General features: G+C 72.0%; 176 protein-coding genes and 2 pseudogenes (1 of these 178 cut by a window edge). 78 read left to right on the top strand and 100 right to left on the bottom strand.

Annotation, left to right across the window (positions count from 1 at the left end; genetic code table 11):
• A protein-coding gene (ligD, locus tag ACIPSJ_RS32005) for a non-homologous end-joining DNA ligase (protein WP_401351157.1) crosses the window boundary here: on the bottom strand, positions 1-243 show its 5' end (the start). It extends 777 nt beyond the left edge of the window; 243 of the gene's 1,020 nt are visible here — the first part of the coding sequence; the start codon lies at positions 241-243; its stop codon lies off the left edge, out of view.
• Between the two features lie 228 nt (positions 244-471).
• Here ligD and ACIPSJ_RS32000 point away from each other — a divergent pair, with 228 nt between their 5' ends.
• Entirely contained in the window at positions 472-759 is a 288-nt protein-coding gene (locus ACIPSJ_RS32000) for a hypothetical protein (RefSeq protein ID WP_401351156.1), read from the top strand.
• 74 nt (positions 760-833) lie between these two features.
• Here the strand turns inward: ACIPSJ_RS32000 and ACIPSJ_RS31995 are convergent, their stop codons facing one another.
• The 15 genes from ACIPSJ_RS31995 to ACIPSJ_RS31925 all read right to left on the bottom strand — a co-directional run bounded on the left by ACIPSJ_RS31995 (position 834) and on the right by ACIPSJ_RS31925 (position 19,517).
• Positions 834-2,954 carry a PQQ-dependent sugar dehydrogenase gene (locus ACIPSJ_RS31995; RefSeq protein WP_401351154.1) on the bottom strand — a complete coding sequence of 707 codons (2,121 nt, stop codon included), beginning with the start codon at positions 2,952-2,954 and terminating at the stop codon, positions 834-836.
• A gap of 205 nt (positions 2,955-3,159) precedes the next feature.
• The gene (locus ACIPSJ_RS31990) at positions 3,160-4,323 is read right to left on the bottom strand and encodes a sugar phosphate isomerase/epimerase family protein (RefSeq protein WP_401351152.1); all 1,164 of its coding nucleotides are present in this window, start codon (positions 4,321-4,323) and stop codon (positions 3,160-3,162) included.
• Positions 4,324-4,376: 53 nt separating this feature from the next.
• Positions 4,377-5,759 (bottom strand): nucleotide pyrophosphatase/phosphodiesterase family protein, encoded by a 1,383-nt coding sequence (locus ACIPSJ_RS31985; protein WP_401351151.1) that lies wholly within the window; start codon positions 5,757-5,759, stop codon positions 4,377-4,379.
• On the bottom strand, positions 5,756-6,925 hold the full coding sequence (gene eboE / locus ACIPSJ_RS31980) for a metabolite traffic protein EboE (RefSeq protein WP_401351149.1): 1,170 nt from the start codon (positions 6,923-6,925) through the stop codon (positions 5,756-5,758). The genes ACIPSJ_RS31985 and eboE overlap by 4 nt, the downstream gene beginning before the upstream one ends.
• 3 nt (positions 6,926-6,928) lie before the next feature.
• Positions 6,929-7,777 (bottom strand): TatD family hydrolase, encoded by an 849-nt coding sequence (locus tag ACIPSJ_RS31975; protein ID WP_401351147.1) that lies wholly within the window; start codon positions 7,775-7,777, stop codon positions 6,929-6,931.
• Positions 7,777-8,415 carry an EboA domain-containing protein gene (locus ACIPSJ_RS31970; protein ID WP_401351146.1) on the bottom strand — a complete coding sequence of 213 codons (639 nt, stop codon included), beginning with the start codon at positions 8,413-8,415 and terminating at the stop codon, positions 7,777-7,779. The genes ACIPSJ_RS31975 and ACIPSJ_RS31970 overlap by 1 nt, the downstream gene beginning before the upstream one ends.
• Entirely contained in the window at positions 8,412-9,290 is an 879-nt protein-coding gene (locus ACIPSJ_RS31965) for a sugar phosphate isomerase/epimerase family protein (protein ID WP_401351145.1), read from the bottom strand. Before ACIPSJ_RS31965 ends, ACIPSJ_RS31970 begins: the two co-directional genes overlap by 4 nt.
• Positions 9,287-10,375 carry an SCO3242 family prenyltransferase gene (locus tag ACIPSJ_RS31960; protein WP_401351143.1) on the bottom strand — a complete coding sequence of 363 codons (1,089 nt, stop codon included), beginning with the start codon at positions 10,373-10,375 and terminating at the stop codon, positions 9,287-9,289. The genes ACIPSJ_RS31965 and ACIPSJ_RS31960 overlap by 4 nt, the downstream gene beginning before the upstream one ends.
• Positions 10,372-11,523, bottom strand: a complete 1,152-nt coding sequence (locus ACIPSJ_RS31955; RefSeq protein ID WP_401351141.1) for an inositol-3-phosphate synthase — start codon at positions 11,521-11,523, stop codon at positions 10,372-10,374. The genes ACIPSJ_RS31960 and ACIPSJ_RS31955 overlap by 4 nt, the downstream gene beginning before the upstream one ends.
• 471 nt (positions 11,524-11,994) lie before the next feature.
• Positions 11,995-13,002: a sugar phosphate isomerase/epimerase family protein gene (locus ACIPSJ_RS31950; RefSeq protein ID WP_401351139.1), complete on the bottom strand. Its 1,008-nt coding sequence runs from the start codon at positions 13,000-13,002 to the stop codon at positions 11,995-11,997.
• 37 nt (positions 13,003-13,039) lie between these two features.
• Positions 13,040-14,254, bottom strand: coding sequence for a Gfo/Idh/MocA family protein (locus ACIPSJ_RS31945; protein ID WP_401351138.1), 1,215 nt, complete (start codon positions 14,252-14,254; stop codon positions 13,040-13,042).
• A 66-nt stretch (positions 14,255-14,320) separates the two neighbouring features.
• Positions 14,321-15,367 (bottom strand): substrate-binding domain-containing protein, encoded by a 1,047-nt coding sequence (locus ACIPSJ_RS31940; protein ID WP_359213695.1) that lies wholly within the window; start codon positions 15,365-15,367, stop codon positions 14,321-14,323.
• A 118-nt stretch (positions 15,368-15,485) separates the two neighbouring features.
• Positions 15,486-16,523 carry an ABC transporter permease gene (locus tag ACIPSJ_RS31935; protein WP_359213698.1) on the bottom strand — a complete coding sequence of 346 codons (1,038 nt, stop codon included), beginning with the start codon at positions 16,521-16,523 and terminating at the stop codon, positions 15,486-15,488.
• Positions 16,520-18,043 carry a sugar ABC transporter ATP-binding protein gene (locus ACIPSJ_RS31930; RefSeq protein ID WP_401351552.1) on the bottom strand — a complete coding sequence of 508 codons (1,524 nt, stop codon included), beginning with the start codon at positions 18,041-18,043 and terminating at the stop codon, positions 16,520-16,522. The genes ACIPSJ_RS31935 and ACIPSJ_RS31930 overlap by 4 nt, the downstream gene beginning before the upstream one ends.
• Before the next feature lie 292 nt (positions 18,044-18,335).
• Entirely contained in the window at positions 18,336-19,517 is a 1,182-nt protein-coding gene (locus tag ACIPSJ_RS31925) for an ROK family transcriptional regulator (RefSeq protein ID WP_359214102.1), read from the bottom strand.
• A 588-nt stretch (positions 19,518-20,105) separates the two neighbouring features.
• Here ACIPSJ_RS31925 and ACIPSJ_RS31920 point away from each other — a divergent pair.
• From ACIPSJ_RS31920 to ACIPSJ_RS31910, 3 genes are all read left to right on the top strand, one after another.
• The gene (locus ACIPSJ_RS31920; RefSeq protein WP_401351135.1) at positions 20,106-21,170 is read left to right on the top strand and encodes an ATP-dependent DNA ligase; all 1,065 of its coding nucleotides are present in this window, start codon (positions 20,106-20,108) and stop codon (positions 21,168-21,170) included.
• 111 nt (positions 21,171-21,281) lie between these two features.
• The gene (locus ACIPSJ_RS31915; RefSeq protein WP_359213704.1) at positions 21,282-22,259 is read left to right on the top strand and encodes a DUF3048 domain-containing protein; all 978 of its coding nucleotides are present in this window, start codon (positions 21,282-21,284) and stop codon (positions 22,257-22,259) included.
• 55 nt (positions 22,260-22,314) lie between these two features.
• On the top strand, positions 22,315-23,055 hold the full coding sequence (locus ACIPSJ_RS31910) for a class I SAM-dependent methyltransferase (RefSeq protein ID WP_401351133.1): 741 nt from the start codon (positions 22,315-22,317) through the stop codon (positions 23,053-23,055).
• On the opposite strand, the gene ACIPSJ_RS31905 is transcribed toward ACIPSJ_RS31910, so the two are convergent.
• Positions 23,039-23,500 (bottom strand): MarR family transcriptional regulator, encoded by a 462-nt coding sequence (locus ACIPSJ_RS31905; protein WP_359213709.1) that lies wholly within the window; start codon positions 23,498-23,500, stop codon positions 23,039-23,041. The two genes, ACIPSJ_RS31910 and ACIPSJ_RS31905, sit on opposite strands and share 17 nt — an antisense overlap.
• Positions 23,501-23,684: 184 nt before the next feature.
• On the opposite strand from ACIPSJ_RS31905, the gene ACIPSJ_RS31900 reads away from it, so the two are divergent.
• From ACIPSJ_RS31900 to ACIPSJ_RS31865, 8 genes are all read left to right on the top strand, one after another.
• On the top strand, positions 23,685-24,440 hold the full coding sequence (locus ACIPSJ_RS31900; RefSeq protein ID WP_359213712.1) for a CoA transferase subunit A: 756 nt from the start codon (positions 23,685-23,687) through the stop codon (positions 24,438-24,440).
• The gene (locus ACIPSJ_RS31895; RefSeq protein WP_359213715.1) at positions 24,440-25,084 is read left to right on the top strand and encodes a CoA transferase subunit B; all 645 of its coding nucleotides are present in this window, start codon (positions 24,440-24,442) and stop codon (positions 25,082-25,084) included. Before ACIPSJ_RS31900 ends, ACIPSJ_RS31895 begins: the two co-directional genes overlap by 1 nt.
• Positions 25,081-26,283 (top strand): thiolase family protein, encoded by a 1,203-nt coding sequence (locus tag ACIPSJ_RS31890; protein ID WP_401351130.1) that lies wholly within the window; start codon positions 25,081-25,083, stop codon positions 26,281-26,283. The genes ACIPSJ_RS31895 and ACIPSJ_RS31890 overlap by 4 nt, the downstream gene beginning before the upstream one ends.
• 87 nt (positions 26,284-26,370) lie before the next feature.
• The gene (gene pcaH, locus ACIPSJ_RS31885; RefSeq protein ID WP_355720577.1) at positions 26,371-27,144 is read left to right on the top strand and encodes a protocatechuate 3,4-dioxygenase subunit beta; all 774 of its coding nucleotides are present in this window, start codon (positions 26,371-26,373) and stop codon (positions 27,142-27,144) included.
• Between the two features lie 6 nt (positions 27,145-27,150).
• On the top strand, positions 27,151-27,753 hold the full coding sequence (pcaG, locus tag ACIPSJ_RS31880; protein WP_401351128.1) for a protocatechuate 3,4-dioxygenase subunit alpha: 603 nt from the start codon (positions 27,151-27,153) through the stop codon (positions 27,751-27,753).
• Entirely contained in the window at positions 27,750-29,090 is a 1,341-nt protein-coding gene (gene pcaB / locus ACIPSJ_RS31875) for a 3-carboxy-cis,cis-muconate cycloisomerase (protein WP_401351126.1), read from the top strand. Before pcaG ends, pcaB begins: the two co-directional genes overlap by 4 nt.
• Positions 29,087-30,205 (top strand): 4-carboxymuconolactone decarboxylase, encoded by a 1,119-nt coding sequence (pcaC, locus tag ACIPSJ_RS31870; RefSeq protein WP_401351125.1) that lies wholly within the window; start codon positions 29,087-29,089, stop codon positions 30,203-30,205. Before pcaB ends, pcaC begins: the two co-directional genes overlap by 4 nt.
• A 49-nt stretch (positions 30,206-30,254) precedes the next feature.
• A complete protein-coding gene (locus ACIPSJ_RS31865) occupies positions 30,255-31,046 on the top strand; it encodes an SDR family NAD(P)-dependent oxidoreductase (RefSeq protein WP_401351123.1) in 792 nt (263 codons plus the stop codon).
• A 93-nt stretch (positions 31,047-31,139) separates the two neighbouring features.
• Here the strand turns inward: ACIPSJ_RS31865 and ACIPSJ_RS31860 are convergent.
• Positions 31,140-33,821, bottom strand: a pseudogene (locus ACIPSJ_RS31860) (ATP-binding protein).
• 181 nt (positions 33,822-34,002) lie between these two features.
• Between ACIPSJ_RS31860 and ACIPSJ_RS31855 the strand changes: the two are divergent.
• From ACIPSJ_RS31855 to ACIPSJ_RS31845, 3 genes are all read left to right on the top strand, one after another.
• Positions 34,003-35,274, top strand: coding sequence for an MFS transporter (locus tag ACIPSJ_RS31855; RefSeq protein WP_401351121.1), 1,272 nt, complete (start codon positions 34,003-34,005; stop codon positions 35,272-35,274).
• 4 nt (positions 35,275-35,278) lie between these two features.
• Positions 35,279-36,421, top strand: coding sequence for an anhydro-N-acetylmuramic acid kinase (locus ACIPSJ_RS31850; protein ID WP_401351120.1), 1,143 nt, complete (start codon positions 35,279-35,281; stop codon positions 36,419-36,421).
• 78 nt (positions 36,422-36,499) lie between these two features.
• A complete protein-coding gene (locus ACIPSJ_RS31845) occupies positions 36,500-37,579 on the top strand; it encodes a DUF2510 domain-containing protein (protein ID WP_401351118.1) in 1,080 nt (359 codons plus the stop codon).
• A gap of 155 nt (positions 37,580-37,734) precedes the next feature.
• Here the strand turns inward: ACIPSJ_RS31845 and ACIPSJ_RS31840 are convergent, their stop codons facing one another.
• Positions 37,735-38,349 carry a TetR/AcrR family transcriptional regulator gene (locus ACIPSJ_RS31840; RefSeq protein ID WP_359213745.1) on the bottom strand — a complete coding sequence of 205 codons (615 nt, stop codon included), beginning with the start codon at positions 38,347-38,349 and terminating at the stop codon, positions 37,735-37,737.
• Between the two features lie 234 nt (positions 38,350-38,583).
• Here ACIPSJ_RS31840 and ACIPSJ_RS31835 point away from each other — a divergent pair, with 234 nt between their 5' ends.
• Both ACIPSJ_RS31835 and ACIPSJ_RS31830 read left to right on the top strand, forming a co-directional pair.
• A complete protein-coding gene (locus tag ACIPSJ_RS31835) occupies positions 38,584-39,378 on the top strand; it encodes a phosphatase PAP2 family protein (protein WP_359213748.1) in 795 nt (264 codons plus the stop codon).
• Positions 39,375-40,328 (top strand): hypothetical protein, encoded by a 954-nt coding sequence (locus ACIPSJ_RS31830; RefSeq protein ID WP_401351117.1) that lies wholly within the window; start codon positions 39,375-39,377, stop codon positions 40,326-40,328. Before ACIPSJ_RS31835 ends, ACIPSJ_RS31830 begins: the two co-directional genes overlap by 4 nt.
• Before the next feature lie 148 nt (positions 40,329-40,476).
• On the opposite strand, the gene ACIPSJ_RS31825 is transcribed toward ACIPSJ_RS31830, so the two are convergent.
• The 4 genes from ACIPSJ_RS31825 to ACIPSJ_RS31810 all read right to left on the bottom strand — a co-directional run bounded on the left by ACIPSJ_RS31825 (position 40,477) and on the right by ACIPSJ_RS31810 (position 45,084).
• A complete protein-coding gene (locus ACIPSJ_RS31825) occupies positions 40,477-41,280 on the bottom strand; it encodes a phospholipid scramblase-related protein (RefSeq protein ID WP_359213754.1) in 804 nt (267 codons plus the stop codon).
• Between the two features lie 66 nt (positions 41,281-41,346).
• Complete coding sequence (locus tag ACIPSJ_RS31820; RefSeq protein WP_359213757.1) at positions 41,347-43,395, bottom strand: phosphocholine-specific phospholipase C; 2,049 nt, start codon at positions 43,393-43,395, stop codon at positions 41,347-41,349.
• A gap of 205 nt (positions 43,396-43,600) precedes the next feature.
• Entirely contained in the window at positions 43,601-44,059 is a 459-nt protein-coding gene (locus ACIPSJ_RS31815; protein ID WP_359213760.1) for a hypothetical protein, read from the bottom strand.
• An 89-nt stretch (positions 44,060-44,148) separates the two neighbouring features.
• Positions 44,149-45,084 carry a hypothetical protein gene (locus ACIPSJ_RS31810; protein WP_401351116.1) on the bottom strand — a complete coding sequence of 312 codons (936 nt, stop codon included), beginning with the start codon at positions 45,082-45,084 and terminating at the stop codon, positions 44,149-44,151.
• Positions 45,085-45,471: 387 nt separating this feature from the next.
• Here ACIPSJ_RS31810 and ACIPSJ_RS31805 point away from each other — a divergent pair, with 387 nt between their 5' ends.
• The 4 genes from ACIPSJ_RS31805 (at position 45,472) to ACIPSJ_RS31790 (ending at position 51,199) form a co-directional block, all read left to right on the top strand.
• A complete protein-coding gene (locus ACIPSJ_RS31805; RefSeq protein WP_401351115.1) occupies positions 45,472-48,591 on the top strand; it encodes an AfsR/SARP family transcriptional regulator in 3,120 nt (1,039 codons plus the stop codon).
• An 85-nt stretch (positions 48,592-48,676) separates the two neighbouring features.
• The gene (locus ACIPSJ_RS31800) at positions 48,677-49,342 is read left to right on the top strand and encodes a M15 family metallopeptidase (RefSeq protein ID WP_401351114.1); all 666 of its coding nucleotides are present in this window, start codon (positions 48,677-48,679) and stop codon (positions 49,340-49,342) included.
• Positions 49,343-49,394: 52 nt separating this feature from the next.
• Positions 49,395-49,934, top strand: coding sequence for an RNA polymerase sigma factor (locus ACIPSJ_RS31795; protein ID WP_359213772.1), 540 nt, complete (start codon positions 49,395-49,397; stop codon positions 49,932-49,934).
• Between the two features lie 95 nt (positions 49,935-50,029).
• Entirely contained in the window at positions 50,030-51,199 is a 1,170-nt protein-coding gene (locus ACIPSJ_RS31790) for a C40 family peptidase (protein WP_401351113.1), read from the top strand.
• A 36-nt stretch (positions 51,200-51,235) separates the two neighbouring features.
• Here the strand turns inward: ACIPSJ_RS31790 and ACIPSJ_RS31785 are convergent, their stop codons facing one another.
• The gene (locus tag ACIPSJ_RS31785) at positions 51,236-51,814 is read right to left on the bottom strand and encodes a PadR family transcriptional regulator (RefSeq protein WP_401351112.1); all 579 of its coding nucleotides are present in this window, start codon (positions 51,812-51,814) and stop codon (positions 51,236-51,238) included.
• Positions 51,815-51,869: 55 nt separating this feature from the next.
• Between ACIPSJ_RS31785 and ACIPSJ_RS31780 the strand changes: the two genes are divergently transcribed.
• Both ACIPSJ_RS31780 and ACIPSJ_RS31775 read left to right on the top strand, forming a co-directional pair.
• Complete coding sequence (locus ACIPSJ_RS31780; protein ID WP_355727472.1) at positions 51,870-52,265, top strand: nuclear transport factor 2 family protein; 396 nt, start codon at positions 51,870-51,872, stop codon at positions 52,263-52,265.
• Between the two features lie 65 nt (positions 52,266-52,330).
• The gene (locus tag ACIPSJ_RS31775; protein WP_359213782.1) at positions 52,331-53,053 is read left to right on the top strand and encodes a class I SAM-dependent methyltransferase; all 723 of its coding nucleotides are present in this window, start codon (positions 52,331-52,333) and stop codon (positions 53,051-53,053) included.
• A 33-nt stretch (positions 53,054-53,086) separates the two neighbouring features.
• On the opposite strand, the gene ACIPSJ_RS31770 is transcribed toward ACIPSJ_RS31775, so the two are convergent.
• Entirely contained in the window at positions 53,087-53,839 is a 753-nt protein-coding gene (locus tag ACIPSJ_RS31770) for a helix-turn-helix domain-containing protein (protein WP_359213786.1), read from the bottom strand.
• A gap of 220 nt (positions 53,840-54,059) precedes the next feature.
• Between ACIPSJ_RS31770 and ACIPSJ_RS31765 the strand changes: the two genes are divergently transcribed.
• The 5 genes from ACIPSJ_RS31765 to ACIPSJ_RS31745 all read left to right on the top strand — a co-directional run bounded on the left by ACIPSJ_RS31765 (position 54,060) and on the right by ACIPSJ_RS31745 (position 60,651).
• Positions 54,060-56,939 carry a BTAD domain-containing putative transcriptional regulator gene (locus ACIPSJ_RS31765; protein WP_401351110.1) on the top strand — a complete coding sequence of 960 codons (2,880 nt, stop codon included), beginning with the start codon at positions 54,060-54,062 and terminating at the stop codon, positions 56,937-56,939.
• A gap of 359 nt (positions 56,940-57,298) precedes the next feature.
• Entirely contained in the window at positions 57,299-58,342 is a 1,044-nt protein-coding gene (locus ACIPSJ_RS31760) for a glycoside hydrolase family 25 protein (RefSeq protein ID WP_401351108.1), read from the top strand.
• Between the two features lie 142 nt (positions 58,343-58,484).
• Positions 58,485-59,549, top strand: a complete 1,065-nt coding sequence (locus ACIPSJ_RS31755; RefSeq protein ID WP_401351106.1) for a Rieske 2Fe-2S domain-containing protein — start codon at positions 58,485-58,487, stop codon at positions 59,547-59,549.
• Positions 59,546-59,716 (top strand): hypothetical protein, encoded by a 171-nt coding sequence (locus ACIPSJ_RS31750; protein ID WP_165939260.1) that lies wholly within the window; start codon positions 59,546-59,548, stop codon positions 59,714-59,716. Before ACIPSJ_RS31755 ends, ACIPSJ_RS31750 begins: the two co-directional genes overlap by 4 nt.
• The gene (locus tag ACIPSJ_RS31745; RefSeq protein WP_401351105.1) at positions 59,713-60,651 is read left to right on the top strand and encodes a PDR/VanB family oxidoreductase; all 939 of its coding nucleotides are present in this window, start codon (positions 59,713-59,715) and stop codon (positions 60,649-60,651) included. Before ACIPSJ_RS31750 ends, ACIPSJ_RS31745 begins: the two co-directional genes overlap by 4 nt.
• Here ACIPSJ_RS31745 and ACIPSJ_RS31740 read toward each other — a convergent pair.
• A complete protein-coding gene (locus tag ACIPSJ_RS31740) occupies positions 60,602-61,306 on the bottom strand; it encodes a helix-turn-helix domain-containing protein (protein ID WP_401351103.1) in 705 nt (234 codons plus the stop codon). The genes ACIPSJ_RS31745 and ACIPSJ_RS31740 overlap by 50 nt on opposite strands.
• Before the next feature lie 199 nt (positions 61,307-61,505).
• Between ACIPSJ_RS31740 and ACIPSJ_RS31735 the strand changes: the two genes are divergently transcribed.
• From ACIPSJ_RS31735 to ACIPSJ_RS31720, 4 genes are read left to right on the top strand one after another with little or no spacing between them, the layout of a single operon-like run.
• A complete protein-coding gene (locus ACIPSJ_RS31735; protein WP_359213807.1) occupies positions 61,506-62,471 on the top strand; it encodes an ABC transporter substrate-binding protein in 966 nt (321 codons plus the stop codon).
• On the top strand, positions 62,468-63,241 hold the full coding sequence (locus ACIPSJ_RS31730) for an ABC transporter permease (RefSeq protein ID WP_355727632.1): 774 nt from the start codon (positions 62,468-62,470) through the stop codon (positions 63,239-63,241). The genes ACIPSJ_RS31735 and ACIPSJ_RS31730 overlap by 4 nt, the downstream gene beginning before the upstream one ends.
• Entirely contained in the window at positions 63,238-64,014 is a 777-nt protein-coding gene (locus tag ACIPSJ_RS31725) for an ABC transporter permease subunit (protein WP_365688061.1), read from the top strand. The genes ACIPSJ_RS31730 and ACIPSJ_RS31725 overlap by 4 nt, the downstream gene beginning before the upstream one ends.
• Positions 64,015-64,038: 24 nt before the next feature.
• Positions 64,039-64,857 (top strand): ABC transporter ATP-binding protein, encoded by an 819-nt coding sequence (locus tag ACIPSJ_RS31720; protein ID WP_359213814.1) that lies wholly within the window; start codon positions 64,039-64,041, stop codon positions 64,855-64,857.
• On the opposite strand, the gene ACIPSJ_RS31715 is transcribed toward ACIPSJ_RS31720, so the two are convergent.
• The 9 genes from ACIPSJ_RS31715 to ACIPSJ_RS31675 form a co-directional block, all read right to left on the bottom strand.
• Entirely contained in the window at positions 64,834-66,477 is a 1,644-nt protein-coding gene (locus ACIPSJ_RS31715) for a glycoside hydrolase family 13 protein (RefSeq protein ID WP_401351101.1), read from the bottom strand. The genes ACIPSJ_RS31720 and ACIPSJ_RS31715 overlap by 24 nt on opposite strands.
• A 31-nt stretch (positions 66,478-66,508) precedes the next feature.
• Positions 66,509-67,390: a carbohydrate ABC transporter permease gene (locus ACIPSJ_RS31710; RefSeq protein WP_401351100.1), complete on the bottom strand. Its 882-nt coding sequence runs from the start codon at positions 67,388-67,390 to the stop codon at positions 66,509-66,511.
• Positions 67,387-68,343: a carbohydrate ABC transporter permease gene (locus ACIPSJ_RS31705; protein ID WP_401351098.1), complete on the bottom strand. Its 957-nt coding sequence runs from the start codon at positions 68,341-68,343 to the stop codon at positions 67,387-67,389. The genes ACIPSJ_RS31710 and ACIPSJ_RS31705 overlap by 4 nt, the downstream gene beginning before the upstream one ends.
• Positions 68,344-68,348: 5 nt before the next feature.
• Positions 68,349-69,698 (bottom strand): ABC transporter substrate-binding protein, encoded by a 1,350-nt coding sequence (locus tag ACIPSJ_RS31700; protein ID WP_401351096.1) that lies wholly within the window; start codon positions 69,696-69,698, stop codon positions 68,349-68,351.
• 149 nt (positions 69,699-69,847) lie between these two features.
• Complete coding sequence (locus tag ACIPSJ_RS31695) at positions 69,848-70,843, bottom strand: LacI family DNA-binding transcriptional regulator (RefSeq protein ID WP_401351094.1); 996 nt, start codon at positions 70,841-70,843, stop codon at positions 69,848-69,850.
• Between the two features lie 76 nt (positions 70,844-70,919).
• Positions 70,920-71,735, bottom strand: coding sequence for an ABC transporter permease (locus ACIPSJ_RS31690; RefSeq protein ID WP_359213832.1), 816 nt, complete (start codon positions 71,733-71,735; stop codon positions 70,920-70,922).
• A gap of 18 nt (positions 71,736-71,753) precedes the next feature.
• Positions 71,754-72,617, bottom strand: coding sequence for an ABC transporter permease (locus ACIPSJ_RS31685; protein WP_393797103.1), 864 nt, complete (start codon positions 72,615-72,617; stop codon positions 71,754-71,756).
• 3 nt (positions 72,618-72,620) lie between these two features.
• Positions 72,621-73,811 carry an ABC transporter substrate-binding protein gene (locus tag ACIPSJ_RS31680; RefSeq protein WP_359213837.1) on the bottom strand — a complete coding sequence of 397 codons (1,191 nt, stop codon included), beginning with the start codon at positions 73,809-73,811 and terminating at the stop codon, positions 72,621-72,623.
• Positions 73,812-73,840: 29 nt separating this feature from the next.
• Positions 73,841-74,872 (bottom strand): ABC transporter ATP-binding protein, encoded by a 1,032-nt coding sequence (locus ACIPSJ_RS31675; RefSeq protein ID WP_401351092.1) that lies wholly within the window; start codon positions 74,870-74,872, stop codon positions 73,841-73,843.
• Between the two features lie 123 nt (positions 74,873-74,995).
• Between ACIPSJ_RS31675 and ACIPSJ_RS31670 the strand changes: the two genes are divergently transcribed.
• Both ACIPSJ_RS31670 and ACIPSJ_RS31665 read left to right on the top strand, forming a co-directional pair.
• Positions 74,996-75,736: a GntR family transcriptional regulator gene (locus tag ACIPSJ_RS31670; RefSeq protein WP_359213843.1), complete on the top strand. Its 741-nt coding sequence runs from the start codon at positions 74,996-74,998 to the stop codon at positions 75,734-75,736.
• A 38-nt stretch (positions 75,737-75,774) separates the two neighbouring features.
• Positions 75,775-76,554: a cache domain-containing protein gene (locus ACIPSJ_RS31665; RefSeq protein WP_401351091.1), complete on the top strand. Its 780-nt coding sequence runs from the start codon at positions 75,775-75,777 to the stop codon at positions 76,552-76,554.
• Positions 76,555-76,628: 74 nt separating this feature from the next.
• Here the strand turns inward: ACIPSJ_RS31665 and ACIPSJ_RS31660 are convergent, their stop codons facing one another.
• Positions 76,629-77,300, bottom strand: a complete 672-nt coding sequence (locus ACIPSJ_RS31660; protein ID WP_401351089.1) for a hypothetical protein — start codon at positions 77,298-77,300, stop codon at positions 76,629-76,631.
• 248 nt (positions 77,301-77,548) lie between these two features.
• Between ACIPSJ_RS31660 and ACIPSJ_RS31655 the strand changes: the two genes are divergently transcribed.
• Both ACIPSJ_RS31655 and ACIPSJ_RS31650 read left to right on the top strand, forming a co-directional pair.
• Positions 77,549-78,205, top strand: a complete 657-nt coding sequence (locus ACIPSJ_RS31655) for a helix-turn-helix transcriptional regulator (RefSeq protein WP_355713835.1) — start codon at positions 77,549-77,551, stop codon at positions 78,203-78,205.
• Between the two features lie 36 nt (positions 78,206-78,241).
• The gene (locus ACIPSJ_RS31650) at positions 78,242-78,832 is read left to right on the top strand and encodes a toxin-antitoxin system, toxin component (RefSeq protein WP_401351550.1); all 591 of its coding nucleotides are present in this window, start codon (positions 78,242-78,244) and stop codon (positions 78,830-78,832) included.
• 35 nt (positions 78,833-78,867) lie between these two features.
• Here the strand turns inward: ACIPSJ_RS31650 and ACIPSJ_RS31645 are convergent, their stop codons facing one another.
• Positions 78,868-79,827: an alpha/beta fold hydrolase gene (locus ACIPSJ_RS31645; protein WP_401351548.1), complete on the bottom strand. Its 960-nt coding sequence runs from the start codon at positions 79,825-79,827 to the stop codon at positions 78,868-78,870.
• 313 nt (positions 79,828-80,140) lie between these two features.
• On the opposite strand from ACIPSJ_RS31645, the gene ACIPSJ_RS31640 reads away from it, so the two are divergent.
• The gene (locus ACIPSJ_RS31640; RefSeq protein ID WP_359213853.1) at positions 80,141-80,368 is read left to right on the top strand and encodes a hypothetical protein; all 228 of its coding nucleotides are present in this window, start codon (positions 80,141-80,143) and stop codon (positions 80,366-80,368) included.
• Positions 80,369-80,384: 16 nt separating this feature from the next.
• Here ACIPSJ_RS31640 and ACIPSJ_RS31635 read toward each other — a convergent pair whose 3' ends face one another.
• Together ACIPSJ_RS31635 and ACIPSJ_RS31630 are read right to left on the bottom strand one after the other, a co-directional pair.
• On the bottom strand, positions 80,385-81,065 hold the full coding sequence (locus ACIPSJ_RS31635; protein WP_355713840.1) for a 4'-phosphopantetheinyl transferase superfamily protein: 681 nt from the start codon (positions 81,063-81,065) through the stop codon (positions 80,385-80,387).
• Complete coding sequence (locus tag ACIPSJ_RS31630; protein WP_359213859.1) at positions 81,013-81,918, bottom strand: metallophosphoesterase; 906 nt, start codon at positions 81,916-81,918, stop codon at positions 81,013-81,015. Before ACIPSJ_RS31630 ends, ACIPSJ_RS31635 begins: the two co-directional genes overlap by 53 nt.
• A gap of 354 nt (positions 81,919-82,272) precedes the next feature.
• On the opposite strand from ACIPSJ_RS31630, the gene ACIPSJ_RS31625 reads away from it, so the two are divergent.
• Positions 82,273-83,394, top strand: a complete 1,122-nt coding sequence (locus ACIPSJ_RS31625) for an ATP-grasp domain-containing protein (protein ID WP_401351087.1) — start codon at positions 82,273-82,275, stop codon at positions 83,392-83,394.
• Between the two features lie 223 nt (positions 83,395-83,617).
• Positions 83,618-85,297: a carbohydrate binding domain-containing protein gene (locus ACIPSJ_RS31620; RefSeq protein WP_359213864.1), complete on the top strand. Its 1,680-nt coding sequence runs from the start codon at positions 83,618-83,620 to the stop codon at positions 85,295-85,297.
• A 30-nt stretch (positions 85,298-85,327) separates the two neighbouring features.
• Here the strand turns inward: ACIPSJ_RS31620 and ACIPSJ_RS31615 are convergent, their stop codons facing one another.
• The 5 genes from ACIPSJ_RS31615 to ACIPSJ_RS31595 form a co-directional block, all read right to left on the bottom strand.
• Positions 85,328-86,203 (bottom strand): sulfotransferase family protein, encoded by an 876-nt coding sequence (locus ACIPSJ_RS31615; RefSeq protein ID WP_401351086.1) that lies wholly within the window; start codon positions 86,201-86,203, stop codon positions 85,328-85,330.
• A gap of 192 nt (positions 86,204-86,395) precedes the next feature.
• Positions 86,396-87,646: an alpha-L-fucosidase gene (locus ACIPSJ_RS31610; protein ID WP_401351085.1), complete on the bottom strand. Its 1,251-nt coding sequence runs from the start codon at positions 87,644-87,646 to the stop codon at positions 86,396-86,398.
• A 4-nt stretch (positions 87,647-87,650) separates the two neighbouring features.
• Complete coding sequence (locus tag ACIPSJ_RS31605; protein ID WP_401351083.1) at positions 87,651-90,695, bottom strand: alpha-mannosidase; 3,045 nt, start codon at positions 90,693-90,695, stop codon at positions 87,651-87,653.
• Positions 90,696-90,740: 45 nt separating this feature from the next.
• Positions 90,741-92,078 (bottom strand): 6-phospho-beta-glucosidase, encoded by a 1,338-nt coding sequence (locus ACIPSJ_RS31600; RefSeq protein WP_355713858.1) that lies wholly within the window; start codon positions 92,076-92,078, stop codon positions 90,741-90,743.
• A 286-nt stretch (positions 92,079-92,364) separates the two neighbouring features.
• Complete coding sequence (locus ACIPSJ_RS31595; RefSeq protein ID WP_359213876.1) at positions 92,365-93,129, bottom strand: DeoR/GlpR family DNA-binding transcription regulator; 765 nt, start codon at positions 93,127-93,129, stop codon at positions 92,365-92,367.
• A gap of 128 nt (positions 93,130-93,257) precedes the next feature.
• On the opposite strand from ACIPSJ_RS31595, the gene ACIPSJ_RS31590 reads away from it, so the two are divergent.
• The 8 genes from ACIPSJ_RS31590 to ACIPSJ_RS31555 all read left to right on the top strand — a co-directional run bounded on the left by ACIPSJ_RS31590 (position 93,258) and on the right by ACIPSJ_RS31555 (position 105,173).
• Complete coding sequence (locus tag ACIPSJ_RS31590; protein ID WP_359213879.1) at positions 93,258-94,277, top strand: carbohydrate kinase family protein; 1,020 nt, start codon at positions 93,258-93,260, stop codon at positions 94,275-94,277.
• Positions 94,278-94,420: 143 nt separating this feature from the next.
• A complete protein-coding gene (locus ACIPSJ_RS31585; protein WP_359213882.1) occupies positions 94,421-95,698 on the top strand; it encodes an extracellular solute-binding protein in 1,278 nt (425 codons plus the stop codon).
• A 2-nt stretch (positions 95,699-95,700) separates the two neighbouring features.
• A complete protein-coding gene (locus ACIPSJ_RS31580) occupies positions 95,701-96,708 on the top strand; it encodes a sugar ABC transporter permease (RefSeq protein WP_359213885.1) in 1,008 nt (335 codons plus the stop codon).
• Positions 96,675-97,598: a carbohydrate ABC transporter permease gene (locus ACIPSJ_RS31575; protein ID WP_401351546.1), complete on the top strand. Its 924-nt coding sequence runs from the start codon at positions 96,675-96,677 to the stop codon at positions 97,596-97,598. The genes ACIPSJ_RS31580 and ACIPSJ_RS31575 overlap by 34 nt, the downstream gene beginning before the upstream one ends.
• A 130-nt stretch (positions 97,599-97,728) precedes the next feature.
• The gene (locus tag ACIPSJ_RS31570) at positions 97,729-98,649 is read left to right on the top strand and encodes an alkaline phosphatase family protein (protein WP_359214111.1); all 921 of its coding nucleotides are present in this window, start codon (positions 97,729-97,731) and stop codon (positions 98,647-98,649) included.
• Entirely contained in the window at positions 98,646-101,588 is a 2,943-nt protein-coding gene (locus ACIPSJ_RS31565; protein WP_401351080.1) for a glycoside hydrolase family 2 TIM barrel-domain containing protein, read from the top strand. The genes ACIPSJ_RS31570 and ACIPSJ_RS31565 overlap by 4 nt, the downstream gene beginning before the upstream one ends.
• Before the next feature lie 49 nt (positions 101,589-101,637).
• The gene (locus ACIPSJ_RS31560; protein WP_359213891.1) at positions 101,638-103,473 is read left to right on the top strand and encodes a LamG-like jellyroll fold domain-containing protein; all 1,836 of its coding nucleotides are present in this window, start codon (positions 101,638-101,640) and stop codon (positions 103,471-103,473) included.
• A 26-nt stretch (positions 103,474-103,499) separates the two neighbouring features.
• Positions 103,500-105,173 (top strand): PHP domain-containing protein, encoded by a 1,674-nt coding sequence (locus ACIPSJ_RS31555; protein WP_401351078.1) that lies wholly within the window; start codon positions 103,500-103,502, stop codon positions 105,171-105,173.
• A 71-nt stretch (positions 105,174-105,244) separates the two neighbouring features.
• Here the strand turns inward: ACIPSJ_RS31555 and ACIPSJ_RS31550 are convergent, their stop codons facing one another.
• Genes ACIPSJ_RS31550 through ACIPSJ_RS31535 form a run of 4 tightly spaced genes read right to left on the bottom strand, consistent with a single transcriptional unit; the run spans position 105,245 to position 109,023 of the window.
• On the bottom strand, positions 105,245-105,700 hold the full coding sequence (locus ACIPSJ_RS31550; RefSeq protein WP_401351077.1) for a MaoC family dehydratase: 456 nt from the start codon (positions 105,698-105,700) through the stop codon (positions 105,245-105,247).
• Positions 105,701-105,714: 14 nt separating this feature from the next.
• The gene (locus ACIPSJ_RS31545) at positions 105,715-107,220 is read right to left on the bottom strand and encodes a long-chain fatty acid--CoA ligase (protein WP_359213900.1); all 1,506 of its coding nucleotides are present in this window, start codon (positions 107,218-107,220) and stop codon (positions 105,715-105,717) included.
• Between the two features lie 10 nt (positions 107,221-107,230).
• Complete coding sequence (locus tag ACIPSJ_RS31540; RefSeq protein WP_355713885.1) at positions 107,231-108,106, bottom strand: amidohydrolase family protein; 876 nt, start codon at positions 108,104-108,106, stop codon at positions 107,231-107,233.
• Positions 108,106-109,023 carry an SDR family oxidoreductase gene (locus ACIPSJ_RS31535; protein WP_359213903.1) on the bottom strand — a complete coding sequence of 306 codons (918 nt, stop codon included), beginning with the start codon at positions 109,021-109,023 and terminating at the stop codon, positions 108,106-108,108. Before ACIPSJ_RS31535 ends, ACIPSJ_RS31540 begins: the two co-directional genes overlap by 1 nt.
• A 98-nt stretch (positions 109,024-109,121) precedes the next feature.
• Here ACIPSJ_RS31535 and ACIPSJ_RS31530 point away from each other — a divergent pair, with 98 nt between their 5' ends.
• From ACIPSJ_RS31530 to ACIPSJ_RS31520, 3 genes are read left to right on the top strand one after another with little or no spacing between them, the layout of a single operon-like run.
• Positions 109,122-109,670: a MarR family transcriptional regulator gene (locus tag ACIPSJ_RS31530; protein ID WP_365688028.1), complete on the top strand. Its 549-nt coding sequence runs from the start codon at positions 109,122-109,124 to the stop codon at positions 109,668-109,670.
• On the top strand, positions 109,667-110,437 hold the full coding sequence (locus ACIPSJ_RS31525; protein WP_401351076.1) for an IclR family transcriptional regulator: 771 nt from the start codon (positions 109,667-109,669) through the stop codon (positions 110,435-110,437). Before ACIPSJ_RS31530 ends, ACIPSJ_RS31525 begins: the two co-directional genes overlap by 4 nt.
• A gap of 9 nt (positions 110,438-110,446) precedes the next feature.
• Entirely contained in the window at positions 110,447-111,778 is a 1,332-nt protein-coding gene (locus ACIPSJ_RS31520; RefSeq protein ID WP_401351074.1) for a lanthionine synthetase LanC family protein, read from the top strand.
• A 7-nt stretch (positions 111,779-111,785) separates the two neighbouring features.
• Here ACIPSJ_RS31520 and ACIPSJ_RS31515 read toward each other — a convergent pair whose 3' ends face one another.
• Together ACIPSJ_RS31515 and ACIPSJ_RS31510 are read right to left on the bottom strand one after the other, a co-directional pair.
• Entirely contained in the window at positions 111,786-113,570 is a 1,785-nt protein-coding gene (locus ACIPSJ_RS31515; protein WP_401351073.1) for a sulfatase-like hydrolase/transferase, read from the bottom strand.
• 202 nt (positions 113,571-113,772) lie between these two features.
• Positions 113,773-116,439: an FAD/NAD(P)-binding protein gene (locus tag ACIPSJ_RS31510; protein WP_401351071.1), complete on the bottom strand. Its 2,667-nt coding sequence runs from the start codon at positions 116,437-116,439 to the stop codon at positions 113,773-113,775.
• A gap of 301 nt (positions 116,440-116,740) precedes the next feature.
• Here ACIPSJ_RS31510 and ACIPSJ_RS31505 point away from each other — a divergent pair, with 301 nt between their 5' ends.
• The 3 genes from ACIPSJ_RS31505 (at position 116,741) to ACIPSJ_RS31495 (ending at position 120,491) form a co-directional block, all read left to right on the top strand.
• The gene (locus ACIPSJ_RS31505; protein ID WP_401351069.1) at positions 116,741-117,988 is read left to right on the top strand and encodes an Ig-like domain-containing protein; all 1,248 of its coding nucleotides are present in this window, start codon (positions 116,741-116,743) and stop codon (positions 117,986-117,988) included.
• A 177-nt stretch (positions 117,989-118,165) separates the two neighbouring features.
• Complete coding sequence (locus ACIPSJ_RS31500; RefSeq protein ID WP_401351067.1) at positions 118,166-119,575, top strand: glycoside hydrolase family 16 protein; 1,410 nt, start codon at positions 118,166-118,168, stop codon at positions 119,573-119,575.
• Positions 119,576-119,969: 394 nt separating this feature from the next.
• Positions 119,970-120,491 (top strand): transglycosylase SLT domain-containing protein, encoded by a 522-nt coding sequence (locus ACIPSJ_RS31495; RefSeq protein WP_359213926.1) that lies wholly within the window; start codon positions 119,970-119,972, stop codon positions 120,489-120,491.
• A 643-nt stretch (positions 120,492-121,134) separates the two neighbouring features.
• On the opposite strand, the gene ACIPSJ_RS31490 is transcribed toward ACIPSJ_RS31495, so the two are convergent.
• Positions 121,135-122,031, bottom strand: a complete 897-nt coding sequence (locus tag ACIPSJ_RS31490) for a helix-turn-helix domain-containing protein (RefSeq protein ID WP_401351065.1) — start codon at positions 122,029-122,031, stop codon at positions 121,135-121,137.
• 145 nt (positions 122,032-122,176) lie between these two features.
• On the opposite strand from ACIPSJ_RS31490, the gene tkt reads away from it, so the two are divergent.
• The 13 genes from tkt (at position 122,177) to ACIPSJ_RS31425 (ending at position 140,634) form a co-directional block, all read left to right on the top strand.
• A complete protein-coding gene (gene tkt / locus ACIPSJ_RS31485; RefSeq protein ID WP_401351064.1) occupies positions 122,177-124,255 on the top strand; it encodes a transketolase in 2,079 nt (692 codons plus the stop codon).
• A gap of 32 nt (positions 124,256-124,287) precedes the next feature.
• Positions 124,288-125,430 carry a transaldolase gene (gene tal / locus ACIPSJ_RS31480; protein ID WP_401351063.1) on the top strand — a complete coding sequence of 381 codons (1,143 nt, stop codon included), beginning with the start codon at positions 124,288-124,290 and terminating at the stop codon, positions 125,428-125,430.
• Entirely contained in the window at positions 125,430-126,998 is a 1,569-nt protein-coding gene (zwf, locus tag ACIPSJ_RS31475) for a glucose-6-phosphate dehydrogenase (RefSeq protein WP_359213938.1), read from the top strand. Before tal ends, zwf begins: the two co-directional genes overlap by 1 nt.
• Positions 126,995-127,930 carry a glucose-6-phosphate dehydrogenase assembly protein OpcA gene (opcA, locus tag ACIPSJ_RS31470; protein WP_355713924.1) on the top strand — a complete coding sequence of 312 codons (936 nt, stop codon included), beginning with the start codon at positions 126,995-126,997 and terminating at the stop codon, positions 127,928-127,930. The genes zwf and opcA overlap by 4 nt, the downstream gene beginning before the upstream one ends.
• Entirely contained in the window at positions 127,923-129,569 is a 1,647-nt protein-coding gene (gene pgi / locus ACIPSJ_RS31465) for a glucose-6-phosphate isomerase (RefSeq protein ID WP_401351062.1), read from the top strand. Before opcA ends, pgi begins: the two co-directional genes overlap by 8 nt.
• A 1-nt stretch (position 129,570) precedes the next feature.
• Positions 129,571-130,449, top strand: coding sequence for a phosphogluconate dehydrogenase (NAD(+)-dependent, decarboxylating) (gnd, locus tag ACIPSJ_RS31460; protein ID WP_359213945.1), 879 nt, complete (start codon positions 129,571-129,573; stop codon positions 130,447-130,449).
• 6 nt (positions 130,450-130,455) lie between these two features.
• On the top strand, positions 130,456-131,049 hold the full coding sequence (locus ACIPSJ_RS31455; RefSeq protein ID WP_359213948.1) for a histidine phosphatase family protein: 594 nt from the start codon (positions 130,456-130,458) through the stop codon (positions 131,047-131,049).
• A 205-nt stretch (positions 131,050-131,254) separates the two neighbouring features.
• Positions 131,255-132,499, top strand: a complete 1,245-nt coding sequence (locus ACIPSJ_RS31450; RefSeq protein ID WP_401351061.1) for an ROK family protein — start codon at positions 131,255-131,257, stop codon at positions 132,497-132,499.
• 19 nt (positions 132,500-132,518) lie between these two features.
• The gene (locus ACIPSJ_RS31445) at positions 132,519-134,366 is read left to right on the top strand and encodes a glycoside hydrolase (protein ID WP_401351060.1); all 1,848 of its coding nucleotides are present in this window, start codon (positions 132,519-132,521) and stop codon (positions 134,364-134,366) included.
• A gap of 262 nt (positions 134,367-134,628) precedes the next feature.
• A complete protein-coding gene (locus tag ACIPSJ_RS31440; protein ID WP_359213957.1) occupies positions 134,629-135,894 on the top strand; it encodes a sugar ABC transporter substrate-binding protein in 1,266 nt (421 codons plus the stop codon).
• A 20-nt stretch (positions 135,895-135,914) separates the two neighbouring features.
• Positions 135,915-136,883: a sugar ABC transporter permease gene (locus ACIPSJ_RS31435; RefSeq protein ID WP_359213960.1), complete on the top strand. Its 969-nt coding sequence runs from the start codon at positions 135,915-135,917 to the stop codon at positions 136,881-136,883.
• A complete protein-coding gene (locus tag ACIPSJ_RS31430; RefSeq protein WP_359213963.1) occupies positions 136,880-137,749 on the top strand; it encodes a carbohydrate ABC transporter permease in 870 nt (289 codons plus the stop codon). Before ACIPSJ_RS31435 ends, ACIPSJ_RS31430 begins: the two co-directional genes overlap by 4 nt.
• Before the next feature lie 26 nt (positions 137,750-137,775).
• Complete coding sequence (locus tag ACIPSJ_RS31425; RefSeq protein WP_401351059.1) at positions 137,776-140,634, top strand: glycoside hydrolase family 2 TIM barrel-domain containing protein; 2,859 nt, start codon at positions 137,776-137,778, stop codon at positions 140,632-140,634.
• A 58-nt stretch (positions 140,635-140,692) separates the two neighbouring features.
• Here ACIPSJ_RS31425 and ACIPSJ_RS31420 read toward each other — a convergent pair whose 3' ends face one another.
• The 3 genes from ACIPSJ_RS31420 to ACIPSJ_RS31410 form a co-directional block, all read right to left on the bottom strand.
• Positions 140,693-142,564 carry an ArnT family glycosyltransferase gene (locus tag ACIPSJ_RS31420; RefSeq protein WP_401351058.1) on the bottom strand — a complete coding sequence of 624 codons (1,872 nt, stop codon included), beginning with the start codon at positions 142,562-142,564 and terminating at the stop codon, positions 140,693-140,695.
• 175 nt (positions 142,565-142,739) lie between these two features.
• Positions 142,740-144,521 carry a TIM barrel protein gene (locus tag ACIPSJ_RS31415; protein WP_401351057.1) on the bottom strand — a complete coding sequence of 594 codons (1,782 nt, stop codon included), beginning with the start codon at positions 144,519-144,521 and terminating at the stop codon, positions 142,740-142,742.
• Positions 144,522-144,606: 85 nt separating this feature from the next.
• Entirely contained in the window at positions 144,607-145,488 is an 882-nt protein-coding gene (locus ACIPSJ_RS31410; protein WP_401351056.1) for a shikimate dehydrogenase, read from the bottom strand.
• A 157-nt stretch (positions 145,489-145,645) separates the two neighbouring features.
• Between ACIPSJ_RS31410 and ACIPSJ_RS31405 the strand changes: the two genes are divergently transcribed.
• The gene (locus tag ACIPSJ_RS31405) at positions 145,646-146,311 is read left to right on the top strand and encodes a TetR/AcrR family transcriptional regulator (protein WP_355713956.1); all 666 of its coding nucleotides are present in this window, start codon (positions 145,646-145,648) and stop codon (positions 146,309-146,311) included.
• A gap of 198 nt (positions 146,312-146,509) precedes the next feature.
• Complete coding sequence (locus ACIPSJ_RS31400) at positions 146,510-147,871, top strand: MFS transporter (protein WP_401351055.1); 1,362 nt, start codon at positions 146,510-146,512, stop codon at positions 147,869-147,871.
• Between the two features lie 72 nt (positions 147,872-147,943).
• Here ACIPSJ_RS31400 and ACIPSJ_RS31395 read toward each other — a convergent pair whose 3' ends face one another.
• From ACIPSJ_RS31395 to wecB, 4 genes are read right to left on the bottom strand one after another with little or no spacing between them, the layout of a single operon-like run.
• A complete protein-coding gene (locus tag ACIPSJ_RS31395) occupies positions 147,944-150,130 on the bottom strand; it encodes a glycosyltransferase (RefSeq protein ID WP_401351054.1) in 2,187 nt (728 codons plus the stop codon).
• The gene (locus ACIPSJ_RS31390) at positions 150,127-151,938 is read right to left on the bottom strand and encodes a hypothetical protein (protein ID WP_401351053.1); all 1,812 of its coding nucleotides are present in this window, start codon (positions 151,936-151,938) and stop codon (positions 150,127-150,129) included. The genes ACIPSJ_RS31395 and ACIPSJ_RS31390 overlap by 4 nt, the downstream gene beginning before the upstream one ends.
• On the bottom strand, positions 151,938-152,693 hold the full coding sequence (locus ACIPSJ_RS31385; protein WP_401351052.1) for a class I SAM-dependent methyltransferase: 756 nt from the start codon (positions 152,691-152,693) through the stop codon (positions 151,938-151,940). The genes ACIPSJ_RS31390 and ACIPSJ_RS31385 overlap by 1 nt, the downstream gene beginning before the upstream one ends.
• Entirely contained in the window at positions 152,686-153,774 is a 1,089-nt protein-coding gene (wecB, locus tag ACIPSJ_RS31380; protein ID WP_401351050.1) for a non-hydrolyzing UDP-N-acetylglucosamine 2-epimerase, read from the bottom strand. The genes ACIPSJ_RS31385 and wecB overlap by 8 nt, the downstream gene beginning before the upstream one ends.
• A 92-nt stretch (positions 153,775-153,866) precedes the next feature.
• Between wecB and ACIPSJ_RS31375 the strand changes: the two genes are divergently transcribed.
• The 3 genes from ACIPSJ_RS31375 to ACIPSJ_RS31365 all read left to right on the top strand — a co-directional run bounded on the left by ACIPSJ_RS31375 (position 153,867) and on the right by ACIPSJ_RS31365 (position 157,932).
• The gene (locus ACIPSJ_RS31375) at positions 153,867-155,288 is read left to right on the top strand and encodes a glycosyltransferase family 4 protein (protein ID WP_359213995.1); all 1,422 of its coding nucleotides are present in this window, start codon (positions 153,867-153,869) and stop codon (positions 155,286-155,288) included.
• A 64-nt stretch (positions 155,289-155,352) separates the two neighbouring features.
• Positions 155,353-156,642, top strand: coding sequence for a nucleotide sugar dehydrogenase (locus ACIPSJ_RS31370; RefSeq protein ID WP_401351049.1), 1,290 nt, complete (start codon positions 155,353-155,355; stop codon positions 156,640-156,642).
• A gap of 75 nt (positions 156,643-156,717) precedes the next feature.
• Positions 156,718-157,932, top strand: coding sequence for a glycosyltransferase family 4 protein (locus ACIPSJ_RS31365; protein WP_401351047.1), 1,215 nt, complete (start codon positions 156,718-156,720; stop codon positions 157,930-157,932).
• Here the strand turns inward: ACIPSJ_RS31365 and ACIPSJ_RS31360 are convergent.
• Together ACIPSJ_RS31360 and ACIPSJ_RS31355 are read right to left on the bottom strand one after the other, a co-directional pair.
• Positions 157,829-158,170 carry a VOC family protein gene (locus ACIPSJ_RS31360; RefSeq protein WP_355713980.1) on the bottom strand — a complete coding sequence of 114 codons (342 nt, stop codon included), beginning with the start codon at positions 158,168-158,170 and terminating at the stop codon, positions 157,829-157,831. The two genes, ACIPSJ_RS31365 and ACIPSJ_RS31360, sit on opposite strands and share 104 nt — an antisense overlap.
• 95 nt (positions 158,171-158,265) lie before the next feature.
• Positions 158,266-158,676, bottom strand: coding sequence for a VOC family protein (locus tag ACIPSJ_RS31355; RefSeq protein WP_401351045.1), 411 nt, complete (start codon positions 158,674-158,676; stop codon positions 158,266-158,268).
• A gap of 318 nt (positions 158,677-158,994) precedes the next feature.
• Between ACIPSJ_RS31355 and ACIPSJ_RS31350 the strand changes: the two genes are divergently transcribed.
• Positions 158,995-160,113, top strand: coding sequence for a ricin-type beta-trefoil lectin domain protein (locus ACIPSJ_RS31350; protein ID WP_401351044.1), 1,119 nt, complete (start codon positions 158,995-158,997; stop codon positions 160,111-160,113).
• 26 nt (positions 160,114-160,139) lie between these two features.
• Here the strand turns inward: ACIPSJ_RS31350 and ACIPSJ_RS31345 are convergent, their stop codons facing one another.
• A complete protein-coding gene (locus ACIPSJ_RS31345; protein ID WP_359214011.1) occupies positions 160,140-160,565 on the bottom strand; it encodes a PPOX class F420-dependent oxidoreductase in 426 nt (141 codons plus the stop codon).
• Positions 160,566-160,663: 98 nt separating this feature from the next.
• On the opposite strand from ACIPSJ_RS31345, the gene ACIPSJ_RS31340 reads away from it, so the two are divergent.
• From ACIPSJ_RS31340 to ACIPSJ_RS31330, 3 genes are read left to right on the top strand one after another with little or no spacing between them, the layout of a single operon-like run.
• Entirely contained in the window at positions 160,664-161,245 is a 582-nt protein-coding gene (locus tag ACIPSJ_RS31340; protein ID WP_401351043.1) for a TetR/AcrR family transcriptional regulator, read from the top strand.
• Positions 161,242-162,582, top strand: a complete 1,341-nt coding sequence (locus tag ACIPSJ_RS31335; protein ID WP_401351042.1) for an MFS transporter — start codon at positions 161,242-161,244, stop codon at positions 162,580-162,582. Before ACIPSJ_RS31340 ends, ACIPSJ_RS31335 begins: the two co-directional genes overlap by 4 nt.
• Positions 162,583-162,629: 47 nt before the next feature.
• A complete protein-coding gene (locus ACIPSJ_RS31330) occupies positions 162,630-163,853 on the top strand; it encodes a serine hydrolase domain-containing protein (RefSeq protein ID WP_359214020.1) in 1,224 nt (407 codons plus the stop codon).
• Positions 163,854-163,866: 13 nt separating this feature from the next.
• On the opposite strand, the gene ACIPSJ_RS31325 is transcribed toward ACIPSJ_RS31330, so the two are convergent.
• Both ACIPSJ_RS31325 and ribA read right to left on the bottom strand, forming a co-directional pair.
• The gene (locus ACIPSJ_RS31325; protein ID WP_359214023.1) at positions 163,867-165,012 is read right to left on the bottom strand and encodes an FAD-binding oxidoreductase; all 1,146 of its coding nucleotides are present in this window, start codon (positions 165,010-165,012) and stop codon (positions 163,867-163,869) included.
• Between the two features lie 55 nt (positions 165,013-165,067).
• Positions 165,068-165,727 carry a GTP cyclohydrolase II gene (ribA, locus tag ACIPSJ_RS31320; protein ID WP_355713997.1) on the bottom strand — a complete coding sequence of 220 codons (660 nt, stop codon included), beginning with the start codon at positions 165,725-165,727 and terminating at the stop codon, positions 165,068-165,070.
• Positions 165,728-165,765: 38 nt separating this feature from the next.
• Here ribA and ACIPSJ_RS31315 point away from each other — a divergent pair, with 38 nt between their 5' ends.
• Positions 165,766-166,524: a creatininase family protein gene (locus ACIPSJ_RS31315; protein ID WP_359214027.1), complete on the top strand. Its 759-nt coding sequence runs from the start codon at positions 165,766-165,768 to the stop codon at positions 166,522-166,524.
• A 98-nt stretch (positions 166,525-166,622) separates the two neighbouring features.
• Here the strand turns inward: ACIPSJ_RS31315 and ACIPSJ_RS31310 are convergent.
• The 5 genes and pseudogenes from ACIPSJ_RS31310 to ACIPSJ_RS31290 all read right to left on the bottom strand — a co-directional run.
• Positions 166,623-167,381: pseudogene (locus tag ACIPSJ_RS31310) on the bottom strand (YbhN family protein); the annotation flags it as partial.
• A gap of 119 nt (positions 167,382-167,500) precedes the next feature.
• Positions 167,501-168,523, bottom strand: coding sequence for a trans-aconitate methyltransferase (locus ACIPSJ_RS31305; protein WP_401351040.1), 1,023 nt, complete (start codon positions 168,521-168,523; stop codon positions 167,501-167,503).
• The gene (locus ACIPSJ_RS31300; protein WP_393546494.1) at positions 168,520-169,713 is read right to left on the bottom strand and encodes a glycosyltransferase family 4 protein; all 1,194 of its coding nucleotides are present in this window, start codon (positions 169,711-169,713) and stop codon (positions 168,520-168,522) included. The genes ACIPSJ_RS31305 and ACIPSJ_RS31300 overlap by 4 nt, the downstream gene beginning before the upstream one ends.
• Positions 169,714-169,718: 5 nt before the next feature.
• Entirely contained in the window at positions 169,719-170,117 is a 399-nt protein-coding gene (locus ACIPSJ_RS31295) for a 6-carboxytetrahydropterin synthase (RefSeq protein ID WP_093497951.1), read from the bottom strand.
• A gap of 149 nt (positions 170,118-170,266) precedes the next feature.
• Entirely contained in the window at positions 170,267-171,247 is a 981-nt protein-coding gene (locus tag ACIPSJ_RS31290; protein ID WP_401351038.1) for a zinc-binding alcohol dehydrogenase, read from the bottom strand.
• Positions 171,248-171,368: 121 nt separating this feature from the next.
• Between ACIPSJ_RS31290 and ACIPSJ_RS31285 the strand changes: the two genes are divergently transcribed.
• Positions 171,369-172,196: a CDP-alcohol phosphatidyltransferase family protein gene (locus ACIPSJ_RS31285; RefSeq protein ID WP_401351037.1), complete on the top strand. Its 828-nt coding sequence runs from the start codon at positions 171,369-171,371 to the stop codon at positions 172,194-172,196.
• Positions 172,197-172,273: 77 nt separating this feature from the next.
• On the opposite strand, the gene ACIPSJ_RS31280 is transcribed toward ACIPSJ_RS31285, so the two are convergent.
• The 14 genes from ACIPSJ_RS31280 to fusA all read right to left on the bottom strand — a co-directional run bounded on the left by ACIPSJ_RS31280 (position 172,274) and on the right by fusA (position 188,789).
• Positions 172,274-172,999: a YcnI family protein gene (locus tag ACIPSJ_RS31280; RefSeq protein ID WP_359214044.1), complete on the bottom strand. Its 726-nt coding sequence runs from the start codon at positions 172,997-172,999 to the stop codon at positions 172,274-172,276.
• 42 nt (positions 173,000-173,041) lie between these two features.
• Complete coding sequence (locus ACIPSJ_RS31275) at positions 173,042-173,644, bottom strand: hypothetical protein (RefSeq protein ID WP_359214047.1); 603 nt, start codon at positions 173,642-173,644, stop codon at positions 173,042-173,044.
• A 51-nt stretch (positions 173,645-173,695) separates the two neighbouring features.
• Complete coding sequence (locus ACIPSJ_RS31270; protein WP_401351036.1) at positions 173,696-174,982, bottom strand: MDR family MFS transporter; 1,287 nt, start codon at positions 174,980-174,982, stop codon at positions 173,696-173,698.
• Positions 174,979-176,682, bottom strand: coding sequence for an ABC transporter permease subunit (locus ACIPSJ_RS31265; RefSeq protein ID WP_401351034.1), 1,704 nt, complete (start codon positions 176,680-176,682; stop codon positions 174,979-174,981). The genes ACIPSJ_RS31270 and ACIPSJ_RS31265 overlap by 4 nt, the downstream gene beginning before the upstream one ends.
• A 3-nt stretch (positions 176,683-176,685) precedes the next feature.
• Entirely contained in the window at positions 176,686-178,194 is a 1,509-nt protein-coding gene (locus tag ACIPSJ_RS31260) for an ABC transporter substrate-binding protein (RefSeq protein ID WP_401351032.1), read from the bottom strand.
• Between the two features lie 69 nt (positions 178,195-178,263).
• Entirely contained in the window at positions 178,264-178,812 is a 549-nt protein-coding gene (locus tag ACIPSJ_RS31255; protein WP_401351030.1) for a GNAT family N-acetyltransferase, read from the bottom strand.
• A 51-nt stretch (positions 178,813-178,863) separates the two neighbouring features.
• Positions 178,864-179,049, bottom strand: coding sequence for a DUF397 domain-containing protein (locus tag ACIPSJ_RS31250; RefSeq protein ID WP_401351028.1), 186 nt, complete (start codon positions 179,047-179,049; stop codon positions 178,864-178,866).
• Positions 179,046-179,915 (bottom strand): helix-turn-helix domain-containing protein, encoded by an 870-nt coding sequence (locus tag ACIPSJ_RS31245; RefSeq protein ID WP_401351026.1) that lies wholly within the window; start codon positions 179,913-179,915, stop codon positions 179,046-179,048. Before ACIPSJ_RS31245 ends, ACIPSJ_RS31250 begins: the two co-directional genes overlap by 4 nt.
• Before the next feature lie 130 nt (positions 179,916-180,045).
• Positions 180,046-181,722 carry a DUF262 domain-containing protein gene (locus ACIPSJ_RS31240; protein WP_401351024.1) on the bottom strand — a complete coding sequence of 559 codons (1,677 nt, stop codon included), beginning with the start codon at positions 181,720-181,722 and terminating at the stop codon, positions 180,046-180,048.
• A gap of 98 nt (positions 181,723-181,820) precedes the next feature.
• Positions 181,821-183,179: a GH1 family beta-glucosidase gene (locus tag ACIPSJ_RS31235; RefSeq protein WP_401351022.1), complete on the bottom strand. Its 1,359-nt coding sequence runs from the start codon at positions 183,177-183,179 to the stop codon at positions 181,821-181,823.
• A gap of 26 nt (positions 183,180-183,205) precedes the next feature.
• On the bottom strand, positions 183,206-184,045 hold the full coding sequence (locus ACIPSJ_RS31230; RefSeq protein ID WP_359214114.1) for a carbohydrate ABC transporter permease: 840 nt from the start codon (positions 184,043-184,045) through the stop codon (positions 183,206-183,208).
• 7 nt (positions 184,046-184,052) lie between these two features.
• Complete coding sequence (locus ACIPSJ_RS31225) at positions 184,053-185,045, bottom strand: carbohydrate ABC transporter permease (protein WP_401351020.1); 993 nt, start codon at positions 185,043-185,045, stop codon at positions 184,053-184,055.
• A gap of 5 nt (positions 185,046-185,050) precedes the next feature.
• The gene (locus ACIPSJ_RS31220) at positions 185,051-186,367 is read right to left on the bottom strand and encodes an ABC transporter substrate-binding protein (protein WP_401351018.1); all 1,317 of its coding nucleotides are present in this window, start codon (positions 186,365-186,367) and stop codon (positions 185,051-185,053) included.
• Positions 186,368-186,716: 349 nt separating this feature from the next.
• The gene (gene fusA / locus ACIPSJ_RS31215) at positions 186,717-188,789 is read right to left on the bottom strand and encodes an elongation factor G (protein WP_401351016.1); all 2,073 of its coding nucleotides are present in this window, start codon (positions 188,787-188,789) and stop codon (positions 186,717-186,719) included.
• 941 nt (positions 188,790-189,730) lie between these two features.
• Between fusA and ACIPSJ_RS31210 the strand changes: the two genes are divergently transcribed.
• Positions 189,731-190,966 carry an MFS transporter gene (locus ACIPSJ_RS31210; protein WP_359214081.1) on the top strand — a complete coding sequence of 412 codons (1,236 nt, stop codon included), beginning with the start codon at positions 189,731-189,733 and terminating at the stop codon, positions 190,964-190,966.
• Positions 190,967-191,012: 46 nt separating this feature from the next.
• Here the strand turns inward: ACIPSJ_RS31210 and ACIPSJ_RS31205 are convergent, their stop codons facing one another.
• The 18 genes from ACIPSJ_RS31205 to ACIPSJ_RS31120 form a co-directional block, all read right to left on the bottom strand.
• The gene (locus tag ACIPSJ_RS31205) at positions 191,013-191,822 is read right to left on the bottom strand and encodes an alpha/beta fold hydrolase (RefSeq protein ID WP_401351014.1); all 810 of its coding nucleotides are present in this window, start codon (positions 191,820-191,822) and stop codon (positions 191,013-191,015) included.
• A gap of 3 nt (positions 191,823-191,825) precedes the next feature.
• On the bottom strand, positions 191,826-193,229 hold the full coding sequence (dpgC, locus tag ACIPSJ_RS31200; RefSeq protein ID WP_401351012.1) for a (3,5-dihydroxyphenyl)acetyl-CoA 1,2-dioxygenase DpgC: 1,404 nt from the start codon (positions 193,227-193,229) through the stop codon (positions 191,826-191,828).
• Positions 193,226-193,891 carry an enoyl-CoA-hydratase DpgB gene (gene dpgB / locus ACIPSJ_RS31195; protein WP_401351010.1) on the bottom strand — a complete coding sequence of 222 codons (666 nt, stop codon included), beginning with the start codon at positions 193,889-193,891 and terminating at the stop codon, positions 193,226-193,228. The genes dpgC and dpgB overlap by 4 nt, the downstream gene beginning before the upstream one ends.
• 32 nt (positions 193,892-193,923) lie before the next feature.
• Positions 193,924-195,027, bottom strand: a complete 1,104-nt coding sequence (dpgA, locus tag ACIPSJ_RS31190; protein ID WP_359214093.1) for a 3,5-dihydroxyphenylacetyl-CoA synthase DpgA — start codon at positions 195,025-195,027, stop codon at positions 193,924-193,926.
• A 138-nt stretch (positions 195,028-195,165) separates the two neighbouring features.
• Positions 195,166-196,443 (bottom strand): PLP-dependent aminotransferase family protein, encoded by a 1,278-nt coding sequence (locus ACIPSJ_RS31185; protein WP_401351543.1) that lies wholly within the window; start codon positions 196,441-196,443, stop codon positions 195,166-195,168.
• Positions 196,444-196,751: 308 nt separating this feature from the next.
• The gene (locus tag ACIPSJ_RS31180; RefSeq protein ID WP_401351008.1) at positions 196,752-199,352 is read right to left on the bottom strand and encodes an AAA family ATPase; all 2,601 of its coding nucleotides are present in this window, start codon (positions 199,350-199,352) and stop codon (positions 196,752-196,754) included.
• A 111-nt stretch (positions 199,353-199,463) separates the two neighbouring features.
• Entirely contained in the window at positions 199,464-200,450 is a 987-nt protein-coding gene (locus tag ACIPSJ_RS31175; protein WP_401351006.1) for a ParB N-terminal domain-containing protein, read from the bottom strand.
• A 391-nt stretch (positions 200,451-200,841) separates the two neighbouring features.
• Positions 200,842-202,986 carry an ABC transporter ATP-binding protein gene (locus ACIPSJ_RS31170; RefSeq protein WP_401351005.1) on the bottom strand — a complete coding sequence of 715 codons (2,145 nt, stop codon included), beginning with the start codon at positions 202,984-202,986 and terminating at the stop codon, positions 200,842-200,844.
• Between the two features lie 70 nt (positions 202,987-203,056).
• Positions 203,057-203,281, bottom strand: coding sequence for an MbtH family protein (locus ACIPSJ_RS31165; protein ID WP_033280615.1), 225 nt, complete (start codon positions 203,279-203,281; stop codon positions 203,057-203,059).
• Between the two features lie 309 nt (positions 203,282-203,590).
• Positions 203,591-204,847 carry an ABC transporter permease gene (locus ACIPSJ_RS31160; RefSeq protein ID WP_401351003.1) on the bottom strand — a complete coding sequence of 419 codons (1,257 nt, stop codon included), beginning with the start codon at positions 204,845-204,847 and terminating at the stop codon, positions 203,591-203,593.
• Complete coding sequence (locus ACIPSJ_RS31155; protein ID WP_352179377.1) at positions 204,844-205,566, bottom strand: ABC transporter ATP-binding protein; 723 nt, start codon at positions 205,564-205,566, stop codon at positions 204,844-204,846. Before ACIPSJ_RS31155 ends, ACIPSJ_RS31160 begins: the two co-directional genes overlap by 4 nt.
• Positions 205,563-206,876 carry a peptidoglycan-binding protein gene (locus ACIPSJ_RS31150; RefSeq protein ID WP_401351001.1) on the bottom strand — a complete coding sequence of 438 codons (1,314 nt, stop codon included), beginning with the start codon at positions 206,874-206,876 and terminating at the stop codon, positions 205,563-205,565. The genes ACIPSJ_RS31155 and ACIPSJ_RS31150 overlap by 4 nt, the downstream gene beginning before the upstream one ends.
• Positions 206,873-207,451: a hypothetical protein gene (locus ACIPSJ_RS31145; protein ID WP_355728541.1), complete on the bottom strand. Its 579-nt coding sequence runs from the start codon at positions 207,449-207,451 to the stop codon at positions 206,873-206,875. Before ACIPSJ_RS31145 ends, ACIPSJ_RS31150 begins: the two co-directional genes overlap by 4 nt.
• Before the next feature lie 62 nt (positions 207,452-207,513).
• Positions 207,514-207,786 carry a ferredoxin gene (locus tag ACIPSJ_RS31140; protein ID WP_390981332.1) on the bottom strand — a complete coding sequence of 91 codons (273 nt, stop codon included), beginning with the start codon at positions 207,784-207,786 and terminating at the stop codon, positions 207,514-207,516.
• On the bottom strand, positions 207,783-208,949 hold the full coding sequence (locus ACIPSJ_RS31135; protein WP_359227055.1) for a cytochrome P450: 1,167 nt from the start codon (positions 208,947-208,949) through the stop codon (positions 207,783-207,785). Before ACIPSJ_RS31135 ends, ACIPSJ_RS31140 begins: the two co-directional genes overlap by 4 nt.
• A gap of 8 nt (positions 208,950-208,957) precedes the next feature.
• Positions 208,958-218,461: an amino acid adenylation domain-containing protein gene (locus tag ACIPSJ_RS31130; RefSeq protein WP_401350998.1), complete on the bottom strand. Its 9,504-nt coding sequence runs from the start codon at positions 218,459-218,461 to the stop codon at positions 208,958-208,960.
• A 187-nt stretch (positions 218,462-218,648) separates the two neighbouring features.
• The gene (locus ACIPSJ_RS31125) at positions 218,649-223,202 is read right to left on the bottom strand and encodes an amino acid adenylation domain-containing protein (protein WP_401351541.1); all 4,554 of its coding nucleotides are present in this window, start codon (positions 223,200-223,202) and stop codon (positions 218,649-218,651) included.
• A gap of 50 nt (positions 223,203-223,252) precedes the next feature.
• The coding region (locus ACIPSJ_RS31120) for an amino acid adenylation domain-containing protein (RefSeq protein WP_401350996.1) at positions 223,253-230,686 on the bottom strand (7,434 nt) is incomplete at its 5' end.

Here is a 230,686-nt window from a genome sequence, read left to right as displayed (position 1 = left end):
GATCCAGTCGGGCATGCCCTTGGGGGCGCGCTTCTGGTAGAACCACTCGCCCTCGACGCCGTCCGGGTAGCGCTGGAGGGTGGTGGGCCGGTCGCGCAGGGCGCGCAGGATGCCGGGGGCCACGGCCGCGTAGTAGCGGGCGACGTCCAGCTTGGTGAAACCGCGCTCCGGGAAGAAGACCTTGTCGGGGCTGGACAGCCGTACGGTCCGGCCGGCCACCTCCAGTTCCACCGCTTTCGCCATGCCGCCACGGTAGGCGCACCACCCCCACCCCGCATATCGGCCCACCGGGTCCGCGTACGGAAGGCGCGCTGCGTGACGAGCGGGGGCCGGGGACCCCTCGTACCGTCGGCGCACGGTTCTGCGTTCTGAGAGAAAATTGCAGGTCAAGTGCTTGATCGAGAGACCGTACGCGTGCTCACGCAGATGCCGGGGGTTTCTCGGATCAGCCGGTCCCGCTCAATTCCGGAGATGGACCGTTGGACCTCGGCCACGGCAGGGCTTGGCCATGGGTCGCTCGCGCTTGTCGGTCGGGGGCAGCGAGGGCAAGTCGTTCTGGACCGGCCCGACCAGGACGTTTCCGGTTGGATCAGGTTCAACCTCACCGCCTACCACCAGCACGCACGGACCGTCCAGGGCCGCCTCACCCGCTCGGGCCGCGTCTGGACCTCCCTCGCCGGCTTCGCCATGTCCGACGCTCTCGGGACGGATCTCGGCAGCGACCGGCACCCCGACGCGGCCCCGGCGCCGAACGCGTAGAACCGGCCGCGGGACGGATGGACGGGGCGCCCCCCCTCTTTGGGTTGACGCCCCGCATCCGTGTCTCGGCCTGGTCAGTCGGCCGGTGTCAGCGCGACCTCGGCACTGCCCGAGAGGGCCGGCAGGCCGGCCGGCGGGGAGTCCGTGTAGGTGGCGTTGAAGACCGCCTTCAGGTTGTCCGCACCGGCATGTCCGCCGTCCACGAACGTTTCGAACGATCCGGAGCAGCCACTGCTCGAAGACAGCGGGTGGCCGTGCGAGTCGTGGCCGAGGATGAACGAGACGGTGACCTTCGAGCAGTCCACCGGCTGGTCGTCGGTGATGGTGACCTGCCAGGTGACCGTGTCACCCCAGTGGAACGCCGTGCCGCCGTGCGGAGCCGGGTCGGTGGTGAGTGAGACGACCGGTGCCTTGTTCCCGACCACGACGGGAACGGATGCGGAGGCCGAACGTCCGGTGCTGTCGGTGACCTTCAGCGTGGCGTCGTAGACGCCGTTCTTGTCGAAGGTGTGCTTCGGGTCGGCCTCCCTGGAGTCCACGGTGCCGTCGGCGTCGAAGTCCCACGCGTAGCGCAGGGCGTCACCGTCGGCGTCCTTCGTGCCGGCGCTGGAGAACTGGACCGTCAGCGGGCTGGTGCCGTTGACCGCGTCCGCGGCGGCCTTGGGCTCCGGGGTGCGGTTCCCGCGGGTGAAGTCGATGCGGGAGAGCTGGGCCTCGGGCAGTTCCGCGAAGTACCCGGTGCCGTACTCCAGGACGTACAGCGCGCCGTCCGGGCCGAACTCGGCGTCGATCGGGCCGTCCGTCGTGATCGCGGGGATCGCGTCCTCGATCTTCTGGACCTCGTTCTTCTTGCCGAGGGTGACGGCCTTCATCTGGTCGCGGGTCCACTCGTAGAAGAGCGGCTTTCCGTCGAAGTACTGGGGCCAGCGGTTCTGGGCCGTGTTCCGCTTGTCGTAGCGGTACGCCGGGCCGCCCATGGGGCCGATGCCGCCCGTGCCGAGCTCGGGGAACGTGTCGGAGGCTCCGTAGCCGTAGACGATCTCCGCGTCCGTGACCGGTGGCAGCTCGCTGCGGCCTGTGTTGTGGCGCGAGTCGTTGACCGGCTTGGCGCAGTCGAACGCGCCGCCCGAGATCTGGGTCGCGAAGTCGTAGTCCTGGTAGGGCTGGTCGCGGGTCACGCAGAACGGCCAGCCGTAGTTGGCGGGGCGGTCGATGACCATCCAGCGGCCCTGGCCGGCGGGGCCGCGGCCGGGGTCGGCCTTGTTGGCGTCGGGTGAGTAGTCGCCGACGTAGAGCTCGCCGGTCCTGTCGTCCACGGCGAAGCGGAACGGGTTGCGCAGACCCATGGCGTAGACCTCGGGACGGGTCTTCGGAGTGCCCGGCGCGAAGAGGTTGCCGTCCGGGACGGTGTAACCGCCGCGGCTCTTGGGCTTGATGCGCAGGACTTTGCCCCGCAGGTCGTTCGTGTTGCCCGCGGTGCGCCGCGCGTCGTAGGCCGGGTTGCGGTCGGGACGGTCGTCGAGGGGGGCGTAGCCGTCGGAGGAGAACGGATTGGAGTCGTCACCGGTCGACAGGAACAGGTTGCCCTTGTGGTCGAAGTCGATCTTGCCTCCGACGTGACAGCAGATGCCGCGATCGGCGGGCACGTCGATGACCTTCTGTTCGGTGGCGAAGTCCAGCTTGTTGCCCTCCAGTTTGAACCGCGACAGCCGTGTGACGCCCTTGTACCGGGCGAAGTCCGCGGCCGTCCCGAACTGCGGCGCGTCCCCCTCGTTGACGCCGGGGGTGGCCGGGTCGTCCATGGGGGTGTCGAGGCGCGGCGAGTAGTAGAGGTAGACCCAGTGGTTCTTGGCGAAGCCCGGGTCGACGGCGATGCCCTGCACGCCCTCCTCGTCGTGCTGGTAGAGCCCGGCGGGGCTCTTCTTCATGTCTGCGGCCAGGAAGTTCACGCCGCTTCGGGGGTCGTGGATCCGGACCTCTCCGGTGCGCGCCGTGTGCAGGACCCGCCGGTCGGGCAGGACGGCCAGGGCCATGGGCTCACCCGGGCGGTCGTTGAGGGTGACCTTCTGGAAGTCCGACGAGGCCGGCGGCGCGGGGTCCGATGTGGTGGCCTGGGCCGGGGAGAGCGGCAGGAGCCCGACGGCTCCGGCCAACGCAGCCGCACCCACGAGGGTGACGATCCGTCTGTTGCGCACTCAGAACTCCTTCGGTCTGGTGATGGCTGATCAAAAACCGCGGAGAGTAGCTGAGTTGGACGCTAGGGCGCCCACTTTCGCCTCGTCAAGGACAAAGTTTTAACTTTTTTGAGGAAAGTTTGTCCAGGTATATCGTGCCTTTTCCGGCATACCTGGGACCCGCCCGGCGTCGATACGCCGGGCGGGACTCCTGGGTGGTTCTCCCTCAGTTACACGCGCGCAGGGCCGCGAGGTTGTCGTAGCCGATCCGGGCGAACTCCAGAGACTGGCCGGGGACGCTCGTGCTCGGCGCGTTGTCCTGCTCGACCATCGGGTTGTGGTAGTTCTTCGCGCCCACCCGGGTGAAGAACCTGCGGTAGTCGATGTCGCCCGTACCGAACGGCACCATGTCGTAGCCCAGGCCGCTCTGGGTGTTCACGACACCGTCCTTGGCATGGAAGAGCGGGAAGCGGTTGGTGTTGCGGACCACGAGTGCGGCCGGGTCGAAGACGTCCTCCCGCTGCGAGCCGTCGTGGGCGGTGTACGTGTGGAACTTGTACTGGGCCACGTGTGCCCAGAAGACGTCCAGTTCCAGGTAGACGTTCTTGCGGTCGGTCGTCTTCAGGAAGTACTCCAGCTTCCGGGTGCCCGAGCTGCGGGTCGGACGGCCCTGGGAGTCGAGCGGGCCGCCGTCGAGCAGGAAGTCGTAGGCGCTGTCGTGGTTGTGGGTGTAGAGCTTGATGCCCTCCCTGCGGGCGATGGCACCCAGGGTGTTCCACTTCTGCGCGGCGACGTCCCAGTCGGCCCGGTAGGGGGTGTTGGTGGGGTCGGCGCCGGTGCCCATGTGCTCCATGCCGAGGATGTTGGCGATCTCCAGCCAGCGCTTGAAGGCGTCCACGTCGGAGGACGTCAGCGGCCAGGACGGCGGGATGAAGCCGTGGCTGCCCTGCGCCCTCAGCCCGTACTCGTCGAGCCAGGAGCGCAGCAGCTTCGCGCCCTGGACGGTGCCCAGATCGGCGCCGCCGGGCGCGTTGGCGTGCTGGCCGAAGCCGGCGAACTCCACCTGGCGGTAGCCGAAGCGCGACAGCTGCCGGAACACCTCGCGGAAACCGGAGGGCAGGTCGGAGGCGAGCGGGTCGCGGCCGGTCGCGTCACGGACGGTGTAGAGGATGATGCCGCGCTTGTCCGGCGGGACCAGGGTGGCACGGCCCCGGTCGTGGCCGGCGGCTTCGGCTCTGCCCTGCGCCAGGGCGGGGGCGGCGCCGAAGACGGGGGCGGCGATCGCCCCGGCGGTGACGGCCGTGCAGGTGCTGAGGAAACGGCGGCGGTTGACGCCGAGGGTGCGGCGCAGGGCGTCGCCGGTGACGGCTTCGTCGTTGAACGCGGTCACAGTGGTTCTCTCTTTCGTCGTCGCGGTGCTGCGGGTGCCTGTCGGCCGCCGTCTCAGGAGAGGCCGGCGAGCCTCAGGAGAAGGGACTTCACTTCGGTGGCCGCTACGCGGCCGGATACTGCGCGGGGGGTGGAGACCAGGACGAGCGGACCTTCTTCGTCGCTCGCGGGGCGGCGGCCGTGGCTGCCGCGGATGGGTGAGGGGTCAAGAGGTACGACCGCGAGCCGGTACCGCATGCCGAGCTTCTTGCGGGCCACCGCCTTGGCGGCTCTGAGCCGCACGTAGGGATCACCGGGGTCCATGAACAGCTCGACGGGGTCGTAGCCGGGTTTGCGGTGGATCTCGACGAGCTGGGCGAAGTCGGGGGCGCGGGCGTCGTCGAGCCAGTAGTAGTACGTGAACCAGGCGTCCGGGGCGGCGACCGCCACCAGTTCGCCGGAGCGCGGGTGGTCGAGTCCGTTCGCCTTCTTGCCGTCGTCGTCGAGGATCTCCTCGATGCCGGGGAGGTCCTGGAGCGCCTCGCGGGTGGCTGCCAGGTCCTCGGGCCGGCGGACGTAGACGTGGGCCAGCTGGTGGTCGGCGACGGCGAAGGCGCGGGAGGCCATCGGGTCGAGGTACTCCATGCCGTGCTGGGTGTGGACCTCCAGCAGCCCGGCGCGCCGCAGGGCGCGGTTGATGTCGACGGGGCGGCTGACCGGCGTGATGCCGTACTCGGACAGGGCGACGACCGTGCGGCCCTCGGCTCGGGCGTCGTCGAGCAAGGGGCCGATGACGGCGTCGAGTTCGGTGGCGGCGCGGTGGGAGCGGGGGTCGTCGGGGCCGAACCGCTGGAGGTCGTAGTCGAGATGGGGCAGGTAGCACAGGGTCAGGTCGGGCCGTCGGGTGCGCATGACGTGGCGGGTCGCGTCGGCGATCCACCGGCTCGAGACGATGTCCGCGCCCGGTCCCCAGAAGTGGAAGAGCGGGAAGGTGCCGAACTTCTCGGTGAGTTCGTCGTGCAGGGCTGCCGGGCGGGTGTAGCAGTCGGGTTCCTTGCGTCCGTCGGAGTAGTAGACGGGACGGGGGGTGACGGTGATGTCGGTGTCGGCGCCCATGGCGTACCACCAGCAGATGTTGGCGACCGTGTAGCCGGGGTGGGCGCGGCGCGCCGCGTCCCAGAGTTTGTCGCCGGCGACCAGTCCGTTGTGCTGACGCCACAGGAGTACGTCGCCGAGCTCGCGGAAGTACCAGCCGTTTCCGACGATCCCGTGCTCGGCGGGAAGCCCGCCGGTGAGGAAGGTGGACTGTGCGGTGCACGTGACGGCCGGGAGCACGGTGGACAGGTTCGCCCGCGAGCCGGAGCCGGCCAGCGCCTTGAGGCGGGGCATGTGGTCGAGGAGACGCGGGGTGAGGCCGACCACGTCGAGGACCAGGAGCGGAGTCGGGTGGATGCTCATGGCAGCTCCTTCAGGCCGAGGCCGGTGAGCAGGTCACGGGCGAGGGCCAGTTCGGCCGCGATGCCCTCCACGAGCTGGGTTCTGGTGCGGGGGCGCAGCTTCGGCGGGAGGGCCTGCCAGGTGTAGGTCTCGACTTCGAGGTGGCGGGTGCGGGGCTCCGTGCCGCCCACCAGCAGGGCCAGGGCGTCCTGGAGCACGTGCAGGGTGGAGGTGAGCGGTGCGGCGGGCGGGGCGTGCAGGGGGACGTGGAAGTGGGCGCGCCAGGGTGTGTCGTCGGGCAGGGCGTCGCCCGCCAGTGCCTCGCCGAGGTCGTCGGTGCCGTGCAGACCGGTCGGCGTGCGGGCGCGGGTCTGGTGCAGGAAGCGCGGTTCGGCGAAGGCCGCGAGGGCGTCGCGGACCTCTGGCAGACGGGGGTCCTCGGCGTGCAGGGCGGCCGACAGCTGCGCCTTGGGGACGCCGATACCCGCTGCGTCGAGCGCGGTCAGTGCGGTGGCCGGGTCCTCGAAGGAGGTGGCGAGATGGCAGGTGTCGACGCACACGCCGATACGGTCGCCGGGCAGGGCGGTGAGCGGTCCGATGGCGTCCGCGGTCGTCTCCACCGTGCAGCCGGGCTCCGGTTCGAGGGCGACGCGGACCGATTTGCCGGTCAGTTCCTCCAGCGCGTCGAGCCGCTCCGCCAAGGTGGTCAGCGCGGCACCGGCGGTGGCGGCGGCGCGTTCGTCGTAGTCGGTCCGCCAGGCCAGCGGCAGGGTGGAGATGGTCCCCTCGCTGACGTCGTCCGGTAGCAGCTCCGTCAGGAGCCGGGCCAGGCCGGTGGTGTACGCGAGGCGTTCGGTGTCGGCCCAGTCGGGCTTGTAGACGCGGTACTTGACCTCGTCCGCGCCGAATCCCTCGTAGGGGAATCCGTTGAGGGTGACGACTTCGAGGCCGCGCCGGTTCAGCTCGGCCCGGAGCCGCCGCAGCGCCGCCGGGTCGGCGATCAGCGCGCGTGCGGCGTCGCCGGCGAGCCACAGGCCGATGCCGAGGCGGTCGCGTCCCAGGGCTCTGCGGACCGGCTCGCAGTGGTCGCGGAGTTGGGCGAGGACACCGTCGAGGGTCTCGGCGGGGTGGACGTTGGTGCAGTAGGCGAGGTGCACCGTCGAGCCGTCGGCATGGCGGAAGCGCATGGCTCACTCCCCGCCGCGCAGGACGGAGTTGCCTTCGTGCAGGCCCTCCGGCTTCGGGACGTCGAGCCGGAGACGGCCGCTGAGTCCGTAGAAGGCCGCCGGGTTGCGCCACAGCACCTGGTCGACGTCGTCCTCGCCGAAGCCGGCCGCGAGCATGGCGTCGGCGACCTTGCGGGTCTTCAGCGGGTCGCTCTTTCCCCAGTCGGCGGCCGAGTTGACGAGGACCTTCCCCGTCCCGTAGGTCTTCAGGATCGCGACCATGCGGTCCTCGTCCATCTTGGTGTCCGGGTAGACGGAGAACCCGAGCCAGCAGCCGCTGTCCTTCGCGTGCTCGACGGTCGTCTCGTTGAGGTGGTCGAGCAGCACCCGCTCCACCGGCAGACTCGACTCGCGCACGACGTCGAGGGTGCGGTGCAGACCGGCGAGCTTGTCCCGGTGGGGCGTGTGGACCAGGGCGGGCAGGCCGTGGGCGGCGGCGAGCTGAAGCTGGGCGGCCACCGCGGTGTCCTCGGCCGGTGTCATGGAGTCGTAGCCGATCTCGCCGACGGCGACGACGCCGTCCTTGGCCAGGTAGCGGGGCAGGGCGTCCAGGACCGGCGTGCAGCGTGGGTCGTTGGCCTCCTTGGGGTTGAGCGCGAGGGTGCAGTGGTGGGCTATGCCGTACTGGGCCGCGCGGAAGGGTTCCCAGCCGAGGAGGGCGTCGAAGTAGTCGTAGAAGCTTGCCGGACCGGTGCGGGGCTGCCCGAGCCAGAAGGACGGTTCGACGACGGCGCGTACACCGGCGGCATACATCGCCTCGTAGTCGTCGGTGGTGCGGGATGTCATGTGGATGTGCGGGTCGAAGATTCGCATCAAAGCTCCCTGGGCTCTTCGCCCGTCAGGGTCAGCACGCGGCCGAGGTCGTCGGGGACCTCGCGGCCGGCGGCCGTCCGCTCGGCGGCGTAGTCGGTGAGCATGCGGGCCAGTTCGCCGTCGCCGGCCGCGCGTTGCGCCAGGCTCGCGACCGCGTCGAGGGTGACGCCGGTGAACAGGCACTTCAGGACGGCGTGACGCCAGGCGTGCGGGTCGAGGTGCGCGGCGGTGTAGGGGCCGACGGCGGCGGCGACGAGCCGGGGGTCGTTGCTGCGCAAGGCGTCCTCGACGAGGTGAAGGGCGTGCGGTCCGTCGACCAGCGCCGGAAGGGCCCGGAGCACGGCGCGGCGTTCGGCGGCACTGCCGTGCCGGTAGAGCCGGGTCAGGGTCTCCGGTCCCGCCTGGGCCTCGGTCAGCAGCAGCGTGCGGACGGCGTCCGCGTTGTCATGGCCGCAGTGCCGTCCCGCGGCGGCGAACCGCAGCTCCCAGGTATCGGCCGCGTACGGGGCCGGCGCCGTCGGGGGTGCTGTCGGTACGCACGCGGCGTCGGCCAGCGCCTCGGTCAACCAGGCGCGCGCCGCGTCGTCGGGCAGCCGGGCCTCGACCTCGGCTCGGGTCCAGGGAAGTGGGTGCGTCATGCTGCGGGCACTCCCTTCGCGGTCGTGGCCGTCGCGGTCCGCAGGAACTCGACGGAGGACCGGGCCAGCTCCGGCCCCGCGTGGGAGTGCCGGGGCAGCTCTACGACGGTGAGGCCCCGGTAGCCGGTGTCGGCGAGTGCGTCCAGCACGGACGGGAAGTCGATCTCGCCGTCGCCCAGGGGCAGATGCTCGTGCACCCCGCGGCGCATGTCCTCGATCTGCACGTGCCGCAGCCAGGGCGCCGCCTCCCGGACGCACTCGGCGGGCGTGGCCGGCTCCAGGCACTGGCAGTGGCCGATGTCGAGGGTCAGGCCGAGCGGAGAAGGGTTGCCGAGCACGGTGCGCAGGTGATGGAAGTCGGCGAGCGTGGCGAGGAGGTGTCCCGGTTCGGGTTCGATCGCGATCGGCACGCCGGCGGCGGCCGCCGCGTCGAGGACGGGAAGCAGTGCCTCTTCCAGGCGCCGCCACGCGGTGTCGTCGTCGGTGCCGGACGGGGTGACGCCGCTGAAGCAGTGCACGGCGTGGGCCCCGAGGTCCGCCGCGACCCGGACCGCCGTGAGCAGCAGCCGGGTGCGGGCGGCACGGCCCTCGGTGTCCGCGTCGAGCAGCGACGGACCGTGCTTGCGGCGCGGGTCGAGCACGTACCGCGCGCCGGTCTCGACGGTGGCGGTGAGGCCGAGTTCGCCGAGCCGCCGGGCGACCCGGGCGGTACGGGCGGCGAGATCGTCCGCGAGCGGGTCGAGATGCATGTGGTCGAGCGTGAGTCCGACGCCGTCGTAGCCCAGGTCCGCGAGCAGGCCGAGGGCGTCGTCGAGACGGAGGTCGGTGAGGCCGTTGGTGCCGTAGCCGAGGCGCAGTCGCTGCCGGCCGCTCATGTGGGGCTCACCTTCCGGGCGAGGGCACGGGCCGCGGGTGCGAGCCCGAGCACGGCGAGTGCGGTGCCGGTCGCCCCGGACCGGGCGGCGAGCGCGGCCTGGAGCGGGATCATGGCGCGGATGCCGCCGCCGACGGCGCGCTGCGTGAGGGGTGGGGACGGGTTGAGGGCGGCGTGCAGGAAAGGACCGGCGGCGGTGCGGACGTACGCGCCGGCCGACAGCGCCGGGACGGGTCCCGCCGTCGTGCGGGTCCGGGACAGCAGCAGACCGAGCGTGGTCGTCAGGCCGAGTGCGGCGAGGGGGGTGAGCGTCGAACCGCCGTGCGCCTCGTGCCGCGATACGGCGGTGACGGCGTAGGTGTGGGCGGCCAGCGCGGCGGCCGGAGCCGCGGCGCGGAGGGCGGTACCGGGCGTGGCAGGAGCTCCCCCGCTCCGCCCTGTCCCGTGCCCTCTCCCCCGGCCGGGCATCGCGGACGGTGATGGGTCGGCGGCTCTGCGGGCGGTCGGCGGCATGGTGGGTGCGGACAGGGTTGCCGTGGCGCCGAGCAGGAGGTCCAGGGCCCGGGCCGCGGCCATCGCCGCCGGGGCGGCGGGGGTGTGCTTCAACCGGAGGTCGTACGCCCAGACCGTGGCGGTCAGGGCCGTCGCCACCGCGAGTGCGGGCCGGCCGGCGCGGGCGGCGGACGTCAGGCCCGCCGCGGTCAGGAGTCCGGCCGCCGCCAGCGCCGCCGTCGGGGAGATACGGCCGGAGGGAACGGGTCGGTGGGGGCGGTCGAGGGCGTCCTCGTCGCGGTCGGCCCAGTCGTTGAGTGCCATGCCCGCCTGGTAGAGGAGGAGCGAGGCGCACGCGGCGTACGCCGTGCCCCGGTTGGGCCGCAGTCCGGTGGCCGCGGCGCCGGCGAGGGCATCGCCCGGCACGGTGAACAGCGCGGAGACACGGAGCAGTTCGGCCCAGTCCCGCAGCCGCGCCCGGGACCCGCGCCGCGGTGCGGTGACCACGGGACCCCGGCCGTTTCCGGCTGCGGTGGACTCCGGAGCGTCGGCGGGCGCGGGTGGGGCCAGACCGGGCGGAGCGGAGCGGATCACTTCGTCCCCCGCAGTCGGTCGGCGAACGACAGCAGGGCGGTGAACTGCTCCGAGAGGCCCGCCGGGCCGCCGTCGGGATCCTTGAAGTAGAAGCCGAGTTCCGGGAGCGGGCCGGACAGGCCCACCTCGTGGGAGCGGGCGACCAGGCGGGCCAGGTCCAGGACGAGCGGTGCCGCCAGGGCCGAGTCGCAGCCCTGCCAGATGGTCTGGAGGATCATGCGCGAGCCGAGGAAGCCTTCGAAGGCGATGTGGTCCCAGGCGGTCTTCCAGTCGCCGAGCACCGGTACGTCGTCGATGTGCACCTCGCCCTGCGGGGGGTGTCCGAGGATGTCGGTCAGGACGCGTTCCTTGCCGGCGTTCTTCGCCGCGGCCGCGCCGGGGTCGGCCAGCGCCGCTCCGTCCCCGCCGCCCAGCAGGTTGGTGCCGGACCAGGCCCGTACCTTCAGGACGCGCTGGACGAACATCGGGGCGAGCACGGCCCGCAGCAGGGTCTGGCCGGTCTTGCCGTCACGGCCCGCGTGCGGAAGTCCGGCGGCCACGGCGGCTGTGGTGAGCGCCGGGGTGTGCAGCCCGGTGGACGGCGTGAAGTTGACGTAGGGGCACCCGGTTCGCAGGGCGGCGGCCGCATAGAGGGAACTGGGCGGTAGCCGCAGGGTTTCGGGTGCGGGCGGCGGTTCCGTGGAGGACACGTTGACGACGACCACCCGGGCCAGTGCGTTGCGCACGCGGAACGAGGTGAGGTCGGCGGCGAAGTCCGCGATGAGTTCCTCGTCGCCGCGCGTGTCGCCCGGGAGCGGGCCACCGGGCCGTATCTCCTCGTCCGCGGACCGGAGTTCGGCGTGCACGGCCGCGGCGAGTCCGTGCGGCAGGACGCCGGCGTCGGTGAGCTGGTCGGCCCGTTTGGGCAGCGGGCTGTGGGCGGTGTCGTGGCCGCCGAAGACGAGCGAGGACAGGGACGGCAGGCCGGTGCCGTCGAACGGTGGTGTCTCGGTGACCATGCCGGTCGGTCGGTGCAGTCCGGCGGCGACCGCCGCGCATCCGGCGACGGCGGTGGTGGCCACCGATCCGCGGGCTCCGACGAACCAGACACCGGTGCGTGTGGTCTGCCCACCGGTCCGGGGCTTCGATGCGTTCCCGTCGTTGTTCACGGGTGCCTCCCTGCCATGTCGATGTTCCGTTGCGGTTGGAGGACGGTGGGCGGGTGCGGGGCCGGTTTCCCCGCCCACCGTCGGCACAGGAGCGGGCCTTGGCCGCTGCCTGGGAGGGCGACTCCCTGGCGGGCGTGGTTACGGCGAAGGCGTCGGCGGTGAGTTGTGCGGGATTCGTGGCGGCGGCCTGCCGTGTGCTCTGCACGGATGTCGTCCGGCGGACGGAGCGGTGAGCAGTGCTGCCGGCGGGGTGTGCGCCGTCGCTGTCGGACCACTGTGTGGCGCCTGTGTCTGAGACGGGACCGTAACCGGGTTCGTCTCCTGCAGAAAGACCTTGCGCAGAAAGAAGTCGAACTTTCTCCAGAGGCAGGACAAAGGGGGGTCCGGGCAGCCCGGACCCGCCCGGCGGCCGTCCGGCGCCGGGCCTTCGTCCGGCTGGATCCAGGGAGCGATCGTCCCGAGCGGAGGTCCCTAGTTGTCGCGGCCTCCGAACGCGGCGTCGAAGGAAGCGGAGGGCGGGTCGAAGTCGAACCGCTTCAGATGGGCGAGCGCTTCCGGCGCGCCGGTGAGGCGGTCCATGCCGGCGTCCTCCCACTCCACGGAGACCGGCCCGTCGTAACCGATCGAACGCAGCATCCGGAAGACGTCCTCCCAGGGGACGTCTCCGTGTCCGGCGGAGACGAAGTCCCAGCCGCGCCGCGGATCGCCCCACGGCAGGTGGGAGCCGAGCCGCCCGTTGCGCCCGTCCAGACGCTTGCGGGCCTCCTTGCAGTCGACGTGGTAGATGCGGTCCCGGAAGTCGTAGAGGAAGCCGACCGGGTCCAGGTCCTGCCAGACGAAGTGGCTGGGGTCGAAGTTGAGCCCGAAGGCCGGCCGGTTGTCCACGGCTTCCAGGGCGCGTCGGGTGGTCCAGTAGTCGTAGGCGATCTCGCTCGGATGGACCTCGTGGGCGAAGCGGACACCCTCGGTGTCGAACACGTCCAGGACCGGATTCCAGCGTTCCGCGAAGTCCTCGTAGCCGCGTTCGATCATCCGTTCCGGCACCGGCGGGAACATCGCCACCAGATGCCAGATCGACGACCCGGTGAATCCGACGACCGTGTCGACGCCGAAGGCCGCCGCGGCACGCGCCGTGTCCTTGATCTCGGCCGCGGCCCGCTGCCGTACGCCCTCCGGCTCCCCGTCGCCCCAGATGCGGGCGGGCAGGATGCCCTGGTGCCGTTCGTCGATGGGGTTGTCGCAGACGGCCTGGCCGACGAGATGGTGGGAGATCACCCAGCATTTCAGACCGTACTTGTCGAGCAGGGCGTGCCGTTCGGCGAGGTAGGACGGATCGGTCAGGGCCTTGTCGACCTCGAAATGGTCTCCCCAGCAAGCGAGTTCGAGGCCGTCGTAGCCGAAGTCGCGGGCCAGCCGGCAGACCTCCGCCAAGGGCAGGTCGGCCCACTGACCGGTGAACAGGGTGAACGGGCGGGGCATGGCGGCTCCAAGAGAGGCGGGGGTTCGTGCCGGATCGCTACCGGACTTCGGCCACGACGGCCTGGACAGGGGTGTACACGGAGTTCTTCCGCGCGCTCTCCTCCACCGCGGCGAGCACCCGCTGCACCTGTAGACCGTCGGCGAACGACGGGATCGGATCGGTGCCGGAGGCGATGGCCTCCACCAGATCACGGGCCTGGTGGGCGAAGGTGTGCTCGTAGCCGAGCGCGTGGCCCGGCGGCCACCAGCCCTCCAGGTACGGGTGCTCGGGCTCGGTGACGACGATCCTGCGGAACCCCGCGGTGGCGGCGGGCTCCCGGTGGTCGTGGAAGGACAGCTCGTTGAGGCGTTCGAGGTCGAAGGCGAGCGAACCGAACTCGCCGTTCACCTCCAGGCTCAGGGCGTTCTTGCGCCCCGATGCCATCCGGGTCGCCTCGAACGAGGCGAGGGCCCCCGAGGCGAGCCGGCCGGTGAACACGGCCGCGTCGTCGACCGTGACCGGCCCGCGCCGGGGGTCGCCGGAAGCCGTGAGACCGGAGGAGACACCGTCGAGACGGGGGCGTTCCTTGACGAAGGTCTCCATCTGGGCGGAGACCCCGACCAGCGGCTCACCCGCCAGGTACTGGGCGAGGTCGACGATGTGCGCGCCGAGGTCGCCCAGCGCCCCCGACCCCGCGTACTCCCGTTGCAGCCGCCATGTCAGGGGGAAGTCGGGGTCGACGAGCCAGTCCTGGAGGTAGCAGACCCGGACGTGGCGCAGCGTGCCCAGCCTGCCGGCCGCGATGAGCCGGCGGGCGTAGGCGAGGGCGGGCACACGCCGGTAGTTGAAGCCCACCATCGCCAACTGCCCGCGCGAGCGGGCCGCTTCGGCCGCCGTCACCATGGCCTCGGCCTCGGCGACCGAATTGGCCAGCGGCTTCTCGCACAGCACGTGCTTGCCCGCCTCCAGCGCCGCGATCGCGATCTCCGCATGGCTGTCGCCCGGTGTGCAGATGTCGACGAGTTGCACGTCGTCGCGGGCCACGAGGGCGCGCCAGTCGGTCTCCGCCGCGGCCCAGCCGTGCTTGTCCGCGGCCGCCCGCACGGCGTGCGCGTCGCGGCCGGCGATCGCGGCCAGCACCGGCCGCAGCGGCAGGTCGAACACGTGCCCCACGGTGCGCCACCCCTGTGAGTGCGCGGCGCCCATGAACGCGTAGCCGACCATCCCCACGCCGAGTGCCGGCGGGGCGGTCCGACTGTCCCTCTGTTCCATACGGATCTCCTCGTCGGAGTGTCACTGACTCGTCGCTGTGTTCGCGGACCCCCAGGCCCGGGCCGGTCAGATGAAGCCGGTCGGCAGGTACTGGTCGACGTTGTCCTTGGTGACCACGGCCGAGTAGAGCGTCACCGAGGACGGGATCTCGAACTCGGCGAGGCCGCCGACGCCCTTGCCCTGGGCGAGCGCCCGGGCCAGGTCGATGGCGGAGGCGGCCATCGTCGGCGGGTACAGGACGGTCGCCTTGAGCACACCCTTTCCGGCCTTGATGGCGTCCATCGCGGACTTGGCCCCCGCGCCGCCGACCATCAGGAAGTCGTCGCGGCCGGCCTGGTCGATGGCCCGCAGCGCGCCCACACCCTGGTCGTCGTCGTGGTTCCACAGGGCGTCGAACTGCGGCTGGGCCTGCAACAGTTGCGCCATCTTGGCCTGGCCGGACTCGACCGTGAAGTCGGCCGCCTGGCGGGCCACCTTGCGGATGTTGGGGTAGTTCTTCAGTGCGTCGTCGAAGCCCTTGGTGCGCTGCTGGGTCAGTTCGAGGTTGTCGAGGCCGGCGAGTTCGACGACCTTGGCGTTCTTCCTGCCCTTGAGCTGCTCGCCGATGTAGTGGCCGGCGTTGAGCCCCATGCCGTAGTTGTCGCCGCCGATCCAGCAGCGGTACGCCTGCGGGGAGGCGAAGACGCGGTCCAGGTTGACGACGGGGATGCCGGCCTTCATGGCCTGGAGACCGACCTGGGTCAGTGCCTTGCCGTCGGCCGGCAGGATCACCAGGACGTCGACCTTCTTGTTGATCAGCGTCTGGATCTGGCCGATCTGCTGGGCGATGTCGTTGGAACCCTCGGTGATCTCCAGCGTGACGTCGGAGTACTTCTTGGCACGGGACTTGGCGTTGTCGTTGATGGCGTTGAGCCAGCCGTGGTCGGCCTGCGGGCCGGCGAAGCCGATGGTGACGGCCTTGCCCGGCTTGTCGTCCGCGACCGGGGCGTTGTCCGCGGCCGCTTCCTTGTTCTTGGGGTCGTTGCTGGTACAGGCCGTCAGCAGCGCACCGGCGGACACGGCCGCGGTGCCGAACAGCAGCGCTCTGCGGCTGGTGGCGGGGGTTCTGGGCATGGCGGATCGACCCTTCGACTGGGCGGTGTGTGTCGGATGGAGGCTGTGGGGGCCGGACGGCGGTGTCAGGGGCCGCCGTCCGGCGGTGTGGGGCAGAGCGTCGGGTGGCGCCGGCGCGTCAGGCGTCGCCGTGCGGCGAGCGGCGCTGGACCAGGACGGCGGCGACGATGATGGCGCCCTTGGCGATCTGCTGGACAGCGGTCTCAAGGTTGTTCAGGGCGAAGATGTTGGTGATGGTGGTGAAGACCAGCACTCCGAGGACGGAGCCGACGATGGTGCCGCGGCCGCCGCTGAGCAGGGTGCCGCCGATGATCGCGGCGGCGATGGCGTCCAGCTCGTAGAGGTTGCCGTTGGTGTTCTGGCCCGACCCGGCGAGCACGATCAGCATGAACGCGGCGATTCCGCAGCACAGTCCGGACAGCAGGTACAGATACAGACGCTGGCGGCGGACGTCGATGCCGGCCAGGCGTGCCGCTTCCGCGTTGCCGCCGACCGCGACGGTACGGCGGCCGAACGTGGTGCGGTTGAGCAGCAGCCAGCCGATGACGGTGACCGCGGCGAATATCAGGACCAGGGGCGGGATGCCGAGGACGTAGGAGTCCCTGGCACCGAGATCGAGCACGGATCCGACGGTCACGATCTGGGTGGTGCCGCCCGTGATCTGCAGCGCCAGGCCCCGGGCGGAGGCGAGCATGGCCAGCGTCGCGATGAACGGCACCATCCTGCCGTAGGCGATCAGCAGACCGTTCACGAGACCGCAGCCCACGCCGACGACCACAGCGGTGAAGAGGATGCCCGCGAAGCCGAAGTCCTGTGTGGCCACCGTCGTCGCCCACACCGAGGCGAGCGCCACCATCGCGCCGACCGACAGGTCGATCCCGCCGCTGGTGATGACGAACGTCATGCCGACGGTGACGACGCCGATCACCGACGCCTGGGTGAGGATGAGTTGCAGATTGCTCGTCTTCAGGAACTCGTCCGGTGCGGTGATCCCACCGACCGCGACGAGCACGGCGAGGACGCCGAGCAGGGACAGGGTACGCACGTCCCCCCACCCGCCCAGTGGCCGGCGCGCTCCCGAACCCTCCTTGTCCGCCGCGGCCTTGGCGGTGGACGTCGGCGCGTCCTTGTGTGCCGATGCGGCCGGCTGCGTCATGACGTCGGGCTCCCTTCCATCACAAGATCGAGTACAAGGTGCTCGTCGAGCTCCCGGGCGTCCGCCGTGTGTACGACGGTGCCTTCACGGAGCACCAGCACCCGGTCGGCGAGCCCCAGGACTTCGGGCACCTCGCTGGACACGAGCAGTACGGCCAGACCCTCGTCGGCCAGGCGGCGGATCACCGTGTAGAGCTCCGCCCGGGCACCGATGTCGACACCCCGGGTGGGCTCGTCCAGCAGCAGCACCTTGCAGCCGCGCAACAGCCAGCGTGCGAGCACCGCCTTCTGCTGGTTGCCGCCGGACAGCGTCCTGATCGCGGCATCGGGATTGTCGGGCCGCAAGGACAGCTCCCGGACCGCCTGGTGCGCCGCTGCTCGCTCGGTACGCCCGTCGAGCCAGCCCGCGCGGGCGAACCGGGACAGGGTGGAGATCGAGACGTTGCTGCTGACGGACTCCAGCATGAGCAGGCCCTGGGCCTTGCGTTCCTCGGGCGCGAGGCCGATGCCGGCCCGCACGGCGGCCCGGACGCTGCCGGGACGCAGCGGCGTGCCGTCGACGAGGACACGACCGCCGTCGGGCTTGCGCGCCCCGTAGACCGTCTCCAGGATCTCGCTGCGCCCGGAGCCGACGAGTCCGGCCAGGCCGACGATCTCACCGGGCCGCAGTTCCAGATCGACGGGCGCGAACTCCCTTCGCCGGGTGAGTCCTTCCACCCTCAGTACCGGCTCCCTCCCCTCGGCGAACCCGGCCTCGGGCCGCTCGGGAAAGACGTACTCCACATTCCGCCCGGTCATCAGGGCCACGACCTCATGGGTCGGAGTCGACTTGGCGGGCAGACCGTCGGCGACCGACCGGCCCTCCTTCAGAACCGTTACCCGGTCTCCGATGCGCCGGATCTCCTCCAGGCGGTGGGAGATGTAGATGACGGCGACACCCTCGGCCGTCAGGTCGCCCACGATCCTGAACAGGTTGTCCACCTCTTCGGGGTCGAGGGCCGCCGACGGCTCGTCCATCACGATCAGCCGCACGTCGTGGGAGAGTGCGCGGGCCATCGAGACGATCTGCTGCTGCGCCGCGGACAGTTCACCGACGAGCCGTGCGGGATCGATCTCCGCGTGCCCGAGGCGCTTCAGGAGTTCCGCGGTCGCCGTGCGGGCGGCCGAGCCGCGCACGACGAACCCGGCGGAGGTCGGTTCGTGTCCGAGGAAGACGTTCTCCGCGACGGACAGCCCCTCGATCAGGTCGAGTTCCTGGTAGATGGTGGCGATGCCGAGACGCATGGCGGCGATCGGCGATCCCAGGGTCACGGGCTCGCCCTGCCAGGTGATCTCACCGCCGTCGGGCTGGTGGGCTCCGGCGAGCACTTTGATCAGGGTGGACTTGCCGGCGCCGTTCTGGCCGAGGAGGCAATGGACTTCGCCGGCCTGGACGTCGAGGTCCACACCGTCCAGGGCGCGGACGCCCGGGAAGGACTTGGTGATGCCGGACATGGTGAGCAGGGGTGGTAGTGGTGCCATGAAGAATCCCCTCGGCGGATGCGGGCCGTGAGTGGGCAGGCTGAACAGGGAGTTCGGGTGTGCGGGCAGCTCCAGGGAGCCCCAGGCGTCGTGCGTGCCGGGGCGTACGGGTGGTGCCGGAGAGGGCCTGACGGCCATGCGGTCGGCGCGGTGGCCGGACCAGGTCACCGAAGCGTCATGGAGTGGTACAGCGCGCTAGGGGGTTGAGGTGGCGGCCCGGGATTGCGGCCATGCCATGGGATTGCGGCGATGCCATCGGATCGCGGTGGCATTCGGGATGATCTGTATCCGGTCAGGCAGGCGAGAAGACGTGATCGCTGATGAGCCGGGCCGCGCCGATGACTCCGGCGTTCGGCCCCAACTCGCCCAGCACGATGGGCAGGTTGCGGGTGGCAAGCGGCAAGGACTGCTGGTACACCTGGGTCCGGACACTGGCGAGCAGCGTGTGGCCGAGCCCGGTCACACCACCGCCGATCACCACCAGGCCGGGGTTGAAGAAACTGACCAGTCCGGCGATGACCTGGCCCAGGCGCTTCCCGCCCTCCCTGATCAGTTCGAGAGCCACCGGGTCGCCCGCCACGGCGGCTGCCGACACGTCCGCGGCGGTCAGCCGCCCGGCCGCCTCCAGCCGGGCGGCAAGCTCCGGCGACCGGCCCGCTCGCGCGGCCTCCTCCGCGTCACCGGCCAGCGCGGCACCGCTGAAATGCGCCTCCAGACAGCCTCGGTTGCCGCACGCACAAGCACGGCCTCCCGGTTCCACCGGAATGTGCCCGATGTCTCCGGCGCTGCCCGTCGTCCCCCGGTAGACCTCGCCACCGACCACGATCCCGCAGCCGATGCCGGTGCCGATCTTGATGCACAGGAAGTCACGCGCGGAACGTGCCACGCCCGCGTGCTGCTCCCCCACGGCCATCAGGTTCACGTCGTTGTCGACCATGACCGGACAGCCGAGTTCCTGGCTGAGCGCCTCCCGCACCGGGAAGCCGTCCCACCCCGGCATGATCGGAGGCGCGACCGGCACACCTTCCGGAAAGCGGACCGGCCCCGGGACCCCGATGCCGGCGCCGTCGAAACCCTCCACGACACCGGATGCTTTGAGCTTGGCCGCCATCGACAGCACTTGCTCGAAGACCGCCACCGGCCCTTCACGGACGTCCATCGGATGGTTCAGGTGCCCCAGGACCTCCAACTCCGCGTTCGTCACGGCCACATCGATCGACGTGGCACCGATGTCGACACCGAGGAAACGCAGCGTCGGCGCGAGCCTGATGTTGTGCGAGCGTCGCCCGCCCCGTGAGGGGGCAAACCCGTCCGCGACAACCAGCCCCGTCTCCAGCAGCCGGTCCACCTCGACAGCCAGCTTCGAACGCGACAGATCCACCAGGTCACCCAGTTGGGCACGGGAGTTGGACCCGCCGTCACGCAGCAGGCGAAGCAGCCGCGCCTGATGCGTGTTCTCAGGTCGAGCAGTCATGCGTCTCACGAACCCCTCCCCTCGTCCCAGGCTGGGGCCCAGGCCTCTGTCTGCGTCGGCAAAGTCCTCTGGCTTCAGGAAGGAACGTAGCAGCGATTTGCCAAACCGTGAAGAACTTAGGAGCGAAACGGATCCGACTTTTTCCACCCGGAGGACAAAGTCTGGGTGGAACTCCCTTCGGAGCCACAGCGCCGCCGGCGCCGGCCGGAACCGATCGACGTGCGTTCTTGAGGCACGAACACACGGTCGGGGTGGCCGAGGACGGAGTACGCCTGGCTTGGTGATCATCCGTACCGCCGCAGTAGGGCGGGAAAGGGGTGTTCGACGGCGGCCCATGCTGTGGCCGGTCAGGTTCCCCGGGCCGGCGAGCGGGACGCGTCACTGGATGGACGGCGACATCGCCGGCGAGGGCGACGGCTCCTGCGCGGGCTCGGAGTCGGTGTTCGCAGTAGCGCTCATGGCAGGTCCGCCGTCTCACGGATCTCTCACACAGTCAGTGCGAAGAGGTGGACCGTACGCCGCTGACCTGGACGGATTGGACTCAGCGGAATCCCGTGGACCCTGAAAGTCGGCCAGTAAACTTGGAGCATGGATCTGCCGGTGATGCCACCCGTGAAGCCGATGCTCGCCAAGTCGGTGGCGACGATCCCGCCGGACATGCAGTACGAGGCGAAGTGGGACGGCTTCCGCGCGATCGTGTTCCGGGACGGCGCCGAGGTGGAGCTCGGCAGCCGCACCGGGAAGCCGTTGACCAGGTACTTTCCCGAGCTGGTGGCGGCGCTGAAGGAGCGGGTGCCCGAGCGGTGCGTGCTGGACGGGGAGATCGTGATCGCGCGGGAGGGCCGGCTGGACTTCGACGCGCTGACCGAGCGGATCCATCCGGCGGACTCCCGGGTCCGCACGCTCGCGGAACGCACGCCCGCCTCCTTCGTCGCCTTCGACCTGCTTGCGCTGCACGACGAGTCCCTCCTCGACGTCCCGCTGACCGACCGCCGCGCGCTGCTCGCCCGGGCGCTGGCCGACGCGACCCCACCGGTGCATCTGGCGCCCGCGACGACCGATGTGGAGGTGGCCCGACAGTGGTTCGACCAGTACGAGGGGGCCGGTCTCGACGGGGTCGTCGCCAAGCCCCTCACGCTGCGCTACCTCCCCGACGAGCGGGCCATGTTCAAGGTCAAGCACGAGCGGACGGCCGATGTCGTGGTGGCGGGCTACCGCCTGCACAAGAGCGGCCCGGTGGTGGGCTCGCTGCTCCTGGGCCTGTACGACGACCGGGGCGCCCTCCAGCATGTGGGCGTCTCCGCCGCGTTCCCCATGAAGCGGCGCGCCGAGCTGATCGAGGAGCTGGAGCCGCTGCGCATGGCGGACGCCTCCGGGCACCCGTGGGCGGCCTGGACGGAGGAGGCCGCCCATGAGTCGGCCCGGCTGCCCGGCGCGCCGAGCCGCTGGTCGGGCAAGAAGGACCTGTCCTGGGTGCCGCTGCGGCCGGAGCGGGTGGCCGAGGTGGCGTACGACCACATGGAGAACGGCGCCCGCTTCCGGCACACGGCCCGCTTCCGCCGCTGGCGCCCGGACCGCACACCGGAGAGCTGCACCTACGCCCAGCTGGACGAACCGGTGCGGTACGACCTCACGGAGATCCTCGGGTCGTAGCACCCGTCCCCGCCCCCGCCCACCCCTGGGCGCGATCGAATTCGACCGGGTATGGCCACCGATGAACCGATGAGCCCACAATCAAGGGGACGAACGGGGGGAACGGTGGGCATGCGACACAGGGCGCCGACGCGCCGGACGGCGCTCACGGCGGCACTCACGGCGGCCGTCCTGACGGCCTCTCTCACAGCGGGCTGCACCCGCCACGGCACGACCGACGACAACCGCGCACCCGCGCCCCGCGGTACCACCCCGGCGCCGAGCGAGCCGAGCGCCGCCGGCTCCGTCCTGGCCGTGAAGATCGACAACGTCTCCGCGGCCCGCCCCCAGACCGGACTGGACTCGGCGGACGTGGTGTACGCGGAGCAGGTGGAGGGCGGCCTCAGCCGGCTGATGGCGGTGTACGCCACCAAGCTGCCCAAGGTCGTCGGCCCGGTGCGCAGCGCCCGCGAGTCCGACCTGGAGCTGCTGCGCCAGTTCGACCACCCGACCCTCGCCTTCTCCGGAGCCCAGCGCAGACTGCTGCCCCTGATCGACAAGGCTCCCCTGCTCCCCGAGACACCCGGCCGGAAGTCCGCCGCCTTCTACCGCGGCACGGACCACCCCGCGCCGCACAACCTCTACCTCCGGCCTGCCGAGCTTCTGCCCGAGACCCCCGGCCGAGCGGCGCTCACCACCGGCTTCCACTACGGCCCGGCCCCGGCCGGCGGCACGGTCACGGCCGCGCGCACGGTGCGCTACCCGGCGGCCCGCTTCACCTTCACCTGGTCCGCCGACCGGCACCGCTGGCTGGTGTCGATGGACGGCACCCCGGCCCGGACCACGGCCGGAACGCGGCTGGCCGCCGCCACGGTCGTGGTGCAGTACGTGCGGGTGACCCCGTCCACGTATCACGACGTGCTCGGCAACTACACGCCGTACACCGAGACCGTGGGAACGGGGAAGGCCGAAGTGCTGCGGGACGGCCGGTCGTTCGAGACCACGTGGTCACGGCCGGCTGCCACGGACGGTACGACGTTCACCGGCGCGGACGGCAGTCCGGTGGACTTCGCCGCCGGCCAGGTGTGGGTGGTGTTCGCGAAGGCCTAGGGCTCGTGCCCTAATCCTGTTGACCGCCCTCGGCGGGCAGTGCTGGAGTCGGCACGTGGACAGCATCCCCGCCAACCGGCGGCTCTGGAACCGGATCAGCAGCGCCTACCAGCACGAGCACGACCCGCAGATCGGCGCCGCGCCCCGGCTGTGGGGCATGTACTCCATCCCCGACGCGCACCTGCACGCCTTGGGCGACGTCACCGGCAAGCGCGTCCTCGAACTCGGCTGCGGCGCCGGCCAGTGGTCCAGGGCGCTCGCCGCCGAGGGCGCCACCGTGGTCGGGCTCGACCTGTCCGAGGCCCAGCTCGCCGCAGCGGCCCACGCGATGGGAGCGGTCCGCTACCCGCTGGTGCAAGGCGCCGCCGAGCGACTCCCCTTCGCCGCCGACAGCTTCGACCTGGTCTTCTGCGACTTCGGCGGGCTCAGCTGGGCGCCCCCGCACCTGGCCGTCCCGCAGGCCGCACGCGTCCTGCGCCGAGGCGGGCGCCTGGTGTTCAACGTCGCCAGCCCCTGGTTCGAAGCCTGCTACGACGAAGCCGCGGGCCGCGTCACCACGACGCTGCGGCAGGACTACTTCGGGCTGAACACCATCGCCGAAGTCGACGGCGCGACCAGCTATCAGCTCACCTACGGCGACTGGGTCAAGGTGCTGCGCGGCGCGGGTCTCGTCATCGACGACCTCATCGAGCCGCGGCCCGAACCCGGAACACCCAACGGCTACAACGAAACCGACCCACCCGACTGGGCACACCGCTGGCCGGCGGAACTGCTCTGGGTCACCCAGAAACCGTAAGTTCCGCCGGATTGCGCAGTCCCTCCGCCGCGTCCGCGACCCGGCGGATCAGATCGAAGAACTGGCTCTGCTCCTCGGCCGAGAGCGGGGCCAGGAAGACCTGGTTCATCCGGGCGGTGCGCACGGTGAGCTTGCGATGGGTGCGCAGCCCGTCGTCGGTGAGACGCAGCAGCGAACGGCGGCCGTCCTGCGGGTCGCGCACCTTGTCGACGAGTCCGCGCCGGCCGAGCCGGCTGATGACCTCCGCGATGGTCGACCGGTCCAGGCCCACCCTCTCCCCCACGGTGCGCTGGTCCAGCCCCGGCTCGGCGACGAGCGCGTTCAGGACGGCGAACTGCGGCGAGGTGATCTCCTCCGAGACCATCGTGTTCCACAGCAGGTAGTGGGCCTGCTGAAGCCGCCGGGCCAGGTGCCCGGGGTGGGTGGTGAGGTCCACCGCCGCCATATGCCCTCCCATGGTCCGAATTCGTTGGTGCACTGAACGATACCCGCAGTCACCCATCCTGTCTGTACACCCGTCTGCCATCACCCGAGGTCTTGACGGGTGGCGACACCAGTGGCAGCGTGGCAGACATCTCGCTGAAATACTCAGTGCCCTGATTAATTCGCTGAGAGATGAGGCTGCACGGATGGACAAGGTGGTCGCCACGGCCGCGGAAGCGGTGGCCGATGTGCCGGAGGGCGCGTCGCTGGCGGTGGGCGGGTTCGGGCTGAGCGGTGTCCCGGGCGTGTTGATCGAGGCGCTGTACCAGCGGGGGGTGGGTGGCCTGGCGGTGGTCTCGAACAACTGCGGGGCGATGGACACGGGGCTTGCCGTGCTGCTCACCGCAGGACGGATCACCCGGGTGACGGGGTCGTACATCGGGGGGAACAAGGAGTTCGCGCGGCAGTATCTGGCGGGTGAGCTGGAGCTGGAGCTGATCCCGCAGGGGACGCTGGCGGAGCGGCTGCGGGCCGGCGGTGCGGGGATCCCGGCCTTCTACACCCCGGCGGGGGTCGGGACGCAGGTCGCGGACGGCGGGCTGCCGTGGCGCTACGACGGCTCCGGCGGGGTGGCTGTGGCCTCGCCCGCGAAGGAGGTGCGGGACTTCGACGGCACCGAGTACGTCCTGGAACGCGGGATCCGCACCGATTTCGCGCTGGTGCGGGCGGCGAAGGGTGACCGGCACGGGAATCTGGTCTTCAACAAGTCCACCCGCAACTTCAACCCGCTCGCGGCGATGGCCGGCAAGGTCACCATCGCGGAGGTGGAGGAGCTGGTGGAACCCGGGGAGATCGATCCGGACGCGGTGCACCTGCCGGGGATCTTCGTGCAGCGGGTGGTGGCCCTCACTCCCGAGCAGGCGGCGGACAAGAAGATCGAGCAGCGGACGGTGAGCAGCTGATGGCCTGGACGCGTCAGGAGATGGCCGCGCGGGCGGCCCGTGAACTGCGGGACGGGCAGTACGTGAATCTGGGGATCGGGTTGCCGACGCTGATCCCGAACTATCTGCCGTCCGGTGTCGAGGTGATCCTCGAATCCGAGAACGGGATCCTGGGCACCGGCCCCTACCCCACCGAGGACGCGGTCGACCCGGACCTGATCAACGCCGGGAAGGAGACCGTCACGGTCCTTCCCGGGGCCTCCTTCTTCGACTCGGCGCTCTCCTTCTCCATGATCCGCGGCGGGCACATCGACGTGGCCGTGCTGGGGGCCATGCAGGTCTCCGCGAACGGGGACCTGGCCAACTGGGCGGTTCCCGGGAAGCTGGTCACCGGGATCGGCGGGGCGATGGACCTGGTCCACGGCGCCCGCACGGTGATCGTGGTGATGACGCACACGGCGAAGGACGGCTCGCCGAAGATCCTCACCGAGTGCGCGCTGCCCCTGACCGGGAAGGCGTGCGTGAACCGGATCATCACGGATCTCGGCGTGATCGACGTGACCGACGCGGGACTCGTCCTCGTCGAGACCGCGCCCGGCGTGGGTGTCGAGGAGATCGTGGCCCGGACCGACGCGAAGCTGACTGTCCCGGAGGCTCTGCTGTGAACACGGTGTACATCGTCGATGCGGTCCGCACGCCGATCGGCCGCTACAACGGCGCTCTGGCGTCGGTGCGTCCCGATGATCTGGCCGCGCACGCGATCCGAGGGCTCCTGGCCCGCACCCCGGCCCTGGACCCGGCCCGGATCGAGGACGTCTACTTCGGCAACGCCAACGGCGCCGGCGAGGAGAACCGCAACGTCGGCCGCATGGCCGCCCTGCTCGCGGGCCTGCCCACCAGCGTGCCGGGCGTCACCGTCAACCGGCTGTGCGCCTCCGGGCTGGAAGCCGTCATCCAGGCCGCCCGCGCGATCGCCGCCGGAGACGCCTCCATCGCCGTAGCCGGCGGTGTCGAGTCCATGACCCGGGCGCCGTACGTCCTGCCGAAGAACGACCGGCCCTTCCCCGCCGGGCACGCCGAGCTGTACTCGACCACGCTGGGCTGGCGGATGGTCAACCCGAAGATGGACCCGCAGTGGACCATCCCCCTCGGAGAGTCCGCCGAACGCATCGCGGACAAGCACAAGATCAGCCGGGAGCAGCAGGACGAGTTCGCCCTCGCCTCCCACCAGAAGGCAGCTGCCGCGCAGGAACAGGGCCTGTTCGACGCCGAACTGGCACCGGTCGCCATCCCCCGGCGCAAGGGCGACCCGGTCGCCTTCGCCGCCGACGAATGCGTACGCCCGGACGCCTCCCTCGCCGCCATGGCCAAGCTCAAGCCGTCCTTCCGCACGGAGGGCGGCACGGTCACCGCGGGCAACGCGTCCCCCCTCAACGACGGCGCGGCCGCGCTGCTCCTCACCGACGAGGACGGCCTCAGGACGCTCGGCCGGGAACCCCTGGCCCGGGTGTCCGCGACCGGTGTGCACGCGCTGGACCCCGACTACTTCGGGCTCGCCCCGGTCGAGGCCGTCAACCGGGCCCTGGCCAAGGCGGGCAAGACCTTCGCCGACCTCGATGTGCTGGAACTCAACGAGGCGTTCGCGGCGCAGGTGCTCGGATGCGTTGCCGAGTGGCCGGAGTTCGATCCTGCGGTGCTCAATCCGCAGGGTGGGGCGATCGCGTTGGGGCATCCGCTCGGTGCGTCGGGGGCGCGGCTGGCGGGGACGGTCGCGCATCAGCTGGCGCGACGTGGCAGCGGGACCGGTGTCGCCAGCCTTTGCATCGGCGTCGGCCAAGGGCTCGCGCTTGTTCTTGAACGGTAGACGGGCCGTGCGCACCTGCGGGTTGCGTCGTGGCTGGTCGCGCAGTTCCCCGCGCCCCTGAAGGGGCGCTCACACCTAGGACTTTCTATGACACTCACCCAGGCAGACATCGACCTCGAAATCGCCGCCGAGCATGCCGCCTACGAGAAGGGCGTCGCCGAGGGTGCCCCCGTCGAGCACCACCCCCGGCGGGACTACGCCCCCTACCGGTCCTCCGTTCTCCGGCATCCGAAGCAGCCCCTGGTCGCCATCGACACGGCCAAGGACCCGGAGCTGGTGGAGCTGCACTCCCCCGCGTTCGGGGAGCGGGACATCACGGGGATAGACAATGACCTGACCGTGCAGCACAGCGGTGAGCCCGTGGGTGAGCGGATCACCGTCTCCGGGCGGCTGCTGGACCGGGACGGGCGGCCGGTCCGGGGGCAGCTGGTCGAGATCTGGCAGGCCAACTCGGCGGGCCGCTACGCCCACCAGCGCGAGCAGCACGACGCCCCGCTGGACCCGAACTTCACGGGTGTCGGCCGGACGATCACCGATGCCGACGGCGGTTACCGCTTCACCACCATCCAGCCGGGCCCCTACCCCTGGCGCAACCACGTCAACGCCTGGCGCCCGGCCCACATCCACTTCTCGATGTTCGGTACGGCGTTCACGCAGCGGCTGGTGACACAGATGTACTTCCCGAGCGACCCGCTGTTCCCGTACGACCCGATCATCCAGTCGGTGACGGACGACGCGGCCCGGCAGCGGCTGGTCGCGACGTACGACCACAGCCTGTCCGTGCCCGAGTTCTCCATGGGCTACCACTGGGACATCGTGCTGGACGGCCCGAACGCCACCTGGATCGAAGAAGGACGCTGACCTGCCATGACGAAGATCGACACGAGCAGCCCGGAGAGCGTGCTGCCCACCCCGTCGCACACGGTCGGCCCGTTCTACGGCTACGCGCTGCCGTTCCGCGGCGGCGAGGAGATCGCGCCCCTCGGGCATCCGGACACGGTCACGGTCCACGGGTACGTCACGGACGGCGAGGGCGACCCGCTGCCGGACGCGCTCGTGGAGCTGTGGGGCGCCGACCCCGACGGGAACCTCCCCACGACCGACGGTTCGATGCGCCGCGATCCGGCGACCGGTGACCACCTCGGCCGCAACGGTGTGGAGTTCACCGGCTGGGGCCGGATCCAGACGGACGCCGACGGGCACTGGTACGCGCGGACGCTGCGGCCCGGCGCCCGGGGCGCCGGGGCGCCGTACATCAGCGTGTGCGTGTTCGCGCGCGGGCTGCTGGTGCACCTGTTCACGCGGATCTACCTGCCGGGCGACGACGCGGCGCTCGCCGCCGACCCGCTGCTCACCCGGGTGGGCGAGCGGCGCGACACGCTGATCGCCGCCGACGAGGGCCGGGGGACCTACCGTTTCGACATCCGCCTTCAGGGCGAGGGCGAGACGGTCTTCCTGGAGTTCCAGTGACACCAGCTACGTACGGCGGCGGTGACGCCGGGCTGCTCGGTCCCGGGTGGTCCGGTTCCGCCGCCGCGACCGCGACGAGCGACGGCGCCTATCTGCGGGCGCTGCTCGACGCGGAGGCGGCCCTCACCCGTGCCCAGGCGGCTCTCGGGCTGGCCCCGGACGCGGCCGCCACGGCCGTGGGCGAGGCGGCCGACCCCGGCCGCTTCGACGTCGGTGCCCTCGCCGAGCGCGCCCGCGCGGGCGGCAACCCGGTCATTCCGCTGGTCGCCGATCTGACGAAGGCGGTCGGCGCGGAGTACGGGCCGTACGTCCACCGGGGTGCGACCAGCCAGGACATCATGGACACGGCGGCGATGCTGGTCGCCGCCCGCACCCTGGACCTGGTGATCGCCGACCTCGATCGCACCGCACGAGGGCTGGCCCGGCTGGCCGCCGAGCATCGCGACACGCCGATGCCGGGACGCACGCTCACCCAGCACGCCGTACCGACGACGTTCGGGCTGAAGGCGGCCGGCTGGCGTTCGCTGGTCCTGGACGCCCGGGACCGGACGGCCCGGGTGCGCGCGTCGCTGCCCGTGCAACTCGCGGGCGCGGCAGGCACGTTGGCCGCCTTCGGAGCGTACGGCGGCACGGACCCCACGGCGCTCCCCGAGGCCTACGCCGGTGAACTCGGCCTGGCCGCCCCGCTCCTGCCCTGGCACACCCTGCGCACGCCGGTCGCCGATCTCGCCGGGTGCCTCGCCTTCACGGCCGGCGCCCTCGGCAAGGTCGCGGTGGACGTGCTGACCCTGTCCCGTACCGAGATCGGCGAGGTCGCCGAGGGCAGCGGGGGCGGTTCGTCGGCGATGCCGCACAAGGCGAACCCGGTGCGGTCCACGCTGGTCGCGGCCGCGGCCCGGCGGGCCCCCCAGCTCGCGGCCGTCCTGTACGGGTCGCTGGTCGCGGAGGACGAGCGGCCGGCCGGTGCCTGGCACGCCGAGTGGGAGCCGTTGCGGGACCTGCTGCGGACGGTCGGGGGCGCGGCCCGGGACGCGGCGGAACTGGCGGAGGGGCTGCGGGTGCACCCGGAGGCGATGCGCCGGCACCTCGGTCTCACCGGCGGACTGATCGTCTCGGAGCGGCTCGCCGCCGAGCTGGCCCCCGTGCTCGGCCGGGCCCGGGCGAAGGAGCTGCTCACCGAGCTCGCCCGCCGCACCCACAGCGAGCACCGCACACTCGGTGAACTCCTCGCCGAGGAACCCGGGTTGAAGGACGTCGACCTCGACGACCTCACCGACCCCGCCCGCTACACCGGCTCCGCCGGTGCCCTCACCGACCGTGCGCTGGAGCGACGTTGACAAGTGAACTGCTCGATCACCGTGCCGAGGGACCGACTTCCGCCTCCCCTCTCCTCCTCGGGCCGTCGCTCGGCACCTCGTACGCCCTGTGGGACGCGGTGGCGCCCGAGCTGTCGATCGGCCATCGGGTGGTGCGCTGGAACCTGCCCGGGCACGGCGGTTCGGCGCCCGGTCCGCTCAAGGCGGGCGCGACGGTCGGTTCCCTCGCCGACCTGGTGCTCGCGCTGGCCGACTCGCTCGGCATCGACCGGTTCGCCTATGCGGGTGTCTCGCTGGGCGGGGCCGTGGGACTGCACCTGGCCGTCCACCACCCGGACCGGCTCGACAGTCTGGCCGTGATCTGCTCCTCGGCCCACTTCAACGGGTCCAGGCCCTGGGAGGAGCGGGCCGAGCGGGTGCGCCGGGAGGGCGTGGAGTGGCTGGCGGAGAACGCGGGCACCCGCTGGTTCACGCCCGGTTTCAGCGTGCCGCGGCTGGTCGAGGACCAGCGGACGGTGGATCCGGAGGCGTACGCCGCCTGCTGCGACGCGCTGGCCGCCTTCGACCTGCGCGACCGGCTCGGCGAGATCGCCGTACGCACCCTGCTGATCGCGGGCCGGCAGGACCCGGCGACCCCGCCGCCGCATCTGCGGGAGATCGCGGACGCGGTGCCCGCGTCGACGCTCGTGGAGCTGCCGAACGCCTCCCACCTGGCGCCCGCGCAGTGCCCGGAAGCCGTTCTCACCGCGCTCCGCTCCCACCTGGACGGGGGCGCCAGGCGAGGCATGGCGGTCCGCCGCGAAGTGCTGGGCGACGCCCACGTCGACCGGGCGCAGGCCCGCCAGACGCCTTTCACGGCCCGCTTCCAGGACTTCATCTCGCGCTACGCCTGGGGCGAGATCTGGACCGACCCCACGCTCTCCCGCCGCGAACGCAGCATGATCACCCTGACCGCGCTGGTCGCCCACGGCCACTACGACGAGCTGGCCATGCATGTGCGGGCGGCCCGGCGCAACGGCCTCACGCCGGAGGAGATCGGCGCGGTGCTGCTGCAGACGGCCGTGTACTGCGGGGTGCCCGCCGCCAACTCGGCGTTCGCGACGGCGCAGCGGGTGCTGGCGGAGGAGGAAGGGTGACACTGCCGGGGACAGGCACAGGAGGGGGCGCTGTGCCTACGGTGGGGGCATGTCGACCATCCTGATCACGGGTGCCACCTCCGGGCTCGGCCGGTACGTCGCCTTCGAACTGGTCCGCTCGGGCCATGTCGTCCTCGCACACGGCCGCGACCCCGACCGTACCGAGCGGCTGGTCGAGGAGCTGCGCACCGAGGGCGACGCCGAGGCGTTCGTCGCGGACCTGGCCTCGCTGGCGCAGGTCCGCGAGCTGGCCGCGCATGTCGCCGACGCGCATCCCGACCTGGACGTGCTGATCAACAACGCGGGCGTGGGCGCCGGTACGCCCGGCTCGGGCCGCGAGTTGAGCGCCGACGGCCACGAACTCCGGCTCGCCGTCAACTACCTGGCCCCGGTCGCCCTGACCCGCGCCCTCCTCCCGGTCCTGCGCGCCGACGCCCCCGCCCGCATCGTCAACGTCGGCTCGGCCGGCCAGGAACCCCTCGACTTCGACGACCCCGAGTTCACCCGCGGCTACCAGGGTTTCGCCGCGTACTGCCGAGCCAAGTTCGCCCTCGCGGCCCATACGTTCACCCTGGCGGAGGAGCTGGCGGGCACGGGCGTGGCCGTGAACGTCCTGCATCCCGCCACTTTCATGGACACGGCTATGGTGAGGGAGGGCGGCGTAGCCCCCTGGAGCACGGTGGCCGACGGCGCCCCTGGCGTACTGGCCCTGGCCACCCAGGACTTGGGAACGGGCGGCTACTTCGACGGCACGAGCCCGGCCCGGGCCCACGAAGCAACGTACGACCGAGAGGTACAGAAACGCCTCTCAGCGGTAACCGATCAACTCCTCGCCCTGTAGCGCGCCCCGAAGGGGCGCGGGGCTGTATCAATGTGCGGCTCCGCCGCGTGGGCGCGACCAGCCCCCACCCACCCGCACCCCGCAACGCACCCGTCAACGCAACCCCCGCCCGGTATCCAGCACCTCCCGAGCCTGAGCGACCAACCCGTCCGCCCCACACGACCGAGCCAACGCAAGCCCCCTGTTCAACTCGGCCACCGACCGCGCGGCGATCCCGTACTCCACCCGAGCCGCCGCGTGCTCGTACTGGCACGGCGAGGCCTCCAGATACGCCACCGCCTGCGAAGCCAGCCGCACCTGCCGCTGCCCGGTCTCCAGCGCGGCAGCGCACCGCAGCGCCTCCCCGATGGCGGTGTCCGTGCCGAACCGCTCCGCCTGCCGCCGCGCGTCCGCCGCCAGCCGGGCCGCCCGGACCGGGTCCTCGCCCGAGAGGGCCCGGGCGAGGTCGAGCGCCCAGGGCACCACCACGGGGTTGAAGTGGCCGCGCGCGGCGGCCGCCTTCTCCGCCGCCTCCAGTTCGTTGACGGCCTCGTCCGTGCGGCCGACGGCGAGCAGCAGCCGGCCGCGTACGGACCGCGGGTCCGGCATCACGATGGTGGAGGGGTACGGCGGTGCGAAGCCGTACTGCTCGGCGGTCTCCCAGGCCTGCGCGACATGGCCGCGGGCGAGCAGCGTGTCGACGAGGTTGCAGGTGGCGGTCCAGTACAGGGGCAGCCGTCGGCCGACCCGCTCGGCGATCCGCAGGGACTCCCGCAGGGAGGTCTCCGCGTCCCGCAGCCGGCCGCGCCTGCGGTGCCCGAGGCCGACGTAGGCATGGGCGAGGGCCAGGTGGCCGCCGCTCCAGCCGGCGGACTCGTAGGCGCGCAGGGCCTCGTTGTACAGGCTCTCCGCGCGGTCGAGGCGGTCGGTGTAGACGTAGGAGTTGGCGAGCATCAGCAGCAGCTCGATGCCCCACTCGGTGTCGGTCCAGCCGAGTCCGGGGGCGAGCCGGCCGTTGACCAGGGCGCGGTCGCAGAGTTCGACGACCTCTTCGGCGCTCTCGCCCTGGATGAGCAGGTCGAAGCCGCGCAGCATCAGCAGGGCGCGCTCGGAGTTGTCCCGGCCGGTGCAGGTGGCGGCGAGGGCGGCGAGGCGTTCGGAGCGGCGGGCGGAGACGGCCTCGCCGGCGATGCCCTCCCACATGAACTGGACGGCCTGGAGCCGGAGTTTCGGGGGTCCGTCCTCGTGCCGGGCGGCCTCCGCCTCGACCGTGCGGACGGCCTCCTCCAGCTGGTCGTTGTGGAGCAGTGCCTGGGAGAGGCGGAAGACGGCGTCGACGCGTTCGGCGCTGTCGAGGCCGGGCATGCCGAGCGCGCTCTGCAGGTGGTCGATGGTGACGGCGGGCTTGGTGAGCAGGGTGGCGCAGCCCAGTTCGTAGAGCACGCGCGCGTGGACCTCGGGTACGGGCGGTTCCAGCAGGGCGCGTTCGAGGCAGCGGCGGGCCGCGTCCGGGGCGCCGACGGCGAGGTGTTCCTTGGCCGCGTCGCGCAGCTGCTGGACGAGTTCCTCGTCGTCGTCCGGGTGCACCTTCAGCAGGTGGCGGGAGGCTTCGGCGATGCCCCGGCCGTCGTCGATGACGATCTGCGCGGCGATGCCGTGCATGGCGGTGCACATCGCGGGCGGGATGGAGTTGTAGACGGCGGTGGCGATCAGCGGGTGGACGAACTCCAGGTCGCCGGCGTGGGGCCGGGAGCCGGCCGGGTCGGGCGCGGTGAGGATGCGGGCGGCGCAGAGCAGTTCGGCGCAGCGCTCCGCGTCCTCGACGGTCATGGTGGCGAGCTGGGCGACGAGGTCGACGGAGATGCCGGTGCCGAGGATGGCGGCGGCCCAGGCGAACCGGGTGGCGTCGATGCCGAGGCCTTCGAGGCGGGTGACGAGTCCGCCGCCGCGCGCCGACCGGTTGAGGGCGCGCAGTTCGCCGGCCCGGGCCTCGACGGGTTCGACCTCGCTGTCCTGGACCTTGGCGAGGAGTTCGACGGTCTCGTAGGGGTTGCCGCCGGTGACGGCCCAGACCTCGCGGCAGAACGGGGCGTCGGCGTGTGCGCCGAGGGTGGCGCGGGTGAGTCCGGCGGTGGCGTCCGGGGTGAGGGCGCTGAGGGTGTGGGCGGGGTGTCCGGCCGCGGCGGCCACGGCGTCGAGGTAGCGGGCGCTGTCGCCGGTGACCTCGCCGGGGCGGCGGGCGACCAGGACCAGGACGGGGAGGTCGTCGAGGCGTTCGACGAAGGCGGCGAGCCAGGCGAGGGTCTCCTGGTCGGCCCAGTGCGCGTCGTCGATCAGCAGGACCAGCGGCCACTCGCGTTTGGCGAGCCGGCGGACGGCGGCGACGAGGCCGTCGCAGACGCCCTGCGGGTCGGCCCGACGGTCGCCGGGGTCCGTGATGCCGAGGGCGGGGCCGGCGATCTCGTACCAGTCGCCCAGGTATTCGCGGGCCTCCTCGGGCATCAGGGAGACCAGGGCGGGCTGGAGCAGCTGCCGTACCACGTTGAAGGGGACGCTGCGCAGGGTCTAGCCGCCGCGGGCGGACCAGACGGTGCAGCGGCGGCGCTCGGCGATCCGCCGGGTCTCGGCCAGCAGCGCGGTCTTCCCGATCCCGGCCTCGCCGCGCAGGACCAGCAGGTTGCCGGCGGTGGAGTGGTCGGCGCACAGGCTGTCGAGCGCCTCGGTGATGGCGGCGAGCTCCGAGTCGCGCTCCCAGAGGGGAGCCGCGGCGCCCCCTGGGGGCTGTTCCTCCGTCATCCCGCTGCCTCCCCAAGTCGCCCGAACGACGTACAGACCACGAGCGTAGCCGTCCTGTTGGCTGTCCGGAGGCGGGTCCGGGCAGCTGTTGCCGTGACGGGTGAAAGTGGGTGCGACGGGGCGACGCGGTACGCCCCCGACCTGCCGGTGTGCAGCGGACGGACCGTCAATGGGCAGGAAAATGGACCTGATTTTCGAAGATCGCGCGGCACCGGAGCGGAACCGGTCGCTCCGGGCGCTGGCGGCCGGAGCGGTGGGCAACTTCATCGAGTGGTACGAGTTCGCCGTCTACGGCTATTTCGCGACGGTCGTCGCCGAGCGGTTCTTCACCCCGGCGGGCGGCAGCGCGGCCGAGGGGCTGGTACGGACGTACGCCTCGTTCGGGCTGGCGTTCTTCTTCCGGCCGCTGGGCGCGGCCCTGTTCGGCCGGCTGGCCGACCGGCTGGGGCGGCGGCCGGTGCTCATCCTGGTGGTCGCGCTGATGACGGGCGCGACCACACTGATCGGCGTGCTGCCGACGTATGCGCAGGCCGGCGCGTTGGCGCCCTGGCTGCTGACGTTCCTGAGGGTGGTTCAGGGGCTCTCGGCGGGCGGGGAGTTCGGAGGCGCGGTGGCGATGCTGACCGAGTTCGCGCCCCCAGGGCGGCGGGGGCTGTACGGGGCGTGGCAGTCGTTCACGGTGGCGCTGGGGCTGCTGGCCGGGGCCGGGCTGGCGGCGGGGCTGGCGACCGCCCTGACGGAGGCCCAGCTCGGCTCCTGGGGCTGGCGGTTGCCGTTCCTGCTGGCGCTGCCCCTGGGGCTGCTCGCGCTGTGGCTGCGGGTGGGGCTGGAGGAGACTCCGGAGTTCCGGGAGCCGGCCGCGGGATCCGCGCGGGTGCCGGCCGGGGCGATCGGGCTGGCCGTCGGACGGGTGATGGGCTGGTCGGCGGCCGGGTACACCTTCCTGGTCGTCCTGCCGTCGTATCTGCAGACCGCGCTGCACACCGGCTTCCGTACGGCGCTGCTGGCGACCGCGGTGGCGAACCTGGGCTTCGCGGCGGCGATCCTCCCGGCGGGGCTGCTCAGCGACCGGGTCGGGCGGCGGCCGGTGATGCTGACGGGCGCCGCCCTGGTGGTCGTGCTGGCCCTGCCGCTGCTCCACCTCCTCCAGGACGCGGGGGTCCCCGCCGGGGTGAAGGGCGCGGCCCTGTGCGGCGCGGGCGCGGTGGTGGGGCTGATGGCGGGGCCGGGGCCCGCGCTGCTCGCCGAGATGTTCCCGGCACGGGCGCGCTGCACGGGCCTCGGACTCGCCTACGCCTTGTCCAATGCGGTGTTCTCGGGCTGCGCGGGCCTCATCATCACGGAGGCGGTGAAGCGGACCGGGAACCTCGACGTCCCCGGCTACTACGCGGCGGCGACCTGCGCGGTCAGCGTGCTGGCGCTGCTCCGGCCGTGGACGCGGAAGGCGGGTTGACGCGGTGCTGGTGATCGGTCTGATGTCCGGGACGTCCTACGACGCGGTCGACGCGGCGGCGGCCGAGCTGCGGCTGCTGGACGGCACGCTGCTGCTGAAGCCGCTGGGCATGGTGAGCACCCCGTACGACGACGAACTGCGGGAGTCGCTCGCCGGAGCGCTGCCTCCGGCGGCCGTACCGCTGGCGCGGGTCTGTCTGCTGGACACCCGGATCGGGCAGGCGTTCGCGGCGGCGGCCGCCCGGGCCGACCGTGAACTGTGCGGCGGACGGGCCGAGTTGGTCGCCTCGCACGGGCAGACGGTCTACCACTGGGCGGAGGGCGGCCGGGTGCACGGCACCCTGCAGCTGGGGCAGCCGGCCTGGATCGCGGAGGCGACCGGCCTGCCGGTGGTCGCCGACTTCCGGCCCCGGGACGTGGCCGCCGGGGGGCAGGGCGCTCCCCTGGTGAGCCTGTTCGACCTGCTGTGGCTGCGCGGCCGGCCGGGCACGCCGGTGGCGCTGAACATCGGCGGGATCGCCAACCTCACGGCACCGGACGGCACCGCCTTCGACACCGGTCCCGGGTGCGCGCTGACGGACGCGGCGGCCCGGGGGTTCACGGGCGGGCGGCTGGCGTACGACGCGGACGGGGCGCTGGCGGCGCGCGGCCGGCCGGACGGGCCCCTGCTGGAGCGGCTCCTGGCGGAGCCGTACTACGCGCTGCCCGCGCCGAAGACCACCGGCAAGGAACTGTTCCACGCGGACTACTGGCGGGCCGTCGAGGAGCTCTCCGCCGAGGACGCGCTGGCGACCCTCACCCTGCTCACCGCCCGGACGGTGGCAACCGCCGTCCGGGACCTCGGCGCCACGGAGGTGATCGCCTCGGGCGGCGGCACCCGCAACCCCGCCCTGATGGCCGTGCTCCGCGCCGAACTGCCCGGCACCCCGGTCCGCGCCTCCGACGAACTCGGCCTGCCCGCGACGGCCAAGGAGGCCTACGCCTTCGCACTCCTCGGCTTCCTCACCGCCCACGGCCTGCCGGGCACCGCCCCGACCGCCACCGGCGCCCGCCACCCGAGCATCCTCGGCTCACTCACCCCGGGCCGCGACGGACTGCGGCTGCCGCCACGGGCACCGGCTCCGCCGGTGCGGCTGCGGATCGAATGACCGCCCGCGCGTCACCTCATCCGAAAGTTGCCGGATCCTCTCATCCGACTTTCACCGATGCCTCATACGGTGGGGGGCATGACGCAGGTGACTCCTCCCGGGTGGTACCCCGATCCCGGGCAGACAAGTGACGGTCCGGCCACCGAACGCTGGTGGGACGGCAAGGCGTGGACCGAGCAGACCCGCCCCGCCGGGTCGGGCGCCGACTGGGGTCCCCCGCCGCAGCCGCCTGCCGACGGGATCCACCCGGGCGACGGCACCGAGCCGGTGTACCCGGCCTATCCGGGGTATCCGGCATACCCCGCCGTGCCGCCGACGCCCCAGAAGCGCGGGCTGCGCACCGGCATAGCCGTCGGTGTGGCCGTGGCGGTGCTCGCCGCCATCGGGGTGGGCGCGTGGGCGCTCACCTCCGACGGCAGCGACAGCGGCGGCCAGGCCTCGCAGCAGGGTTCGGGCGGACAGGGCGGTTTCGGCCAGGGCGGTCCCGAAGGACAGAACGGCGGACAAGGGCAGAACGGCGGGCAGGGCCTCCCGTTCGGCGGGTCGGGCGGCAGCTCGGGGTCGGGCGGCACCGACGGCGGCGCGTCGCCGTCGCCGTCGCCGGACCAGTCCGAGGCGCCGAAGGTCAAGGGCGGCGGCACGGTGTCGGACTCCGTCAACGCCATCAGCATCCCGGTGCCGGACGGCTGGACCGGGCAGGCGATCAGCGTCGGCGCGCAGGTCACCTCCGACAACTCCTACAAGTGCCCCGGCGACACCACGCAGACCTGCACCACCGGCGGCGCCTACTCCGCGCCGGCGCTGGCGCTGGGCACCTCGGGCAGCACCGCCGAGGAGGTCGCCAAGGCGGACATCGCGGCCAACGCCAAGGAGTCGTACGGCGGCAAGACCTACGGCTCGATCACCTCGCACGAGGTGCTGGCCTCCAAGGCGGTCACCGTGGCCGGGCAGAAGGGCTACCTGGTCCGCTGGAAGGCCGTGACCAGCAAGGGCGCCGACGGCTATGTCGAGTCGCTGGCCTTCCCGTCGCCCGGGAACGCCTCGCAGATCGTGGTGGTCCGGTTCGGCGTCGACGTCGGCCAGAAGCAGTCCGTGATCGACACGATCACCGAGGGCATCAAGGTGTCCTCCGGCAGCGGCAGCGGCCAGACCGTCTGAGAACCTCCTGACCCCGGAAGGACTGTCGGCCGGGTGGGATGCCCCTCCGCTCAAAGGGGCACCCCACCCGGCCGGGGGGTGCGCGCCGCCCCCGTCCCCACGGTGCGGCGCGAGCAGGTCGCCGTCCAGTCATCCCGTGGACGGCGGCCTGGGTCTCAGGTCAGTCCGAGTGCGGGCAGCGCGACGGCCTCCACGAAGCGGACCAGGTAGTCGGCGTCGGCGTACTCGCCGGTCAGGATGGGACGGATCCGCAGGACGCCGAACATCATGGCCGGGATGTACTCCAGCGCGGGATGGTCGGCGGGGATCTCGCCGCGTTCGACACCGCGTCGCAGAATCTCCTGGAGCGCGACCATCTCGGGTTCGACCAGCGCCTCGCGCAGGGCCGTCGCCAGCTCGCGGTCCGAGGTGACCGCGTGCCCCAGCGCCTGGAGGAGCTTGGTGTCCTTGCCCGACCAGTCACCCGCGGTCCGCCCGACCTGACGCAGGTCGTCGGCGAGCGACCCGGTGTCGATGCCGACGAAGCGCACCCGGCGGCTGGCGCGCAGCGCCGCCGCGACGAACTGCGGCTTGGTCTTCCACTGCCGGTAGAGCGTGGACTTGCTGCACCGGGTGCTGGCGGCGACGCCGTCCATGGTCACGGAGTCGTAGCCGCACTCGCGGATCTGTTCGAGCACGGCGTCGAAGAACTCCCGCTCACGCTCCGGCGTGATCTTGGAGCGGCGCGAGGCGGCGACCGTGTCCGGTCCGTCCGCGGCCTGCGACGTCATGTGCCCTTCTCCTCACTCGCCGATCACTTACGGATCACTTACGCCCCACCCACCGTTCGGGCCGGGCGGAAACCTACAACCAGTGTGGCCTACGTCTATCGATACGCCACTGTACCGGTACTCGGCCGTATCGGTACAGTGGCGTATCGGTACGCTTCCGTATCGATGAGTTTCGGTGAGTCCGGGCCACCGCCCGGACTCGGCACAGCACCACCGTCAGTGAGGGGGCCTGGGATGAGATCCCAGTCCGAGCCGGCAGCAGCGGAGCCGGGGTCCATAACCCGGCCGCCGCTCGTCCGAGAGCTCCTGCTCGTCGCAGGGCTCTTCCTCGTCTACAAGTTCGGGCGGCAGCTGGCCACCGGCCACACCGCCGAGGCCCTGCACAACGCCCACCGGATCTGGGACCTGGAACGGACGCTGCACCTGCCCTCGGAGGTCGACGTGCAGTCCGCACTGCTGCACGGCGACACCCTCGTCCACCTGGCCAACACCTACTACGCCACCGTTCATTTCCCGGCCACGCTGGCCTTCCTGGTCTGGCTCTACCTGAAGCGGCCCGCGCACTACGTGTGGGCCCGCCGGGTCCTCGCCTTGGTCACCGCCGCCGCCCTGGTGCTGCCCTTCACCTTCCCGCTGGCACCGCCCCGGATGCTGGCCGCGACCGGCCTGATCGACACGGCCCGCGTCTACGGCCCCTCCGTCTACGGCCCGCCCTCCAGCGACCACCTCTCCAACCAGTTCGCGGCGATGCCCTCGCTGCACTTCGGCTGGGCCCTGATGGTGGCGATCGGCCTGATCGTCGCGACGCGCTCGCGATGGCGCTGGCTGTGGCTGCTGCATCCCGCGATCACCCTCCTCGTGATCGTCGGTACCGCGAACCACTACTGGCTGGACGCGATCGTCGCCACCGCCATGCTGGGCGCCGCCCTCGCCCTGACCCACCCGCCGCACCGCACGGCCACCACGGCCGGCCGCGGCACCCGCACCCTCGTTCCGGACGAGCCCGTGCTGGCGGGGGCCGGCCGATGAGCGCCGCGGCCCTGGTCGCCGTCGCCCTCTCCCTGGTCTCGGCCGTCGCCTACGCGGCCGCCGCCGTCGCCCAGGAACGCCTGGCCTCGAAGAACTCCGGAGCGGGTCTGCTACGACTGCTCGGCTCCGGCGCCTGGTGGGCGGCGGTCGGCCTCAACGCCGGCGCGGCCCTGCTCCATGTCGTCGCCCTCAAGTACGGCCCGCTGACCCTCGTCCAGCCCCTGGGGGCGCTCACCCTGGTCGCGGCCGTGCCGATGGGCGCCCGGGTGGCGGGCCGCCGGGTCAGCGCGACGGAGTGGCGGGGCACGGCCCTGACCCTGCTCGGCCTCGGCGCCCTCCTGATCACGGCCTCCGGCCCGGCACCCGACCGCACCCTGAGCCTCACCGAGGCGCTCGCGGTCGCCGGCACGACGGCCGCCCTGATCGGCGTGCTCTCCCGCCCCGGCAGCCGCCCGGGCCTGCGCCACGCCACCGCGTCCGGCTTCGCCTCCGGCGTCGCCTCCGCCCTCACCCAGACGGTGACGGTGGCGGCGACCGACCGCTCGGGCCCCGTCCTCAGCACCGAGGTGATCGTGGTCGCCCTCCTGGTGGCCGCGTTCGCGGTCGGCGGCCTCCTGCTCTCCCAGACCGCCTACCGGGGCGGCCTGGGCGCCCCGCTCGCCGTGGTCACCCTCTCCAACCCCGTGGCCGCGGCGGTCATCGGCCTCACCCTGCTGGGCCAGGGCCTCCGGGACGGCGCGACCGGCATCCTCCTCGCCCTCGCGGGCGCGGTCCTCGCCTCCTGGGGCGTGGTTCTCCTGACCCGCGTGACCCCACCGTCCCCGCTCATCGAACCGGACGACGAACACCCGGTGGCAGCGGTACTCGCCCTGGAGGAAGCAAGGGCAGCCGCCCAACAGGCCCTGCTCCCCCAGCAGAAACCGGAAACCGAACACCTGACGTCGATCTGAGCGCCCCGCCAGGGGCGCGGGGAACTGCGCGCTCAGCCCCCACTCACCCGCAGCCACACAACGACACACACCGACCAAACGAAAACGGCCGGTACATGCGATCTCCGCACGCACCGGCCGCCCAGGCAGTACCCCCGTAGGGGACGACTCAGCCGAGCCCCCGCGAGTCCTGCTTCAGCGCCGTGTCCACGGTCAGCGCCGTCGCCACCACCAGGCTCAGCAGCGGCTCCGGGAGCTGGTAGTGGATCTGCAGGACGTAGTTGTCGGCGGTCGTGAACATGGTCTTGGCGAGGCCTTCCCATGTCTTCGTGATCCGGGCCACCTCGTTGTCGGTGTGGTCCACGACCGCGAAGTTCCACGCCCGCCAGTTCTCCGCCTTGATCGCGCCGACCTTCTGGCCACCCGCGTTCATCGCGAAGTTGATCTTCCCGATCATGTTCTCCTGGACGATCTCACCGACCGGCGACCCGTCCGGACGCGTCACGATCACCCGGGACTTCAGGAACTTGGCCGGCCGGGTCAGCACCAGCTGCGGCTGCCCGTGGGCGTCACGGATCTCCAGCCGGTGGGTCATGAACTGGTCGAGGCTGGAGACGAACCGCAGGACCTTCTTCAGCGCGCTCTGGCCGACCTCGACCACCGAGCCGAGCTCACGGCCCTGCTGGTCCATGACCTTGTACTCGTTGGTCAGCTCGATCAGCTTGGCCTTCTGGTTCACCACCAGCACCGGCTCGGTGAACAGGGTGCCGCCACCGGCGCCCCCGCCCGCGACGCCGGCCTGCTGCTGCACCTGCCGCTGCACCTTGGGGTCGGCGGCCGGGGCCTGCCCCGGCACCGCGCCCTGCTGATTCGTCTGCTCGGTCCACTGGGTGCCGTCCCAGTACCGGAGGGTCTGGGACGCACCGTGCGGATCGGGGTACCAGCCTGCAGGAGTGTTCGATTGCGTGGTCACCGGGGCACACTACCCCGATGTGACCGGTACCTGACCAGCCCGCACGATGCGTCCCTCATCGCCCTGTCACTCGGTGATGATCGCCGGGTCGCTGACGCCCGGAAGACCGTTCTCGACATGTCCGGCGAACCGCCGCACAAAGGTCTTGTCCGCGTCGGAGGTGACCGTCACGTCGTACCAGCGGCGGCTGCGCGCGAGGTCGACGGTGTGCTTCACGGTCGCCCCGGCGCGCACGGTGACCGTGCAGGGCTTGCCGCCGTAGCCGTTGGCCAGCGTCAGCTTCACCGTGCCGGAGCCCTTGTTGGTGAGGGTGAGCTCGATGTCGTCGCCCGCGGGCCGCGCGGTGACCTCGGGGCCCGCCACCTTGCCGGGGCCCTGGAAGGTGCGCAGGAAGCCGTTGGGGCCGTGCACGGTCAGGTCGTAGGAGCCGCCCGAGTACACCGAGTTCCAGGTGTCGGAGACGGACCTGCCGGCCTCGGTGGTGTAGCTCCAGGGGCCGTCGGCGCGGTTGTTGGAGGTGACCAGGAAGGCGGCGCCCGCGTGCGCGCCCGAGGCGAAGGTCAGGGTGAACTTGCCGGCCGTCGCGTCCAGCGAGCCGTCCACCAGCGGGGCGTACTTGAGCGGCCGGGTGGGCCGCGAGCCGCGCTCCTGCCTGGGCAGGGACGGGTTGGCGGGCGGGGTGGGCACGTAGTCGGGGTGGCGGTTGCCGTCCGGCGGCTGGTAGCCGTCGGTGGAAGGCAGCGCGACCGGCTTGGTGTCCTTGCGGGAGAAGTCGAAGGCCCCGGTCAGGTCACCGCTGACGGCCCGGCGCCACGGCGAGATGTTCGGCTCGTGGACGCCGAAGCGGGACTCCATGAAGCGGATGATCGAGGTGTGGTCGAGCGTCTCGGAGCAGACGTAACCGCCCTTGCTCCACGGGGAGACGACCAGCATCGGCACCCGCTGGCCGAGACCGTAGGCGCCGGCCGCGTGGCTCGCGTCGCCCTTGAAGAGGTCCGGGCCCGGGTCGACGGTGGACTTGCCCTGCGCGGCGGAGGCCGGCGGGAACGGCGGGATCAGGTGGTCGAAGAAGCCGTCGTTCTCGTCGTACGTGATGAACACGGCCGTCTTCGCCCACACCTTGGGGTCGGCGGTGAGCGCGTCCAGGACCTGGGAGACGTACCAGGCGCCGTAGTTGGCGGGCCAGTTGGGGTGCTCGGTGAAGGCCTCGGGGGCGACCACCCAGGAGATCTGCGGCAGCTTGCCGGCCTTGACGTCGGCCTTGAGCTGGTCGAAGAAGCCCTCGCCCTTGGTGGCGTCGGTGCCGGTGCGGGCCTTGTCGTACAGCGCGTCGCCGGGCTGGGCGTTCTGGTACTGCTTGAAGTAGAGCAGCGAGTTGTCGCCGTAGTTGCCGCGGTAGGCGTCCTGGATCCAGCCCCAGCCGCCGGCCGCGTCCAGGCCGTCGCCGACGTCCTGGTAGATCTTCCAGGAGACGCCCGCCTTCTCCAGGCGCTCCGGGTAGGTGGTCCAGCTGTAGCCGGCCTCGTCGTTGCCGAGGACCGGGCCGCCGCCCTGGCCGTCGTTGCCCGTGTAACCCGTCCACATGTAGTAGCGGTTCGGGTCGGTGGAGCCCATGAACGAGCAGTGGTAGGCGTCGCAGACGGTGAACGCGTCGGCGAGCGCGTAGTGGAACGGTATGTCGTCCCGGTTCAGGTACGCCATCGTCGTGGAGCCCTTGGCGGGCACCCACTTGTCGTACTTGCCGCCGTTGACGGCGTTGTGGGTGTCGCTCCAGCCGTGCGGGAGGTCCTGGAGGAAGGCGAGGCCCAGGTCGTCGGCGTCCGGGTGGAACGGCAGGATGTCCTTCGTACCGTTCGACTGGTTCCACACGGACTTGTTGTTCTGGGTGACCGAACGCGGGTCGCCGAAGCCGCGGACACCTCTGAGGGTGCCGAAGTAGTGGTCGAACGAACGGTTCTCCTGCATCAGGACGACGATGTGCTCGACGTCCTCGATCGACCCGGTGCGGTGGTTCGCGGGCAGCGCGGCGGCACGCTGGATGCTGCTGGACAGCGCCGTGAACGCTGTAGTGGCGCCCGCGAGTTGGAGGAAGCGGCGCCGGTTTACTTCGGTCATGGGTGAACGACCTCTCATCCTGACGTACGGATGGCCGGAACAGGGCGGAATGTGTGCGGGTGCGAGTGTTCCAAGGGCAGCGAACGTCAGGGAAGGGTCCGATGGCGCCGATGTGAAAGTCGGAGGTACGTGAGGTACGGAGTCGGTAAGGAGACGGCGAACCGGTCACGGCTGGGAGAGCGGCCGTGACCGGTCGGCGGGGGCGTCAGCTGATGAAGGAGCCCGCGGCGCAGGCGCTCTCCGTCACCCACTGGTGGGACAGGATGTTGTCGTTCATGGGGTGGCCGTCGGTGAAGTGGTCGCGGGTGAGGTCGTCCACGTACAGCTCGCCCGGCTTGAGGCAGCCGTAGCCGCCGGAGTAGTTGGAGAAGTAGTAGAAGGCCACGACGTCCTTGCCGCCGACGTACCCGCTGTTCATCACGGAGGAGGCGGCGTTGCCGTCGCTGCCCTGGAAGGCGCCGGCGGCGTCGGACCAGGAGGAGTCGTTGCCCGCGGTGACGCCGAGCAGGCCGCCCGCGCAGTCCCAGTCCTTCCAGGCCCGCACGTTGCCGTCGCGGCCCGGCCACTGCGCGTTGCAGCCGGCCGAGGCCTGGGCGGTGGCCGGCAGGGCGAAGCCGACGGCGGCGAGGGCCAGGGTGGTGAGGGCGAGGGTCATTTTGCGCATGGTGAATTCCCGTTCTGCCTCGTCGGAGGCGGTCGGTGTGGGGAAAGGGCCGCGGCGGGCGCCGCGGAGTCATGGGGTACGGGCAGGTGTCAGGTGCGGGCGGGCACGATCCGCTCGGCGCGTGCCAGCGCCTTCAGGCGCACCTGCCGGTAGGCGTCCAGCCGGGCGCCGTACTCGCCGTCCAGCTGGGCCAGGTAGTGGGCCTCGCGGGCCCGGCCCACGGACCTGAGGGAGACCTCGCGGGCGCAGGTGGCGTCGGCGACCGCGATCCGGGTCTCGGCGGCGAAGCTCCTGGCCTCCTCGGCCCGGGTCTGCACCGCCGGGTGCTCCCGGGTGGCCTGCCGGGCCGCGTCGGGGTCCGGGTAGGGGTGACCGGCCCGCCGCATGCAGGCCGACCACGCGTGCACGGCGGCGGTGAACCGCCGGTCGTGCAGCAGCTTGCCGACGTAGAGCGGACGCAGGTTGCTCGCGGTGGTGTCGAGCCGGAACCAGGTCCGCGGATCGCCGTACAGCGTCCGTTCCGCCTCCCCGTCGCAGCCGCCGGTCCGCTTGCTGACGCTGCCCCCGCCGGGGACGCCGGTGCGCAGTGGCTCGGCCTGCCGGCCGCCGTCGAGCGCGGTGTCGTAGGCGGTCTGCCGGGCGGCCGTGAGGCCCTTGCGGTAGGCGTTGTTGGGGTTGCGCAGCCGGGCGCGGTCCTCCTCGGCGGTGATCCGGCTGCCGTATCCGTAGGCGCGGGCCCAGCGCACGTCGTCCTGGACGTAGCCGAGCGGCCTGCTCTCGGCCAGGCTCAGCGGCCGGTCCGTCCAGTAGCGGAAGCCGTGGCGGGCCATGCACCGGGCGACCAGGCGCTGTTCGGCGTCGGAGATCCGCAGGTCCTCCGCGTACGTCAGGTCACGTGCCCGGGATCCGGCGGGCGGGGCCGGGTCGTCGCCGGACGCCCGGGAGCAGCCGGTGAGAACGAGCGCGGCCACGGCGGCGACGGCGCTCAGCTGCGCGGCCTTGCGGCGGAAGGCGGGGCGCTTCATCGGGTACTCCCTCGGCGTACGGCGAACGGCTCGGTGCTTTCGGGCCGTTGACGCCGCCGGCGGGGCGTTCGTATGACATGCGCGTGCGGAGAATTTCCGCCGCGACGGATTTCGTGGCGCATCCCGGGACGCGCTCATACGGGGGCCGCCCGCCACCCGTCCCACACACAGGGGCCGCTATGGCAACCCACAGGAATCAGCCAACTGCGCCAGGAGGGAGAACCGCCCCCGATCCCGGTCCCGCCCGGCACACCGGGCGTCGTGGACGGTGCCGTCCGCCCTGTCGGGCGGAACGGTTCCGGACACGACGGCCCGGCTTTCGGCCTGCTCTGTCGGTGGCCGCCGATATCGTTGTCGGCATCTGCTGGGGGCAGCGATCGGGGATCGATGTTCGAAGTACGTCTGCTCGGCCCGGTGGAGGTCTGGGAGGGGGGCCGGCGGGCCCCGCTCGGCGGTTCCAGACCCCTCGCCGTCCTCGCCGCACTCGTCGTGCACCTGGGCGAGGTGATCTCCACCGACCGTCTGGTGGACTTCGTCTGGGACGAGGAGGCTCCGGCCACCGCGGGCGCCCTGGTCGCCACCCATGTCTCCGCCGTACGCCGGGCCCTGGCCCGGGTCGGCACCGCCGAGGTGATCCGCACCCGCCCGCCGGGGTATGTCGCCGACCTCGCCCCCGGCCGGGTCGACGCCCGCCGCTTCGAGGAACTCCTCGCGGCCGCGCGGTCCCTGGGGCGTACGGAGGAGGCCGCGGGGGTGCTGGCGGAGGCGCTGGGGCTGTGGCGGGGCCGGGAGGCGCTGGAGGGGCTCGGCCAGTCGTTCGCGCGGATCGAGGCGGCCCGCCTCGCGGAGCTGCGGCTGGTGACGGAGGAGGAGTGCTTCGGGCTGGCCCTGGAGCTGGACCGGGCCGACGAGACGATCGCGCCGCTGCTCGCGCACGTGGCCGCGCATCCGCTGCGGGAGCGGCCGCGCGGCCAGTTGATGACCGCCCTGTTCCGTACCGGCCGGGTCTCCGACGCCCTGCGCGTCTACCAGGAGGGCCGCGCGGCGCTCCGCGACGAGCTGGGCATCGACCCGGGCCCCGAGCTGCGGGCGGTGCACCAGGCCGTGCTGACCCATGACGAGGGTGTGCTGGGAACGGGCCGCACCGCGCGGCCGGTACCGGCCCCCAGAGGCCCGGGAAGTCCCGTCGGCTCCAAGGGCTTTGCCGGCTCCGGAGGCTCCGGAGGCTCCGGAGGCTCCGGAGGTGAGCGGCCTCGCCCCGCGCCCTCCCATCTCCCGCCGGACATCGCCGACTTCGTCGGCCGCGGTGGGCAGGTCAAGTGGGCCACCGAGCTGCTGCGCGGCGTCGGCGACCCCGGCCGGACCGCACCCCCGATCGGGGTGATCTCCGGGCGCTCCGGCATGGGCAAGACGGCGCTCGCCGTGCACGTCGGCCACCGGACCGCCGAACTCTTCCCGGACGGGCGGCTGTTCGTGGACCTGCGGGCCGCCGACACCACCCCGCTGGAACCCGCCGACGCGCTCGCCCGGCTGCTGCGCGCGATGGGCGTCGAACCGGACACCCTGCCCTCCGGCGTCGAGGAGCTGACCGGCCTCTACCGCACCCACATCGGCCACCGGCGGGTCCTGATCGTCCTGGACAACGCGGCCGGTGAGGCGCATGTGCGGCCGCTGCTGCCGCCCGGACCCGGCTCGGCGGTGCTGGTCACCAGCCGACGGCGGCTGGTGGCGCTGGAGGGCGCCGCCCATCTGGACCTCGCCGTGCCGGACGAGGCCGAGGCCCTGGACCTGCTGCGCCGGGTGGCCGGTGAGGGGCGGACGGGGGCGGAGCCGGAGCGGGCCGCCGAGATCGTCGCGCTGTGCGGTCGGCTGCCGCTCGCGGTGCGGATCGCCGGGGCGCGGCTGGCCGCCCGCCCGCACTGGGCGCCGGGCCGGCTCGCCGGACGGCTGCGCGACGAACGGCGCCGGCTCAACGAACTGAGCGCCGGGGACCTGGAGTTGCGCACCAGCCTGGAGCTCGGCTACGCGGACCTCGACCCGCCGGAACGCCGGGCCCTGCGCCGCCTGGCCCTGCTGGACCTGCCCGACTTCGCGGCCTGGATCGCCGCCCCGCTGCTCGGCATCGGGACCGAGGAGGCCGAGGAGGCCGTCGAGCGGCTGGTGGACTGCCACTTCATCGACGTGATCGGGGTGGACGGCACGGGCCTGCCCCGCTACCGCATCCAGGACCTCGCCCGGGAGCACGCCCGCGAGCGCTGTCTCTCCGAGGAGAGCGCCGAGGACCGTGCGGCGGCGGTGCTGCGTCTGGTCGGCTGCTGGCTGGACCTCGCCCGGAAGGCCGCCGCCCGCGGCCCCGGCGGCGCGACCCGGCACTTCCCCGAGCCGGCCGCCGTACGCCCGCTCGACCCGGAGACCGAGGAGGCCCTGCTGGCCCGGCCCGCGGCCTGGTTCGCCGCCGAACAGGCCGGGCTGCTGGCCGCGGTGACGCACTGCGCCGACCACGGCATGGCGCGGGCCGCCCGGGATCTCGCCGGGGCGCTGATAGCGAGTTCGGCCGCGCTGTACAACCAGTTCGACGCCTGGTCCCGCTCGCACACCGCGGCCATGGCGGCGGTCCGCCGCGGCGGGGACGTCGAGGGCGAGGCCTGGCTGCTCGCCGGACTCGGCCAGCTCCGTTACGAGCAGGACCGGTTCGAGGATTCGTACGCCTACTTCTCGGACGCGCTGCGGCTGTTCGGGGAGCAGCTGCCGGACGGGGCGGCCGTGGCGCTGGCCGGGATGGGCACCGCCCGCCGCGAACAGGCCCGGTACGCCGAGGCGCTGGAGCTGCTGGAGGCCGCGCTGGAGCGGTACGGCGACGAGGGGGACGTCGGCGCCCGCGCGGGCGTGCTGTACGGCATCGGGTACGTGCACCGTGAGCAGGGGCGCGGGGCCGCCGCCCGGGAGGCCCTGGACCGCGCCCTCGTGCTGTACCGGGCCGCCGCCGACCGGCACGGCGAGGGGCTCACCCTGCGCTCGCAGGCCCTGTGCGACCGGTCCGAGGGCCGCTACCCGGAGGCCGAGCGGCTGCTGCGCGACGCGCTGGACGTCTTCACCGGCCTGCACGACACCTTCGGCCTGATGTACACCGAACAGTCGCTGGCCAAGGTGGAGTTGCGCACCGGCCGTACGGAGCAGGCGGGCCGGCGGCTGGTGCGCTGTCTGGAGGTGGCCCGGGAGCGGCAGGACCGGTTCGGCGAGGCCCTGGTGCTGCGCACGCTCGGGGAGCAGTTGCTGGCGGCCGGGGACACCGGCGGGGCGCGCCGGCCGCTGGAGCACGCGGCGGCGCTCTGGGCGGAGCTGGGGCTGCCGTTGTGGCGGGCGCGCACGGTGCGGGACCTGGCCGGGGTGTGGTCGGCGGACGGCGAGGAGGAGGCCGCCCGGGCGGCTCGGGCCGAGGCGCTGGAGGTGTTCCGGTCGGTGGGCGTGCGGGAGGCGTGGGAACGCGCGGAGGACGAGCCGTCGTAGCCGGAATCCGGCTACAGAAGCCCTGGTGGCGGGCTTGCAGGGAACCTGCAGAGCAATTGCAGGGGACCCCGGCACTCTGGTGAGCGTGACGGACATCATCACGCTCTCCGACTCCCGGGTCGCCGCGGTCACCGAGCAGGAATGCGGTGAACCGCTGGTCGATCTGCGCGGGACACCCGTGCTGCGGATCGACCCCCGCCAGGCCGACGCCGACGGCAGCTACGCCCATCTGCGGCTGGGGGCGCTGCGCCGGCTGCTGCAGGCACAGGCGCTGCTGCCGGCCGGGATCCGGTTCCTGGTGGTCGAGGGGTACCGGCCGCCCGCGCTCCAGCGCCGCTACTTCGAGCAGTACGCGGCGACCCTGCGCGCGGCCCGCCCCGACGCCTCCCCGGACCTGATCCGCGAACTGGCCAGCGCCTACATCTCCCCGCCGGAGGTGGCCCCCCATGTCAGCGGCGGGGCGGTGGACCTGACCCTGTGCACCGTCGACGGCACGGAGCTGCCGCTGGGCACGGAGGTCAACGCCACCCCGGAGGAGAGCGCGGGCGCCTGCCCGACCGGCGCGGCGAACATCAGCGCCGAGGCACGCGCCCACCGGACCCTGATGGACGAGGCGCTCTCCGCCGCCGGCTTCGTCAACTACCCCACGGAGTGGTGGCACTGGTCCTACGGCGACCGGTACTGGGCCCTGCTGAGCGGCGCGCCGGCCGCCCGCTACGGACCCGCCACCGCCCCTGTCCGGCCCGTCTGACCAACGGACCGGACCTCTCTCTCAGCATCGACGACCATCGGGGGGAACGACCATGGAAAGCCACGGCGGCACCTGTACGCAGGACCCGCGCGAAGCGGCCGCGGAGCGGATGAGCCCGGGCGACTTCGACGCCTCCTTCACCGCCGACATGCCCAGACTCCGCAGACGGCTGCTCGCCCTGACCGGCAATCCGCACGACGCCGACGACCTGCTGCAGGAGACCTATCTGCGGCTCTCCCGGCGGGCCCGCGCCAGCAACCTGGCGCACCAGCAGCATCCGTACGCCTACACCTGCACGGTCGCGCTGAACCTGCTGCGCGACTCCTGGCTGCACCCCTCCCGGCGGGAGCGCACCACCGACCGGCTGCCGGAGGCCGGCTGGGACGGCGGGCTCGGCTCCTACGAGGCCTCGGCCACCGCCCTCGCGCTGCTGAGCATGCTCTCGCCGAAGGAGGCGGCCGCGGTGATCCTCGTCGATCTGGAGGGCCTCACCCACGACACGGCCGGGGAGCGGCTCGGCGCCCATCGCGGCACCGTCCAGCGCAACCGGATGCGGGCGCTGGCCAAGATGCGCGCGGCGCTGGCCGGCTGAGTTCCGGGTGTCGCGTCCCGACGGGGGTGGGACGCGGCACCCGGGCAGTTCGCCCGACCCCCGCACCCGGCCCATGTCGACCAAGGACGTGCATCTTGAGACTCACCACTCCCGGCAGGGCGGTCGTCGTCGCGGCGGCTCTCGCGACGGTCCCGCTCCTGTCCGCCACCGCCCACGCCGCCACCGCCACCGCCCACGCCGCCACCGCCGCCGCCCCGCGCGCCGCCCAGGACGCCACCTGCGGGGTGCTGGCCCCGGGCGCCTCGGCCACCGCGGAGGCCGCCGTGAACGCGGCCTGCTCGCAGATCGGCGTCTGGTACAGCTGGGGCGGCGGCCACGGCGCCACGCCCGGTGCCACGTACGGCTACTACGACGGCTCCGACCCGGACAGCCTGCACGACAACGAGCGCAAGGGCTTCGACTGTTCGGGCCTGACGCGGTATGCCTACTACCGGGCGACCGGCCGGGACCTGCTCAACGGCACGGCCGACGACCAGTACCACAGCCCGCAGGCCGCGGCCCGTTTCTCGGCGGCCCAGGGCACCGCTCCGCTGGTCCCCGGTGACCTGATGTTCTGGGGCAGCGGGCACATCCACCACGTCGCCATGTACCTGGGCGCGGGGCAGATGGTGGAGGCCTACGAGTCGGGCACCCACATCCGGGTGACGCCGGTGCGCACCGGCGGCGACTACGCGGGGGCGATCCGGATCAACCCGTCCGGTACACCGGTCCCGCCGCCGGCCAACGGCGGTACCACGTTCGAGACCTGGGGCACCGGCGTGCGCACGCACTCCACGCCGAGCGTGCGCTCCTCCGTCGTGGACACCTTCGCCGGGCCGACGCAGGTCTCCGTGCAGTGCCAGGAGCACGCGGAGACGGTGACCGCCGAGGGCTACACCAACGACATCTGGTCGAAGCTGGCCGACGGTTCCTGGCTGACCAACATCTACATCAAGGGCCCGGCCTCGCTGCCCGGCATCCCGGACTGCGGCGGGGACAGCGCCCCGCCGCCGAGCGGGGGCAGCACGGCGTTCCAGACCTGGGGCACCGGTGTGCGCACGCACAGCGAGCCGAACGTGAACGCCGGTGTCGTCGACTACTTCCCGCAGCCCACGACGGTCAACGTGGTGTGCCAGGCGCACGCCCAGACGGTCACGGCCGAGGGCTACACCAACGACGCCTGGTCCAAGCTGACCAACGGCGCGTGGATGACCAACATCTACATCAAGGGCCCGGCGTGGCTGCCGGGGGTCGCCACCTGCTGACCCGGGTGCGGCGGACGGGCCCACCCGTCCGCCGGACTAGTCACTTTGTTGACTGACAACATCCATCCGCTGCTCGATCCTGCGCAGCGCCAGCTCCCCCCACCGCAGGTTCTCCCGTTCGAAGGACATCCCGCGCAGCAGGGTGAGGTACGGGCCGATGCGCTCCGCCTCGGCGAAGTACGCCTCCTCCGAGCGGCCGGCGAGCAGGCGCTGCCGGATCCGCTCGTACCGGGCCAGCTTGGCGGCGCCCCACTCGATGCGCCCGGCGACCGCCGTCCGGACCGCCGCCAGGTCACCGGCGTCCGCGCACTGCACCTTGACCAGCAGTTCGTCGCGGACCACGGAGGGCCGGGCGGGCGGTTCGGCGGTATAGGCGCGGACGGCTTCGCGCCCGGCCTCCGTCAACGAGAACAGCCGCTTGTTGGGCCGGCGCTCCTGCTCGACCACGCGGGCGGAGACCAGTCCCGCGGCCTCCATGCGCTCCAGCTCGCGGTAGAGCTGCTGGGGTGTCGCCGTCCAGAAGTTGGCGACCGTCGCGTCGAATCCCTTCGCGAGGTCGTACCCGGAGGCCTCGCCCTCCAGGAGGGCCGCCATCACCGCGTTCCGCAGAGCCATGGGGACACGCTAGCATGCGGATGTAGTCAACTTTTTGAATAGGTAGGTGGACCCCATGCACCCCTTCCGCAAGGCCGTCGAGAACGGCGACATGGACGCCGTGGCCGCCCTGCTGGCCGAGGACGTCGTCTTCACCAGCCCGGTCGCCTTCAAGCCGTACCCGGGCAAGGCGATCACCGCGGCGATCCTGCGCGCGGTGTCCCGGGTCTTCGAGGACTTCGAGTACGTCCGGGAGATCGCCAACCCCGACGGCCGCGACCACGCCCTCGTCTTCACCGCGACCGTCGCCGGGAAGAAGCTCCAGGGCTGCGACTTCCTGCACTTCGACGAGGACGGGAAGATCGACGACTTCACGGTGATGGTGCGCCCGCTCTCGGCCGCCCAGGCGCTGTCCGAGGCGATGGGCGCCCAGTTCGAGCGGATCGCCGAGGAGGCCGCCGCCGCGCGGTGAGCACGGCCGCCGTCCCCCGATCGAGGGACTGGTGGGAGCCCGCCCCGGCCACAAGACTCAAGGCCATGACCGCTTCCGACCCGTCCCGGGCGCTCTCCTGGGACACCCCGGCGGCCGCGGCCGCCTACCGCGACCGGGACATGAGGCTGGCCCGGCAGCTGATCTTCCCGGCGGTGCTGGACCGTGTCGGCACTCCCCCGGCGCCCGGTGCGACCGTCCTCGACATCGGCTGCGGCACCGGCGCGCTCGCCCTGGAACTGGCCCGCACCGGGGGCTGGTCGGTCCAGGGCGTCGACCCCTCCACCCCCATGCTGGACATCGCCCGCGCCGACCGCCCCGATCCGCGCGTCGACTACCGCCGTTTCGACGGCCGTTCGCTGTCCTGGATCCCGGACGGCAGTATCGAGGCGGCCGTCTGCTGCCTGGTCTACTGCACCGACCCCGACGACCGGCGGCTGGCCGCCCTCACCGCCGAGATCCACCGCGTGCTCCGCCCGGGCGCCCCCTATGTCCTCGCGGACCTCAACCCGGCGGCGGTGGGCGCGCAGTTCGCCACCCTCCGGTACGGCGCCCCGGGCGCGTCCTACACCCACGGCGCACCCGTCCCCACCGAGCTGCGCCGACTCGACGGCACCACGGTCACGACGGTCTGCCACTACCGCCCGCTGTCCGCGTACACCGCACTGCTCACCGGCTCCGGCTTCCCCGCCCCGGCCGTGGACGCCCCGACCGTGCCGGAGTCCCAGCACCCGGCCCCCTACCTGGTGCTGACCACCGCGCGCCGCTGACCGGCACGGGTCAGCCGGCCGGGTGTCCGCCGCTCACCGGCCGCGCAGGGCCGCGCCGATCGCCCTTCCCGCGTGCTGCACGGCACCCGCGAGCCGGTCCAGGCTGTGCGCGGGATCGGTCACGGCGCTCAGGGACGCCAGCACCGCGCCGTTCGGGCCGTGCACCGGCACGGCCACACAGCACACGCCGGCCGCCACCTCCTCCCGGTCGAAGGCGACGCCCCGGTCCCGGATCGTCCCGGCCTGCCGGTGCCAGGACCCGGTCAGCGGGTCCAGCGGGAGCCGCGGATCCGCCCCGGCGACCAGCACCTTGCCCGCCGCGGTGAACCAGGGCCACACCCCGGCGTCGAGCGATCGGCCGAGCGCTCCGGCGGTGTCGCCGGGCGTCCAGTCGAGGACGAGGGTCTGCCCCTCCCGCAGTACGTTGAGCCCCACCGTCGCGCCCGTGAGGCGGGCGAGGCGCCGGGCCGGCGCACGGGCGGCCGTGCGCAGGCCGGGGTACGGCTGCCAGCCCTGCCCGAGCCGGAAGATCCGCGACCCCATGCGGTAGCCCTTGCGGCTTCGCTCGACGGCACCCAGGTCGACCAGTTGCTCCAGCAGGCGGTACGTGGTGGTCTTGGGCAGACCGCACTCCGCGGCGAGCCTGGTCAGTCCGGCCTCTCCGGCCCGCTCCACCGCCCCCAGCAGCGCGAAGGCGCCCTCCAGCACGCTGCGCCCGCCGCCGTCCGGCGAGTGCGGTGGTTCCGCCGGTCTGACGGCTGTGGCCGCTCCCCGTTCTTCGTTCACGCGCCTCTCCCCCGGATACCGCCCAACCGGCTCCCCGTACCGCCGTTCCCCGTGTGCGGTGCGCCGCCGTGCGTGGTGGCCCCACGCCCCAGCAGACTGAAGTCCGCGTGTTCAGACTGAAGTTCGAGTGTGGCTGAGAACGTTGTCGATAGATTGTCGCCCAGCGCGAGAATGTGTGCATCGAGTGAAGAGCGGCTGTGCGTGGAGTGTGGAAGTAGTGGTGGAATTACGCCTTCTCGGCCCCGTGGAGCTCTCGGTGCAGGGCCGGACCGCCGAGGTCGGGCCACCTCAGCGGCGGACCGTGCTGGCCGCGCTGGCGGTGGACACCGGCCGGCCCGTCCCGGCCGACGCGCTGATCAGGCGGGTGTGGGGCGACGATCCACCGGACGGGGCCCGGCGCGCGTTGCACGCCCATGTCGCCCGGCTGCGCCGGCTGTGCGAGGAGACCGCGGATCCGGGACATCCCCGGTTACGTCTGGTACGGCGCTCCGGCGGATACCTGCTGGAGGCCCGCCCGGACCAGGTGGACATCCATCGGTTCCGGCAACTGGCGGGCCGGGCCCGGGAGACGGGGCGGACGGACGAGGCCCGGGCGGCGCTGCTGCGCGAGGCGCTCGGGCTGTGGCACGGGGAACCGCTGGCCGGGCTGGGCGGGCAGTGGGCGGCACAGGTGCGCGAGGCCTGGCGACGGCAGCACGTGGACGCCGCGGTCGCCTGGGCCCAGGTCGAGTCGCGGGTCAGCGACCCGGTCGCCGTGATCGGCCCGCTGACCGAACTCCTCGACGCCTACCCGCTCGTGGAACCGCTGACCGAGGCACTGATGCGGGCGCTGCACGCCGCCGGCCGCAGCGCGGAGGCACTGAACTCCTACGCCGCCGTCCGCAAGCGGCTCGCCGAGGAGCTGGGCACCGACCCCGGCGCGGAGCTGCGGAAGGTCCACGAGGCGATCCTCCGGGGCGGCCTGGCCGAGTCCGTCGCACGGCCGGCGTCCCGTACACCGGCCCGGGCGGCCCCCGAGGCGACTCCCTGGCCGGGCGCGGCCCCCGTCCAACTGCCCATGGGCGTAAGGGGGTTCATCGGGCGCGGCGACGAACTCGCCCGGCTGGAGGACATCCTCGCCTCGGCCGCGGACCAGCCGGCGGCGGTGGTGATCACGGCGCTGTCGGGCACGGCCGGGGTGGGCAAGACCGCGCTGGCCGTGCACTGGGCGCGGCGGGCCCAACGGTCCTTCCCCAACGGTCAGTTGTATGTGAACCTGCGCGGATTCGGGCCCAGCGGATCGGTGATGAGCCCCGCCGAGGCGGTACGGGGGTTCCTGGACGCCCTGGGTGTGCCGCCGGCCCGGATCCCGGCGGGTCTGGAGGCGCAGGTCGGCCTGTACCGCAGTCTCCTGGCGGGGCGCCGGGTCCTGGTGGTGCTGGACAACGCCCGCGACGCCGAGCAGGTCCGTCCGCTGCTGCCCGGGGCACCCGGATGTCTGGCGCTGATCACCAGCAGGAGGTCGCTGACCGGTCTCGCGGCCACCGAGGGGGCACAGCTGCTGACCGTCGGCATGCTCGCCGCCGGGGAGGCCCGGGAGCTGCTGGTCCGCCGGCTCGGCGCGGAGCGGGTGGCGGCCGATCCCGATGCCGTCCGCGAGATCGTCGGCCGGTGCGCGGGCCTGCCGCTCGCGCTGGCGATCGTCGCCGCCCGTGCCGCCGCGCAGCCCGCGCTGCCGCTGGCCGCCCTCGCCGAGGAACTGCGGCTGACCGATCGGCGGCTGGACGCCCTGGACAGCGGGGAGGCGAGCAGCGAGGTACGGGCGGTGTTCTCCTGGTCGTACCAGGCGCTCGGCCCGGAGGCCGCCCGGCTCTTCCGATTACTGGGCCTGCATCCGGGCCCGGACGCCGCGCTCCCGGCCGTCGCCGCGCTGGCCGGCGTACCGGCCGACCGCGCCCGCGCGCTGGTGGCCGAACTGGTCCGCGGCCATCTGCTCACCGAACAGCCCGCCGGCCGGTACACCTTCCACGACCTGCTGCGCGCCTACGCGGCCGAGCTGGTCGCCACGCACGAGGGCGACGACTCCCGGCACACCGCGGCGCACCGCATGTTCGACCACTACCTGCACACCGCGCACCGGGCGGACGCCCTGCTGACGCCCCGGCCCACCCCCGCTCCCCTGCCGCCCGCCCAACCGGGGTCCGCGGCAGAGGAGTTGTCGGACCACCGGGAGGCACAGGCCTGGTTCACCGCCGAGCATCCGGTCCTGCTGGCCGCGGTGGGACAGGCGTCCGCGGCCGGTTTCCACCGGCACGCCTGGCGGCTCGCCTCGGCCCTGACGACCTATCTCGACCGGCACGGCAACCGGCGGGCGCTGATCGCCGCGCACACCGCGGCGCTGGACGCCGCCCGGCGCCAGGGCGATGCCCTCGGGCAGGCGGAGGCCCACCGGGGCCTCGGGCTCGCCGAGGACCGGCTGGACCGTCCGGAGGCGGCCCGCACGCACTATCTGCGCGCGCTGGAGCTCTTCGGCGAGACCGGCGACCATGCCGGGCAGGCCCGTATCCATCAGCATCTGTCCCGGATGTCCGAGGCCCAGGGCCGGCATCAGCAGGCGCTCGGCCACGCCCACGACAGCCTCGCGCACCACCGGGCCGTCGACGACCGGGCCGGGCAGTCCGCCGCGCTGAACCACATCGGCTGGATCCTCGCCCAACTCGGCGACCACCAGGAGGCCCTGACGTTCTGCCGTCAGGCGCTGGAGCTGGCCCACGAGAGCGGGGATCTCAACGGGGAGGCCCACATCCAGGACAGCCTCGGCTACATCCTGCACCGGCTCGGTGAGCACGCCGAGGCCGTCGACCGCTACCAGCAGGCCCTCGAACTGTTCCACCAGACCGGGGACCGGCACAGCGAGGCGGCCGGTCTCCTCTGTCTCGGCGACGTCCACGGCGCCACGGACCGCCCGCATCCCGCCCGCACCGCGTGGACCCAGGCGCTGGCCATCACCACCGAACTCGGTCTCCCGGACGCCGATCCGCTGCGTGCCCGGCTCCTCGAACGGCTCGGCCCCGCTGCCGCCGACGCCCTTGCTCCCGCCCCGCGTCAGGCACCGGCCTGAGGCCGGACGCCGGAGTCAAGGCAGGCCGGGCCGGGTCCGGACCACCGACCTGAAACTCCGTCACCACAGGTTCCGCTGAGCGGAGAAGCGCATGACAGCCGCCTTCGGCCTGATCACGCCGGCCGCTTCAGTCACATGGGGAACGGCACGCGGCATACGGCCTCCGGCATGGCGACGGCATGACACGCACACGGTGTGCGGTGGTGACCGTCCATCCGGCCGAGCACAACGTCGTGGAGGCGGTCCGGCGTGATCCCGAGGGAGTTGACGCGGCGGTGACGGCCCGGTCACGGGGTGCCTGCCATCGTCTCCGGTGAGCTTGCTCGACAAGGAGACCGGGGGACGGGGGGACGGCCGCCATGGCCATATGCCGGGGAATCGATCTGTCGGTGTACCAGGGAGCCCAGGAGTGGAGCGCCCGCAAGGCGGAAGGCGTCGTCTTCGCCTTCGCCAAGGCCAGTGAGGGCGAGCACACCCGGGACGCACACTTCGCCCTGCACATCTCGGGTATCGCGCAGGCGGGGCTCGTCCCCGGCGCCTACCACTTCGGCTGGCCCAACCAGAACGCCGGCACCGAGGCGGCCAACTACATCGCCGCCGTGAAACCGTACGCCGGTCCGGGCTTCGTGCACTGGCTGGACCTGGAACGCCGGGCGGACGGCTCCAACTACGCGGGCGTCACGGCCGCCGGGATCAGGGCCTACGCCACCGCCTGGATCGCCGAGGTGGAAGTCGCGTTCCCGCACCAGCGGGTCGGCCTGTACACGTCGGCGAGCGACCTGGCGGCCGGTCACGCGCCCGCCACCGTCCCGCTGTGGTACCCCGCCTACCCCTGGTCCGGTGCGGCGACCTACGCACAGGCCGAGGGGCACCCGAAGCCCAGCCCGTCCGGCAGGTCCCCGTTGTTCTGGCAGTTCACCTCGACCCCCCTCGACCGATCCATCTGCTATCTGAGCGAGTCGGCGCTGCGCGCCTGGGCCGCCGGAGAGGACACCGAAGACATGGCGCTCACCACGGACGACATCGACAAGGTCGCGAGCGCGGTCGTCGCCAGGCTCGTGGCCGGCGGCGGTGTGCTGGAGACGACGGACATCACGGCGGTCGCGTCCGCCGCGGCGCGGGCCGTCCTGACCATGGACGGAGTGATCAAGGCGCCCGCCGATGCCCCGGACGCGAAGACCAACGCCTACTGGGCCCTCCAGTCGTACATCAAGGACACCAACGCCCGGGTGCGCCTCCTGCAGGCCACGGAGGCGGCCCAGAGCGCGGCCATCACCCAACTCGCCTCCGTCATCGCGACGTTCGACAAGAACATCGACCCCGCCGCCCTCGTCGCCTCCATCACCACGGCGATCGAGACGGCCGTCGGCAAGATCGTCGTCCACCTCGACCCCGCGTCCTGACCGGCCCGGGCCGCTCCTCGCCCCGGGAAGTCCTTCCGCCTGGCAGAAGCCGCCTTGCCGAGCCCCCGCGACCGTCACGAACCTGAGTCCAACCACGGCACGCGGGGCGACGGCGCCCCGCTCTCTCAGGGACGGGAACGCCATGCCTCACATCACCGCCTTCGCCAGGAACCAGTGGTACGTCGCCGCCTACAGCGAGGAAGTCGGGCGGGAGCTGCTCGGGCGGACGATTCTCGGGGAGCCCCTGGTGTTCTACCGGGCCGAGGAGGACGGTGCGCCGGTGGCGCTCAGCGACCGCTGTGTGCACCGGCGTTACCCGCTGTCGGAGAGCGGGCTGGACGGGGACCGGATCGTGTGCGGGTACCACGGGTTCACCTACGACCGGACCGGCGCGTGTGTGTACGTGCCGGGGCAGAAACGCATACCGCGCACCGCCCGGGTCGCCTCCTACCCGGTGGTCGAGCAGGACTCGCTGGTGTGGGTGTGGATCGGCGACCCGGCGCTCGCGGACGCGGGGACCATCCCGCGGGCCCGGCACCTGGACTCCCCCGGCTGGACGACCGTGCGGGGCATGGAGCCCATCGACGCCGACTACGGTCTCCTCGTCGACAACCTCCTCGACCTCTCCCACGAGACCTATCTGCACGGCGGCTACATCGGCACCCCCGAGGTCGCCGAGACGCCCATCACGACCGAGGTCGACGAGGGGGCGGGGATCGTGCGGGTGAGCCGGCACATGGACGACGCCGAGTGCCCGCCGTTCTACGCCCGTTCGACCGGGATCGAGGGCCGGATCACCCGCTGGCAGGACATCGAGTACCACGCCCCGTGCCTGTATCTGCTGCACAGCCGGATCGCCCCGGTCGGCGTGGTGCCGGAGGCCGACGGCAGCGACCCGAACGGCTTCCACACCGAGATCACCTACGCGATCACCCCGTCCGGGGACGGCGAGGTGTACGACTTCTGGATGGTCTCCCGGGACTGGGCGACCGACGACGCCGAGGTCACCGAGTTCCTGCGGGGCAACAACCACACGGTGGTCATGCAGGACGTGGACGCGCTGAACCTGCTGCAGCGGACGCTGGGGTCGGAGCGGTCCGGCTACCAGGAGCTGAGCATCAACATCGACACCGGCGGTCTCGCCGCCCGCCGGATCCTCGCCCGGCTGGTCGAGGAGGGCGACAAGCCCGTGGAGAAGGTCCTGTGAGCACGCCGACCGGTGAGGTCTACCGCATCGACTGGCTGCCGGGCACCGACGTGCTGCACGGCACCTGTCACTGCGGGGCCGAGCACACCGCGCAGGACCCGGTCGAGATGTGGGAGTGGATGCTCGGCCACCCCGAAGGCCACCAGCCCCCGGAGCGCACCGCATGAACCTGTACGAGGCCGAACTGGTCGTCAGTGAGCGGGAGTCGGCGGCCGACGGTGTCGTCGCCCTCACGCTGCGGCACCCGCAGGGCGAGGAGCTGCCCGGCTGGGAGCCCGGAGCACATCTCGACGTGGTGCTGGGGCCGGAGCTGGAACGGCAGTTCTCGCTGTGCGGGGACCCCGGGGACCGCTCACGGTGGCGGATCGCGGTGCTGCGGGAGCCGGACGGGCGGGGTGGATCCGCCTTCGTCCACGAGCAGGTGGGCGTCGGCGACAAGGTGCGGGTGCGCGGCCCCCGTAACCACTTCCGGCTGGAACCGGCCCCCCGCTACCGGTTCGTGGCGGGCGGTATCGGCATCACCCCGATCCTGCCGATGCTCGCCGCCGCCGAGGCCGCGGGCGCCGAGTGGACCCTGCTGTACGGCGGGCGGACCCGGCGGTCCATGGCGTTCACCGGGGAGCTGGCCGGGTACGGCGACGGCCGGGTCACCGTCGCCCCGCAGGACGAGACGGGCCTGCTGGACCTGGGCGCGGTGCTGGACGACGTCCCGGAGGACACCCTGGTTTACTGCTGCGGTCCGGGGCCGCTGCTGGACGCGGTGGAGGCGCGCTGTCCGGCGGGGGTGCTGCGGGTGGAGCGGTTCCAGCCCAAGGAGCGACCGGCGGGCGAGGAGCGGGAGTTCGAGGTCGTCCTCGCGCAGAGCGGTCGTACCCTCACGGTCGCGCCCGGTGTCTCCGTGCTGGAGACCGTCCGGGGCGCCGGGGTCGAGGTGCTGTACTCGTGCACCGAGGGCACCTGCGGGACGTGCGAGACGGACGTCCTGGAAGGCGAGCCGGAGCACCGGGACTCGGTGCTGAGCGAGGAGGAACGGGCGGCCGGCGAGACCATGCTCATCTGCGTGTCGCGGTGCCGAGGGGAGCGTCTGGTGCTCGATCTGTGATCCGCAGGTCCGCCTCGATGCGCGCCACCGCCGTCAGCAGGTGGGGCAGCAGTGCGCGGCGGGCCGTCGCGGCGGACGTCCGGCCGCTGTGCGCCACGAGCGCCACCCCGGCCACCACCCGGCCGCCCCGGTCCCGCACCGGGGCGGCCAGTGTGCTGACGCCGTCCTCTGGGTCGTCCTCGCCCAGGGTGTGTCCCGGCGCGTGGGCCAGTAACGCCCGGCCCGCCGCCGTCCCGTACGCCGGGAAGCGTGCCCCCACCGCGATCGCCGCCGCCATGACGCGCCGGGCCGGGGCGGCGGCGACATGTACGACCGTGTCCCCGTCCAGCACGCACAGCGTCGCCGACTCCCCGGTCAGCACGGCGAGTTGCGCCAGATGCGGTCGCGCGAGGTCCGGCAGGTCGAGGCCGGAGAGATAGGCGTAGCCGAGTTCCAGGACGCGTGGGGTGAGGCGGAAGAGCCGGTCGTCCGAGTGGACGTAGCCCAGGTCGGCGAGGGTGAGCAGCAGGCGGCGGGCGGCCGCGCGGGTCAGGTCGCAGGCGCGGGCCACCTCGCTGAGCGTGCGCGCCGGATGGTCGGCGTCGAAGGCGCGGATCACGGCCAGACCACGCTCGAAGGACCTCACGAAGTGCGGTGCGCGGGCATCACTCGGCATGGGCGCCTCCCCGATTCGGCGGTTCGACTCGGAGAACACGGTGAGAGCGCGGTTCGATAACTGTCAACAATTTTGTCAGCTAAAACCATTGACCGGGTTGTCCGGCCGGTTCTACCGTCCCGCTGAGCCCCCCAACCGAGCACCATTGTGCGCACAGCGCACAGCCTGTCGGAACACCGTTGTCTGCACAGGAGGAGCCATGCGTCGTCTGCTCGCCGGTCTCGCGGCCGGCACCTTCATGTTCGCCACGGCGGCCTGCGGCTCCTCCGGGGGCTCGTCGTCCACCTCGCCCTCGTCGGGCGGCACCACCACCGTCAAGGTGGGGATCATCCCCATCGTCGACGTGGCCCCCCTCTACCTCGGGCAGAAGGAGGGCTTCTTCAGCAAGCGCGGCCTGAAGCTGTCCATGACGCTCGCGCAGGGCGGCGCGGCCATCGTGCCCGGCGTGACGAGCGGTCAGTTCCAGTTCGGCTTCAGCAACATGACCTCGCTGATGATCGCCCAGTCCAACGGCGTGCCCGTGCAGGCGATCGCCAACGGCGTGGCCTCGACCGGCGTCGAGGGCAAGGACTTCGGCGGACTCGTGGTGAAGAAGGGCAGCAGCATCACCTCGGCGAAGCAGCTGGAGGGCAAGAAGGTCGCCGTCAACACGCTGAAGAACATCAACGAGACCGCGGTGCGCGAGTCGGTGCGCAAGGCGGGCGGCGACCCGGACAAGGTGAACTTCGTCGAGCTCGCCTTCGACCAGATGCCGGCCGCGCTGGACAAGGGCCAGATCGACGCGGCGATGGCCGTCGAGCCGGCCCTCGCCACCATGAAGGGCCAGGGCGCCACGGAGATCGCCTCGCCGCTGGTCGACGTGGCGAAGAACCTCACCGTGGCGATGTACTTCACGTCGACGTCGTACGCGCAGAAGAACCCGGCCGTCGTCAAGGAGTTCCAGGAGGCCATCGCCGAGTCGCTGACCTACGCCGACGCGCACCCGGACGAGGTCCGGCAGATCGTCACCACCTACACCAAGACCCCGGCCGATGTGCTGGCCCAGGTGACGCTGCCCAAGTGGCCCGCCGACGCGAACCGTTCCTCGATCGAGGCGCTGGAGAAGCTGAGCGAGCAGGACGGCCTCTTCAAGACCGCCCCCGACCTGGACAAGCTGCTGCCGTGAAGGGTCTGAACACCGTGCTCGGTGCGGCCGGGCTCGCGGCCTTCCTCGCCCTCGGCGAGGCGGTGCCGCGGCTCGGCCTGGTCAAGGCGGACTACTTCCCGCCGACCAGCCGCATCGCCCGCGCCCTCGGCACCGAACTCGCCGACCGCGCCTTCTGGTCGGCGCTCGGCGACACCCTCACCGGCTGGGCGGTGGGCCTGGCCGTCGCGGTCGGCGCGGGCATCGCGGCGGGCGTCGTCCTCTCGGTCGTCCCGCACCTGCGCCGGGCCACCGCCTCCACCATCGAGTTCCTCCGCCCGATCCCCTCGGTCGCCCTGATCCCCCTCGCCATCCTCCTCTACGGCACCGAACTCCGCTCCGTCCTGCTGCTCGTCGTGTACGCCTCCTTCTGGCAGGTGCTGATCCAGGTGATGTACGGCGTCCAGGACGTCGACCCGGTCGCCGAGGAGACGGCACGGTCGTACGGTCTCGGCACCTGGGCCCGGGTGCGCCATGTGCTGTGGCCGACCGCGCTGCCGTATGTGATGACCGGCGTCCGGCTGGCCGCCGCGGTCGCGCTGATCCTCACCATCACCGCCGAACTGGTCATCGGCGCACCGGGGCTGGGGCAGCAGATCGCGGTCGCCCAGGCCTCGCAGGCGGTGCCGGACATGTACGCCCTGATCGTGGTCACCGGGCTGCTCGGGCTGGTCATCAACGTGGGCGCCCGCTCGGTGGAACGGCGGGCGCTGGCCTGGCACCAGTCGGTGCGCGGGGAGGTGGCGGTGTGAGGCGGCTGCTGCTCGGCGCGGTGTACGTGCTGGCCCTGCCCGCGGTGCTGGTCGCGCTCTGGTGGGTGGCCTCGGACGGCAGCACGAACGTCTACTGGCCGCCGCTGCGCACGATCCTGAAGACCTTCCCGGACGTCTGGACCGGTCAGCGGCTCCGCGACGACCTGCTGCGCAGTGTGCTGCGGCTGCTCGCCGGGTACGCGACGGCGGCCGTCGCGGGGGTGGCCCTCGGCACGGTCATCGGCTCCTACCGGCGGGTGCGGGCGGTGTGCGAACCGGTCCTGGAGTTCCTGCGGGCGGTGCCGCCACCGGTGCTGGTCCCGGTCATCATGCTGTTCGCGGGCATCGGCGACACCATGAAGATCGTGGTGATCGCCAGCGGCTGCGTCTGGCCGATCCTGCTCAACACGGTCGAGGGCGTACGGGCCGTGGACCCGGTGATGGCGGAGACGGCCCGGTCCTACGGCATCACGGGCGTGGCCCGGCTGCGTACGCTGGTACTGCGTTCGGCGAGCCCGCAGATCTTCGCGGGCCTGCGGCAGGCGCTGTCCATCGGGATCATCCTGATGGTCATCAGCGAGATGTTCGCGGCCAGCAACGGGCTCGGTTTCACCATCGTGCAGTTCCAGCGCGGTTTCGCGATCCCCGACATGTGGACCGGGATCCTGCTGCTGGGTCTGCTCGGCTTCGCGCTGTCGGCGGTCTTCCAGGTGGTCGAGCGGCGGGTGCTCGGCTGGTACCACGGTCTGCGCGCGACAACCCGGCGGCCTTGAATGAACCTCGTGAAGGGGCGGTCCATGCTCGACGTACGCGGCCTGCGGAAGGTCTACGACGGATCCGGCCGCCGTATCGAGGCGGTGCGGGACCTCACCTTCACCGTGGAGGCGGGCGAACTGGTGTGTCTGGTCGGCCCGTCGGGCTGCGGCAAGACCACCCTGCTGAAGTGCATGGGCGGGCTGCTCACCCCGACCGGCGGCGAAGTCCTCCTGGAGGGGCGGAAGGTGACCGGGCCGCCGCCCGGGATGGCCTTCGTCTTCCAGGAGTACGGCCGGAGTCTGTTCCCCTGGATGCGGGTCGCCGCCAACGTCGAACTCCCGCTGAAGCAGAAGAACCTGCCCCGGGAGCGGCGCGGGGAGCTGGTCGCCGACGCGCTGCGCTCGGTCGGCCTCGCGGACGCCGCCGACGCGTACCCCTGGCAGCTCTCGGGCGGTATGCAGCAGCGGGTCGCGATCGCCCGCGCCCTCGCCTACGAACCCCGGGTGCTGCTCATGGACGAGCCGTTCGCGGCCGTCGACGCCCAGACCCGGGCCGATCTGGAGGACCTGGTCCGGGGGCTGTGGCGGGAGCGCGGCATCACCATCCTGTTCGTCACCCACGACATCGACGAGGCGGTCTACCTGGGCCAGCGGGTGATCGTCCTGTCCGCGTCCCCGACCGTCGTCCGGGAGCAGCTGAAGGTCGATCTGCCGGACGAGCGCGACCAGTTGCACACCCGGGTCGCCCCGCGCTTCGCCGAACTGCGGACCCATGTGTACGAGCAGATCCAGGCGGCGAAGCGCGGGGCACCCCGGGGGGAGGACCCGGTCACGACGTCAGACACGCCGCCACTCCACTGAACCCAGCCAGGCCGCCGTGTCCCGCGGCAGTCGGCCCTTGTCGTCCAACGGGCCGCTGGTGAGCAGGAGTTCGGTGTGGGCAGGGAGTTCGGCGGGGGCGGCGCCCAGGTTGACCACGCACGTCACGCCCTCGGCGCGGCTGAAGGCGAGCACGCCCTCGGGGGCGGGCAGCCAGGTCAGCGGGCCGTCGCCGAAGCGCGGGCGCAGCGCGACGGCGCTTCGGTAGAGCGCGAGCATGGAACCGGCGTCGTCCTGCTGCCGGTCGACCGCGTACGACTCCCAGCCGGCCGGCTGCGGCAGCCACGGCTCCTCCCGCGAGCCGAAGCCCGCGTGCGGCGCCCCGGCCGCCCAGGGCAGCGGCACCCGGCAGCCGTCGCGGCCCGGGTCGGTACCGCCGGACCGGAAGTACATCGGGTCCTGGATGCGGTCGCGCGGGATGTCGGCCTCGGGCAACCCCAGTTCCTCGCCCTGGTAGATGTACACCGCGCCGGGCAGGGCCAGGGAGAGCAGGGCGGCGGCGCGGGCCCGGCGCGTCCCCAGTCCCAGGTCGGACGGGACGCCGAAGGCCTTGGCCGCGAAGTCGAAGCCGGTGTCCTCCCGGCCATAGCGGGTGGCCGTGCGGGTCACGTCGTGGTTGCACAGCACCCAGGTGGCGGGGGCGCCGACGGGCGCGTGCTCGGCGAGGGTGGTGTCGATCGAGGTCCGCAGCCGGTCCGCGTCCCAGGGGCAGGACAGGAAGGAGAAGTTGAAGGCGGTGTGGAGTTCGTCGGGGCGCAGGTAGCGGGCGAAGCGTTCGGTGTCGGGCAGCCAGACCTCGCCGACGAAGACACCGCCGTAGGCGTCGGCGACCTCGCGCCAGGAGCGGTAGATGTCGTGGAGTTCGTCGCGGTCCACGAAGGGGTGGGGGTGCGGGCGGGTGGCCAGGTCGGGCAGGGCCGGGTCCTTGGCGAGCAGGGCCGCCGAGTCGATACGGACGCCCGCGACGCCCCGCTCGAACCAGAACCGCAGGATGTCCTCGTGCTCCTGGCGGACGGCCGGGTGCGCCCAGTTGAGGTCGGGCTGCTCGGGGGTGAAGAGGTGCAGGTACCACTCGCCGTCGGGCAGCCGGGTCCAGACCGGTTCGGTGGAGCCGACGAACTGCGAGGGCCAGTCGTTGGGCGGCAGGTCGCCGTCCGGGCCGCGGCCGGGGCGGAAGTGGAACAGGTCGCGTTCCGGGCTGCCGGGACCGGCGGCCAGCGCCGCCCGGAACCAGGGGTGCCGGTCGGAGACGTGGTTGGGGACGATGTCGACGATCGTCCGGATGCCCAGCTCCCGTGCCTCCGCGATCAGTTTCTCGGCCTCGGCGAGGGTGCCGAAGGCCGGGTCGATGGCCCGGTAGTCGGCGACGTCGTAACCGCCGTCCTTCATGGGTGACGGGTACCAGGGGCTGAACCACAGGGCGTCCACGCCGAGTTCGGCGAGGTACGGCAGCCGGGCGCGGACGCCCGCGAGGTCGCCGGTGCCGTCGCCGTCGCTGTCGGCGAAGCTGCGGACGTACACCTGGTAGATGACGGCGGAACGCCACCAGTCGTGGTCCTCATGGTCCTCGTGGTCCTTCGGGGCATGGCTGGGCTGTCCCACTGGGCGAACCTTTCTGTCGGAGGAAGGGCCGTCAGCCCTTGGTGCTGCCCGCGCTGATCCCGGCGATGATGTGCCGCTGGAAGACGAGGAACAGCGCGACCATCGGGATGCTGGCGATCACCATCGCGGCGATGAGCACGGTGAGCTGGATGTTCTGCGACAGCTGGACCAGGGCCACGCTGATGGGCTGCTTGTCGGTGTCGGAGAAGACCATCAGCGGCCACAGGAAGTCCTGCCAGACCGCGACCAGCGCGAAGATCGACACCACCCCGAGCACCGGGCGGGACATGGGCAGGACCACGGACCACAGGATGCGCAGCTTTCCGGCGCCGTCGATCTCGGCGGCCTCCAGCACGTCACGCGGCAGCTGGTCGAAGAACCGCTTCAGCAGATACAGGTTGAAGGCGTTGGCGACGGCCGGCAGCCAGATGCCGAGCGGGTCGTTGAGCAGGCTGGTGTGGAGGAAGGGCAGGTCGGCGACGGTCAGGTACTTGGGGACGACCAGGGCCTGGGCCGGGACCATCAGGGTGGCCAGGATGCCGCCGAGGACCACCTTGCCGAAGGCGGGCCTCAGTTTCGACAGGGCGTAGGCGGCGGCCGTGCAGAACACCAGCTGGAAGGCCCAGGCGCCGGCGGCCTGCACCACCGTGTTCCACAGGTGCTCGGGGAGCTGCATCAGGTCCCAGGCGTCGGTGTAGCCGGACAGGTGCCAGTGGTGCGGGACGAGCGTGGGCGGGGTCCGGGCGACCTCGTCCGGGGACTTCATCGCGCCGGTCACCATCCAGTACACGGGGAAGAGGAAGGCGAGCGCGAAGAGCAGGACGACGCCGGTGAAGACCGTCCAGTAGACGGCCCTGCCGCGCGGGCGGGCCAGGGTCGCGGGCGAGATCAGGGTGCGGGTCGCGCTGCTCATCCGTCCTCCCCGGAGCGGGTCAGCCGCAGGTACACGGCGGAGAAGATGCCGAGCAGCACCAGGAGCATCACGCTGAGCGCGCAGGCGCCGCCGAAGTCGTTGTAGAGGAAGGCGTACTTGTAGATCAGGTAGAGGACCGTGACCGTGGCGTTCTCCGGGCCGCCTCCGGTGATGACGAACGGTTCGGTGAACACCTGCATGGTGGCGATGATCTGAAGGAGCATCAGCATGAGGATGACGAACCGGGTCTGGGGGATCGTCACATGTCTGATGCGCTGGAGGAGGTTCGCGCCGTCGAGTTCGGCGGCCTCGTACAGCTCGCCGGGGATGGACTGGAGGGCGGCCAGGTAGATGAGGACGGTGCCGCCCATGTTCGCCCAGGTGGCGACGATCACCAGGGAGATCAGCGCGGTGTCGGCGCCGTTGGACCAGTTCGAGGTCGGCAGGTGCAGGAAGCGCAGGGTCTCGTTGGCGAGGCCGGCGCCCGGGTCGTAGAACCACTTCCACAGCAGGGCGCTGACCACCGGCGGGATCATCACCGGGAGGTAGACCACGGCCCGGAAGAACGCCTTGGCGTGTCTCAGTTCGTTGAGGACCAGGGCGAGCACGAACGGGATCGCGAAGCCGATGAGCAGGGCGAGCAGGGTGAAGGTGAGGGTGTTGCGCCAGGCCGCCGAGAACTCGGGGTCGTGCAGGACCCGGGTGAAGTTGGCGGTGCCGACCCACTCCGGGGACGAGCCGGGCGTGTACTTCTGGAAGGAGATCACGATCGCGCGGATCGCGGGGTACCAGGAGAACAGGGCGAAGCAGATCAGTCCGCCGAGCAGGAAGCCGTAGGCCCGGGTCTGGTCGATGATCCGGCGCCGCCTCCGGTCCCCTGCCGGGGGCGGCGCCGGGGTCTGTCGGGCGCCGGCCGCCGCGGGGGCGGGCCGGCACTCGGCCGTCTTGGTCATCGTGGTCAGCCCCGGGCCAGGATGCCGTCGATCTTGTCGTTGGCGTCCTTGAGGAGCTGGTCGATGTCGGCGTCCTTCTTGGTGAGGACGGCGGAGACGGCGCCGTCGAGGACGGAGTAGATCTGCTGGGCGTCCGGCGGCTCGATCTTCATCTCCAGGGACTGGTTGCCGTCCAGGAACGCCTGGTAGTTCTCCACCGGCACGTTGGCGTTGGCCTTCTTGACCGCCTGGTCCTTGGCGTCGGCGGCGCCGGTGAACAGACGCGGCTCGGGCAGGCCGACGGGCGCGTTGTTCTTCTTGGCGCGGGCGTAGTCGCCGAGGAAGCCGTCGCCGGGGGTGAGGAACATGGAGTCGAGCCACTTGAGGCCGGCGCGGATCTGGGCCGGGGTGTCCTTCTTGTTGAACATGTAGCCGTCGCCGCCGATGAGCGTGCCCTGGCCGCCGGGCATCGGGCCGAGGGCGAGGTCCTTGTAGTTGCCGCCCTTCTCCTTCACCAGGATCGGGATGTTGTCCGGGGCGGAGAGGTACATGCCGAGCTTGCCCGAACCCATCATCTGCTGGACATCGTTGATGATCAGGAGCTGCTTGCTGCCCATCGAGTTGTCGGTCCAGCGCATGTCGTGCAGGTTCTGCAGGACCGCGTGGCCCTCGGGGGTGTCGACGGTCGCCGACTTGCCGTCGGCGGAGACGACGTCGCCGCCCTGCGCGTACATCTCGGCGGTGAAGTGCCAGCCGCCCTGGTTCTGGGCGCTGTAGTCGGCGTATCCGACGGTTCCGTTGCCGAGCGCGGCGATCTTCTTGGCGTCGGCGCGGACCTCTTCCCAGGTCGTCGGCGGCTTGTCGGGGTCGAGGCCGGCCTGCTGGAAGAGCTTGCGGTTGTAGATCAGGCCCATCGAGTAGCCGGTGCGCGGGATGCCGTAGACCTTGCCGTCGACGGTGTAGATGTCCCGCAGCTGCTGCTGGATGGTGGCGTAGCTCTTCAACTCCTTGAGGTACGGCGTGAGATCGGCCGCCTGGTTGATGTCCACGACGTGCTTGGCGTCCGTGAAGTACGTGTAGAACACGTCCTCCATCTGGCCGCCGGCCAGCTTGGCGTCGAAGGTCTTCGGGTCCTGGCAGGGGAACGCGTCGTGCGCGACGACGTCGATGTCCGGGTTCTGCTTCTCGAAGGCGGCGATGTCCTGGTCGAAGAAGGAGCGGTCGACCTTGGCGCTCTTGGGCGGCTGGCAGTTGACGGTGATGCGCGTCTTGCCGCTGCCCGCGTCGTCGCTCGACCCGCAGGCGGAGGCGGAGAGCGCGAGCGAGGAACAGACGCCTATCGCGACGAGAGCACGGCGGAACCCGGTGCTGGACATCGGTGGACCCCCCAGACAGGAGCGGTGGGCGCCGCACCGGGACCGGTGGGCGCCGCACACTCAAGCACCGGGAGCAAGAGTCCGCAATATGTCGCGCAGAATCTGTAATTATTCGACAGTGGATGGGATCTCCTGGATAACTCCCCGTCTCAGTCGCGAGGTGCTTGCGCGGTGGAACCGCGGACCACCAGCTCGGGCTCGAAGAGCAGTTCCTCGGGGGCCACGGCGCTGCCGTTGACCTGTACGTTCAGCAGCTCCACGGCCGCCCTGCCCATGGCCTCGATGGGCTGGCGGACGGTGGTGAGCGGGGGTTCGGTGCAGTTCATGAACGCGGAGTCGTCGTAGCCGACGACCGAGACCCGGGAGGGGACGTCCAGGCCCTTGCGGCGGGCCGCCCGGATGGCGCCGAGCGCAAGCGGGTCACTGGCGCAGATGATCCCGGTGACGCCCTGGTCGATGAGCCGGGTGGCGGCCGCGTGACCGCCCTCGATGGAGAACATGGCGCGGGCGACACGCTCCTCGGGGAGCTCCCCCAGGGCCCGTGCCGCGGCCAGCTTGCGGGCCGAGGGGACATGGTCGGCCGGGCCGAGGACGAGACCGATCCGCTCGTGGCCGAGGGAGGCCAGGTGCCGCCAGGCCTGCTCCACCGCCACCGCGTCGTCGCAGGACACCGCGGGGAACCCGAGGTGCTCGATGGCCGCGTTGACCAGCACCACCGGAATGTTGCGTTCGGCGAGCAGCCGGTAGTGGTCGTGCGGGGCGTCGGCCTGGGCGTACAGCCCGCCGGCGAACACCACGCCCGAGACCTGCTGTTGCAGCAGCAACTCGACGTAGTCCGCCTCGGAGACCCCGCCCTTGGTCTGGGTGCACAGCACCGGGGTCAGCCCGAGCTGGGCCAGCGCGCCGCCGATGACCTCGGCGAAGGCCGGGAAGATGGGGTTCTGCAGCTCGGGCAGGACCAGGCCGACGAGCCGGGCGCGCTCGCCGCGCAGTTGGGTGGGCCGCTCGTAGCCGAGGACGTCCAGGGCCGAGAGCACCGCCTGCCGGGTGGCCTCGGAGACCCCGGGCTTGCCGTTGAGCACCCGGCTGACCGTGGCCTCGCTGACCCCGACCTTCTTGGCCACTTCCGCAAGTCGTCGCGTCATGCGCGCAAGGGTAGCGCAAGTTACGCAAGCTGCTTGCGTAACCGTCGAAAGTCGGTCCTCCTCGGCCGGCCGGGGATCAGACGCGACTCGCGGTCGCGGTGTCCGCCGACAGCCGCTGTGCGACGTAGATCGGGACGACGGACAGCAGGACGAGGACGGCCGCCACCACGTTCACGACCGGCGCCTGCTGGGGCCGGGTCATGTTGTCGAAGATCCACAGGGGCAGGGTCTGGACGCCCGGACCGGCGGTGAAGGTGGTGACGACGATCTCGTCGAAGGAGAGGGCGAAGGCGAGCAGCCCGCCCGCCAGCAGCGCCGAGCGCACCAGCGGGAAGGTGACGTCGACGAAGGCGCGGAAGGTGTCGGCGCCCAGGTCGGCCGCCGCCTCCTCGTAGCTGCCGGAGGTGCGGCGCAGCCGGGCGACGACGTTGTTGAAGACGATCACCACGCAGAAGGTGGCGTGTCCGACGACCACGGTGAACAGGCCGAGCCCGACGCCGAGCGGCTGGAGGACCGTGCTGAAGGCCGAGTTGAGGGCGATGCCGGTGACGATGCCGGGCAGCGCGATCGGCAGGACGACCACGAAGGACAGGGCGTCCCGGCCGAAGAAGCGGTACCGGGCGACGGCGAAGGCGACGAGCGTGCCGAGCACCAGCGCGATCGCGGTGGCGCCGAGCCCCGCCTTCACCGAGGTCCACAGGGCCTCACGGGCGCCGGAGCTGTGCCAGGCGGCCGACCACCAGCGGGTGGTGAAGCCGGGCGGGGGCCAGCTCGCGCTGCGGTCGGGGTTGAGGGAGTTGACGAGGACGAGCAGCAGCGGCACGTAGATGACCGCGAAGCCGAGACCGGCGGCGACACGGAGGGCGATACGGGCGTTTCGGGAGAGTGGCATGTGACATATCACCCGTCGTCAGAGACTGCTCAGCGCGCCCGTCCGCCGCATCGCCAGCAGATACAGCACGATGACGACGACCGGGACGGTGGCGAGGGCTGCGGCCATGGGCAGGTTGAGTTCGATGTTGGCGTAGACGAGGTTCCCGATGAGCTGGGTCTTGCCGCCGACGATCTGCACGGTGATGTAGTCGCCGAGGCTGAGCGAGAAGGTGAACACCGACCCGGCGGCGACGGACGGCAGCACCATCGGCAGCACCACGGACCGGAAGGTCCGCCCGGCCCGCGCGCCCAGGTCCGCCGAGGCGTCCAGCAGGTTGTCGGGCAGCTGCTCCAGCGCGGTGTGGATCGGCAGGATCATGTACGGCAGCCACAGGTACGTCAGGGTGAGCACGGTGGCCGGCAGGCCGAAGCCGGGACCGCTCAGCCCGAACGGCTTCAGCGCCCAGTCGGCGAGCCCGCCCTCGGAGAGGATCAGCCGCCAGGCGTACACCTTGACCAGGTAACTCGCCCACAGCGGGGTGAGGATGGCGACGACCAGGAGCGGGCGCCGGCTCGGCTTCGCCACCCGCGCCGTGTAGAAGGCGACCGGGAAGGCGATCACCGCGCACAGGGCGGTCACCGCGAGGGCCACGCCGACGCTGCGCAGGATCACCTGCCGGAACACCGGCGTGGTGAACAGCTCGTGGAAGTTGTCGGTCGACCAGACCTTCACCACCTCGGAGGTGAAGGAGTCCGTCGTCCAGAACGCGGAGACGAACAGCACGGCCAGCGAACCGAGATAGAGCACCGCCAGCCACAGCAGCGGGGCGGTCAGCAGCAGGGCCAGGCGGAGCCGGGGGCGCCGGTGCAGCGCCCCCGCGGTCCGGGTGAGCACGGTCATGGCTCAGCCCTTGATCTCGGTCCAGGCCTGCACCCACTTGGCGTACGGCACGCACTTGACGTCGGTGCGGCCGTCCAGGCACTGCTCGATGGGCGTGTTCCAGAAGGCGATGTTCTTCCAGTAGCTCTCGTCGGCCGCGTGGTAGGTCGCGCAGAAGTTCTTGTCGCTGGTCAGGTCGCAGGCCTTGGCGTTGGCCGGGGCCTCGCCGAAGTACTCGGCGACCTCGGCGTTGACCTTCGGGGAGACGATCCAGTCGAGCCACTTGTAGGCGCAGTTGGGGTGCTTGGCCTTGGCGGAGACCATCCAGGTGTCGGACCAGCCGGTGGAACCCTCCTCGGGTACGAAGGCCTTGACCTTCGCACCCTCGTCGGCGGCGAGGTTGGCGATGACCTGCCAGGTCGTACCCACCACCGAGTCGCCGCTCTTGAAGGCGGAGATCTCCTTGAGGTAGTCGCTCCAGTACTCGCCGATGTCCGCGTTCTGCTGCTTCAGCAGGGCGACGGCCGCGTCGAACTGCTTCTGGTCGAGCGCGTAGGGGTCCTTGATCTTCAGCTCGGGCTTGGTCGCCTTGAGGTACAGGGCCGCGTCGGCGATGTAGATCGGCGAGTCGTAGGCCGTCACATGGCCCTTGTACTGGCCCGCGTCGTCGAAGACGGCCGACCAGGAGGTGGGCGCGGGGCTGACCTTCTGGGTGTTGTACATGAGCAGGTTGGCGCCGCGGCCGTGCGGGATGCCGTACATCTGGCCCTTGACGGAGTTCCAGGCACCGTTCTTCAGGCCGCTGAAGATGTCCTGGTAGTTCGGTACGAGCTTGGTGTTGACGGGGGCCGCATCGCCGGAGGCGATCAGCCGCAGCGAGGCGTCGCCGGAGGCGGAGACGGCGTCGTACTCCCCCGTCTTCATCAGTTTGACCATCTCGTCGGAGCTGGCGGCGACCTTGGAGTGGACCTGGCAGCCGGTCTGCTGCTCGAAGTCGGTGACCCAGTCGACCTTGGGGTCGTCGGAGCCGTCCTCGACATAGCCCGCCCAGGCGATCAGGTTCACCTCGCCCTCGGTCTTGCCGAGCTCGGCGAGGGGCTTGAGGTCGGGCGGGTTGAGGCCGGTCGAGGAGCCGGAGCCGGAGGAGCCGCAGGCGGTGGCGGCCAGCAGCAGGGCGGCCACGGCGGCCGAGGCGAGGGGACGGGTGAGGCGCACGACGTACTCCAGACGTGAGGGACGGCGGATCAGTCGGGGACGTGGACGGTGTGCCGGCGCTGCCAGCGCAGCCGGACGCGGGTGCCGCGGTAGGCGGCGACGTCCTCGGCCGAGGTGTCGAGGTTCTGCTGGAGCGCGGTGAGCCGGCCGCCGCCGTCCAGGTCGACCAGGAAGCGGGTGGCGTCGCCGAGGTAGACGACCTCGGCGACGGTGCCGACGGCGGTGGCCTCTTCCGGGGCGTCCGCGTCGTCGGTCTCCTCGATGACCCGGATCTTCTCGGGCCGGATGCTGTGGGTGCCGTCCGCGCCGAGCACCCGCCGGGCGGTGTCGCCGGTGAGCAGGTTGGAGGTGCCGACGAAGGAGGCGACGAACGAGGTGGCGGGGCGTTCGTAGATCTCCGCGGGGGTGCCGACCTGTTCGATACGGCCCTGGTGGAAGACGGCGACGCGGTCGCTCATCGTCAGGGCCTCCTCCTGGTCGTGGGTGACGAAGACGAAGGTGATGCCCACCTCGCGCTGCAGGGCCTTGAGTTCGATCTGCATCTGCTCGCGGAGCTTGAGGTCGAGGGCGCCGAGGGGTTCGTCGAGGAGCAGCACGCGGGGGCGGCCGACGAGGGCGCGGGCGAGGGCCACGCGCTGGCGCTGGCCGCCGGAGAGCTGGGAGGGGCGGCGGCCGCCGTAGCCCTCCAGGCGGACCTCGGTGAGCGCCTTGCGGGCGCGGACCAGGCGCTCGGCCTTGGGGACGCCGCGGACCTTGAGGGAGTAGGTGACGTTCTGCTCGACGGTCATGTGCGGGAACAGGGCGTAGTCCTGGAAGACCGTGTGCACGTCCCGTTCGAAGGGGGCGCGGCGGGTGACGTCCTGGCCGGCGAGTTCGATCACGCCCGCGGTGGGGGTCTCGAACCCGGCGATCAGGCGCAGGACGGTGGTCTTGCCGGAGCCGGAGGGGCCGAGCATCGAGAAGAACTCGCCGTCGCGGATCTCCAGGTCGACCCCGGCCACGGCACTGGTCTCGCCGAACGACTTCCGCAGATCCCGCAACCGGATCGCGCTGGCCTCCATGGGCGGGAACCTTTCTGGCGCTCTCTTGCGTTGGACGTGATGATCGGAAAGATATGAAGTCATAGTTCAAAGCTCAAGACCCTTCTGAGGTAAAGCTTGGGTCAACGCATAGGGTGGTGGGCCGTGGAACAGCAGCAGACGGACGGCGGCGCCCGAAAGGCCGTCTTCGCCCCGGTGGACAGCCGGGCCCGGGTGGACGCCGTGGTGCGCCGGATCGGCGACGCCATCGAACTCGGCCTGCTCGCCGACGGGGAGCAGCTGCCCGGCGAGACGGAGCTGGCCGGACAGCTCGGGGTGTCCACGGTGACCCTGCGGGAGGCGCTGATGGCGCTGCGCCAGCAGGGGCTGGTCGTCACCCGCCGGGGCCGCGGCGGCGGCAGCTTCGTCGCGCTCCCCGACCTGCCCGGCGAGGAGCGGCTCAGGGAACGGCTGCGCGGCTGGAGCCCCGAGGAGCTGCGCGACCTCGGCGACCACTGGGCCGCCCTGTCCGGCACCGCCGCCCACCTCGCCGCGCAGCGCACCGAGGACCACGACCTGGACCAGCTCCGCCGGACCACCGAGGAACTGCGCAAGGCACCGGACGCGCCCGCCCGCAGCCGGGTCTACGGCCGCTTCCACGTCGAGCTGGCCGCCGCCGCCCAGTCCGCCCGGCTCACCCGTGAACAGGTCGCCCTCCAGACGGAGGTGGGGGCGCTGCTCTGCCTTGTGCTCGGTGACGACGAATATCGTGAAGAGGTGGCGGACCGTCACCGGTCCGTAATCTCGGCCGTGCAGGATGGGGCGCACACATCGGCCAGGGAGCTGGCCGAGCGGTGCGTACGGGACTCGACGGCACGGCTCATCGCCCTGCGTCTGACCCTCTAGCCGCGCCGCGCCCGCTCCCCCGTCCGCTGGAGGGCAGCATGAGCCGCAGCACCGCCCCCTCCGGTGCCCCGACCGCCACGCTCGACACGGTGGCCGAGCACATCGCCGCGCGGGTCGGCCACGCCCTGGAGACGGTGTTCGACGCCGTCGCGCAGACCCGCGCCGACACGGCCGCGCTGCTGGCCCGGGTGGCCGCCGAGGGCCGCCGGCCGGTCACCGCGGACCTGGCCGCGCTCCGCCCCGGCCTCCATCTCCGGCTGACCCGGCAGGAGTTGGTCTCCGGTGTCGGCTTCGTGGCTGCGCCCGGACTGCTGGCCGACGTCCCGGCCTGGCTGGAGTGGTGGCAGACCGACGCCCAGGGAGACGTACGGCCGCTCCTGCTCGACCTCGACCCGCGGTCGTCGGCGTACTCGGACTACACGCACTGGGACTGGTTCGCGCTGCCCCGGGACACCGGGCGGCGGGCGGTGGCCGGGCCGTACGTCGACTATCTCTGCTCGGACGAGTACAGCCTCACCCTGTCCGCGCCGGTGGAGCTGGCCGGCCGCTTCCTGGGCGTGGCCGCGGCCGACGTGTATCTACGGCACTTCGAGGCGGCCGCGCTGCCCCTGCTGCGCGAACTGCCCGGGCCCGCCCGGCTGGTCAACGCGCGCGGGCGGGTGGCGGCGTCGGCGGACCCGGCACGGCTGGCCGGCTCGCTGACCAAGGGCCCGGACTTCGCGGCCGTGCTGGAGAGCGGGCGGCCGGGTGTGTTCGACGGGGCCCGGCTGGTGCCGTGCCAGGGGGTGCCGCTCGTGCTGGTGGTGGCCCCGGCCTGAGGCGGTCCCCGGAGCGCACCGGGGCGGACGGCCGGCCCGGCGCCGTCGGCGACCTGAACGCCGGCGGTGCCGGGTCAGGCTTCGGTGACGGGGACCACGGTCAGATGGGCGCCCAGGCCGCCGGGCCGGCGGGAGCGGCGCGGGGTGGTGGCGGGGCGGGGGGAGTCGCGCAGCACCAGGGTGTAACGCGCGTAGCCCATGTCGCAGAGGGTCTTGGGGGTTTCGCCGACGACCCGGCACTCGGTGACGCCGAGCAGCGGATCGGGGTGCAGCAGCAGCCGGACGGCGCCGTCCAGCTGGGCGCCCTGCTCGCCGACCGCGCGCAGCCAGTGCGGCAGACCGTGCCGGAAGGCGGCCTCCATGATGGGGTCCTGGGCGATCTCCCGGCGGATCGACTGGAGTTCGTGGTCGTGGCCGTACCGCTCCAGGGTGGTCTTGAACTGGGCCAGCATCGGCAGGCACCAGCCGGCCTCGTGCGCGCCGAGCACCGAGCCGACTTCCGGATGGAACAGGACGAACCGGAGGAAGTTGTCCCCGGGCATGGCCGTGGGGTGCGGGGCGATCCCGCGGAAAAGTGTCTCGAACGCGCTGTTGGCGAGCACCACGTCCCAGCGATGGTCGACGACCAGGGACGGGAAGGGGACCGCGTCCAGCAGCAACGCGTAGTCCTGGAGATAGGCCTGGGCCTCAAGACTCTCGGGGACGGGCCGCGGCACCGGCCGCCGCCCACCTGCCTGATATGCCATCGGGAGGTCACCCCTCTTGCCTATGCGGCCTTCTCGCGGCGTTGTGATCCTGCTGCCCCACCCGGAGTCATGTCAACTATCGTGGCATTTCATGCCTGTTGACGTCCGAAACTGGCCACAGTTGTGGCGAGACCTGGATGCGAGTTCGAACCACCCGCTAATCTCCGGGAGGTTCACGGCAACGGCTGTTCACGGCAACGGCTTGTGAGAAGCCCCTGATTCCTCTGAGAGACGTAGGAGTTCTGTCGGTGACGGATGGCTACGAGGATCCGGGCGCCTCGGCGACCGCCCAGCTGCCGGCCGTCGTCGCCCGGGTCACCGCGCTCGCCGACCGCCTCGGTGTGCCGCACGCCGAGGTCTTCGACGTCGGCCGGCTCTCCTACGCCTGCGGCGCCCCCGAGTCCGTGGTCAAGGCCCTGCTGAGCGGCCGGCCCGCGGGCGAGCCCGACGTCCAGGCCCGCTTCCTGCAACGCCTCGACCTGCTGCGCCGCACCCGGCTCAAGCCGGGCGGCCGCAAGCACACCCAGCAGGAGATCGCCGACGGCGCCGGCATGTCCCGGCAGCAGGCCGGTGCCCTCATCAACGGCGACCGGCGCCCGACCATGGAGCACTGCGACGCCCTCCAGCGGTTCTTCCGCGTGCACGCCGGTTTCCTGACCGCGGAGGATCCCGAGGCACTCGCCGGGGCCCTGCAGCGCGTCGAGCAGGAGCTGCTGCAGAAGCTGGCCGACCGGGAGCGGGCCGCGGCCGAGGCCGCCGAGGACCCGTTGCAGCGGCTGCTCCAGGACCACGGCGTGCGCGGCATCGCCTGGCGGGCCGCCCAGCTGCCCACGGACCAGCACCGGGACAAGGTCGCGCAGTGGCTGGACATGCTGCTGGAGAGCGTCCGGCGGCCGGAGTCGTGAGCTGAGGGAGCGCGGACAGTGGGCATCGGCAGGGACATGCGCCGGCTCAGCGGTGAGCTGGTCGGGGAACTGACGCTGCCGGCGCCCGCCCCGCCGCACGAGCTGTACCGGGCCCTGTGCGACGCGACGAGCCGCCGCCGCGGCCGCCCCGTCCTGTTCCGTACGGCCGTCTTCCCGCCCGGCACGGCCAGCGGACTCTGGCTCGACCTGACCGACCGCGACCTCGTCGTGGTCGAGGAGGGCACCGCGCCCGACCACCAGTTGGTGATCCTCGGCCACGAACTGTGGCACCTGTACGCCGGGCACCACGGCCAGGACGTCGAGGGGATCGGCGCGGCGGCACGGCTCCTGGACGAGGCCACGGGCAGGGGCAGGGGCGGCGCTACGGGTGGCAGCGGGCCGGACTCCGACCGGGCCGCGGTGCGGGCCGCAGTACGGGCCGCCGTCCAGGGGGTGGCCGCCCGCACCCGCTTCGACCGGGGCGAGGAACGGGACGCGGAGACCTTCGGCCTGCTGCTGGCCAGCAAGTGCCGTACCTGGCTCGCGGGTTCGACCCTGCGCGGGCCGGTACGGCGGCACGACGTGGCCGGGCGCATCGAGGCGTCGCTGGGGTACCCGGGGAAGTGACACGCGGCGGATGAGGCGCGGCAAGGGACGCGCCGTCAGGTGGCGCTGCGCTCGCTGGCCTCGCGCAGGTCGTGGGGTGCGGCGAGACCGGGGGCGGTGCCGGAGTCCGGACGCCCGTCCCGCAGCAGCGCCCGCCAGTGCTCGCGGCTCCAGTGCGCCGGGGCCGTGCCCGCGGTGAACTCCTCCACCAGGGCGACGAACCGGGCCGGGTCGGTGTGGAAGGGGAAGTGGCCGGCGCCCTCGAAGATCTCCAGCCGGGCGCCGGGCATCGCGGCCAGGGCGCGGTGGGCGTGCCGTACCGGGACCACGCTGTCGCGGTCGCCCCACAGCAGCATCGTCGGCATGCCCTCGGTGAGATAGCAGCGGTCGAGCATCGTGACGACCTGGCCGCGCCAGTCGACGACCGCGCGCAGGGTGCGGACGAAGGCGTTGCGGGAGATCTCGTCGGGGAGGGCGTCGACCAGGGTGAGCAGTTCGGGGGCGTCCTGGCCGAGGTCGGTGTCCAGAAGTTTCAGCAGCCGTGCCGCGAGGCCGACCTGGAGCCGCATGCCGGGCAGCCGCAGCGTGGACAGCAGCAGATGGGCGCCGGGCAGCGAGACGAGCCTGAGCACGGGGTTGACCTCACGGCCGACACCGCCCGCGCTGACCAGGACGAGCCGCTCGGTGCGCTCGGGGAACTGGTAGGCGAACTGCATCGCCACGCCCCCGCCCAGCGAGTGCCCGACCAGGGTCGCGGACTCGACGCCCAGCGTGGTCAGCAGGTCCCGCACGCCGTTGGCGTAGGCGGCGACCGAGTAATCGGCGCGGGGCTTGTCGGACTCGCCGTGGCCGAGCAGGTCGGGGGCGATCACGGTGTGGGTGCGGGCGAGGTCGGGGATGAGCTCGGCCCAGGTCGCCGAGGAGTCCCCGATGCCGTGCACCAGCACGAGGGCGGGCCCCTCGCCGGCCATCCGGAAGGCGCGCCGGTAGCCGTGCACGACCCGGTGGTGTGTCATCAGTTCCCGGTCGCCCACCGGCCGCAGCCGCGTGGTGCGTCCCGGGCGGCCCTGCGTCACGTCCTCCACGGCTCGGCCTCCCCCGCTCTCCAGGGCGCGTGTGCCGCCGCCCGATCTCCCTTCCTTCCAGGGTAGGGAGACATTCCCTCAGGGAATTTCGGCGAGGTTTCGCCTCCGCTAAGCGGGCGAACCGGGAGCGGGCTCGGGGGCGTTGTCAGTGGCGGACGGCAAGCTGGGGGGTGCGCACCGCACACGCGGTGTGCCCGCGCCGCGCGGGCGCGTGACCGTGACGACCGACGGGGAGAGCCGACCGATGCCCACCGCCGTACTGACCGACCGTGAGCGCACCGCCGTCCAGGCCTATCTGCGGCTGCTGCACACCGTGCGCGCCGCCTTCGACGGACCACCCGACGGCGGCCGTCCCTTCGTGGTCCCACCGGCCGTGCTCGCCGAGGCCGAGGAGGCCCTGGCCCGGGCCGGGCTCATGGGCAACGAGGAGGCGTTCTTCCGGCTGCTGCACGACTGGTGCCCGCCCACCTGAGCCGGCGCCGGGGCGGTCAGGGGTGCGGCACGACCACGGCCGAGGTCAGCATGGAGTGCCCCACGCTCCAGCGGCCCTCGAAGAGCTGCAGCCGCTCCGCGCCGACCTGCGGGCCGGGGACGAGGAGGCGGGCGCGCAGGGTGCCGTGCGGCCGTGCGCCGGGCTCCGGGACCAGCTCGATGTCGGCCTCCATGAAGTCCAGCCACCTGCCGGTGAGGGGGAACCACGCCTTGTAGACGGACTCCTTGGCGCTGAACAGCAGCCGGTCCCAGTGCACGCCGGGCCGCTCGGCCGCGAGCCGGGCGAGCCGCTCCCGCTCGGAGGGCAGCAGCACGGACTCGCCGACGCCCTCGGGGAGCGCCGCGTGCGGTTCGGCGTCGATGCCGAGGGAGGCCAGGTCGCCGGCGCGGGCCAGGGCGGCGGCGCAGTAGCCCTCGCAGTGGGTCATGCTGCCGACCAGCCCGTCCGGCCAGCGCGGGGCGCCGCGCTCGCCGCTCACGACGGGCTGCGGCTCCACTCCGAGCTTCTCCATGGCGCTCCGGGCGCAGGCGCGCACGGCGGAGAACTCGCGGCGCCGCTTGGGCACGGCGCGGGCCACGAGCGCGGCCTCCTCGGGGTAGAGGGGGGCCTCGCGGACCGCCTCCTCACCGAGCATCTCCACGGCCACCACCGACTCCGGGAGCAGCTCCTCGATCACCGGTTCCGACCTCCATCGGCAGAATGCGGCGCAGCTCGCCCGGCGGACGGGAGCGCTTGCGCCACTCGCGGGGGTATCCCACGGAGACCTCTTCGAAGCGGACGCCGTCCAGCCAGGTGGTCCGGGGGATGTGCAGATGACCGTAGACCATGGTGTCGACGCGGAACCGGCGGTGCCAGTCGGCGGTGCGGGTGGTGCCGCACCACATGGCGAACTCCGGGTACCAGAGCACGTCCGTGGGGTGCCGGTCCAGCGGGTAGTGGCCCGCGAGCACGGTCGGCAGGTCCTCGGGCAGCTCGGCGAGCCGGCGTTCGGTGGCCTCGACCCGGGCCCGGCACCAGGCCTCGCGGGTCGGGTAGGGGTCGGGGTGCAGCAGGTACTCGTCGTTGCAGACGATGCCGGTGCCGTGCGCGTAGGCGAGGCCCTCCTCCTTGGTGGCGGAGCCTGCCGGGAGGAAGGAGTAGTCGTACAGCAGGAACAGCGGGGCCACGACGACGGGGCCGCCCGCGCCCTCCCAGACCGGGTAGGGGTCCTCGGGGCTGACCACGCCCAGCTCGCGGCAGAGGTCGACGAGATGCTCGTAGCGGGCGACTCCGCGCAGGGTGACCGGGTCCTTGGGGTGGGTCCACAGGTCGTGGTTGCCGGGCGCCCACAGCACCTTGCGGAAGCGGTTCGCCAGGGTCTCCAGCGTCCAGCGGATGTCGGCGACGGTCTCCGCGACGTCACCGGCGACGATCAGCCAGTCGTCGTCCGTCTCCGGGCGCATCCTCTCGACGAGCTCGCGGTTCTCCGGGTACGAGATGTGCAGGTCGCTGATGGCCAGCAACCGCCCGGCACCGGCCGTGGACTCCACACCGTACCCCTTCCGATCATGTCGTCGTCCCCCCACCACAACACATGACGGGGGCGCGGAACAAGGGTCCCTGTCGGCCTGTCGCCGACCGGTTGCCGCCATCCGCCGGCCGGCCCGGGGCGATCGGCCGCCGTCAAGGAAACCGGCGCGGACGGTGCAGGAAAACGCGCGTGGACAGCCCGAGGAAATCCGTAACACTCGCGTTGCACGCGGGGCCCCTCGCAAGCCGTATGATCCCTCCAACACCACCGCCACGAACGCCCCTTCGCCCAGGGCGGTTTGGTGTCCCTCCAACCACCCTGCCCGGGCACGGGCCCGCTGAGCCCTGCCCGAAAACCCCGAAAGGCGGCATTAATGCGCTCTCGCGTACGCGTCTGGCTCAACCGCACGTACGCGGAGAACGTGTTCTTCATGGATCAGCTGCGGAGAAATCCCAGCGACCGGGCGGTCGACATCCATGCGACGCACGGTGACGCCGACTCCCCCGTGCTGGCCGCCGCCGACACCGCCGAACTGGAGCCGGAGGGCCTGTCCCCGGCCGCCTACGTCGAGTACGCGCTCGACCAGTGCCAGCGCCGTGGCATCGATGTCTTCGTGCCCCGGCTGCACCAGTCGGCGATCGTCGCCCACCGCGCGGACTTCGAGGCGATCGGTACGGCCCTGCTGGCGCCGACGCCGGAGGGGACCGCGGTCTTCGAGGACAAGGCCACCGCGTACGAGGCGGTGGCCTCGGTCGGGGTCCCGGTGCCGCCGTGGTGGCGGGTCCGCACGGCGGACGAACTGGCCGTCGCGGTCGAGGAGTTGGAGGCCGGCGGGCACAAGGCCTGCTTCAAGCCGGCCGCCGGTGCGGGCGGTGTGGGCTTCCGGGTGATCACACGCGCCCCCTTCTCGCTCTTTCACCTCAACGGGTTCCCGGGGCCCTACGTCCAGTTCGACCTGGTCATGGACGCGCTGCGGCGCGCCGACCAGCCGGTGGACTGGCTGGTGATGCCCCGTCTGGAGGAGCCCGAGGTGTCCGTCGACTGCCTCACCGGGCCCGACAACCTGCTACGGATGGCCGTCGGCCGGACCAAGAAGGGGCGCCGGCGCGGCTTCACGCTCGACGAGCGGTGGCTGAAGCCGGCCCGGATCATCGCCGAGGGCTTCGGGCTGCACTACCTGTCCAACATCCAGTTCCGGATGTACGGCGACGAGCCGGTGCTGCTCGATGTCAACACGCGGCCCGCCGGGGGGCTGCACCAGCTGTCGCTCTGCGGGGTCAACGCGCCTTGGGCGGCTGTGCAGTTGGCGCTGGGCGAGGACCCTGGGGTGATCGAGCCGCCGTTCCTGGGGCAGGACTACGCGGTGGTTTCTGGGCCGAAGCCCGTGTTGCCGTCGGTTCCTGTGCAGCGGGAGGAGACGGAAGAGGTGGTGCTGCCGTCGCCGGAGGCTTCGCCTGTTGCCGTGCGGGCGACGGCTGAGGCGCTGCCGCTTTAGGTACATCGCCGACTGCGGGTCCGGTGGGGGCCGGTCGCGCCCACGCGGCGGAGCCGCATATCGATACAGCCCCGCGCCCCTTACGGGGCACCCAGCTCACCGGTATGGACCAATTCACGTCTCTCTCCTTGACAGGTGGATTGGTCCATACCAACTTGGTTGCGCACTCCCCTTGCACCTTGGTGCAACTCCCCGAACACCCCCATTCCATCAGGGAGATCGTGTGCGTAACTCGCTCAGACGTTCCAGACGTCGCATACTCGCGCTGCTCGGGTCGGCCGCTCTCGCGCTCGCCGGGGCCATCGCGCTGCCCGGTACCGCGCAGGCGGCCAACATTCTGACCAACCCCGGCTTCGAGTCGGGGAGCCTGTCGCCCTGGTCCTGTTCCGGGAACCTCGGCTCGGTCGTGTCGTCGCCCGTGCACGGGGGCTCCAAGGCCCTCGCGGGGGCGGCCAGTTCCAGTGACAACGCCCAGTGCACGCAGACCGTCGCCGTGCGGCCCAACACGACGTACTCGCTCAGCGGCTGGGTCCGCGGCTCGTACGTCTATCTCGGGGTGACCGGCGGCGCCTCGACCTGGACGACGTCGGCGTCCCAGTACAGCCAGCTGACGGTCTCCTTCACCACCGGTGCCACGCAGACCAGCGCGCAGATCTATGTGCACGGGTGGTACGCGCAGGGCACGTACTACGCCGACGACATCAGTCTCGACGGGCCCGGCGGGAGTTCGGACACGCAGGCGCCCAGCGCGCCCTCGAACCTGACCTCCACCGGGAAGACCTCGTCGAGCGTCTCGCTGTCGTGGTCGGCCGCGACGGACAACGTCGGGGTGGCGGCGTACGACATCTACAGCGGGTCGAGCCAGGTGCTGAGCGTCTCGGGGACCTCCGCGACGGTGAGCGGGCTTTCGGCCGGCACGGCGTACACGTTCACCGTGAAGGCCCGGGACGCGGCCGGAAACGTGTCGGCCGCCTCCAACTCGGTGTCGGTGACCACGAACGCGGGCAGCGGCGGCGGGACCGGCTTCAAGCAGGCCGCGCCCTATCTGTACGAGGGCTGGGGCGATCCGCCCAGCCCGACCACGGTGATGAGCGCGACCGGCGTCAAGTGGTTCACGATGGCCTTCATGCTGGACTCGGGCGGCTGCACGCCGGCCTGGGACGGCAGCCGGGCGCTGACCGGCGGGGTCGACCAGACCGCGATCAACCAGATCCGGGCGGCCGGCGGTGACATCGTGCCCTCGTTCGGCGGCTGGCAGGGCAGCAAGCTCGGCGCCAACTGCTCGTCCGCGAGCGCGCTGGCCGGGGCGATCCAGAAGGTGATCGACGCCTACGGCCTCAAGGCCGTCGACATGGACATCGAGAACACGGACGAGTTCGAGAACGAGGCCGTGCAGGCGAGGATCCTGACCGCCCTGAAGACGGTCAAGGCCAACAACCCCGGCCTGAAGACGATCGTCACCTTCGGCACGTCCACCACCGGGCCGACGTACTACGGCAACCGGCTGATCGAGCAGGCTCAGTCGATCGGCGCCGACATCGACGTCTTCACGATCATGCCGTTCGACTTCGGCGGCGGCTCCGACATGTACGGCAACACCGTGAGCGCGGCCGAAGGGCTGAAGACCAAGCTGAAGTCCACCTTCGGCTGGGACGACGCCACGGCCTACGCGCACATCGGGATCTCCGGCATGAACGGTCTCTCGGACCAGCAGGAGACCACCACCCCGGCGATCTGGACGCAGATCCGTGACTGGGCGAACTCGCACCACATCGCCCGGCTCGCCTTCTGGTCCGTCAACCGGGACCGCGGCTGCGCGGGCGGCGGAGTGGTGAGCAACTGCTCCGGCATCAGCCAGAACAACTGGCAGTTCACCGGGATCACGGCCGGCTTCACCGGCTGACCGGGGAGCGGTGGACCGGCGTGGGGGTGCCTAGACCGGGTACCCCCACGCCTTCGCTATCTCGGCGAGGCGGGGCGGGAGTTCGGCGGTGGGGTCGGCCTGCCGGGCGGCCTGGATCCTGCCCGACTTGATCTCCCTGGACCAGTCGCCGAGCTTCGGCTTGAAGGTGCCGTGGTTCTGCTTGCCGTAGTCGAGCATGCCGCTCTCCCACGGGACCCCGATGTACTCGCACAGGCCCCGGGTGACCCGCTCCGGCTCGGCGGTGAGGTCCTCGTAGGTGATCACATGGGCGCCGGGCAGCGACTGCCGGGCCTCTTCCAGCTTCTCGGCGTAGCTCAGCACCTCGGCGCGGATCGCCTCGTGGTTGGGCTCGGCACGGCGGTTGGTCAGGGACTGGATGACGGCGCCGGGGTGGCGCAGCAGCAGGACGAACTTGGCCTCGGGCCAACATCGCTCCAGGCGCGGCCAGATGAGGGTGTTCGGCGGGGTCTTGTCGACGATGACGTCCTTGCCGCTGCGGCTCAGCTCCAGGTGAAGCACCCGGTCCCACAGGACGTGCTCCAGCTCGTCCCGGTCCAGGGCCAGCTCCTTCATGGCGTCGGCCGTGAAGTCGCGGGACATGCGGACGTGGACCGTGCGCAGATGCATCTCGTGCGGGGCGCGGATGCGGGTGTGGCTGTTCAGCAGGACGCGCAGCAGGGTGGAGCCGGAGCGCACCGAGGACAGGACGAAGACCGGGGACGCCACGAGGCGCGGGGCGATCGGGGCCACGTAGTCGCTGGTGGGGGCCGGCTTGCGCGCGACCGGGCGCTGGGTCGGGATCGCGTCCAGGGTCTTGCGCGGCGGACTCACGGCCTGCGCCATGAGCCGTCCCCGGCGCTTCAGCCCCTTGGCGATCGCTGACATTCGCGGGTCTCGCACGGTGATGCCTCTCTCTCGTCCCTGCCGTCACGCATCCCAGGGGTGCCAGGCGAACTCAAGGTGTCCAAGAGGCAAACCACCAGGGTCACGGCGGCCCGAAAAGCCGCCGCGACCAGCCAACTTACCGTTCTCTTAATTCTTCATATGAGAATTCTGGGCTTTTGCCAGCAAACCCGCTCAGAACCGACCGGAGCCCCGGTACAGCTCCAGCTCGCCGTCCAGTTCGACGGCGAGGACGGTGGCGTACGGGTCGAGATCGGCCGCGGCCGGCGGGTCGATCCACAGCACGCCGACCGCCTCGTGCAGCCCGCCGACCACCTGATGGCCGAGTTCGGTGCCGGTTCCGAGGACGGTGACCCTGTTCACCTTGGTCGCCAGGCCCCGGACGCCGATCTCGGCGCGCGGGGCGTCGAACAGGGTGAGGTAGAGGGTGCGCCGGTCCGCGGAGAGGGTGCTGGGCCCGTAGTGGTGCCCGGCCGGCAGGCCGCGCCCGGTGCCGTACACCGCGTCCGCGTGCCTGCGGATCCACTCCCCCAGCCCTTCGAGGCGCTCCACCTGCGGCTGCGGGATGGTGCCGTCCTCCATGGGGCCGACGTCGAGCAGCAGGTTGCCGCCGCCACCGATGGTCTCGGTGAAGTAGCGGATCAGCTGCGCGAGCGACTTGTGGTTGTGGTCCTGGTGCTGGTAGCCCCACGAGTCGTTGATCGTCAGGCACAGCTCCCAGGGGCCGTCCGGGGGCACGACGGGGGCGCCCTGCTCGGGCGTCGCGTAGTCGCCCTCGCCGAGCATGCGCGCGTTGAAGACGACGTCCGGGACGTACGACCGGATCAGCGCGGCGAGTTCGGGGATCCGCCACTGCTCCTCGCTGCGGTCCCACTCCCCGTCGAACCACATCAGGTCCGGCCGGACGCGGGAGGCCAGCTCCCGTATCTGGCCGTCGCGGTAGGCGATGAAGCGTTCCCAGGCGGCCAGGTCCTCGTCCTCCGCCGCCACCTCCGAGTACCGGTTGTCCTCCAGCTCCGGCGGCCGGCCCGGCTTGCGGGTGGAGGCGTAGTCGGGGTGGTTCCAGTCGGAGTGCGAGTAGTAGAGGCCGACCTTCAGCCCCTTCTCCCGCAGGGCCTCGGCGTAGGGGCCGAGGTAGTCCTTGCCGAGGTTGAGGTCGCCGTACGCCGTGTCCCACAGGGCGACACCGTCGTGGTGGCGGCTGGTGAGGACGGCGTACCTGGCGCCGGCGCGGGCGAACAGGTCCGCCCACGCCCTCGGGTCGTACTTCGCGCCGGTGAAGCGGTCCAGCTGGGACATGTACTGGTCGTGCGGCACGATGTCGTCGTAGAAGGACCAGGACTCCTGGACCCCGTCGACGGCGTAGATGCCCCAGTGGACGAAGATCCCCAGTTTGGCGTCGGTGAACCAGGGTTGCATGGCCATCCGGTCAGCTCCTGCGGAGGCGGAGGGTGAGGATCTGGAAGGGGCGCAGTTCGACGAAGACGCTGTCGCCGTCGGTGGCCGCGTCCTCCAGCGGGCGCTCCAGCAGGTCGGTCACCTGGGCGCCGGCCAGCGGGAAGCCGGTGCGCAGGACGCCCCGGGCACGGCCGCCGCGGGACTCGTAGAGGCGGACGACGACATCGCCGGAGGCGTCGTCGGCGAGCTTGACCGCCTCGACGGTCACGCCCGCGCCGTCCACCGAGACCACCGGCTGCGGCTCGCCCGCCGCGTCGGCCACCCGGAGCGGGAGGTTGAGGGCGTAGCCCTCGGCGACGGCGTCCCCGATGGTGGCGCCCGGCAGCAGCGAGTACGTGATGCGGTGACGGCCCTGGTCGGCGCCCGGGTCCGGGATGCGCGGGGCGCGCACCAGGGAGAGGCGGACCGTGGTGGTCGTACCGCCGTCCTCGCGGACCGTGCGGGAGACGTCGTGGCCGTACGTCGAGTCGTTGATCACGGCGACGCCGTAGCCGGGCTCGGCGAGGTGCACCCAGCGGTGGCCGGAGACCTCGAAACGGGCCGCCTCCCAGCTGGTGTTGGTGTGCGTGGGCCGCTGGATGTGGCCGAACTGGATCTCGGCGGAGGAGTGCGCGGCGCGGATGTCCACCGGGAAGCCGGCCTTGAGGAACTTCTCGGCCTCGTGCCAGTCGATGTCGGTCTCGAAGTCGATCCGGGGGCTGCCGGCGCGCACGGTGATCGTCTGCACGATCGTCGAGCCGTTGCCGAACGGGCGGGTGACCCGGATCGAGCCGACCAGCGGGTCCTCGTCGGCGACCGTGATCTGCGAGGGGTCCAGGAGGTCCGTGTAGCGGTTCTTGTAGTGCTTGTCGACGTCCCAGGCGTCCCAGTAGTTGGGGAGGTCGGTGTGCAGGCGCAGCAGGTTGCCCTGGCCGGCGAGGACCTCGCGCCCGGCCCGGTGGTCGTACACGGACGACAGGGTGCCGTCCTCGGCGATCTCCACCCGGACGAGTCCGTTGTCGAGGACCCGGCCCTCGACCGTCACCGGCAGCGGGGCCTCGGCGGCGGCCGTCAGCGGGGCGCTGCCGCTCGCCGGGACCTCGACGTAGACCGGGGTGCCGGCGGCGTCGCGGACGACCTCGGCGCGGTCGTAGGGGCTGGTGTTGAAGACGCGGGCCGTGCCGCCGCCCAGGGCGGTGACCGCCTCGCTGGTGAGCGCCTCCAGTTCCTCGGCGACGCGGGCGTACTCGGCCTCGGCCTCGCGGTGCACCCAGGCGATCGAGGAGCCCGGCAGGATGTCGTGGAACTGGTGGAGCAGGACCGTCTTCCAGAGCCGGTCGAGCTTCTCGTGCGGGTAGCTGTAGCCGGGCACGTGCAGGGCGGCCGTGGTCGCCCACAGCTCGGCCTCGCGCAGCTTGTGCTCGCTGCGCCGGTTGCCCTGCTTGGTGCGGGCCTGCGAGGTGTAGGTGGCGCGGTGCAGTTCCAGGTAGAGCTCGCCGACCCAGACGGGGGCGTCCTCGTACTCGGCGCGGGCCTTGGCGAAGAACGCGTCCGGGTGCTCGACCTCGACCTTCGCGGAGCCCTCCAGGTCCTTCAGGCGGCGGGCCCGCTCCATGATCTCGCGGGTGGGGCCGCCACCGCCGTCGCCCCAGCCGAAGGGGGCCAGCGAGCGGGTGGCGGCGCCCTTCTCGGCGTAGTTGCGGACCGCGCGGGACATCTCCTCGCCGCTGAAGCGGGCGTTGTAGGTGTCGACCGGCGGGAAGTGCGTGAAGATGCGGGTGCCGTCGATGCCCTCCCACCAGAAGGTGTGGTGGGGGAAGGTGTTGGTCTGGTTCCAGGAGATCTTCTGGGTGAGGAACCACTCGTTGCCGGCCAGCTTGGCGAGCTGCGGGTAGGCCGCGTTGTAGCCGAAGGAGTCCGGCAGCCAGACGCCCTTGGTCTCGATCCCGAAGTGCTCGATGAAGAACCGCTTGCCGTGCACGAGCTGGCGGGCGATCGCCTCGCCGCCGGGCAGGTTGCCGTCGGACTCGACCCACATGCCGCCGACCGGCGCCCACTGGCCCTTCTTCACGGACTCCTGGATGCGGGCCCAGACCTGCGGGTAGTTGTCGCGCACCCACTCGTACTGCTGGGCCTGCGAGCAGGCGAAGACGAACTCCTCGTACTCGTCCGCCAACGATGTCACGTTGGAGAAGGTGCGGGAGGTCTTGCGCTTGGTCTCGCGGATCGGCCACAGCCAGGCCGAGTCGATGTGCGCGTGGCCGACACCGGAGACGATGTGGGCGCTGGCGTGCGCGGGCTTGGCGAGGGCCGGCTTCAGGGCCTCGCGGACGGCGGCGGCGGAGCCGGCGATGTCGTCCAGGTCGAGCAGGTCCATCGCGTGGTCGAGGGCGTGCGCGATCTCGTGCCGGCGCGGGTCGTGCTCGCCCAGCTCCAGCATCAGCTCGCGCAGCACCTGGATGTCGAGGTCGAGGTGCCAGACGTTCTCGTCGAGGACGGCGATGTCGGCACGCTTGAAGGTGTAGAGCGGCTTGTCGCCGGCGGTCAGGACGTCGCCGAGGGGCGTGGGCTCACGGAAGTCGTTGGCGAGGATGTCCGGGTTGGAGGCGGCCTCGACCAGGTAGTCGATCACCTCGCCGCCGGTCGCCGGGTTCGCGATCGCCACGTACTGGTTGAGCGGGTTGACCGCCTTCAGCGGGGTCCCGTCGGTGAGGTGGACCAGGGCCTCGGCCTGGTTGCCGGGCCAGTCGCCGACGAAGCCGAGGTCGATGACGGCCTCGACGCGGCGGCCCGCGAACTCGGCGGGCACCTGGCCGCGCATCCGGAACCAGGTGGTGCCCCAGGGCGGGCCCCACGGGGTGTCCATGGCGAAGGGCTCGTACGGGGCCGCCGTGGCCTCCTCGAAGGAGACCGGCTCTCCCGGGGCCTGCCAGGCGGCCACCTCGAAGGGGACGGCGGCCGCGTAGATCGCGGGCTTGATGCGCTGGTTCTGGAGGCGCTCTACGCGCTCCTCGATCCGGCGGCGTTCGTCGTGCATGGAAGTCTCCAGAAGAGGGATGGAAAGCGCTTTCCGGGCGGCTGGCTACTTAAGATACGCGAGGCCCGGGTGGACCTCGGTGTACCCCTCGACCAGCCGGCGGGCCACGTTCACCGAGTCGACCAGCGGGTGCAGGGCGAACGCCTTCACGGCCGTCGTACGGGAGCCGGACTCGGCCGCGGCGAGCACCTCGCGCTCGACCGCCTTGACCGCGCAGACAAGACCGGTGGCGTGGTCGGGCAGCGGGGCGACGGTGACCGGGTGGGCGCCGTTGGCGTCGACCAGGCAGGGCACCTCGATGACGGCGTCGCCGTCGAGGACCGCGAGGGTGTCGCGGTTGCGGACGTTGAGGATCAGGGTGGTGCGCTCGTCGCGGGCGATGGCCCGCATCAGGGCGAGGGCGACCTTCTCGTAGCCGCCGGAGAGGTCGTCGGCGTCGCGCTCGCCGGCGCCGGCCGTCTCCCGGTTCTCCGCCATGTAGGTGGCCTCGCGCTCGGCGCGGGTGCGGTCCCAGACGTCCAGGGCCTTGGAACCGGGGGCGGCGACCGCCTCGTAGAAGTGCGCCTGCTGGTCGCGCAGGAAGGCGCCGCGGGTCTTCTCGGCCTGCTGGTAGGCGCGGACGGCCTCGCGGTTGAAGTAGTAGTAATGCAGGTACTCGTTCGGGATGGCGCCCAGGGACTGGAGCCAGTCGACGCCGAAGAGCTTGCCCTCCTCGAAGGAGCCGAGCAGGTCGGGGTCGGCGAGCAGCCGCGGGAGTTCGTCGCGGCCCGCGATGTGCAGACCGCGTACCCAGCCGAGGTGGTTGAGGCCGACGTAGTCGATCCAGGCCTCCTTCGGGTTCCCGCCGAGCACCCGGGCGATCCGGCGGCCGAGGCCGACCGGGGAGTCGCAGATGCCGATGACGCGGTCGCCGAGGTGCCGGGACATCGCCTCGGTGACCAGTCCCGCGGGGTTGGTGAAGTTGATGACCCAGGCGTCGGGGGCCAGGCGCGCCACCCGCCGGGCGATGTCCACGGCGACCGGGACGGTCCGCAGGCCGTAGGCGATACCGCCCGCGCCGACCGTCTCCTGGCCGAGGACGCCCTCGGCGAGGGCCACCCGTTCGTCGTTCGCCCTGCCTTCGAGGCCGCCGACCCGGATCGCCGAGAAGACGAAGTCGGCGCCGGTGAGGGCCTCGTCCAGGTCGGTCGTGGCGGTCACGGCGGGGGCGTCCGGGACGCCCGCCGCCTGTTCGGCCAGGACCCGGGCGACCGCGGACAGCCGGCCGGCGTCGAGATCGTGCAGCACGACCTCGGTGACCCGCCCCTCGGCCCGGTCCGTCATCAGTGCGCCGTACACGAGCGGCACGCGGAACCCGCCGCCGCCCAGAATCGTCAGTTTCACCGGCTTCCTCCAAGGATGCCCACGCGTTCAGGCCACGAAGCGATCGAGCCTTCACGGAACAGATCTCGGGTCGGAGATTCGCCAGTTCGGCGGATCTCTGCCCATATGAACGGATAAGGTCTGCTTAGTGCGTTGCGAGAACCAAGCACGCACTGTCTCTGTGTACTTGCTCCAAGAACCCGGGCTGGTTTCAACCCGGCTGGTGTTGATCGCGGAAGACTCGATCGCTCGCTGAGCGCTTGAGCAGCGTGAGCCAGGAATCTCCTTCGGCTCCGAGGGAGAGGATTCAAGCTTGAGCCTTTCCTGCCACTACCACCTCGACGCGGGCTTCCATGAAGGAGGCCCGCGTCACTGCGTCCACCGGCGCGTTGGTCACCACCACGTCCAGGTCCTCGGGACCGCAGACCTTCGCCATGCCCGTCCCCGGGAACTTGGCGGTGTCGGCGAGCAGCACGACGTTGTCGCTCGCCTTGATCATGGCGCGCTTGACGGGCACCTCCACGACCGTCGTGTCCATCACCTGTCCGCCCGGGCGGACCCCGCTGGTGCCGAGGAAGAGCCAGTCGGCGTGCAGCTGGCGCAGGTTGTCCTCGGTGAGGAAACCGACCAGGGACCGGTACTCACGGCGGAGCATGCCGCCGAGCAGCACCAGTTCGATGCCCTCGTCGTCGGCGAGCTCCTCGTACACCACCAGGTTGCTGGTGATGACCGTGAGGCGGCGGCCGTGCAGCTGCCGGGCGAGCCGGAAGGCGGTGGTGCCGATGTCGAGCAGCACCGACTGGCCGTCCCTGACCAGCGCCGCGGCACGCTCGGCTATGGCGTCCTTCTCGGCCACCCGCACCTCGGCCACCTCGGCGAAGGGCTGGTCGCCCTCCTCGACGACGGCACCGCCGTGGACACGCGTGAGCAGCCCGTCCTCCTCCAGCTTGACCAGGTCGCGCCTGATCGTGGCCGGGCTCACACCCAGCTGCTCGGAGAGGTCGGTCACAGCCGCGGGGCCGCCGGCACGCAGGGCCCGCAGGATGAGTTGATGTCGTCGTTCTGCCAGCACGCGGCGAACACTACTCGTCATCTTCAATCAAATCCATGCTCAGTTCTGCTCGGGTATTGACCAATCTCGCAGAGCGGCGCACGATTCCGGTCATCGAAATTGACGAGTTTTGACGAGAGGCTGTGCGCGTGGACGACGACAGGCCCGACGTGCTGCTGACCGGGCTGCTCTTCTACGACCTCGTCCTCACGGGGCTGGGAAAGCCGCCGACGGCGGGCGAGGAGATCTGGACGGCGGGCATGGGCTGCGGCCCCGGCGGCATCGCCAACCTCGCGGTGGCCGCGTCCCGCTTCGGCCTGCGCACCTCGCTGGCCACGGTCTTCGGGGACGACTTCTACGGCGAGTACTGCCGGGACGTCCTGTGCGACCAGGAGGAGATCGACCTCTCGCTCTCCCGCACCGCGGACGGCTGGCCCACCCCCGTCACCGTCTCGCTCGCCACCGGTCAGGACCGGGCCCTCGTCACCCACGGCCAGGAGCCCCCGTACTCTCAGGACGTGCTGATGGGCGACCCGCCCGAGGCGCGCACGGCGCTCGTGCACATCGAGGCCGAGCCCCGCGAGTGGATCGCCAAGGCCGCCGCGAACGGCACCCACGTCTACGCCGACGTCGGCTGGGATCCCACCCAGAAGTGGTCCCAGGACCTCCTCGACCAGCTGGCCCTGTGCCACGCCTTCCTCCCCAACGAGACCGAGGCGATGGCCTACACCCGCACCGACACCGCGGTCGCCGCCCTCGGTACGCTCGCGGAGCTGGTGCCGGTGGCGGTGGTCACCCGGGGCGGGGACGGCGCGGTGGCCGTCGACCAGACCACCGGCGAGTACGCGGAGGTCCCGGCACTGGCCGTCGACGTCCTGGACGCCACCGGTGCCGGGGACGTGTTCGGCGCGAGCTTCGTCGCGGCCTCGCTCGGCGGCTGGCCGCTGGCCGAGCGGCTCCGGTTCGCGGTGCTCGCGGCCGGCCTCTCCGTCCAGCGGCACGGCGGGGCGCTCGCCGCCCCCGGCTGGTACGGCGTCGACCGCTGGTGGCGCTCACAGACCGACCCCGAACTGCGCCGCGCGTACGGCTTCCTGGCCGACCGCATCCCTGCCGACGTGGGCCCGCCGGTGCGCCACGCCCCCGTCACCCCGCCCGCCCGGCAGCACTGACCCGGACCCGACCCACAGCCCCACGCCCGATCCGCAGCCCCCACGCCCGACGGCCCCACGCCCGACAGCCCGACGCCCCACAGCACCAAGCCCCTCACTACCACGCCCCTCAGTACCACGAACAGGAACAACAGGAGTGACCCGTGGACCTTTCACGTAGAGGCTTCCTCCAGGCCGCCGCGCTCACCGCGGCCGCGTCCGGCCTGACCGTCGCATGCGGCGGCTCAGGATCGGGCGGCACCAAGAACGGCAAGAACCTCACCCTGTGGTACTGGGGCGGTGCGCTCAGCGAGAAGGTGGTCGCGGAGGCGAAGACCCACTTCAGCGGTTCGGTCAAGCTGACCGCCGCCTCCATCGGCGGCGACTTCAAGCAGAAGCTCACCACCACGCTCGCCGCGGGCGGCTCCTCCGTGCCCGACATCACCGGCATCAAGGGCGAGGACATAGCCTCCTTCCTGCCCAACGCCTCCCGCTTCCTCGACCTGAACGACCTGGGCTTCAAGAAGCTCTCCTCGCAGTACCTGGGCTGGAAGACCAAGCTCGCCCAGACCTCCGACGGCAAGCAGATCGGCTTCCCGATCGACATCGGCCCCACCGCGCTCTTCTACCGCGAGGACCTGTTCGCCAAGGCGGGCGTGGCCACCGACCCCGACAAGGTCGCCGCCCTGGTCACGACCTGGGAGGACTACTTCCAGCTCGGCCTGGAGGTGCAGAAGAAGAACCCCGGCACCTACCTGGTCAACAACCTCGGCTCCATGTTCGACATGACCATCGGCCAGGGCACCCAGCGGTTCATCGACAAGAACAACCACTTCATCGGCGACCAGGACCACATCCGCGCCGCGTGGACCACGTCGGTGCGCCCCTACACCCTGGGCCTCGACGCCAAGATCAACGACAACTCCTGGAACGCCGCCGTCGGCAAGAACCTCCTCACCGAGCTCGGCGCGGCCTGGCACGCGCTGGACATCGAGCAGGCGGCCCCGCAGACCAAGGGCAAGTGGCGGGTGTGCGCGATGCCCGTCGGACCGGCCAACCAGGGCGGCTCCTACCTGGCCCTGCCCAAGCAGTGCCGCAACCCCGAAGAGGCCTTCAAGATCATCAGCTGGATCCTCAGCCCGGCCAACGACGCCCGCGGGTTCACCGACGCCGCCATCTTCCCCGCCGCCCCGGCCGCGTACACCATGCCGGCCATGACGGGCCCCGACGCCTTCTTCGGCGGACAGAAGATCATCGAGGTCTTCGGACCGGCCGCCAAGTCCGTCCCGGCCGCCTACGAGGCCCCGGCCGACGCCGCCGTCATGGCCCCCTACAAGACGGAGCTGACCAACATCGAGGCCAAGGGCAAGAAGCCCGACGACGCCTGGAACGACGCGGTCAGCCAGGCCAAGCAGATCGCCCGGCGGCAGGGGGTGAACTGAGCATGACGTCACCTCCGGTGACCGGTCCCGCCGCGGTGCCCGAACACCGCGGCGGGCCGGGCCCGGCCCGGTTCCGCCCGCGGCGCGCCACGCCCGCGGGCACCGTCCGGCCCAAGCGGCGCGGCCCGCTGGCGTACTGGCGGCAGTACCTGGCGATCTCGCCCTTCTACCTGATCTTCGCCGCGTTCTCGTTCTTCCCGGTCTTCTACTCGCTGTACCTGGCCTTCCAGCGCTGGGACGGCCTCGGCGACATGCAGTTCGTGGGCCTGCAGCAGTTCAAGTTCCTGTGGTCGGACCCGGTCTTCTGGCTGTCGATCCGCAACACCCTGGTGATCTGGGTGCTGTCCACCGTGCCCACCCTGCTGGGCGCCCTGGTGCTGGCGACGCTGCTGCACTCGGTGCGCCGCTTCAAGGGCTTCTACCGGATCGCCCTCTACGTGCCGAACGTCACCTCGATCGTGGCCGTGGCGATCTTCTTCGGCGCGGTGTTCAGCAACAACTTCGGCCTGGTCAACGCGATCCTGGGCACGGTCGGCATCTCGCCGGTGCCGTGGCTGAGCAACCCGTGGCTGATCAAGGTGGTCATCTCGCTGCTGATGACCTGGATGTGGACCGGCTACAACATGATCATCTACCTGGCCGGTCTCCAGGCGATCCCGACCTCGATCTACGAGGCGGCGAAGATGGACGGCGCCGGCCCGGTCCGCACGTTCTTCCAGATCACCGTCCCGATCATGCGGCCGATCATCCTGTTCACCGTCATCATCTCGACGATCAACGGCCTGCAGAGCTTCAGCGAGCCCCAGGTCCTGTTCGCCAGCAACGCCGCGAACGCGAACCTCGGCGGCCCGGGACAGGCCGGTCTGACCACGTTGCTGTACTTCTACCAGTCGGCCTTCCTCAACAACGACTACGGCTACGGCGCCGCCATCGTGTGGGCCTTCTTCCTGCTGATCATCGTCCTCGTCGCCGTCAACTGGCGCATCACCCAACGAGGGAGGAAGCCGTGACCACAGCCGATCCGGCAGCCGCTCCGACGGCCGGCCCGGCGCGGCCGGCCCCGCGCGCGAGGCGGCTGCGCCGCCCCAAGGGCCTGACCGCGCACATCATCCTCATGGCGGCCGTCCTGCTCTCGGTCTTCCCGTTCGTGTGGACGATCGTCATGGCGACCAACACCACCCAGGACATCTACAAGAGCCCGCCGAAGTTCACCTTCGGCTCGCACCTGCTGGAGAACATCCGGCACGTGCTGAACACCATCGACTTCTTCGGGTCGATGCTCAACACGGTCATCGTCGCGACCGTCACCACCGTCCTGGTGCTGTTCATCGACTCGCTGGCGGCCTTCACCTTCGCCAAGTTCGACTTCCCGGGCCGCAAGGTGCTCTTCGGCACGCTGCTGCTGTTCATGATGCTGCCGCTGCAGCTGGCGATCCTGCCGCAGTTCATCCTCATGTCGAACATCGGCTGGGTCGGCATGCTCAAGGCACTGGTCCCGCCCGCCCTGGCCAACGCCTTCGGCATCTTCTGGCTGCGCCAGTACATCGAGAACGGCGTGCCCGACGAACTCCTCGACGCCGCGCGCATCGACGGCGCCGGGTTCTTCCGCCAGTACTGGAACATCGCGCTGCCGATGATCAGGCCCGCGCTGTCCTTCCTCGCCATCTACGCCTTCGTCGGTGCCTGGAACGACTACGTCTGGCCGCTCATCGTGCTCACCAACCCCGACCACGTGACCCTCCAGGTGGAGCTGGCCCAGCTCAACGTCGGCCACACCACCGACTACAGCATGGTCATGGCCGGTGTGCTGATGGCGTCGCTCCCGCTGGTACTGGTCTTCGCCATCTTCGCCCGCGGCTTCATCGCGGGCGCCACCGAGGGCGCGGTGCAGGGCACCTGACCCGCGCCACGTGTGGGACGCGCACGTGAGACAGAGGAGGGATCCGGTGACGGACACCGACGCCGGGCGGACGCGGGCAGCGGAGGGTGCGGGGCCCTCCGCCCGCCTGCCGTTCGCCCGGCGCCGTGCCGTGCCCCCCGGCCGGGACGGCACCGCGCACGGCAGGGTGCTCGTGGTGGGCATGGACGGGCTGCGCCCCGACCGGCTGACTCTCTCGCCCGCCCACGCGCCCGTGCTGCACGGACTGATGGCCGCGGGCGCGTACGGCACCAGCCTGCTGCCCTACGGCGAGACGGACGGCCAGGCCGAGGGCGGGCCGTCCACCAGCATGGCCTACACCGACTCGGGGCCCGGCTGGTCGAGCGTGCTGACCGGGGTCTGGCCCGACCGGCACGGCGTCACCGGCAACGACTTCGTGGGCGCCGACTACACCCGCCACCCCGACTTCCTCAGCCGTGCGGCCGCCGCCCGCCCCGGTCTGCGCACCGCGGCCGCGGTGTCCTGGCCGGAGCTGGTCCACCGCGGTGTCCTCGGCCCCGCCGTCGGCCGCCGGGTGCACCACGACGGCGAGAGCGACGGCTACGCCACCGCGGACGACCTCGTCGCCCGCACCGCCGTCCGCTGGCTCACCGAGCACGACCCGGACCTGCTGTTCGTGTACTTCGGCTCCACCGACGAGGCCGGCCACGCCACCGGCCCCCTCTCCCCCGCCTACGACGCCGCCCTGCTCGCCCAGGACACCCACCTGGGGCGGCTGCTGACGGCGATCGAGGGCCGGGGTCCCGCGGAGCGGTGGACCGTCCTGGTCACCACCGACCACGGCCATCTCGACGCCGGCGGCCACGGTGGCGACACGCACGCCGAACGCGAGGTCTTCGTGATCCTCGCCGAACCCGGCGCGCCCGCCGCGGGCACCCGGCTCGACTCCCCCCGGCTCATCGACATCGCCCCCACCGCCCTGGACCGTCTCGGCATCCCCGTCGACCCCGCGTGGGGCTGGGCGGGACGGGTCCTGCCCAGCCCCGCCCCACCGACTTCGGAATGGTCATGACCGACGAACTTCCCACCGACCGCCTGATCGCCCTGCGCCCCTGGGAGGCACCCGAGGTGACCTCCTGGGGCCGGCTCCCCATGAACGCCGTCGACCGGCGCTCCGGAGCACTCCCCCTGGACGGCGACTGGCGTTTCCAGTTGCTGCCCGCTCCGGACGCGCCGGTCGGCGGTGCCTGGTCCACGGCGTACGTCCCCGGCGCCTGGACCGTGCAGGACACCGACGACCTGCCGCAGTACACGAACGTCACCATGCCGTTTCGCCAGTTCCCGCCGCAGGTGCCGGCCGCCAACCCGACCGGGGTCTACGAGCGGGAGCTGGACGTCCCCGCCGAGTGGGCCGGGCGCCGGATCGTGCTCCAGGTGGGCGCGGCCGAGAGCGTGCTGCTCGTGCACCTCGACGGGCGGCCGGTGGGCGTCTCCAAGGACTCGCACCTGGCGGCCGAGTTCGACCTGACGGGAGTCGTCCGTCCCGGCGAGCGGTCGGTCCTCCGGCTGACCGTCGTCAAGTGGTCGGACGCCACGCACATCGAGGACCAGGACCACTGGTGGCACGGCGGGATCACCCGGTCCGTGCTGCTGTACGCCACCGATCCGCTGTATCTCGCGGACGTGGGCGTGCGGGCGCGGCAGGACGGCGAGCTGCGGGTGGACTGCCTGGTACGGAACGCGGCGGGCGACCGGGCGCTGCCCGGCGGCTGGTACGTCACGGCCGACCTGGACGGTGAACTCCTCGCGCAGGACGCCGAGTTCGACCGGGTCAACATCGAGGACGACCGGGTCTCCGACTTCCTCGGCGAGGCCCGGATCCATGCCGCCGTGCCCGAGGTCCGCACCTGGAACGCCGAACAGCCCGAGCTGTACGGGCTGACCGTCCGGCTGCACCGCGCGGACGGCACGGTCGCCGACAGCTCGTTCCACCGCGTCGGCTTCCGCGACGTCGAGATCGTCGGCCGGGACCTGCTGGTCAACGGCGAGCGGGTGTTCATCCGGGGCGTCAACCGCCATGACTTCCATCCGCTGACCGGGCGGACGGTGTCGTACGACGACATGCGCGCCGACCTGGTGGTGCTGAAGCGGTTCGGGTTCAACGCGATCCGCACCGCGCACTACCCCAACGACCCGGCCCTGTACGACCTCGCGGACGAACTCGGCTTCTACGTCGTGGACGAGGCGGACATCGAGTCCCACGACCACGCGCACGAGATCGCCGACGACCCGCGCTATCTGAACGCCTTCGTGGACCGGGTCTCGCGCATGGTGCTGCGGGACAAGAACCACCCCTCGATCATCATCTGGTCGCTGGGCAACGAGTCCGACTACGGCGCCAACCACGACGCGGCGGCGGGCTGGGTGCGACGGCACGACCCGACCCGGCCGATCCAGTACGAGGGGGCGGCCAAGCTCGGCTGGGCGGACCCGGACGTGGCCTCCGACATCGCCTGCCCGATGTACGCGGCGCTGGAGGACTGCGTCGCCCACGCCCTGTCCGGGGAGCAGACGAAACCGCTGATCCAGTGCGAGTACTCCCATGCGATGGGCAACAGCAACGGCACGCTGGCCGACCACTGGGCCGCCATCGAGTCCACTCCGGGTCTTCAGGGCGGGTTCATCTGGGAGTTCTGGGACCACGGAATTCTCCAGCGGGTGAGCGACGGAAGACCGGTCGGGCGCACGGGCGCCGGACTGTACGACAACGGTGTCACCGCGCCCGGCCACCGCTGGGCGTACGGCGGCGACTTCGGCGAGGCCCTGCACGACGGGGCGTTCGTCGCGGACGGCGTCGTCTTCCCCGACCGCACCCCGAAGCCCGCGATGTACGAGCACCGGGAGATCGCGGCGCCGGTCCGCATCCGCTGCTTCCGGCACGAGGGCATCGTGCTCGCCAACCACCAGCACTTCCGTGGCCTGGAGTGGCTGACCGGCACCTGGGAGCTGGCGCTGGCCGACGGCCGTACGCTGACCGGTCCGGCGAAGCTGCCCGAGCTGCGCCCCGGGGAGACCGCGGCCGTGCCGCTGCCCTTCGAGGTGCCGGCGGACGGCGGCGAGGCCTGGCTGACGCTGCGGGTGACGGTCGGCGAGGACCAGGCGTGGGCACCGGCCGGAACCGAGGTCTGCGCCCCGCAGATCCGGATCCGGGCGGCGGACCCGCTCGGCGAGCCGGTGCAGGCCGGGCCGGCCGTCGAGGTGGACGGCGAGGGGCTGCTGCGCCACCCGCTGCTCACCACCGCGCCGGCGCTGACCCTGTGGCGGGCGCCGACCGACAACGACGAACTCGGCGGAATGGCGCTGCGCTGGCGGACCTGGGGTCTTGACCAGCTGGTGCGCAAGGTGGTGTCCGTGCACCAGAAGGGCGAGCGGGTGGTCGTGCTCGCCGAGTACGCCGGCACGGTCGGCGTGGTACGGCACCGGCAGGAGTTCACGCCGGTCGAGGGCGGGGTCCGGGTCGACGAGTCGGCCGAACTCCCCGAGGAGTTCGACGACGTGGCCCGGGTCGGCTCGGTCTTCGAGACGGTGGCCGGCCTCGACCTGCTGGAGTGGTTCGGTCAGGGTCCCTGGGAGTCGTACCCGGACCGTGCCGCCGGTGCCCCGGTCGGCCACCACTCCCTCCCCGTGGACGAGTTGTTCACGCCGTACCTGCGGCCGCAGGAGAGCGGCGGCCGGCACGGCGTACGGCGGTTCACGCTGTCGGCGCCGGACGCCACCGGACTCGCGGTCGAACTGGACGAGCCCCGCCAGGTCTCCGTCACCCGCCACCGCGCCGAGGACCTCACCGCCGTCACGCACCACGACGAACTCGTGCCGCGTCCGGGCTGTGTGGTCCACATCGACGCCGCACACCGGGGCCTCGGTACGGCCTCGTGCGGTCCTGACACCTTCCCCTCCTACCTCGTCGCACCGGGCGTCCACCGCTGGAGCTGGACCCTGCGCGTCCTCTGAGATCCCCCCACGCCCTCCCTCGTCACTTCTGCTTACTCACGGAGCACACGTGTGTACTTCGCATGACCATCCTCAGGGCGAGGCCGCGCAGGCCGGAGCCGGAAGACGCAGCTTCCTCAGGGCGACCGCGCTGCTCGGCGCCGCCGCCACCGCCGCCACCGCCGGGGTGGCGCTGCCGACCGTCGCCGAGGCGGCTTCGGGGTCCGGCTTCCGGCCCGACACGGAGAGCCGGCGCTTCACCCTCGCGGTGATGCCCGACACCCAGTACCTCTTCGACGGGCCGAGCATCAACCCGGCGCCGATCGAGGCCTCGCTGCGGTATCTGCTGGAGCAGGCCAAGGAGGACAACATCGTCTTCCTGTCCCACCTCGGCGACCTCACCCAGAACGGTGCCGAGGAGGAGTTCGCCGCGATCAGCGACGCGTTCGGGATCCTCGACCGGCGCGGGGTCGGCTACAGCGTGCTGGCCGGCAACCACGACATCCGGTCCTCCACGGACGACCAGCGCGGCTCCACCCCGTACCTGGACGCCTTCGGCCCGCAGCGCTTCGAGGACAAGTCCACCTTCGGCGGCGCCTCCTCGGACGGCTACAACACCTACCACCTGTTCAAGGCGGCCGGGCGCGAGTGGCTCGTCCTCGCGCTGGACTGGCGGCTGTCGGCGAAGGGGTACGCCTGGGCGAAGGACGTCATCGCCCGGCACCCGAAGACGCCGGTCATCCTCACCACGCACGAACTGGTCGTGGACGACGACACGTTGTCGTCGTACGGCCAGCAGCTGTGGGACCAGCTGGTCAACGAGCACGACCAGATCTTCCTCACCCTGAACGGCCACTACTGGCCCGCGGGCCGCGCCACCCGGAAGAACGCGGCGGGCAACGAGGTGCACCTGCACCTGACGAACTACCAGAACCGGTACTTCGGCGGCGCGGCGATGATCCGCCTGTACCACTTCGACCTGGACCGGAACGTCATCGACGTGGAGACGGTCTCGCCGTGGATCCTCGGCCGGGCCAAGAAGGGCCTCAACGAGCTGGAGCGGCAGGAGATGGAGCTGAGCGGCGACGGCGACCGCTTCTCCGTCGACCTCGACTTCGCGGACCGCTTCGAGGGCTTCGACCCGGTGCCGGTCCGCCCGGCGCGGCCCGTCTCGCAGCTGCTGGTCCGGGGCACGGCCGCCTACTGGCGGTTCGACTCGGCCGTCTCCGGTACGGTCCGCGACCTCTCCGGCCACGGCAACGACCTCACCGTGGTCTCGGTGGGCGGCGGCACCCTCGGCTGGTCGGCGGACCACCACCCGGACCAGCCGGGCCACGGCAGCCTGGAGTTCACGGGTTACAAGTCCCCGCTGAAGGGCGCGTACCTCAAGACCGTCGACGGAGCGCCGCTCAACTCGGCCACGTTCAAGGACGGTTACACCATCGAGGCGTTCTACCGGCTGCCCGCCGACTGGGACGCCTCGCACAACGCCTGGTCCGGACTGGTCAGCCGCACCGGCCGCAACGGCTCGGTCGGCACGGTGACCGACGACCCCGACGAGCCGCTCGCGACCCTCTCCCTGTCCGACGGTCCCGGCCCGCAGTGGGCGGCGCACCCGCTCGACCAGCAGCAGCTGGCCACCAACTGGGGCGACGAGACCGACCCCGAGATCTGGTGGCACGTGGCCGTGGTCAACGACGGCCGGCACACGGTCATGTACGTGCAGGGCTGCCCGGTGGCCCGCAACCCGCACGCCCCCGCGATCGGCATCGCCTCCTCCGGCAAGCCCTGGCTGCTCGGCGGCTACGAGTACGCCGACAAGATCGACCAGATCCTGCACGGCCGCCTCGGCGACGTCCGGATCGTCGCGCGGGCGCTGCCCGTCTCCTCCTTCATGACCCACTGACCCCCGTTACGAGGATCACCACTCTCATGACCGAGCAGCAGCTGCCCTCCTGGGCCGATCCCTCCGTCTCCCCCGCCGACCTCGACGCCCAAGGCGTGTCGCGGCGCGGACTCCTGCGCCGCGCGGGCCTGTTCGGCGCCGCGTTCGCCCTCGGCTCGGCGGCCACCCCCGCGTTCGCCGCCTCCCCCGCCCGCCAGGGCCTGGGCGGCGAGGACCCGCGCCTCGCCTACCTGGTCGGCGACCACCACGTGCACTCCGTGTACAGCCACGACGCCAAGTACACGTTCTCCCAGCAGGCGCAGGCCGCCGCGAAGTACGGCCTGGACTGGATGGTGTTCAACGAGCACTCCAACTTCGGGCACGCCTACTACGGCGCCAAGATGGAGCACGCGGAGATCCTCAAGGCGCGCGCCGAGAACCCGCGCCAGCTGATCTTCCAGGGCCTGGAGTGGTACATCCCGGCCGCCGAGCACTGCACGGTCTTCGCCGCGCCCGGCCCCCACGAGACCGACCTGCTCACCCAGTTCGAGCTGGCCTACGACGGCAAGCTCCTCGGCTACACCGAGGGCTCGGCCGGCGCCACGGACACCGCCCGCAACGAGGCGCATGCCGTCAAGGCAATCCAGTGGCTGGCCGAGCAGCGCCGGACCGGCTACGTCGACGACGTCCTGGTCCTCGCCAACCACCCGCTGCGCCTCGGCATCGACTCCCCGCACGAGATGCGCAACTGGCGGGACGCCGCCGCCGAGATCATGATCGGCATGGAGGGCGCGCCCGGCGCCCAGGGTGCCGCGATCCCGGGCTGGGGCGGCACGAACGCGATCCGCGGCGAGTACCAGAACAGCCGGTCGGCCCAGTCCTGGGCGGGCTTCCCCACGGGCGCCTATGTCACGTACGGCGGCTTCGACTGGGCGACCGCGACGGTCGGCGGTCTGTGGGACGCGATGCTGTCGGAGGGCAGGCTCTTCACGATCACCACCAACTCCGACAACCACCGCACGGTCTTCGACACCTGGAAGAACGGCGACTGGCCGGCCGGCCAGAACTTCGACAACACCGGCAAGCTGCCCGACCCGGTCGACACCGACACCACGCAGCCCGGCTCCGACTTCTGGCCCGGCGAGTTCAGCCGGACCCACGTCGGCGTCACCCGCTACGGCTACCGCGCGGTGATGGCGGGCCTGCGCGCGGGCCGGGTCTGGCTGGACCACGGCCACCTGCTCGACGGCCTCGACGTCCGGCTCACCCGGGACTGCGACCACGGCCGGGGCGTCACCCTCGGCGGCCGGCTGCGCGTGCGCAAGGGCGAGCGGATCACCCTGAACGTGACGGTGACGAGCGCGTCCCGTGTCAACCCGCACGGCATCCTGCCCCAGTTGGCGCACGTCGACGTCATCCGGGGCGCGGTGCGCGGCCCGGTCGCCGACCGCGACACCTGGCAGGCGCCCGACACCAAGGTCGTCCAGACCAAGGACGTCTCCGGCCGCAAGGGCACGTACACGCTCCGCTTCCCGATCACCGCGGGCGACGAGTCGTTCTACGTCCGGCTGCGCGGCAGCGACGGCAAGCGGAACGGCACGGGCTACCTGGGCGCGTCCGTCGACCCGCACGGCCCGATCACCCACACGCCGGGCGACGGCGACCCGTGGGCGGACACGTGGTTCTACTCCAACCCGGTCTTCGTGGACGTCGTGAGTTAAGCGCCCCGAAGGGGCGCGGGGAACTGCGCGGCCGGCCCCCACCGGCCCGCAGTTCCCCACCGCGGCAAGCCCTACGCGTAGAACCGCGACAGACTCTGCAGCACCGCGGCCGGCTTGGTCCCGCCCTCGATCTCGATCGTCCCGTCCACGACGATCTGCGCCCCGCCCGCCACGTCCTCGACCTCGACCAGCCGCGCGATCAGCCGGATGCGGGAGCCGACCTTCACCGGCGACGGGAAACGCACCTTGTTCAGGCCGTAGTTGACCTTCGTGGAGACGCCCTGGACGTCCAGCAGCTGGGTGAACAGGGGGATGAACAGCGACAGGGTGAGGTAGCCGTGGGCGATCGGGGCGCCGAAGGGCCCGGCGGCGGCGAGCTCGGGGTCGACGTGGATCCACTGGTGGTCGCCGGTCGCGTCGGCGAAGGTGTCGATGCGGTCCTGGGTGACCTCGATCCAGTCGCTGCTGCCCAGGTCGCTGCCCGCGAGCTTCTTCAGTTGGTCGAGGCCGTTGACGGTGACGGTCATGTGGCTGTCCTTACTCAGGAGTCGGTGCCGTAGCGCTTGCGTACACGGGACTTGAGGAGTTTTCCGGAGGCGGTGCGCGGGAGTTCGTCCGCGAGCACCAGTGTTTTGGGGAGCTTGTACCGGGCGAGCCGGCCGGACAGGGAGGCGAGCACCTCCTCGGGGTCGAGGTCGGCGCCCTCGCGGGGGACGACCACCGCACGCGGTACCTCGCCCCACTTGTCGTCCGCCACCCCGATGACGGCGCACTCGACGATGTCGGGGTGGGCGAGCAGCAGGTCCTCGATCTCGGCGGGGTAGATGTTCTCGCCGCCGGAGATGATCATGTCCTTGAGGCGGTCGACGATGAAGACATAGCCGTCCTCGTCGACCCGGGCCGCGTCCCCGCTGCGGAACCAGCCGTCCGCGAAGGAGGCCGCGGTCTCCTCCGGGAGCCCCCAGTAGCCGGGCATGACGTGGGGGCCGCGGACCAGGATCTCGCCGGTCTCGCCGACGTCGACCGGGGTGAGGTCGGGCCGCAGCACCCTTACGTCGCTGAAGAAGTGCGGTACGCCCGCCGAGCCCGCCTTGTCGATCGCGTGCTCGGCGTCCAGGAAGAGGGTGCCGGGCGAGGCCTCGGTCATGCCGTAGCCCTGGAGGAAGGTCAGGCCCCGCTCCTGGTAGGCGGCGATCAGCGGGGTCGGCACCGGCGAGCCGCCGCAGGTGAGGATGCGCAGCGAGGAGAGGTCCGCCCCGGGCCAGCGCGGGTGGCGGGCCACCTGGTCGAACATCGTCGGCACCCCGAACATGAAGGTGATCCGGTGGCGTTCGATCAGATCGAAGGTGGCTTCCGGGTCGAAGGACTCCACCAGGACGCAGGTGCCGCCCTTCAACAGGACCGGCAGGGTGAGCATGTTCAGGCCCGCCGTGTGGAACAGCGGGGCGGAGACCAGGGCGCGTTCGTCGGCGATCAGGTCGGTGTCGACCAGGACGTTGAGCGCGTTCCAGGTCAGGTTGGCGTGGGTGAGCATGGCGCCCTTGGGGCGGCCGGTCGTCCCCGAGGTGTACATGATGATGCAGGTGTCGTCGGGCAGGACGGGCTCGTCGATCGGGTCATCCGCCGCCGCGGCCAGCAACTGCTCGTACTCGGGGCCGACCTCGACGAACGTCCGCACGTCGATGGTGCCGGGCAGGCCCGCGACGAGTCCGGCGTGCGAGGGGCCGTACAGGAGGGCCTTGGCGCCGGAGTCGGCGAGCTGGTAGGCGATCTCGGGGCCGGCCAGGCGGGTGTTGAGCGGGACGAAGACCGCGCCGAGGGTGCCGGCCGCGAACAGGGTCTCCAGGTAGGCGGGGTGGTTGGGGCCGAGGTAGGCGACGCGGTCGCCGCGGCGGACGCCCAGGGCGCGCAGGGCGTGCGCCAGGCGGGTGGTGCGCGTGTACAGCGTGCGGTAGTCGGTCGACCGTTCACCGAACACCAGGGCCGTGCGGTGCGGGGTCTTGCGGGCCCGGCGTGCGGGCCACGATCCCAGTCCCTCGTTGCGCATCTGCGGCCCCTTATGGCTTGGTCAGCCCGAGCAGGCGGGCGGCGTTCTCCTTGAGGATCTTCGGCCGGACCTCGTCCTTGATCGGGAGCTTCGCGAAGTCGGCGAGCCACCGGTCGGGGGTGAGGACGGGGAAGTCCGAGCCGAACAGGACCTTGTCCTTGAGCAGCGTGTTGGCGTACTGCACCAGCTGCGGCGGGAAGTACTTCGGCGACCAGCCGGACAGGTCGATGTGCACGCCCGGCTTGTGGGTGGCGACGGCCAGGGCCTCGTCCTGCCAGGGGAAGGACGGATGCGCCAGGATGATCTTCAGGTGCGGGAAGTCGGCGGCCACGTCGTCCACGTGCAGGGGGTTCGAGTACTTGAGGCGGATGCCGCCGCCGCCCGGGACCCCGGCGCCGATGCCGGTCTGGCCGGTGTGGAAGAGGGCGATGGCACCGGTCTCCTCGATCACCTCGTAGAGGCCGTAGGCCACCGCGCGGTCGTTCGGGAAGAAGCCCTGGATGCTGGGGTGGAACTTGAAGCCCTTGACCCCGTACTCCTCGACCAGGCGGCGGGCCTGCCGGATGCCGGCCTTGCCGCGGAAGGGGTCGACGGAGGCGAAGGGGATCAGGACGTCGGAGTTGGCGGCGGCGGCCTCCGCGACCTCCTCGTTCGGGACCGGAGCGGTGCCGGTCGCGGACTCGGCGTCCACCGTGAAGATCACGGCGGCCATGTTCCGCTCGCGGTAGTACGCGGCGGTCTCCTCGATGGTCGGCTTCCGCTTGCCCTCGACCTTGAAGTAGGCGGAGGAGGCGTCGTGCAGGTCCTCGTCGAGGGAGGAGTGGCCCTTGGAGGAGACCTCGGCGTGGGTGTGGACGTCGATCGCGGTGAGTGCCTCGATGTCCATCACGCCTCCGGGAGCTTGGGCGCCGGGATGCCGACCGTCTGGAGTTCCGCGCCGACCGAGGTGGGGAAGGCGTCGGCCAGGGTGTCGGGGGTCCAGCCGCCGTCGGCGTAGGCCGCCCGGATCTCCTGGGGGTGCGACCAGAGTGCCACCTTGTCGCCGCCGATGCCGATGGCCTGGCCGGTGATGCCCCGGGCGGCCTCGGAGGCGAGGAAGGGGACGAGGGCCGCGCAGTCCTCGGGGGTGCCGAAGCCCTCGCCCTTGCGCAGGAAGCCGGGGAGCGGGTCGCCGTTCTTCATCGCCTCGATGTAGGGGGCGAAGGCGGGGATGGTCTCGGTCATGGCGGTGGCGGCCACCGGGACGATCGCGTTGACCGTGATGCCGGCCCGGCCCAGCTCCATGGACCAGGTGCGGGCCATGGCGGCGATGCCGGCCTTGGCGGCGGCGTAGTTGGTCTGGCCGAAGTTGCCGCGCTGCCCGGCCGGGGAGCCGACCAGGATGAGGGTGCCGCCCTCGCCCTGCTCACGCATCCGTACGGCGGCGGCGCGGGCGCAGGTGAAGGTGCCCTTGAGGTGGGTGGTGAGCACCGCGTCGAAGTCGTCGTCGGTCATCTTCCACAGCACCTTGTCGCGCAGGATGCCCGCGTTGGTGACCAGGACGTCGAGCCGTCCGAACTCCTCGACGGCCCGGTTGACGAGCCGGTCGGCGGCCTCGGCGGTGCCGACCGGGACCACCTCGGCGACGGCGGTGCCGCCGGCCTCGACGATGGACTTCACGGCCTGCTCGGCGACGGCCTCGTCCACGTCGTTGACGACCACGGAGGCGCCGTGGGCGGCGAGGGCGTGGGCGTAGGCGAGGCCGAGGCCCCGGCCGCTGCCGGTGACGACGGCGGCCTTGCCGGTGAGATCGATGGTGGGCACGGCGGTGTCCCTTCACGGACGACGGTGACGACTGCGAGATCGAAGCTAAGAGCAATAATTGTCGACGTCAATAGTTGTTGCCGACCCACGGGTGCGTCATGCTGGAATCTGTGCCACAGACCGACCGCCGCAGACCGCCCCCGCCGCCCGGGGCCCGGACCAGGGAGACCGCCATCACCCGCCAGCACACCGAGAACCCGCCCTCGATCGACGCGGACGAGCCGTGGATGCGCGGGCTGCACGCGGACGCCGGGTACCTGCTGTACCGGCTGGGACTGCGCTCGGGGCAGCTCTTCAACACGTTCCTGCAGGAGTCCGGGCTGCGGCTGCGCCACTACGCGGTGCTCCGGTTCCTCGCCACCTCGGAGGGCGCCCTCCAGCGCGAGCTGAGCACCCGGCTCGGCTACGACCCGAGCGCGATCGTGGGCCTGGTCGACGACCTGGAGAAGCTGGGCTTCGCCGAGCGGCGCCCCTCCCCCGACGACCGCCGCAGCCGGATCGTCGTCCTCACCGACGCCGGCGGTGCCTTCCTGCGGGACACCGACGCGGCGGGCCGGCGGGTGACGAACGACCTGCTGGGCCCGCTCGACCCCGCCGAGCGCGACACGCTCCACGCGCTCCTGCAGCGCATCGCCGACCGGCCATGACCACCGCCGCGCGCTCCGCGCCCGACCGGCTGCTCGCGGTCCTCGCCGCGTTCGACCACGGGCATCCGGCGCTGAGCCTGACGGACATCAGCCGCCGGGCCGGGCTCACCCTCACCACCGCGCACCGCCTGGTCGGCGCGCTCACCGCCTGGGGCGCGCTGGAACGGGACGCGGACGGCTTCTACCACGTGGGGCTGCGGCTCTGGGAGCTGGCCGCGCTGGCGCCCCGGGGGCTCGCGCTGCGCCAGATCGCGCTGCCGTACCTGGAGGACCTGTACGAGTCGACGCACGAGAACGTGCAGCTGGCGGTGCGGGACGGCGCCGAGGTCGTCTACATCGAGTGGCTGTCCGGGCGCTCGGCGGTGGGTGTGCACATCCGGGTGGGCGCCCGCTGGCCGCTGCACGCCACGGGGGTGGGGCTCGCCCTGCTCGCCCACGAGGCGCCCGGGTTCCAGGAGGAGTACTGCGCCGGGCCGCTGGCCGCCTTCACGCCGTACACCCTCACGGACCCGGCCCGGTTGCGCCGGTCGCTGGCCGAGGTCCGGCGTACCGGGGTCGCGGTGAGCAGCCGTCAGGTCACGGACGACGCGCTGTCGGTGGCGGCCCCGGTGCGCGGGGCGGCGGGGCGGGTGGCCGCCGCCGTGTCGGTGGTGGTGCCGCAGGCGGACGCCGAGGTACCGGCGCTGGTCCCGGCGGTGCGGCTGGCGGCCCGCGGGATCTCCCGGGCCCTGGGCTGGCGGCCGGAGCGGACGGACCAGGCCGTGTAGCGTGACCGGGTGACAGCGAGCGAGGTGTACAGGGAGCTGGGCGAGGCCGCCTGGTCGTGGGTACTGGACCAGATACGGGAGGACGAGGGCCCCTGGCTGCCGGAGGACGTGCGGGAGGAGGACACCGGGGACCCCGCGCCCGCCGAGGACCGGGACTCGCTGTACGCGGGCATCACGGGGCTGGCCCCGGTGCTCGTGGAGATCGCCCGGTACCGGGAACTCGGTGAGCGGGAGCAGACCCTGGCGGCCGGGATCGTGCGCCGCCTGTCGGCACAGGCACCCGTCGTGACGGAACCCTCCCTCTACCTCGGCCTGGCGGGCCACGCCACGGCGCTGCGGCTGCTCGAACCGGGCAGCGAGGCGGTCGTGCTGCGGCGGCTCGCCGAGCTCGCGACCCCCGAGGGCTGGCGGACCACCATCGGATTCGTACCGGACTCCGACGCACCCCTGACCGACATCATCATGGGCGTCGCGGGCGTGGTCCTGACGGCCGTCTGGGCGGGCGGGGAGTACGCGGAACCGATCGCGACGACGGGCGGCGAGGCCCTGCTGCGGATGGCCGACCGCACCGAGGCGGGCCTGGACTGGGGGATCTCGCCGAGCACGGAGTCGCGGAGCCCGAACTACTCGCACGGTGCCGCCGGGGTGGCCTCCGCCCTGGCGGTGGCGGGCGCGGCCCTGCACCGCGAGGACTTCGTCACGGCCGCCGTGGCAGGGGCCCGGCACGTGCTGGCCATGGGCTCGCTGGCCGACGGCGGCTTCATCGTCCCGCACACGATCCCGCCGTCGAAGCGCGAGGTGGAGCCGGTCACCTACACCTGGTGCCACGGGCCGACGGGCACCTCCCACCTGTTCGCGGCGCTGGCGCACGCGGGCGTCACCGAGGTGGCCGGGCACGACGTCGGGGAACTGCGGCAGCGCTGCATGACCTCGATCCTCGACTCGGGACTCCCGGAGCGGCTGCGCCCCGGGTTCTGGGACAACGACGGCCGCTGCTGCGGCACCGCGGGGGTGGGGGACGTCCTCCTGGACGCGGCCCAGGACTGCGCGGGGACACCGCGGGCGACGACGCTGGCGGAGGGCGCGGTACGGATGGGAGACGCCCTGGTGGAGCGGGCGGTCCGGGACGCGGCGGGCGCCCGCTGGCGGTTCGTGGAGTACCGCATCGAGAACCCGCTGCTGCCGCCGGGCACGTCCTGGATGCAGGGCGCGGCGGGCATCGGGGCCTACCTGCTGCGCCTGGCCCGGTACCTCGACACCGGCCCGGACGCCCCGGTCGTGGACCGCCCGGACCAGTGGTGGGCGGTGCCGGCCGGGACCCGGCAGGCGTACGGCAGGTGAGCGCGGATCAGCCGAGCGTCGCCGTCGCCGTGTAGGTGACCTCGTCGTCCGCGTGGTGGGCCGTGCCCCGGCAGGTGAGCGTGGTGGCGGTGGAGACCTGGGGGCGGGTGACCAGCCAGCGGGCCGTGAGGTGGTCGCCCGGGTCCAGCCGGGTCGCGCCGGCCGGGTCCCGGGCGTGCACCAGCCAGCCGCTCGGGGCGTCGAGGGTGAGCCGGGCCGCGTTCCACGGGCGCGCGGAGCCGTTGGCGAGGGTGGCGGTGACCGTGAACTCCCCGCCCTCGCCGGTGACGTCGAGGCTCACGCCGAAGGGCTTGCGCGGGTACACCGGCGCCCAGGACGCGCGCATCAGCTTCACCAGGGCGTCCGCCTGGGCGGGCCGGGCGGCGGCGAGGTCGTGCTCCTCGCCGGGGTCGCGGGCGAGGTCGTACAGCTCCACGTCCCACTGGTCGTCCGGCGCCCGCCGGTTCTGCCCCGGCGCGAACCGGATCGCCTTCAGGTCGCCCCGGCGCAGCGCCTCCGCGAGCCGGTCGCCCCGGCCGTGGTCGACGGCGTTCTGGCGGGCGGTGACGCCCGCGTGGTTGCGGTAGAAGTACAGGCTGTCGTGGCGGGCCGGGTGCGCGGAGCCGCGCAGCAGCGGGGCGAGGGAGAGACCGTCGATGTCGGCCGGGGCGGGCGCGCCCGCGAGCTCGGCGAGGGTGGGCAGCAGGTCGGTGAGCGGGGTGGGCCGGTCCGTGGTGCCGGCCGGGACGTGCCGCGGTGACCAGGCGACGAACGGGACCCGGATGCCGCCCTCGTACAGGTTGCGCTTGAAGCCGCGCAACGGGCCGTTGCCGTCGAAGAGTTCGGGGTCGGTGCCGGCCTCCTCGTGCGGTCCGTTGTCACTGGTGACCAGGACGATGGTGCGGTCCGCGAGACCGAGCGCGGTGAGCTTGTCGGTGACGTCGCCGACCAGGGTGTCGAAGGTGGTCACCTGGGCGGCGTGCCGCTTGTCGGGGCCGGTCCAGGGCCGGTCGGCGTACTCCCCGAGGTGCGGGTCCTTGCTGGGGGCGTGCGGCACGGTCGGGGCGAGGCAGAGGAGGAACGGCTCCCGCTGGTGGGTGTGCAGGAAACCGAGGGCGCGTTCGGAGATCAGGTCGGGGGCGTAGACCCGCTGGGCGCCGTCCTTGTTGGCGGGGATCTCCTCGCGGGTGCCGTTGTGCCACAGGTACTCGGGGAAGTAGTCGTGGGCGTGGTGGTGGGTGAGGTAGCCGTAGAACTCCTCGAAGCCCCGGGCGTTGGGGTGGCTGGGCTGGTCGGGGGCGTTGGGTCCGAAGCCCCACTTGCCGATCAGGCCGGTGCGGTAGCCGAGCGCCCGCAGCGCCTCGGCGAAGGTGAAGTCCTTCTCGGTGAGGGCGCCCTGGCCGCCGGGTCCGAAGGGGTTGTTCCGTACGGTCGCGTGCCCGCTGTGCAGGCCGGTCAGCAGCGAGCAGCGGGAGGGCGCGCAGACCGGGGCGGCCGCGTAGGCCTGGGTGAAGCGCAGGCCCTCGGCGGCGAGGGTGTCCAGCCGGGGCGTGGACATCAGCTTCTGGCCGTAGGAGCCGAGTTCGCCGTAACCGAGGTCGTCGGCGAGGATCACCACGAAGTTGAGCCGGTCCGAGGGGGGCTGCGCGGCCGGTGCCGCCGCGGCGGGCTTGACGGTGTGCTGGGCCTGATGAGCGGGCTGGGCCCGGTCCCCGTCCTCGCACCCCGCGACGGCCGCGAGCGCGACGGGCGCTGCGGCGGCCCCGGTGAGGAAGCGGCGGCGGCTGGACATACGGGTCCCCCGGTGTGACGGCGTGCGTGCTGCTGAACCGATGGTGATCGGTGCCGTCGGTCCAGGACCATGCACACGCTGTGAACGCTCTGTTTCGACTCGTGAGAGGGAATCCGGGGGCCGGAGGTTCCCTCTCCGAGACGTCAGAATGATCACATGATCGGGTCCGGCTCACCGGGCCCGGGGGGGGCGTGCCGTCTGCTCAGGCGGGCAGGGCCGCGCGCAACCGCCGGTCGCGGGGCGCCGGTTTGCGGTCGAGCCGGGCGTCAAGGAGGCGCCGGGCGGCGTCGCAGCGGCCGGCCGCGACGAGCGCGTACAGCAAGGTCTCCTCGACGACCTCGCGTTGGGCCGCGCTGCCGCCGACCCGGCGCAGGACGGGCAGCAGGGCGTCGAGCCCCCTGGCCGCCTCCTGGAAGCGCTCCTCGACGAGCGCGGCGAACGCCTCGCACAGCGGCGCGATGACCTCCCGCTGCACCGGGTCGGCGCCGGCCGCGTGGTCGCGCAGCCGGCGCAGCGCCGGGAGGTCCGCGGCCGCGGTGAGGGCGACGGCCGCGTGCAGGGCGGTGAAGGCCGTGCCGGGCCGCTCCAGGACCTCCCGGGCCACCGAGTCCAGCACGTCCGCCGTGGGCAGGTCGCCGTCCCAGCTGTCGCTGAGCCGCGCCCGCCACAGCAGCGAACCGGAGTCCACCAGCGCCCGCATCCCGCGCACCCGGCCCGGCGCGAGCTGCGCGAACCAGCGCTTGCGGACCGCGGCCGGGTCGTCCAGGGCGAGTTCGTGCAGGGCGATGTGCCAGGAGAAGTGCGCCCGGTGCACCGCGCTGCGCCCGCGCCCGGACACCCATCCGTCCAGCCAGTCCCGGCCCGCCCGGTGCGCCCCGGACTCGTAGTGCACGTGGGCCAGGGCGTGCACCGCGTGCCCGGAGGCCGGCTCGGCGGCCAGCGCCCGGTGGGCCAGCTCCCCCGCCTCGTGCAGCCGGCCCTGCTCCTGGCGCAGGAAGGCCAGCAGCGAGGTGTGGAACCAGTGCCCGTCGTAGGCGGGCGAGGTCAGTTCGAGCAGCCGCAGGGCGTCGTCGTCCTGAAGATCGCTCACCCCGGAGAACGCGATGGTGGGCACGGCGGCCGCGAGCGCCAGCGCGTCTCCCGGGTGCTCCCGCAGATGCCGTACGAGCGCCTCGTCCCCGTCGTCTCCGGTCACCCGGCGGGTCACCACGTCCACGAAGGACCGCTCGCGGGCGTCGGCGCGTTCGCGGGCGCTGCGCTGGGCGTCGGCGAGGGCACGGGGCACGTCGACGGGGGCGGCGCACTCGTGGCCCAGCAGGGCGAGGGCCGCGTGGCCGAGGGCGAAACCGGGGTCGAGGGCGACCGCGCGGGCGAGGGCGTCCTCGGCACCGGAGCGGACCTTGAGGACCCGGTCGAGGCCGCCGCGGTACGCGGCGGCGGCCTCGGCGTGGGTGGAGAGGGGCAGCCCGTGGCCGTCGACGGGCCGCCGGGAGGCCCGCCGGGGCCCCGGCAGCGGCAGCAGCCGCTGGGCCAGCTCGGTGGCCTGGACGCGGATCTCGGGGACGGCGGTGGTCTCCCACAGCTCGCCCCGGCGCGGGGCGCCGAGCGTGAACAGGGGCAGCGCGGCCCGGCCCCGGGCGTCCAGGAGCCGTCCGTCGCGGGTGGCCGCGCCCATGCCGAGCGGTCCGGGGACGGCCGTACCGGAGCCGAACAGGTCCTGCCAGAGCGGGCTGTCGAGACGGCGGCCCGGTCCGGTGCAGTCGACCACCCAGCCGGTGTGCAGCACCTGACCGCCGGACAGCTCGACGGCGAGGGAGCCGTCCGCGCCCTCGGTGACCCGGGCGACCGTGCCGGTGTGGACGTGCAGCCGGCGGGCGGTGCGGGCGCGGGAGACGTGCTCGGCGGTGGCCGGCGCCATCCGGTGGCGGTGGGTGTTCCACAGGGCGCCCTCGCGGGCCAGGAACTCCTCGCGCTCCTCGGGGGTGAGGCTGCGCCACAGCCGGGCGGTGTGCGGGCGGAGGCTGTCCAGCGCGGGGCGCCAGTCGCCGTGGGTGCGCACGGAACGGCTCACGTGGCGCCAGACCGCGCGGCGCAGCCGGCCCAGTGAGGTGTCCTCCAGGCCGTCCGGGGCGGGCATGGCGCCGGCCGGGCCGAGGGCGTGCGGCTGGGGCAGCAGGCCGCTGCGGGAGAGGGCGTGCACGGTGCGGCCGGGACGGTCGAGGGCGAGGGCGAGATCGACGGCGGTGAGACCGGTGCCGACCAGCAGGACGTCGTCGGGGCTGTCCCGTACGGGGTCCAGGGCGCCCGGCACCCAGGGGGAGCCGATGAACCGGGGTGAGGCACGCAGGGCGGGCGGGGCCCAGGCCGCGGTGGCCCCGGCGGGGCCGGTGGCCAGGACGGTGCTGTCCGCCACCAGGGGTCCCCCGTCGGCGAGGTGGAGTTCCACCCGGCCGTCGGGGGTGCCGGTACAGCTCTCCGCGAGGGTGCGCAGCCGGCGTACGGCGACCGTGCCGTGGGCGCGGACGAGGGCCTGGCCGAGGGTGTCGGCGAGGTAGGCGCCGTAGCGGTAGCGGGTGGCGAAGTCGGCGCCGGTGACGGTGGGTTCGCCGTGCCGGCAGAGCCAGCGGACGAAGTGCCCGGGGTCGTCCGGGTAGGCGCTCATGTTGCCCGCGGGGACGTTGAGGCGGTGCCGCGGGTCGCGGGTGGCGTAGGCGGTGCCCCGGCCGGCCTCCGGCGCCGGGTCGATCAGGACGAGGTCGAGCGGAGTCCGGCGGCGGTGCGCCGTCTCGCAGAGCTGGACGGCGGTCAGTGTGCCCGCCGCGCCTGCTCCCACGATGGCCACGCTGTGCCGCTTGCGGACGTCGGTCACGGAATACCTCCGGCGGGGTCGGCGAACTGCTTCTCTACTATTCCGACCGGTCAGGTGGGGAAGCCATCCCGGGAGGGGGATCTCACCGGAAAATCAGGCCGCCGCTCGGCCGTTCATACTCTGTTCACGAACACCCGCGCGGACAACCCGGGTTCCGGCCGACTCGCCCCGGACCGGCGCTCGCGGGCCCGCTGGGCCTCCTCATCGGAATCTCAGGGATCACCCCCGTGATTCAAAGGAGCCACCCATACAACAGGCGCAGGATGCCCAGACACAGGTGGACAAGTCAGGAAGGCGTGTCGTGGGCGTCCAGCACATATCGAACCGGTCCGGGCGGCAGTCGCAGAAGTGGTCCCGGCGCGGGATCCTCGCCGCCCTCGGCGCGGTGCCCGCGGGCGCGGCGCTGGCCGGATGCAGCTCCTCAGCGGACGCCTCCGCCTCGACGGACGACAAGGGCGCCACGGCCTCCGTGAAGTCCGCGACCAAGAAGGCGACGATCACGGTCACTCCCGTGTCCGGCACCAAGAAGGCCGACTTCGCCAGCCCGGTCGAGGTGACCGTGGCCGACGGCACGCTTGCCTCGGTGACCGTCGCGGGCAACGACGGGTCGTCGCTGTCGGGCACCTTCAACGACGCGAAGACGAAGTGGACGTCGGCGAAGAACCCGTACTCGGGCACGAAGTACACGGTGACGGCGAAGGCGCAGGGCGCGACCGACGAGACGGTGGCCACCTTCACCACGAAGTCCCCCGGCGAGACGTTCATCGGCTACTTCACGCCCGAGGCGGACTCCACGTCCGGCGTCGGCATGCCGGTGTCGCTCAACTTCACGCACGCGGTGACGGACCGGGCCGCGGTCCAGAAGGCGATCACCGTGACGGCCGAGCCGGCGGTGGAGATCGTCGGGCACTGGTTCAGCGACACCCGGCTCGACTTCCGCCCGGAGACGTACTGGGCGAAGGGCACCAAGATCACGCTGAGCCTGGCGCTGAAGGACGTCGAGGGCTCGGACGGCGTCTACGGGGTGCAGTCGAAGGAGGTGACCTTCCACATCGGCCGGGAGCAGATCTCCACCGTCGACCTGTCCACGAAGCAGATGGTCGTCAAGCGGGACGGCGCCACCTACGCCTCCTATCCGGTCTCCGGCGGCAACGCCCAGCACACCACCTGGTCCGGGATCATGGTGATCAGCGAGCGGTTCAAGCAGACCCGGATGGAGTCCTCCACGGTCGGCCTCGGCGACGAGTACGACATCTCCGACGTCCCGCACGCCCAGCGCCTGACCACCTCCGGCACCTTCGTGCACGGCAACTACTGGGCGTCCACCTCGGTCTTCGGCAGCCAGAACACCAGCCACGGCTGTGTCGGCCTGCACGACGCCAAGGGCGCGAACGACTCCTCGGTCGCGGGCTACAAGTTCTACGAGAGTTCGATGCTCGGCGACGTGGTGATCGTCAAGAACTCCGGCGAGAAGACCGTCGAGGCCTCCAACGGCCTGAACGGCTGGAACCTGTCCTGGTCGGACTGGAAGGCCGGCAGCGCGGTCTGACCCGGGCCCGCCTTCACCGCCTGAACTCCGTTGGGAAACAAGGAGATTCTTCGTTTTAACTCTTGACGACCGGAGGCACGGAGAGCACATTGGGCCCACTTTGAGAGCGCTCTCAACTCGATCCGGCGCTCCCAGGGACACCCCGCACACCCCCACTCCGTACCCGAGAGGCACCCCATGAGTGAAACCTCCGGTATACCCCCCGCGGATCCCAGACGGCGGCGCTCGTTCCGCCATGCCCTGGTCGCCGTGTTCGCCACCATGGGCCTGGCGGCCGTCGCCGCCACGGCCGCGACCCTCCCCGCCAGCGCCTCGGCGCCCAGCGTGCCGTCCGGCTGGAGCCAGGTCTTCCTCGACGACTTCAACGGCACCGCCGGCACCGGCGTCAACACCTCCGACTGGCAGTACGACACCGGGACCTCGTACCCCGGAGGCGCCGCCAACTGGGGCACCGGCGAGGTCGAGACGATGACCTCGTCCACCACCAACGTCGCCCTGGACGGCAGCGGCAACCTGAAGATCACGCCGATCCGGGACTCGTCCGGCAACTGGACCTCGGGCCGGATCGAGACCACCCGCACCGACTTCCAGCCCCCGGCCGGCGGCAAGCTGCGCGTCGAGGCGCGGATCCAGATGCCGAACGTCACCGGCACCGCCGCGTACGGCTACTGGCCCGCGTTCTGGATGCTGGGCGCACCCTACCGGGGCAACTACCAGAACTGGCCGAGCGTCGGCGAGCTGGACATCATGGAGAACGTGCAGGGCCTGAACACGGTCTGGGCGACCATGCACTGCGGCACCAACCCGGGCGGCCCCTGCAACGAGACCACGGGCCTGGGCAGTTCGACCGCCTGTCCCAACACCACCTGCCAGTCCGGCTTCCACACCTACACGATGGAGTGGGACCGCTCGGTGAGCCCCGAGGCGATCCGCTTCTACGTCGACGGCGTCAACTACCAGACGGTGACCTCCAGCCAGGTCGACGCCACCACCTGGGCGAACGCCACCAACCACGGCTTCTTCGTCATCCTGAACGTGGCCATGGGCGGCGGCTTCCCGGACGCGTTCGGCGGCGGCCCGACCAGCGCCACCGAGTCCGGCCACCCCATGGTCGTGGACTACGTCCAGGTGCTGTCGGCCAGTGGGAGCGGTACCACGACCCCGCCGACCGGCAGCCGGGACGCCTACAGCGCGATCCAGGCCGAGTCGTACGACAGCCAGTCCGGCGTCACGGCCGAGACCACCACGGACACCGGCGGCGGCCAGGACATCGGCTACATCGCCAACGGCGACTGGGCCCTCTACAAGGGCGTGAACTTCGGATCCACGGCGGCCACCCAGTTCTACGCGCGGGTGGCGAGCGGCGCGGCCTCCGGGGTGAGCGGCCTGGTGCAGGTCCGGCTCGACAGCCCCTCCAACTCCCCGATCGGCAGTTTCTCCGTGGCCAGTACCGGCGGCTGGCAGACCTGGACGACGGTCCCGGCCAACATCAGCTCGGTGACCGGCACGCACGACGTCTACCTGACCTTCTCCAGCGGACAGTCGGCGGACTTCGTGAACGTGAACTGGTTCGACTTCGGCCACTGACACCGGCCGGGAAGGCGCCCCGCGAGCAGGGTCCGCGGGGCGCCTTCCGCCGCCGATTCCACCCCTCCGGAGGGCCTGAACGCGTGACGCCACCCATAGGAGCCAGATCACATCCTATGCGGGACCGTAGCCACGAAACGCCCTAAACAGGAGCTAAAGCTCATATAACCTCATATTTCGGTCATTCTCTCCTAAGTTGGGTAGTACGTCACATCATTGCGCGCCGCGCCGCCCGCCGCTAACCATTGCTGTCGTCGCCGGGAGACGGGCGATGGACCGAACGGATCACCCGCCAGGTCCGCCCACTCTCGACCGCGGCCCACAAGCCCGCAGCACGCGGAAGCCGGCCGCAGCCGACACCGACGATGCCCCCCAACCGGAGGATTGCTTTTCCATGACCACGAACACCCGCACCCGCTTCGCCCGCCTGCGCACCCTCGGCCTCACCGGTCTCGCCACCACCGGCGCCGCGGCCGCCGCCCTCACCCTGATGCCGGCGAACGCACAGGCCGCCGAAATGACGCAGGCGCACGTGTCCAGCGCGGTCACCGCCTCCGGCGACAGCAGCCGCTCCACGTCCCAGCAGACCGGCACCGCCAACAACCTCGACGGCTGGATCAAGCAGTCCCTGCAGATCATGAAGTCGAAGGGCATCCCGGGCAGCTACGACGGCCTCAAGCGCAACATCATGCGCGAGTCCGGCGGCAACCCGTCCGCCCAGAACAACTGGGACGTCAACGCCAAGCAGGGCACCCCCTCCAAGGGCCTGCTGCAGGTCATCGACCCCACCTTCAACGCCTACCACGTGGCCGGCACCGCCCACAGCGTGACCGACCCGGTCGCCAACATCACCGCAGCCGCCAACTACGCCGCCCACCGGTACGGCTCGATCGACAACGTCAACTCCGCGTACTGACCCGGATCCGGACGACCGCCGGCACACCGCCGCCCCACGGGGGCGAAGCCGGAGCCGGCACACACCGGGCGGGCCGCGGGCCCCGTGGCCGACCCTGACGAACAGGGTCCGCCGGGCGGGGCCGGACAGCGGGGCGGTCAGACGGACATCAGTCCGGACCGCCCACGCGGCAACTCTCCCCCGCCACACCCGCAGCACCACCCGCACCACCCGTGCCCCACCACCCCGCCGGGCCTCCGAGCGTCGGGGCCTCCGAGCCCCCGACGACCAGCCCCGGCAGCCGGCCACCGGACATCGCGGCGGCGCACACGCATCCACCGGCCCCCGGCGAGAGCCGGAGCGCAGCCGGGGCACCCCCTCGAAGCCGCAGCCGACCGCCCCCGGCGCACCCCTGTATCCCCGCGGCCCTCGCGCCAGCCCCCCGGAACGCCACCGGCGTCTGTCCGGCGCGCAGCTCGAATCCACAGCCGACCGACCCGGCATCCCCCGCGGCCCTCGCGTCACCGCAGCTCCGCCCGGAACGCCACCGGCACCCGTCCGACGCGCAGCCCGATGCCGCAGCCGACCGACCCGGCACACCACCACCGCACCCCACGCGGCCCACGCGGCCCACACCGCCCCCGCACCCCACCCGGCCCCCGCGCTAGCGCAGCTCCGCCCGGAAGGCGACCGGTGTCTGTCCGGTGTGCAGGTGGAAGAACTTCGAGAAGTTCGCGGCGTCGGGGAAGCCGATCGCCGCGCCCACCCGGCCGATCGGGAGGTCGGTGTGGGCCAGGAGGCGTTTGGCCTCCAGGACGACCCGTTTGTCGATGAAGCCCTTGGGGGTCTCCCCCGTCGCCGCGCGGACCGCGCGGACCAGGGTGCGGCGGGAGTAGCCGAGGGCATCGGCGTAGGCGCTGACGCTGTGGTTGGCGGCGAAGTCCTTCTCCACCGCGTCCCTGAAGAGGGTGAACGTGGTGTCGGCCTGGCGGCGGGCCGCCTCCGCCGAGCTGGCCGCGAGATGCGCGAGCCGCAGCAGGAACGCCGTGAGGGAGTGCCGCAGCACCGAGGTGTGCAGGCTCAGGGGAAGGGTCTCGGTGTCCTCGTACTCGCGTCGCAGGTTGGCGAGGGACGCCTGGAGCGCGGCGAGCTGGGGCGGGTCGGGCCGGAGCAGGGGCGGCAGGTCGTAGCGGTAGAGCCCGGTCGCCTCGACGATGGCCCGCGGCAGGAAACCGGGCTGCATGGTCAGGACGCTTCCGCGGTACTCGCAGGTCCGCGAGAAGCGGTGGACCTGCCCGGGGCGGATCCAGAGCAGGTCACCGGCGCGCGCCTCGTACTCGGCGAAGTCGACCATGTGGCGGACCGGGCCCTCGGTGAAGAGCATGACGACGTGGAAGTCGATGCGGTGCACGCGCTCCAGGGGGGCGTCCGCGTGCCACAGGCGCTCGGTGCCCATCGGGCCGACCTGTATGCCGACCCCGCCGACGCTCAGATCCACCGGGAAGGGGAAGGTTCTGATTCCGTCACCGTCGCCTGCCCGGTCGGGCGTTCTGTCCGCCATGTCCTTCTCGTGCCGTCCCTGTCGAAGATCCGTGTCCCACTTTCACCACAGGCTGACACACTCCAACCTTCCTTCTCAAAAGTCAGACTTTTAGTTTTGAACGCGTCAGGCCAGCCAGAACGCTTCGAACGAGGACTTCTTGAAGATGAGCACGGAGACAACAGACGGCTTCGAGTGGACCGACCTCGACCGGCGCGCCGTGGACACCGCACGCCTCCTCGCGGCCGACGCCGTACAGCAGGTCGGCAACGGGCACCCGGGCACCGCGATGAGCCTGGCCCCGGCCGCGTACACGATCTTCCAGAAGATGATGCGCCACGACCCGGCCGACCCGGAGTGGACCGGCCGCGATCGTTTCGTCCTCTCCCCCGGGCACACCTCGCTGACCCTCTACACCCAGCTGTTCCTCGCCGGGTACGAGGTCGAGCTGGACGACCTCAAGGCCTTCCGGACGCACGGCTCGAAGACGCCGGGCCACCCGGAGTACGGCCACACCGCCGGTGTCGAGACCACCACCGGCCCGCTCGGCCAGGGTGTCGCCAACGCCGTCGGCATGGCGATGGCCGCCCGCTACGAGCGCGGCCTCTTCGACCCCGAGGCCCCCGAGGGCACCTCCCCCTTCGACCACACGATCTGGGCGATCGTCTCCGACGGCGACCTGGAGGAGGGCGTCTCCGCCGAGGCCTCCTCGATGGCCGGCCACCAGAGGCTCGGCAACCTGGTCTTCGTCTACGACGACAACCACATCTCCATCGAGGGCGACACCGCGACCGCCTTCTCCGAGGACGTGCTGAAGCGGTACGAGGCCTACGGCTGGCACACCCAGCGCATCGAGCCCACCGCCGAGGGTGATGTCGATGTTCAGGCCTTGTACACAGCTTTGAAGGCCGCCCAGGCCGAGACCGGGCGCCCCTCCATCATCGCCATGCGCACGATCATCGCCTGGCCCGCGCCGAACGCGCGGAACACCGAGGCCTCGCACGGCTCCGCGCTCGGCGCGGACGAGATCGCCGCCACCAAGCGCCTCCTCGGCTTCGACCCGGAGCAGTCCTTCGAGGTGGCCGACGAGGTGCTGGCCCACTCCCGGCGCGCCCTGGACCGGGGCGCCGAGGAGCACGCGGCCTGGGACAAGCGGATCGCCGAGTGGCGCACCGCGCGGCCGGAGCACGCCCGCCTCTTCGACCGGGTCGTCGCCGGTCAGCTCCCCGAGGGCTGGGAGGACGCGCTGCCCGTCTTCGAGGAGGGCACCTCCGTCGCCACCCGGGCCGCCTCCGGCAAGGTGCTGCAGGCGCTCGGCCCGGTGCTGCCCGAGCTGTGGGGCGGCTCCGCCGACCTCGCGGGCTCCAACAACACCACCATCGACAAGACGTCCTCCTTCCTGCCGAAGGGCAACCCGCTGCCCGAGGCGAACCCGTACGGCCGTACCGTCCACTTCGGCATCCGCGAGTTCTCGATGGCCGCCGAGATGAACGGCATCGCCCTGCACGGCAACACCCGGATCTACGGCGGCACCTTCCTGGTGTTCTCCGACTACATGCGCAACGCCGTCCGTATGTCGGCGCTGATGCAGCTGCCCGTGACCTACGTCTGGACGCACGACTCCATCGGGCTCGGCGAGGACGGCCCCACCCACCAGCCGGTCGAGCACCTGGCCGCGCTGCGCGCCATCCCGGGCCTGAACGTCGTCCGCCCGGCCGACGCCAACGAGACCGCGGCCGCCTGGGCCGAGATCCTGAAGAGGCACGCCACGCACCCCGCCCCGCACGGGCTCGCGCTGACCCGCCAGGGCGTGCCGACGTACGCGCCGAACCCGGACGCGGCCAAGGGCGGCTATGTGCTGCGCGAGTCGTCGACCGAGACCCCGGAGGTGGTCCTGATCGCCACCGGTTCCGAGGTGCACCTCGCTGTCGCGGCGCGTGACCTCCTGGAGGCCGAGGGGACCGGCACCCGGGTGGTGTCGATGCCGTCCGTGGAGTGGTTCGAGGAGCAGTCCCGCGAGTACCGCGAGAGCGTTCTGCCGCCGGCCGTGCGGGCGCGGGTCGCCGTGGAGGCCGGGATCGGCCTGACCTGGTACCGCTTCGTGGGCGACGCCGGACGGATCGTCTCCCTGGAGCACTTCGGTGCCTCCGCCGACGCCAGGACCCTGTTCGCCGAGTTCGGCTTCACCGCCGAGAACGTGGCCGACAAGGCCCGCGAGTCCCTCGCCGCCGCCCGTACCGCCTGATCCACCAGCCAGAATCAGTTCAATAGAGGAAGATGATCACTGTGACCGAAGCAACCGCCTCCGCGGGAGCACTGCAGCGCCTCTCCGACGAGGGCGTCTCGATCTGGCTGGACGACCTGTCGCGCAAGCGGATCAGCACCGGCAACCTCGCCGAGCTGGTCGCCTCGAAGAACGTCGTCGGCGTCACCACCAACCCGTCGATCTTCCAGGCCGCGATCGGCTCCGGTGAGGGGTACGAGGAGCAGCTCGCCGACCTCGCCGTGCGGGGTGTCACGGTCGAGGAGGCCGTGCGGATGATGACGACCGCCGATGTGCGGGCCGCGGCCGATGTTCTGCATTCTGTATACGATGTGTCACATGGCGCGGATGGCCGCGTCTCCATCGAGGTCGATCCCCGCCTCGCCCACCGCACCGCCGCCACCGTCGCCGAGGCCAAGCAGCTCGCCTGGCTGGTCGACCGCCCCAACGTGATGATCAAGATCCCGGCGACCAAGGCCGGTCTCCCCGCGATCACCGCGGTCATCGCCGAGGGCATCAGCGTCAACGTCACGCTGATCTTCTCCCTGGAGCGCTACCGCGAGGTCATGGCCGCCTACCTGGCCGGCCTGGAGCAGGCCGCGGCCAAGGGCATCGACCTCTCCACGATCCACTCCGTGGCCTCCTTCTTCGTCTCCCGCGTCGACGCCGAGATCGACAAGCGGCTGACCGTCCTCGGCACCGACGAGGCGCTCGCGCTCAAGGGCCGGGCAGCGCTGGCGAACGCCCGGCTGGCCTACGAGGCGTACGAGGAAGTCTTCTCGTCCGACCGCTGGACCGCGCTCGCCGGCGCCAAGGCCAACAAGCAGCGCCCCCTGTGGGCCTCCACCGGCGTCAAGGACCCGGCGTACAAGGACACCCTCTACGTGGACGAGCTGGTCGCGCCCGGCACCGTCAACACGATGCCGGAGGGGACGCTGAACGCGACCGCCGACCACGGTGACATCCACGGCGACACGGTCACCGGCGGCTACGCCCAGGCCCGCGCGGACCTGGCGGCCGTCGAGAAGCTCGGTATCTCCTACGACGAGGTCGTGGGCAAGCTGGAGGACGAAGGCGTCGCCAAGTTCGAGGTGGCCTGGCAGGAGCTGCTGGACGCCGTCGCGAAGTCCCTGGACAGCAAGGGAGTTGAGGCGTGATGAGCGAGACCGCCAAGGAGGTGCGGGTGCCGGTGGTGCCCGCCGCCGACTGGGACAACCCGTTGCGCGACGCGCGCGACCGGCGACTGCCGAGGGTGGCGGGCCCGTCGGGCCTGGTCATCTTCGGGGTGACCGGTGACCTGTCCCGCAAGAAGCTGATGCCGGCGATCTACGACCTGGCCAACCGCGGCCTGCTGCCGCCAGGCTTCTCGCTCGTCGGCTTCGCCCGCCGGGACTGGGCGGACCAGGACTTCGCACAGGTCGTCCATGACGCGGTGCGCGAGCACTCCCGGACCCCGTTCCAGGAGGAGGTCTGGCAGCAGCTCGCCGAGGGCATGCGGTTCATCCCGGGCGACTTCGACGACGACACGGCGTTCAAGCAGCTCAAGTCGGCCGTGGACGAGCTGGACTCGTCCCGGGGCACCGGCGGCAACTTCGCGTTCTACCTCTCCGTGCCGCCGAAGTTCTTCCCGAAGGTCGTCCAGCAGCTGAAGAAGGTCGGCCTGGCGACCCCGCCCGAGGGCTCCTGGCGGCGGGCGGTCATCGAGAAGCCGTTCGGCCACGACCTGGCCTCCGCGCAGGACCTCAACGCGGTCGTGCACGACGTGTTCGACCCGGACCAGGTGTTCCGCATCGACCACTACCTGGGCAAGGAGACCGTCCAGAACATCCTGGCGCTGCGCTTCGCCAACCAGATGTACGAGCCGATCTGGAACCGGTCGTACGTCGACCACGTGCAGATCACCATGGCCGAGGACATCGGCATCGGCGGCCGTGCGGGGTACTACGACGGCATCGGCTCGGCCCGTGACGTCATCCAGAACCACCTGCTCCAGCTGATGGCGCTCACCGCGATGGAGGAGCCGATCGCGTTCGACGCGGACGCGCTGCTCACCGAGAAGCTCAAGGTGCTGAAGTCGGTGCGGCTGCCGGAGGAGCTGGGCCGGCACACCGTGCGCGGCCAGTACGCCGAGGGCTGGCAGGGCGGCGAGAAGGTGATCGGCTACCTGCGGGAGGACGGTATCGACCCCAAGTCGAAGACCGACACCTACGCGGCCGTCAAGCTGGGCATCGACAACCGCCGCTGGGCGGGCGTCCCCTTCTACCTGCGCACCGGCAAGCGGCTGGGCCGCCGGGTCACCGAGATCGCGGTGGTCTTCAAGCGGGCGCCGCACTCCCCGTTCGACTCGACGGCCACCGAGGAACTCGGCGCGAACGCGATCGTCATCCGCGTCCAGCCCGACGAGGGCATGACGGTCCGGTTCGGCTCCAAGGTGCCGGGTACGTCGATGGAGATCCGGGACGTGACGATGGACTTCGCCTACGGCGAGTCGTTCACGGAGTCCAGCCCGGAGGCGTACGAGCGGCTCATCCTGGATGTGCTGCTCGGCGACGCCAATTTGTTCCCCCGTCACCAGGAAGTGGAAGAGTCCTGGAAGATCCTCGACCCGATCGAGACGTACTGGGCGAAGCATGGCAGGCCCGCCCAGTACGAGTCGGGAAGCTGGGGACCCAAGGAAGCCGACGAGATGCTCGCACGAGACGGACGGAGCTGGCGCAGGCCATGAAGATCGACCTGACCGACACCACGGCAAGCAAGATCAACAAGGCGCTGGTGCAGGGTCGCCGCGCCATCGGAACCCCTGCGGTGGGCATGGTCCTGACGATGGTGATCGTCACGGACGAGGAGAACGCCTACGACTCGATCAAGGCGGCCGAGGAGGCCTCGCACGAGCACCCCTCGCGCACCCTGGTCGTCATCAAGCGGCACGCCCGCACCCTGCGCGACCGCACCACCTCCCGCCTGGACGCGGAGGTCCGGGTCGGTTCCGAGGCCGGCACCGGCGAGACGGTCGTGCTGCGGACGTACGGCGAGGTCTCCGACCACGCCGACTCGGTGGTGCTGCCGCTGCTGCTGCCGGACGCCCCGGTGGTCGTGTGGTGGCCGGTGGAGGCCCCCGAGACTCCCTCCAAGGACCCGCTGGGCGCGCTCGCCCAGCGCCGGATCACCGACCTGTACGCGGTCGAGCGGCCGATGCAGGTCCTGGAGTCCCGTGCCCGCAACTACGCGCCCGGCGACACCGACCTGGCCTGGACCCGGCTGACCCTGTGGCGGTCCATGCTGGCCGCCGCCCTCGACCAGGCCCGGGCCACCGTGACCTCGGCGGCCGTCGAGGCCGAGGCGGACAACCCCAGCGCCGAACTCCTCGCCCGCTGGCTGGAGGCCCGCCTCAAGGTCACGGTGGACCGCGTGGTCTCCCCCGGCCCGGTGGTCACGGCCGTACGGCTCGGGACCGCGAGCGGCGAGATCGTCATCGACCGCCCCGAGGGCCCGCTGGCCACCCTGACCCTGCCGGGTCAGCCGCCGCGCACCCTCGCCCTCAAGGTCCGGGCCACCTCCGAACTGATCGCCGAGGAGCTGCGCCGCCTCGACGCCGACGAGATGTACGCCATCGCCCTGCGCGGCGAGGGCACCAAGGAGACCGTCTCCCATGCCTGACACCCCCGAGCTCACCCGGCGGCCCGAGTGGACCGCCCTGGAGGACCACCGGGCCGCGGGCCGGCCGGTCCTGCGTGAGCTGTTCGCGGCCGACCCGGCGCGCGCCGAGCGGTACGTCGTCCGCGTCGGTGACCTGTACCTCGACTACAGCAAGCACCTGATCACGGACGAGACGCTCGCCCTGCTCCAGGAACTGGCCGCCGCCACCGACGTGTTCGGGCTGCGGGACGCCATGTTCCGCGGCGAGAAGATCAACATCACGGAGCGGCGCGCGGTGCTGCACACGGCGCTGCGCGCCCCGCGCGACGCGGTGGTCGAGGTCGACGGCGAGAACGTGGTGCCGCAGGTGCACGCGGTGCTGGACAAGATGGGCGCCTTCGCCGACCGGGTCCGCTCGGGCGAGTGGACCGGTCACACCGGCAGGCGCATCAGGAACGTCGTCAACATCGGCATCGGCGGCTCCGACCTCGGTCCGGCGATGGCCTACGAGGCCCTGCGTGCCTTCACCGCACGGGAGTTGACCTTCCGTTTCGTGTCCAACGTGGACGGCGCCGACCTGCACGAGGCGACCCGCGACCTGGACCCGGCGGAGACCCTGTTCATCGTCGCCTCGAAGACGTTCACCACCATCGAGACGATCACCAACGCGACCTCCGCGCGCACCTGGCTGCTCGACGGACTGGGCGGCGACGAGAAGGCGGTGGCGAAGCACTTCGTCGCCCTGTCCACGAACGCCGGCAAGGTGACGGAGTTCGGTATCGACCCGGACAACATGTTCGAGTTCTGGGACTGGGTCGGCGGCCGGTACAGCTACGACTCGGCCATCGGCCTCTCCCTGATGATCGCCATCGGCCCGGACCGCTTCCGCGAGATGCTGGACGGCTTCCACCTGGTCGACGAGCACTTCCGCACCGCCCCCGCCGAGGCCAACGCGCCGCTGCTGCTGGGCCTGCTGGGCGTCTGGTACGGCAACTTCTTCGACGCCCAGTCGCACGCGGTGCTGCCGTACAGCCACTACCTCTCCAAGTTCACCGCCTACCTCCAGCAGCTGGACATGGAGTCCAACGGCAAGTCGGTGGACCGGGAGGGCCGGCCGGTGGAGTGGCAGACGGGTCCCGTGGTGTGGGGCACGCCCGGCACCAACGGCCAGCACGCCTACTACCAGTTGATCCACCAGGGCACGAAGCTGATCCCGGCGGACTTCATCGGCTTCGCCGAGCCGGTCGCCGAACTGAGCGGTGAACTCAGGGCCCAGCACGACCTGCTGATGGCGAACTTCTTCGCCCAGACCCAGGCGCTGGCCTTCGGCAAGACCGCCGAGGAGGTCCGCGCGGAGGGCGTCGCCGAGGAGCAGGTGGCCCACCGCACCTTCCAGGGCAACCACCCCACCACCACGATCCTGGCCCGCGAGCTGACCCCCTCGGTCCTCGGCCAGCTGGTCGCCCTCTACGAGCACAAGGTCTTCGTGCAGGGCGCGATCTGGAACATCGACTCCTTCGACCAGTGGGGCGTGGAGCTGGGCAAGGTGCTCGCCAAGCGCATCGAGCCCGCGCTCACCGAGGGCGCGGAGGTTCCCGGCCTCGACCCGTCCACCACCGCTCTCGTCTCGACGTACCGCACGCTCAAGGAAGTGAACTGACATGCAGCTCGGACTCATCGGCCTCGGCAAGATGGGCGGCAACATGCGCGAGCGGATCCGCCGCGCAGGGCACACCGTCATCGGCTACGACCGCAACCCCGACGTCTCCGACGTCAAGTCCCTGGAAGAACTGGTCGAGAAGCTCGACGCCCCGCGCGTGGTGTGGGTGATGGTCCCGGCCGGCCACGCCACCCAGTCCGTCGTCGACGAGCTCAAGGACCTGCTGTCCGAGGGCGACACGGTGGTGGACGGCGGCAACTCCCGCTGGACGGACGACGAGAAGCATGCCGCCGAGCTCGCCATCAAGGGCATCGGCTTCGTCGACGCCGGTGTCTCCGGCGGTGTGTGGGGCCTGCAGAACGGCTACGCCCTGATGGTCGGCGGCGACAAGCAGCACGTCGAGCGGCTCCAGCCGATCTTCGAGGCGCTCAAGCCGGAGGGCCCGTACGGCTATGTCCACGCCGGCAAGGTCGGCGCCGGGCACTTCTCCAAGATGGTCCACAACGGCATCGAGTACGCCATGATGCAGGCGTACGCCGAGGGCTGGGAGCTCCTGGAGAAGGTCAAGTCGGTGGACAACGTCCGCGAGGTCTACCGCTCGTGGCAGGAGGGCACGGTCATCCGTTCCTGGCTGCTCGACCTGGCGGTCAACGCGCTGGACGACGACGAGCACCTGGACAAGCTGAAGGGCTTCGCGCAGGACTCCGGCGAGGGCCGCTGGACCGTCGAGGCGGCCATCGACAACGCGGTGCCGCTCCCGGCGATCACCGCCTCCCTGTTCGCCCGGTTCGCGTCCCGGCAGGACGACTCGCCGCAGATGAAGATGATCGCGGCGCTGCGCAACCAGTTCGGCGGCCACGCCGTCGAGTCGAAGGAGTAGTGCGCCGTGGGGGACCTTCTCCTGGTCCGCCACGGTGAGACGGAGTGGAGCGTGTCGGGCCAGCACACCAGCTGGACCGACCTGCCCCTCACCCAGCACGGCGAGGAACAGGCCAAGTCACTCGCTCCGCTCCTCACCGGCCGGACCTATGCGCTGGTTCTGGCCAGCCCGCTGAGCCGTGCGATACGCACGGCCGAACTGGCCGGACTCACCGGGGCCGAACCCGACCCCGACCTGCGTGAATGGGACTACGGCGGCTACGAGGGCATCACCACGGCGGAGATCCACCGCTCCCGTCCCGACTGGTACCTGTGGACCGACGGCGTGCCCCCGGGCCCGGCGGGCCACCCCGGCGAGTCGCCGGAGCAGATCGGCGCACGGGCCGACCGGGTGCTCCGCAAGGTCGAGACGGCCCTCAACACCGGCACGGGTGACGTGGTCCTGGTGGCCCACGCCCACTTCCTGCGAGTGCTGACCGCCCGCCGCCTGGGGCTGCCGCCCGCCGAGGGCCGGCTGTTCCAGCTGGCGACCGGGACCGTCAGCCGGCTCTCCACGGAGCACGGCTGGCCCGTGATCACCGAGTGGAACAAGACACCCTGAGTGGCTCTGCGACGGCCCGCCAGTGGCAACTGGCGGGCCGTTTCCACGCGTTGGACGCAGGTGGGCGAGGCAGCCTGCTCGGGGAAAGTTTCTACGGCCCCTTTCCTAACCCCTTGTCGAAAGTCCCGATAAGCCCATAGCCTTGCGCCGCGCCGGTGTCGTCGTACGCCCCGGCCGGTCGTGACGGGATGGGAGGGGCAGCCGCGTGAAGCGCACATCGCGCGACATCCGCACCGCGAACCGCTACGAGGTGCTGCGGCAGATCATCGCCCAGTCCCCCACCTCCCGGCAGACGCTGGCGGCCGCCACCGGGCTGAGCGTCGCCACCGTCGCCACGCTCGTCGGGGAGCTGCTCGACCTCCGGATGATCACGGAGGTCGGCTTCGAGGACTCGGCGGGCGGCCGTCCCCGGGGGCTCGTGGCCGTCAACTCCTCGGGCGGCGCGCTGATCGGCGTCGACATGGCGGAGACGTACATCCGGGTGGAGCTGTTCGACCTGGGGCTGAACGTGCTGGCCCGCGCGGTGGAGGACATGCGCCCCGGCGAGAGCAGGCCCGAGCAGGCGGTGGGGCATGTCGCCACGGCCGTCGGCTCGGTGGTCGCGCAGGCGGGCGTGGAGGGCGCGCGGGTGCTCGGCGTCGGGGTCAGCGTGCCGGGGCAGGTGGACCGGGACACCGGGATCGCCGAGTACGCGCCCAACTGGGACTGGCACGACGTGCCGCTGCTCGACCTGCTCTCCGAGCACATCGCCTACCCCCTCTACCTGGACAATCCGTTGCGGGCCAGCGCGGTGGCCGAGCTGTGGTTCGGGGCCGCGCGCGGACGCGAGGACGCCGTGGTGGTGAACCTCGGCACGGGCGTCGGGGCCGGGCTGGTGCTCGGTGGCGGCCTCTACCGGGGCGTCAGCAACAGCGCGGGCGAGTGGGGCCATACGACGCTCGTGCTGGACGGCCGGCTGTGCCACTGCGGCAACCACGGCTGTGTGGAGACGTACGTCGGCGCGCCCGGCATCATGCTCAATGTGCGCGAACTCAGCCCGCGCAGCACCCTGTTGCACCCCGAGGACCAGACGGCCACCGTCGACGCGCTGGCCCGCGGGGTCGCGGCCGGTGACCCGGTGGCGGTCAAGGTCGTCCGCGACACGGCCCGTTACCTGGGCGCGGGCATCGCGGACCTGGTGAACCTCTACAACCCCGAAGTGGTCGTCCTCAGCAGCTGGGTCGCCAAGAAGCTGGGCGCCCCGCTGCTCGACGAGGTGCGCGAGGCCGTCCGCCGGCACGCGCTGCGGCGGCCGTTCGCCGCCACCGAGATCGTCCTCTCCCCCGTGCCCACCGACCCGGTGTGCCTGGGCGCGGCCACCTTCGCGCTGGAGGGCGCCCTGCAGTCCGTGGGCCAGCGGACCGCCAGACGCACCACCCTCGCAAGGAGCCGTACCGCACCGCCTTCATGACGACGGAAGGGATGCCGTTTTGACCCGCACCAGGAGATCCGTCCTCGCCACCGCCGCGGCCGCACTGGCCGTGACCGGGGCCCTGATCAGCTCCCCGCCCGCGAACGCCGCCGGGACCGCCGACACCGCCACCGCGCCCGCCGAGGTCTCTCCGCACGCCGCCCAGACCATCGACGACATCGGCGCCTCGGGTGCCTGGTGGGTCAACGACCTGCGGCACTTCGCCCCCGCGGTCCAGGCCCGGGTGGCGAGGCTGCTGTTCTCGAAGCAGGGCCTGGACCTCAGCTCGTACCGCTACAACATCGGCGGCGGCGGAGCCGCGGTCACCACCCCGGCCCGGGCCGCCGAGGACTTCCTGAACGCCGACGGCTCCTACGACTGGAGCAAGGACAAGGGCGGCCGGACCTTCCTGAAGTACGCCGCCCGGTACGGCGTCCAGGACCTGATCGGCTTCGTCAACAGCGCGCCCGCGCAGTGGACCACCAACGGGCAGAGCTGCGGCGGCCAGTTGAAGACGGAGAACGAGGGCGACTACGCGAAGTACGTCGCCGACGTCACCGACCACTTCGCCCGGCAGGGCGTGAAGCTGGACTACATCAGCCCCTTCAACGAGCCCGACAACGACTTCGGTTCGTGCGGCCAGGAGGGCATGAAGGTCACCGTCGACCAGCGCGACGACATCGTGCGGGCGCTCGGCGCCGAGCAGCGGGCCCGGCACCAGAAGACGTCGATCATCGCGGACGAGTCGAGCCAGACCACCCAGTTCGTCTCCGAACTCCCGCAGTGGATCTCGCAGCCCGACACCGCGCAGTACGTGTCCGCGCTCGCCCACCACACGTACAACAACCCGAGCGACGGCCAGCTGGGCAACGTCTACGAGACGTCGAGGTCGGTCGGCAAGAAGTCCTGGGCCTCGGAGATCTGCTGCTTCGGCAAGGGCTCGACGGGCTGGAACCAGGAGTACGACCCGACCATCGACAACGCCCTGCTGCTGTCGAGGATCATCTACAAGGACTTCGCCAGCGCCCACGACTCCGCCTTCCAGTGGTGGGTGGCGCTGGCCAGCGGGTACGGCAGCGACCCGACCGCGAGGAACGACGAGGGCTGGAACGACGGCCTGATCTACTACGACCCCGACTACGCGACGAACGGCAACCAGACGCTCTACTTCACCAAGCGATACTACGCGCTCGGCCAGTACAGCAAGTTCGTCACCCCGGGCTCGGTCGCGCACAACGTGACCGGGGCGCCGGCCGGGGTCGAGGTGTCGGCCTACGACCGGAAGGGCCAATGGGTGGTCGTGGTCAACAACCACAACACCACGGACACCCCGCTCAGCCTGCACTTCAACAGCGGGACGCCGGTGCGGGCCGCCCAGGCCGTGCGGACGTCGGCCACCGAGGACTGGGCCGGGGTGACCAAGCCGTCGGTGAGTGCGGGGACGGTCTCCGCGACGCTCGCCGCCCGCTCGATCACGACGTACGTCCTCGACGGGAAGGGACACGACAGTTCGGCCGTGACCGGGGCCCTGGTGGGCAAGCAGTCCGGCAAGTGCCTGACCGCCGACGCCTCCGGGGCCGCCCTCGCCACCTGCACGGGCGCCGGGGACCAGTCCTGGTCGTACGACGCGAAGGGCACCCTGAAGGGCGCGAACGGCTATCTGACGGCCTCCGGTTCGGCTCTGACCGCCACCGCCGAACCCACCGGTGACGCGAGCCAGCGCTGGCTGCTGAACGCCAACGGCCAGATCCTCAGCGAGGCGTCCGGCAAGTGTCTGGACGTGAGCGGGCAGGCCACCGCCGACGGGAGCAAGGTGATCCTCTACAGCTGCAACAGCGGCACCAACGAGGCCTGGACCAGGCAGTAACGAACCCCGCATCCCACGATCCGAGGGCCGCCGGCCACTCCCTGACCCGGCGGCCCTCAACTCGCCCTGCTTTCGCACCTGTTCGTCATTCCGAACCGGGTACAACGTTTCGCGCAGACTTCGTCCAACCTCTTGCCGAAGTATTAGCCGAAGGTTAACGTCCCGCTCCGCGAAGCAATTTCAGCCACCTGGCTCACGAGGTTTTCAGGGCCTCACCACGGCCGCGGAGCCGCAGCCGCACTCGACAGACAAGGACGTCAGCATGTCGGCACAGAGCAACAACAACTGGTCCCGCCGCTCGATCTTCCGGGCGGCCGCGGGCATGGCCGCCGCCGGCACGCTGGCCGCGTGCGGCAGCAACAACGGGCGGGGCGGCGGCAGCGGTTCGGGCAAGCAGCTGGTCCAGTACTTCCACGCCTACGGCGAGGCCGGCACCGAGCAGGCCATCAAGCGGTACGCGAAGGCGTACTCGAAGGCCAACGTGACCACGAACTGGATCACGGGCAGCAACTTCGAGTCCAAGCTCTTCGCGGCCCTGCTGACCAAGCAGGCGCCCGACGTCTTCGAGTTCCACCCGCAGATCCAGCTGGTCAAGAGCGGGCAGGTGGCCGACCTGACCGACCTCATCGACCCGGTCAAGGACGACTTCAACCCGGCCGACATCAAGTCCCACACGGTCGACGGCAAGATCTACGGCATCCGGATGATCGACGACCCGCAGTTCTTCTTCTACCGCAAGTCGATGCTGGAGAAGGCGAAGGTCGACGTCCCGACCACCCTCGACGAGCTGATCGAGGCCGCGGCCAAGCTCACCACCAGCAAGGTCAAGGGCCTCTTCCTCGGCAACGACCTCACCCCGGTCATCAACCCGCTGATCTGGTCGGCCGGCGCCGACACCCTCACCGCCGACAACAAGCCCGCCTTCCACACGGACGCCGTGGTCGCCGGCATGAAGCAGCTGCGCCAGCTGTTCACCAGCGGCAACCTGCTGCTGGACGCCCCGGCCGACTACTGGGACCCGTCCGCGCTCGACCAGGGCCTGTGCGCCATCCAGTTCTGCGGTATGTGGGCGATGCCCGTGATGCAGAAGGCGCTCGGCGACGACCTCGGCATCTTCCCGTTCCCGAAGGTCGGCGACAACGGCAAGCAGTCGGTCTACAACGGCGGCTGGTCGATGTTCGTCAACGCCAAGGGCGACAACGTCGAGGCGGCCAAGGAATACGTGAAGTGGCTGTGGATCGACCAGAAGAAGTACCAGGAGGACTGGGCCACCTCGTACGGCTTCCACATCCCGCCGCGCACCTCCATCGCGCAGTCCGCCACCAAGCTGAAGACCGGTCTGCCCGCGGAGGGCGTGAAGCTCTTCAACGACTTCGGGCACTTCGACAACATCGGCTGGACCCAGGCGATGATCACCGCGCTGACCGACGCCTTCGCCAACAGCGTCCGCAAGGACGGCGACCCGGGCGCCGCGCTCACCACCGCGGAGAAGAAGGTCAACACCGAGCTCACGAAGCTCTTCGGCTAGCCCGACGGAGAGACCCGGACATGTCGACCACCACCACGCGCGGGGTCGCCCAGCCCGCCCCGGCCACGGCTCCCCAGGCCCGGCCGCGGCGGGGCCTGCGGGGCAACCCGACCTTCAACTTCTGGCTCTTCACCGGGCCGTTCCTCATCGGCCTGGTGATCTTCGTCTTCGTACCGATCGTCTGGAGCGTCTGGCTCAGCTTCTTCGACGCCCGGTTCACCGTCACACCGAGCAAGTTCGTCGGCCTCGACAACTACAAGGCCATGCTGACGAACTCCAACTTCACCGGTTCGCTGGTGACGTTCACCGTGTTCGCCGCCCTCATCGTGCCGCTCACCTGGGCGCTGTCCCTGGGGCTCGCGCTCCTGGTGCACCGGCTGAGGTTCATGCGGGCGTTCTTCCGCTCGGTGTTCTTCCTGCCCACCGCGTGCAGCTACGTCGCCGCCGCGCTGATCTGGAAGATGTCCATCTTCACCGGCGTCCGCTTCGGCCTGATGAACACGGTCCTCGGCTGGTTCGGCGTCGACAACATCGCCTACCTGTCCGACCCGAGTCCCCCCTGGTACTGGCTGGTCATCCTGACCGTACGGCTGTGGCTCCAGGCCGGCTTCTACATGATCCTGTTCCTCGCCGCGCTCCAGAACATCCCGACGGAGCTGTACGAGGCGGCCGCGATCGACGGCGCCAAGCCCGGCTGGCAGACCTTCCGGTACATCACGCTGCCCCAGCTGCGCGCCACCTCCACCGCGGTGATCCTGCTGCTGCTCATCGCCGCCTACCAGGCCTTCGACGAGTTCTTCAACATCATCACGACCAAGGCGACCTGGGCCCAGACACCCCTCATGATCCTGTACAAGACCGCTCTCGGTGAGAACCAGGACTACGGCGCGGGCAGCGCCGGCGCCGTCATCCTCACGGTGCTGATCTGCGCCGTCACACTCCTGCAGGGCAAGTTCATGGGATTCGGAAGGGGGGACGAGGCCAAGTGACCAGCACCGCACCCGAGGTCCGCAGGCCGCGCCGCGGCAAGCGCGGCAAGGTGATCGGCAACACCGGTCTGTACGTCGCCGTCAGCATCGCCGCCCTGCTCTTCCTGATCCCCTTCTACCTCATCGTCCGCAACGCCCTCTCCACGGACCCGGAGATCACCGGCGAGAACTGGAAGCTGCTCCCCTCCTTCCAGTGGGGCAACATCAGCGAGCTGTTCAGCGACACCACGGTGGACTTCGGCCGGTCCATGTGGAACTCGACGGTGATCGCCGTCGCCATGACCGTCGGCACCCTGCTGGTCTGCTCCCTGGCCGGCTACGGACTCGCCCGGATCCCCTACCGGCACGCGAACAAGGTCTTCTACGTGGTCCTCGCGACCCTGATGGTCCCGACGGCGGTCACCTTCGTGCCCAGCTTCGTGCTGGTCTCGTCCCTCGGCTGGGTGGACACCTATCGCGGTCTGATCATCCCGGGCCTGTTCAGTGGTTTCACCTGCTTCCTGTTCCGGCAGTACTTCCTGGGGTTCCCGAAGGAGCTGGAGGAGGCGGCGCGGGTGGACGGGCTCGGCTACTGGGGCGCGTACTGGCGGGTCGTCGTACCCAACTCGCTGAACTTCTTCGCGGCCATCGCCACGATCACGTTCATCAGCGGCTGGAACGCCTTCCTGTGGCCGCTGGTCATCGGGCAGGACCCCAGCTCCTGGACGGTCCAGGTCGCGCTCTCCTCGTACATGACCAACCAGACCGTCAACTTCCACCTGATCTTCATGGCCACCGCCATCTCCATCCTGCCCCTGGTGTTCGTGTTCCTCTTCCTCCAGCGCTGGCTGGTGCAGGGGATCGCGCAGACCGGCATCAAGGGCTGAGCCGCACTCTCACGACCTGGAGACCGATGTCTTTCCGCAACTCCACGGCCACCGACTACGTCGAGGACGTCTCCCCGGGCTCGGGCGCGCTGCCGCCCCGCGCCTGGTATCCGGCCTCGGACGCCAGGTCACTGTCGCTGAACGGCAGTTGGCGTTTCCGGCTGTCGCCGACGGCGGACGCGCAGGACGACGCGTTCGCCGAGCCGGGGTACGACGCCGGCGGCTGGGCGGAGGTCTCGGTCCCGGGGCACTGGGTGCTCCAGGGCCAGGGCGCGCCGATCTACACCAACCACCTGTACCCGTTCCCGGTGGACCCGCCCAGGGTCCCGACCGAGAACCCCACCGGGGACCATCTGCGGTTCTTCGACCTGCCGGAGGGCTGGGACCCGGCGGACGGCGGGGCGGTGCTGCGCTTCGACGGGGTCGAGTCCTGCGCCCGGGTCTGGCTGAACGGCACGGACATCGGCGAGTTCAAGGGCTCCCGGCTGCCGCACGAGTTCGCGGTCGGCCACCTGCTGAGGCCGGCCGGGAACGTCCTCGCCGTCCGGGTCCACCAGTGGTCGGCCGGCTCCTACCTGGAGGACCAGGACCAGTGGTGGCTGCCCGGCATCTTCCGTGACGTGACCCTGCTGCACCGCCCGGCGGGCGCGGCCCTCGACTTCTTCGTGCACGCCTCCTACGACCACACCGGCGGCGCGGGCACCCTGCGCGTCGACTCCGACGTGGACGGCCGGGTCACCGTGCCGGACCTGGGCATCGACATCGCCACCGGCGAGCCGGTGACCGTACCGGTCCAGGCGTGGACGGCCGAGACCCCGAAGCTGTACGACGGTGTCCTGGCCACCGAGGGCGAGCGGGTGCCCCTGCGGATCGGGTTCCGGACGGTGGAGCTGGCCGACGGGCTGATCAAGGTCAACGGGAAGGCCGTCCTGTTCAAGGGCGTCAACCGGCACGAGTGGCACCCGGAGCGGGGCCGCGCCCTCGACCTGGAGACCATGCGGGCGGACGTGCTGCTGATGAAGCGGCACAACATCAACGCCGTCCGCACCTCCCACTACCCGCCGCACCCGGCCTTCCTCGACCTGTGCGACGAGTACGGCCTGTGGGTGATCGACGAGTGCGACCTGGAGACCCACGGCTTCACCGAGCAGGCCTGGCGGGACAACCCGGTCGACGACGACCGGTGGACCCCGGCCCTGCTCGACCGGGCCGCCCGGATGGTCGAACGCGACAAGAACCACCCGTCGGTCGTCATCTGGTCCCTCGGCAACGAGGCCGGCACCGGCCGGGGCCTGACCGCGATGGCCGAGTGGATCCACGGCCGGGACGCCTCGCGCCTGGTGCACTACGAGGGTGACATCGACTGCCGTGACACCGACGTCTACTCACGGATGTACGCCGACCACGCCGAGGTCGAGCGGATCGGCCGCGGCCTGGACGGCGGCACCCACGGGCGCCGTCGACTCCCCTTCATCCTCTGCGAGTACGGCCACGCCATGGGCAACGGCCCCGGCGGCCTCGCCGACTACCAGCGGATCTTCGAGTCGTACGACCGGCTCCAGGGCGGCTTCATCTGGGAGTGGATCGACCACGGCGTCAAGGACGAGCGGTACGGCTTCGCGTACGGCGGCGACTTCGGCGAGGAGCTGCACGACGGGAACTTCGTCTGCGACGGCCTGGTCTTCCCGGACCGGCGGCCCTCCCCGGGCCTGGTGGAGTTCAAGAAGGTGATCGAGCCGGTCGCCATCGAGGGTGACGGCCCCGCCGTGCGGATCACCAACAAGCAGGACTTCGCGGACCTGTCGGCGCTGGCCTTCGAGTGGTCGTACCAGGTCGACGGCGAGACCGTGGAGTCGGGCAGCCTGGCCGTACCGGCCCTGGCCCCCGGCGAGTCGGCGGACGTCAAGCTGCCGGAGCCGCCCGTCACCACGGGCGGCGGCGAGACCGGGTGGACGGTACGGGCGCTGCTGGCGGCCGACACCGCGTGGGGACCCCGGGGCCATGTCGTCGCCTGGGGCCAAGTGCCCGTGTCGGAGCGGCAGTCGCCGCCCTTCGCGGTGGCCGGCGGGCCGGTCCCCGGCGAGGACGTGATCCGCCTCGGGCCGGCCGTCTTCGACGCCCGCAGCGGCGCGCTGCGGAGCATCGGCGCGGTGGACGTGACCGGACTGCGCCTGGACGTCTGGCGGGCGACGACCGACAACGACGACGGTGCCGCCTGGCAGAGCGACATCCGCTACGCCGCGCTGTGGCGCAAGTTCGGTCTGCACCGGATGCGGCACCGCCTGGACGCGGTCGAACTCGACGGCGACGCCCTGACCGTGCGCTCCCGGGTCGCGCCCGCGGCCTGGGAGTTCGGCCTGCCGACGGTCTACCGCTGGACCACCGACGGCGACCGCCTCCGCCTCACCGTCACCGTCACCCCCGACGGCGACTGGACGGTGCCGCTGCCCCGGCTCGGTATCCGCTTCGGGCTGCCGGCCGCCGACCGGGTGCGGTGGTTCGGCGGCGGGCCCGAGGAGGCGTACCCGGACACCAGGTCGGCCTCCCTGCTCGCCCGTTGGGAGTCGACGGTCGACGATCTCCAGACGCCCTACGTCCGTCCGCAGGAGAACGGCGCCCGCGCGGACGTCCGTTGGGCGGAGATCGGCGGTCTGCGGATCGAGGGCGACCCGGAGTTCTGGTTCACGGCCCGCCGCTGGACCACCGAGCAGTTGGACGCGGCCGCCCACCGCACCGACCTCACCCCGTCCGGCACGGTCTGGGTCAACCTGGACCACGGCCTGCACGGCATCGGCTCGCAGTCCTGCGGCCCGGGCGTCCTGCCGCAGTACCAACTCCACGCCGGACCGGCCGAGTTCTCCTTCGTGTTCGCGAACCTCGGCTGAGCCAGGACCGCTCCGACGGGCCCCGGACCACGCACGGTCCGGGGCCCTTCCGCGCTCGTCACCGCCCGTGGCCCGGCCCGCACCGGTACAGCGTGTAGATCGAGACGCGCACCGGCGCGCAGTGGCCGATGACCCAGCGCAGCAGGGCCCGGCCGGGGGTCTTGGCACCCCGGGCACGGTGGGTGAGGTCGGCGTGGCCCAGCAGGACGTAGCGGAGCCGGCCGGTGTCGATCAGGTGGTGGAAGGTGCTGGGCGCGGGGTACGGCACATGGGCGGTGAAGCCGCCGAGCGGGAGGATGGAGGCGTTGTCGGAGAGGATGTACGGCGCGGCCATCTGCCAGCGGGGCACGGCGGCCAGGTAGCGGGCGCCGTCGCGGTGGGCGGTGAGGTAGGCGAGGACGCGTCGCTGGGGCGGGTCCAGGGCCAGGGCGCCGTTGCGGGTGGCGATGCTGCCGGGGCCGATCCGGCCGAAGCCGCCGGGCTGGTTGTAGCGCAGGGAGGTCGCGGACGCGGACCAGACCGTGGGGACGACCAGGACCGCGGCGAGGGCGACGGCCAGGGCGGCCCGGCGCGGGCGCGATCCGCCGACGGCGAAGAGGACCAGGGCCGGCAGGGCGAGGACCGCGGCGACGGCGACGGACCAGGTGAAGAAGCGCGGGTAGTACAGGGTGAGGGCCGCGCACCAGCCGACGTTGACGGCGAGGACCGCGCAGAGCACGCCCCGGCGCCGCACCCGGGTCACGGCCACGGCGGCCAGCGCCGACAGGCCGACCGCCACCACGCCCATGTAGTAGGTGTGTCCGGTCACGCTGCCGAAGCTGAAGACCAGGAAGAACGTCACCAGCCAGCCGCCCCACAGCAGGTACCCGGCGAGGAAGGGGTCGGTGCGCGGCGGGCGGCGGCGCCACAGGCCGTAGAGTCCGGCTGCCAGGCCCAGCGCCGCCAGCGGGTACAGCCAGCCCGTCTGGCTGGCCAGCCCGGGGCTGAACATCTTCCAGACGCTGTCGCCCATCCCCACCGACGCCCGGCTGTGCGCCCGGTCGGCGACGATGCTGCCGGTGCCGGACGCGTCGATGCCCAGTGCCTGGAAGCGGGTCAGGAAGTTGTAGCCGACGACCAGGGCGAACGGCGAGTTGTCGGTCGTGCCGTCGAGGTAGGGGCGGGCGGTGGCGGGGGTGAGGCCGACGGCCAGCATCCAGGACAGCGACACGGCCAGCATGACCGCGCCGGACACGGCGAGGTCCCGGATCCGGCGGCGCGGCGTGGTCGGCGCGGCCACCAGGTAGGTCACGGCCAGCGCGGGCAGCACCGCCCAGGCCTCCAGCATCTTGCACTGGAAGGCCACCCCGACCCAGACGCCGGCCAGTACGAGGGTGCGCGGCCGGGCGCGGGCGGTGGCCCGCTGGGTGGCCTCGGCGGCCAGCAGCAACAGCAGGACGAACGGGGCGTCCTCGGTGACCGAACGGCCCAGGCCCACGGTCACCGGGGTGAGCGTGAGGAAGGCGGCGGCCAGCAGCCCGGCCGGTACGCCGGCCCAGCGTCGTACCACCACATGCAGCAGGACCACCGAGGCCACGCCCTCCAGGGCCTGCGGGACCACCAGGGACCACGGGTGGAAGCCGAGGACCAGCGCCGACAGGGCCTGCGGCCACAGGAAGCCGGGCAGCTTGTCCAGGGTGATGGAGCCCGCCGGGTCGAAGGAGCCGTAGAGGAACGCGACCGGGTTGTCGGTCATGCTGCGGACCGCGCTCGCGTAGAAGGAGTGGTACGCGCTGTGCCAGATGCCCCAGAAGAAGAGCAGCGCGGCGACGGTGGCGATGCCGGCGAGGATCGGGATCTCGTAGCGCTGGGTGCGGCTGCGTGCCGGGGCCGGCGGGGGCGGCGGCCCCTCGACTCGGACGAGCGGCTCGGCGCTGACAGGGCTCGGCATCGCGGACGGCCTCCAGGACTCCCGGTATCCAGGGATTCCAGAACGCCCTGGACTGCTACGGCCTGTAGGACGACTGGATCTCGCCGAACGTCACGCCCGGAATGTCAAGGAACATTCGGGATTTTCGTGAGTACCGGTCGTGGAAGCTGTAAGAATCCTGAATCCCGCCTGTGTCTCACCGCCGGGTGTGCTGGGCCGCGAGCCGCACCGGCGCGTTCTGTGCCCCGTACCCGCGGTATCCGAGGTCTCGCTCGACCAGTTCGAAGAACACCCGTCCGACGGTCCGCGTGTAGCAGTGCCGGAAGGCACCGCCCGCGTCCCGGTCGTAGAGGATGCCGAGTTCGCGGTACGTCTCCAACTCCCCGTCGGCGAACTCGTACCGGGCGGCGAGGTCGTCGTGGTAGTTGCCGGGGATGGGCAGCAGGGCGCCGCCCGCCGCACGGAAGGCGCGGGCCGCGGCCACCACGTCGTCGACGGCCAGGGCGACGTGCTGGGCGTGCAGGGTGTCGTCGGCCGGTGCCGCGCCGACGCCCAGGGCGATCCGGACGCTGCCGTCGGCGTTGGTGACGGCCCGGGAGCGCAGCAGTCCGTAGGGGTCGGCCACGTCCACGCTCTCCTGGGCGTGCAGACCGAGCACGCTGCGGTGGAAGAGGGTCGCCTCGTCGTACTGGTGCCAGGGCTGGGTGAGCGCGAGGTGGTCGATGCGTGCCGGGGCGGCCGGCGGGGTGTGCGGTACGTCCGTGAAGTCGGCCCGCCAGTCGGGGAGTCCGGGGGCGCCGCCGGTCGCGCAGAAGAACAGTTCCGTGCCGTCGGGTGCGGCGACCGCGTCGAGCGGGGCGTCCTCGGGGGCCCGGCGGCGGGGCAGCACGGGAGCGAGCAGGGCCTCGGCGCGGCGGGCGGCGGCCCGCGGATCCGGTGACTCCAGGCCGATCGCGGCGAGCTGCGTCCCGTCACGGCGGGCCGCGGGACCGGTGTTGACCAGGATCCGGGCCTCGCCCCGCTCCCACAGGTCGACGGGCTTGCTCCGATGACGCGCGGTCCGGGCGAAGCCGAGCGCACCGAGCAGCGCCGACACGGGTTCCCCGTCCGGGGTGACCAGTTCGGCGAACGCGACCCCCGTCGGCACCACCGGCGCGGGCAACTCCCCCGCCCCGACGGCCTCTTGCAGCACCAGCAACGAACGCTGCGCGTCCACGGCGGTCGGCCCGGCCTCGGCCTGCCGGAACACGTCGTTGAAGACTTCGAGGGAGAGCGGCCCGTCGTATCCCGTGCGCAGCACGTGCCGCACCAGCCCGGCGACGTCGAACCCGCCCTGCCCGGGGAAGCACCGGTAGTGCCGGCTCCACTGCAGCACGTCCATGGCCAGCAGCGGGGCGTCGGCCAACTGCAGGAAGAAGATCTTCTCGCCGGGTATGTCCTCGATCCCCTTGGGGTCGGATCCACGGGACAGGATGTGGAAGCTGTCGAGGCAGGTCCCGAGGGCGGGGTGACCGGCCGCCTCGACGATCCGCCAGGCGTGGTCGTACGTGCTGACGTGCCGCCCCCAGGCGAGTGCCTCGTAGGCGACACGGATGCCGAACTCCGATGCCAGCGAGGCAAGTTCCGAAAGCTGCCGCGCGGCCAGATCGTCGTCGTCCACCGCGAGCGGGGAGACCGACGAACAGACGAGCACAGTATCGGCGCCCAACTCCCGCATCAGCTCGAACTTGTGCCGCGCCCGCCGCAGATTCCGACCGAACTCTCCTTCCGGCACGGCCTCGATGTCCCGCATGGGCTGATAGAGGTCGATCGTGAGCCCGAGATCGGCACAGCGGGCCCGGATCTCCCGGGGCGACAGCGGACTGGCCAGCAGATCGTTCTCAAAGATCTCGACCCCGTCGAACCCGGCACGGGAGGCGGCGGTCAGCTTCTCGGTGAGCGACCCACTGAGCGAAACGGTGGCAACAGAAGTACGCATGACCTTTTTCCTCACGTTCACTGCAACCCCCCTGCTTTTAGGGGCGCGGGGAACAGCGCGACCAGCCCCCACCGCCCCGCACCCGTCACACAACCTGCCCCGCCGAGCTCTCAGCCAGCTCCGCGATGTCGGCCAGCATCCGAACCGCGTCCGGCTCCCGCCCCGTGAACAACCGAAACGCGTCCGCCGCCTGGAACACGGCCATACCGCCCCCGTCCAGCACCGCACACCCCAACGCCCGAGCGGTCCTCACCAGTTCCGTCTCCAGCGGCCGGTACACGACCTCGGCCACCCACAACTCGGGGCGCAGCAACTCCGCGGGCAACGGCAGCCCCGGATGCGCGGCCATCCCCGTGGGCGTCGCATGCACCAGCCCGTCCGCACCGGCCAGCAGTTCCGGCAGCCGATCCAAGCCCGCGGCGACCGCGCGCCCCGCGCCGAAGTGCCGGTTCAGCGAGCCCGCGAGATCGACGGCCCGGTCGGCGAGCGCGTCGACCACGGTGACCCGCTCGGCGCCCAACGTGAGCGTCGCGTGCGCGACGGCGGCCCCCGCGCCCCCGGCGCCGAGCTGCACGACGCCCTCCAGCGAAGCGTCCCGCAGCCCGCGCGCGAACGACGCCGCGAACCCGGTCACGTCCGTGTTGTGGCCGACCGCCCGCCCGTCGGCCTCGAACACCACCGTGTTGACCGCGCCGAGCGCCTCGGCCTGCGGGGAGAGCGCGTCCAGGTGCCCGATGACCAGCTGCTTGCAGGGATGCGTGATGTTCAGCCCGTCGAAGCCGAGGTCACGCGCACCCCGCACCAGCTCCCCCACGGCCTCCGGCGGAGCCCCCAGCACATCGATGTCGATCAGCCGGTACAGGTACCGCAGCCCCTGCCGGCCGGCCTCGCGCTCGTGCAGGGCAGGGCTGAGCGACGGACCGATACCGGAACCGATCAGTCCGACGAGATACGAGTCCTTGGCCACGTGGCCCTCCCGAGCGGCATAGCTAATGTACGAACTAGTACGTTAGCTATAACACCGGAGGCCACCGCAGGGGAAGACCTCTCCGACAGCGCCTCCGGTCCGGGCTTCTACAATCTCCGCACCGGCCTCCCCCGCCAAGGCACCCGATAGGAACCCGATGACCAGCGTCGACGAACCGGCAGCCGCCAACGGACGGATCCGTGACGCCGCCCGCACCCAGGCCGAGATCCTCGACGTGGCCACGCGGGAGTTCGCCCGGGCCGGCTACGACGGTGCCCGCGTGGACGAGATCGCGGCCCGCACCCGCACCACGAAGCGGATGATCTACTACTACTTCGGCGGCAAGGAGCAGCTGTTCACGGCGGTCCTGGAGCGGGCGTACGGCGTGATCCGCGAGGCCGAGCAGCAACTGGACGTGGAGCATCTGGACCCGGTCGCGGCGATCCGCAGGCTCGCCGAGCTGACCTTCGACCACCATGAGCAGCACCCGGACTTCATCCGCCTGGTCAGCATCGAGAACATCCACGGCGCCGAGCACATCGCCGCCTCCGAGAAGCTCGGCAGGATCGGCTCGCCGGCCCTGGAGGTGATCCGCCGGATCCTCGCCCAGGGGCAGGAGTCCGGGCTGTTCACGGCCGACGTCGACGCCGTCGACCTGCACGCGATGATCAGCTCGTTCTGCTTCTTCCGGGTGGCGAACCGGGCCACCTTCGGCGCCCTCTTCGGCCGTGACCTGGTGGATCCGGCGCAGCGCGCGCACTACCGGACCATGCTGGGCGACATGGTGATCGCCTACCTGACCGCGGAGCGCGCGGCGGACTGACCGTCGCACCGGGTCGTCCGGCACGACCTCTTGACAGCGGGGAAACGCGAGCGCAACATCCGTACCCATCGCGACTAACTACCCAGTGGGTTAATTAGCACCCGACCCCTGGTCCGCCGACCCCGTCATCCCTGGGATCCGGCCTTCTCCCCCGCCGCTCACTCCGCTTACGTTGGAGTTCCCCGAAGGAGCACCGCCGTGTCCGTCCCCGCACAGCCCGCCGCCACCGAGGCACCACCCGGCGGCCAGCCGAAGAAGGCCGCGCTGGCCGCCTGGATCGGCAGCGCCCTGGAGTACTACGACTTCTTCATCTACGGCAGCGCGGCCGCGCTGATCTTCCCGAAGGTCTTCTTCGACGACTCGGACCCGGCGACCGCGACCCTGCTGTCCCTGGCCACGTTCGGTGTCGCGTACGCGGCCCGGCCGGTGGGCGCGTTGTTCCTCGGGCACTTCGGGGACCGGGTCGGCCGTAAGAAGATCATGGTCTTCACGCTGCTGCTGATGGGCCTGTCGACGTTCCTGATCGGCTGTCTGCCGACCCGTGCCCAGGTGGGCGGACTGGCCCCGGTGCTGCTGGTGCTGTGCCGGGTGCTGCAGGGCATCTCGGCCGCCGGCGAGCAGGCCAGCGCCAGTTCCATGACCCTGGAGCACGCGCCGCCGAAACGGCGCGGCTTCTTCACCAGCTTCACCCTCGGCGGCACCCAGGGCGGGCAGCTGATCGCCACCCTCGTCTTCCTCGCGGTCGCCCAGCTCCCCGAGGACCAGCTGCTGTCCTGGGGCTGGCGGGTGCCGTTCTGGCTGAGTGTCGTGGTGGCCGTGGCCGGCTGGATGATCCGGCGCAGGCTGGAGGAGACCCCGGCCTTCGCCCGGCAGGCGGCGACCGAGGGCGTCGTACGGCTGCCGCTGGTCACGCTGGTGCGGCACCACTGGGCGGATGTGCTGCGGGTGATCGGGGGCGCGCTGATCGCCTCGGTGAGCACGATCTTCACGGTGTGGGCGCTGGCCTACGCGACGAGCGACTCGGTCGGGATGTCCAGGACCTCGATGCTGTGGGTGGGCGCGCTGGCGAACCTGGTGGCGCTGGGCGCGATCCCGGCGTGGGCGACGCTGTCCGACCGGATCGGCCGGCGGCCGGTGTACCTGATCGGGGCGGTGGGCAGCGCGGCGGCGATGTTCGGCTACCTGTGGGCGATCTCCACCGGCTCCTACCCGCTGATCATGCTGCTCGGGGTCGTCGCCTTCGGTGTCGTCTACAGCGCGGCGAACGGGGTGTGGCCGTCCTTCTACGGAGAGATGTTCTCGACCCGGGTGCGCCTGTCCGGGATGGCGATCGGCACCCAGATCGGGTTCGCGGTGGCCGGGTTCGCGGTGACCTTCGCGGCGCAGATCGCGGGTCCGGGCGGCGACGACTGGTCGGCGGTGGCCCTGTTCACGGCCGCCCTGTGCGTGCCGCCGGTGATCGCCGCGCTGTCGGCCCGCGAGACCCACACCGTGCCGACCGAGCTGCTCGGCGAGCGGCCGGGGGCGCAGGCGGCGCGACCGGAGACGGTGACGGCCTGAGCCGTACGCGCGGCCCCCGGAGCGAGGCTCCGGGGGCCGCGCGCGTCAGCCGGGTCAGCCGGGTCAGCCGGGTCAGCCGGAGACCAGCAGCTCCGTCCAGTCCTTCGCCACCCGCTCCAGCGAGAACCCCTCCCGGACCTGGCCCCGGGCCAGCTCCCCGGCCGAGCGCCAGTCCTCGTGCTCGGCGAGCCCGGCGATCGACTCCGCCATCGCCTGCGGGGTGTCGTGGATCCACCGCCGGTCGTAGATCTCGTCGGCGCCCGGCCAGGGCAGCAGTGCGGGCACGGCGCCGGAGGCCATGCCCTCGGCCGGGGCGAGGTGGAAGCTCTCGTCGTCGCTGGTGGACAGGACATGCCCGATCCGGCGCAGCCAGTTGGGCACGTCAGGGCCGAACTGGTCGAAGACGACGGCCCCTTCGAGCAGCGGGGAGGTCTGCATCCGGCGCAGGATCGCGTCGTAGTGGGCGCGTTCCTCGGGCTTGTTCCAGATCCACCAGTACTCCCACGGCGGCTTGGACTTGACCGAGAGGTGCCAGCGCCGGTCGTGGGCGCGGAGCGCTTCGAGGACGTCGAGGCCGAGGTCGAGGCGCTTGCGGCTGGGCGCGATGCCGATCATGCCGAGGCGGTGGCGGGCGCCGGGCGCCTTGGGGCGGTCGAGCTGCGCGACGTCGACCCAGTTGCCGATCGTGGTGATCTTCGCGGCGGGCCAGCCGGTGCGTTCCTCGGTGGCGCGGGCGTAGTACGGGCTGACGCACACCACCCGGTCCACGGCGTCGATGTCGACCTGCCGGGGATATCCGGCGTCGAGTTCGAAGCGGTGCAGCCGGACCACGAGCCGGCTGCCGCGCCGCTTGTGGCGGCTGTACCAGATCGCCGCCGGGCCGCACCACTCGACGACCACCACATCGGCCCAGTCGGCGAGTTCACGGCTGGCGGCCGGGTCGTGCCGGGCCAGCGCCGGCCAGGCGTCGACGCGCACCTCCAGGCCGGGCAGGGAGCGGAAGTGGTCGAGCAGCCGGGTGAGGAACTTCAGGTCGTGGCCGGCCACGCCGATCCGCAGCGGGCGGGCGCGGGTGGCGACGGCCGCGGGTGCGGGCGGGAAGGCCTGCTCCAGGTGGCCGCGCCAGCGGGTGGCCGCGGCCTCCATCGTGTACTGCCGGGCCGCCTGCGTGCACCGTGCGGCGGCGAGCCGCCGGGCCCCGGTGTCGCGGACGGCGAGGGCGACGGCGTCCACCGCGTCCGCGAGGGCCGCGTCGCCGGGGACGAACAGCGGGTAGTCGGGGCCGAGCAGCGCCTCGTGCGCGGGGGTGCGGTTGAGTACGACGGGCAGTCCGAGGGAGCCGAACTCCAGGACCTTGGTGGAGAGTTCGAGGCTGGCGTCGAGGGAGGGGTCGCGCCAGCCGAGGCCCAGGTCGCAGTCGGCGGCGATCCGCATGGCCTCCTCGCGGGGCACGCCGCCGTGGTGGACGACCTCGGGGGTGGTGCGCAGCGCCTCGGCCATGGCGGTGTCGAAACCGGGGTGCCCGGCATCCTTGTGGATCTTGTCGCCGACGGCGTGGAGTTCGGCCCGGATGCCGCGTTCGGCGAGCCGGGCGGGCAGCCGGGTCATGGGCAGGGTGTTCCAGCGGGGCGCGAACTTGCCGGTGTAGACGAGGCGTACCGGATCGTGCACGCCGTCGCGCCCGGGGATCGGGAAGCCCGGTTCGGGCACGGCGGGCGGGCTGAGCACGGCCCGGCCGCAGGCCTCCGGCACCCAGGCCTCCAGGAAGCAGCGCAACTCCTCGGTCTGGCACAGGAGTTGCCGGGAGGCGGTGGCGATGCGGGCCAGGTCGGCGCGGGCCTCCTCGGTCATCTCGGCCGGGGACTGCGGGATGTCGGTGAGGTAGGCCCAGACACGGCCGTCGAAGGCGCCCTCGCCGACGATCTGCTTCACCAGTCGGCGGCCGCGCAGCACCAGCAGGTCGCAGGGCTCCTCCTGGTCGAGGCGGGCGAGCAACTGCGCGGCCTGGAAAGGCGACAGGGGGTGGTTGCCCTGGCCGGGGACGAGGTGTTCCTCGTAGGGGCGCACCACAGTGACGCCGGGCAGTCCGGCCAGCGGGTCGGTCAGCCGGCCGGTCTCCACCGGGGCCTTGAGGACGAGGCGGGTCCGGCAGCCCGCCCGGGACAGCGCCTGGACCGTCGACTGGGCCCAGACGGCGGAGCCGTCGATGAGGTTGAGGTCCACGTCGCCGTAGACGAGCGCCCGGAGGGTGCGGGTCATGACGGCTCCTTTCCACGCACGGCGAACAGGCGGTGCCCCGCGCGCGACCAGGCGTCCGGCGGGGTGCCGGAGTCCAGCAGCGACCGGCGCACGAGCAGCGGCCGCAGGGTCGGTACGAAGGCGTAGTCGTCGGCGGCCGGGGTGTGGCCCACCGCGTCGGCGCCGGAGAACTCCTGCGCGCAGAGCAGGTCGAGCAGCAGGGTGTCCGGGCGGTCCTCGGTCAGGTCCGTCCAGTCGGCGACCCAGGGCGCGGTGGCCGGTCCGCAGTGCACGGTGACCGAGGCGGCGGTGAGTTCGTCGAGGGCGAGGCCCGCCGGGTCGGCGACGACCACCTCGGCCGGCCGGTGCAGCTGGCCGAGCGCCTGGGCGACGAGCCGGGCGACGTCGGTGGCGTCCCGGGGCGCGGCGAGGACGGCGACCCGGCGCTCGTCCAGCGGGTCGGCGGCACCGGCCAGTTCGGCGAGCCGGGCCAGCCGGACCCGGGTGCTGTCCTGCTGGAAGACGTCCCGGAGCCGGTCCCGGCCGTCGGTGACCGGGTCGAGCCGGGCGAGCGCCGTACCGGTGTCGCCGTCCAGGACGGCGTCCCAGGGCAGCTGGGACAGGCCGGGCGCGGAGGAGGCCGGGCCGTCCCGCCACAGCACCGCCGTACGGCCCAGTCCCCTTGCCTGGCCGACCAGTTCGGCAAGCCGGTGGTCGAGGTCGGGGGCGAGGCCGGTGCCAGTGAGCGTCCAGGGTCCGGCCTCGCCGGTGCAGGCGCTGAGCTGGACGAGGAAGACGTCCGGGTCGGTGCGTTCGACCAGCAGCCGGCCGTCGTGCGGCAGCACCCGGCTGACCACCGCGTCCGCCGCGAAGTCGGCGGCGGTGCGGTCGGTGAGCACGCCGGTGATCACCAGCCGGTCGCGGGGCGCCACGGACAGCGCCCGGTGGGAGAGGTAGAAGCGGTCGTCGAGCAGTGTCTCCGGTGCGAGGGCCGGGGTCCGGGAGCCGGCGGCCCGGCCCTTGACGGCCTTGCGCTGCCGCCACAGCCCGTACAGCTCCCCCGGCAGCCGGGCCGCGCGCCGCTTGGGCGAACGGGCTGCCGACACCAGGGCCTTGCCGACCCGCAGCGAGGTGGAGCCCTCCAGCATGGACACCCGGGCCTCCAGGACGCCGACCCGGTCCCGGGCCCCGCGCAGGGCGGCCGTCAGCTGGTCCTTGTCGCGGACGGCCGCGGCCAGGCGCTCGGCGAGGCCGTCCTCGCGGGTGTTCTCCAGGGCGCGGGCACTCTCCTCGGCCGCCCGCTCCAGGTCGATCAGGCGGGCGCGCTGGGAGCGGGAGACGAAGTCGGCGAGGACGTACTCGTCGGCGATCCGGAGGGCCGTGGCGAATCCGTCGGCCGGCAGCGGGCGGCCGAACCAGTCGTGCGGCGGCAGGAGTTCCTCGGTGCACGCGAAGACCGCGCCGGCGTGCAGATGGGTGTAGCCGAGGCTGGCGGCGTGCAGCACCTGGCAGCGGTGGGCGACCAGGGCGTCCAGGAGGCGGTGGTAGGGCAGGTCGGTCCCCGGGTGGCCGAAGACGATCAGGCCGCGGGCGCCGGGCCGCATCCGTTCCAGTGCGGTGAGGCAGTCCGCCTCGTCGCCGTGCAGGGCGGGGTCGGGGCCGTAGCAGAGGAGCATCAGCTCCCCCTCGCCGACGGGCTGTTCGTGGCGGGTCAGGTCGACGCCGGGCGGCAGGTGGAGATAGGGGTCCAGACGCAGGCCGCCGCTCGTCGCGTCCACGACGGAGGTGACCTCGTCCAGGTGCGGGTGGAGCAGATCGGTCAGGCGCATCAGCGGGTCCTTGTGAAGACATGGAAGCCGACCCGGTTCTCGCGGAAGCCGTAGGGCCGGAACAGGGTGTGGCTCAGGCCCAGGGGCTCGAGTTCCTCGCGGTAGGCGGCGAGCGGGCGGTGCAGGATGTAGTCGCCGCGCGGGACGGGTTCGGGGATGTTCTCGTCGGTGACGATCAGCCGGCCGGTGATCCGGACGAGCGAGGCGAGGTTGCGCAGGCCGGCCGCCCACTCGGCGTCGTCCATGACGTGGAAGAGGACGTCCACGCACATCACCACGTCGTAGAGCCAGGGGCTGCGCCACTCGTCGAGGGCGGCGAACGCGTAGCGGGGTCCGCCGCCCTCCTCGCGGGCGTGGGCGACGGCCGCCTCGCTGGCGTCGAAGGCGTCCACGTGGTGGCCGCAGCGGGCCAGGGCGCGGGCGAAGTGCCCCTTGCCGCAGCCCGCGTCGAGGACGAAGAGCGGGGCGGCCGGGCTGGACAGGTCGCCGATCAGGGTGAGCAGCTGGCCGAGCCGGACCGCGTAGAAGATCTCGTTGCCGGGCCGGTCCAGGCCGATGTGGCCGCCGGAGGCGAGGTCGTCGCGTTCACGGTGCCGGGTGTCCCAGTAGGTGAGGGGGGCGCCGGTGTAGGTGAGGGGGGCGTCGGTGGTGGTGCGGGGGCCGTCGGCGTACGTACGGGCGGCGGCGGTGGGGGTGCGGGGGCCGTCGGCGTACGTACGGGCGGCGGCGGTGGGGGTGCGGGTGGCTTCAGTCATGGCGCTCCAGCCACTCGGTGAGGACGCGGGCGATCCGGGGGCCCGCCTTGCCGTCCCACAGCGGCGGCCCTTCCGGGGCGGCCGGGGCCTGCCCGTCCAGGACCTTGCGCAGGGCGGGTACGAGTTCGCCGTGCCGCACCAGGCGGTTGGTGCCGTGGGTGACGGTGACCGGGCGTTCGGTGGTGGTGCGCAGGGTCAGGCAGGGCACGCCCAGCACGGTGGTCTCCTCCTGGACGCCGCCGGAGTCGGTGATCACGGCGGCGGCCCCGCGGACCAGGCCCATGAACTCGACGTAGCCGAGCGGTTCGAGCAGGTGGATGCCGGGGGCGTCGGCGAGGCCCGCCTTGCGCAGGGCCTCCCGGCCGCGCGGGTGCAGCGGCACCGCGAGGTCGAGGTGGGTCGCGGCCTCGGTGAGGGCGCGGGCGGCAGCGGCGGCGGCCTCGGGGTCGTCGACGTTGGCCGGGCGGTGCAGGGTGACCACGCCGTACCGCTCGGGCAGTGCGTGGGCGGTACGGGCGGCGGCCGCGTCGAAATGGTCCAGATGGGTGAGCAGGGTGTCGATCATGGGGTTGCCGACGAGGTGCACCCGACCCGGGTCGACGCCCTCGCGGGCGAGGTGGCCGACGGCCTCCGGGCTGGTCGCGAGGAGCAGCTCGGCGAGCTGGTCGACCAGACGCCGGTTGACCTCCTCCGGCATCCCCATGTCGAAGCTGCGCAGGCCCGCCTCGACATGGGCCACCGGGATGCCGAGCTTGGCGGCGACCAGGGCCGCGGCCAGGGTCGAGTTCACGTCGCCGTAGACGACGACCAGGGCCGGGGCGCGGGCGAGCAGCTCGCTCTCCAGGGCCACCAGCAGGTCGGCGGTCTGCCGGGCGTGGCTGCCGGAGCCGACGCCGAGGTCGGTGTCCGGGGCGGGCAGGCCCAGCTCCCGGAAGAAGATGTGCGACATCCGTTCGTCGTAGTGCTGACCGGTGTGCACCAGGACCTGGTCGTGCCCGCTCGCGCGCAGGGCGGCGACGACGGGCGCGGCCTTCACGAAGTTCGGCCTGGTCCCTACGACATGGAGTACGCGGCCGTTCATGTCGTACGTTCTCCGCTCTGTCGGCCTACCTTGGCGACATGGCCCGACGTCCGTCCCGGCACACGCCGCGTCGAATCCCCCGTGCACTCAGCTTGGCCGCATCCGTCGCATGGGGCGAGTTGCGGCACGACCCCGCCCGGGCCGCGCTGCTCGGCGTCCGGCTGCTGCCGGGGCGGGTGCGGCGCGGGCTGCGGCCGGTCGAGCGGCGGCTGGCCGCCCGGGCCCGTGCGGCCGGTCCCACCGCCGGCCCGTCCGCCGCTCGGGTGGCGGCGCCCGCCGGGCGCGCGGTGCGGCCCGAGCCCGGCCGGGTGCTCCATGTGGTCACCAACGGGCTGCCGTTCAAGCACGCCGGCTACACCGTGCGCACCCAGGCCCTCGCCGAGGCCCAGCGGGCGGCCGGGCTCGACGCGCACGTGGTGACCCGGATCGGGTTCCCGGTGGCGCAGGGCGTTCTCGACGCCCGTCCGCTGCAGATCGTGAACGGGGTGCCGCAGCACCGGCTGCTGCCGCTCGGACTCCCGTACGGGCAGGGGGCGGTCCTCGCCCGCAACGCCGAGTTGGCCGGGCGGCTGGTGGAGCGGCTGCGGCCGGCCGTGCTGCACGCGGCCACCGACCACGGCAACGGGCGGGTGGCGCTGGCGCTGCGCGAGACCTACGGGCTGCCCGTGGTCTACGAGGTGCGGGGCTTCCTGGAGGAGACCTGGCTGACCCAGGCGCCGGGCCGGAGTCCGCGGGACGGGACGTACCGGGCCCGGCGTGCCCTGGAGACGCACTGCATGCGCGAGGCCGATCTGGTCCTGACGCTGGGCTCGGCGATGAAGGCCGAGATCGTGGGCCGCGGGGTGCCCGAGGAGCGGGTGCTGATCGTGCCCAACGCGGTGGACGAGGCCTTCCTCGCGCCGCCGCCGGACGGGGCGGAGCCGCGCGCCCGGCTCGGCATCGCGGCCGACGACTTCGTGGTGGGGACCGTGAGCAGCCTTACTCCACACGAGGGAATCGGCACATTGCTCCATGCGGGTGCCGAGCTGCGCCGCCGGGGCGTCCCGCTGCGGCTGCTGATCGTCGGCGACGGACCCGAACGGGTGGCGCTCCAGGCGCTCGCCCGGCGGCTCGGACTCGACGACGGCACCGCTCTCTTCACCGGCCGGGTGCCGCACCGCCAAGTGCGCTCCTACCACGCCGTTCTGGACGTCTTCGCGGTACCGCGCACCGATGAACGGGTCTGCCATCTGGTCACCCCACTCAAGCCCGTCGAAGCGATGGCGAGCGGTCTTCCCGTGGCGGCCAGTGATCTCACAGCCCTGCGAGAGCTGGTCGAACCAGGGGTTAACGGCCAGCTAATCCCGCCTGAATCTCCGCATGCTTGGGCAGAAGGTCTCGAAGTATTGCTCTACAGTCGAAAACGGCGGCATGAATGGGGAGCTGCGGCCCGCGCGCTGGTGGCGCGTGAACGCACCTGGAACAGGGTCGCTGCCACGACCCGAGAGGCGTATCGCACTCTTGGATGTGTCTGAGGCCCCTCGCTTGAGGGCGGAGTGAATCCCTATGCAGGCTGAAAATGCCGTACCGCTCGGGGAATTGAGCGCATCGCTCGGGGACGAGGAACAGACCGACGGCGTCGAACTGGCCGTCATCGGGCTCGGCTACGTCGGACTTCCGCTCGCGCGGGAGGCATCGCTGGTCGGCCTGAGAGTAGCGGGCCTCGATCTCGACCCACGGGTCGTCGAGGGCCTCAACGCCGGCCACTCCCATGTCGACGACGTCTCCGACGAGGACGTCGCCCGGATGCGGCAGGCCGGGTTCACCGCGTACACGGACGACGCCTGTCTGGCCCGGGCGCAGACGGTCGTGATCTGTGTGCCGACCCCGCTCAGCGAGGACGGCGGACCCGATCTGCGCGCGGTGACCTCGGCCGCGAGCGCGGTGGCGGGCCGGCTGCGCCGGGGACGGCTCGTCGTCCTGGAGTCGACGACCTATCCGGGCACCACCGAGGAGGTCGTCAAGCCGCTCCTGGAGGAGTCCGGGCTGCGGGCCGGCGAGGACTTCGCGCTGGCCTTCTCACCGGAGCGCATCGACCCGGGCAACACCACGCACGGGCTGCGCGAGACACCGAAGGTGGTCGGCGGCCTCACCCCGGCCTGCTCGGCGAAGGCGGCCGCCTTCTACGGCAAGCTCGTCGACACCGTCGTGCAGGCCAAGGGCACCCGGGAAGCCGAGATGGCCAAGCTCCTGGAGAACACCTACCGGCACGTCAACATCGCCCTGGTCAACGAACTGGCCATCCTCTGCCGCGAGCTGAAGGTGGACGTCTGGGACGCGATCCGCTGCGCGGGGACCAAGCCGTTCGGTTTCCAGCCCTTCCGGCCGAGCGCCGGGGTGGGCGGCCACTGCATCCCCATCGACCCCAACTACCTGTCGTACAAGGTGCGTTCGATCGGCTACGAGTTCCGGTTCGTGGAACTCGCCCGGGAGATCAACGCACATATGCCGGAGTACGTCGTCCGGCGCGCCCAGGACCTGCTCAACCACGAGGGCCGCGCCCTGCACGGCTCCCGGGTGCTCCTGCTCGGCGTCACCTACAAGCCGGACGTCGCCGACCAACGGGAGGCGCCCGCGGTGCCGGTGGCCCGGCTGCTGCGGGAGCGGGAGGCGGAGATCGCCTTCCACGACCCCTTCGTACCGGCCTGGTTCGTGGACGGGGAGGCCGTGCCGCGCGTCACCGACGTGGCGGCCGCCGTGCGCTCGCACGACCTGACGATCCTGCTCCAGGACCACTCCGTGTACGACCTCCCGGCCCTCGGCGACGAGGCCCGTCTGCTCTTCGACACCCGGGGGCGGATCTTCCGGCCCGGTGTCGAGGTGCTCTAGGCGATCCCTGCGGCAACTCCCCTTCCGCGGTCCGGAGTCCGAGGACTCCGAGCCGCGGAGTCGAAAGGCGCTCAGATGCGGATACTCGTCGTCACCGTCGTCCACCACCCCGAGGACGCGCGCATCCTGCACCGGCAGATCGGCGCGCTGCGGGAACGGGGTCACCACGTCGTGTACGCGGCACCGTTCTCGGCCTGCGAGGTGCGGCCCCGGGCGGACCTCGAAGGCATCGACCTGCCCCGGGCGTCCGGCCGCGACCGCCGGGCGGCCGTGGGCGCCGCCCGTGCCCTGCTGGCCGCGCGCGGCCACGAGGCGGACGTGGTCCTCCTGCACGACCCGGAGCTGCTGCTGACGCTCCCGGGCACCCTGCGCCGCTGGCGGCGGTCCGGGGCCGGTCCGGTGGTCGTCTGGGACGTCCACGAGGACACCGCGGCGGCGCTCGCCATGAAGCGCTGGGTGCCGAAACCGCTGCGGCCGCCGCTGCGGCTGGGCGTACGGGCGGCCGAGCGGCTCGCGGAGCGCCATCTGCGGCTGCTGCTCGCCGAGGACGCCTACCAGCGGCGGTTCCGCCGCACCCACCCGGTGGTGCCGAACTTCACGACCGCGCCCGTCCACGCCCCCGAAGCGCCGGGCACCGGACACGTCGTCTACGTCGGTCACCTGTCCCGGGCCCGCGGCGCGCTGGACCTGATCGAGACGGCCCGTCAGCTGGGCCCCGGCCTGCGGGTCGAGGTGGCCGGCGCGGCCGACCCCGACGTCCGGGAGGCGCTCACGGCGGCCGACCGGGACGGGGTGCTGCGCTGGCACGGCTTCCTGCCCAACGACCGGGCCCTCGCGCTGCTCTCCGGCGCCCTGGCCGGCCTCTCCCTCCTCCACGACCAGCCCAACTACCGCCACTCACGGCCCACCAAGGTCGTCGAGTACATGGCGCACGGGGTTCCCGTGATCACCACGCCCACCCCGCTGGCGGCGGAGATGGTCGAGCGGCACGGCTGCGGTCTCGTCGTCCCGTACGAGGATCCGCGCGCCGCGGCGGCGGCGATACGACGGCTGGGCGCCGACGCGATCCTGCGGCACACCGCGGCCCAGCGCGGCCGTGAGGCGGCCCTGACCCACTTCAACTGGCCGGACAAGGCAGCGGAGTTCACGCACTGCCTGGAGACCTGGGTGCGGGAGGAGGCCGGAACTAGGCGCGCTCGTGACGGGGCTCGTACAAGGCGACCTCGCCTCCGCCCGGCAACCGGAAGGCCGTCACCCGGCCCCAGGCCGCGACCTGGACGGGTCGGCTGAACTCCACGCCCTTGGCGGTGAGTTCGCTGACCGTGGAGTCCAGGTCGTCGCACATCAGCATCAGTTCGTGGGACGGTTCGCCGTCGGCCGGGTGGCAGGCCACCTCGGCCGGCGGCAGCCGGAAGATCAGCCAGCCGTGCCCCACGTCGACGTGCGGCCAGTCCAGGACGTCCCGGAGGAAGGCGCGGTCCGCCTCGGCGTCGCGCGTGTAGATCACCACATGTGCCCCATTGATCACGCGCGGAGGCTAGTCGCGGGGCGGTCGGTCGGCAAGCACCCGCCGCCGCGCGCCCTCACCCGCGACCACGCGCCATCACTGGCCACCACCCGCCGTCACGCGTTGGACCAGCCCCGCTCGCAGAGCACCAGCCGGTATCCGTCGGGGTCCTCGACCGTGACGCCCCACCGGTTCCAGTACGGGTTGGGCGAGGGCACCCGCTTGCCGCCGTGTTCCTCCAGCCGGGCGACCAGTTCCTCCGGCACCGGTCCGTCGACGTAGACGACCAGCAGGTCCTCCTCGGTGGGCCGGGGTTCGACGGGCCGGGCGGGCTCGTGGACCAGCTCCAGATGCCAGCCGGCGTCCGGCCAGCCCATCATCAGCAGGTCGTGCTCACCGGGTTCCGGCCCGCCCTCGGCCCGCCACACCACGCCCAGTCCGAGGCCCGCCACCCAGAAGCGCTCGGCCGCCGCGAGGTCCCGGGAGGGGCGGGCGATCCGGATGTGACTACGGCCGTCGACGGGCATCGTGACCTCTTCCTGAGCTGCCGTTTCCTCCTCGGCAGCCTAGGTGTCCGCGGCTCCCCAGGCCATCGGCCGATCGCCCTGGACCGCAGGGCCTGGGCCTCCTCCGCACGGCGGCGGTGCCGGGCAACGGGCGTCGCGGTGCGCCGCGTTGCCACGGCACCGCCCCGCCCCGTTCAATGGCGCAACTCACCGGGGGAGATCCGGACGCGGGAGCGCTTGCCGTGCATCGCGCCGGGTCCGGGAACCGTCGTCGTGCGAAGTCACGTCCACGGACGGAAACCGGTTACGCTCCCCCCGACTTCTCACTGCGAGGATGACATGACCGCCTCCCCCGACGATCCGACCGCGGAAGACGTCGCCGCCTCGTCGGAGCCGCCCGCCACCCCACGTCCGCGCGGACCCCTGCCCCGCCGCGAGAGAGGCCCGTCGGCGATAGCCGAGGCAGGCGCCTCGTCCCCCGCGCCGAGACCCGGGGCGGCCCCCGGCGGAGCCGCCCCCGAACCCGAACCCGGTCCCGGGTACGCGCCCGTACCGCCCATGTCCGCCGCCGCGGCGGAGTTCGCGGCCCTCACCACCGAGGCACCCGGCCGGACGGGCCAGGCGGACAGCGCGCCCGGCGCCGACCCGCGCCCCCGTCCTGGGCACCCGGACGCCCCGGTCGTCACCACCGCCACGCCCCCGCGTCGCTCCCGGCGCCCCGGCCCGGCGGTACTGGCCGGTGCCGCCCTCGTGGCCGCCCTCCTGGTCGGCACCGCGTTCCTCCTGAACGGCGGCGACGGCGACGGCACGGACCACACCGACGCGTCCGGATCCGCGGCGGGCTCCCTCCTCGGCGACGGGAAGGACGGTTACGCCCCCGGCTCCTCCGGCTCCTCCGGCGGAGCGACCCCGCAGGCGTCCGTGAAGAGCGCGCCCCAGGGGCGGACGCCCTCGCCCACCCCCTCGTCGACGCCCTCCAAGAAGTCCGGCGGAACCAGGAAGAGCGACGGCAAGAAGGGCAGCGCGGCCACGCCCACCGCATCCGCCGTACCCCACACCCCCTCGGTCACCGTCGCGAACGTCCGGCTGCGGGGCGCGGGATCCGGCCGCTGCATCGACGTGACGGACGGCAGCACGGCGGACCAGACCCCCCTGCAGATCTGGGACTGCAGCGGTGCCGACTGGCAGAAGTGGACGTTCTTCGCCGACGGCACCGTCCGCAGCCTCGGCAAGTGCATGACCGTCGCCGGGGGTTCGCGGGACGACGGCGCGGCGATCCGCCTCACCGGCTGCGACGGCTCCGGGGCCCAGCGGTTCCGGCTCACGGCGGCGGACGACCTGGTCAACGTCCAGGCCGACAAATGCGTCGACGTCACCGACGTCCGGAGCGACAACGGGGCGCGGCTTCAGCTGTGGGGCTGCTCCGGCGGGAGCAACCAGAAGTGGAGCGTCCACTGACGCCACCCCCGCGCACCGGACAGCCCCTAGGCGCGCGGAATACCGTACGCCCGGTCCACGCGCAGCCGCAGCACCAGCCGGCGGTCGCGGACCATCGCGGCGCGGTAGTCGTCCCAGTCGGGGTGCTCGCCCTGGACGTCGCGGTAGAGGCGGACGAGTTCCTCCACGGTCTCGTCGTACGGGTCCTGGGCGACCGGTGACAGCTCGGCGGTGCCCTCGGCGACCGTGTAGGCCCAGCGGTCGGGGCTGGTGACGTGGTAGGAGGCGCGGGGGTCGCGGCGCAGGTTGCGGGTCTTCGCGCGGTCGTCCGTGATCGAGACGCGCACGGTCCGCTCGTCGGGGTAGTACGCGTGGCTGACATTGGACAGCTGGGGGCGGCCGTCGCTCTTGAGGGTGACCAGCACCCCGGCGTGGCCTTCGGAGAGCAGCTTCAGAAGAGCGTCCTGGGTCATACAGGGGACAACCCCGCAGCTGCCGTCCCGCATTCCCTTCCGGCCGTCCCGGACCGAGACGGTAGACACTGTCTACGGCCGCCTGGTAGACAGTGTCTATGACAGAGTCCGGGACAAGCCTGCGCGACCGGCTGGTCGACGTCGGCGTGGAGTTGGTGGCCGCCGAGGGCGCCCAGGCGCTGACCCTGCGGGAGATCGCCCGCCGGGCGGGGGTCTCGCACGGGGCACCCCGCCGCTACTTCCCCACGCATCTCGAACTGCTCTCGGCCATCGCACGCCGGGGCTTCACCGAACTGGCCGCGCGCGGAGCGGCGGCGCTGGGCGGCGGTACGGCGGCACCGGGCGCGCAAGTCGCCGCGCTGGCCCGGGTGTACCTGGAGTTCGCGCGGGACAGTCCGGGCATGTACGAGCTGATGTTCCGTCACGACCTGCTGGAGAGCGGCCATCTGGGGCTGCGGGAGACCAGCCTGCCGCTGTTCGGGCTGCTCGCCGACCTGGTCGGCCGGGCCCGGCCCGGCGCGGACGCACGGCTCGTCGCGGGCGCCCTGTGGGCGAACCTGCACGGCATCGCCCAGCTGTGGAGCTGGGGCAGCCTCCGACTCGCCACCGGTGCGGACGACTTCGGGCCCCTGCTGCGCTCCGCGCTGGACGCGCACCTCGGGCCGGAGGCCGGCCGGTGAACCGGCGGCTGACGCTGGTGAGCAGTGTCGCGGGCGCCGTGGTGGTCGCGCTGGACGGAACTGTCCTGACGGTCGCGCAGCCCACGCTGCAACGGGAGTTGCACGCCTCCTTCGCCGAGGTGCAGTGGACCAGCACCGCCTATCTCATCGCGGTGGCGAGCCTGCTGGTCTTCGCCGGGCGGCTCGCCGACCGGTACGGGCAGCGGCGGATGTTCGGGCTGGGCATGCTCGGCTTCGGCGCCGCCTCGGCCGGTATCGGCTGCGCGCCGGGGATCGGCTGGGTGATCGGACTGCGGGTGGCCCAGGGCGTGTTCGGGGCGCTGTTGCAGCCCGCGACCCTCGGCATGCTGCGGACCGTTTGTCCGCCGGACCGGCTGGCGAAGCCGCTCGCGGTGCGCACGGCCGCCGTCGGACTGGCGGCCGCCGCAGGGCCGTTGGCCGGCGGGGCGCTGGTGACGGGGCTGGGCTGGCGGGCGGTGTTCTTCCTCCATGTGCTGCCGACGGCGGCCTTCGGGGTGCTCGCGCTGGCCGGGCGGGAGCCACGACCGGCGGTCCGGACCCCGCTGGACGGGCCGGGCGCGCTGCTGCTCGCGGTGACCCTGGCCGCTCTGGTGCACGGACTGGTCACCGGTACGGCGGTGAGTCTCGGGGTGGCCGTGGTCACCGGGGCCGTGTTCGTCCGGCACGAGCGGCGGACGGCGAGCCCGCTGGTGCCGCCCGGGGTGATCGGCGTCCCGGCGGTCGGGGCGGCCCTCGGTGTCCTGGTCACCGCGTCGGCGGCGCTGTTCGGCACGCTGTTCGTCGCCGTCTACGTCCTCCAACGCACCCTCGGCCTCGACCCGTTCGCCAGCGCCCTGCGCAGTCTGCCGCTGGCGGTGCTGATGGTGGCTTCCGCCGCCGGGTGCCCCGTACTCCTGCGCCGGTACGGCCCGCGCCGCACCACCGCGGCGGCCATGGCCCTGCTCACCGTCGGTGTCCTGCTGCTGACCCGGCCCTCGGCCGCGCCCGCGCTGTACGGCGGTTTCGCGGCGCTGGGCGCCGGGTTCGGCACGGTGATGGTGGCGGCGACCCAGGTCGTCGTACGGCAGGCGGACGCCGGGTCGGCCGGGGTGGCGGGCGGGTCGCAGCAGACCGCGCTCAACATCGGACCGGTGCTCGGGGTGGCCGTGGCGGGCGCCCTGCTGCCCTCCGGAGCCACGGAACCGCTGCTCGTCCTGGGGTTTCTGGCCGCGCTCGGGGTGGCGGTCGCCCGTCCGCTCCCCGGCGCATCTCCTATAGCGTCCGTCACACCACACGCGGATGGGCGGGACCGTTCCCCCCTTCCTGCGCGACGATGAGATCCGAGGTCGGACCGCACCGCGGACGACGCGACCGGAGGAGAGCGATGGCACAGCTGCGACAGGAAGTCGACCCCAGTGAGGTCGGGCTGGACGTGAAGGCGCTGGACCGCCTCGACCAGCACTTCGCCCACTTCGTCGACGAAGGACGCCTGCCCGGCTACCTGGTGGCCGTGGCGCGCGGCGGCCGGGTCGCCCACCTCACCACGCAGGGCCACCGCGACCGCGCGGCGGGACTGCCGGTCGAACCGGACACCATCTGGCGGGTCTACTCCATGACCAAGCCGGTCACGGCGGTCGCGATCCTGCTGCTGGTGGAGGAGGGCCTGCTGTCGCTGGACGATCCGGTCGACCGCTTCCTGCCCGAGTTCGCCGAACCCCGGGTGTACGTGTCGGGTTCGGGCGAGGACACGGTGACCCGGCCGGCCGACGGACCGATCCTGATCCGCCATCTCCTCACCCACACCGCCGGGTTGACCTTCGCCTTCTACCACACGCACCCCGTGGACGCCCTCTACCGCGAGGCGGGCCTGGAGTTCTCGGTACCGGCGGGCGCGAACCTCGCGGAGACGATGGCGGTGTACGCCCGGATGCCGCTCCAGTTCGAGCCGGGCACGCAGTGGAACTACTCGGTGGGCTTCAACGTGCTCAGCCGCGTCGTCGAGGTGGTCTCCGGGCAGCGGCTCGACGAGTTCTTCGCGGACCGGATCTTCCGCCCGCTCGGCATGCCGGACGCGGGCCTGCACATCGTGCCCGAACAGGCCGACCGGCTCTCCGAGTTGTACGGCGAGACGGACGGCGGCGGCATCGAGGCGATCCCCGGGCTGCCGCTGCGGGGACGCCCCCGCTTCCTGTCCGGCAGCGGCGGCCTGGCGGCGACCGCCTACGACTACCACCGGTTCATGGAGATGCTCCGCCGGGGCGGCGAGCTGGACGGCGTCCGCCTCCTCTCCCCCGCCTCGGTCGGCCTGCTCTCCGGCAACCACCTGCCCGGCGGCGCCGACCTGCGCGCCTTCGGCGCCCCCGTCCACCAGGAACCCGGCAACGACGGCCTCGGCTTCGGCCTGGGCGTCTCGGTGGTGATCGACCCGGCCCGCACCCTCTCGCCGAGCAGCCCCGGCGCCTACGGCTGGACCGGGGCCGCCACCACCGCCTTCTGGGTGGATCCCGCCCACGACCTGACCGTGCAGTTCCACACCCAGCTGCGCCCCAGGAGCCTGAAGATCTTCCCGGAACTGCGCCGGCTCGTCCACGAGACGATCCAGGACTGAGCGGACGCCCGGGTCAGACCAGGTTGGCCTCCGGGCGGGGAGCGTCGGCCGCGAACCGGCCGGCGCTGAGCGGGCGGACGTCCAGGAAGGGTGCCCGGCCCAGATACAGGTCGCGGATCACCTCGCCGACCGCCGGGCCCTGGAGGAAGCCGTGACCGGAGAACCCGGTGGCATACAGGAACCGGGAGACCGAAGGGGCTTCGCCGATCAGGGCGTTGTGGTCCGGGGTGTTCTCGTACAGGCCCGCCCAGCCGCCGGTGCGGCGCAGGTCGAGCAGGGCCGGTGCGCGCAGCCGCATCGTCTCGCACAGGCGCGGGATCCAGCGGTCGTGGGCGTCGGTGGCGAAGCCCGGCCGCTCGTCGGGGTCGGACATGCCGAGCAGCAGTCCGGGGCCCTCGGCGTGGAAGTACAGGCTGCTGCTGAAGTCGATCGTCATCGGGAGCGTCGGCGGCAGCCCCGGGACCGGTTCGGTGACCGCGATCTGGCGGCGCAGGGGCTGCACCGGTAAGTCGACGCCGGCCATCGCGCCGACCGCCCTCGACCAGGGCCCGGCCGCGCAGACCACCGTGTCGGTGGCGATCCGGCCGAGGGTGGTGTGGACGGCGGTGACATAGGGGCCGTCCCGTTCGATGCCGGTGACCTCGGTGTGGCGCAGCACGCGGGCGCCGTGGGCGCGGGCCGCGGCCGCGTAGCCGTGCACGACGGACTCGGGGGTGCAGTGGCCGTCGTCCGGGGAGTACGCGGCGGCCAGCAGCCCGTCCGTGCTGATCAGCGGGGAGAGCCGGGCCGCCTCCTTCGGGGTGAGCATCCGGCTGGGCACGCCGAGGTGGTTCTGGAGCCGGACGCTCGCCTCGAAGGAGGCGACCTCCTCGGGGGTGGAGAGGAGGAAGAGGTAGCCGACCCGGCGCAGCCCGATGTCGTACCCGATCTCCTCCCCGAAGCGGGCGAAGGCCTCTAAGCTGCGCGCGCCCAGCTGGACGTTGAGCTCGTCGGAGAACTGGGCGCGCACTCCGCCCGCGGCCTTCGAGGTGGATCCGGCGGCCAGCTCGTCGCGTTCGACGAGGACGACGTCGCGGACGCCCGCGCTCGCGAGGTGGTAGGCGATGCTGGTGCCCATCACCCCGCCGCCGATGATCACTGCCTGGGCCCGAAGATTCACGCGTGTACCTCCTGTCGGTCTCCCCCGATCCTTCCCCGGGAGGCCGCCCGGTACCTCAGGACCAGTGCGCGACCGCGTCCAGGTGGGGCAGCACATGGTCCAGGCGCTCCCGCTTGGTGCGCAGGTACGTGATGTTGTTCTCGCACGGCTCGATCAGCAGCGGGACCGTTTCGGCCACCTCGATGCCGTGCCGGACCAGAGACTCGCGCTTGCGCGGGTTGTTGGACATCAGGCGCACCGAGCGCACCCCGAGGTCGCTCAGGATGCCGGCGGCGACACCGTAGTCGCGGGCGTCGACGGGCAGGCCGAGCGCGAGGTTGGCCTCGACGGTGTCCAGGCCCTCCGCCTGCAGGGCCATCGCGCGCAGCTTGGCCAGCAGACCGATGCCGCGGCCCTCGTGTCCCCGCAAGTAGACGACGATGCCGCTGCCTTCGGCGACGACCGCGCGCAGCGCCGCGGCCAGCTGGTCGCCGCACTCGCAGTGCTGGGAGCCGAACGCGTCGCCGGTCAGGCACTCCGAGTGCAGCCGGGTCAGCACCCGGTCGCTGTCGATGTCCCCGTAGACCAGGGCGACTTGCTCGTCACCGCGGTCGTGGTCCAGGTAGCCGATCGCCTGGAATTTCCCGTAGACGGTGGGCAGCGGTGCATTCACGACGCGTTCCACGCCCGAACGCCGTGGGGACTTCGTGCCGAGTACGCCGATGTTTTCTGTCATGATCTGATTCCTAAGCAGAGACGAAAGGCCGTGAAAAGATGAGTGGTTCGGGCGCGCGTACGGCGGCATACGGTCTGTTGCCGGCGGACACTACGGAAGAGGTACGGACCAGGGGGGCGGGCGTTTCAACACAGGTCGCCGTCCTTCCCGTGGGGAGCTTCGAACAGCACGGCCCGTACCTGCCGCTGGCCACCGACACCCTCGTCGCCTGTGCCGTCGCCCGGGAGATCGCCGCCACGTTCCCGGTGCACCTCCTTCCTCCGGTGACGGTCTCCTGCTCGCACGAGCACGCCGCCTGGCCGGGGACCGTCAGCATCTCCGCGGTGACCCTGCACGCGGTGGTGAACGACATCGCCGCCTCGCTGCGCCGCTCCGGCGTCGAGGCACTGGTCGTGGTCAACGGCCACGGCGGCAACTACGTGCTGGGCAACGTCGTGCAGGAGGCGTCCGCGCGGGGCGAGCGGATGGCGCTGTACCCGGCCGCCGAGGACTGGGCGGCGGCGCTGGAAAAGGCCGGGGTGGAGACCTCGGCGCTCACCGACATGCATGCCGGGGAAATCGAGACCTCCATTCTGCTGCACGCTCATCCCGAATTGGTCCGCCCTGGTTACGAGTCCGTCGATTTCACCGCTGACGACCGTCGTCATCTCCTCACCCTGGGAATGTCCGCCTATACCGAGTCGGGCGTGATCGGCCGCCCTTCCCTGGGGTCGGCGGAAAAGGGGAAGGAACTGCTGGCGAGCCTGGCGGATTCCTTCGGGGCGGTTTTCGAACTGCTCACCGCCGGGCGGGAGTAGCGCAGTCCGGCGTACCAGCGGACGACCAGGACCACCAGGCCGGGCAGCGCCGCCACGAAGCTGAGCACGCCGTAGACGACGGCGGTGGCGAGCCCGGTGTTCGCGCCGAGGCCCGCCGCGGCGAACGCCCAGGCGGTGACGCCCTCCCGGGGCCCCCAGCCGCCGACGTTCAGCGGCAGGCCCATGGCGACCAGCGCCAGCACCGCGATCGGGGTCACCTCCGCCACCGAGGCGGCGGAACCGGCGACCCGCGCGGACACCACGAACATCCCGACGTGCCCGGCGAGGATGACCGCCGAGGACAGCGCGACGCCCGGACCGTTCTTCCGGGACAGCAGCGCTCGGCGGGCCTCGGCGAGCGTCGAGCGCAGGGCGCCGCCGCGCCTGCCCGGGGCCTTGTTCATCCGGAGGGCGACCACGATCGCGATCGCGCCCGCGACCCCGGCGGCCGCCAGCGGGGCGAAGCTGCGGACGTCCGCGCGGACCGGCGAGGGCAGGATCAGCAGCGCGCCCGCGCCGAACACCGTCAACGCGATCTGGCCGGCGGTCCGTTCGAGGACGACCGCGCGGACCCCGCGCCCGATGTCGCCCTCGCTCTGCCCGTGCCGCACCGCCCGGTGGACGTCGCCGAGTACCCCGCCGGGCAGGGCCGCGTTGAGGAACAGCGCCCGGTAGTAGTCGCCGACGGCGGGCCCGAGCGGCAGCCGCAGGCCGAGGCTGCGGGCCACCAACTGCCAGCGCCAGGCGCTCAGTACGGTGGTGACCGCGCCGATCACCAGGCCGATCACCAGCGTCGGCGTGTCGATCCGGCGCAGTCCGTCGAGGAAGACGCCGGTGCCCAGCCGCCACAGCAGCACGCCGATGATGGCGGCGCCGGCGGCCGTGCCCAGGTGGGGGCGGACGGCACGGAAGGTGAGGCGCCGGCCCACGCCCACCGGGGCGACGGACGCGCTCTCCCGGACCAGGGTGGGCGTGCTCACGAGGTGCCTCCGGTCGGCCGGGCCAGCGCCAGCAGGTCGCTGTGGTGCAGGAGGACCCGCAGTTCGCCGGCCGCGTTGGCGGCGAGCCGCTCGGCCAGGTAGGCCTCGGCGCGCTCGGCCAGTTCGGGGCGCTGCTCGACGGCGGCGCCGACCCAGCCGCGCAGCCACTGCTCGGTGAGCGCCTTCTCGTCGGGGCCGAGCCGCCACGGGCTCGGGTGCACCTTCACGGTGGCGCCCCGGTCGGCGAACGCCTCGCAGGCGGCCGTGATCGCGTCCGGGCCGAGCATGCCGCCGCGCCGCTGGTGGGCGTTGAACGCCTCGGTGATCTCGGCGTCCAGCGGGTGGGACGGGGTGAGGTCGACCCGCCCGGCCACCGACAGGGTCAGCAGCGCGGGGCAGCCGGCCCCGGCGCAGGCCTCGGCGAGTATGTCGACCTCCTCCCGGGTGAGGACGTCGAGCAGGGCGGAGGCGGTGACCAGCGAGGCGCCTATGAGCGCGTCGGGGGTGAGCCGGGCGACGTCGCCGCGCCGGGTCTCCACCGTGACCCGGCTGCCGTCGGCGGCGGCCCGGGGCGAGGCGACGGCGGCGAAGTGCAGCAGGTAGGGGTCGCGGTCGTGCAGGATCCAGTGCTGGGCGCCGTCGAGCCGGGGGGCCAGCCAGCGGCCCATCGAGCCCGTTCCGCAGCCCAGGTCGTGCACGACGGTCCCGCCCGCCTTGCCGGGCAGGTTGGCCAGCCGGATCCGCAGCGGGTCCAGCAGGTCGTGCGCCCGGGCGGCCGCGTCCACGCCCTCCCGCAGCTCCAGCCACTCGGGCGCGTACCGCGGTGGCTCCTCGGGCCCGGCCTCGCGCAGCCGTACGGTGGCCCGCTCGCCGGGCCGCACGACGGGACCGGCCCCGGCGATCACCTCGGAAGACACCTGTTCGCTCTCTCGTCCCACTCCTGCATCCGTAGCATCCCTCGGCCCCGGCTGCGCGGGGATCGCGCCGACCGGAGTAGTGGTCGTGGTCTCGCTGGTCATGCCGCCCTCCTGGGTTCGTCGGGGAGTCGGAGCAGGACTCCGGCCAGGCTGCGGGCGGTGGCCGCCCAGCCGTCGAGTGCCGCCCGCCGGCCGCGCGCGGCGGCCTTGAGACGGCGGCGTACGTCCGCCTCGCCGAACCAGCCGCGCAGTTCGGCGGCGAGCGCGGCGGGGTCCTCCGGCGGCACCAGGATGCCGGGCACCCCGCCGTCGGGGGCGCGGCCGACCGCCTCGGGCAGTCCGCCGACGTCGGTGGCGAGCACCGGGATGCCCCGGGCGAGGGCCTCGGTGACCGCCATGCCGTAGGTCTCGGCGTACGAGGTGAGGACCATCAGGTCGGCGGCCGCGTAGCTGGCGTCGAGCGCGGCGCCGGAGCGCGGGCCGGCCAGGTGCAGCCGGTCGGTCAGCCCGTGCTCGGCGATCAGCGACCGCAGATGGGCGACGTACTCGGGGTCCTGGCCGAGCCCGCCGACGCAGGTGCAGGTCCACGGCAGGTCCCGGACCGCGGCGAGCGCCTCGACCAGCCGGTGCTGGCCCTTGCGCGGGGTGACGGCGGCGACGCACACCAGGTGCGAGACCCCGTCGGTGCCGCCGGCCAGCGGGGCGATGTCCGCGCCCGGGGCGGCGACATGGACCCGTTCGGGTGCCAGGCCGTGGTGCGAGACCAGCCGTCGTACCGCCCAGTCGCTGGTCGCGATCACGGCCGGTACGGCGCGCAGCACCGCGCGCTCACGGGCGTCCAGGTCGGCGGCGACGGCCCGGTCCAGGCCGGTCTCGTCGCCGAGCGGCAGGTGGACGAGGACGGCGAGCCGCAGCCGTTCCGCCTCGGGGACGACGATCTCCGGGACGCCGCAGGCGACCAGGCCGTCGAGCAGGACGGCCGCACCGTCGGGCAGTTCCCGCAGGGTGCGCGCGAGGTTGTCCCGGGCGGCCTGCTCGGGGCGCGGCCAGGATCCGGCCGCCACGTGCCGGGTGACCTGCCAGCCGAAGCCGGGCAGGTCCAGGCAGACCCGCCGGTCGTAGGCGTTGCCGCCGCTCGGCTGGGCCGGGTCGTCGACGCCGCCGGGCATGACGAAGTGCACGGTGCGCAGGGACATGGGCAGGATCCCGAGGTTCGCCGGGGCTTGGATGTCGGCGGTGGCCGCGCGCGGCGCGGGCACGTAGGTGAGGGCCGGGGCGCGGCCGACGGCCATGTCGGTCACAGGGCACGCTCGTAACTCGCCCAGGCGACGTGCGACTCGTGGAGCGTGACGGTCAGTCCGGCGAGGCCCCTGGCACCCTCACCCAGGGCACCCTTCTCGATCCGCTCGGCGAGCCGGTCCGCGATGACCTTCGCGAGGAACTCCGTGGAGGTGTTGATCCCGGCGAAGTCCGGCTCGTTGTCGAGGTTTCTGTAGTTCAGCTCGCTGACCACGGCCCCGAGCTCCTGGGTGGCAAGACCGATGTCGACGACGATGTTGTCGTCGTCCAGCTGCTCGCGGCGGAAGGTGGCGTCCACGAGGAACGTGGCGCCGTGCAGTCGCTGCGCGGGTCCGAACACCTCGCCGCGGAAACTGTGGGCGATCATGATGTGATCGCGGACGGTGATGCTGAACAACGGACGACCCTCCAGGTGCGGCGCGTCTGGTCCCCCGGCTGATCCCTGCCGGGGGATGCCCTTAATACGGCTCTTGGCTTCCCCGTGTTCAGTCCACTCTCACTCTTTTCTCAGGTCAGGCACGCTTGGCGGGCCAATTGGACGTTCCGTCAGCGGTTGTCGCCGTAGCGCACCCGGTGGCAGAGGGCCGGGATCTCCCCGGAGGCGAGCTTCGGGAGCAGCTCCGGGAGCTCCTCGAAGGCGCTCTCGCCCGTGATGAGGGCGTCCAGCGCCGGGTCGGCCAGCAGGTCCAGGGAGAGGGCGAGCCGGTCGGCGTAGGTGCGGCCGGACCGGCGCGGGGAGACGGTGCCGACCTGGCTGCTGCGCACGGTGAGCCGGCGGGAGTGGAAGGCCTCGCCGAGCGGGAGGGCGATCCGCCGGTCGCCGTACCAGCTGAGTTCGAGGACCGTGCCCTCCGGCGCGAGGAGTTCCAGCGCGCGGGTGAGGCCCTGTTCGGTGGCGCTGGCGTGCACGACCAGGTCGCAGCCGTCCAGGGCGTCCTCGGGGGCCGCGAAGTCCACGCCGAGGGCCTCGGCGGTCCTGGCCCGGGCCGGGTCGGCGTCGACCAGCTGGAGCCGTACGCCGGGGAAGCGGGCGAGCAGGGCGGCGACCGAGCAGCCGACCATGCCGCCGCCGATCACCGCGATCCGGTCGCCGATCAGGGGCGCGGCGTCCCAGAGGGCGTTCACGGCGGTCTCCACGGTGCCCGCGAGTACCGCGCGCGCCGGTGGTACCCGCTCGGGTACCACCGTCACCGCGCTCACCGGAACGACGTAACGCGTCTGATGCGGGTACAGGCAGAAGACCGTACGGCCGATCAGCCCATCGGGGCCCTGCTCCACGACGCCGACGTTGAGGTAGCCGTACTTCACCGGCCCGGGGAACTCGCCCTCCTGGAACGGCGCCCGCATCACGGCGTGTTGGCTCTCGGGCACCCCGCCCCGGAACACCAGTGTCTCGGTGCCCCGGCTGACTCCCGAGTACAGGGAACGCACCAGCACCTCGCCCTCGCCGGGCCCCGTGAGGGTGACGTCGCGCAGCTCTCCGTGGCCCGGGGAGCGGAGCCAGAACGCGCGGGCCGAGGAGTTCATCGGCATCCTCCTGAACGATCGGGAAGTGGTTCACGTACGGAGATGTGCACAGCGAGAAGTGCACAGGCCGCGCACAGTACGCGGCGTTGATCGACTCTGTCACTCGGCCGGAGGACGTGCGGTGGCCCTGAACAACACTTACGAAGCCAGGCTGGTCCAGCAGGAGACCGCTGTGGGAGCGGGAGTACAGATCCTGTTGCTGGCGTTGCTCGGCTCGGCGATCGGCATGGGGCCGGCCGGCTGGTTGACGGGTCTCGCGTTCGCGATAGCCACCTGGGCGGTGCTCTCCCGGGCCCTGCACCGGACCCGGCCGCGCTCCTTCGGGCCCGCCAACCGGGTGACCCTGGGCCGCGCGATCCTGGTCGGCGGGGTGACCGCGCTGGTCGCCGACTCCTTCGAGAGCTCGCCGCCGGTCACGCTGCTGGTGGGCCTCACCGCGGTCGCCCTCATCCTCGACGGCGTCGACGGCAAGGTGGCCCGCAGGACCGGGACGTCGACCGCGCTGGGCGCCCGCTTCGACATGGAGGTCGACGCGTTCCTGATCCTGGTGCTCAGCGTGTACGTCTCGACGCAGCTCGGGCCGTGGGTGCTCCTGATCGGCGGCATGCGCTACGCGTTCGTGGCGGCGGCCAGGGTCGCGCCCTGGCTGAACGCCCCGCTGCCGCACTCCATGGCCCGCAAGACGGTCGCCGCGATGCAGGGCGTCTGCCTGCTGGTGGCGGGCGCGGACCTGCTGCCCTACGCGGCCAACCTGGGCGTGGTGCTGCTGGCGCTGGGCTCGCTGCTGTGGTCCTTCGGGCGGGACGTGGTGTGGCTGTGGCGCAACGGGCGGGTGGCCGCGCCGGCGGAGGCGGAGGCCCCGGTGCGGGCCGGTGCCGAGGCGCAGCTCCCGCTGGCGGAGGAGATCGAGGTCGAGCTCGGGCTGCGGGAGCTGGCCGCGGTGCGGTGAACGCTGAACCGACCACGACGAGGGGCCCGGACCGGGGGATGGTCCGGGCCCCTCGTCGTTTGCCTACGGGCGTTTGCCTACGACCGTGCGCCCCGCGTCCGTACGAAGGTGAACGCGGCCGCCGCCAGGCCGATCGCGCCGACGATCAGGCCCGCGATGCCGAGGCCCCGGGCGGTGGAGTCGCTGGAGTCGGCGGACGCGGTGGCCGACTTGGCGCTGCTCTTGGCCGTCGGTGCCGTGGACGCGGCGGCCGTGTCCCCCGCCGCCGTCAGCTTGAGCGTCGGCGCCGGGTTCTCCGGCTCCTCGTCCCCGCTCTGGGCCTCCTCGATCCAGCGGACGACCTTGCCGTCGGAGTAGGTCTGCAGGGTCTTGAAGGCGAGTTCGTCGGTGTCCTCGGGCAGTTGGCCGAAGGCGACGTCGAAGTCCTCGAACTGGCCGGCGCCGATCTTGCCGCCGGTCCAGGTGATCTCGGAGACGGCGTCGGTGATGGTGCCGTCGTCGGTCTTCACGGGCGTCTTGAGCTTGCTGGTGGTGACCTTGGCGGTCCAGCCGTCGCGCGGGCTGACGAGCACGCCCAGGACCGGGTGGTCGGTGGGCAGGTAGACCTGGACCTTGGTGGTGGAGGCGGTGTCCTCCTCGTTGGGCACGCGGAAGGTCAGCACGCCGTCGGTGGCTCCCTTGGCGTAGCTCTCGGGGTGGACGGTGACATGCGCGGCGGCGACTCCGGCGGCGACGAGGACCGACGTGGCGGTGAGCGCGGTGACGGTGGCGGCGCGGCGCAGGGCAAGGCGGGTTGTGGACATGGGTGAACGGATCTCCGTACGGCTGAAGTGTGTAAGAGGCTGTTACCGCTGTTGGGCCGTGTACGGGATCGGGGGGCCGCGTCGGCTCACGGCGTGCCGGAGCGCCAGCAGGCGGGGCCGGACCGGGTGGGCGAGGGCGGGGAGACGGTGGTCGGCCGGGGCGGGCAGCGGGGCGTCGTGCCACCAGGCCGCCAGGCCCGGCACGAGCGCGGCCGCGCGGCGCAGCAGCGACCAGAGCGCGGCCTCGCCGCACCGCAGCCACCAGGAGGCGACGAGCGCGGCGACGACGTGGGCGGCGGTGGCGTGCGCGGTGAGCAGGTGCGGGTGGTGCGCCATGCCGGCCATGGTGTGACCGTGCATGCCGGCCATGCGCATGGGACGCGCGGGGGCGGCCGGGCGGGCCGCGTCGAAGCCGAAGTGCAGTCCGGCCTGGGTCAGGAGCATGCCCGCGCCGATCTCCGGGAGTCCGCGCTCCCGTCCCGCGAGGGCCCGCCCCGCGGCGAACACGGCCAGGAACCCGGCCGCGTCGGCCCAGAGCGGCGGCAGGTCGCCCATGGCGAGGCCGTGACCGGCGGCGGCCAGGAGTACGCACACCGCGGCGAACACCGCGGCACGCAGGCTCCGTACCGCCGGTGACGCACTCATGGTGAGCGATCCTCCCACGGTCGGGTGGTACGCGAGGTATGGACGCCCCGTTCACTCACGGCTGGGGATTTCCCGTGCGGCGGTAGCAGACGGCTGTGCGGACGGGGACCCGGGCGCGGACCCGGGCGCCATTCGTGGCAGGACCGCGAGCGCGGCCACCGGCACCGCGGCCAGGGCCAGCCAGGGGACGGCCGGGGGCAGGTCCGCGTCGAGCAGGGTGCCGGTGGCCGCGCTGCCGAGGAGGACGATCAGGCCGGAGACCGAGGAGAGGGCGCCGGTGTAGAGGCCGAGCCGGCCGTCCTCGGCGAGGTCGGGGACGCGGGCGTGGACGACCGGGGCGACGAGCATCTGGCCGAGGGTGAGCAGGACGACGAGGACGGCGGCGGGCAGCAGTGCGGCGGTGCCGGTCCGGGCGGCGGGCCGGGCCGCCGCGACGGCCGCGAACCCGGCGGCGGTCAGCAGCAGTCCGGCGGCCAGGGAGCGGCGCGGTGCGAGCCGCTTCCCCGCCCAGCGGGTGACGGGCAGCTGTGCGGTGACGACGAGCAGCGAGGACAGCGCGAACAGCCAGGCGAGCGGGGCCTGCGAGCCGGTCGCCCGCTCCACCTCCGCCGGGAGGGCGAGGTAGAGCTGGTTGTAGGCGAGCAGGCAGGCGCCGTAGCCGCAGCACAGGGCGAGGAAGGTCCGGTTGTGCGCCAGGTTCCGCGGGCCGCCGCGGACCCGGACCCGCCGTCGGCCCGGGATGTGCTGCGGCAGGAGCACGGCGTGTCCGGCGAGGACGAGGACGAAGACACCGGCCCCGGCGAGGCACACCGCGCGGAAGTCGACGGCCAGCAGCGCGGCCCCGAGCAGGGGCCCGACGAAGGCGCCCGCCTGTCCGGCGACGGTGAACAGCGCGAGGACCCGGGTGCGCGGTCCGTCGCCCGCCGCCTCCCGGAGCACCGCCTGCCGGGCCACCTCGGACTCCACCGCCGGGGAGAACAGCGCCGCCGCGAACCCGATCAGCAGCACCGCCCCGATCACCGTCCAGGTCCGGTCGGCGTACCCGAGCCAGGCGAACCCGGCGATCCGCAGCGCGCACCCGGTGAGGACGACGGGCCGCACCCCGTACCGGTCGGCCAGTGCCCCGCCCACCACGAACAGCCCCTGCTGGCTGAAGGTCCGCAGCCCGAGGACCAGTCCGACCAGCCAGCCCGCCATGCCGATCGTCCGCCCGAGATGCTCGGCGAGGAAGGGCAGTACGGCGAAGAAGCCGATGTTGAAGGCGAGTTGGGTGAGGATCAGCAGCCGGAGAAGCGGAGTGAGGAAGGGAGAGAGGACGGGAGTGACGAGGGGAGTCATGTCACCTTCCGTCGCCTGACCGGCCGTTCGGCCGCCGCCGTCACGGCCAGCGCCCCGAGCAGGGCGAGTGCGGCGGCGGGGGCGAGGACCGCCCAGGGGGCGCGTTCGGCGTACGGCTGGTTCTCGGCGAGGAGGAGGCCCCATTCCGGGGACGGCGGCTGGGCGCCGAGGCCGAGGAAGCCGAGCGAGGCGAGGGCGAGGGCGACGCCGGGCAGCCGGAGCAGGGCGTGCCGGACGACGGGCGGGAGCACGGCGGGCAGCAGTTCGTGGCGGAGCAGCTGGCGGCGGCCGGCGCCGAGGGCCACGGTGGCGGTGAGGTGGAGGGTGGCGCGTTCCTGCCGTAGCAGCGCGGAGGTGTGGGCGGCGAGCGGCGCCCAGGCCACGGCGGTGACGGCGACCGCGGGGGCGAGCGGTCCGCCGCCCGCGACGGCCGTGACCAACAGGGCCGCCAGGACGGGCGGTACCGCGTTGACGGTGTCGACGAGCGGTCCGGACAGCCGGGGCAGCAGTCCGAGGAGCACCCCGGCGAGAAGGGCGGCGGCGCTGATCGCGAGGGCGAGCAGCAGGGTGTCGAGGGCGCCGTGCGCGACCCGGGCGAGCAGGTCGCGGCCGAGCGCGTCGGTGCCGAACGGATGCCCCGGGGAGGGGGGTCGGAGTCGTTCGGTGGTGTCGAGGGCGAGCGGGTCGCGGGGCAGGCCGGCGGCGACGAGGGCGAGCAGGACGGAGGCGAGGGCGGCCGGGGTGGTGCGGCGGCCGGCCGGGGGCGCACGGTGCGGGGCGGGCAGCGCTCCGTCGCGCAGGGCGGGGCCGATGAGCAGGCGGACCAGGAGCCGGCAGGCGAACGCGGCGGCCGTGGCGAGCAGGAGGAGGGCGAGGGTGCCCGCCTGGAGGACGGGCAGGTCCTGAGCGAGGGCGGCCTGGAGGGTGGTGCGGCCGAGGCCGGGGATGTCGAAGATCTGCTCCACGGCGACGGCGCCGCCGGTCAGCCCGACCACGAACAGCCCGGCGTTGGGCAGGAGTTCGGGGACGCAGCGGCGTACGGCCTGGCGGGCGATGCGCCGGGCGGACACGCCCCGGGCCGCCGCGGCCCGGGCCCATGGCTCGGCGAAGGCGCCGGGCAGCAGGTCGTCGAGGAGCCGCCCGAGGACGGCGCCGGCCGGCAGGCCGAGGGCGAGTGCGGGCAGGACGGTCCAGCGGGGGCCGTACCAGCCGAGGGCGGGCAGCCAGCCCAGCTGGACGCCGACGACGGAGGCGAGGACGGAGGCGGTGAGGAACTCGGGCAGCGCGGCGAGGACGGCGGAACCGGTGCCGGCCGAGCGCCGGCCGCCGCCGGTCCACAGGGTCCGGGCGCACACCGCGCCGGCGGTGCAGACGGCCACTGCGAGGGCGGCCGTCATCAGGAGGAGGGAGGCGCCGAGTGCCGAGAGGACGGCCGGGGTCACCTCCCCGCCGGAGATCCACGACCGTCCGGCGTCCCCGCGCGCCAGCCCGCCGGCCCACTCGGCGAGGAGGTCGAAGGGGCCCTTGTCCAGGCCGAGTTGGGTACGGATGGCGGCGAGCACCTCGGGTGTGGGATCGCGGTCCTGGGCGCGCGCCTTGAGGACGGTGCGGGCCGGGTCGGTGTGGGCGAGCCAGGGCAGCAGGCCGATTCCGCAGACCGGCGCGGCGGCGAGCGCGGCCCGCCACAACAGGGTCCGCATCGGTCAGCGCCGGGTCCCGGTGCCGACGAGGACCCGCTCGTAGGGGTCGAGGCGGACGCCCTTCACCCCGGTGCGGACACCGGTGATCACCCGCTGGTGGACCAGCGGGACGACGGCGTCGGTGCCGAGGATCTCGGCCTCGGCGGCGAGGGCGGCGGCCTGCCGCTTGCCCGTGTCGGTGGCGGCCTCGGCCCGGGCGACGGCCCGGTCGACGTCCGCGTCGCAGAGCTGGGCGAGGTTGTAGCCGCCGTCGCAGGTGTGGTCGCTCGCGAGGACGGCGACCGGGTCGCCGGTGTCGACGAGGGTGTTGCGGGCGAGGACGACGGCGTCGAACTTCCCGGCGAGGGCGTCGCCCTCCAGCCGTGAGTAGTCGCGCACGACGAGCCGGACGGTGAACCCGGCCTTCTCCAGCTGCTGCTTCAGCACCTGGGCGGCTTCCGGGAGTTCGGGCCGGTTGTCGTAGGTGGCGAGGGTGACGGAGGTACCGGCGGGCCGTACCGCCTTCGCACGGCCCGTCACCGGTACGCGCCCGCCCTCGGCCCAGGTCACAGCGGGCCCGTAGATGCCCGCTCCGGCGTCGGCGTGGCCCTCGTAGACACCCTGGGCGAGTGCGGAGGTGTCGACGGCGGCACGGGCGGCGGCGCGGGTTCCGGCGTTCCTGAAGGGCCCCGACCGGGAGTTGAGGAGGAGGCTGGTGGTGCGGGTGGTGGCGGTCTCGTGCCGGGTGTCCTGGTCCAGGGTCGCGGCCTGGGCGACCGGCACCGCCTCGGCGATGTCGACGTCACCGGTGCGCAGGGCGTTGGCGCGGGCGGTGCCGTCGGCGACGAAGCGGACGTCGATTCCGGTGGCCCGGGCGAGTCCGCCCCAGTAGTCGTCGTTCCGGTCGAGGGTGGCGGCGGTGGAGCCGGTGACCTCGGTGAGCGCGAAGGGGCCGGTGGCGGTCCCGACCGGGTCGACGCCGCCCTTCGCGTCGTACGCCTCGGCGGACAGGACGGCGAGGCCGGGGCTGGCCAGCCGCAGCGGGAGCACGGGGTCGGCGGCGCCGGTCGTGACGCGCACCGCGTGGTCGCCCTCGGCCTCGGCCGTCAGGCTGACGCCGGTCAGGGCGGCCGGGGCGGGCTCGGCCCGGGCGGCCCGGCGCAGGGCGCGGACGACGGCGGCCGGGGTGACGTCGGTGCCGTCCTGGAACTCGGCCTCGCGCAGGGTGAACACCCAGGCGCGGTCGCCGTCCTTCCGCCAGGACTCGGCGAGCGCGGGCGCGGCGCCGCCGTTGGCGTCCAGTGCGGTGAGCCCCTCGGTCACGCCGAGCCTGCTGAGGATCGTGGCGTCGGCGCCGTACGGCGAGAGCCGCTCGGCGGGCGGGAAGGCGAGCGCGACGCGGAGCCGGGAGCCGCCCTCGCCCTCGGCGGCCGGGCCGGCGCCGCCGGACTCGGCGAAGCAGCCGGTGAGCAGCGGGGTGAGCAGGAGGGCGGCGAGCAGCCGGGGACGGCGCGTGGGGCGCGGGAGAGACATGTTCCTCGGTTCGGTGCGGGGCGGGCGCGGGCGAAGAGCGATCACCACACTACATGACAATCATTTTCATCAAGCCCGGGTGGCCGCCCGCCCCAGCGGAAGCTCGAAGTGCACGATCCCCTGCTCCCCGCCCGGCTCCCCGCGCTCGTCCAGCACGACCTTCCCGAGCGACCGCCAGAACGCCTCGGCGCCGGGCACGGCGGGGTCGGTGTGCAGGTACACGGCCCGGTACCCGCCGTCCGCGACGGCGAAGTCGACCAGCGCGGCCACCAGTCGCCGGGCGATCCCCCGCCGACGGAACTCCGGCCGCACATACAGCCGCCGCACCTGGGCGGTCTCCCCCGAGGGGTACCGCTCGGCCAGCTCCCGGGGGTTGGGCGGATGGGCGGGCCCTCGCGAGTCGAGCGCCCCGGTCCCGATCACCTGCCCACCCGCGTCGACAGCGACCAGCAGGGTGTGCCGGCGGGAGGCGAGATAGGCCGCGCCGGGGTCGACCATGTCCCCGTGCCAGCGCGGCACGTACCCCGTACCGAAGTCCCGGTAGACGGTGTCGAGCATGACGGCCCGCGCGCCGTCGAGGTCGTCGGGGGTCGCCACCCTGATGCTGTAGTCACGCACTTGCACATCATATGCATTAGCGCGTGACGGCCCACCGGGGCGCCCCGAGGATCAGGCCTCGGCCACGAACGTCACGAACTCCGTCCAACCGTCCCGGCCCACGGCGAAGTCCGGGCGGGACACGTCCTTGGAGTCCCGTATGCGGACGGCCTGTTCGGTGACAGCGACCTCGATGCAGCTGTCTCCCTGGCTTCCGCTGTAGCTCGACTTGAACCAGGCGAGTTCCGTCGTGCTCATAGTTCTCCTCGCAGTCGCTCCAACAAGCCCTGCGATTCTTTGGGGTTGAGGGCCTGCGAGCGCAGTGTGTCATAGCGCTGCTGGAGCAGGCTCACCCCTTTCACGTCACTGATCAGCCGCCCGTTCTGCTGCCCTTCGGAGTACGCGAACCGCCGTCCCTCCGGTGTCTCCAGGAGCTGAACCGGCCCGTCCAGACACGCGTGCAGCCCCGCCTCCAACGGCACGATCTGAAGCGTCACGTTGCGCAGGGCGGCCCGCTCCAGCACATGGTCGTACATCTCGCGCATCTGCTCCGCGTCCCCGAACCGCCGCCGGAACACGTGCTCCTCGACGATGAAGCTGAACGGCACCGTCGGCCGCTCGTACAGGATGCGCTGGCGCTTCATCCGTACGTCGAGCAGGTTCTCCAGGCCCTCGTCCGTGACCACCGGGATGGTGCCGTCGAACACGGCCCGCGCGTACCGGTCCGACTGCAACAGCCCCGGCACCAGCCTGCACTCGTACGTGCACAGGATCACCGCGATCCGCTCCAGCCGGGCCCACTGCCGGAACCAGACCGCCAGCCCCCTCTCCCCGCGCGTCAGAAACTGGGCCGCCTTCCGTAACGCCCCGGTGTTGCCCAGCGCCTCCTCGGCCCGCTCCACGAACGCCCGGTCCGGCATCCGCCTCCCCAACTCCACCGACGCGACCGTGTGTTTGGAGAACCGCACCAGTTCGCCGAAGTCGGCCCTGCCGTACCCGGCATGCTCCCGCAGCGCCTGGACGACGGCCCCGAAGGTCCGCAGGCTGTCGGAGGGGTCGGGCTCCCGCTCCACCTCGCAGCCCGTCGGATCGTCGCCGTCACTCTCGTCCACGCCGTTCGCCATACGCGGCCACCTCCAGGTACGTGCGCGCTCCGCTCCCCGCGATCAACTCACCCAGAGTGACGGAAAGATCCACGTACCGTCTACGGATTGCCCTCGTACGCTGACGCAGCGTACGCGCCGCGTACTGCGGTCACAGAGCCCATTCCGTGGTCAGCAGGTCGACGAGTCTCCGCTGCTGCGCCGCGAGTGCTTCCGGCGTCCAGTCGTCGTGCTGAAGTACCTGGCTGGTCAGGGCGAACGGAACGGAGCCGCCGCGGCCCGTGAAGTACCTGGCCTTCTTGGCGGCGAAGTCGTAGTTCTGGGCGGCGGAGTTCTTCGCCCGGTTGAGCAGGACCAGGTTGCCGAGCCGGTGGGTCCAGTGCTCTCGCTGTGCCCGGTCGAACAGATCCACCCACCGGGAGTCGGCGCTCGGATTCTGCGGGAGTACGTGCTCGACGGTGATGAGCGGCAGGTCGTACTTCACGCCATGGGCCTCGGAGAGCAGTTCGTCCACACGGAGCAGGACGAACTTGCGGGTCTTGGCGACGAGGTACAGCTCGCCTTCGAGTCGGGAGCGCGTCTCCGACTTCTCGGTCTCGGTCAACTCGAACGCGGGAGAGTCCAGGCCCTGGCCCTGGTCGAGTTGGCGGAGGAGCTCGGCATACCGTGTCACGCGTGGCGTGGTGTAGACGCGCCGGATGAACATGCTCGCGGACAGGCGTTCCAGGGCCTTGAGGAAGCGGTCGAGCCAGACCGGGTCGTGTTCGTGGTTGCGCAGGGCCCACAGTGCGGCGGGCCGCCAGTCGTTGTTGTCGGTCTGCTGAAGGCGCTTGAACCAGGCGTTGACCTTCTCCGAGCCGAATGACGCCTCGTACCGCGCGTCGCGGATCTGGGCGTATGCCTCGGCGTACGGTACGACCACGTCGTTGACGAAGACCTCGGCCTTGCCGGGCAGGTACTGGTTGAGAACCTGCGTGGGAAACTCCTTGAGCAGTTCCCGTTCCGCGCGCTTCTTCTCGTAGATCATGCGCAGGTGAAGGAAGAGATCCGCGAAGTCGTCCCGGCCCAGGGTCTCTTCGGCGTCCTCCCACCTGCGTGCGCAGTCCTCCGACTCCTGCGCGTCTTCCAGGGCCCCGATGATCTGCGACTTGAAGATGTCGGTGGGCGACAGGTCCAGCCCCCTGGAATTCATCACGCTGAAGATCCGGTGCGCACTCTCCAGGTCGGGGGTGGCGACCACGACCAGGAAGGTCCGTTCGCCGAGCATGCGGACCAGACCGAGACGGCGTTCCTCCGACCAGCGGGCCAGTTCCCGGTACAGGGCGAGCGCGTTGTCCCGCACCGCTTTCTGCGCGTCCGTCGGCAGCGTGTTCCTGTCGATACCGAGGAGCGTCTCGGTGGCTCCGCCGGTCTGGACGTGTTTACGGAAGAACTCGGCGTCACGTGGGCGGGGTCTGAGTCTTGGCTTGGGCATGAGCCCGAGGATCGGGTCGCCGGGCTGGTTGACCAGCTTGTGCAGGGCGTCGCACAACTCGGGAGTGGTCGTCAGGTCCCGGAGGACCGAGAGCAGGATGGTCAGCGTGGTGAGACGCTGCTGACCGTCGATGACGTCGGACCTCGGTTCTCCGCTCGTTTTGACCAGGACCAGCGAACCCAGGAAGTACGGCTCGTCGGTCCCCCGCTCCAGCGCCTCCGCCAAGTCCGTCAGCAGTTGGACGGCCTGCTCCTCCTGCCAGGCGTACGGGCGCTGGTAGTCCGGTATGCGGAAGTCGTAGTCGCTGCTGAAGACCTTGTGCAGGGGCATCTCATGCGCTTCGAGCTTTTGCATGCGCTCATCATGGCGGGCCCCGCCGACAATCGTTGCCGACCTTCCCGAAGTGCCCGGGCGCTCGCACCGGGCCGGACGTACGCCCGGCCCGGTGGGCGTCAGGCCGCCCTGCGGGCCTGTCCCCGGTGGGCGCGGATGATGCCCGCGTAGCGGTGGCCACTGCCCTTGATCGTGCGGACCTGGGTGTCGTAGTCGACGTGGACCAGGCCGAAGCGCTTGTCGTAGCCGTACGCCCACTCGAAGTTGTCCAGCAGCGACCAGGCGAAGTAGCCGGCCAGCGGGGCACCCTTGCGGGCGGCCGAGGCGCAGGCGGCGAGGTGGGCGGCCAGGTACTCCTGGCGCTCGGGGTCGTCGACCGTGCCGTCGGGGCGGACCACGTCCGGATAGGCGGAGCCGTTCTCCGTGACGTAGAGCTTGCGGGCCCCGTACTCGTCCGTGAGGCGCAGCAGCAGCGCCTCGATGCCGCTCGCGTCGATCTCCCAGTCCATGCCGGTGCGCGGGACGTCCGGGCGGTGGACCGAACGGGCGTAGGGCGCCGGGCCGTTCGGGTCGTCCTCGATGTACGCCGGGAAGTAGTAGTTCAGGCCCAGCCAGTCCAGGGGGGTGGCGATGGTCTCCAGGTCGCCGGGGCGCTCGGGGAGTTCGACGCCGTAGGTCTCGACCATGTCGGCCGGGAAGCCTCGGCCGTGCACCGGGTCCAGCCACCAGCGGTTGACGTGTCCGTCGTGGCGGCGGACGGCGGCCGCGTCCTCGGGCCGGTCGGAGGCGGCGAACACGGTGGAGAGGTTGTTGACGATGCCGACCTGGGCGCCGGGCGCGGCCGCGCGGATCGCCCGGGCGGCCAGACCGTGGCCGAGCAGCAGGTGGTACGAGGCGCGGACGGCGGCCGTCAGGTCGGTCCGGCCGGGGGCCATCGTGCCCTCCAGGTGGCCGATCCAGGCCGAGCAGGAGGGCTCGTTGAGGGTGGTCCAGTGGTGGACGCGGTCGCCGAGGCGTTCGGCGACGACGGAGGCGTACGCGGCGAAGTGCTCGGCGGTCGCCCGCTCGGGCCAGCCGCCCCGGTCCTGGAGCGCCTGCGGCAGGTCCCAGTGGTAGAGGGTGACGGAGGGGGTGATGCCGGCCGCCAGCAGGGCGTCGATCAACCCGTCGTAGAAGTCCAGGCCCTTGGCGTTGACCGGTCCGTCGCCACCGGGCAGCACCCGCGGCCAGGCCACCGACAACCGGTAGGCGTTGGTGCCGAGTTGCCGCATCAGACCGATGTCCTCGCGCCAGCGGTGGTAGTGGTCGCAGGCGACGTCGCCGTTGTCGTCGCCCGCGATCTTCCCCGGGGTGTGCGAGAAGGTGTCCCAGATGGAGGGTGCGCGGCCGTCCTCGGCGACGGCCCCCTCGATCTGGTACGCCGCGGTTGCCGTGCCCCACAGGAAGTCGTGCGGGAGGGCGGCGAGGTCGATGGTCACGTAAGTCCTTTCGGAACCAGGTGGGTTCACTTGACGGCGCCGGCGGTCAGCCCGGCGACGAGGTAGCGCTGGAGCAGCAGGAAGCCGGCCACGACGGGGACGCTCACCACGAGCGAGGCGGCCATGATCTGGTTCCAGTACACGTCGTTGAGCGTGGAGTAGCCCTGGAGACCGACGGCGAGGGTGCGGGTGGTGTCGTTGGTCATGACGGAGGCGAAGAGGACCTCGCCCCAGGCGGTCATGAAGGCGTAGACGGCGACCGCGACGATGCCGGGGATCGCGGCCGGGACCACGATCCGGAAGAGCGCGCCGAGCGGTCCGCAGCCGTCCACCAGGGCCGCCTCGTCCAGGTCGCGCGGGACCGAGTCGAAGTACCCGATCAGCATCCAGATCGAGAACGGCAGCGAGAACGTCAGGTAGGTGAGGATCAGGCCGCCCCGCGAGCCGAACAGGGCGATGCCGGTGGCGTTGCCGATGTTGACGTACAGGAGGAACAGCGGGAGCAGGAAGAGGATGCCCGGGAACATCTGGGTGGACAGCACGGTGACCGTGAAGACGCGCTTGCCGCGGAACTCGTACCGGCTGACCGCGTAGGCGGCGAACACCGCGACCACGACCGAGCAGACGGTCGCCGCGATCGACACGATCAGCGAGTTCACGAAGTACTTGGCCAGCGGGACCGTCGACCAGATGTCGATGTAGGGGCGGACGGTGAGCCCGCTCGGCAGCCAGCGGAACTTGCCGGTGACGTCCGCGAGGGGCTTCAGCGAGCTGGAGATCATCACGTACACGGGGATCAGCACGAACCCGGTGAGCAGCGTGAGGAAGATCCGCCGGGACCAGAGGAAGGAGCGCGGCGGGGCCATGGGCGAGCTAGACATCCGAGGTCCTCCGTCCGCGCGAGGTGAACACCAGGTACACGCCGGTCACCACCAGCAGGAAGAGCAGCAGGAGCACGGACATGGCCGAGCCGGTGCCGAAGTTCCAGGTGACGAAGGAGGCCTGGTAGATGTGGACCGAGATGAGGTCGGCGGCCTCCGGGGCGGACTTGCCGAACAGCACGTACGGCGTGTTGAAGTCGTTGAACGTCCACAGGAACAGCACCAGGATCAGCACCTGGTTGACCGGGCGCAGCGACGGCAGGGTGATCCGGCGGAGCTGCTGCCACAGGCCCGCGCCGTCCAGGGCGGCCGCCTCGTACAGCTCGCGCGGGATGTTCTGGAGTCCGGCCATCACGATCAGGAAGGCGAACGGCCAGCCCTTCCACACCGACACGATGAGCAGCGCCCAGAAGCTGTTGTCGCCGATCAGCCAGAAGGACGGCTTGTCGGTGAGGTGCAGCTGGTCGTGCAGGACGTGGTTCACCAGGCCGTTGTCGTGCTGGAACATGAACACCCAGGTGATGACGGCCGCGTAGACCGGCAGCGCGTACGGCACCAGGAACAGGGCCCGCAGCAGGCCCCGGCCCTTGAAGGTGTCCTGCATGAACACCGCGGCGGCGGTGCCGATCAGCCAGCACAGGCCGACGGAGAGGAGGGTGAAGCCGACGGTGACGGAGAACGAGTGCAACAGGGCTTTGCCGATCGGGGCGTTGAACTCGACCGACAGCTTGTAGTTGTCGAATCCGGCCCACGGGGCGGTGGTCCAGTCTCGGATGTAGAACTGGGTGAGCTCCTTGAAGCTCATCACGACGCCGATGACCATCGGGACGAGATGGACGAGGAGTTCGAGGAGCAGGGCGGGCAGGAGCAGCAGGTAGGGCAGTCCGATGCGGCGGATCCGCCCGGGGCGGCGGCCCGAGCCGCCCGCCGCCCCGGGGGAGTTCACCCGCGCCGGTTCTCGCACAGCGGTGGTGGTGGTCGTCATGTCGTTCAGGCCGCCGGCATCTGCTGCTGGGCCTTCTCCAGTTCTGCCTTCACGGAGTCGGTGGTGATGGCGCGGCCGGCGGCGGCGTCGGCGAACAGGTTCTTCACGGCCGTACCGACGGTCGTCTCGAACTGCGACTCCGAGGCCACCTGGGGCAGGGCCGAGGCGCTGGTGGCGAGGGTGTTCTTCAGGACCGCGTTGGCCGGGGTGTTGAAGGCCGCGTCCTCCTGGGCCGCCTTGACCGGCGGGATGGAGCTGTAGGCGGTGTTGAGGATCTTCTGCTCGTCGTCGCCGGTCATGAACTTCACGAACTTGGTGGCGCCGTCGAGGTTCTTGGTGTTCTTGAAGACGGCCAGGTTGATGCCGGCGACCATCGAGTTGACCTGGGCGCCGGTGCCGGGGGTGCCGGACTGCACGGGCACGGGCGCGATGCCGTAGTCGCTGTCGCTCATGCCCTGCGACTTGAGGTTGGCGGAGGCCGACTGCCACAGCAGCATGGCCTGCTTGCCCTTGGCGAAGTCGCTGACCGACTGGTTCTGCGCGTACTCGGCGTCACCGGTCGGGATGGCCTTGTCCTTGGCCATCAGGTCGACGTACTGCTTGACCCCGGCGACGACCTTGTCGTTGGTGAAGTCCGGCTTGCCGTCGGCGGTGAAGAAGTCGCCGCCGTGCTGCTTGGCGAAGACGAAGGTGTGGTGGATGTTCTCCGAGACGTTGCCGCCCTCGGCGCCGAGCGCCGACTTGCCCTTCGCCGAGATCTTCTTGCCGTCGGCGATCAGCTCGTCCCAGGTGGCCGGGGGCTGGGAGATGCCGGCGTCGGCGAAGATCTTCTTGTTGTAGTAGAGCGCGTACGCCATCGAGTACAGCGGTACGGCCGCCGGGTCCTTGCCCTCGGCACCGGTGGAGCCGAGCGCCGAGTCGACGAAGCGGTCCCTGCCGCCGATCTTGTCGAAGTTCTTGGCGTCCCAGGGCAGCAGCGCGCCGGTCGCCTGCAGCGAGGCGCTCCAGGTGTTGCCGATGTTCAGCACGTCGGGGCCCTGGCCCGAGGTGGTCGCGGTCAGGATCCGGTTGAGCAGGTCCGACCAGGGCACGACCTCCAGCTTGACCTTGATGCCGGTCTGCTTCTGGAACTTGTCCAGCTCGGGCTGGAGGACCTTCTTGTCGACCTCGATGCTGGCGCCCTGGTTGGAGGCCCAGTAGGTGAGCGTCTTCGGGGAGTCGTCGGACCCGCCGCCGGTGGACGAACCGCCACCGCAGGCCGTGGCCGCGAGGGCGAGAGACATGGTGACGGCGCCTACGGCCGCGGCTCGGATGCTGCGCATGGCTCCAGCTGTGCCTTTCCGGGAGTCGAGAACCCCGAGAGGGCTTCGCGCGTTCGGCTCCCGAAGCCCCTCATGGCTTAATTTAGGACGTGAGTTAATCCTCGGAAGGCTGGCTCGTCAAGGGATCCGGCACGGGTATCCGCGCAGGCAGGCCGGGGAGCGGCCGGTTCCGGGACGGTGGCGCGCCCGCGGCCGCCTGTGTGACCTGGGCCGAAGACGGTCGACCTGGGCGGAGAGGGGGCGGCCGCCGTTCCACAACGGTTGTGTTTCGACGGGTCGTTGCCCGCGGCGGTGGGGGTCGGGGGCTTGCCCCGACCCCCACCTGGGGTCACCTCACCCTGCGGTCACCTCACCGGACGGGCGTCGCGGCCGGGGCCGGTGCCGGTGCGTAGCCGGTCGGGCGGGTGGTGAAGGTGCCGCGGCCCTGGGTGCGGCCGCGCAGCCGGGTCGCGTAGCCGAACAGTTCGGCGAGCGGCACGGTGGCCGTCAGGACCGCCGCCCCGGCCCGGGTCTCCGAGCCGGTGACCCGGCCGCGCCGGACGGCCAGGTCGCCGAGGACGCCGCCCACCGCGTCCTCGGGCACGGTGACCGTGACCTCGGCGACCGGCTCCAGGAGCACCATCGCGCAGGCCCGCAGGGCCTGCCTCAGGCCGAGCCGGCCCGCCGTGCGGAACGCCGTGTCGGAGGAGTCCTTCACATGCGTCGACCCGTCGGTGAGGGTGACCCGCAGCCCGGTCACCGGGTGCCCGCCGAGGGGGCCCTCGGCCAGCGCGTCCCGGCAGCCGGCCTCGACCGCGCGGACGTACTCCTGCGGCACCCGGCCGCCGGTGACCGTCGACCGGAACGCGAAGCCGCCCTCGGGCCCGAGGGGCTCGACGTCCAGGACGACCTGGGCGAACTGCCCGGCCCCGCCGGTCTGGTGGACGTGCCGGTACACCAGGCCGGTGACCCCGCGGGACACCGTCTCCCGGTGGGCCACGCGAGGCCGGCCGACGGTGACCTCGGGACCGCCGTCGCGGCGGATCTTCTCCACCGCGACCTCCAGGTGGAGTTCGCCCATCCCGGACAGCACGGTCTGCCCGGTCTCGGCGTCGGTGCGCACCACCAGGGAGGGGTCCTCCTCGGCGAGCCGGGCCAGCGCCTGGGCCAGCCGGCCGGTGTCGGTACGGCGGCGGGCCTCGACGGCGACCGAGACCACCGGTTCCGCGGTGCCGGGCGGTTCCAGCAGCAGCGGGGCGTCGGGGTCGCACAGGGTGGCGCCGGGCCGGGCCGACCTCAGGCCGACGACGGCGACGATGTCACCGGCCACCGCCCGGTCGAGGGGCTGGTGCCGGTCGGCCATGACGCGGAGGATGCGGGCGACGCGTTCGGTGCGGCGGGTGGCCGGGTCCATCACGGTGTCTCCCTTCTCGATCGTGCCGGAGTAGACGCGGACATGGGTGAGGCGTCCGGTGGCGGTCGCGGTCACCTTGAACGCGAGCGCCGCGAACGGCGCTTCGGGGTCGGCGGGCCGTTCCCGCCCGGCACCCTGGTGGGTGCCGCGGACCGCCGGGACGTCGAGCGGTGAGGGCAGATAGGCCACGACCGCGTCCAGGAGCGGTTCGACGCCCCGGTCGCGGTAGGCCGAGCCGCACAGGACGACGACGCCCTCGCCGCTCAGGGTGAGCTCGCGCAGGGCGGTGACCAGCGTGCCGGTCGACAGCCGGCCGGGAGGCGCGCAGAACTCCTCCAGCGCGGCCGGGTGCAGTTCGGCCACCGTCTCCTCCAGCGCGCGCCGCCGCCGGGCCGCCGTCTCCCGCAGTTCCTCGGGGACGGGCCCCTCCGTCGCCGTACCGCCGCCGTCCGCCCAGACCAGCGCGCGCATGCGGACGAGGTCGACCACGCCCGTGAAGCCGTCCTCGGTGCCGATGGGCAGCTGGACGACGAGCGGGGCCGGGTGCAGCCGGGCGCGGATCGACTCGACGGCCCGGTCCAGGTCGGCGCCCGCGCGGTCCAGCTTGTTGACGAAGGCGATCCTGGGGACGCCGTGCCGGTCGGCCTGCCGCCACACCGACTCGCTCTGCGGCTGCACGCCGGCGACCGCGTCGAAGACGGCGATCGCGCCGTCGAGGACGCGCAGCGAGCGCTCGACCTCGTCGGCGAAGTCGACATGGCCGGGGGTGTCGATGAGGTTGACGCGGTGGCCGTCCCAGGCGCAGCTGACGGCCGCGGCGAAGATGGTGATGCCGCGGTCGCGTTCCTGGGGATCGAAATCGGTGACGGTGGTGCCGTCGTGGACCTCGCCGCGTTTGTGGATGGTGCCGGTGGCGAAGAGGATGCGTTCGGTGACGGTGGTCTTTCCGGCGTCGACGTGGGCGAGGATGCCCAGATTGCGGACGACGGCAAGGGGGTTGACGGAGTTCGGGCGGAGTTCGGTGCGCATGGCCCGGTGCCTTTCGAATGCGGGGTCCCGGAATGACTCCCGGAAGGGGCAGCGCAATTTCCCGTGCGGCGAAGTCGCCGAGCCGTGACTGACGGCACGTCAAACATTAGGTATATGCCGGTGGTTGCTCAGATCGGTCGCGTGTCACGGAGTCCGGCGCCGGCCGCGCAGCGGGCACCGGGGGAACGAGGACACGAGGATCACCTCGTAGCGGGAACGGGGAGAGACGGCAGCGGTGCGGTCACGCATGGCCCTCTCCCTCTCATTCGTCGAACCCGTCACGGCAAAGCACGGCGGCCGCGTTCTGCGGCTACGGTGCGTGATACTCGGTGAGTGTAGGCAGGGGCGCGGAGCTGGGCACTTGGTTTTCGGCCGGGCGGGGCGGCCGAACTTCCCGGAGATACCGGTTCGTTCCCTTTTCGCCGCCCGTCGGGGAATGGGACGAGCCGTTGTCCCGACCTTTTCCGGTCATTCATCCGGCCGGCACCGATAACCCCATCGGCCCGGAAGGTTCATTCCGGACCGGCACGCCCGGGCGGAGCGGTTCGCCGGCCGAGACCGCCGCAACTCCAGCGATTGGCCGAAAAACAGGCTTTACGGTTCCCAGCGGGACATCCGTGCGCCCAACATCCGCACCGGCGCGGCAGGTCCGGGAAAGGACGCCCGGAACGCCCCGGATGCACATCTTCCCGGGGTGACGTGCGAAGCGGCCCTTCCGCTAACGGTCCGGTCGGAGTTGGTGTGGAACATGTGTGGATTTTCGGTGAAGCACTCCGCGTGGCTGAGAAATTGGGATCCCGCCCGGGGTTCCGGTGGGGCGCGCAAAGGGCAGGAAGCGGTTCCTCCCGGTGGCCGGTGAACGCTCTAGTACTTCACGAGCAGGCCTAATCTGATGCGCGAGCAGGTCGAATGGGCCCGGCAAGCGGACGGATTGGACAGGATTGGACACGCAAAAGACGCGGAGAGCGCCGTTCGCCGCGCTGCGCCGGGGCACCGCCATGCCGGTCGCCGCGCAGATCCTCATCGCGGGCACGCTGTTCTCCAGTCTCGGCGACACCCTCGCCTCCCTGGGGCTGGTGCTGCACGCGGCGGACCACGACATCCGCTTCGGGGTGACCGAGGTGATGCTGGCCCAGCTCGTCCCCACGGTGGTCGCGGCACCGCTGATCGGTTCGGTGGTGGACCGGTTCAGCGCCCGCGTGGTGTGCCTGTGGGCCCTGCTGCTCCAGGCGCTGTCCCTCGGCGCGGCCACCGCGTTCGGCGGGTTCCATGTGAAGGTGGCGCTGATCGCGCTGGCGGCGCTGGCCGGAGTGGCCTCGGTGGCCGCCGGGTTCAAGATGCTGCCCGTCGCCGCGGGCGAGAGCCACACCGGGCGGGCGAACAGCCTGCTCACGGCGGGCCTGTCGGTGGCCGGGCTGCTCGGGCCGCCGCTGGCCGGCTTCCTGAACTCGCAGTGGGGCACCGGTGTGCTGCTCGCCGCCGACGCGGTCTCCTTCCTCGTCCTCGCGGGCTGCACCATGCTGGCGGTGCCGAGCACCGTGGACGTGGCGATCGGCCGCCGTCCCACGACCCGGCTCGCGGACGGCTACCGGGCGCTCAGGGACGCGCCGGTCGTGGGCGCGCTGATGCCGGCGCTGGCGGCGGCGATGCTGGCCACCAGCATCGAGAGCGTCGCGGGCGTCTTCTATCTGCGGGGCGTCGCCGACGGCAACGACACCGTCTTCGGTCTCTTCCTGGCCACCTGGGCCCTGGGGTCCATCCCCGGCGCGCTGCTCGCGGGCCGCCCCGGCTGGGAGAACCGGCACACCCTGCTGATCATCGGCGGGGTCCTCGCCATCTCGCTGGGGCTGATCCTCGCCGGTCTGCTCCCGGTGGTCTGGGTGATCTTCCCGCTGTTCCTGCTGGCCGGTTTCGGCAACGGCGCCTGCAACGTCGGCCTGCGCAACGCGGTGCACGTGCACGTGCCGGCCGAGGTGCACGGCAGCGCCTGGGCCTGCTTCCAGGCGCTGTCGCGCACCTGCATCGGCCTCGGCTATCTGCTGGGCACCCCCAACAGCCTGGTCTCCAGCCGGGGCCAGGTGATCGTCTCGGGTGTCATCCCGCTGGTGGCCATGGCGTGGGCGGCCCTGGTCATCCTCCGGCGCGGCGAGCGCACCCTGACGGAACCCTCCGCCTGAGCGACCGACCGACTGGTCGGAAAGTAACGGGTCCCGTGGCACGGCCTCACACCCGGGTGCCCGCGAGATGGCCGAGGAGTTCCGCGTTCACCTCGTCGGGCCGCTCCAGATAGCCGAAGTGGCCGCAGCCGGAGATCTCGGTGTACCGGCAGCCGGGGATGGCGTCGGCGAGTTCGCGGGTGAGGCGGGGGCGGACCACCACGTCGTCGGCGAATGCGACGGCCAGACAGGGCCGGGTGATACGGCGGTAGGCGGCCAGCCGGTTCGGGATCAGCTCCAGGCCCAGCTGGGCGCGGACGGCGGCCGGATCGGGAAGGGTGAGCTCGAACAGGCTCAGCCAGTCGGTGAGCCGAGCGTCGTCGTCGAGGGTGCGGGGCGAGAGGTTCTGCAGGGCGTGTCGGTGGGCCGCGACCGCGGGCGGGATCCGGACCCCGCTGTCGGCGAGCGCTAGGTCGGCCGCTGAGGCGGCGGCGATCAGCGCGTCCGTGCGGCCGCCGCTCGCCAGCAGGACGGCCCGGTCGACGAGTTCGGGCCGGGCCAGGACGACCTCCTGCACGATGATCGCGCCCAGCGAGTGCCCGACCAGCCGGCACGGCGCCGCGCCGAGGTGCTCGATCAGCGCGGCGACGTCGGCGGCCAGGTCGGCGAGGGTGAAGGAGCCGGGCGGCTCCGGGCCGAGCCCCCGGTTGTCGAGGGTGACGACCCGCAGGCCGGCCCGGCGCAGCGCCGGCACCTGGTGGGCACGCCACACCCGGCCGGGGGCGCCGGTGCCGGCGACCAGCACCACGGCCGGGGCACCGGCGGCGCCGTACTCCTCGTAGGCGAGGTCCCTGCCGTCGATCCGTGCGTACGGCACCCGTCACCCGCTTCCCGCCGCGAAGCGGCCGACCTTGCCGATGACGTCCTCGCCGTAGATCCGCAGGGCCTGCTGGAGGGCGAACTCGGCCATGTAGGCGCGGAACGCGTCCTCGGGTTCGTCGGCGAGGTTGAGCATCCGGCGGTTGGCGAGCACGGCCTCGCCGTCGAGCCGGTCCAGTCCGCGTTCGACGGCGGCGTCCATCTCCTCGGGCTCGGCGACCTCGTCGACCAGCAGCCGGGCCGCCGGCTCCGCCGCCCTGATCCGGCGGCCGCCGAGGATGACCTGCCGGGCGAGCCGGGGCCCGGTGAAGCGGCCGAGGCGGAAGTTGCCGGCGCCGGGGACGATGCCCTCCTTGGCGGCGGGCAGGCTGAGGTACGCGTCCGAGGCGGCGACCACGTGGTCGAAGACGAACAGCATCTGCATGCCGCCGCCGATGGCGAAGCCGTCGACCGCGGCCAGCCACGGCTTGTCGGCGTACCGGGTGTGCCAGGTCGCGGCATCGCCGAGGGACAGGCCGCGGGCGAGTTTGCGGAGGTAGCCGAGTTCGCGGCGGAGCAGGAAGCCGACCAGCGGGATACCGCCGGAGCTGAGGCTCTTGAGGTTGATGCCCGCGCTGAAGATCCGCCGGCCCCGGTAGCGGGGGTGGGTCATCTCGCCGCCGCGCACCAGGCCGACCCGGACGCCGGGGTCGAGCAGGGCGAGGTCTACGGCGGTCTCCATGTCGTCGACCTGCTGCTCGTCCTCGGCGTTGAGCCGGTCGCCGCGGCAGAGCGTCAGCCGGGCGACGCCGTCCCGGCGTTCGAGCCGTACGGACTCCGTCTCCAGCACCCCCGTGCGCCGGAACTCCGGCAGCAGCGCGATCGCGCGGGCGGTGGGCCGGAGCATCGCGTCGAGCAGGTGCGGGCCCGCGACCGGCGAACGCAGCACGGCCCGCAGCAGGATGCCCTGGTCGATCTCGTGCCCCTCCTTGTCGGCCTGCGGCCGGGCCCGCTCCTCCGCGATCCGCTCCGCACCGGGCACCAGACCGGGAAAGGCGACGGCCGCCGCCTCGACCAGCTCGTCGAGGCGGAGCCACCGGGTACGGCCGTCGGTCAGCCGGTCGTAGACGGCATCGGCGTGCCCGTCGAGAAACCGCGACCGCGCGGCCCTCGCCGCCTCCTTCACCGCCTCGGCGGCCTCACGCGCGGCAACCCCCCGATCCGCCGGCCGCCCCAGCCCGGCCAGCACCCGGTCGACCTCGGCCGACGCCACCACGACCTCCCGCCAGCCGGCCGGCTCCACCCCGGCGACGGCCGCCACGGCGGGCGCCCGGTCCTGGAGATCCGGCTGCCCGGTGGCCCCCACGAGAGGCCCCCGGCCCAAAACGTCCGGTCCCCCGGAGGGGTTCCGTGGGGTGGTGGTCATGCCGGCTCCGCGGTGGGGAGGCGGCGCAGGGCGCGGTCGCAGGCGGCGAGGTGGGAGCCGAGGGCGTCTTCGAAGGGGGTGGTGGCGGCGTCGAGGAGGAGTTGGCGGCGGACGGCGAGTTCGGTGCCGCCGTGGCCGGCGTGGCGGAGGAGCAGGTCGGCAAGGGCGGTGTCCGGGTCGTCCGTGAGGTCGTCGGCGAGGCCGAGGGCGATGGCCTGCTCGGCGTCGATCGGGTCGCCGAAGAGGACGGCGCGGCGGGCGCGGCCGGCGCCGAGGAGGCGGACCAGGCGGAAGACGGCCATGCCGGGCCAGGTGGCCTCGCCGTCGGAGGGCAGTACCAGCCGGGTGCCGGGCGCGGCCAGGCGCAGGTCGGCGGTGAGGAAGGCGTCGAGGGCGGTGCCGCCGGTGTCCCCGGCGGCGACGGCGACGGTCACCGCGGGGAGCCGCTCGAAGCGGCGCAGGGTCCGTTCCCACTTGGTGACCAGGGCGGTGTCGAGACCGTCCGTCCAGTCCGGGTCGGGCGCGCCGGTGACCCGCAGCACGGCGACGGCGGCGCCGCCGTCCTCCACCCGGTCGCAGAGCGCGGCGAGTTCCTTCACGGCCACCGCCGTCGGCGGCCTGCGGCCGTCCACGGTCAGGGCCAGCGTTTCGTCCACAGTCACGTCCACGTCTCCCACGTCTCCCGTGCCTCCCGTCACCACTGCACCAGTACCGTCTCGAGGGTGGATCCCGGCCCCATCGTCATCAGCACGCCGTAGTCGCCGGGTTCGGCGGCCTTCTCGTCGAGCAGCCGCTCGTAGGAGAAGAGGAACGAACCGCTGGACACATTGCCGTAGTCCCGCAGCACGCCGACCGTGTGGCGCAGGTCGTGCCGGGTGAGGCCGAGGTTGACGACGACCGAGTCGATGACCTTCTTGCCGCCGGAGTGCACCAGCCAGTGCCGGATGTCGCTGCGGCGCAGCCCGGTCCCGGCGAGCAGCCGGTCGACGACGATCTCGGCGTGCGCGCCGACCACGTACGGCACCTGCGGGTCGAGGTAGAAGCTGAACCGGCCCAGCTCGCGGTCCCAGTCGTAGCGCATCGCGCCGACCGCCTCGGGGATGATGCAACTGGCGAACTTGAGGAGGGTGGGGCCGTCTTCGGCGCCCGCCGTCTCGTCCGGGCCGGAGAGCAGCGCGATCGCGCCGGCGCCGTCACCGAAGAGGCTGTTGACGACCGCGGTGCGCATGGAGGAGTCCATGGCGTAGGCGGCGGAGCAGGCCTCCGTGCACAGCAGCACGGCCAGCTCTCCGGGGTGCGCGGCCGACCAGCCGGACACCAGGTTCAGGGCGTTGAGGCCGGCGTTGCAGCCCATGCCGACGATGTCGCTGCGCGAGCAGTGCCGGTCGATGCCGAGTTCGCGGATGAGCAGCGCGCTGATGCCGGGGGTGAGGAAGCCGGTGGAGGTGACGCAGCACAGGTGGCGCAGGTCGGACAGGTCGGCGCCGGCCCGCTTGAGGCAGGCACGGAGCGCCTCGGCGCCCATCTCGACGGCCGCCCGCTTGTGTTTGTCGAGGAGGTCGCCCTGGCTCTCGGGGCTGCGCACGCCGTCCGGGCCGGGCTCGGGCAGCTGGAGGTGGCGCCGGTCGATGGCGCTGTTGCGGAAGACCGAGGTGATCTTCGGGTCGCTGATCGCGAAGGCGTCGAGGACGTCCTGCTGGGAGTAGGAGGCCGGGGGCACCGCGGTGCCGACGCCGGTGATGCGCGGCCGGTGCGCCGCGGTGACGACGCCGTCGCCTGCCTCGAGCGTGATGGTCATCGGAAGGTCCACCCCCACATACGGGACTTGCTGCGCGGTATTTGACGTGATCGCGGAGTCGTGCCGAAATCGCGCACGGATTCCACCTTTCGGAAAAGTTCTGGAACGTTCGGGAGCGCTCGGGAGCGCTCGGGAAATTCAGCGCGGCCGGCTGTGCACGGGCTCGGGAACGAGGTCCCGGTCCGCTGCCGTCTCTGCCTCGATGAAATCGACGAGGCGCGCCGTGCCTTCCTCGATCTCGGTCTTCGTCAGATAGCTGGTGGAGAGCCTCAGCGCCTGCTCTCCGCCACCGTCCGGATAGAAGTAGCTGAGGGGTGTCCAGAGGACCCCGAATTTCTCCGCGGAACGGGCGAGTGCCGCGTTGTCGGCCCGGAAAGGGACCTGGACGGAGAGGAAGAAACCACCGGCGGGCCGGTTCCAGCGGACGCCCAGCTCGTCGCGGCGCGCGGCCGGCAGCCTGGCGTCGAGGCAGTGCAGGGTGGTCCGCATGGCGTCGCCGTAGTAGGCGGCGGGCTCGGCGTTGAGCGTGGAGATCCGGCCGTCCGCCGCGAGCAGGGCGCCGGCCACCACGGCCTGGCTCAGCGAGGAGGTGTTGACCGTCACCATGCTCTTGATCCGGGTGAGTTCGTCGGCGAGCAGGCCGGTGTACCCGTCCTCGCCGACGACCTGCTGGTCGGCGACGGCGAAGCCGACGCGGGCCCCGGGGAAGACGGTCTTGGAGTAGGAACCGAGGTGCACGACGGTACGGGACCGGTCGAGCGACTTGAGGGTGGGCAGCGGGGTGCCGGGGCTGACCCGGCGGTAGGGGCTGTCCTCGACGATCAGCAGGCCGTGCCGTTCGGCGGCGGCCAGCAGCCGGTCGCGGGTGTCCCGGTCCACCGTGTTGCCCGAGGGGTTGGAGTGGTCGGGGATGACATAGAGGGCGCGGGGCCGCCGGCCGGCCGCCCGTTCCCGCGCGACGACCGTCTCCAACTCCGCGAGGGAGAAGCCGTTCTCGTCCTCGTCGACCGGGACGACGGTGACGCCGAGCAGCCGGGCGGCGCCGGTGATGCCCGAGTAGCAGGGGCTGGCCACCAGGACGACGTCCTCGGGTCCGGCGACGAGGGCGCGCAGCACCAGCAGCATGGCCTCCTGGGCGCCGACGGTGACGACCACCGACTCCGGCGGTACGTCGATGCCCTCGTCGGCGCGGAGCGAGTCGGCGATGATCCCGCGGATCTGCCCGGCGGTGGGACCGTACTGGTAGAGCGCGGTGCGCACCTCCGCGGGGGTGCGGCCGAGGGCGGCCAGGTGGTCGAGATAGCCGCGGAGATGGTCGAAGACCTGCTCGATGTCGAAGAAACCGTCGTAGGGCCGGCCCGGCGCGAACGAGATGGCGTCGGGATAGCGGTGGGTGATCTCGTTCAGGAACGTCATGGTGTCCAGGACGGGATCACGGACGCTGGCGTGCAGGTCGTCCCTGCTCAGCACACGGCCGTCGGACGGGGTGTTCGGGAATGCGGTGGCGGACACGGAAACGCATCTCCCCCGGTGAGAATCGACGGCGTCCATGGCCCTGGAATCATCAGGTGGGTCGCGCCGTTTTCCCGGTCAGCATCACATGATTCCGGCCGCCCCAACAACGTGTCCAAGAGGCGGGAAGGCCGGTTGGACGGGTTCCGGAAGGCATGTCGAAGAGGCCGCCGGGCATGGTCCGGAGATTTACGGGGGAAGGCCTTCGGACGTCAGACGCGGCTTTCTTCGACCATGTGCAGAACTTCCCCGGAGAAATGCGCGAGAGGTTCCGGAAGATCCGCCCGGCGGCGCACCTTGAGTTTCCGGTACACCTTGGTGAGATGTTGCTCCACCGTGCTCACGGTGATGTTGAGCAGGTCGGCGATCTCCCGGTTGGTGCGGCCGGCCGCGGCGAGCGCGCCCACCCGCCGTTCCGATTCGGTGAGTTCGGGGAGCGGTGCGGGGCGGGCGGCCGTGGCGGCCGGGCGCGGCGCGCGGCCCAGCCGTACGGCGCCGCGCTGCCGCCAGTCCACGAAGCCCGGGCCGTGCAGCCCCCAGCGGACCGCGAGTTCCCGGCAGCGTTCGTAGTGCCGCAGCGCTTCGGAGGTACGGCCGCGGGCGGCCTCGAACCGGCCGAGCGCGTAGCGGTAGGGCAGCGCGAACGGGGTGCCGGACATCGCGCCGGGGACGGGCACGGCGAGGGCGGCGCGGGCGGCGGCGGTGTCGCCTGCCTCGGTGGCCGCGAGCAGCGCGGTGGCGAGGGGCGCGCCGATCGCGATGCCCCAGGCCTCGGCGGTGAGCGTGAACAGCCCGGCGCGGGCGAGGCGTCCGGCTTCGTCGGCCTGGCCGCGGCGGAGCGCGGTGGAGGCGGCGACGGTCTGCAACAGGGCCCGCCGGACGGGGACATGGCGGTGGCCGGGCTCGGCGAGCAGGTGTTCGGGCCAGCGGTCGGCGCCGGTCAGCCGGCCGTCCTCCAACAGACAGGCCAGGAGCAGCAGGGTGGCGGGGAGCGGGCCGTCGACACGGGTGCCGCGCAGTGTCCCCTGGGCCGTCCGGTCGGCGGCGCCGTCCCCACCGCCCCCGCCGTCCCCTGCGCCGCCGCCCTGCCCGATGTCGCCGGCCGGTCCGGTGGCGCGGGCGAGCAGGGCGCTCGGGATCGGGGTGGCGCGGGTCCGGGTGTGCGCGTCGGGGTCGGGGCGGACCAGCCGGAGCCAGTCGTCCAGGACGGCGAGTTCCGCGCGGGCGCCCAGGGCGTGGTCGGCGACCGTACGCAGAACCGCCTCGGCCTGGGTGAACTGCCCGTTCCACAGCAGCTGTTCGACGACCGCGCGGGCCTCCTTGGCGGTCACCCGGCCGGTGCGCGCGGCGCGGACGAGCGGGGGCAGCCGACGGGCGGCCGCGGCGGGGTCGACGAGCCACTCGGCCTCGGCCAGGGCGGCGGCCGTCTCGTCCTCGCAGGGGGTACCGGCGGTCAACTCGGCGGCTCGGCGCAGGTAGTCGACGGCGGGCCCGGCGTCGCCCGCGGCCAGCGCCTCGTGTCCGGCCGCCCGCAGCACGTCGGCCTGCCAGCGGGAGCGTGCGGTGCCACGGGCGGCGAGCAGCTGTTCGGCGACGGCCCGGGCGGGCACCCCGTCCCGGTGCAGGAGTTCGGCGGCGCGGGCGCGGAGGGCGGCCAGTTCGTCGGCGCGGAGGTCCTCAAGGACGGCCGACCGGGCGGCCTCGGTACGGAATCCGGTGCCGTCCGCGAGCAGCCCGGCCTCGCACAGGTCGTCGGCGGTGCGCCGGACGCCCGCTGTGTCCTCGTCGAGGAGGGCGGCGATCAGGGCGGGACCGGTGCGGGCGGGACCGGTGACGGGGCCGGTGAGTACGGCGGTGGCGCGGGCGACCGCGAGGGCCGCGGGGCCGGCGCGGTGCAGGCAGCGCAGATAGGCGTGACGGAAGGCCGGGCCGGGGACCGGGCGGGTCGGCAGGGTGCCGGCGTGGTCGTCCCGGGTGGCGTCGGCGAGGGCGTCGACCAGCAGCGGGTTGCCGCCGGTCGCCAGGTGCCAGACGGTCGCGTCCACCCGGCTGACCGGGCCGGCGGCGGGCGCCGCGCCGGTCCGGGCGTGCCGCGCGTCGTCGGCGAGGGCCTCGACCAGCAGCGGGTTGCCGCCGGTCGCCAGGTGCCAGGCGGCGGCGTCCACGCGGTCCGCCGCGCGGGCGCCCAGCCGGTCCGCCAGCCGGCGCCGCACTCCCGTGGCGGACAGCGGCGCGAGCCGGATCCGGTGGCTGTAGGGCAGGTAGAGGGTCTCGGCGTGCGAGGAGACCAGCGCCCGCTCGTGGCCGACGCACTCGGTGAGTACGACGAGCACGGCGGACGCGTCGATCCTGCGCATCAGATAGCGGAGGCAGGCGAGCGACTCCTCGTCGGCGACATGCACGTCGTCGACGAGGAGCAGGACCGGTGCCCGCTCGGCGAGGCCGGTGACGGCCTGTGCGACGCGCCTCAGCAGCGCGCGGGAGGCGTAGCCGCCGGCGGCCGCGGCCGCGGCGATCACGGCGCAGTTGTCGGCGGCCCGGACATCGACGGACCGGGCCGCCGCCCGCAGTGCGGTCATCAACTGTTCGATCAGGCCGAGCCGGTCGTGCCGTTCGGCCGGCGACGCCGTCGCCGACGCGCACAGCGCGCCCTGTCCGGCGGCCCACTCGGCGAGCGAGCGCAGCAGCGCGGTCTTGCCACAGCCGACGGGTCCGTCGGCGAGGACGACCGCGCCGCTGCCCGCGGCACACGCCCGGTAGAGCTGGTGGAGCTGTTGGACTTCCCCGTTCCGTTCCTGGAGGTTGTGCGGCACCTGGCCCCCCGACTCACTGTTCCCCCGACAGCTTGCTTCCAGGGTAGTCGCTCGTCGTTCGGTCCTGCGGTCGTTGCCGCGACGGGTATGTCCGTTCTGCCGCTACGACGGTCAGCCGACCGACGCCGTCACGTCCTGCCGGACGCGGGTCGCGAAGTCCGCCCACATGTCGGCGAGTTGGACGGCGAGGTCGGCGACGATGCCGCTGCAGTGCGGCGGGACGTTGCCGATGATCGCGTCCCACTCCTCCTCGCGGACGGCGTGGATCGCGAGCAGCCGCAGCAGGCTGCGGCCGGTCTCGGAGAAGCGCAGCGCCGGGTCGGCGGTCAGCCGCTTCACCAGGACGACCCGGTCGGGTCCGACGTCCACGCGGGTCCGGGTGGCGGGACGGGCCAGCCGCAGGGCGGTGGGTTCGCCCGGCGGCACCGGGACGGGCCCGGAGCCGGTCCCGGCGGCGGCGTCGGATCCGCCGCCGGCCTCCGTGGTGATGTCGTGGACCGGCTCGGCCTCGTGGTCGCGCCGGCGGGACCGGGGCAGCGGATCCTCCCCGTTGCGCAGGCGGTTGCGCACGTCCCGTGCGGTCTCCGGGGAGATCCCGGCCGCGCGGGCGACCTGACGCAGCGACAACTCCGGGTTCTCGGAGAGCAGTTCACCGGCGCGCAGGCGGCCGACGGCGCCGTCCAGCGGGCGCATCCGGCCGTCCTGGCCGAGCCTGCGCTCGTCCGGGGCGGTGGCACCGGGGCCCAGCCGGCGGCGGATCTCGCCGACGGTTCCGGGGGCGATGCCGGTCACGGTGGCCACTCTGCGGTCGGACCAGTGGGGGTGGGAGACGATGATCCGTTCCGCGGCGCGCTGCCGGTCGGCGAGCGCGAGTGGCAGCCCGTGGGTGACGTTCAGTTGGACCGCGAGGACGAACGCGGCCGATTCGTCGCCGTCGAAGAAGCGGGCGGCGATGGTGGTGTCCCCGCGCAGCCGGGCCGCGCGCAGCCGGTGAAAGCCGTCGATGACCCGCATCGTGGGACGGTGGACGATGATCGGAGGCAGCGCGTCGGGCGCCGCCGCGAGTATCTCGATGTGCTCTTTTCGTTCGCCTGCCAACCGTGGAGATCCGGCCAGGCATAAAGCGTCGATTTCCACTTGGACTACGGACTGTTGCTCGATGAATCCCCCGTGCTCCACCCCGACTCCTTCCGCCCCCCGCCGTCAGGACGGGCGGCTGTTTTCGCTCCTGGAAGAAGAATCTCCTTCCGAACCCTCCGTCCCGCGGGTATTTCTGCCGCCAATGCCGGGCCACGCTGATATCTTTCTTATTTCGACACCTAGCGCCATAAACACACCCGCCGTAGACAACACCGAACGTAACAGTCCCCCTGGGCGTTCGAAACCCCTGTCATCGACGGCGACCGGGCCGGCGTAGGGGTTCCAGGGAACGAACAGCGGTGCCCGCGACGCCGTGGGACGTCGCGGGCACCGCTTCCAGGGGACGGGTTCAGCGCGGTCGGGGGCCTCCCGGGCGGCCGGGACCGCCGGGACCTCCCGGTCCCCCCGGCCCGCCCGGCCCTCCTGGTCCGCCCGGCCCCTCGGGCCCGCCGGGACCGAAGACAACCGGTCGGGGACCCGGTCCGGCCATCCCCGGGCCGGCCATCCCCGGGCCGGCCATCCCCGGACCGCCGGGTCCGGGACCGAAGCCGACCTGCCGGGGGCCGAAGCCCACCGGTTCGGGGACCCGCTGCTCCAGCAGTTCCTCCGCGTCGTCCTCGGTCTCGGCGGCGAGGGCGCGGCCGGCGAACTGGGTGCGGTGGAGTTCGGCGTAGAGCCCGCCGAGTGCCAGCAGTTCGTCGTGGGTGCCGCGCTCCACGATGCGCCCCTGGTCCAGGACGATGATCTGGTCGGCGTCCCGGATGGTCGACAGCCGGTGCGCGATCACCAGCGAGGTCCGGCCGGCGAGCGCGGTCTTGAGGGCCTGCTGGAGGGCGGCCTCGGACTCGGAGTCGAGATGCGCGGTCGCCTCGTCGAGCACGACCACCGGCGGGGCCTTGAGCAGCAGCCGGGCCATGGCGATGCGCTGCTTCTCGCCGCCGGAGAGCCGGTAGCCGCGGTCGCCCACCATGGTGTCCAGGCCGTCGGGCAGCGAGGCGACGAGCCGCCAGATCTGTGCGGCCCGGCAGGCCGCGACCAGTTCCTCCTCGGTGGCGTCCGGGCGGGCGTAGAGCAGGTTCTCCCGGATGGTGGTGTGCAGCAGGTGCCCGTCCTGGGTGACCATCCCGACCGTGTCGCCCAGCGACTCCAGCGTCAGGTCGCGCACGTCCCGGCCGTCGATGAGGACGGTCCCCTCCTCCGGGTCGTACAGCCGCGGCACCAGGTGGGTGATGGTGGTCTTGCCGGCCCCGGACGGGCCGACCAGCGCGGTGAGCTTGCCGGCCGGGACGGTGAAGCTGAGGTCGCGCAGCGCCCAACTGTCGCCGTCGCGCTCGGCCGCCGGCGTGGCGAAGTCCTCCAGAGAGGCCAACGAGACGTCGGCGGGCCTCGGATGACGGAACGACACCCCTCGGAACTCGACGCCGGGGGCCGTGTCGCGGGTCGCGGCGGGCGGCAGCGCCACCGCGTCGGGTTTCTCGGTGACCAGCGGCTTGAGATCGAGGATCTCGAAGAGCCGGTCGAAGCTGACGAGCGCCGTCATCGCGTCGGCCTGGGCGTTCGACAGCTGGCCCACCGGAGCCATCAGCCGGGTGAGCAGCGTGGTGAGGGCCACCAGGGTGCCGATCCGGAAGGCGCCGTGCACGGAGAGCACTCCGCCGACGCCGTAGACCACGGCGGTGGCGACCGAACCGATGAACATGGTCGACAGGAAGAGCATCTTCATGGAGACCGAGTTGCGGACGCCGATGTCACGGCCGCGGGCGGCGAGCCGCGCATAGCGGGCGGTCTCCCGGTCCGGGCGGCTGTAGAGCTTGGCGAGGAGCGCGCCGGCGACGTTGAACCGCTCGTGCATGAGCGAGCCCATCTCGGCGTTGACCTGCATGTGCCGGCGGGCCAGGCCCTGTAGACGGCGGCCGATGAGGCGACCGGGAAGGATGAAGAACGGGACCAGCACCAGGGAGATCAGGGTGATCGTCCAGGACAGGTAGAACATCGTGGCCAGCACGAACACGACGGTCAGTCCGGAGGACACCACGGTGGAGAGCATCTGGGTGACCGCCTGCTGGGCACCGATGACGTCGGTGTTCAGCCGGCTCACCAGGGCACCGGTCTGCGCCCGGGTGAAGAAGGCGAGCGACTGCCGCTGCACATGGTCGAAGACCTTCACGCGCAGGTCGTAGACCAGGCCCTCGCTGACCTGGGCGGAGAACCAGGTCTCCCCGAACCCGACCAGCGCGGCCAGGACGGAGACCGCGGCGACCGCGACCGCGAGCCAGACCACGGTCGCGGTGTCCCGGGCCATGATGCCGTCGTCGATCAGGTACTTGAGCAGCAGGGGCGGGGCCACCGCGCAGAGGGCGTTCAGCGTGGTGCAGACCACGAGAAAGCCGATGGAGCGGCGGTGCCCGCGGGTGTACGGGATGATCCTTTTCGTCGTTCCGGGCTTCGCCCGCTGTCTGTCGTTCGAGGAATCCGGCCCGTCGGATCGGACCATGACCGGTCCGGGCCCGCCCATCATGGCCACAGGTACTCCCTGGGTCGCGTCGCCGCGGTCTGGCCGGCCATCAGTGGGCCGCCTCGGTCTTCCTCATCGCGTCGATGAGGCTCTGCGGACGGAGATCCGTCCAGTTCTCCTCCACATAGGCGAGGCATTCCTTGCGCGTGGCCTCCCCGAAAGCGAGCCGCCAGCCATTCGGAATCTCTGCGAATGCAGGCCACAACGAGTGTTGATTCTCCCTGTTCACGAGCACCAGAAAGGTCCCGTTTTCGTCGTCGAACGGGTTCGCCATAATCGCTCCCACGGATCATATTCCTCGGTGGATGAGAAAACCCTAGCCGTCACTCATGGGACGAACAAGGCTCACCAATTCGAGGAACAATCCGAGGAGCAATTCCTGGATATAGGTATTGTTTATTCGGGGACGAGTGCAGTCGGGTCACCAGTGTCACGTGCCGGACGCCGACGCGACAGGGGCGTCCAACCGACCGACCCGAGCACTTGGACAACGGACCGGGGTGCGACGCCCCCTCCGCACGGGGGTGGACGGCGAGGGCGCCGCGGTCTGGATTGTCAACTGTCAAGGCACGGCCGCCGCCGGCTAGTTGGTCGCGAGGGCCTCCGTCGGGGGCAGCCGGGCCGCACGGACCGCGGGGTAGAAGCCGGCCAGTCCGCCGATGGCGAGGGTCGCGGCCAGGCCGCCGGCCATCGCCCACAGCGGCACCAGGGCGGCCCACCCCTGATAGGCGGCATAGCCGTCGGTCACGCCGATGCCCAGCAGCACGCCGCCCAGACCGCCGAGCCCGGACAGCAGCAGCGCCTCGGCGAGGAACTGGATCCTGACCTGGCCCCGGGTGGCGCCCAGCGAGCGGCGCAGCCCGATCTCCGAGCGCCGCTCCAGCACCGAGATGACCATGGTGTTGGCCACCCCGACGCCACCGACCAGCAGCGCGACCCCGCCCAGGCCCAGCAGCAGCCCGCTCAGCGTCTTGTCCGTCGCGTTCTTGGCGGCCAGCGCGTCGGAGGGACGGGAGACGTTGACCTCGTTGGGGTCCTCCGGGGACACCGTGGCGCCCAGGACGCCGTGCACCTTCTCAACGTCGGCGTCCTTCGCCCGGGTGTAGATCGTCGTCGGATAGCCGTCGAAGGACAGCTCCTTCTCCGCCACCGGCCAGCCCACGAAGGCCTGTGTGTCAAGGACCGGCAGCAGCTCGTTGTGCGCCAGCAGGCCCACCACGGTGAACCAGTGGTTGCCGAGCCACACCTGCACGTCGGGGCCGGCCCGGTGGATCCCGAGGCTGCGTGCCGTTTCCGAGCCCAGCACCACGGCCGGATAGCGGCTGCTGGCGCCGTTGAGCCAGCGGCCGTCCACGATCTGCCCGCCGATGGACCGCAGCAGGTCGGTCCGCGCCGCGCTGACCGAGAGGCCGCCGGACTCCACCGACGGAATGCGGTCGTTGCGGTAGAGCTTCGCGTCCGTGGTCCCCGTGGCGGAGGCCGAGACCACCTCAGGTCGGCTCCCGACCATGGCGACGGCGTCCTCGGACAGATGGGCGTTCGCGCCGGTCATGGTGGTGCCCGGGGAGACCGTGAGCAGATTGGTGCCGAGCGCGGCCAGCTGCTTGTTCAGGTCGTTCGTCGACGAGGTGGAGATGCCCACCACGCCGATCATCGCGGCGATGCCGATCGCGATGCCCAGGGCGGACAGGAAGACCCGCATGGGCCGCGAGCGCAGGCCCCAGCCGCCCACCCGGGCCACGTCGGACAGGCTCAGCCGGGCCGCCCGGGGCCGCGGCGGCGGGGGCAGCTCGGCCCAGGGCCGCTCCCGGCCGGCCGGCGGCGACTGCGTCGTGCTCATCGCTCCACCCCCGTGTACGCCAGGGCCCTGGGCCCCGGTGCCCCCGAATCGTGCTCGATACGGCCGTCCCGGACCCTGACCTCGCGCGGCAGGGACGCCGAGATGTCCCGGTCGTGGGTGATGACGACCACCGTCGTCCCGGCCTCGTGCAGCTCGTGGAGCAGCTCCATCACCACCGTCCCGGAGCGGGAGTCCAGTGCGCCGGTCGGCTCGTCGGCCAGCAGCAGCGGCGGATCGCCGACCACCGCGCGGGCGATCGCCACCCGCTGCTTCTCACCGCCGGACAGCTGCTGCGGCTCGTGCAGGAGCCGGTGCCCCAGGCCCACCCTGCGCAGCGCCGCCTCGGCGAGCCGACGCCGCTCACGGCGGGGCCGTCCGCCGTACAGCAGGCCGTCCGCCACGCTGTCGAGGGCGGGGACTCCGGCGGCGAGGTGGAACTGCTGGAAGACGAAGCCGATGGTGCCGGCCCGCAGCGCCGACAGCTCGCGGTCGTTGAGGGAGTCCACGGCGTGGCCGGCGATCGCCACCGTCCCCGACGAGGGGCGGTCCAGCGTGCCCATGATGTTGAGCATGGTGGACTTGCCCGAGCCCGACGGGCCGACGACCGCGAGCATCTCGCCGCGGTGGACCACCAGGTCCGTCTCGACCAGGGCGGCCACGTCGCCGTACGACTTGCTGACTCCGGCCAGCTCGATCACCGGGTGGGCTGCGACGGTCACTTCGGGACCCCCACGACCGTGCCCGCGGTGATACCGGTGCCGGAGATCTCCACCATGCCGTTGCCGAACGTCCCGAGCTTCACATCGCGGTACTCCGTCTTCGCCCCGGTCACCACCTCGACCGCGTAGCCGCCGCCGGGCAGCGCGAACAGGGCGCTGATCGGCACGGCCAGCACGTTGGCGCGGGTCTCGGACGCGAACTCGACACTGACGGAGGCGGCCTGGTAGGCGCCGATCTTCGCGGCGTCCTTGACCTTCAGCTCCACCGGGACGGTGGCGTTGGAGGATCCCGAGCCCGAGGAACCCCCCGAACCTCCGGCGGGCGAGGAGCCCGAGGAATCGTTCGACGACGTCGGTGTGCCGATGTCCGTCACCAGGGCGGTCACCGTGGTGTTGTCCGGCAGCGTGACGGTCGCGGCCCCGCCCATCTTCGCCAGGTCCGCGTACTGCACGGGCAGGTCGACGGAGATCACCCGATCGGTTCCTGTCCAAGTGAGCACGTCCCCGGCGAGGGTGTCGCCGACGGCGAGCTCCGCCTTGGCGACCCGCCGCGCGCCGGAGGCCACCAACGCGTCACCGACCCCCACCTCCCCGGTCTGCGAACGGCCGAGCTTGTCCTGCCACTTCTCCACGGCGGCGGCCGTGCCGGAGTCGTAGGTGTCGTCCACCGTGAAGCCCCGGTAGCCGAGCGCCCGGAGGTTCTTCTCCAGCATCCTGACGTCGCTGCCGCTGCTGCCCGGCTTCAGCGTCCGGTACAGCGGCACCGAGCCGTACAGCAGCGGCACCGACTGCTGGTCGGCCTTGTAGACCGGCTGTCCGCGGGTGATGGTGTCGCCGTCCGAGGGCATCCAGGTGACGATCCCGGAGCCGGCCCCGCCACCGCCCTGCGCCGACCCGCCGGACTGCGCCGAGCCGGACGACCCGGGGGCCTGGACCGCCGCGGTGTCGCCGTACCCGAGCTGCCCGTCCACGGTCTGGGAGCTGGTCAGCGTCGTCCGTTTCACCTGCACCGTGGCGGGCGGCCCGGAGGGCGCCGTCGCCCCGGTCTTGTCGTCCCCGCCGCCGAACACGCCCGAGGCGGCGCCGGCCGCGGCCACGGCGACCACCACCGCACACGCGACGATCAGTGCGATGCGCATCCCGCGGCGCCGCGGGCGACCGCCCTCGGGCGGCGGCTGCTCCACGGCACCGCCGTTCCCGTCGAAGGAGGAGGCGAGGGCCGCGGCCCTCGGCTCCAGTTCCCCGCCCGGGACGTCCGCCGCGCTCTCGGGGGCAGCCGTCTCCACGGTCCCCTCCTCGCGAGCGGTCACTGCCCCCCTCCTGTGACCATCAGGCTGCCGCCGGGCCGGATGCTGTAGCAAGCGGCCGTGGCCTTGGCGAAGTTGGGGTCGTTCTGCCCGGAGATACCGGCCGCGTCGGCGTCGATGATGATCGTGCTGCCGTCGACCTTGGGGTCCTGGAAGTTGGGCATACCGTTCTTGCGGATGCACTTCGCCCACGCAGCGACCTTCGTCGCGTCGAAGGACCGGCTGTTGGCGGCGGCGCCGGTGTCGCCCTGCACCAGCTTGGACTGGCAGGCCGACTGGGCCGACTTGAAGGTCGGCGAGTTCTGGTCGACGTCCGCGGGGACCGTCAACTGCACCCGGCCCTGGCTGTCCTCCTTCGGGTCGGGGTAATTCGAGACGCCGTTGTCGCGCATGCACTGCGAATAGGCGACGGCCGAATTGGAGGAGCCGCTCGACGAATTCGACGAGCCCTGGCTGTCGTCGGACGCGTCGGTAGATTTCGAGTCCGACGAACAGCCGACGAGCATTGTTCCGGCCGTCAGCACGGAAAGGACCGCCAGGACCGGCCCGGCCATACGCTTCTGAAATGTGTTCGGCATACCACCAGTTCTACGGGGCACCCGGTCACACCGAGGTTGCAACGGGCGCCCCACGCGACCGTTCAGTCAGCCCGGTCCCCGGCGGCACTCTCCCGCGCGTCGGACGCCACCAGCGTGATGGCGCCGGCGGGGCAGCGGGACGCGGCCGCGCGCAGCGCCGGCAGCGCCTCCGGTGCCGCCTCGCGGACGCGCGGCAGCGCCAGGCCGTCCTCCTCGGACTGGTCGAAGTACCTGGGCTCGAACAGGGCGCACACCCCCGAGCCCGCGCAGCTGTCGCGGTCGACCCGGATCTCGACGCGCGCCGCGCCCCCGTCCGCGCCGGTCACCGGCGTCACCAGGCGACCGGAAGCGTCTCGACGCCGAACTGCGGTGCCAGCAGCCGGAAGCGCAGCTCCTCCACCCCGGCGCCGAGGCGCAGGCCGGGGAACCGCTCCAGCAGCCCGGTGAAGGCGATCCGCATCTGCACGCGTGCCAGCCCGGCACCCAGGCAGAAGTGGTTGCCGTGGCCCAGGGCCAGGTGGTTGGCGGACTCCTCCCGCGCGATGTCCAGGCCGTCCGCGAGGCCGTCGCCGTGCGGGCAGCGGTTCGCGGCGAGCACCGAACACGACACCACCTCGCCGGCCTTGATCACCTCGCCGGCGATCGCCACGTCGACCAGCGCCGTGCGCGGCGAGACGACCGCCACCACCGAGACGTAGCGCAGGAGTTCCTCCACGGCCCGGTCCATCAGCTCGGGCCGTTCCCGCAACAGGGCCAGCTGCTCGGGATGGAGCAGCAGGGCCAGGGTGCCCAGGGCGATGGCCTCCGCGGTGTTCTCGATCGAGCCGTTGGCGATGCCCTCGCAGAGTCCGGCCAGCTCCTCGTCCGTCACCCTGTCCCCGTGCTCCCGGATCAGCGTCCCGACCAGACCCTCGCCCGGATGACGGCGCTGCTCCGCGACCAGTTGCTCGAAGTGCCTGAAGTACGCCGTCGCCGCCGGCTTCCGGCGGGCGCTGTGCCCGGCGGCCCGGTAGTCGCTCAGCCGGGACAGCTCGGGCAGGTCGTCGCGGGGCAGGCCGAGTATCTCGGCGAGGACCAGGCCGGACACGGGCCGGGCGAAGTGCCGCATCAGGTCGGCCGGTTGTCCCGCCCGCTCCAGCAAGTCCAGGTGATCCGCGACGATCCGCTCCATCATCGGCTCCAGCCGCCGCATCTGCCGCACCGTGAACATGGGCGCCACCAGCCGCCGCAACCGGCTGTGCTCCGGCGGGTCGATGTGCAGCAGGCTGCCCTCGTGCTGATCGAGTTTGCGGCCGCCGGGCTCCGGGGGCGGCACGTTGGAGAACCGCTCGGAATCACCGAGGATCTGCCGCACCACCTCACGGCCGGTCGCGATCCAGCCGGGCATTCCCCCGGGCGCCTTGGAGAGCGGCGCCCGCGCACTGATCTCCAGGAGTTCCGGCACCGGGTCCAGCAGGCTCCGGCGCTTGTCGACCTGTAGCTCGAACGACTGCGTCATGCGGGGTTCTACCTTTCTGACGTGTCCGACGTGTCTGACGCGGACTGCTGCTCCACGAGCCGTTCCGCGACCGCGCGCCCGATGACCGCGGCGCTCTCGGCCCACAGCAGCCCTATGTGGTTGGCGGGGACCTCGATCCCGTCGATGCGGCCGGCGATGTACTGCTCCCAGGTCGTGCGCTTCGCGTCGAGCGACATCTGGGCCAGACCGCCCTCGGTGGCCAGGAACAGCAGCGCGTCACCGCCGAAGCGCCGGGGTGTGTGCAGCCGCTCCAACCCGATCATGTGCTGTTTCGTCCCCTCCATGTCGCGTGTGAACGCATCGGCCAGCGGCGCCCCCAGCTCCGGACCGCTGAGCACCACGCGCCCTTCGCGGTCCACCCCGGCGCCGTCCTCCTCGTGGGTGCTCTCCGCCTCCCGGTGTCCGCCGGGGAATCCGTCCAGCAGCGCCAGCAGCGAGACTTGTTGGCCCTGCTCCTCCAGCGCGGTGGCGACGGCCTGGGCGAGCACCGCGCCGAAGGACCAGCCGAGCAGCTGGTACGGCCCCTCGGGCTGCACCGCACGGATGCGCTCGACGTGACCGGCCACCATCGCGTCCATGCTGTCCGGCATCGCCCCGCGGCCGGCGAAGGCGGGCGTCTGGAGGCCGTAGACCGGGAGGTCCTCCGGAAGGTGCTGCAGGATGCCGGAGTAGCACCAGGCCAGGCCCGTGCTGTGGTGCAGGCAGAACAGCGGTGTGCGGGAGCCCCCGGGCCGCAGCGCCAGCAGCGCGTCGAGGTCGTCGCGCCGGCGTCCGGCACGTCGTGGTGCCGACAGGTCGGCGCCGCCGTCCTCCGCGGCGCGCGGCTCCACCAGTCCGTCGGAGGTCCACGCCGCACGCCGGCCGGTGCGCAGCATCAGGTCGCCACCGGGTCCGAAGGGGTCGGGCACGAAACTGCCCGCGGTACGGGCCGGCGCGCCGGCGTACACCCGGGCCAGGGACGGGCCCGCCACATACAGGTCGCCCGCCACCCCGGCCGGGACCGGCCGGAGCCAGGCGTCGAGGACGTAGGCGCGCGCGGTGCGGGGCAACGGGACGGCGGCCGGCGCCGGCTCACGGTCCGGCCGCTCCGTCGCGGGTACGACGGTGGTGTCCCCCACGTCCACGGTGCCGCCGCCGCGCAGCACGGCCACCATCCCGACGAGCAGTTCGGCGACGGGTGCGGCCGCGTCCAGACGCACCGCGCCGTCGGCCGATCCCGGCGCCGGGGAGGCCGCCTGACGATCGATCACCCGGCCGAGCAGGGACCGGTGATCCAGCATTTCGCCCACCAGGGTGCCGTCCGGTGCCTCCACGGGGAGTACGACCGCCGGTTGGGACGGCGACGGCGCCCGGACCGTGGCGGTGCGGCGCAGCCTGCTGTTCCCGGCCCGGATCGCGTCCTCCACCCGCAGTACCGGCACCGTCCCCGTCCCCGGCACGGCGGCGTCGCCGGACCGGACGAGCGCGGCCGGGCGCTCGCAGCCCAGTGCGGCGGCCGCCGCCAGCGGGCCCGCGGGGTCGTCCGGGTCCACGATCAGGCACACGGCACCGGACCTGAGCACCCCGAGCACGGCGACCGCCCAGCCGGTGCCGGGACGGGCCGCCACCACGACGACACCGCCCGCGCCCGCCCCGAGCCGGTCCAGCCGCGCGGCGAGCCGGCCCGCCGCCCGGTCCAGCGAGCGCCGGGTGAGGTGACCGTCCCGGTCGCGGACGGCCACGGCACGCGGATCGCGGGCCGCGGACTCGGCGAGTGCCGGGAGCACGGTGCCGTCCGGGACCCGGGCCGCGCCCAGGTTCCACTCCTCGGTCAGCCGCCGGAACTCCGCCGTACCGAGCAGGATGTCGATGCGGCTCAGGGTCAGTCCGGGATCTGCCGCCACCTGTTGGAGGACGTGGACGAGCCGCTTCGCGAGGCGGGCCGCGGTGGCCCGGTCGAACAGTTCCTCGGCGTAGTCCAGGGTGCCGTCGAGGCCGCCCGGTCCGCCGTCGTCCCGGTAGCGGTCGGTCAGCCGGAGCGACAGATCGAACCCGGACGCCGGGGCACCGAGGTCGACCGTCGAGGTGTTCAGGCCGGGGAATGCCGGGACGTCCCACTTCTCCGCGGTGTCCTCCCGTACGTCCAGGACGGTCTGGAACAGCGGATGCGGGGCGCCAGGCGCCTCGTCCGCGACGCCCAGGATCTCGGCGATGCGCGCGAACGGCACGTCGCCGCGTACGTCGGCCTCTCCTGCGGTCTCCCAGACGCGGCCGAGCAGTTCCCGGAACGTCGGGTCGCCCGAGATGTCGGTGCGCAGCGGCAGCAACCCGGCGAACGGGCCCATGGCGGCTTCGAGTTCACCGCCGGCCGCCGGCCGCTGCGTCACGGCGCCGATCGTCAGATCGGTACCCGCGCCCATCCGGGCGAGGAGCATCGCAAGGCCCGCGTGGACGACGGCCGCCGAGGTCGCGCCGAGTGGCCGGGCCTCGTCCATCAGGCGGGCGTGCGTCGCGGCCGGGACGCGCAGCGGCACCGAGCGGGCCCGGTGGTTCGGCCGGGCGGGCCGCGGCCGGTCCGTGGGGAGGACGGTCGCGGTCGGGGCGTCCGCCAGCATCTCCTTCCAGTACGAAATCTGGTTGCCGACCCCACTCCCCTCGGCGTCCGCCGCCGTCGCCTCTGCTTCCGCGTCTGCGAGTCGGCGGTTCTGCCACACCGCGTAGTCGGCGAACTGCAGGGGCAGGGGCGCGCGTTCCGTGGCACGGCCCTCGCGGCGCGCGCCGTACGCCACGGCGACGTCGCGTACGAGAGCGTCCCGGGACACGTCGTCGGCGCCGATCCGGTGGAGGACGAGGAGGAGGACGTAGTCCGTCTCGGAGAGCGCGAACAGGGTGGACACCCAAGGCGTTTCGCGTCCGAGGTCGAAGCGATGGTCGGCACGGGCGGCGAGGACGGCGGGAAGCTCCTCCTGGGTCGCCTCGACGAGCGGCAGGGCGGGAACGGCGGCGGGGTCGTCGGCGTCCAGGATCCGCTGGACCAGTCCGCCGTCAGGGGTCTCGGCGAAGACCGTATGCAGGATGTCGTGCCGTGCCGCCACGTCCGCCAGCGCTGCCCGCAGGGCGTCGTGGTCGAGTGCGCCGCGCAGGCGCAGGGCCACGGACGACTGTAGGGCCCGCGTCCGGGAGTTGGCCGCGGCGCGCCGCCAGTCGAGCCGCTGCCCGGCCGTCGCCGGCGCCACACCGCCCTCGTGCTCGACCGCGACCACCGGGGGCCGCTCCTTCAGGGCCAGGATGCGCGCCGCGCCGATCGGCGTCGGCTTGCTGAAGAACTGTTTCATGTCCAGCTCGACACCGGCCTCCGACCGGATCCGGCCCGCGAGGTGCATCGCCAGCGCGGAGTTGCCGCCCAGGTCGAAGAAGTTGCCGTCGGCGGCCACCCGGTCGATGCCCAGTACCTCGGCGAACAGGGCGCAGAGCAGTTCCTCCGTCTCGGTCCGGGGCCGGAGGCCCAAGGCGCCGTCGTCCAGCTCCGGGACGGGGAGAGCGCCGTGATCGACCTTGCCGTTGACGGTGAGGGGCAGGGCGTCGAGGACCACGACGGCGGAGGGGACCATGTAGTCCGGGAGACGCGTCGCGGCGTGCTCACGCACGCTCCCGGTCTCCACACTCCGCCCGCCCTCCGGGTCGGCCGGCAGGACGTAGGCGACGAGGCGCGGGTTGCCCGGCCGGTCCTCGCGGACCGTCGCGATGGCCGTCCTGACGTCCGGGTGGGCGGCGAGCACGGCTTCGACCTCGCCGAGTTCCACGCGGAACCCGCGGATCTTCACCTGGGTGTCCGCACGCCCCACGAAGGCCAGGTTGCCGTCACCGTCGGGCAGCCACCGGACCAGGTCACCCGTGCGGTACATCCGCTCGCCGGCACCGAACGGGCAGGCCACGAAGCGCTCCGCGGTCAGCTCGGGCCGGTTGACATAGCCCCGGGCCAGACCCGAACCGGCGATGTAGAGCTCCCCGGTGACACCCGCGGGCACGGGCCGCAGATACGCGTCCAGCACATAGGTGCGGACGTTGGGCAGCGGCCGACCGACGGCCGGGGGTGCGTCCTCGCCGGTGATGCCCTCCTCCAGCAGCACGGCGGTGGTGATGACGGTGGCCTCCGTCGGGCCGTAGGTGTTCCACAGACGGGCGCCCGCACGCCACCTCGCCGCCAGACCGGCCTCCAACCGCTCCGCACCCAGCACCCAATTCCCCACCCCCGCAACCGACGTCGGCTCCAGGGCACGCAACAGGGAGGGCACCACGCTCGCCACCTCGACCCCGGCCGCCTCGACCATGCGCGCCAGCGCCGCACCGTCCAGCCGCTCGTCGGGCGCGGCGATCGCCAACGCGCCCCCGGCGGCGAGAGTCACGGCCACGTCCAGCACCGCCGCGTCGAAGCTGAACGACGCGAACTGCAACGCTGTCACCGCGGGTTCCACTCCCAGGACGGGACGCATGACCGACGCCAGGTGCGCCACGGAGGCATGCGCGACCGCGACACCCTTCGGACGACCGGTGGACCCTGACGTGTAGATGACGTACGCCAGTTGATCGGAGCTGACGTCCGGCAGCTCACCCGAGTCGGTCCCCAACTCGCCCACCAGGGCCGTCTCCACGTCCGCCGACAACCGGTCCACGGTCTCCTCCGCGACCAGCACCAACTCCGCTCCACTGTCGGCCACCATGAACACCAGCCGGTCGGACGGATACTCCGGATCCAGCGGGACGTACGCCCCACCCGCCTTCCACACCGCCAGCATGGCCACGACCATCTCGGCCCCACGCGGCAGACACAGCCCCACCCGCGACTCACGCCCCACACCACGCGCAACCAGCCCGCGGGCCAACGCATCCGACCGCGCATCCACCTCCCCGTAGGACAAAGCCTGTTGCCGGAACCACAACGCAGTCGCATCCGGCGTCCGCACCGCCCACCCACGGAACCGCTCCACCACCATCGACGCGTCCACATCCCGCGCCGTACCGTTCCACTCCTCGACGACCGCGGACCGCTCAGCCTCGTCCAACACCTCGAAGGCGCTCAGGCGGACTTGGGGGTCGGACGCGGCCTGCTCCAGTACCCGCGCCAGTCGCTCGGCGAGACGGCGTACGGTCCGCTCGTCGAACAGGTCAGCGGAGTAGAGGATCCCGCCGCCGAGACCGGCCGGGGTGCCGCTGTCCGAGCGGCGCTCGTTCAGCGACAGGGAGAGATCGAAGCGGGCCGCGGGGGCCTGTGCCGGCGGAACCGCCTCGACGGTCAGGCCGTCGAGGTCCCACTGCGCCTCAGGCAGATTCTGCAGCGCCAGCATCACCTGGAACAACGGGTTGCGGGCCGCGGAGCGCGCAGGGTTCAGCTCGTCGACCAGCCGCTCGAACGGCACGTCCTGGTGCGCGTACGCCGACAGGTCCGACTCACGCACCCGCCGCAGTATCTCGGCGAACGACGGATCCCCCGCCAAGTCCGTCCGCAGGACCAGGGTGTTGACGAAGAACCCTGCCAGCTCCTCCAGTTGAGCGTCCGAGCGGCCGGCCACCGGTGTGCCGATGCAGACGTCCTCCCCGGCGCCCATCCGCGCCAGCAGCACCACCAGCGCGGCATGCACCACCATGAACATGGTCGCCCCGCTCCGGGCGGCCAACTCCGCCAACCGGGCATGCGTAGCCGCGTCCACCCCGACCGGCACCGAACCACTGCGGAACGAGGGCGTCGCCGGGCGCGGGCGGTCGAAGGGCAGCGCCGTCTCCTGCGGGGCCCCGCCCAGCGCCTGCCTCCAGTGCGCGATCTGACCGGCCCCCGCACTGTCCGGGTCGTCCAGCTCGCCCAGCACCTCCCGCTGCCACAGCGCGTAGTCCGCGTACTGGACCGGGAGGGGTTCCCACTCCGGCGGGCGGCCGCCGTGCCGGGCCCGGTACGCCGTCCTCAGGTCCCGCGCCAGGACGCCCATCGACCAGCCGTCGGAGGCGATGTGATGGGACACCAGCAGCAGGACCCACTCCTCCTCCGCGACCCTCAACAGGCTGGTCCGCCACGGCAGTTCGGCCCCGAGGTCGAATCCGCGCCCGGTCTCCTCCGCCATCGCCTCCCGCCAGCGCGCGCCGGCCTCGATCACCCGAAGCCGGGGGCGGCCCTCGGCCCCCTCGCGGATCTCCTGGTACGGCACTCCCTCCACGTCGGGGAAGACCGTACGGAGGCTCTCGTGCCGGTCCGCCACGTCGCCGAGCGCCGCCTCCAGCGCCGCCACGTCCGGTTGGCCCCACAGCCGCAGGGCGAACGGCTGGTTGTAGGCGGCGGCCCCCTCACCGTCGCCGTCGGCGCCTTCGATCAGGTTGAGGAACCACATCCGCTGCTGCGCGAAGGACAGCGGCACCCGCTCCGGACGTTCCCGGCGGCGCAGCGGCGCGCCGGCGGCCGCCCCGGCCCGGTCGACCAGGCGTGCCACCCCGGCCACCGTCGGATCCGCGAACACCTCACGGACCCCCACCGACACATCCAGCTCCGCCCGCACCCGCGCGATCAACCGCATCACCAGCAGCGAGTCGCCGCCCAGTGCGAAGAAACTCTCCTCCGCCCCGACCTCCTCCACCCCGAGCAACTCCGCGAACAGGGCGCACAACGCCTCCTCCGCAGGCGTCTCCGGACCCCGGGAACCGCCCGCTCCGAGGTCGGGAGCGGGCAGGGCGGAGCGGTCGACCTTGCCGTTGACGGTCAACGGGAAGGCGTCGAGTACGACGACTGCCGACGGGACCATGTACTCGGGCAGGCGGGTGGCGGCGAAAGCCCGTAGCGTTTCGGCGTCCGCGTCCCCGACGACGTATCCGATCAGCCGTCCGTCGCGGGCCAGCGCCACGGCCCGCTCGACCTGTGCATGGGCGGCCAACACCGTCTCGACCTCGCCGAGTTCCACCCGGAACCCACGGATCTTCACCTGCGCATCCGCACGCCCCACGAACTCCAGCTGCCCGTCCGAAGTCCAGCGGGCCAGGTCACCGGTGCGATACATCCGCCCCGCACCGTCACCGAAAGGACAGGCCACAAACCGTTCCGCCGTCAGGTCGGAGCGGCCGACGTAGCCACGGGCCAGACCCTCCCCCGCGATGTACAACTCCCCCGCCACACCCACCGGAACAGGCCGCAGAAACGCATCCAGCACGTAGGTACGGACATTCGGCAACGGTCGGCCAATCGGCGGTGGCGCGTCCTCACCCGTGATGCCCTCCTCCAACAGGACGGCAGTGGTGATGACGGTGGCCTCCGTCGGGCCGTAGGTGTTCCACACGCGGGCGCCTTCACGCCACCTCGCCGCGAGACCGGCCTCGAGCCGCTCCGCGCCCAAGACCCAATTGCCCACTCCTGACACCGACTTCGGCTCCAGAGCCCCCAGCAACGACGGCACCACACTCGCCGTGACCACACCGGCCGCCTCGACCATCGCGGCGAGAGCGGACGGATCTTGCCGCTCCTCCGTCGTGGTGATCGCCAGCGTGCCCCCGCCGGCGAGGGTCACGGCCACGTCCAGCACCGCCGCATCGAAACTGAACGACGCGAACTGCAACGCCGTAAACCCCGGTCCCACACCGAGGACAGGGCCCATCGCCGAGGCGAGGTTGGCCACGGAGGCATGCTCCACCGCCACACCCTTCGGACGCCCCGACGACCCCGACGTATAGATGACGTACGCCAGTTGATCAGACGCGACGTCCGGCAGCACCCCCGAGCCGGTCCCCAACTCGCCCAGCAGCACCGTCTCCACATCCGCCGACAACCGGTCCACGGTCTCCTCCGCGACCAGCACCAACTCCGCACCACTGTCGGCCACCATGAACAACAACCGATCGGACGGATACTCCGGATCCAGCGGAACGTACGCCCCACCCGCCTTCCACACCGCCAGCATGGCCACGACCATCTCGGCCCCACGCGGCAGACACAAACCCACCCGCGACTCACGACCCACCCCACGGGCAACCAGACCCCGCGCCAACGCATCCGACCGCGCATCCAACTCGCCGTAGGACAAGGCGTGTTGTCGGGACCACAACGCGGTCGCATCCGGCGTCCGCGCCACCCACCCACGGAACCGCTGAAGCACCGTCGACGCGTCCACCTCCTGTGCGGTGGCGTTCCACTCCTCGACGACCGCGGTCCGCTCAGCCTCGTCCAGCAACTCGATGTCGCTCAGCCGCCGTTGCGGATCGGCCGCCATCTGCTCCAGCACCCTCACCAGCGAGGCCAGCACGCTTTCGGCACGGGCCCCGTCGAAGAGGTCGGGGCGGTAGTCGAGGTGCAGTTCCATCCGCTCGCCAGGGATGACGATCAGCCCCAGTGGATGGTGGCTGGCGTCCTGAGGTGCACCGCCCGGCCCGATGACGAGTGTGTCCGGGTCGTACGGTGCCGGAGCGGCGGAGTGCGGGTAGTTCTCGTAGACGACGAGCGTGTCGAACTCGGCGCCTGGTCCCGCAAGTTGCTTGATCTCGGCCAGCCCGAGGTACTGGTGGCCCATCAGGTTCACTTGCCGGTGCTGGAGTTCGGACAGCAGGTCGGCAACCGACAGATCACCGGCCAACTGGGCGCGCACCGGGAGGGTGTTGATGAACAACCCGATCAACGACTCCGCACCCGGCAGATCCGCCGGCCGCCCGGCAACCGTCGTCCCGAACACCACGTCCTGCCGTCCGGACAGGCGGGCCAGCACCAGAGCCCACGCACCCTGGACCACCGTGGCCATGGTGACGTCACCCTGACGGGCCACGTCGTTCAGCGCCCGCGTCAACTCCGCATCGCACTCGACGAGGACCGTCTCGGGCCGCAGTGGCAGCCGGGCCGGGTTCGCCGGCATGACCAGGGTCGGTTCCTCCGCCCCGGCCAGTTCCTCCCGCCACGCGGCACGCGCCGCGTCCCGGTCCTGACGGCCGAGCCAGGCCAGGTAGTCGCGGTACGACCTGATCGGAGGCAGCGCCCCAGCATTCCCGCCCGCCCGGTACACCACCTCCAGTTCGTTCACCAGGATGGGCAACGACCAGCCGTCGAGCACGATGTGGTGGGTCGTCAGCACCAGTCGGTGACGCCGTTCGCCCAGGCGGAGCAGCAGCAGCCGCAGCAACGGACCCCGCGCGACATCGAAGCCGTCCGCGAGTTCGGCCCCGGACAACCGGGCCGCCTCGGCCTCCGCATCGGCCTCGGGCAGGCTGCTCAGATCGATCTCACGCCACGGCAGCTCCACCTCCCGCGCGATGACCTGCACCGCCTCACCCGACTTGCGCCGGCGAAAGCTGGCCCGCAAGGTCCCATGGCGGGCGATCAGGCCCTCCCAGGAGCGGCGGAGACGGTCGACGTCGAGCGGTCCGTCGAGGGCCAGGGCCCGTTGGCCCGCATACACGTCCAAGGCCTCGTCCCCGAAGGACGCGTGGAACAGCAGCCCCTCCTGAAGCGGCGACAGCGGCCATATGTCTTCGATGGCGGTCCGGGTCCGGGTCATCGCGTGCGTCTCCTCACAGCGGTTCGCAACTTCGGTTCGGCGGCAGGGACAGAGCGGTGGGGCGGGTGGCGCGGACGGAGCTGTGGGGGTTGGTCGGCAGTGAGCGGTGGTCGGGGGACGGAGGCCGAGGGTCAGGGGACGGTGGTCGAGGGTCGGGGGACGGAGGCCGAGGGTCAGTGGCCGGAAATCAGAGGTGGTCGTCGGCGAAATCGGCCTCCAGGTCGTCGACTTCGTCCTGGTCGAGATCGAGGAGTGAGAAGTCGGAGGGCGTGTGGCCGCCGGCCGACGGGTCGGCGGTGTGCGCGGCGAGGCCGTTCAGCAGCCCGAGCCAGGCCTGCCCCAACTCCTGTACGTCGGTCTCGTCCAGGAGCGCCGCGGGCCAGCTCAGGGTGAGCGTCAGCTCCGGACCACTCGCGGTGTCCGCCACCACGGCACCCACGTCGAGCGCATGCGGCACCGGCATCCCCGGATCGGCAGCGCCACCGACGGCCGTGTCCCCGGCCGACTGCCACGGCTCGACCGAACTCGCCCCGGCACCACCGGCGGCCGCGAACCGGCCCAGGTAGTTGAACCCGACCTGCGGCACCGGCAGGGCCTCCAACGCCGACGCCGTCTCCGGGTTCAGGTGACGCAGCAGGCCATGGCCCAACCCGTCCCCGGGCACCGCCTGCACCTGCTCCTTCACCCGCTTCACCAGCGCACCAGCCGCCGCACCACCTTCCGTAGCCTCCGTCAGGTCCACACCGGAGGCGTCCAGCCGTACCGGATAGGCCGCGGTGAACCAGCCCACCGTCCGCGACAGATCCATGCCCTCCGACAACGGCTCACGGCCATGCCCCTCGACCTCCACCAGGAACCCACCCGCCTCAGCCCCGAAGCTCGGCCGCCACCCCGCCACCGCACCGGCCAGCGTCGCCAGCAACACCTCATGCAGGCCGCAGTGGAACACCCCCGGCACCTCACCGACGAGCACCGCGGACTCACCCACCGGAACCGACCAAGAACAACGCCGCAAGGACGCAACCGTGTCGACGGCCGGGTCCAGCGCGCGACGGCCGACCAGCGGCTCATCGGCGGTGCCCACCAGCTCAACCCACTTGGCCAGTTCCTCGACCCGCTGCGGGTCTTCCGCCGACTGCTCCAACTCCCGAACCCAGGTACGGAAGGAGGTCGGCGCCGGTTCGAGGACCGGTCGCCGGCCAACGGCCGCCGCCTCGCACGCGGTTCCCAGATCCTGCGCCAGGACGCGCCACGACACCCCGTCGACCGCCAGATGATGAGCCGCCAGCACAATCCGACCGATCCGGCCCGGCCCGGCGTCCACCCACACCACCTGCAACATCACACCCGCCACCGGATCCAACCGCGCCACCGCCTCCCGAGCGGCGTCCACCGCCACCCGGTCCAACTCGCCCTCAGCAGCCCCTGCGGCATCCACCCGGACCACCAGCCCGGACGCGTCGATCTCACCTGCCTCCGGAACCATCAGCGTCCGAAGGTCGCTCCCGGTCCGGGCCCGTAGCATCCCGTGTGCCCGCAGCAGCGCCTCCACGCCTGACGCCAGCACATCCGCGCCCAGCCCGGCCGGCGCACCGAGCACCGTCCACTGCGCGAACTCGCCCCGCAGCGCGTGTGCGCCCATCGACCGCATCGCCGGGGTCCACGGCACCTCACCGACACCCGTCTCCGCCCTCTGCCCAGCCGCCCCACCGGACACCGCGACCGCCACCAGCGCCAACCGTTCCGGCGTCTTCTCCTCGAACACCTGCCGCGGCGAAACGGTCCACCCCGCGGCACGGGCTCGGGAAGCGAGCTGCATCGACATGATCGAATCGCCGCCCAACTCGAAGAACCCGTCCCCGACCCCGACCTCCTGCAGCCCCAACACCTCGGCGAACAGGGCGCAGAACACCTTTTCGGCAGGCGTCTCCGGAGCCCGACCCGCACTCACCGCAGCTTCCGGCGTCGGCAGGGCGGAGCGGTCGATCTTGCCGTTGACGGTCAACGGGAAGGCGTCGAGTACGACGACTGCCGACGGGACCATGTACTCGGGCAGGCGGGTGGCGGCGAAAGCCCGTAGCGTTTCGGCGTCCGCGGCCCCGACGACGTATCCGATCAGCCGTCCCTCGCGGGCCAGCACCACGGCCCGCTCCACCTGCGGGTGCGCGGCAAGGACGGCCTCGACCTCGCCGAGTTCCACCCGGAACCCACGGATCTTCACCTGCGCATCCGCACGCCCCACGAACTCCAGCTGCCCGTCCGAAGTCCAGCGCGCAAGGTCACCGGTGCGATACATCCGCCCCGCACCGTCACCGAAAGGACAGGCCACAAACCGTTCCGCCGTCAGGTCGGAGCGGCCGACGTAGCCACGGGCCAGACCCTCCCCCGCGATGTACAACTCCCCCGCCACACCCACCGGAACAGGCCGCAAGAACGCATCCAGCACGTAGGTACGGACATTCGGCAACGGTCGGCCAATCGGCGGTGGCGCGTCCTCACCCGTGATGCCCTCCTCCAACAGGACAGCGGTGGTGATGACGGTGGCCTCCGTCGGACCGTAGGTGTTCCACACCCGCGCGCCCGCACGCCACCTCGCCGCCAGACCCGCCTCCAACCTCTCCGCGCCCAGCACCCAGTTCCGCACCCCGGCAACCGACTTCGGCTCCAGGGCGCCCAGCAACGACGGCACCACACTCGCGCTGTCGACACCGTTGAAGTCGATCATCGCGGCGAGGGCAGAGCCGTCCTGCCTCTCTTCGGACGTGGCGATCGCCAGCGTGCCCCCGCCGGCGAGGGTCACGGCCACGTCCAGCACCGCCGCGTCGAAACTGAACGACGCGAACTGCAACGCCGTAAGCCCCGGTCCCACACCGAGGACGGGGCCCATCGCCGAGGCGAGGTTGGCCACGGCGGCATGCTCCACCGCCACACCCTTCGGACGCCCCGACGACCCCGACGTGTAGATGACGTACGCCAGTTGATCAGAGGCGACGTCCGGCAGCACCCCCGAGCCGGTCCCCAACTCGCCCAGCAGCACCGTCTCCACATCCGCCGACAACCGGTCCACGGTCTCCCCCGCGACCAGCACCAACTCCGCACCACTGTCGGCCACCATGAACAACAACCGATCGGACGGATACTCCGGATCCAGCGGAACGTACGCCCCACCCGCCTTCCACACCGCCAGAATCGCCGTCACCATCTCGGCCCCACGCGGCAGACACAAACCCACCCGCGACTCACGACCCACCCCACGGGCAACCAGACCCCGCGCCAACGCATCCGACCGCGCATCCAACTCGCCATAGGACAGCGGTCGGTCGCTGAACCACAACGCCGCCGTGTCCGGCGTGCCGACGGCCCAACCGCGGAACCGTTCCAGCACCGTGCCGGGAACTCCGTCCCGCGCCGTGGCGTTCCACTCCTCGACGACTACGGACCGCTCGGGCCCGTCGAGGAGATCGATGTCGCCCACCCGTAGCGTCGGCTCGTCCGCCACCTGTTCCAGCACCCGTATCAGCCATCCGGCGACGCGGGCCGCCGCCTCCTCGTCGAAGAGGTCCGGCCTATGTGTCATCACGATCCGGAGTCCGACGTCGGGGACGATGCCGACGGTCAGCGGGAAGTTGGTGGCCTCGTGCGCATCCATCCGGGTGAAGGAGATGGTGCCGGGCGCGGGCGCCCCGTCGGGCGGGGTCGGGTAGTTCTCGTAGACCACGAGGGTGTCGAACGTCGCGCCCGGCCCGACCAGCCCCTGCACCTCGCTCAGGCCCAGATGCTGATGCGGCATCAGCGACGACTGCCGCGCCTGCAGGTCCGCGAGCATGTCCAGCACCGGTTGTCCGCCGGCCAGTGGCACCCGTACCGGCAGCGTGTTGATCATCAGGCCGACCATGGACTCGGCACCGGGCAGATCCGCCGGCCGCCCCGACACCGTCGCGCCGAACACCACGTCGTTCCGTCCGGTCAACCGGGACAGGACCAGCGCCCATGCGCCCTGCACGACCGAGTTCAGCGTGAGGTTCCGGCCGCGGGCCAACTCCCGCAGCCGCGTGGTGGTCTCCTCGGGGAGATCCAGGACGAGGTCCCGCGGCAGCACTGAGACCTCGGCCCCGCCTGCCGCCTGGGGTGCGACCAGGGTCGGTTCCTCCGCCCCGGCCAGTTCCTCCCGCCACGCGGCGCGCGCCGCCTCCCGGTCCTGACGGCCGAGCCACGACAGGTAGTCGCGGTAGGAGGTGACCGGGGGCAGTACCCGGATGTCACCACCCGCCGTGTACATCGCCTCCAGCTCGTCGAGGAGCACCGGCATCGACCAGCCGTCCAGCAGGATGTGATGGGTCGTCACGACGAGGCGGTGGCGGGCTTCCCCGAGCCGGGCCAGCAGCAGCCGGAGCAAGGGCGGGGAGGCGGGGTTCATCCTGTCCTCCCGCTCTTCGCGGGCCAGCCGCTCGAACCGGGTCAGGGCCTCCTCCTCGCCGAGGTCCGACAGGTCGACGTCGCCCCAAGGGAGCACAACACTCCGCGAGATCAGCTGCACCGCCTCCCCGGACCTGCGCCGTTGGAAGCTGGCGCGCAGGACGGCATGGCGCTCGATCAGAGCCTCCCAGCACGCGCGGAAAAGCTCGGTGTCCAGGGGGCCGTCCACGCCGAGGACGCACTGGAGGCCGTAGACGTCCGGTCCCTCGTCGTCGTACGAGGAGTGGAAGAGCATCCCTTGCTGGAGGGGCGAGAGCGGCCACACCTCCGCGAGAGCGGATCCCTTGGCGTGCGTCGAGAGGGGCTTCGGGGGCTTCACAGGAACCGTCCTTCGTCGAGTTCGGCAGCTATGGCTTCGAGGTCGTCGACTTCGTCCTGGTCGAGATCGAGGAGTGAGAAGTCGGAGGGGGTGTGACCGCCGGCCTGGGGACCGGCGGTGTGCGCGGCGAGGCCGTTCAGCAGCCCGAGCCAGGCCCGGCCCAACTCCTCCACGTCGGTTTCGTCCAGGAGCGCGGCGGGCCAGCTCAGGGTGAGCGTCAGCTCCGGGCCACTCGCGGTATCCGCGACCACGGCGCCCGCAGCGAGCGCGTGCAGCACCGGCATCCCCGGATCGGCAGCGCCTCCCACGGCCGTGTCCCCGGCCGTCTGCCAGGGCATCACCACGTCCGACCCGGCACCGGCGGCCGCGAACCGGCCCAGGTAGTTGAACCCGACCTGCGGCACCGGCAGACCCTCCAACACCGGCCCTGTCTCCGGGTTCAGGTGACGCAGCAGGCCATGGCCGAGCCCGTCCCCGGGCACCGCCTGCACCTGCTCCTTCACCCGCTTCACCAGGGCTCCGGCCGCCGCACCACCTTCCGTAGCCTCCGTCAGGTCCACACCGGAGGCGTCCAGCCGTACCGGATAGGCCGCGGTGAACCAGCCCACCGTCCGCGACAGGTCCATGCCCTCCGACAACGGCTCACGCCCGTGGCCCTCGACCTCCACCAGGAGCCCGTCGGAGCCGATGGCGGCACCGGTCCCTGGGTTCGGGCGGCAGTGCGTCACCGCACCGGCCAGCGTGGCCAACAGCAGTTCGTGCAGCCCGCAGTGGAACACCCGCGGTGTCTCGCCTACGAGCACCGCTGCCTCCTCCGTCGGTAGCGACCAGGACAGCAGGCGCAGGGTGGACGTCGTGTCGACGGTGGGGTCCAGCGGACGGCGGCCGATCAGCGGTTCCCCGCCGCCGGCCGTCCCGGCGACCATGTCGACCCAGGCGTCCAGCTCGCCCACCCGCGCCGGACTCTGTGCGGCCCGCCGCAGACCCTCCGCCCAGGCACGGAAGGAAGTCCCCGCCGACTCCAACTCCGGCGGCTCTCCCGCGGCCGCTGCTTCGCACGCGTTCTGCAGGTCGGGAACCAGGACGCGCCACGACACCCCGTCGACCGCCAGGTGATGAGCCGCCAGCACAATCCGACCGACCCGCTCCGGCCCGGCATCCACCCACACCACCTGCACCATCACACCCGCCGCCGGATCCAGCCGCGTCACCGCCTCCCGAGCGGCATCCACCGCCACCCGGTCCAGCCCACCCTCAGCCAGGCCTACGGCATCGACCCGAGCCACCAGCCCGGACACATCGACCTCACCCACCTCCGGAACCATCAGCGTCCGCAGGTCGCTCCCGGCCCGGGCCCGCAGCATCCCGTGGGTCCGCAGCAGCACCTCCACGCCTGACGCCAGTGCGTCCACGCCGAGCCCGGCCGGCGCGCCGATCACCGTCCACTGCGCGAAACCGGGCCGCAGCACGTCCTCGCCCATCGACCTCATCAACGGCGTCCACGGCACCTCACCGACACCCGAGTCCCCAGCCCCCGCGAAGGCCTCCTCGGTCCCGGCCGCCACCAGCGCCAGCCGCTCCGGGGTCTTCTCCTCGAAGATCTGGCGAGGCGTCACCACCCAACCCGAACGACGAGCCCGCGAGGCGAGCTGCATCGACATGATCGAATCGCCGCCCAGCTCGAAGAAGCTGTCCCCCACCCCGATCACGCCCGACTCCAGGCCCAGCACCTCCGCGAACAAACCGCACAACGCTTCCTCGGCCGCCGTGCCAGGCCGTCGTGCCGAGCCCGAACCACCGAACTCCGGGTCGGGAAGAGCAGCCCGGTCCACCTTGCCGTTCACCGTCAACGGGAACGCGTCGAGCACCACCACCGCCGCCGGAACCATGTACTCCGGCAGCCGCGAGGAGGCGAAGACCCGCAGAGCGTCGGCATCCACCTCGTGGCCGACTGCGTAGCCCACCAGGCGCCCCTCACGGACCATCACGACGGCATGGTCGACCAGGAGGTGCGCCTCCAACGCCGCCTCCACCTCGCCGAGTTCGATACGGAAGCCGCGGATCTTCACCTGCTCGTCCGCGCGCCCCACGAACTCCATTTGGCCCTCGGCGGTCCAGCGGATCAGGTCGCCGGTGCGGTACATCCGCTCGCCCTCACCGAAGGGGGCGGCCACGAACCGCTCCGCCGTCAGGTCCGGGCGCCCGGAGTAGCCGCGCGCCAGACCGGGCCCGGACACATACAGCTCACCCGCCACACCGACCGGCACCGGCTGGAGGAACTCGTCGAGCACGAACGTCCGCGCGTTCCGCAGTGGACGGCCGATCGGAACGCTTCCCCCGGATCCGTCTCCGGGGGTGAGGGGCAGGCTCATCGCCGCACACACGGTCACCTCGGTCGGACCATACGCATTCACCATCCGCCGACCCACCGACCACCGATCCACCAACCCCGGCGGACACGCCTCACCCGCCACCACCAACGTCTCCAACACCTCCGGCAGCACCTCCTCCACCGCCAACACACCAGGCGGAACCGTCACATGAGTCGCCCCCACCCGACCGACGGCCTCACCCAACGACACCCTCGGCGGAAGCCCCTCAGCCCCGGCCACCACCAGCACCGCACCCGACACCAACGCCATACACAGCTCCGACACCGCCGCATCAAAACTCAACGACGCGAACTGCAACACCCGCGCCCTCCCACCCACCGCGAACCGATCGATCTGCGCCCACGCCAGATTCGCCAACCCCGCATGCGAGACAACAACCCCCTTCGGCCGCCCCGTCGAACCCGAGGTATGGATGACATACGCCGCATTCGCCACCCCCAACGGCACAATCCGCTCCGCATCCACCACCCGACCCGGCACACAACCGGCCACAGCCGTCACGGTCTCCGGATCGTCCAGGACGACCACCCGCCCTCGGGCTCCTTCCGGCAGCACGGACCAAGTGGCGTGCGTGCACAGCACCGCGACCGGATCGGCGTCCTCCAGCACCAGAGCGAGCCGGTCCGCAGGGTGCGCGGGGTCCAGCGGGACGAAGGCCCCGCCCGCCATCGAGACCGCCAGCAACGCCACCACCGTGCCCACCGACCGCTCAGCCACCACAGCGACCCGCCGCTCCGGACCCACCCCCGCAGCAATCAGATACCGCGCCAGCCGACCCGCCTCAGCCTCCAACTCCGCATACGTCAGCCGGTATTCACCCGACTCAAGAGCCGGCGCATCCGGCGTCCGCCGCACCTGCTCCGCAAGCAGCTCAGGCAGCGTCCCGCAAGGCACCTCGGGAGACACGTCCTGCCAGTCCCGCGTCAGACGCTCCAACCGCACCCCGTCCAACAACCCGAGCCGCCCCAGAGGCATCTCCGGATCGGCCGCGAACTGCTCCAACACCCGCACCAACGCCGCCAACACCTCATCAGCCTGCCCCCGGTCGAACAGGTCCGGCCGATGATCCAGCTGCAACTCCATCCGCTCACCCGGCGCGACGATCAACCCCAACGGATAGTGACTGGCGTCGTGGGGGATGCCGCCCGGCCGGATGGTGAGGGCATCGGGGCCGCCCTGCGCGGCCGCGGCCGAATGCGGATAGTTCTCGTAGACGACGAGTGTGTCGAATTCCGCGCCCTGTCCGGCAAGTTGCTTGATCTCCGCCAGCCCGAGGTACTGATGACCCATCAGGTTCACCTGTCGGGCCTGGAGCTCGGACAGCAGGTCGGCCACCGACAGGTCACCGGCCAACTCGGCCCGTACCGGCAGGGTGTTGATGAACAGCCCGATCAACGACTCCGCACCCGGCAGATCCGCCGGCCGCCCGGCAACCGTCGTCCCGAACACCACGTCCCGGCGCCCCGACAGACGAGCCAGCACCAGAGCCCACGCACCCTGCACCACCGTCGCCATGGTGAACCCGCGCTCCCGCGTCAGCTCCTCCAGCGCCCGTGTCAGCCCGGCGCCGCACTCGACACGCACCGCTTCCGGCCGCATCGGCAACCGAGCCGGATCCACCGGAGCAACCAGCGTCGGCTCCTCCGCCCCCGCCAACTCCTCCCGCCACGCAACCCGCGCAGCCTCCCGATCCTGACGGCCGAGCCACGACAGGTAATCCCGGAACGACCGCACCGCAGGCAACGCCCCGGCATCCCCGCCCGCGGCGTACGCCGCCGAGAGTTCATCGATCATCACGGACAACGACCAGCCGTCAACGACGCTGTGATGCGACGTCATCACCAACCGGTGGCGCCGCTCGCCGAGACGAAGCAGCAACAGCCTCAGCAGCGGACCCCGCGCGAGATCAAAGCCGGCCGACAACTCCTCCCCGGACAACCGGGCCGCCTCAGCCTCCGCATCAGCCTCGGGCAGACCGCTCAAGTCGACCTCCCGCCACGGAAGTTCCACCTCCCGCGCGACGACCTGCACCGCCTCACCCGACGCCAGTCGATGGAACCCCGCACGCAAAATCGCATGCCGCCCCACCACCACATCCCACGACGCCCGTAGCCGACCAGCGTCCAAGGGCCCGTCCAGAGCGAGCGCACGCTGACCGGCATACACATCCGCCCCAGCGCCGTCGTCGAGAGACGCGTGGAAAAGCAGCCCTTCCTGGAGCGGGGACAGCGGCCACACATCCTCCAGACCGGACACCGCCGACTCCAGCTCCCCCACACCCTCCTGGGAGAGGGAAACCAGCGGGAAGTCGGAGGGGGTGTGACCGCCGGCCTGGGGACCGGCGGTGTGCGCGGCGAGGCCGTTCAGCAGCCCGAGCCAGGCCCGGCCCAACTCCTCCACGTCGGTTTCGTCCAGGAGCGCCGCGGGCCAGCTCAGGGTGAGCGTCAGCTCCGGGCCGCTCGCCGTATCCGCGACCACGGCGCCCGCAGCGAGCGCGTGCAGCACCGGCATCCCCGGATCGGCAGCGCCACCGACGGCCGTGTCCCCGGCCGACTGCCAGGGCACCACCACGTCCGACCCGGCACCGGCGGCCGCGAACCGGCCCAGGTAGTTGAACCCGACCTGCGGCACCGGCAGGGCCTCCAACACCGGCCCTGTCTCCGGGTTCAGGTGACGCAACAGGCCATGGCCCAACCCGTCCCCGGGCACCGCCCGTACCTGCTCCTTCACTCGCTTGAGCAGGTCGCCGGCCGCCGCACCACCGGCCGTGGCCTCCGCCAGATCCACGCCGAAGGCATCAAGACGGACCGGGTGGGCCGCGGTGAACCAGCCCACCGTCCGCGACAGGTCCATGCCCTCCGACAACGGCTCACGCCCGTGGCCCTCGACCTCCACCAGGAACCCACCCGGCACAGCCGACCACGTACGCCGGCCCGCCACCGCACCGGCCAACGTCGCCAACAACACCTCGTGCAACCCGCAGTGGAAAACTCCCGGCACGTCACCGACGAGCACCGCGGCCTCACCCACCGGCACCGACCAAGTACGGTGGCGCAGCGTCGCGACCGTGTCGGTCACCGGGTCCAGCGGACGGTGGCCGATCAGCGGTTCCCCGCCGCCGGCCGTCCCGGCGACCATGTCGACCCAGGCGTCCAGCTCGCCCACCCGCGCCGGACTCTGTGCGGCCCGCCGCAGACCCTCCGCCCAGGCACGGAACGAAGTCGGCGCCTGTGCGAGGTCCGGCCGCCGGCCCGCGGCCGCTGCCTCGCACGCGTTCTGCAGGTCGGGGACCAGGACCCGCCACGACACCCCGTCGACCGCCAGATGATGAGCCGCCAGCACAATCCGACCGACCCGCTCCGGCCCGGCATCCACCCACACCACCTGCACCATCACCCCGGCCGCCGGATCCAGCCGCGCCACCGCCTCCCGAGCGGCATCCACCGCCACCCGGTCCAGCCCACCCTCAGCCAGGCCTACGGCATCGACCCGAGCCACCAGCCCGGACACATCGACCTCACCCACCTCCGGAACCATCAGCGTCCGAAGGCCGCTCCAGGTCCGGGCCCGCAGCATCCCGTGGGTCCGCAGCAGCACCTCCACGCCTGACGCCAGTGCGTCCACGCCGAGCCCGGCCGGCGCGCCGATCACCGTCCACTGCGCGAAACCGGGCCGCAGCACGTCCTCGCCCATCGACCTCATCAACGGCGTCCACGGCACCTCACCGACACCCGAGTCCCCAGCCCCCGCGAAGGCCTCCTCGGTCCCGGCCGCCACCAGCGCCAGCCGCTCCGGGGTCTTCTCCTCGAAGATCTGCCGGGGTGTCACCACCCAACCCGAACGACGAGCCCGCGAGGCGAGCTGCATCGACATGATCGAATCGCCGCCCAGCTCGAAGAAGCTGTCCCCCACCCCGATCACGCCCGACTCCAGGCCCAGCACCTCCGCGAACAAACCGCACAGCGCTTCCTCGGCCGCCGTGCCAGGCCGTCGTGCCGAGCCCGAACCACCGAACTCCGGGTCGGGAAGAGCAGCCCGGTCCACCTTGCCGTTCACCGTCAACGGGAACGCGTCGAGCACCACCACCGCCGCCGGAACCATGTACTCCGGCAGCCGCGCAGCGACGAACTCCCGCAGTTCGCCTGCCTCCACTCCGCCCACCACATGGGCGACGAGCCTGCCGTCCCGTACCGTCACGACGGCCTGCGCGACCTCCGGGTGGTCGTCGAGGACGGCTTCCACCTCGCCCAGTTCGATACGGAAGCCGCGGATCTTCACCTGCTCGTCCGCGCGCCCCACGAACGTCAGTTGACCTTCGGGAAGCCAGCGCACCAGGTCGCCGGTGCGGTACATGCGCACTCCGGCGTCGAACGGATCGGCCACGAACCGCTCCGCCGTCAGGTCCGGGCGCCCGGAGTAGCCGCGCGCCAGACCGGGCCCGGACACATACAGCTCACCCGCCACACCGACCGGCACCGGCTGGAGGAACTGGTCCAGGACATAGGCCCGCATGTTCGCCGTCGGCCGCCCGATCGGCACACCGTCGGTGTCGCCCGCGCCCGTCCTGGATCCGTCTCCGGGGGTGAGGGGCAGGCTCATCGCCGCACACACGGTCACCTCGGTCGGACCATACGCATTCACCATCCGCCGACCCACCGACCACCGGTCCACCAACCCCGGCGGACACGCCTCACCCGCCACCACCAACGTCTCCAACACCTCCGGCAACACCTCCTCCACCGCCAACACACCAGGCGGAACCGTCACATGAGTCGCCCCCACCCGACCGACGGCCTCACCCAACGACACCCTCGGCGGAAGCCCCTCAGCCCCGGCCACCACCAGCACCGCACCCGACACCAACGCCATACACAGCTCCGACACCGCCGCATCAAAACTCAACGACGCGAACTGCAACACCCGCGCCCTCCCACCCACCGCAAACCGATCGATCTGCGCCCACGCCAGATTCGCCAACCCCGCATGCGAGACAACAACCCCCTTCGGCCGCCCCGTCGAACCCGAGGTATGGATGAC

Source organism: Streptomyces sp. NPDC090088 (assembly GCF_044747345.1).
GTDB lineage: Bacteria > Actinomycetota > Actinomycetes > Streptomycetales > Streptomycetaceae > Streptomyces.
The sequence above is the reverse complement of the archived record's forward strand: the minus strand, read 5'-3'. Positions and strand labels throughout refer to the sequence as shown.

Excerpts from the sequence above, each read along its gene's own strand:
- ACIPSJ_RS31935 (WP_359213698.1), bottom strand. The coding sequence starts at position 16,523 with ATGACGCAGCCGGCCGCATCGGCACACAAGGACGCGCCGACGTCCACC.
- dpgA (WP_359214093.1), bottom strand. The coding sequence starts at position 195,027 with ATGACCATCACGCTCGAGGCAGGCGACGGCGTCGTCACCGCGGCGCAC.
- ACIPSJ_RS31305 (WP_401351040.1), bottom strand. The coding sequence starts at position 168,523 with ATGACCAGCGAGACCACGACCACTACTCCGGTCGGCGCGATCCCCGCG.
- ACIPSJ_RS31355 (WP_401351045.1), bottom strand. The coding sequence starts at position 158,676 with ATGCCCGTCGACGGCCGTAGTCACATCCGGATCGCCCGCCCCTCCCGG.
- ACIPSJ_RS31820 (WP_359213757.1), bottom strand. The coding sequence starts at position 43,395 with ATGACCGAAGTAAACCGGCGCCGCTTCCTCCAACTCGCGGGCGCCACT.
- ACIPSJ_RS31775 (WP_359213782.1), top strand. The coding sequence starts at position 52,331 with ATGACCGCTTCCGACCCGTCCCGGGCGCTCTCCTGGGACACCCCGGCG.
- ACIPSJ_RS31650 (WP_401351550.1), top strand. The coding sequence starts at position 78,242 with ATGCGCCGGCTCAGCGGTGAGCTGGTCGGGGAACTGACGCTGCCGGCG.
- ACIPSJ_RS31315 (WP_359214027.1), top strand. The coding sequence starts at position 165,766 with ATGAGTGGTTCGGGCGCGCGTACGGCGGCATACGGTCTGTTGCCGGCG.
- ACIPSJ_RS31525 (WP_401351076.1), top strand. The coding sequence starts at position 109,667 with ATGACCACCGCCGCGCGCTCCGCGCCCGACCGGCTGCTCGCGGTCCTC.
- ACIPSJ_RS31615 (WP_401351086.1), bottom strand. The coding sequence starts at position 86,203 with ATGTCAGCGATCGCCAAGGGGCTGAAGCGCCGGGGACGGCTCATGGCG.
- pgi (WP_401351062.1), top strand. The coding sequence starts at position 127,923 with ATGCCTGACACCCCCGAGCTCACCCGGCGGCCCGAGTGGACCGCCCTG.
- ACIPSJ_RS31665 (WP_401351091.1), top strand. The coding sequence starts at position 75,775 with ATGAGCCGCAGCACCGCCCCCTCCGGTGCCCCGACCGCCACGCTCGAC.
- ACIPSJ_RS31985 (WP_401351151.1), bottom strand. The coding sequence starts at position 5,759 with ATGAGCATCCACCCGACTCCGCTCCTGGTCCTCGACGTGGTCGGCCTC.
- ACIPSJ_RS31530 (WP_365688028.1), top strand. The coding sequence starts at position 109,122 with ATGCTGGAATCTGTGCCACAGACCGACCGCCGCAGACCGCCCCCGCCG.
- ACIPSJ_RS31920 (WP_401351135.1), top strand. The coding sequence starts at position 20,106 with ATGGATCTGCCGGTGATGCCACCCGTGAAGCCGATGCTCGCCAAGTCG.
- ACIPSJ_RS31640 (WP_359213853.1), top strand. The coding sequence starts at position 80,141 with ATGCCCACCGCCGTACTGACCGACCGTGAGCGCACCGCCGTCCAGGCC.
- ACIPSJ_RS31420 (WP_401351058.1), bottom strand. The coding sequence starts at position 142,564 with ATGCCGAGCCCTGTCAGCGCCGAGCCGCTCGTCCGAGTCGAGGGGCCG.
- ACIPSJ_RS31225 (WP_401351020.1), bottom strand. The coding sequence starts at position 185,045 with ATGACGACCACCACCACCGCTGTGCGAGAACCGGCGCGGGTGAACTCC.
- opcA (WP_355713924.1), top strand. The coding sequence starts at position 126,995 with ATGAAGATCGACCTGACCGACACCACGGCAAGCAAGATCAACAAGGCG.
- ACIPSJ_RS31290 (WP_401351038.1), bottom strand. The coding sequence starts at position 171,247 with ATGAACTCCTCGGCCCGCGCGTTCTGGCTCCGCTCCCCGGGCCACGGA.
- ACIPSJ_RS31330 (WP_359214020.1), top strand. The coding sequence starts at position 162,630 with ATGGCACAGCTGCGACAGGAAGTCGACCCCAGTGAGGTCGGGCTGGAC.
- ACIPSJ_RS31405 (WP_355713956.1), top strand. The coding sequence starts at position 145,646 with ATGACCAGCGTCGACGAACCGGCAGCCGCCAACGGACGGATCCGTGAC.
- ACIPSJ_RS32000 (WP_401351156.1), top strand. The coding sequence starts at position 472 with ATGGACCGTTGGACCTCGGCCACGGCAGGGCTTGGCCATGGGTCGCTC.
- ACIPSJ_RS31975 (WP_401351147.1), bottom strand. The coding sequence starts at position 7,777 with ATGCGAATCTTCGACCCGCACATCCACATGACATCCCGCACCACCGAC.
- ACIPSJ_RS31675 (WP_401351092.1), bottom strand. The coding sequence starts at position 74,872 with ATGGAGGCCAGCGCGATCCGGTTGCGGGATCTGCGGAAGTCGTTCGGC.
- ACIPSJ_RS31240 (WP_401351024.1), bottom strand. The coding sequence starts at position 181,722 with ATGCAAAAGCTCGAAGCGCATGAGATGCCCCTGCACAAGGTCTTCAGC.
- ACIPSJ_RS31760 (WP_401351108.1), top strand. The coding sequence starts at position 57,299 with ATGGCCATATGCCGGGGAATCGATCTGTCGGTGTACCAGGGAGCCCAG.
- fusA (WP_401351016.1), bottom strand. The coding sequence starts at position 188,789 with ATGCGCACCGAACTCCGCCCGAACTCCGTCAACCCCCTTGCCGTCGTC.
- ACIPSJ_RS31345 (WP_359214011.1), bottom strand. The coding sequence starts at position 160,565 with ATGACCCAGGACGCTCTTCTGAAGCTGCTCTCCGAAGGCCACGCCGGG.
- ACIPSJ_RS31905 (WP_359213709.1), bottom strand. The coding sequence starts at position 23,500 with ATGGCGGCGGTGGACCTCACCACCCACCCCGGGCACCTGGCCCGGCGG.
- ACIPSJ_RS31970 (WP_401351146.1), bottom strand. The coding sequence starts at position 8,415 with ATGACGCACCCACTTCCCTGGACCCGAGCCGAGGTCGAGGCCCGGCTG.
- ACIPSJ_RS31145 (WP_355728541.1), bottom strand. The coding sequence starts at position 207,451 with ATGCCGAACACATTTCAGAAGCGTATGGCCGGGCCGGTCCTGGCGGTC.
- ACIPSJ_RS31740 (WP_401351103.1), bottom strand. The coding sequence starts at position 61,306 with ATGCCGAGTGATGCCCGCGCACCGCACTTCGTGAGGTCCTTCGAGCGT.
- ACIPSJ_RS31815 (WP_359213760.1), bottom strand. The coding sequence starts at position 44,059 with ATGCGCAAAATGACCCTCGCCCTCACCACCCTGGCCCTCGCCGCCGTC.
- ACIPSJ_RS31390 (WP_401351053.1), bottom strand. The coding sequence starts at position 151,938 with ATGCGCCTGACCGATCTGCTCCACCCGCACCTGGACGAGGTCACCTCC.
- ACIPSJ_RS31280 (WP_359214044.1), bottom strand. The coding sequence starts at position 172,999 with ATGTCCACAACCCGCCTTGCCCTGCGCCGCGCCGCCACCGTCACCGCG.
- ACIPSJ_RS31170 (WP_401351005.1), bottom strand. The coding sequence starts at position 202,986 with ATGGTCCGATCCGACGGGCCGGATTCCTCGAACGACAGACAGCGGGCG.
- ACIPSJ_RS31685 (WP_393797103.1), bottom strand. The coding sequence starts at position 72,617 with ATGACCGTGCTCACCCGGACCGCGGGGGCGCTGCACCGGCGCCCCCGG.
- ACIPSJ_RS31605 (WP_401351083.1), bottom strand. The coding sequence starts at position 90,695 with ATGCACGACGAACGCCGCCGGATCGAGGAGCGCGTAGAGCGCCTCCAG.
- tal (WP_401351063.1), top strand. The coding sequence starts at position 124,288 with ATGATCACTGTGACCGAAGCAACCGCCTCCGCGGGAGCACTGCAGCGC.
- gnd (WP_359213945.1), top strand. The coding sequence starts at position 129,571 with ATGCAGCTCGGACTCATCGGCCTCGGCAAGATGGGCGGCAACATGCGC.
- tkt (WP_401351064.1), top strand. The coding sequence starts at position 122,177 with ATGAGCACGGAGACAACAGACGGCTTCGAGTGGACCGACCTCGACCGG.
- ACIPSJ_RS31945 (WP_401351138.1), bottom strand. The coding sequence starts at position 14,254 with ATGGAACAGAGGGACAGTCGGACCGCCCCGCCGGCACTCGGCGTGGGG.
- ACIPSJ_RS31515 (WP_401351073.1), bottom strand. The coding sequence starts at position 113,570 with ATGTCCAGCCGCCGCCGCTTCCTCACCGGGGCCGCCGCAGCGCCCGTC.
- ACIPSJ_RS31930 (WP_401351552.1), bottom strand. The coding sequence starts at position 18,043 with ATGGCACCACTACCACCCCTGCTCACCATGTCCGGCATCACCAAGTCC.
- eboE (WP_401351149.1), bottom strand. The coding sequence starts at position 6,925 with ATGCGCTTCCGCCATGCCGACGGCTCGACGGTGCACCTCGCCTACTGC.
- ACIPSJ_RS31340 (WP_401351043.1), top strand. The coding sequence starts at position 160,664 with ATGACAGAGTCCGGGACAAGCCTGCGCGACCGGCTGGTCGACGTCGGC.
- ACIPSJ_RS31855 (WP_401351121.1), top strand. The coding sequence starts at position 34,003 with ATGGACCTGATTTTCGAAGATCGCGCGGCACCGGAGCGGAACCGGTCG.
- ACIPSJ_RS31660 (WP_401351089.1), bottom strand. The coding sequence starts at position 77,300 with ATGGCATATCAGGCAGGTGGGCGGCGGCCGGTGCCGCGGCCCGTCCCC.
- wecB (WP_401351050.1), bottom strand. The coding sequence starts at position 153,774 with ATGAACGGCCGCGTACTCCATGTCGTAGGGACCAGGCCGAACTTCGTG.
- ACIPSJ_RS31220 (WP_401351018.1), bottom strand. The coding sequence starts at position 186,367 with ATGCGCAGCATCCGAGCCGCGGCCGTAGGCGCCGTCACCATGTCTCTC.
- ACIPSJ_RS31845 (WP_401351118.1), top strand. The coding sequence starts at position 36,500 with ATGACGCAGGTGACTCCTCCCGGGTGGTACCCCGATCCCGGGCAGACA.
- ACIPSJ_RS31950 (WP_401351139.1), bottom strand. The coding sequence starts at position 13,002 with ATGCCCCGCCCGTTCACCCTGTTCACCGGTCAGTGGGCCGACCTGCCC.
- pcaH (WP_355720577.1), top strand. The coding sequence starts at position 26,371 with ATGACACTCACCCAGGCAGACATCGACCTCGAAATCGCCGCCGAGCAT.
- ACIPSJ_RS31810 (WP_401351116.1), bottom strand. The coding sequence starts at position 45,084 with ATGAAGCGCCCCGCCTTCCGCCGCAAGGCCGCGCAGCTGAGCGCCGTC.
- ACIPSJ_RS31780 (WP_355727472.1), top strand. The coding sequence starts at position 51,870 with ATGCACCCCTTCCGCAAGGCCGTCGAGAACGGCGACATGGACGCCGTG.
- ACIPSJ_RS31365 (WP_401351047.1), top strand. The coding sequence starts at position 156,718 with ATGCGGATACTCGTCGTCACCGTCGTCCACCACCCCGAGGACGCGCGC.
- ACIPSJ_RS31270 (WP_401351036.1), bottom strand. The coding sequence starts at position 174,982 with ATGACTCCCCTCGTCACTCCCGTCCTCTCTCCCTTCCTCACTCCGCTT.
- ACIPSJ_RS31830 (WP_401351117.1), top strand. The coding sequence starts at position 39,375 with ATGAGCGCCGCGGCCCTGGTCGCCGTCGCCCTCTCCCTGGTCTCGGCC.
- ACIPSJ_RS31260 (WP_401351032.1), bottom strand. The coding sequence starts at position 178,194 with ATGTCTCTCCCGCGCCCCACGCGCCGTCCCCGGCTGCTCGCCGCCCTC.
- ACIPSJ_RS31350 (WP_401351044.1), top strand. The coding sequence starts at position 158,995 with ATGACCGCCTCCCCCGACGATCCGACCGCGGAAGACGTCGCCGCCTCG.
- ACIPSJ_RS31490 (WP_401351065.1), bottom strand. The coding sequence starts at position 122,031 with ATGGCGGACAGAACGCCCGACCGGGCAGGCGACGGTGACGGAATCAGA.
- ACIPSJ_RS31735 (WP_359213807.1), top strand. The coding sequence starts at position 61,506 with ATGCGTCGTCTGCTCGCCGGTCTCGCGGCCGGCACCTTCATGTTCGCC.
- ACIPSJ_RS31645 (WP_401351548.1), bottom strand. The coding sequence starts at position 79,827 with ATGACACACCACCGGGTCGTGCACGGCTACCGGCGCGCCTTCCGGATG.
- ACIPSJ_RS31580 (WP_359213885.1), top strand. The coding sequence starts at position 95,701 with ATGACGTCACCTCCGGTGACCGGTCCCGCCGCGGTGCCCGAACACCGC.
- ACIPSJ_RS31865 (WP_401351123.1), top strand. The coding sequence starts at position 30,255 with ATGTCGACCATCCTGATCACGGGTGCCACCTCCGGGCTCGGCCGGTAC.
- ACIPSJ_RS31795 (WP_359213772.1), top strand. The coding sequence starts at position 49,395 with ATGGAAAGCCACGGCGGCACCTGTACGCAGGACCCGCGCGAAGCGGCC.
- ACIPSJ_RS31700 (WP_401351096.1), bottom strand. The coding sequence starts at position 69,698 with ATGTCCAGCACCGGGTTCCGCCGTGCTCTCGTCGCGATAGGCGTCTGT.
- ACIPSJ_RS31625 (WP_401351087.1), top strand. The coding sequence starts at position 82,273 with ATGCGCTCTCGCGTACGCGTCTGGCTCAACCGCACGTACGCGGAGAAC.
- ACIPSJ_RS31440 (WP_359213957.1), top strand. The coding sequence starts at position 134,629 with ATGTCGGCACAGAGCAACAACAACTGGTCCCGCCGCTCGATCTTCCGG.
- ACIPSJ_RS31540 (WP_355713885.1), bottom strand. The coding sequence starts at position 108,106 with ATGGACATCGAGGCACTCACCGCGATCGACGTCCACACCCACGCCGAG.
- ACIPSJ_RS31835 (WP_359213748.1), top strand. The coding sequence starts at position 38,584 with ATGAGATCCCAGTCCGAGCCGGCAGCAGCGGAGCCGGGGTCCATAACC.
- ACIPSJ_RS31385 (WP_401351052.1), bottom strand. The coding sequence starts at position 152,693 with ATGACTGAAGCCACCCGCACCCCCACCGCCGCCGCCCGTACGTACGCC.
- ACIPSJ_RS31965 (WP_401351145.1), bottom strand. The coding sequence starts at position 9,290 with ATGAGCGGCCGGCAGCGACTGCGCCTCGGCTACGGCACCAACGGCCTC.
- ACIPSJ_RS31135 (WP_359227055.1), bottom strand. The coding sequence starts at position 208,949 with ATGACGCAGTCGTTCGAGCTACAGGTCGACAAGCGCCGGAGCCTGCTG.
- ACIPSJ_RS31895 (WP_359213715.1), top strand. The coding sequence starts at position 24,440 with ATGGCCTGGACGCGTCAGGAGATGGCCGCGCGGGCGGCCCGTGAACTG.
- ACIPSJ_RS31900 (WP_359213712.1), top strand. The coding sequence starts at position 23,685 with ATGGACAAGGTGGTCGCCACGGCCGCGGAAGCGGTGGCCGATGTGCCG.
- ACIPSJ_RS31785 (WP_401351112.1), bottom strand. The coding sequence starts at position 51,814 with ATGGCTCTGCGGAACGCGGTGATGGCGGCCCTCCTGGAGGGCGAGGCC.
- ACIPSJ_RS31925 (WP_359214102.1), bottom strand. The coding sequence starts at position 19,517 with ATGACTGCTCGACCTGAGAACACGCATCAGGCGCGGCTGCTTCGCCTG.
- ACIPSJ_RS31755 (WP_401351106.1), top strand. The coding sequence starts at position 58,485 with ATGCCTCACATCACCGCCTTCGCCAGGAACCAGTGGTACGTCGCCGCC.
- ACIPSJ_RS31130 (WP_401350998.1), bottom strand. The coding sequence starts at position 218,461 with ATGACCCGGACCCGGACCGCCATCGAAGACATATGGCCGCTGTCGCCG.
- ACIPSJ_RS31395 (WP_401351054.1), bottom strand. The coding sequence starts at position 150,130 with ATGACCCGCACCCTCCGGGCGCTCGTCTACGGCGACGTGGACCTCAAC.
- ACIPSJ_RS31415 (WP_401351057.1), bottom strand. The coding sequence starts at position 144,521 with ATGCGTACTTCTGTTGCCACCGTTTCGCTCAGTGGGTCGCTCACCGAG.
- ACIPSJ_RS31275 (WP_359214047.1), bottom strand. The coding sequence starts at position 173,644 with ATGAGTGCGTCACCGGCGGTACGGAGCCTGCGTGCCGCGGTGTTCGCC.
- ACIPSJ_RS31695 (WP_401351094.1), bottom strand. The coding sequence starts at position 70,843 with ATGACGCGACGACTTGCGGAAGTGGCCAAGAAGGTCGGGGTCAGCGAG.
- ribA (WP_355713997.1), bottom strand. The coding sequence starts at position 165,727 with ATGACAGAAAACATCGGCGTACTCGGCACGAAGTCCCCACGGCGTTCG.
- ACIPSJ_RS31610 (WP_401351085.1), bottom strand. The coding sequence starts at position 87,646 with ATGGCCATGCAACCCTGGTTCACCGACGCCAAACTGGGGATCTTCGTC.
- ACIPSJ_RS31425 (WP_401351059.1), top strand. The coding sequence starts at position 137,776 with ATGTCTTTCCGCAACTCCACGGCCACCGACTACGTCGAGGACGTCTCC.
- ACIPSJ_RS31805 (WP_401351115.1), top strand. The coding sequence starts at position 45,472 with ATGTTCGAAGTACGTCTGCTCGGCCCGGTGGAGGTCTGGGAGGGGGGC.
- ACIPSJ_RS31565 (WP_401351080.1), top strand. The coding sequence starts at position 98,646 with ATGACCGACGAACTTCCCACCGACCGCCTGATCGCCCTGCGCCCCTGG.
- ACIPSJ_RS31250 (WP_401351028.1), bottom strand. The coding sequence starts at position 179,049 with ATGAGCACGACGGAACTCGCCTGGTTCAAGTCGAGCTACAGCGGAAGC.
- ACIPSJ_RS31705 (WP_401351098.1), bottom strand. The coding sequence starts at position 68,343 with ATGACCAAGACGGCCGAGTGCCGGCCCGCCCCCGCGGCGGCCGGCGCC.
- ACIPSJ_RS31940 (WP_359213695.1), bottom strand. The coding sequence starts at position 15,367 with ATGCCCAGAACCCCCGCCACCAGCCGCAGAGCGCTGCTGTTCGGCACC.
- dpgC (WP_401351012.1), bottom strand. The coding sequence starts at position 193,229 with ATGACCACCACCCCACGGAACCCCTCCGGGGGACCGGACGTTTTGGGC.
- ACIPSJ_RS31745 (WP_401351105.1), top strand. The coding sequence starts at position 59,713 with ATGAACCTGTACGAGGCCGAACTGGTCGTCAGTGAGCGGGAGTCGGCG.
- ACIPSJ_RS31185 (WP_401351543.1), bottom strand. The coding sequence starts at position 196,443 with ATGACGTTCCTGAACGAGATCACCCACCGCTATCCCGACGCCATCTCG.
- ACIPSJ_RS31545 (WP_359213900.1), bottom strand. The coding sequence starts at position 107,220 with ATGCGCAACGAGGGACTGGGATCGTGGCCCGCACGCCGGGCCCGCAAG.
- ACIPSJ_RS31435 (WP_359213960.1), top strand. The coding sequence starts at position 135,915 with ATGTCGACCACCACCACGCGCGGGGTCGCCCAGCCCGCCCCGGCCACG.
- ACIPSJ_RS31720 (WP_359213814.1), top strand. The coding sequence starts at position 64,039 with ATGCTCGACGTACGCGGCCTGCGGAAGGTCTACGACGGATCCGGCCGC.
- ACIPSJ_RS31555 (WP_401351078.1), top strand. The coding sequence starts at position 103,500 with ATGACCGAGCAGCAGCTGCCCTCCTGGGCCGATCCCTCCGTCTCCCCC.
- ACIPSJ_RS31550 (WP_401351077.1), bottom strand. The coding sequence starts at position 105,700 with ATGACCGTCACCGTCAACGGCCTCGACCAACTGAAGAAGCTCGCGGGC.
- ACIPSJ_RS31300 (WP_393546494.1), bottom strand. The coding sequence starts at position 169,713 with ATGGCCGTCGGCCGCGCCCCGGCCCTCACCTACGTGCCCGCGCCGCGC.
- ACIPSJ_RS31500 (WP_401351067.1), top strand. The coding sequence starts at position 118,166 with ATGAGTGAAACCTCCGGTATACCCCCCGCGGATCCCAGACGGCGGCGC.
- zwf (WP_359213938.1), top strand. The coding sequence starts at position 125,430 with ATGAGCGAGACCGCCAAGGAGGTGCGGGTGCCGGTGGTGCCCGCCGCC.
- ACIPSJ_RS31160 (WP_401351003.1), bottom strand. The coding sequence starts at position 204,847 with ATGAGCACGACGCAGTCGCCGCCGGCCGGCCGGGAGCGGCCCTGGGCC.
- ACIPSJ_RS31165 (WP_033280615.1), bottom strand. The coding sequence starts at position 203,281 with ATGGCGAACCCGTTCGACGACGAAAACGGGACCTTTCTGGTGCTCGTG.
- ACIPSJ_RS31265 (WP_401351034.1), bottom strand. The coding sequence starts at position 176,682 with ATGCGGACCCTGTTGTGGCGGGCCGCGCTCGCCGCCGCGCCGGTCTGC.
- ACIPSJ_RS31915 (WP_359213704.1), top strand. The coding sequence starts at position 21,282 with ATGCGACACAGGGCGCCGACGCGCCGGACGGCGCTCACGGCGGCACTC.
- ACIPSJ_RS31245 (WP_401351026.1), bottom strand. The coding sequence starts at position 179,915 with ATGGCGAACGGCGTGGACGAGAGTGACGGCGACGATCCGACGGGCTGC.
- ACIPSJ_RS31690 (WP_359213832.1), bottom strand. The coding sequence starts at position 71,735 with ATGCCACTCTCCCGAAACGCCCGTATCGCCCTCCGTGTCGCCGCCGGT.
- ACIPSJ_RS31230 (WP_359214114.1), bottom strand. The coding sequence starts at position 184,045 with ATGGCCCCGCCGCGCTCCTTCCTCTGGTCCCGGCGGATCTTCCTCACG.
- ACIPSJ_RS31710 (WP_401351100.1), bottom strand. The coding sequence starts at position 67,390 with ATGAGCAGCGCGACCCGCACCCTGATCTCGCCCGCGACCCTGGCCCGC.
- pcaG (WP_401351128.1), top strand. The coding sequence starts at position 27,151 with ATGACGAAGATCGACACGAGCAGCCCGGAGAGCGTGCTGCCCACCCCG.
- ACIPSJ_RS31840 (WP_359213745.1), bottom strand. The coding sequence starts at position 38,349 with ATGACGTCGCAGGCCGCGGACGGACCGGACACGGTCGCCGCCTCGCGC.
- ACIPSJ_RS31495 (WP_359213926.1), top strand. The coding sequence starts at position 119,970 with ATGACCACGAACACCCGCACCCGCTTCGCCCGCCTGCGCACCCTCGGC.